The organism is Streptomyces sp. NPDC102514, assembly GCF_055584525.1.
Window position 1 is genome coordinate 56,501 of record NZ_JBVJLW010000009.1, and the last position, 226,775, is coordinate 283,275.

A 226,775-nucleotide genomic window follows, 5' to 3' on the forward strand; every position below is an offset into this window, starting at 1 on the left:
GTCGTGATGCCGTAACGCCGGCGCCCAGACCCCGCAGTCGTGCCGAGGTTTCTTGAACTCCCGTGCGGGTTCCAGGCGTTGGAGCGCGTGGCCGATCAGCGTCCAGTTGACCAGGTCGCGGGAGTGCAGCAGCGGCAGACCCGGGGCCCGGCCGAAGCTGGACGCGGTCAGGTAGTAGTCGTCGCCGACGCGCAGGAGGTCGGGGTCGGACCAGTCGGCGTCCAGGACCGGATTGCGATACGTGCCGTCGCCGAGGTCGGCGGTGAAGGCGGGCTGCTCCTGGCCTGTCATGGGCTCACTGCCTTTCGGACGAGCGCCGCCGCCTCGGCCCGGTCGAGCCGGCCGTCGGCGACCACGGTGACGACCCGGCGTACGACGGTCTCCCCGGCCGGGACCGGCAGCCGCTCCTCGTGGGCCAGGGACGAGCCGACGCCCGGGTACTCGGTGCTGCGCACGAACCACGGGTCGCGGCGGGTGCGGTCGGTGGCCCCGGCGAACACCAGCGTCCAGCCGTCCCCCGCAAGCGCCACCCAGCCGGCGCGGGTGCCGTGCGCCGCGTCCTCGCCCTCGGTGTCCGCGGTGAACACCGCGGGCGGCTCGGCCTCCTTGCGGGCCCGCCAGAAGAAGCCGCCGTAGGCCGCGCCGGGCCGGCCGTTGGTCGCCGGGCTGCCGATCGACAGCGGTCCGGAGGTGGTGTTGGTGAGCGAGAAGGTGAAGTCCAACGCCCAGGCGGTGTCGGTGAGTTCGGTCGCGGCGACGGTGCGCCGCTCCCGCAGCAGCTCGGCTCCCGCGGCGACCCAGCGCAGCTCCTCCACGAAGCCGTCCGGGTCGCGGAGCTGGAACGTCGTGTGCCGCTGGGAGCCGTGGTTGTCCAGCTCGGTCGGCCCCTGGTCGCGTACGAAGGTGCGGCCGCCCCAGAAGTTGTGACCCTCGACGTCGGGAACGGCTACACCGACGCCGAGGTGATGGAGGTGGTCGGCGGGGCTCAGTTCGGTGACTGCCGTGCCGGCCAGGGTGGTGACGGGGTGGAGGTACGGACGCGGTGACAGCGTCGGCGCCAGTTCGGGCCGGGCGGTGTAGCGGCCGACGGGGCGGCCCGCGACGCGCAGGACCAGCGACTCGTTGTTCATCAGGTGCTCACCTCTTTCGACAGTGCCCACGACGCGCCCAGTTCGGAGTAGAGGGCGAGGGTGTCGGCGGCGGCCGCGACGAGTCCGTCGACCCCGGGCACGACCCGGCGGTTCTCGTCGGCGTCGAGGTACCAGGCGTCGCCGGGCAGCGCGACCGGGTCCGGCGCCCGCCGGATCGCCTCGACGACCTTCATGAAGGCGCCCGTCCCGTCGGGGGTGACCAGCAGCGCGGCCCGGCCTTCGAGATGTTCGACCAGGTTCTCCAGCAGATCGGTCCTGCCGTACGTGAGTTCCTGCGGGCCGTGCCCCGAGCGCTGGACGAGGACGCGGTCCTGCTTGTACCAGAAGGTGATGCGGCCGCTGCTGCCGTGCACGACGACGTAGGGCTCGTCGGGGTGTTCGGCGCACAGGGTCGCGGCGACGGTAATCCGACTGCCGCCCGTGGTGGTGACGCGGACGCAGGAGGTGTCGTCGGACTCGATGTCGTTGGCCCGCAGCAGTTCGGTCTCGATGCCGGCGACGTCCTCGGCGCGGGTGGCGCCGTCGAGGGCGAGGGCGGTGGCCACGGCGTGGGCGAGGGGGTTCGTCAGGACGCCGTCGACGACGTCGGCCCCGTTCAGCCTGCGGTGTCCGGCCCAGGGCGCGCGGCGGTAGTACTCCTCGGCGCGGCCCCAGGCCCCGGCCCCGCCGATGCCGTGCACCCGGCCGACGGTGCCCTTCACGATCAGTTCCCGGATCGCGGGCACGGCGTGCGAGCCCATCGACTGGAAGCCGATCTGGCACACCACCCCGGCCGCCGCGACCCCGTCGGCCATGCGGCGGAACTCGGCGTACGACGGGGCGGGCGGCTTCTCCAGCAGCAGGTGCACGCCCCGGGCGGCGGCCGTCAGCGCCAGGTCGGTGTGGGTGGGGATCGGTGTGCAGATCACGGCGACGGCCGCACCCGTGGAGTCGAGCAGGGCCCCGAAGTCGGCCGACTGCTCGGGGAGTTCACCGGCCGCGGAGAAGCCGGCCAGTTCCTCCTGGGTGAGCGGCGTCAGCTCGCAGATCCCGGCGAGCCGCACCAGGCCCTTGTCCTGGAGGCGCCGGATGTTCTCCAGGTGCCAGCGGCCGTGTCCGCGGGCGCCCGCGAGAACGACGGGAAGGGGTCCCCCGTGGTTGCTCATCCCTTCACCGCCCCGGCGCTGAAGCCCGTGATCAGCCACTTCTGGATGAAGGCGAAGACGATCACGACGGGTACGGCGGCGACGATGCCGCCGGCGGCGAGTGCGCCGAGGTCGACGCTGTCGGCGCTCATCAGGCTGTTGAGGCCGACGGGGATCGTCTGCTTCTCCTGGTTGCTGAGGAACATCAGGGCGAACAGGAAGTGGTTCCAGGAGTGCACGAAGGCGAAGGAGCCGACCGCGATCAGTCCGGGCCGCAGCAGCGGCAGGACGACGACCCGGAAGCCGGTGAAGCGGTTGCAGCCGTCGACCCAGGCGGCCTCTTCGAGGGTGTAGGGCACGTTCCGGATGAACCCGCTGATCAGGATCATCGACAGCGGCAGCTGGAAGACGGTCTCGGCGATGATGACACTGCCCAGCGAGTTGATCATCTGGAGTTCGGCGAAGATCTGGAACAGCGGCACCAGGAGCAGCGCGCCCGGCACGAACTGCGAGCAGAGCAGCGCCAGCATGAAGGCGCGCTTGATCCTGAAGTCGAAGCGGGCCAGGGCGTAGCCGCCGGCCAGCGCGACGAGCGTCGTCATGAAGAGCGTGGCGATACCGACGTACACGCTGTTCTCGAAGTACGTGCCGAAGCTGCGGTCGTTCCACACCTTGTCGAAGTGCTCGAACGTCATCGGCCAGGGCACGAGCGAGGTGGAGCCGGTCGGCCTCAGGGCGAAGAGGAGGATCCAGTAGAAGGGGACGAGCGTGAAGACGAGGTAGATGCCGAGCGGGAGGTAGATCTGCCAGCGCGGGGCCTCGTCCCAGGCGCGCCTGCCCTTGTGCGGGCGCTGCGGCGGTTCGTCGGCCACCGGCACGGACTGCTCGGCCGGAGTGATGGTGTCGATGTCCTTGGTGATCACTTGTCCCCACCCACTCCGAACTTGCTCAGCCGCAGATAGACCATCGAGCAGAAGAGGAGAATCACGAACGCGACGGTGGTCAGGGCCGAGGCGTAGCCGAAGTTGTGTGCGTCGACGCTGGTGTTGGCGATGTAGAGCGGGAGTGTCGTCGTCTCCCCCGCGGGTCCGCCGCCGGTGAGGGTGTAGAGCAGGTCGACGTTGTTGAACTCCCACACCGCGCGCAGCAAGGTGGAGAGGATGATCGCGTCCTTCAAGTGCGGCAGGGTGATGTGCAGGAACTGCCGGAAGCGGCTGGCGCCGTCGACCTCGGCGGCCTCGTAGAGGTCCTTCGACACGGACTGGAGGTCGGCGAGGATGAGGATGGCGAAGAAGGGGACACCTCGCCACAGGTCCGCGACCACCGCCGCGGGGAAGACCGTGGAGGTGTCGGAGAGCCAGCTCGTGCCGTACTCCCCGATGCCCATGTCCGCGAGGTAACGGGTGATGCCCGTCTGGGAGTTGTAGAGCAGGACCCAGATCGCGGAGGTGAGCACACCGGAGACGGCCCAGGGCGAGAAGACCATGGCGCGGCCGAGCGAGCGGCCCACGAAGGTCTGGTTGACGATCAGTGCGAGGGCCAGGCCGAACATCAGCTGGAGCCCGACCTCGACGACGACCCACTTGCCGCTGAAGACCAGCGTGTCCCAGAACTGCGGGTCCTCGGTGAAGATGCGGGTGAAATTGTCGAAGCCCGCGTAGCCGTTGCGCCACGGCTTGGTGGGGTTGTAGTTCTGCAGGCTGTAGTAGAAGACGCTGAGCACCGGGTAGGCGATGAAGCCCAGCATCAGCAGTCCCGCCGGGGCGATCAGCAGATACGGGAGCCTGCGGGGCGTCGCCGAGCCACGGCGCCGCCTCGGTGGCGCGGGCTGCTTCGCCACGGCTGCGGCTTGTGCCATGACTGTTCTCCGTTCTCGGGTGTGCGGGTCGAGCCGGTGGTACGAGTCGAACCGGTCGTACGGATCAAGCCGGTGGTTCGGGTCGAGCCGGTGGTACGGGCGCGCGATCTTGATGGCAAGCGCTTTCACGTACGGTGTGCGGAAGCCGGACCGCGAGGGGCGAAGCGGTCCCGGGGTGGTACGGATCAGCCCGCGTACGGGTCCGGCACCTTGCCCGGCCGGGCCAGGAAGGCGAAGTCGCAGCCGGTGTCGGCCTGGGTGATCTGGTCGTTGTAGAGCGCGCCGTAGCCACGCTCGAAGCGCTCGGGCGGCGCGGTCCACTGCGCCCGCCGCCGCTCCAACTCCTCTTCGTCAACGTTGAGTTGAAGGGAACGCGCGTCGACGTCGAGGGTGATGCTGTCGCCGGTGCGGACCAGCGCGAGCGGCCCGCCGATGTACGACTCCGGCGCCACGTGCAGCACACAGGCGCCGTAACTCGTCCCGCTCATACGGGCGTCGGAGATCCGCACCATGTCCCGTACACCCTGCTTCAGCAGATGGTCGGGGATGGGCAGCATGCCGTACTCGGGCATGCCCGGACCGCCCTTGGGGCCCGCGTTGCGCAGCACCAGCACGGTGTCGGCGGTGATGCCCAACTCCGGGTCGTTGATGGTGCGTTGCATGGTCCGGTAGTCGTCGAAGACGACCGCGGGGCCGGTGTGCTTGAGCAGGTGCGGCTCGGCGGAGATGTGCTTGATGACCGCGCCGTCGGGGCAGAGGTTGCCGCGCAGGACGGCGACGCCCCCCTCGGCGGCGACGGGGTTCTCGCGGGTGCGGATGACCTCGTCGTTGTGCACCTGCGCCGGGGCGAGCTGTTCGCGCAGGGTGTCGTGCGAGACGGTCGGCCGGTCCAGATGCAGCAGATCGGTGATCCGCGACAGGAATCCGGGCAGGCCGCCGGCGAAGTGGAAGTCCTCCATGAGGTACCTGCGACCGCCGGGCCGTACGTTCGCGAGGACCGGCACCGTACGGGCGATGCGGTCGAAGTCGTCGAGGGTGAGCCGGGCTCCGGCCCGTCCCGCCATGGCGATGAGGTGGATGACGGCGTTGGTGGAGCCGCCGAGTCCGAGGACGGTCGTCACCGCGTCCTCGAAGGCCTCCTGGGTGAGGATGTCCGACAACTTGCGCTCCTTGCGGACCAGTTCGACGATCCTGAGCCCCGAGGCGGCGGCCATCCGGTCGTGCCCCGAGTCGACGGCGGGGATGCTGGAGGCGCCGGGCACGGTGACCCCGAGCGCCTCGGCCGCCGCGGTGAGCGTGGACGCCGTCCCCATGGTCATGCAGTGACCCGGCGAGCGCGCCAGACCGCTCTCCAGTTCGGTCATCTCGCAGTCGCCGATGAGCCCGGCGCGCTTGTCGTCCCAGTACTTCCACATGTCGGTGCCGGAGCCGAGGATCTCGTTGCGCCAGTGGCCCGGCAGCATGGGCCCGGCGGGCACGAACACGGTCGGCAGGTCGACGGACGCGGCGCCCATCAGCAGGGCGGGCGTGGACTTGTCGCAGCCGCCCATCAGGACGGCCCCGTCCACCGGGTACGACCTCAGCAGTTCCTCGGTCTCCATCGCGAGCATGTTGCGGTAGAGCATCGGGGTCGGCTTCTGGAAGGTTTCGCTGAGCGTCGACACCGGGAATTCGAGGGGGAAGCCGCCGGCCTGCCACACACCCCGCTTGACCGCCTGGGCACGGTCGCGCAGATGGACGTGGCAGGGGTTGATGTCGGACCAGGTGTTGAGGATCGCGATGACCGGCTTGCCGAGGTGCTCCTCGGGGAGGTAGCCGAGCTGACGGGTGCGGGCGCGGTGGCTGAAGGAGCGCAGGCCCTCGGTGCCGTACCACTGGTGGCTGCGCAACTGCCGCTCCGGAGAGGTGTTTTGACCGTCCTCGGGCGTCGATGGGCCGGCGTCGGTCATATGGACCACCCCCCGGCGATGGCGGCGACCTCGGCCCGTTCGGACTCGGGAAGCTGCCTGCTCGGCGGGCGGACGTCCCGGCGGCACAGGCCGAGCGAGGCCAGGGCCTCCTTCACGACCGTCACGTTGTTGGCGGAGCCGTTGGCCCCGCGCAGTTCCTCGAAGCGGCGGATCTGCTCCCAGACCTTCATCGCGCCCGCGTAGTCGCCGGAGCGCAGTGCCTCGATCATGTTCAGCGAGACGGCCGGGGCGACGTTCACGAGCCCGGAGGTGAAGCCCGTGGCGCCCGCCGAGAAGTACGAGGGCGCGTACGGCTCCGCGAGCCCGGCCACCCACACGAAGCGTTCGAGCCCCGCGTCCCGGGCGAACGCGGCGAAGCGGGCCGCGTCCGGCACGGCGTACTTCACGCCGATCACGTTCGGGCAGGCGTTGGCCAGTTCGGCGAGCCGGGCGCCGGCGAGCATCGGGTTGCGGATGTAGGGGACCACGCCCAGTTCGGGGACGGCCTCCGCGATCGCCCGGTGGTAGTCGACCCAGCCGTCCTCCGACACGTACGGGTGCACGGGCTGATGGACCATCACCATCTCGGCCCCGAGCTGCCGGGCGTGGCGGGCGGAGGCGACGGCGGTCGGCAGGTCGTGTCCGACGCCGACCAGGACGGTGGCCCGGCCCCGCGCCTCGTCGACGGTCAACTCCGTCACCAGGCGCCGCTCCTCGGGGCTGAGGGCGTAGAACTCGCCGGTGTTGCCGTTCGGGGTGACGATGCGGACACCGCCGTCGAGCGCCCGGCGCAGCAGCGCGCGGTGCACGTCCTGGTCGATGGAGCCGTCCTCGGCGAAGGGGGTCACGGGGATCGCCACCACGTCGGCGAGGGCGGCCCGTTGGGCCTCGAACGTGGTCGTGGTCGCGGTCATTCCTGCTCACCCTTTCCCTGGGCCTCGGGGAAGGCCCGTTGCACGAACGAGGCGATGTGCGAGTGCAGGGCGCGCGCCGCGCCGTCCGAGTCGCCGTCGAGGGCGAGCCGCAGGATCTCCCGGTGCTCGGCGGCCTCGCGCTCCCAGGACGGGTCGGCGGCCCAGGCGACCGCGGAGACCAGGGCGGCCTGGTCCCGGACCTCGTCGAGCATCCGGCCGAGCAGCGGGTTGCCGCAGCGGACGTACAGGGAGCGGTGGAACTCGCGGTTGGCGAGGGACCGCTGGGCGGTGTCGGTGGCGGCGTCGGCGCGTTCGAGCGCCTCGCGCGCCGTGTCGAGGGAGGTGCCGCGCAGGACGGAGCGCCGCAGGGCCTCCGGTTCGAGCAGCAGCCGCACGTCGTACACCTCGCGCGCCATGTCCGCGTCCACCATGCGCACCGTGACGCCCTTGTACTGGTTCATCACGACCAGCCCGGTACCGGCCAGGGTCTTGAGCGCCTCGCGCACCGGGGTCTTGGACACCCCGAACTGTGCGGCGAGCTCGGTCTCGACCAGGGCCTGCCCCGGGGTCAACTGCCCGGTGAGGATGCGGTGTTTGATCCCTTCCTGCACGAACTGCGTGCGGGAGGGGATCGGCGTGGGCACAGAGGTCATGCTCGCCTCTCGGTGGCGCGGAGCCCCCAGGGATCGAGGGCTCGCGTATCTGATCTCGCGTATCGCGTCTCATATATGACGTACGAAGTACGACGCGATGAAGCTAGAAGCGCCTCTGTGTTTCGTCAATGCTTCCGACAAAAGAAGTTGCCGTAGACGTCCGGCGGCCGTGGGTTCACCAGTCGATGGAGGCCGCCACCGGCAGATGGTCGCTGCCCGTGGACGGCAGGACCCGCGCGCTCCTCGGCTCCACTCCGCGGACCAGGATCTGGTCGATCCGCGCCACCGGGAAGCTCGCCGGCCAGGTGAAGCCGAAGCCGTCCCCGGCCGCGTCCTGGACCGAGTGCAACCGCGAAGTGATCCCGGCGAACGCGCGGTCGTCCAGGGTGCCGTTCAGGTCGCCCAGCAGCACCATCCGCTCGTTCGGCTCGGCGGCGACGGCCTCGCCGAGCGCCTTCGCGTTCCTGTCGCGCGAGTCCGTCCAGAAGCCCGACCTGGGGTTCACCCGGGCGGATCCCAGGTGGGCCACGTACACCGCGAGCGGCCCGTGGTCCGTGGCCACCGTGGTGCGCAGCGCCCGGTTCTCGGCCGTCGTGGTGTCGGCCGGTTTGGTCCTGGCCAGTGGCCCGACGTCCGTCTGGATGTCGACCGGCCGGGTGTCCGACAGCGGCAGCCTGCTCCACAGCCCGACCGTGCCGAGCACCGTGTGGTGCGGGTACGCCTTCGCCAGCCCCTTCTCGTACGTGCCCCGGTCCCGCGGGGTCAGTTCCTCCAGCGCCAGCACGTCCGCGCCGGAGGCGGCCAGGGCGCGGGCGGTACCGGCCGGATCGGGATTGCCCGCGCCGACGTTGTGGCTCGCCACGGTGAGGTCGCCGCCCGGGTGGGACCTGTCGCCGAGCAGCCCGCCGAAGAGGTTCAGCCACACCGTGACCGGCAGCAGCAGCGCGACCACGGCGGACGCGGAGCGGCGCCACAGGGCCCCGGCGAGCAGCACCGGGACGAACAGGCCCAGCCACGGCAGGAAGGTCTCCACCAGGCTGCCGAGGTTCCCGATCCGGTTCGGGATGCTCGCGTGCAGCAGCAGGGTCAGGCCGAGCAGCAGCGCCAGGGCCGCGAGGAACGGGCCGCGCTTCCAGGGGTCCGGGCGCAGGCCGGCGCGGATCACGCGGCGGACACCGGCCGCGACCGTCGCGCCCGCTGTGCCTGCTGTATCCGCTGCATCCGCTGTGCCCGCTGTGCCCGCTGTGCCGGTCACGTCAGCCGTGTCGGTCTGCGTCATCGTCCGTCCCCGCTCACTGTCGGTCACTGCTGCATCCTCGGGTCCTGGGTGGGGTTGGCGTACACGGGTGGGCAACGACGGCCGATCGCATGGGGGCGCAGTTCGAAGTGCCAGGGCTCGTTCCGGTAGATCTGGCACAGTCCGTGGTCGGCGCCGTGCTCGGACAGCCACTTCGCCGCGTCGGAGTGCCCGATGTCGACGGCGTCCCCCGACACGTGCGGAGACGTCGCCGCGGTGGCCACCCAGCGGGCGGCCTCGTCCGCGGACCCGTGGGCGGCGACCGCCTCGCGCAGCAGCCGGTTCTGGTACCTCGGGGAACGCCAGCCGCTGTTGACGTAGAACTCGACCCCGTCGGCCGCGGCGGCCGTCGCGGCCCGACGCAGGGCGTCGAGCAGCTCCCGATCCAGCTTCGTCACGGCGTCGAGGGTGTCGTCGAAGACCGTCACGCCGTCGTGGACGACACCGTCGGCCGAGGAGGACGGGGAATCCGACGAGAGCTTCGACGACGGGTTCGACGAGAACCAGGACATCGGCAGTCGGGGGCCGATGGCCATGGCCATCGCCGCCACGCCCGCGACGACGCCGGTCAGGGCGCCCGCCACGACGACGAGGAGGAGCCGGCGGATCGGGCGGGCCGGGCGGATCCGGCGGGTCGGTAATCGCGCAGGTGGTGGGGTTCGAGTCATGGCGCCAGTCAAGGCGGCGCGATGTTGCCCGCATGTATCCGGTTTTCGATACGCCGACGATAGGCGTCGGCTCGTAGCCTCAAGCACATGCGTGTGCTGATCGTCGAGGACGAGCCCTATCTGGCGGAAGCCATCCGCGACGGCCTGCGCCTGGAGGCGATCGCGGCGGACATCGCGGGCGACGGCGGCACCGCGCTGGAGCTGCTGGGCGTCAACGCGTACGACATCGCCGTACTCGACCGCGACGTTCCCGGGCCGTCCGGTGACGAGGTCGCCAAGGTCATCGTCGCCTCCGGCAGCGGTATGCCGATCCTGATGCTCACCGCCGCCGACCGTCTCGACGACAAGGCGAGCGGGTTCGAACTGGGCGCCGACGACTACCTCACGAAACCGTTCGACCTGCAGGAACTCGTCCTCAGGCTCCGGGCACTCGACCGCAGACGCGCCCACAGCAGGCCGCCCGTGCGGGAGATCGCGGGCCTGCGCCTGGACCCGTTCCGCCGCGAGGTCCACCGCGACGGCCGCTATGTCGCGCTGACCAGGAAGCAGTTCGCCGTACTGGAGGTCCTGGTCGCCGCCGAGGGCGGTGTCGTCAGCGCAGAGGAACTGCTGGAACGCGCGTGGGACGAGAACGCCGACCCGTTCACCAACGCCGTGCGCATCACCGTCTCGGCCCTGCGCAAACGGCTCGGCGAACCCTGGATCATCACCACCGTGCCGGGCGTCGGCTACCGCATCGAGCCACGACCGGAGGCGGCGGATGCCGAACACGAGGGAGACGACCGTGGATAGGGCCCCCGGTCTGAGCGTGCGCGCCAGACTCACCCTCAGCTACGCCGGGTTCCTCATGCTCGCCGGTGTTCTGCTGCTCGCCGCGGTGTGGCTGTTCCTCCTGCGGTACGTCCCCGACCGCGCGATGCTCATCAACGCCGACGACGACGGCATGAACGGTGTCTTCCCCATCCGGTCCGGCCTGCTGCGCGTGTTCGCCCCGAGGGCGGCGGCGGTACTGGCGTTCCTGCTGGTGTTCGGCCTGGTCGGAGGGTGGATCCTGGCCGGCCGGATGCTCGCCCCGCTGACCCGCATCACCGGCGCCACCCGGCTGGCCTCGGCCGGGGCGCTCTCCCATCGCATCCGGCTGCCGGGCCGCAAGGACGAGTTCCGCGAACTGGCCGACGCCTTCGACTCGATGCTGGCCCGGCTCGAAGAACACGTCGCCGAACAAAGGAGGTTCGCAGCGAACGCCTCGCACGAGCTGCGCACCCCGCTGGCGATCTCGAAGGCCCTCATCGATGTGGCCCGCACCGACCCGGACCACGACCCCGGCGAGGTCGTCGAACGCCTCCACGCCGTCAACACCCGGGCCATCGACCTCACCGAGGCACTGCTCCTCCTCGGCCGCGCCGAGCAGCGGACGTTCACGCGCGAAGACGTCGACCTGTCGCTCCTGGCCGAGGAGGCCGCCGAAACGCTCCTGCCCCTCGCGGAGAAGCGGGGCGTCACCCTGGAGACCCGCGGCGACATCACCCCCACCGTCGGATCGCCCGCGCTCCTCCTTCAGCTGACCACCAATCTCGTCCAGAACGCGATCGTCCACAATCTGCCCGACGGCGGCAGGGTGTGGGTGCGGACCGGCGTCCGGCCCGGCGGTGTGGTGCTCACGGTCGAGAACTCCGGCGAGAGGATCTGCCCGGAGCTGGCCTCGACCTTCACCGAGCCGTTCCGGCGCGGCGCCGAGCGCGTCCACACCGATCACGGAGGCGTCGGCCTCGGCCTGGCGATCGTCAGGACCATCGCCCACGCACACGACGGAACGCTCACCCTCACCCCGCGCCCCGCCGGCGGGCTCCGCGTCACGGTGGAACTGCCCGGAGCCTGAGGCCCGGAGCTTGAGGTCCGGAGACTGAGGTCTGGTGGTTGAGCCCGGGGCCTGAGGCCCGGGTCCTGAGATCCCCTCAGCGCTCCCCGGCGGCAGCCCGCCACTCCGGGTCCCGTCCGCTCAGTCCGATCACCCGGTCCAGCAGGGGCGCGCCCTCCGGGACGGCCACCACCGGGCCGAAGATGCTGCCGCGCGACGGGTCGTCGACGGACGCGGCCAGCATCCCGTACGCCGCCCGCAGGGCCGCCTCGTCGGGCACGTACTCCTGGCCGGTCGCGCGGGCCAGATCCCAGCCGTGCACGACGAGTTCGTCGGTGGCGACGATGCCCGCGATCTCGCCGGGCAGATCCACCCCGCCCGCCCGTGTCTGACCCGTCCACGCGGCCGGGTCACGCCAGGTCTCGGCCAACTCGACCAGCAGCTTGGGCAGTTCGCCGCGCCAGCCGGGTGTCAGGTCGGGCAGCCCGGCGGTGGGGGCGGTGTCCGTCGTGGCCCCGAGCTCCTTGCGTCCGGCGTCCCGGAAGGCCGCGGCGAGGCCGGTCAGATGCCCGACCAGATGGCGTACCGCGTAGTCCGGACACGGCGTCGCGTCCTCCAGCTGGTCCTCGCGCACCGCGTCCGCGATGCGCGCGACGATCAGGGCCTGCGGCCCCAGGTCGAGGGTCGTCTCGGTGCTCTCGCCGTCGCCCATGGTGGGTTCCTCTCGTCACAGGGTCGTCATGTGGTCGTCCTGAGGTGATCAGGGGTCGTCGGGGACTCATCGGGGAGTCGTCGGGGCTCGTATCGGGGTCGTCAGGGGGTAGACCGTCGGCCGTACGGAAACTCATCGCTTCCGCGCCCAAGATCGTGCTCAGGAATCTGGCCAGGCGTCCGAACCGCCGGGATGCTCGGGATGACCGGGATTCCCGGCGCCGGGGACCACGAGGGGAGCCACGTCATGAAGGCGATCGTCCAGGATGCCTACGGATCGGCGGACCTGCTGGAACTGCGGGAGATCGAGCGTCCCGTCCCCCGCGACGACGAGGTGCTGGTCGAGGTCCGCGCGGCCGGCCTCGGCCCCGAGGTGTGGCACCTCATGACGGGCCGCCCGCTGGTGGCGCGTGCCGTGCTCGGGCTCCGCAAACCCAAGAACCCGGTGCGGGGCTGGGACGGCGCCGGACGGGTCGAGGCCGTCGGGGCGAAGGTGACCGACTTCAAGCCGGGCGACGAGGTCTTCGGCAACTGCGAGGGTTCGTTCGCCGAGTTCGCGCGTGCCAAGGCCGCCAAGCTCGCCCTCAAGCCGGTCGGCCTCACCTTCGAGCAGGCGGCTGCCCTCCCCGTGTCGGCCGCGACCGCCCTCCAGGCCCTGAGCGGTCCGGCCCGCCCGAAGCAGGGCCGGCGGGTCCTCGTCATCGGCGCGTCCGGCGGGGTGGGCTGTTACGCCGTCCAGCTCGCCGCGATGTACGGGGCCGAGGTCACCGGTGTCTGCGGCCCCGGCGGCGCGGACTTCGTACGGGCCCAGGGCGCCGCGCACGTCATCGACTACACCACCGAGGACATCACCGACGGCCCGCACCCGCATCACTATGACGTCATCGTCGACAACGCGGGCCAGCGTCCCCTGTCCGTGCTGCGCCGTGTCCTGGCGCCGCGCGGCACCCTCGTGATCGTCGGCGGCGAGGGCGGCACCGCGCTGTTCGGCGGGCTGAGCCGCGGGCTGCGGGCCGTCCTGCTCTCGCCGTTCACCGGGCAGAACCTCCGCAATCTCGTCGCCGTCATCCGCCGCGAGGACCTGCTGGCCCTCAAGGACCTCGCCGAGAGCGGCAAACTCGTCCCGCCCGTCGACCGCACCTACCCCTTGGCCGAGACCGCGGAGGCCGTCCGCCATCTGGAGAAGGGCCACCCGCGGGGCAAACTCGTCATCACCGTCCCTTAGGCCCTGTCGTCAAATTCCCGCCTGCCGGGCGACGCCTGGCACGCCCTCCGGGCGGACGTCGGGAATTTGACGACAGGACCTAGGGCCCGTCCCCCCGGCGCTCCTGCCGCGTACCCCGCCTAAGGCACCTGCCCGATCCCCGCCCCGGGGCCTTAGCCCCACGATGACCAGGCATGACGGAACAAACACCGCGGGCACCGCGGACGTCTCGTGCGGCCGGGCCGTCCCGGGCTGCCCGGCCTGCGTGGGCGGTGGTCCGTGTCCTGCGGGACCGCAACGCCGGCCTGTATCTGGGCGGGGTCGTGGTCTCCGGGTTCGGCTCGTCGGCGATGTGGCTGGTGGCCGGGATCTGGGTGAAGGACCTGACCGGCTCGGACGGCCTGGCCGCCCTCTGCGTCTTCGCCCTGTGGGCGCCCACGCTGATCGGCCCGGCCCTGGGCACCCTCGCCGACCGCACCCGCCGCAGACCGCTGCTGGTGTGGACGAACCTGGGCCTGGCCGCGCTCCTCCTGCCGCTCTTCGCGGTCGGCTCACCGGGCACCCTGTGGATCCTGTTCGCCGTGCTCCTCCTCTACGGGGCGGCGGGCGTCGTCCATGATGCGGCGGAGGCGGCGCTGGTGGCCACCGCCGTCGACAAGCGGCTCCTCGGCGACTTCAACGGGCTGCGGATGACGGCCAACGAGGGCATGAAGCTGATCGCCCCGCTCGCCGGAGCGGGCCTGTACGCGGCGTACGGCGGCGCCCGCGTCGCCCTCCTGGACGCCGTCACCTTCGTCCTCGCCGCGGGCCTCTACACACTCCTGCGCGTCCAGGAGCCGCCGCCGCGCCTCGCGGAGGGCGCCGACGGATGGCACGCCCGGACCGTCGAGGGCGCCCGCCACCTGTGGGGTCACCCGGTCCTGCGCCCGCTCGTCCTCGCCGGCGGCACGACGATGCTCTTCGCGGGCGTCAACGGCGCGACGGTCTACGCGGTGGCTGAGGGCCTCGGCCACTCCCCCGCGTACGTGGGGCTGCTGTACGTCGCCCAGGGCGCCGGTTCGGTGGCGGTCGGCCTGGTCTCGGGGCCGCTCCTGCGGCGGCTGGGCGAACGCCGGTTCGCGCGGTACGGCATCGCGCTGACCGCCGTGGCCGTGACGGCTCGCGCGCTCCCGTACGACGCGGTGGCGCTCGCCTCGGCCGTGGCGGTGGGGGTCGGGCTGCCGTGCGTCCTGGTCGCGGCGCTCACCGCGGTGCAGCGGGAGACTCCGGGCGCGCTGCTCGGCCGTACGGCGGCGACCGCGAACACGGTGCTGTTCGCGCCGAACGCGGTGGGGCTCGCGCTCGGCGCGGGGCTGGTGGAACTCGTGCCGTATCAGGGGCTGTTGGTGGCCGTGGGGGTTGCGCGGCTCGTCACGGTGCTGCCCGGGTGCGGTTGGCCGCGCAGTTCCCCGCGCCCCTGAAAGGCGGGGCTCCGCCCCTGCCTTTCAGCGCTGCCGTCAGCCCAGTCGCCTCAGCGCCTCCGTCACCAGCGCCAGGTCCCCCTCCGACGCCAACCCCGCGTGGTAGAGCCGTAGTTCAGTGGCTCCTCGTTCGGCCGCCTGCGTCGCGTCCTCGTGGAGGGTCGCCGGGCTGCCGCCCATCCCCGCGACCACGGGGAAGTTGGCCGCCAGCACGTTTCCCTCTGCGGCGTGCGCCGCGAAGGGGGCGAGCAGCGCCGACCCTCCCCCGCACGGGACGACCACGCCGTCGGCGACGGTCAGGATGTGCCGCGGGTCCACGCCGGCGTTCGCGCCCACGTGGTACGAGTCCGGGTCCGCGTGCAGCAGGACGCGGAAGCCCTCGGGGGCCGCCGCCCGGACCGCGCCGACGACGTCCGTCTGGAGGGAGCGGGCAGCGGTGTCGCGCCACGCGCGCGTGGCCGTCGCGAGCTCGCCGCCCAGCAGCTTCTCCACGGCCTCCCAGCCCCCGGCGGGCGTCTCGCCGCGCCACACGGGCTCCAGGGCGCGCCGGACCGAGGCCGCCAACTCATCGGCGTCGAGACCCAGTTGCGTATACCCGTCACGGCACGACGGGCAGAAGCACAGTGACATCAGGTACGTCCCGGCGTCCCCGAGTGCGACACCGGACGTCTTGTCGTGGGCGTGCAGATGCGGGAGCCCGTACCAGCCGAGGGACTCCAGTTCCGTGCCCGCCGCTCCCGGCCGTACGGCCGCCTCCACGGCCAGGTCGGTCAGATGGGCGCGGGTCCCGGGCTGCGCGATGCAGGGAGCCCACGGATAGCGATCCCCGTACGCGTTGGTGACGGAGGTGTCCGGGAACTCCTCGCCCATACGGGAGTTGTGGGCGAGGACCACCCAGGTGTGCACGTCGAGCCCCGCGCCCGTGAGCGCCTCGGCGGCCTCCCCGTACGCGTCGCCGGGCGCCCAGTCGCCGGCCGCGTACGGCCGCAGTCTGCGCCCCTGCCAGCGTCCGGCGTCCGGCGGGTAGAGGACGGCGGCGTGCAGCGCGGTGACGATGCGGTGGCGGGGGTGGCGGGGGGTCAGCGCGCGCGTGGAGTGGTACGCGGACGCGAGGGTCGCCTGCCGTACGCCGAGCCCGGCGATGCGTGCCGCCGCCCCGGGGTCGCCGTTGACGTCCCACGGGTAGACGAAGGCCGACGCCCTCACTTGGCCTCCTCCAGCAGCGCGTGGCCGCGTTCGATCAGCTGGGCGAGCTGCTTGAGGTGGTCCTCGGCCGGTTCGTGCAGCGGCGGCCGTACCTCGCCCACGTCGAGCCCCCGCAGCCGTACCCCGGCCTTGACGAGCGAGACGGCGTATCCGCGGCCCTGGGCGCGCAGTTCGACGAGCGGCCGGTAGAAGCCGTCGAGCAGCCGGTTGACGGTCGCGTCGTCGCCGGAGCCCATGGCGCGGTGGAAGGCGAGGGCGATCTCGGGCGCGAAGCAGAAGACGGCGGACGAGTAGAGCGTGATGCCGATGCCCCGGTAGGCGAGGCCGGTGAGTTCGGCGGTCGGCAGCCCGTTGAAGTACAGGAATTCGCCCGGCACCTCGGACCGTACGGCGCTGACGATGCGCTGCATGAGGTCGAGGTCGCCGGTGCCGTCCTTGAAGCCGATGACCCCTTCGGTGCGGGCCAGTGCGACCACGGTCTCCGGGGTGAACACGGCGTTGTCGCGCTGGTACACGATGATGTCGAGCGAGGTGGCGCCGGCCAGTTCCGTGTAGTGCCGCAGCAGCCCCTCCTGCCCGGCGACCACCAGGTACGGCGGCATGGCGAGCAGCCCGTCGGCGCCGGCCTCCTCGGCGAGCCGCGCGTACCGCACCGCGAGGGCGGTCCCGTAGCCCGCGCCCGCGACGACGGGCACCCGGCCCGCGGTCGCCTCGACGGCGGCCCGGACGCAGGTCTGGAACTCCTCGGGCGTGAGCGCGTGGAACTCGCCGGTGCCGCAGCAGGCGAAGACGGCGGCGGCACCGGCCTCCACGCCCCGCCGGACGTGCTCGCGGTAGACGTCCAGATCGATGGCTCCGTCACGGTCGTACGCGGTGACGGGGAAGAACAGCGGCCCGCTGGGGATACTGAGTCGAGCGGCGAGGGGGGCTGACGACACGGGCTCTCCCTAGAGCATGTACGTACACGCCACCCGTGCACGTTTCTGATTTGCGTCCATATCTCTGAACTCGCCCACGCTAGAGCTCGCCGTCGGGACCGGTCAAGCGGGCAAACCCGCATTCCCGGAGCAATTCCGGAGCAAGAAAGGACCGGAAATCAAACCGACCGACAACGGATCCCCACCCTTCGCGCGACACTTGACGCGAGCGGCGAACGATCCATAGCGTGTCCATGGATGTGAATGCCGTACACGCTTACGCATATGCATACGGCTGCTGATTCTAGGAGACCCGAGGATGCCCGCTCCGCGCACCGCTCCCCGCACTGTCCTGCTCACCGGCGCCGCCGGCGGCCTCGGCACCCTGATGCGCGGACTGCTCCCCGCCTACGGCTACGAACTGCGCCTCCTCGACATGCGGCCCATCGACGGCGAGCCCGACGCGATCACCGCGGACCTCGGCGACAAGGAGGCCCTGCGCGAGGCCGTCCGGGGCGTTGACGCCGTCATCCATCTCGCGGGCATCTCCCTCGAGTCCACCTTCGAGAAGATCCTGAAGGCGAACATCGAGGGCACGTACAACCTGTACGAGGCCGCGCGCGAGGAGGGCGTCGGGCGGATCGTCTTCGCCTCCTCCAACCACGCGGTCGGCTTCACCCCGCGCCCCGAGGGCGAGGCACCCCACGAACCCGGCGCGCTCATCCCCATCGACACACCCCGCCGCCCGGACACCTTCTACGGCCTCTCCAAGTCCTTCGGCGAGGACCTGGCGCAGTTCTACTGGGACAAGCACGGTCTGGAGACCGTCTCCGTGCGCATCGGCTCCTGCTTCCTGGAGCCGACCACCGTGCGCATGCTGTCGGTCTGGATGAGCCCCGGCGACGGCGCCCGCCTCTTCCACGCGGCCCTGACCGCCGAGCACGTCGGCCACAGCGTCGTCTACGGCTCCTCCGCCAACACGCGCCTGTGGTGGGACCTGTCGAGTGCCCGCGCGCTGGGTTACGAGCCGCAGGACGACTCCGAGCAGTACGCCGAGAAGCTGATCGCGGACCAGGGCGAACTGGACCCGGCGAACCCGGACCACGCCCGCCTCGGCGGCGCCTTCGTCACCAACCCCCCGGTGTGGCCCTACTGACGCTCCGGGCCGGCCGCAGCGGGCCCCGTCGACACTTCAAGCCACTCCACACGGACGACCTCACAGGGCGGACGGGCACCGAACGGGCCCGTCCGCCCCGCCGTTCGGGCACGCCCCCTGCCCGAATTACGCTCCGCCGCAGGTCCGCCGCGGGCCTCCGTCTCACCCAACGGGCACACACGGGCGCCATCGGACCCGCAACAGACCTGGTCAGTGGCGCGTACCCGCTGTAGAACTTCCCCCATGGGTCGAACGGGCCCGAACGGGCAGTAGGCGCGTACGCAAGGGAGCGGAAGCGGGTGTCGGGCATGAGCGCGGAAGAACGGCAGCGGGCGATCGTGAAGACCGCCCGACGCACGGGCGCCGTCGACGTGAACGAGCTCGCGGCCGAGCTGGGCGTCGCCAGGGAGACCGTGCGCCGCGATCTGCGCGCCCTGGAGGACCACGGCCTCGTCCGCCGCACCCACGGCGGCGCCTACCCCGTGGAGAGCGCCGGTTTCGAGACGACGCTCGCCTTCCGCGCCACCAGCCACGTACCCGAGAAGCGCCGGATCGCCGCCGCGGCGGCCGAGCTGCTCGGGGACGCGGAGACGGTCTTCGTCGACGAGGGCTTCACCCCCCAGCTCATCGCCGAGTCACTGCCCAGGGACCGACCGCTGACCGTGGTCACCGCTTCCCTGGCCACCGCGGGCGCGCTCGCCGAGGCCGACAACAAGACGGTCCTGCTGCTCGGCGGCCGGGTCAGGCCCGGCACGCTGGCCACCGTCGACCACTGGACGACGAAGATGCTCGCGGGCTTCGTCATCGACCTGGCGTTCATCGGCGCCAACGGCATCTCGCGCGAACACGGCCTCACCACCCCCGATCCAGCCGTCAGCGAGGTCAAGTCACAGGCCATCAGGGCCGCGCGCCGCACGGTCTTCGCGGGCGTGCACACCAAGTTCGGTGCCGTCAGCTTCTGCCGCTTCGCGGAGATCAGCGCCCTGGAGGCGATCGTCACCAGCACGTTCCTCCCCACCTCCGAGGCCCACCGCTATTCGATGCAGGGCCCTCAGGTCATCCGGGTCTGACCCCGGAGTCCGCACACCCGACCGACCCACTACAGCGGCACCACCCTCCCCCTGCCAGTCCCTCGCAAGTCCCTGTCCATCCCTCTGCCATCCCCTTGTCATCCCATTTGTACTGATACATCCAGGAGTGATCCATGCGAACCCAGAGCCGACGGAGGCCGCGCGCGATGTTCGCCGCGGCCGCCGCAGGGACGCTGCTCGCCCCGCTGCTCTCCGGTTGCTGGGCCGGAGCGGGCGGTGCGGGCTCCGGTGGCAACTCCATCAACGTCCTCATGGTCAACAACCCGCAGATGGTGGAGCTGCAGAAGCTCACCGCCGCGCACTTCACCAAGGAGACCGGCATCAAGGTGAACTTCACCGTGCTGCCGGAGAACGACGTCCGCGACAAGATCAGCCAGGACTTCGCCAACCAGGCCAGCCAGTACGACGTCGCGACGCTCTCCAACTACGAGATACCGATCTACGCCAAGAACGACTGGCTGCACGAGATGGACTCGTACGTCGCCAAGGACCCGGGCTACGACGAGCAGGACGTCCTCAAGCCCATGCGCCAGTCCCTCACCGCGGAGGACGGCAAGCTCTACGGACAGCCCTTCTACGGCGAGTCGTCCTTCCTGATGTACCGCAAGGACGTGTTCGCGGCGAAGGGCCTGACGATGCCCGACCACCCGACCTGGGACGAGGTCGCCGACCTCGCCGCCGAGGCCGACGGCGCAGAGTCCGGCATGAAGGGCATCTGCCTGCGCGGCCTGCCCGGCTGGGGCGAGATCATGGCCCCGCTCACCACGGTCGTGAACACCTTCGGCGGCACCTGGTTCGACAAGGACTGGAAGGCACGGCTCGACTCCCCCGAGTTCGAGAAGGCGACCAAGTTCTATGTGGACCTCGTCCGCAAGCACGGCGAGTCCGGCGCGGCCCAGTCCGGCTTCGCCGAGTGCCTCAACAACCTGACCCAGGGCAAGGTCGCCATGTGGTACGACGCCACCTCCGCGGCCGGTTCCCTGGAGTCGGCGAAGTCCCCGGTCAAGGGCAAGATCGGCTACGTGCCGGCGCCGGTCGACAAGACGGAGTCCTCCGGCTGGCTCTACACCTGGGCCTGGGGCATCCAGGACGCCTCCCGCAACCCCGACAAGGCGTGGAAGTTCGTCTCCTGGGCGTCCAGCAAGGAGTACGAGCAGCTGGTGGGCGACGAGATCGGCTGGTCCAACGTGCCGGCCGGCAAGCGCGCCTCGACGTACACGAACGCCGACTACCGCAAGGAGGCCGGCGCCTTCCAGGAGATGACCAAGGAAGCCATCGAGGGCGCCCGGCCCACCGATCCCGGCGTACAGCCGCGGCCCGCGCCCGGCATCCAGTTCGTCGGCATCCCCGAGTTCACCGATCTCGGCACCAAGGTCTCGCAGGAGATCAGCGCGGCCATCGCCGGACGCCAGTCCGTCGAGTCGGCCCTGAAGAAGTCCCAGAAGCTGGCCGAGGAGATCGCCGAGGAGTACGAGGGACGATGACCGCGACAACGACAGCCCCCGTGGCCGCACCATCCGTACACACGCAGAAGAAGCAGCCCTCCGGCCGCATGCGCGCCTGGGCGACCCGGGCCCCGCTCCTGCCCGCCCTGATCTTCATGATCGCCGTGACCCAGCTGCCGTTCGTGGCCACGCTGGTGATCTCCTTCTTCGACTGGAACTCCCTCTACCCGGACGCCCGCAGCTTCACGGGCTTCGGCAACTACACCGAGGTCCTCACCGACGCGGCCCTGCGCAAGTCGGTCTGGACGACCATCCTGCTCACCGTCGGCGTCGTCCTGGCCAGCCTGGTCCTGGGCCTGGGCCTCGCCCTCCTCCTGGACCGCAAGTTCCGGGGCCGCGGCCTGGTCCGCACCCTCCTGATCGCGCCCTTCCTGGTGGTGCCCGTAGCAGCCGCCCTGCTCTGGAAGCATGTGCTCTACAACCCTGAGTACGGCCTGCTCAATGGCTTGCTGCACTATGTGGGCGGCCCACAGCCCGACTGGATCTCCAACACCCCGCTGCTCGCCATCGAGGCGTCCCTCGTCTGGCAGTGGACGCCCTTCATGATGCTGATCCTGCTGGCGGGCCTGCAGAGCCGGGACCACCAGCAGATCGAGGCGGCCAGGGTCGACGGCGCGAGCAACTGGCAGGTCTTCCGCTACCTCACGCTGCCCCACCTGCGCCGCTACCTCGAACTGGGCGCCCTGCTCGGCTCGATCTACATCGTGCAGAACTTCGACGCGGTCTTCACCATCACCTCGGGCGGTCTGGGCACGGCGAACCTCCCCTACACCGTCTACCAGACCTTCTACCAGGCCCACGAGAACGGCCTCGCCTCCGCGGCCGGCGTCCTGGTCGTCATCGGCTCCATCATCATCGCGACCTTCGCGCTGCGCGTGGTCTCGTCCCTGTTCCGCGAGGAGGTGGGCCGCGCATGAGCGCCACAGCCGTACGTGTACGCCCCAGCAGCACCAAGTCCGCCGACCCAGGCCCCCGCCGCCCCAAAGGACGGGGCCTCGGCCTGGTCGCCTGGCTGGCCGGCATCGTCTTCTTCCTGCCCATCGCCTGGATGGCGCTGACGTCCTTCCACTCCGAGGAGGACGCGGCGACGAATCCACCGTCCTTCGCGGCGCCCCTCACCCTCGACGGCTACCGCGAGTTCTTCGGCACCGGCGGCGGGGCGAGCCCCTGGCCGTCCCTGATCAACTCGACCGTGGCGTCCCTGGCGTCGACGCTCCTGGTCCTGATCCTCGCCCTCCCCGCGGCGTACGCGCTCTCCATCCGCCCGGTCAAGAAGTGGACGGACGTCCTCTTCTTCTTCCTCTCCACGAAGATGCTGCCGGTCGTCGCGGGCCTCCTCCCGATCTACCTCTTCGCGAAGAACACCGGAATGCTGGACAACATCTGGCTCCTGGTCATCCTCTACACCTCGATGAACCTGCCGATCGCGGTGTGGATGATGCAGTCCTTCCTCTCCGAGGTCCCGGTGGCGATCATCGAGGCGGCACAGATAGACGGCGCGAAACTCCCCACCATCCTCACCCGCGTCGTAGCTCCGATCGCCCTCCCCGGTATCGCGGCCACCTCCCTCATCTGCTTCATCTTCAGCTGGAACGAACTGCTGTTCGCCCGGGTACTCACAGGCGTGGTGGCGGAGACAGCCCCCGTCTTCCTGACCGGCTTCATCACCAGCCAGGGCCTGTTCCTGGCGAAGGTGTGCGCCGCGTCGCTCGTCGTCTCCCTGCCGGTGCTCGCCGCAGGGTTCGCCGCCCAGGACAAACTGGTCCAGGGCCTGTCGCTGGGAGCCGTGAAATGAAGGCCGCAGTCATCGAGTCCGTCGGAAAGGCCGTCGTCTCCGAGGTCCCGGACCCGACGCCGGGCCCCCGCGAGGTCGTCGTGGAGGTGTCCGCCTGCGGGCTGTGCGGCACGGACCTGCACATCCTCCAGGGCGAGTTCGCCCCCAAGCTGCCGATCGTCCCCGGCCACGAGTTCGCGGGCGAGGTGGTCGGCGTGGGCCGGCAGGTCACCGAACTATCGGTCGGCGACCAGGTCGCCGTGGACCCCTCCCTCTACTGCTACGAGTGCCGCTACTGCCGTACGGGCCACAACAACCTCTGTGAGCGCTGGGCCGCGATCGGCGTCACCACGGCGGGCGGCGCCGCCCAGTACGCGGTCGCACCGGTGGCGAACTGCGTGAAGCTCCCCGAGCACGTACGCACCCAGGACGCGGCCCTGATCGAACCGCTCTCCTGCGCGGTACGCGGCTACGACGTCCTCAACTCCCGCCTTGGCTCCCACGTCCTGATCTACGGCTCCGGGACGATGGGCCTGATGATGCTGGAGCTGGCGAAGCGGACGGGCGCGGCGAGCGTCGACATGGTCGACATCAACGCGCAGCGCCTCACGACCGCCCAGAAGCTGGGCGTCTCCGCGTCCGCGACCAGCGCCGACGAGCTGGACCGGCCGCAGGGCTGGGACCTGGTGGTCGACGCCACGGGCAACGCGGCGGCGATCCAGGACGGCCTGGAACGGGTCGCCAAGGCGGGCACGTTCCTCCAGTTCGGGGTGGCCGACTACGCGACGCGGGTGTCCATCGACCCGTACCGCATCTACAACCAGGAGATCACGATCACCGGTTCGATGGCGGTGCTCCACAGCTTCGAGCGTGCGGCGGAACTGTTCGCGACGGGCGTCCTGGACCCGGACATCTTCATCAGCGACCGCCTCCCGCTGGACCAGTACCCCCAGGCCCTGGACCAGTTCGCCTCAGGCATCGGCCGAAAGATCGTGGTGATCCCCTAACCCTTTCCTCGCCCCCGCCGCCCCTACCCATCCCGTCACCGCATGGGGGCTGCGCCCCCTCGCCCCCGTTGTGCAGTTCCCCGCGCCCCCAGGTACCCAGGGGCGCGGGGAACTGCGCAATCCTTTGGGCCCACCCCCCCCCACGGGGCTCGGGGCGAAGCCCCGACGGGACGGGAACGGGTAGGGGCGGCGGGGGCGAAAACCCTTAGGCGACCCCCCACCCCCCGCCCTAACATCCCCCCATGCCCAAACCAAACGGCTTCACCTACACCCAGCACCCCGACGACACGGTCACGATCACTCACGGCCCCCGCCCCGCAACGACCCTCCGCGGCCCAAGAGCCACCCGATTCCTCGCGGAGGTGGAGAAGGGCGACCCCCAGCTCGTCATGGCCCGCTGGACGGGCAACTACAAACACGGCAACGAACGAACCGCCCGCAACCACCCCCGCAACCGCCACTGACCCGCTCGGCCGATTCCCCGCTTGGTAAGGGAACGGCAAAGCCGGTCCGCTCGTTCACCCGGCATGACAGCTATGACCCCCGGCTCGAACATCCCTCTCCCCGTCACCCGCGTGACGGTGGACGTCGCCGCCCCGGTGCGGCTCGACGTATCGGGCCTGCTGCTCACCGCCGACGGCAAGGTGCGCTCCGACGACGACTTCATCTTCTACAACCAGCCGTCCGGCCAGGGCGTGACGTACCGCTCCGGCGGCGGCAGCTCCCCCGACTCGATCACGGTCGACACGACAGCCGTGCCCCAGGGCATCGAGAAGATCGTCGTCACCGCGAGCCCGGACGCGGCGGGCCAGACGTTCCAGGGCATCGAGCCGACGGCGACGATCCGCAACGCGGACGACGGCTCGGTCCTCGCCTCCTTCACCCCGCCCCAGCTCGGCGCGGAGACGGCCCTGGTCATCGTCGAGGTCTACCTGCGCAACGGCGCATGGAAGGCCCGCGCGGTCGGCCAGGGATATTCGAACGGCCTGGCGGGCATCGCCACGGACTTCGGCGTGACGGTCGAGGAGCCGGCCGCCCCGGCCCCGGTGGCCGCCCCCACCCTCCACCAGCCCCCGTCGGCACCCCCGGTCACCACACCGGCGGCCCCGCCCGCGCCCCCGACTCCCCCGGTGGCACCGCCCGCCCCGGGCACCGGCAAGATCAACCTCGACAAGGGCCGAGTAAACCTCCAGAAGAACCAGACAGTCTCCCTCACCAAGGGCGGCAGCCCCTTCCTCTCCCAGGTGAAGATGGGCCTGGGCTGGGAGCCGGCGTACCGGGGCAAGGACATCGACCTCGACGCCTCCGTCATCGCCTACGGCCCGAACCGCAACCACATCGACAGCTGCTACTTCGGCAAGCTCTCCATCGTGAACGGCGCGATCAAGCACTCCGGCGACAATCTCACGGGCGAGGGCGGCGGTGACGACGAGGTGATCGTCGTGGACCTCGGCCGTCTCCCCCAAGAGGTGACGGGCCTGGTCTTCACGGTCAACAGCTTCTCCGGCCAGAAGTTCACCGAAGTGGCGAAGGCCTACTGCCGCCTCCTGGACGCGGCCACGGGCGAGGAACTGGTCCGCTTCGACCTCACCACCGCGGAGCCCCAGACCGGCGTGATGATGGCCAAGCTCATCAAGCAGTTCTCCGGCGAATGGGAGATGACGGCCCTCGGCAACTTCGTCAAGTCCCGCACGGTCCGAGGCATGGTCAAGCCGTCGGCCCAGTCCCTGTAAACACCCGCTCCACCCCACCACGCGCCACCCGCCGACGCACCTGCCCCGCCCCCACCCTCACCCCCACCGCAGGCGCACCTCAGAACAACCACCGTCAGAACAGAGCGCTGTACGCATTCAACGCAGGCTGCCCACCCAGATGCGCGTACAACACCACAGACTCCCGCCCGATCTCCCCGCGCGTCACGAGATCGGCCATCCCCGCCATGGACTTCCCCTCGTACACGGGATCGGTGACCATGCCCTCGGTCCGAGCGGCCAGCCGCATGGCCTCCAACGTCACGTCGTCGGGAATCCCGTAGGTCCCCCCGTGATACCGCCCGTCCAACTCGACATCGGCCTCGGTCAACTCCGCCCGCACACCGATGAGCCGCCCGGTGTTCTGAGCGATCCGGGAAATCTGCTCCCGAGTCCGATCGGGCGCGGCAGACGCATCGATCCCGACAACACGCCGCCCCCGCCCCCCGGCTTCCTCCAGCGCACGGAACCCGGCCACCATCCCGGCCTGAGTGGACCCGGTAACGGAACACACAACAACGGTGTCGAAGAAAACCCCCAACTCCGCCTCCTGCTGGGCGACTTCATAAGCCCACCCGGCAAACCCAAGCCCACCGAGCGGATGATCAGAGGCCCCCGCGGGAATGGCGTACGGCTTCCCGCCCGCCTCCTCGACCTCCCGCAGCGCCAGCTCCCAGCTCTCCTTGAACCCGATCCCGAACCCGGCCCGCACGAGCCGCACATCGGCCCCGGCCAGCCGGCTGATCAGGATGTTGCCGACCTTGTCGTACACGGAGTCGGGCCAGTCCACCCAACTCTCCTGCACGAGCACGCATTTGAGCCCGGCCCGAGCGGCACAGGCAGCGACCTGCCGGGTGTGGTTCGACTGCACCCCACCGATCGACACGAGCGTGTCGCACCCTTTGGCGAGCGCGTCCGCGACGAGGTACTCCAGCTTCCGGGTCTTGTTGCCCCCGTACGCGACACCGGAGTTGCAGTCCTCCCGCTTGGCCCAGAGCGAGGCCCCACCGAGATGCGCGGTCAACCGCTCCAACCGATGCACGGGCGACGGCCCGAACAGAAGGGGATACCGCTCGAACGAGTCCAGAGACATGGATCCTCCAAGGTCACACAGCCAGATCAGTCAAGGTCGACAAGCCCTTCGAGCCCCCGCCAGATCTCCGAGGTAACCCGAACCGCGCCATCCACGTCACCCTCCGCACACGCCTCGATGAGCCGCTCGTGCAACCCGGCCGAGCGGCAGTTGCCCCCCTCACCGAACCGCCGCCGCTCCAGCCGTCGAATCAACGGCGTGTACCGCGCAACGGTGGCCGCGGCAGCCCGATTGCCACTCACCCGCACCAGCACGTCGTGCAGCTCGTCGTCGGCACGCAGGGCGGCATCGACATCCCCCGCACGCACGGCATGCGAGAACCGCGCGTTCGCCGACCGCATGGCATTGACATCCGCCCCACCCAGCCGCGGCACGGCGACGCGCACGACCAGCTCGTGCATGGCCCCGACGACGGCCGCCGCGTCCCGCACATCGGCGGCGACGACCGCGGTCACCCGCGTATAGCTCTGCGGCTTGCTCTCCAGCAGCCCTTCGTCGACGAGCCGCGCGAAGGCTTCCCGTACGGGCGCCCTGGACAGCCCGAGCCGCTCGGCGAGCTCGGCGTCGCGCACGACCGCGCCGGGCTCGATCTCCCCGGCCACGATGGCGTCACGAAGGGACGCGTAGGCCTGATCCCGAAGGAGCGTCCGCGACACCGGCCGAATAGTCATAACTAAAATGTTAGATGTCACTCATGGCCCTGGCAAGCCCCGAGCACGAGTGGGCCCGCACCCAAGCGCGAACCCACTCACAACACCTCAGACAGCCCAGGGCCAATCGGCATCCCGAGCGGACTCAAGCAGCGGAACCATCCGAAAAGCAGCATCCGAGAGCCCCCCGAACACATGCCGATTCCCCACCCCGGCCCCGCCCCCGGCCGCCCCGGCCCCGCCCCCCGACGCCGCATGCCCGGCCCGATACCCCGCGAGATTCCAGGTGTACACGGGCACATGCGCCGGAACCTGCTCGGTCGGATCCCCGTAGTGGCTGTACGTGGCCTGCTCGTCGGTGACGATCAGCACCCGGTCGTGCTTCCGGTAGTGCTTGCGCACGGCCTCACTGGTGTTGGTGCCGCCCAGATCACCGAACCGCCCCAGCACCTTCAGTACGGACTCACTCCGCCGGAACCGCACCACATCACTGCTGGTGCCGAACTCGACGAGATCGGCCTTCTCGGCCCGCAGCGCGAGCGCCGCGCCGAAGATCGCCGCCGCGTCGGCCCGGTTGAGCTCCGAGCGGTCGGACATCCGCGAGTGGAACATCGAGCCGGACCGGTCGACGAGGACGAGCGTCCGCCCGTCCAGCGCCGGCACGTTGGCCAGCGAATGCCCGAGCGCCTGCTCCAGCGGATGGGCCCACCGCAGCGAGGGCGCGTGCTGATGGGCGGCGAGATACCGAAACGGAAACTGCCGGGACCGCGCGACCTCGCCCGGATCACTGATCTTCTGCGCAACCAGAGCAGCCACCTCGTCCGAGACCCCGGCCTCATCGAAGTTCCGAAGGTTCCGCACGAGAGCCATGGCCCCCATGGACGGAATCACGGCCTCCCAGGCAGCGGCGTCCATCGGCCCCTGCAGCCATCCGGCCAGCGCCTCCCAGGTCATCCCGGCCTCCGCGAGCCGCCCGGCACCGCCCTCGGAGGTCACGACACCCCGCCGCTCCTCCACCGGCAGAGCCATCAACTCCCGGTGCGCGGTGAGCACCCGGTCGGACGCGGGCGGCACGGCGGTGTCGGGGTGGTGCCGACGATCGAGCGCGTACCGGAACAGCTCGCCCTGCCACGGCTTCTCCGGATCCGGCGAAGCGTGCACGAGGTTCAGGACGTCGCCGAAGCGATACCCCTTGGACGCCGTGTCGTACTTGAGCAGCGACCTGCCCCCGTACAGCCGCCGTACGGCGTCGGCGATCCCGCGCTTCACGGGCTTGGGCACGGCCCGCCCGTACCGCGAGGTCCAGTAGGCGAGCAGTTCACCGGGCTCGTCCGGGCGCCGCAGCACGGACGCGACGACCTGCCGGTTCGCCGGCCCGTCCGTGGCACCCGCGTCGAGACGCGCCTTGACGTACTCGGCGGCGCCCACGAGCGACGCGGTCCGCATGTTGCCCTCGCCGCGCAGCCAGTCGAGCAGGGCGGCCGTCCACGACGGGTCGGCGACGGCGAGCCGCCGTACGAGTGTGGCGAACCGGTCGTCGCGCGCCTCGCCGCTCTCGTAGAAGGTCTTCTGCGCGACGAAGTTGGCGATGGACAGCAGGAAGAGCTCGGAACGCGGGTCGCGCTCCGCCCCCCGCCCGCCCTCGTACGTCCGCAGCACCCGCCCCGTGGACGTGACACGCGAGGTGCCCCGGGCCTTCGCCGCCTTGGTGTTGAACCGCGCCATGGTGAATTCCCCCGAATTCATGAATGTTCCGGAGGGAGGCGCAGCAAAGGGAGCGTGCCCGAGTTCAAGGGTCGGCGGCGGACTTTTCCAGATGCTCTACCGAATTGAGCTACACCGGCCCGAGGCCGATGACGGGACTTGAACCCGCAACAGTCCGATCCAATGAAGTAACCGCTGCCTGCGCACCGGGCACACACCTTTTGCTGCCCCTCCCGAGATCAAGTCGGCTGCGGCCTGGATTCTTTGGAAGAGAAGTAGCCACAGCCATCGCACCGGGAGGTGCATGAAATTGTGTGTCCAGGGCCAGTAGGAGCAGATCCCGCCTTCACACCTGGACGTTGTCCACTGTAGAAGGCATGCCACGAGCCGGGCGAGCGATTAATTCACCCCTTCGCGGAAAGCACTCAGCGACGCTTCTGCCGCTTCCAGGGTCCCTTGATCGCGACCATGATGCCCGGCACCTGAATGTTGGCGTACAGGGTCTTTCCGTCGGGCGAGAAGGTGACGCCGGTGAACTCGCTGAACTCGGGCTCCTCCGCGGTGCCGATGTTCAGGTCGTTGCGGGCGATGGGATACGTACGACCGCTGTCCGTCGCACCGAAGAGGTGCGAGACGCCTTCGCCGTCCTCGGCGATGACGAGGCCGCCGTAGGGCGACACGGTGATGTTGTCCGGACCGTCGAAGGCGCCGTCCTTCGACGGGTCGGGGTTCACGCCGAGCAGCACCTTCAGGGTCAGCGTGCGGCGCTTGGGGTCGTAGAACCAGACCTGCCCGTCGTGCTGGACGGGGCTCTCGTCACGGGCGTACGAGGACACGATGTACGTGCCGCCGTCGCTCCACCACATGCCTTCGAGCTTGCGGGCGCGGGTGACCTCGCCGGTGTCGAACTGCTCGCGCACCGGAACGGTCTTCCCGTCGCGGTCGGGCACGTCGATCCAGTCGACCCCGTACACCGTGCCGATCTTCGTGGCGCGGGACAGGTCGTCGACGTAACGGCCGCCGGAGTCATAGCACTTGGGCGCCTGGAGCACGCCCGCGTCGTCGGCGAGGGTACGGAACTTGCCGCGGCCGTGGGTGAAACCGTGCGGGGGCTTCCAGCGGAAGAACAGGCCGTTGGGCTCGGAGTCGTCCTCGGTGAGGTACGCGTGGCCGCGCTTGGGGTCGATGACGACGGCCTCGTGGTCGTACCGGCCGAAGAACTTCAGGGGCTTGGGGTCGCGGTTGGCCCGGCGGTCGCCCGGGTCGACCTCGAAGACGTACCCGTGGTCCTTGGTCATGCCGTTCTCGCCGGCCCGGTCGGAGTTCTCCTCGCAGGTGAGCCAGGTGCCCCACGGGGTGCTGCCGCCCGCGCAGTTGGTGGAGGTGCCCGCGATGCCGACCCACTCGGCGACCGCGCCGCCGGGACGCACCTCGACGACCGTGCAGCCACCGGAGGCGGCCGGGTCGTAGACGAGGCCCTCGGTCAGCGGCACCGGGTACTTCCAGTTGGCGCGCGGGCCCTTCAGCTCGTGGTTGTTGACGAGGAGGGTCGTGCCGCGCGGCCCGTCGAAGGTGGCCGTGCCGTCGTGGTTGGAGGGGGTGTACTCGCCCGACTCCAGCTTGGTCTTCCCGCTGTACGTGACGACGCGGTACGAGAACCCGGCGGGCAGCGCGAGCACGCCCTCGGGGTCGGCCAGCAGCGGCCCGTACCCGACGGCCCCGCCGTGCCGCTCGCCGGCGTCACCTTCGCCGTAGCCCTCGTCGCCGTCGTCGCCCGAGGTCTCGGTGTCCGTGGACGCGAGGGCGCCGGGCGCGGTGGCGAGTGTGCCGACGCTGCCGATCAGGGCGACACCGGCACCGGTGATCGCGGATCGTCTGGCGAAGTCCCTGCGGGTGAGCGACATGCTGTCTCCTGTGACGGTGGAGTGTGACCGTGGCGAGCAGTGAGCGGCGGGCGAGGAGCGAGGAACGGCGGACCCGGGGGTCGGCCACACGGTCCCGCCCGTGACTTAACGCCGGTTGAACGCCGCCCGACTTTCCGGGCCCCCGTTGTGTGAACGCGCCCCGATCCGTCCCTGCGGCCCCACGACCCCCATACGGCCCATCAGCCCTCGCGTCCGCACCGCGGACCGGAATAATCTCGGTACCAGGGACCGGCACGAACCGTACGGCGCATGGGAGGCGAGCTGAAGTGGACGCACGTCAGGCACGCCATCTTCATGAGGAGCGGTTGCTGGCGATGGCCAATGTGAGTGGGGTCGGGACGGGGCGTGACGAGGAGTCCGGCGAGGATGTCGTCGTCGTGTTCGTCACGCGCAAGGTTCCCCGCGACGGGCTCCGCCCCGAGGACACGATCCCGGACGCCCTGGAGGGCATCCCGGTACGGGTCCTCTCCATGGACGACCCGTCCGACCCCTGACCCACTTCTCCTCGCCCCCGCCGCCCCTACCCTCCCCGTCACTGCATGGGGCTGCGCCCCTCGCCCCCGTATCGCGCTCCGCGCTCGTCCTCAAACGCCGGACGGGCTGACAGCCTCAGGGGCGCGGGGAACTGCGCAATCCTTCGGGCTCGCCCCCACCGGGCCCGCAGACAGACTCATCAGCCCGTCCGGCGCCTGAGGACCGGGGGCCCGGGGGCCTGGCCCCCGCGTCACAGACCTTGCTGCGACCGAGCCTTGAACGCAGCCTTCCGCGCCTCTTTCGCCACCTTCTTGTCCGGATGCAACCGCCCCATCGCCTCCAGCACGTCCGGCGTAGCAGGATGCTCCACCCGCCAGGCCGCGGCGAAGAACGAGCCGTGCTGCGCCGCGAGCCCCTCCACCAGCGCCTGCAGCTCCTCGGAGTTCCCCTCCGCGGCGAGCTGCGCGGCGATCGTGTCGACGGTCAGCCAGAAGACCATCTCCTCGGACGGCGGGGGCACGTCCGGAACGCCCCGCTCGGCGAGCCAGACCCTCGCGAGCCCGCCCAGCTCGCCGTCGTCGAGTACTTCGTGCAGTGCGGGCGCGGCCTCCGTCCCGACGAGGGACAGCGCCTGCTGACAGCGCAGCCGCCGCAGCGGCGCCCCCGCGTCGGCCCCACGCGCCGCGGCGAGCAACTCCCGTGCGGCTGCGAGGGGTTCACGCCGGGCGAGCCACTGCTCGGTCTCCGCCTGCGCGGCCAGGGGCGGGAACGCGGACGTGCTGTCGAGGAGGACATCGGCGCCCTTGTCCGCGAGGTCGCCCACCGCGGGCGCCGCGAACCCGGCTTCCAGGAGCCGCGCCCGGATGCCGTACACCCCGAGCGGGGTGAGCCGCACCATCCCGTACCGGGAGACGTCCGTATCGTCCACGGCTTCGCCCGACGGGGCGGCAGGCTCCTCCCCCGCCTCGGCCATGAGCGCCTCGTCGACCGGCTGGAAGTCGACGAGCCCCACCGGCTCCAGCACCCGGAACTGGTCGTCGAGCCGCATCATCGCGTCCGACACCTGCTCCAGGACGTCGTTGGTGGGCTCCCCCATGTCGTCCGGCACGATCATCGACGCGGCGAGTGCGGGCAGCGGCACCGGTCCGTCGCCGGGCCCGTCCTCGCTGGCGGTCAGCAGATAGAGGTTGCCGAGGACCCCGTCGAGGAACTCGGCCTCGGCCTCGGGATCCCAGTCCAGCGTGGAGAAGTCGATCTCGCCGCCCTCGTCCATGGCGTCCACGAGGTCGTCGAGGTCGGGCACGACCGCGTCGGCCAGGACCGTCTCCAGGGCGCCGAGCCACAGCCCCAGGACGTCCTGCGGCGCTCCGGACAGGACGAGGGTCAGATCGGCGCCGGCGGCGACCGTGCCCTCCTCCTCGTCCACGACCGCGACGAGCCCGGTGTCCACGGCCACCCGCCAGGCCTCACTGGCGTAGGCCGCGGCGTCCTCGCCGTCGAGGGACAGTTCCGCGGCGGCGGCCGGCAGCTGTTCCTCGACGAGTTCGCCTCCGGCGCCGACCCGGGTGTCCGGGCCTGCCCAGCGGGCGAGCCGCACGGCACGCGACAGGAGCGGCGTGGCGAGCGCGTCCCGTGCGAGTTCCGCTTCGGAGCGCAGACGCACCGGCGGCAGGGGGGAGCTGTCTGACATCGGCTGGTTCTCCTAGGACGAACGTCGGACGTCGATCTCGTGTGTCGGCGTCCTGCTGGACGCACCTCGCGTTTCCGGCGCCCGTCCGGGCGCACGACGCGGCGTCCCGGGGCCGCCGGGAGAACACCCTCCGGCCGCCCGGAAACACGACCTCAGCCTAGACGGATTTGGGCCCATGCCGCCCGGTTCATGAACCTGTCAGAAGTGTTAAGCCAGGAAACCTTGACAAGTGCCGTGGCCTGGCACGAGATTGACGCGCGTAGATTCCACCCTCGTCCCGGCGCCCACGCACGTCCCCGGAGGGATTTCGTTGCCGAGCAAGTCTTCCGCACGCATCGCCGCGCTCACCGTCGCCGCCGTCTGTTCCACGGTTTCCTCGGTGGTCGTCACGTCGCCCGCCCACGCGGACAGCGTGGCCGTCCACGACATCCAGGGCTCCACCCGGACCTCCCCGCTCGCGGGTCAGCAGGTCACGGACGTGGCCGGAATCGTCACGGGCGTACGGACCTATGGTTCGTCCCGCGGCTTCTGGATCCAGGGGCCGACCCCGGACGACGACCCGGCCACCAGTGAGGGCGTCTTCGTCTTCACCAGCTCCACGCCGAAGGTCGCCGTCGGCGACTCGGTCACCGTCTCGGGCACGGTCACGGAGTTCGTGCCGGGCGGTGCCTCGACCGGCAACCAGTCGGTCACCGAGATCACCCGTCCGACGGTGACGGTCGTGTCGAGCGGCAACGCGCTGCCCGCGGCCACCGTTGTCAACAGCCGTTCCGTACCCGCCGCGTACGCGCCCGAGGGCGACACGACGGCGGCCGGCTCGACGAACGGTCTCACGCTGCGGCCGAAGAAGTACGCCCTGGACTTCTACGAGTCCCTGGAAGGGATGAACGTCGCGATCGGCTCGTCGCGCGTGGTCACCGCGACCGACCCGTACTCGGAACTCTGGGTGACGGTGAAGCCGCACGAGAACCCGAACCGCCGCGGCGGCACGGTCTACGGCTCGTACTCCGCGCAGAACACCGGCCGGCTGCAGATCCAGTCGCTGATCCCGACCGCCACGCAGCCGTTCCCGACGGCGAACGTCGGGGACACCCTGAAGGGCACCACCGAAGGCCCCCTCGACTACAACCAGTTCGGCGGCTACACGCTGACCGCCCGCACCATCGGCACGGTCGAGTCCGGCGGCCTGGAGCGCGAGACGACCCGCAAGCAGTCGCGCACGGAGCTGGCGGTCGCCACGTACAACGTCGAGAACCTCGACCCGGGCGACGGTACGTTCGCCGATCACGCGGCCGCGATCGTGGACCACCTGCAGTCGCCCGACATCGTGTCCCTGGAGGAGATCCAGGACAACAACGGCGCGACGAACGACGGTACCGTCGCCGCCGGCCTGACGCTGAAGAAGCTGACCGACGCGATCGTCGCCGCCGGCGGCCCGGCCTACGAGTGGCGGTCCATCGACCCGGTGGACCTCGCGGACGGCGGTGAGCCGGGCGGCAACATCCGCCAGGCGTTCCTCTACAACCCGGCGCGGGTCTCCTTCGTCGACCGCCCGGGCGGCGACGCCACCACCGCCGTCGGGGTCACCAAGGTGCGCGGCAAGGCGCAGCTGACGGCCTCTCCCGGCCGTGTCGACCCGGCGAACGCGGCCTGGACGAACAGCCGCAAGCCGCTCGCGGGCGAGTTCTCCTTCCGCGGCAAGCCGGTCTTCGTGATCGCGAACCACTTCGCGTCGAAGGGCGGCGACCAGTCGCTGCACTCGCAGTTCCAGCCGCCGGTACGCAGCTCGGAGACGCAGCGCCACCTCCAGGCGACCGCGGTGAACGCCTTCGTCAAGGACATCCTGGCGAAGCAGCGGAACGCGGACGTCGTCACGCTCGGGGACATCAACGACTTCGAGTTCTCGACGACGACGAAGCTCCTGGAGGCCGACGGCGCCCTGTGGTCGGCCGTCAAGTCCCTTCCGAGGAGCGAGCGTTACAGCTACGACTACCAGGGCAACAGCCAGGTCCTCGACCAGATCCTGATCAGCCCGTCGATCCGCAAGGACCGCGACTTCACCTTCGACAGCGTGCACATCAACTCGGAGTTCTCCGACCAGATCAGCGACCACGACCCGCAGGTGCTGCGGTTCCGCCCGTAGCCGTCCAGGTGCTTGCCGGAGTCGCTCCGGCCGTACGCCGCCGAGCCCGGCCCCGATGTCAGGGGGGCCGGGCTCGGTCGTGTCCGCACGCGGGACGGCGGGCTGTCAGCGGCCGGGCTCGTAGGTGAGCTGTTTGATCTGGCGCAGGGTGAGGACGGTCTCCACGGCCTGGACGCCTGCCAGGCCCCCGATCCGCTCGCTCAGATACGTGTACAGGGCGCCGGTGTCGCGGCACAGGACGGCGGCGACGATGTTGGCCTGGCCGGTGACGGCCGCGGCGAAACCGACCTCGGGGTGCCCCGCGAGCGCGCGCCCGACCTCGGCGAGGGCGGAGGGGGCCACCGTGAGCCAGAGCATCGCGTCGATGGAGTGCCCCAGGGACTTGCGGTCGTGCTGCACGTCGAAGTAGAGGACCCCGCAGGCGAGCAGCCGGTCCAGACGCCGTTTGACCGCCGACTCCGTCTGCCCGGTACGGCTCTGGAGTTCGGTGAGCGGGGTCCTGCCGTCGCGCCGGAGCACCGCGAGCAGCGCCTCGTCCTGCGCGTCCAGGGTGACGGGGTCGGCGGGCGTCGCGACGGGCGGCGGGGTGAGGGCGGCCTCCTCGTGGGGGTCGAGGGCCCGCATCTTGTTGAGCCAGCCGAGCGGGCCGCCGTAGTAGGAGTGCAGCAGGCAGTGCGCGCTGACCGAGATGACACGCGGAGTGCGCGGCAGCCGGTCGAAGAGCAGTTCGTCCCGTTCCTGGCTGGACCGCGGCTTCATCGCGCACATCAGCTCGGTGCCTCCCGAGAACAGCCCGATGTACGAGGTGTCGGGGCGCCGGGCCAGTGCGGCGGCCAGTTGTTCCGCCGCGTCGGGCGTGCAGCGCAGCCGGACGACCCAGCTCTGTCTGCCGAGCCGGCTCTCGTCGGTCATGCCGAGCACGCGCAGACCCACCGTGGTGTGCAGACGCCGGTAGCGGCGCGCGACGGTCTGGTCGGAGACGCCGAGCACCTCCGCGAGCCGGCTGAACGGCGCGCGGCCGTCCAGCTGGAGCGCCTGCAGCAGCTTCAGATCGAGAGGGTCGAGGGGGTCGGTCGTGCGGGACTCCACGGGCGCGCTTCCGCTCTCTGGCCGGGACGGCATGGACGGGGAACCGCCGACGATCATCCCATCGAGCAGGGTTGCGGAGCGAGCAGTGAGGCCCGGACCCAGGAGTGTGTTCCTGGGTCCGGGCCTCGCACCGGCGCCCGTCCCGTCCCCACGGAGGGCACCCGGTAAGACGCCGGATCACCGCCGCGGGTTCATCCCACCGTCGATCGGGTTCCGGTTTCGACGCCCGGGGCGTGGCCGGTCGCGGATCCCGCCCCGGAACCGGCCGCCACCGGCGTCGTCGTCCGCCGGGGGCTGCGCAGCAGGACGGCCGCGACCGCCGCGGCGAGCAGTGTCAGCAGCGCGGAGACGATGAGGCACAGGTGGAGGCCGTCGAGGAAAGCCTCGGACAGCGCGCCCAGGGCACGCCCCTGGGCCGGTCCCAGGTTCATCCGCGCGACCGCGCCCAGTCCGCCTTCGTCCACGGCCGACAGGACACTCTGCCGCTGTGCCCCCGTGAGCCCCGCGTCGGTGAGGTGTCCGGACAGGGAGTCGGTGGCCCGGCTGGTGAGCAGGGCGCCCAGGACGGCGGGACCGAGGGCGCCGCCGACCTGCCGGAAGGCGTTGTTCCCGGCGGCGGCCATGCCCGCCAGGTGGTGCGGTACGGAGGCGACAGCGGTGGCGGTCATGGGCGTGATGACCAGGCCCATGCCGAGGCCCAGCAGCGCCAGCCGCCAGACCAGCGAGACGTACGAGGTGTCGGCGTCGATCGTGGTCAGGGAGAGCAGGGCGGCAGCGCTGACGAGCAGGCCGCCGGTGATCAGGAGACGTGCCGACACCCGGTGCATCAGACGGCCGACCGGCGCTCCCACCAGGATGGCCATGAGGCTGACCGTGACCAGCCGGGCCCCCGCCTCCAGGGTGGTGAGCTGCTGGACCATGCCGAAGTAGAGGCTGAGGGCGAAGAAGAACCCGATCAGGCCCAGGAAGCTGATCATCGCGACCAGGGTGGTGGCGCTGAAGGCCGCGCTGCGGAACAGCTTCAGGTCGAGCATCGGGCTGTCGCTGCGCCGCTCCACCAGCACGAAGGCGACACCGGCGACGACGGCCGTGAACAGGGCCACCAGCACCTTCGGGTCCGTGAAGGACTCGGCGCCGCCCTCGATGACCCCGTACACCAGTGCGGTGATCGCCAGGGCGGCGGTGAGCTGGCCGGGCCAGTCGAGCCTGCGCGAGCCGGCGGCGCGGGAGTCGGTCAGCAGCCGGGCCGCGAAGACCATGGCGACAAGCGAGGCGGGGACCGCCAGCAGGTAGATCCACCGCCAGGCGAAGTGTTCGAGGACGAGCCCGGCGATGATCGGGCCGAGGGCCAGGGCCGACAGCAGGGACATCGCCCACAGGCCGATGAACCTGCCGCGTTCCCGGTGGTCGGGGACGACATGGCTGATCAGCGCGAGGGTCGTGGGCAGCAGCGCCGCGGCCCCGATGCCCGCGAAGGCCTGACCGATCCAGAGGACCTCGATCGACTGGGCGGACAGGGCTATGGCCGCGCCCGCGGCACAGAAGGCCAGGCCCGCCTGGAAGACCTTCTTGCGGCCGTGGACGTCACCGACGACTCCGGCGGTGAGGATGAGGGCGGCCATGGGCAGGACGAAGGCGTCGGACACCCAGGCCAGTTGGGCGGTCGAGGCGTGCATCGCCCGCTGGATGGCCGGCAGGCTCACCGAGACGGTGGTGACCGGCAGATAGGCGACGAACACGCCCACGCAGGCCATGACGAGCGTGGCGGCCCGCCTGCCCTGCGGAATGCTCGCCGTAGTGGTGACGTTCACAAAACTCTCCCCGATCGGCTGTTACGGCGCCCACTCTCGACACCACCACCGAACCGGAGCCAGCCAGGACCCCGTTTCCCAGGAAATCCGACACCGGACCCACATCCCACACGGTTTCCCGAACCCCCACCCCGTCAGGGGCGCGAGGAACGGCGCGGGTGACCCCCACCGCCCCGCAGACGTAGAACCGGCCCATCTTCAGGGGCGCGGGGAACGGCGCGACAAGCCCCCACCGCCCCGCGGACGCATCACGACGCTCCCGACGGAGTCCCTCACCGACGGCCGTTGCGACGCCACCGCAACACCCCGGCAGCGACCACCACTCCGGCCCCGGCAAGAAGCACCGGCCTGGGGTTGCGCAACCCGGCCCGAACGACACCGGTCACAGCATCACGCACAGGCTGAGGCACACGATCCTGCACGACGTGCCCGACCTCGGCGGCCTTCTCCTGCACGACATGCCCCGCCTGCACCGCCGCCCCCTGCACGGAGTGCCCCGCCTCGGACGCCTTGTCCTTCAGCTCCACCCCCCGCGCCTTCGCCCGACCCTTCACATCGACCTTCGCCGCCAACTCCTCCACCGTGTCGCCGAGTTGCGTACGCGTCTCCGCGATCTGGCGCCGCAGTTCCTCCGGCCCCTCGGCCCCGGCGGCGGGCTTGTCCGAGGCCCCGCCGATCTCGACCGGACCGTTCGTGTCCTTCATCGGTGCGCCCTTTCCTTGATCTCGTCGACGTCGGCCCGCACGCTGTCGAGCGTCTTCTCGGGCATCGGAGGGGTGGCGCGGCCGAGCTGCGCACGGCCGGTCTTCGCCAGCACGGCCGCGACCACGAAGAGCACGGCGGTGACGATGAGCGCCGCCGCCCACACGGGCAGCACCAGGGAGAGCGCGGCGGCGCCGGTCGCGGAGAGGGCCATCAGCCCCACGTAGGCGACGGCGCCGGCCGCGCCGAGCAGCCCGCCACCGCGCCCCGCGCGCCGCCCTTTCTCGGTCAGCTCCTGTTTGGCGAGCCGCACTTCCTGTCGTACGAGTTCGGAAAGCTGTTCTGTGGCCTGCCCGACGAGTTCACCCACCGAGTGCTGCTCGTCCGGCCGCCGGTCCGTGGTCCCGGTCATGGCGTTCCGCCTCCTTTCGTCCGGGGGGAACGCCCGGGTACCCGGCTGGGCCGCCACTACCCCTTCCCGGAGCCCCGCTCGCCGAGCCGTGCCAGCTGGCTCTGGAACCAGTCGAGCCGGGCCTGCAGCAGAGCGGCCTCGGCGACGAGCTCGGAGACACCCATCCCCCCGGGCAGCCCGGCCCCGACGGCCTCCGCCACCCCGCCCCCGGCCCGTACGCGCAGCCCTTCCCCGCCCAGCCGGGCGAAAGTAGCCAGGGACACGGCCGTACGCCCCCGTACGCATCCGGCGCAGGAGGCGGCCAGGCCCCGCCAGCCCGGTCTGCCCCAGCCGGCGTCGGCCAGCGCGACGGCGACCGCGCCGCACACGCAGGGTCCGACCGTGGCGGCGCGCACCCGCTGCCGCGCGTACCGGAAGCCGAGGTCGAAGCGGATGTACGCGCCGAGGACCGTCACTTCGAGGAGTACGGCGGCCCGGTGTTCGGCCGTGCACAGCATCGCCTCGGCGGTGGTGCGGTCGTGCACGCAGTGGAAGCCGCAGTCGCAGCGGCGGTGCGGCGCCCGGTGCCGCAGGCCGTAGACGCAGTGCGCCTCGTCGAGGACCCCGTACGGCAGCGCGCCGCCCAGCGACACACCGGTGAACCCGGCCCGGCCGCCGTCCTGGGACAGCACCGGGTGGGCGATCTTGAATCCGGTCGGCGGCTCCGCCGGACGTTCCTCGGGGAGCCGCACCCTCATCGCGCGACCGGAACCTCTTCGGACGCGGACGCCGGCCTCTCGACCCGTTCGGCCTTCTCGGTCCTCTCGGTCGCCTCGGCCCTCTCGGTCTCATCGACCGGTTCGCCGAGCGGAAGTTCGTCGCCCGTCGCCCGCGGTCGTTCCTCCGCGACTCCGGTGGCGAGCGCCTTGCCGAGCCTCATAACGCCTCCCGTGACCGATCTTGACCGATATCACCGACTGCCGTCCCCGTCATGGTGACGCAAACCGGAGCAGGTGCCTAGGGCGCCCCCGAGCAACAACCCAGTAGCATCTCTTACCTGTACATCACAGAAGAATTAAGTGGAGCTTCCGAGTCGGCGCCCCGAGACTACTCCCATGACCGAGACCTCACCCCCACCCCTCCGCCCTCGCTCCCGTCCCCGCCCCCGCCCTTTCGGCCGCGCGCTGTGCGCGATGGTGACGCCCTTCACCGACGAGGGACTGCTCGACCTGGACGGTGCCCAGCGGCTGGCCGAGCGGCTGGTCTCCGAGGGCTGCGACGGACTGGTGCTGTCCGGGACCACCGGGGAGTCGCCGACGCTGACCGACACCGAGAGGTCCTCGCTGGTGCGGGCGGTGGCCGAGGCCGCCGGGAACCGCGCCGCGGTCGTCGCGGGCATCGGGACCGCCGACACCCGCCACTCCGTCCAGCTCGCGCTGGAGGCCGAAAAGGCGGGCGCGGACGGCCTGTTGGCCGTCACGCCGTACTACAGCAGGCCTCCGCAGGACGCCGTCGAGGCACACTTCCGGGCGATCGCGGACGCCTCCGGACTGCCGCTCGCGCTGTACGACATCCCGGGCCGCACCGGCACCCGTATCGAGCCGGAGACGATGCGGCGGCTCGCGGAACACCCGCGGATCGTGGCGGTGAAGGACTGCGCGTACGACCTGCTGGGCACGCAGAAGGTGCTGGCCACGACGGAGTTGGCGTACTACACGGGCTGCGACGAATACGTACTCGCCCTGTACGCGATCGGTGGCGCCGGATACATCAGCACGGTGGCGAATGTGATCCCACGTCATTTCCGGTCGATCATCGACGCGTTCGACCGCGGCGAGACGGACGAGGCGGCCCGCTTGCAGCAACTCGCGATCCCACTCACCGAGTTGATGATGGCTTCCGGTCTGCCCGGCACGGTGACGACGAAGGGTCTGCTGGGCGCCCTGGGTTTGCCGGCCGGTCCGGTGAGGGCGCCGCTGCAGCCCGCCTGCCGCGAGACGACCGACGGACTGCTGACCGCGTACGAGCGCCTGACGGCCGCCGGCTGATCCCCGCCGGCCGATCAGCGGGTGGCGAAGATCGGCACCCAGCGCCCGCCCGCGCCGTCGTTCCCCTGGCGGAAACCGCTCAGCGGAACGGTCTTCTTGTTGCCGATCGTGACGAGGACGAGCCGGTTGTGGAACTCGTTCGTGCCGGGCGCGATGTCCCAGGCGATGAGCCGCTTGTTGTCGGCCCAGGCGAGCAGTTGCTGACCGGGGATCTTGTAGAGCCGCTGGCCGGTGCGGGGGTCGTTGATCTCGGTGGCGGTGGTCTTGACGCCGCCCGCGAAGTCCCCCGCGACGAGCTTCCCGTCGGGCGAGAGCCCTGCTTCGGGGTAGCCGACGTACTTCTCATCGACGGGCACACCGGTCTCGTCGCCGTTCAGGTCGTAGTACTGGCGGTAAGGCTCCGACGAGAGACGCGCGAAGACCAGCGAACCGTCGTGACTCCAGTCGAAGTCATCACGTGAATTCATGGACGAGAAGCCGAACTCGTCCTCCGGCTGCGGCACCTCGTGCCAGTCGGACTCGCCGGACGCCACGTCCACGACGGAGAAGCCGGTCCTGCTGGGGAAGGGGCCGGGCTGCCTCTTGCCGTTGACCTTCATCGGATGGTCCACGTAATTGCGGTCGGGGTTCTTCGCGTACGTGGTCGCGACCAGCTTCTTGCCGTCGGGCGAGAAGGCGACACCGCCGACTCCGTGATCGACCTCGATCCAGCGGTCCACCTTGCCGGTGATCAGGTCGAGCAGTCCGATGCGTTTGGCCGGCAGCTCCTGCTCCAGCACGGCGGCGGTGCGCGAACCGGGAGCGACATCGAGGAAGGCCCACTTCTTGGTCTTCTCGTACTTGCCGGTCTTCTGGTTCAGCAGTCCGTACGTGGGGGTGCGCAGGGTGTCCCCGTTGTCCTGCTTGACGGTCTCGGTGACGTAGAACGCGGCGAGCACGCTGTCCCCCGCCGCGATCAGGTCCCTCGGAGGCGACTGGTCGGGGTGGCCGATGATCGCGCTGCTGTTCATCCGGCTCGCGGGCCGGACCTCGTCGCCGTCACCCAGCAGGGGAACGGCCACCGCGACGGCGACCACGGCCGCCGTGATGCCCGCGGTGGCCACGATCCTGCGGGTCCTGCGCCGCCGCCGGACGGCCAGCACCCGGTCGGTGAAGCCCGCCGGGACGGACACGGCGTCCGCCGCGGTCTCGCGGAGCGCGTCACGCACCAGTTCGTCGACGTTCACGGACGTACCTCCACGGGCGAGAAATCACGGGAAGGGCTCTGCTCGGCGTCCGCCGGGCCGAGGGCGGTCAGCTCCGGCGCGAGCACGCGCAGTCTGGCGAGCGAGCGGTGCGTCGTGGACCGCACGGTTCCGACCGAGCAGCCGAGGATGCGGGCCACGTCGGCCTCCGGCAGGTCCTCGAAGTACCGCAGGACGAGCACGGTCCGCTGCCGGGCGGTGAGCCGCGCGAGCGCTCCGCGCATCAGGATCCGCAGCTCGGTCGCGGAGGTCGCGTCCGCGCCACCCGCCGTGCCGCCTGCGGCGCCGTCCGTCGTCTCCGGCGGCTCGGCGACGGTCAGCTCCCGCCGACGCCACTTCAGCCGCCAGCGGCTCACCTGCTGCCGGTACAGGATCTGCCGTACGTATGCCTCCGGCTCGTCGATCCGGTGCCATCGTCCGGCGGCCTTGATCAACGCGTTCTGCAGCAGGTCCTCGGCCGCGTGGCGGTCGCCGCCGCTGAGCAGCACGGCGGTCTTCAGCAGCGCCGTCGACCTGTTCTCCACGAACTCCCTGAACGCCTCTTGCCCCTGGGCATCCATCGTCACCGTCTCTTCCCCGCGGGCGTCTCCCCCGCTCCCACCCGTACAGACGCCTGCCCGAACCTCCCGCTATGCCTCGACACCCAGCATTCCTCCCCCACGACCGCACGACGCGGGCCCGATGCGCCCGTGAGGGGGGTGACGCTCGCACGACCCGCGCGGGCCCGGTGGGGGCTTGTCGCGCAGTTCCCCGCGCCCCTGAGGTGAATGGGGGTGACAGTCGTCCGACTCGTGCCGGTCCGATGCGGCTGGCCGCGCCGTTCCCCCGCGCCCCTGAGGTGAATGGGGGTGACAGTCGTCCGACTCGTGCCGGTCCGATGCGGCTGAGCGCGCCGTTCCCCGCGCCCCTGAAGGCCAAAAGCAGGGGCGCAGCCCCGTTTTTAGGGGCGCGGGGAACTGCGCGGCCAGCCACACTCAACCCGCACAGGACATCCCAGGGGCGCGGGGGACTGCGCGACAAGCCCCCACCGGGCCTGCACCCGAAAACGCTCGCGAAGACGCACCCGTTCCCGAACACGACGAACGCCCTCCCACCGAGCGTCAGCGGAAAGGCGTTCGTGTCAAGACGTCAAGACAGCGACCCCACAGCTCAGTTGTGGCTGTGAAGAATCTCGTTCAGGCCACCCCACACCGCATTGTTCGGCCGAGCCTCCACCTTCCCGGTGACGGAGTTCCGCCGGAACAGAATGTTCGACGCCCCGGACAGCTCACGCGCCTTCACGATCTGCCCGTCGGGCATCGTCACGCGCGTTCCGGCGGTGACGTACAGCCCGGCCTCCACCACGCACTCGTCGCCGAGGGCGATCCCCACCCCCGCCTCCGCCCCGATGAGGCACCGCTCCCCGATGGTGATGCGGACATTGCCGCCACCGGACAGCGTCCCCATCGTGGACGCGCCACCTCCGATGTCGGAGCCGTCACCGACCACGACACCGGCGGAGATACGGCCCTCGACCATGGACGTACCGAGCGTGCCGGCGTTGAAGTTCACGAAGCCCTCGTGCATGACGGTGGTGCCCTCGGCCAGGTGCGCCCCGAGGCGGACCCGGTCGGCGTCGGCGATCCGGACACCCTTGGGCGCCACATAGTCGGTCATGCGCGGGAACTTGTCGATGGACGTCACGGCCAGGTGCAGCCCCTCGGCGCGGGCGTTCAGCCGGACCTTCTCGACGTCGTCGACGGCCACCGGCCCGAGCGAGGTCCAGGCGACGTTGGCGAGGTGGGCGAACAGACCGTCCAGGCTCTGCCCGTGCGGCTTCACGAGCCGGTGCGAGAGCAGGTGCAGACGCAGGTATGCGTCGTGCGCGTCGACCGGCTTCTCGTCGAGCGAGGCGATGACCGTGCGGACCGCGACGACCTCGACACCCCGGCGGGCGTCCGGGCCGATCGCTTTCACGGCACCTTCGCCGAGCAGTTCCACGGCGCGTTCGACGGGCAGCCGCTCGGAGCCGGAGGGGCCGGGTTCGGCGGCCAGTTCGGGGGCCGGGAACCAGGTGTCGAGGACGGTGCCGTCGGGGGCGATCGTGGCGAGCCCGGCGGCGACGGCGCCGGTGGTGGTGCGTGTAGCAGTCGTGTCGGTCATGACAGAAACCTAACGTGGCGGCCCCCGCCCGAGCCAACCAGCGCCCCCGCCGTCTCAGGTACCGGCCACCCGCACACCGCGCCGCCCGTTGCCCGTTGCCCGCTACCCGCTCGATCCGGTATCCGCTCGACCCGTCACCCGCGCCAGTACCTCCCGCGCGTACTCCTCGTCGTACGGCGCCCCCGTGAGCAGCACCTGCAGACAGATGCCGTCGATCAGCGCGACCAGCGCCCGCGCGGTCACCGGGTCGGTGCGGCGGGCGAGGACGTCGGCGAAGTCCCGGCCGCACTCGTCGGCGACGGGCCGCAGGACGGGCCGACGCAGGGCGGCGAGGTAGAGCTCGTACTCCACCTCCACCCCCGTACGGTCGTCCGCGAGCCATTCGCCGACGAGCCCGGCCAGTTCGGTGGCGAGGTCGGCGCCGGAGTCCCGCAGGGCCTCGCGTGCGGCGACGGTCTTCGCGAAGCCCTCGTTCGCCTGGCGCAGGGTGGCGACCAGCAGTTCGTCGAGGGTCGTGAAGTGGTACGTCGTCGAGCCGAGCGGTACGTCCGCCTCGGCCGCGACCGAGCGGTGGCTCAGCCCCGCGATGCCCTTGGCCGCCACGACCCGGATCGCCGCGTCGATGATCCGCTGCCGCCGCTCGGGGTCGTACCGCCTGGCCATCAGCGGTCACCGTCCGAGCGGCCCGGGTGGCCGCCGCCCGCGGCCATCAGTGCGCCCCGCCCAGGTTCAGCACCACGACCCCGCCGATGATCATCGCGATGCCGGCGAACTTGGCGAAGCTCAGCCCCTCCCCGAGGAACACCGCCCCGATCACGACGATGGCCGCCGTTCCGAGCCCGGCCCAGATCGCGTACGCCGTGCCGACGGACACGGTCTTGAGCGTCTGCGCCAGGAGGAGGAAGGCGACGACGTAGCCGAGGGCGGTCAGCAGCGAGGGCCAGAGCCTGCTGAAACCGTCGCTGTACTTCATGGCGGTGGTGGCGGCCACTTCCGCGGCGATGGCTCCGGCGAGCAGCACATATCCCATACGTACGAGTGTACGCATCGATACGTACGACCGTACACAGAACGGGACCGGCCCGCGGGACGCCTGTGGAAATGTGCGCGGCACGCACCCCTCGTTCGCTCATTTCCCTTATGGCAGAGGGAAGTTACCGCTGGGTACCGTGCGGGACTCCTCTCGCTTTCCGTCCCCTTCCACCCCCTCCCCGATGGAGAGAATCATGAGCACAGGAGTCCCCCCTCGCCGTGCCCGATGGCCGCGTCCCCTCCTCGCGGGAGCGCTCGCCGTGGCCGCGCTGACCGCGGCCCCCTCGGCCGGCGGCGCACCCGCCGAAGCCGACGCCGGCACGACCCCGGCCGCCGTCGCCGACACGGCCCGCACCGAGACGCCGGTGTCCTCCGCCTCCCCGGTCGCGGGCATCACCGAGACCCAGGTCTCCCTGCGGATCCCGCTGCCCGCCGCCGCGGGGAGCCACCCGGCACGCTGCGACCGGCTGGCGTACCTGCGCTACCGCTCCTCGGACGGGCCGTCGAAGTCGGCCGGCGCCGACCGGATCCTGGTCGCCCAGCCCGGCATCCTGGAGGGTGCGGGCGCCTTCGACAGCGTGGCCCGCAACACCGTGCGGGCGGCGGCCGACCGGGGCGAGCACATCGAGTTCTGGGCGCTGGACCGGCGCTCCAACTGCCTGGAGGACAACGCCGGTATCGCGACGGGCAGCGTGAGCCGGGCGGTCGGCTACTACTACGGGGGCCGGCGGATCGACGGCCGCGCTTTCGACGGCTTCCTGACGAACGACCAGGTGGGCTGGCTCGGGGAGGTCGGCCTGGAGCAGACCGTCCGGGACCAGTACGACCTGCTGACCGCCGAACTGCCCGACCAGAGGCTGCGCAAGGAGAAGGTGCTGTGCGGCGGGCACTCGCTCGGCGGGGTGCTCACCGGCGTCTTCTCCACCTGGGACTTCGACGGGAACAGCACGACGACGGCGGACGCGGGCTTCAACCAGTGCGCGGGCTACTTCGCCCTGGACACCACGATCGCCGTCGACCTCGACGACCTGAACGGCGGTTCGGGATCACTCGACGGTGACCTGCTGCCCCGGGGCACGGTCCCGGAGACGGGCCTCGGCTACACCGTCGTACAGGCCGGTCTGCGCTCCGGGGTCCTGCCCCGCTTCCTGGCGCTGCCCGCGGTGATCAACCCGGAGATCATGAACCTGCTCGCGATCAGCGGCCTCGCCGCACGCACCGCGCCCGCCGCGCAGTCCACCCTTCAGAGCGCCCTGCCCGCGAACGAGAACATCGAGACGACGACCCGCGCGATGTTCTCGAAGAACGCGGCCGTGTTCCTGAGCGGCAAGCCCACGATCCGCGACTTCCGGCTGACCAACGAGGCGCTCCTCGGCGCCTTCATGGACGACAACTCGGCCCCGCTGTCGCTCATCCAGACCAGCGTGGGCCTCTTCGACGGCGGCCGGCTCGCCGACAAGGACTTCCCCGTCTCGAACGACGTCCAGGGCTCCCCCGCCCTGTTCGGTACGGAGCTGAAGGCGATCCCGGACGAGCCGGGCGGCCCCCTCTACACCTGGCGCGACTTCGACCGGGTGGGCGCGCCGGACGACCCGGTGCACCGCTCGGCGGACGGTACGCCGTTCACCACGGCCGCCAAGGAGGTCTCGGACATCGGGGAACTGGCCCGCAGCCTCTCCGAGCAGCCGCTGGACTTCACCGAGGACTACTTCCCGACGAAGCTCGTCACGGATCTCTCGCTGGTGGACGACGAACGGATCGCCCGGCACATGACGCACCCCGAGGGCCCGACCGCCCGTCCGGTGATCACCTTCGTCGCCGGTGACGGCATCCTGGCGGACCGTGTCCCGGCGGACAAGAACCCGGTCGTGCTCCCCGGCTACCAGCACCTGGACGTCCTCACCGCGGCCCCGGTCCAGAACGACGGAAGCCGCGAACGGATCGCCGCACTCCTGTCCGCCTTCGGAAAGCGCCCCTGATCGGTCCCTGATCCGCCCCTGATCCGCCCCTGACCCATTAGGCCCAGAGAGGAAATCCTCCGGCCGGACCGGAACTTCCCCTTCCTCCGTGCCCCGGCGCCCGAGCCGCCCCCTCGGGCGCCGGAACCCCCTCTTCGGGGCCCTGATCTCGAATCCTTAAGCCTTGAACTATCTTTCCCGGCCGCCGAGTCCGGAGCCGGCCGCCAACTCGTCCCCCGGCCAAGCCAGTTCAGGCAGAAACCGCTCTCAGGAACGCTTACTCGACCCGCACAAGTTCCACTAATGTTCCCCTCGTCGCGTACACGGATCGCCCGGCCATGGCCGTCCCGTGTGCCCGCGACCTCCGCCTCCTCATGTGCCACGAGCTATGACCGAACCGCGTCGCCATCGGCGACGCCGGGGGGAACCGCGCATGCCCGAAAGAAACACCGAGTCCGCTCCCGACCCGTCCCCCCACCTGCCGAAGGTGTGGGAGACCGGCGAGACCCTGGACCAGTCCCCCATACCCGGGACACGCCGGCTCTGGCTGGCCGGAGCGCTGCTGCTCGCGGTCCTCGCCTCCACGGTGACCGCGGTCACCGTGCTGGACGAGGACAAGGGGGCCTCGGCGAAGGACCGGACGCAGAACACCGCCGCCCAGGACGAGCCGCTGGTCGCCGCTCCGCCCGTCGCCGCCACCGCTCCCAGCGGGAAGAGCGGGCTGGCCGCCCCCTCGCCCTCCGGCAGCACCCCGGACGGCTCCGCGTCGCCCGCGGAGCAGCAGGGCGGCGCCGGCACCGACCCCGTACCGAAACCGTCGGCGTCGAAGTCGAAGCCCGCGTCGGGTGACAAGCCTCCGGCGTCCAAGCCGTCGTCCGCGCGGAAGTCCATCCAGGCGGTCAACTACCCCGACCGCTACTGGCGTCTCGATCACGACTCCGTGCGGCTCGACCGGGTGGACCGGCGCAGCTCCTCCAGCGCCAGGCAGGAGGCCTCCTTCAAGCTCGTCCCGGGTCTCGCCGACGCCGACTGCGTCTCGTTCTCGCTGGGGAACGGCCGTTATCTGCGGCACGCCCAGTTCCGGCTGCGCGCCGACCGCCACAACGGCTCCGAGCTGTTCAAGAAGGACGCCACCTTCTGCCCGCGCCCGTCGGCGTTCTCCGACGCCGTGATGCTGGAGTCGGTCAACTACCGCGGCCGTTTCCTGCGCCACCGTGACTTCCGGCTGCGCCTGGACCCGTACGACAACAGCCGTCTCTACCAGGCCGACTCGGCGTTCCGCCTGGTCAAAGGCCTGGGCTGAGCCGCACAGGACCTGACCGGCCCCTCACGCACGCGGCCCCCGGCGCAATCGCCGGGGGCCGCACACGTACGGACCGGGTCCAGGGGTGCTCAGACGTTGAAGCCGAGCGCCCGAAGCTGGTCACGGCCGTCGTCCGTGATCTTGTCCGGGCCCCACGGCGGCATCCACACCCAGTTGATGCGGAGCTCGTTCACGATGCCGTCCGTGGCGGACTTGGCCTGGTCCTCGATGACGTCGGTGAGCGGACAGGCCGCCGACGTCAGGGTCATGTCGATCGTCGCGATGTTCGCGTCGTCGATGTGGATCCCGTAGATCAGTCCGAGGTTGACGACGTCGATGCCCAGCTCGGGGTCGACGACGTCGTACAGCGCCTCGCGGACTTCTTCCTCGGAGGCCGGTTTCATCTCGATGGTCTCGCTCATGCCGTCTTCCTCTCGGCGCCGGCCTCGCCCAGGGCCTGGGCCGTCGCGTCCTTCCAGGCCATCCAGCTCAGCAGCGCGCACTTCACGCGGGCGGGGTACTTGGAGACCCCGGCGAACGCGACCGCGTCCTCCAGGACCTCCTCCATGGCGTCGTCCGGCTCGATACGACCCTTGGACTGCATCAGCTCCAGGAAGGTCTCCTGGATCTTCTGCGCCTCGGCCAGGTCCCGGCCCACGAGCAGCTCGTTCAGCACGGAGGCGGAGGCCTGGCTGATGGAGCAGCCCTGGCCCTCGTACGAGACGTCACTGATCGTCGTGCCGTCGTACTTCACCCGGAGGGTGATCTCGTCGCCGCACGTCGGGTTGACGTGGTGCACCTCGGCGTCGCCGTCCCGGAGACCGCGCCCGTGGGGGTGCTTGTAGTGGTCCAGGATGACTTCCTGGTACATCGAATCAAGCCTCACGACTCAGCCAGCTCCTCAGCCGAAGAAGTTCCGTACGTGCTCCAGGCCGTCGACCAGTGCGTCGATCTCGGTCGGCGTGGAGTACAGATAGAACGACGCTCGTGTGGTCGCAGGAATTCCGTACCGCAGGCAGACCGGCCGTGCGCAGTGGTGTCCGACCCGGACCGCGATGCCCTGTTCGTCGAGAACCTGGCCCACGTCGTGCGGGTGGATGTCACCCAGCGTGAACGAGATCGCCGCGCCGCGGTCCTCCGCGGTCGTCGGGCCGATGATGCGCAGGCCCGGGACCTCGGCGAACCGCTTCACCGCGTACTCGGTGAGCGCGTGCTCATGGGCGAGGATCCGGTCCATGCCGATCGCGCTCAGATAGTCGATGGCCGCACCGAGACCGACCGCCTGGGCGATCGGCGGGGTGCCCGCCTCGAACTTGTGCGGGGCGGGAGCGTAGGTCGACGAGTGCATCGACACCGTCTCGATCATCTCGCCGCCGCCGAGGAACGGGGGCAGGTCCTCCAGCAGCTCCTGGCGGCCCCAGAGGACGCCGATGCCGGTCGGGCCGCACATCTTGTGGCCGGTGAAGGCCACGAAGTCGGCCTGCAGGGCCTGTACGTCCAGCGGCATGTGCGGGGCTGCCTGGGAGGCGTCGATGCAGACCAGCGCACCGACCTCCTGTGCACGGCGCACTATCGCCTCGACCGGGTTGACCGTGCCCAGGATGTTCGACACCAGCACGAAGGAGACGATCTTCGTCTTCTCCGTGATGATCTCGTCGATGTTGGACAGGTCGAGCCGGCCGTCGTCGGTCAGGCCGAACCACTTCAGCTTCGCGCCCGTGCGCTGCGCGAGCAGCTGCCACGGCACGATGTTGGAGTGGTGCTCCATCTCCGTGATGACGATCTCGGTCTCGTGGTCGACCCGGTAGGGCTCGTCGGCCCAGCCGAGCATGTTGGCCACGAGGTTGAGCGATTCCGAGGCGTTCTTCGTGAAGATGACCTCGTCGCGGCTCGGCGCGTTGATGAACGCGGCGACCTTGTCGCGCGCGCCCTCGTACAGCGCCGTGGCCTCCTCCGCGAGCACATGCACACCGCGGTGGACGTTGGCGTTGTACTGCTCGTAGTAACCACTGAGGGCGTCCAGCACCTGGCGCGGCTTCTGCGAGGTCGCCGCGTTGTCCAGGTAGACGAGCTTCTTACCGTCGTGGACCTGGCGGTCCAGGATGGGGAAGTCCTTACGGATCGCCTCGTCAAGTAGTTGAGATGTTCCCGTGAGGAGGCCCGGCAACTGCGTCACGCTGATGCTCCACCCTTCACGTACTTGTCGTAGCCCTCGGCCTCAAGCTGGTCGGCGAGCTCGGCGCCGCCGGACTCGGCGATGCGGCCGTTCGCGAACACGTGCACGTGGTCGGGCTTGATGTACCGCAGGATGCGCGTGTAGTGCGTGATCAGCAGGGTGCCGACCTCGCCGCTCTCACGGACGCGGTTGACGCCCTCGGAGACGACGCGCAGGGCGTCGACGTCGAGACCGGAGTCGGTCTCGTCGAGGATCGCGATCTTCGGCTTGAGCAGCTCCAGCTGAAGGATCTCGTGGCGCTTCTTCTCGCCGCCGGAGAAGCCCTCGTTCACGTTGCGCTCGGCGAAGGCCGGGTCCATGTTGAGGCGCTGCATGGCCTCCTTGACCTCCTTGATCCACAGGCGGAGCTTGGGGGCCTCGCCTCGGATCGCGGTGGCGGAGGTGCGCAGGAAGTTGGAGACGGAGACACCGGGCACCTCGACCGGGTACTGCATCGCCAGGAACAGGCCCGCGCGGGCGCGCTCGTCGACGGACATCTCCAGGACGTCCTCGCCGTCGAGGGTGACGGTGCCGCCGGTGATCGTGTACTTCGGGTGTCCCGCGAGCGAGTAGGCGAGAGTCGACTTGCCGGAGCCGTTCGGGCCCATGATGGCGTGGGTCTCGCCCTGCTTCACGGTGAGGTCGACGCCCTTGAGGATCTCCTTCGTGGCGTTGTCGGCCTCGACGGTGACGTGCAGGTCGTGGATTTCAAGCGTTGCCATGGGTTCCTCAGGACTCCTGGGTGAGGGAGACGAGCACGTCGTCCCCTTCGATCTTTACGGGGTATACGGGGACGGGGCGCGTCGCGGGAAGGCCGGACGGCTTGCCGGTTCTGAGGTCGAACGCGGAGCCGTGCAGCCAGCACTCGATCTGACAGTCCTCCACCTCGCCCTCGGAGAGCGAGACGTTCGCGTGCGAGCAGATGTCGTGGATCGCGAACACCTCCCCCTCGGTCTGCACGACCGAGACCGGCGTGCCGTCGAGTTCCACCCGTTTCGGGGTGTCCTTCTCCAGCTCGCTCAGCCCACAGGCGCGTTGGAAGGCAGTCATCAGACGGACGCCTCCAGCTCCTCGTCGATCCTGGCGAGAAGGCGTTCCTGGATGTCGGGGACGCGGATCTGCTGGACCAGCTCGGCGAAGAAGCCGCGGACCACCAGACGGCGTGCCTCGTCGGCCGGGATGCCGCGGGCCATCAGGTAGAAGAGCTGCTCGTCGTCGAAGCGGCCGGTCGCCGAGGCGTGTCCGGCGCCGACGATCTCGCCGGTCTCGATCTCCAGGTTCGGCACGGAGTCGACCCGGGCACCGTCGGTCAGAACCAGGTTGCGGTTCATCTCGTAGGTGTCCGTGCCCTCGGCGGTGGCCTCGATGAGGACGTCGCCGATCCACACCGCGTGGGCGCCGTCGCCCTGGAGCGCGCCCTTGTAGGCGACGTTCGACTTGCAGTGCGGGGTGTTGTGGTCGACCAGGAGGCGGTGCTCCTGGTGCTGGCCGGCGTCCGTGAAGTACAGGCCGAACAGCTCGGCCTCGCCGCCGGGGCCCGCGTAGGCGACCCGCGGGTGGAGGCGTACGAGGTCGCCGCCGAAGGTGACCACGAAGGACTTGAAGGTGGCGTCGCGGCCGATCAGCGCGTTGTGCTGGCCGACGTGGACGGCCTTGTCGTCCCAGTCCTGGACGGAGACGACGGTGAGCTTGGCGCCGTCGCCCAGGACGTAGTCGACGTTGGCGGCCAGGACGGCGTCACCGGTGTGGTCGATGACGACGACGGCCTCGGCGAAGGCTCCCAGCTCGATGACCTGGTGGCCGTAGGCGACCCCGCCCGCGCCGTGCACGGCGATGCGGATCGGCTCGGTGAGGACCGTCTCCTTGGGGACGGTGACCACACCGGCCTTCTCGAACGCCGAGTAGGCCTGGGCGGCGATCCGGTCGACCGGGGTCGCCCGGCCGAGCCGCGCGTCGTCGCGGCCGACGGTCTCGACGGTGACGCCCTCGGGCGCGTCGATGTCGACCTTGACGCCGTCGCCGGTGGCGACCGCGGTGCCGTCGTGCAGCCCGCGCAGCCGCTCCAGTGGCGTGAACCGCCACTCCTCCTCTCGGCCGTGGGGGACGGGGAAGTCCGCCACGTCGAAGGACGGGGGCGCGCTCATGCGCGTGGCGACGGTCGACTCGGCGGCCACCGCGATCTGGCCGGCGGTCGTACTGCCGACCGGGATGTTCTGAGCCTCAGCCATGGCTGTCGGTCTGCTCTCTTCCTACGTCTACGTCAGAAATCTGGCGACTGCTCCGGAGGGCGGGTCCTAGCCGACCGCGCCTTCCATCTGCAGCTCGATCAGCCGGTTGAGCTCCAGCGCGTACTCCATGGGCAGCTCCTTCGCGATGGGCTCGACGAAGCCGCGCACGATCATGGCCATCGCCTCGAACTCGGAGAGGCCGCGGCTCATCAGGTAGAAGAGCTGGTCGTCGGAGACCTTGGAGACGGTCGCCTCGTGGCCCATGGACACGTCGTCCTCGCGGACGTCCACGTAGGGGTACGTGTCCGAGCGGGAGATGGTGTCGACGAGCAGCGCGTCGCACAGCACGTTCGACTTCGAGCCGTGGGCGCCCTCGCCGATCTCGACGAGACCGCGGTAGGACGTACGGCCGCCGCCGCGCGCCACGGACTTCGACACGATGTTCGAGGACGTGTTCGGCGCCATGTGGACCATCTTGGAGCCGGCGTCCTGGTGCTGGCCCTCGCCCGCGAAGGCGATGGAGAGGGTCTCGCCCTTGGCGTGCTCGCCCATCAGGTAGACGGCCGGGTACTTCATGGTGACCTTGGAGCCGATGTTGCCGTCGATCCACTCCATGGTCGCGCCCTCGTACGCCACGGCGCGCTTGGTGACCAGGTTGTAGACGTTGTTCGACCAGTTCTGGATGGTCGTGTAACGGCAGCGGCCACCCTTCTTGACGATGATCTCGACGACCGCGGAGTGCAGCGAGTCCGACTTGTAGATCGGGGCGGTGCAGCCCTCTACGTAGTGCACGTAGGCACCCTCGTCGACGATGATCAGGGTCCGCTCGAACTGGCCCATGTTCTCCGTGTTGATACGGAAGTAGGCCTGGAGCGGGATCTCGACGTGCACGCCCTTCGGCACGTAGATGAACGAGCCGCCGGACCACACCGCGGAGTTCAGCGACGCGAACTTGTTGTCGCCGACCGGGATGACGGTGCCGAAGTACTCCTTGAAGAGCTCCGGGTGCTCCTTCAGCGCGGTGTCGGTGTCCATGAAGATGACACCCTGCGCCTCCAGCTCCTCGTTGATCTGGTGGTAGACGACCTCGGACTCGTACTGGGCCGCGACACCGGCGACGAGGCGCTGCTTCTCCGCCTCGGGGATGCCGAGCTTGTCGTACGTGTTCTTGATGTCCTCGGGCAGGTCTTCCCAGGACTGCGCCTGCTTCTCCGTGGAGCGCACGAAGTACTTGATGTTGTCGAAGTCGATGCCCGAGAGGTCCGAGCCCCAGTTCGGCATGGGCTTCTTGCCGAACAGGCGCAGGCCCTTGAGCCGGAGATCGGTCATCCACTCCGGCTCGTTCTTCTTCGCGGAGATGTCCCGGACGACGTGTTCGTTGATACCGCGCTTGGCAGAGGCACCAGCCACGTCGGAGTCGGCCCAGCCGTATTCGTAGTTGCCCAGACCCTCGAGCTCGGGGTGGGCGGTCTCCTCGATGGGGAGCGTCATGCGGGGTTCCTCCCGGCGGTACGTGCGGATGCGTTATCAGTGGTCTTGGAAGGCGTGGAAACTGGTGGAGCCTTGGAAATCTTCGGGCTGTGGGAAATCTTGGGGATGAAGGTCGTGCAGACGCCGTCGCCGTGGGCGATGGTGGCCAGCCGCTGCACGTGAGTACCCAGCAGCTGGGAGAAGAACTCGGTCTCCGCCTCGCACAGCTGCGGAAACTGCTCGGCGACATGGGCGACCGGGCAGTGGTGCTGGCAGAGCTGCTCACCGACCGGTGCGCTGCGCGCCGTAGCAGCGTACCCGTCCGCGCTCAGGGCCTTGGCCAGGGCTTCGGCCCGCTTCTCGGGAGCGGCGGACTCGACCGCCTCGCGGTACGCACCGGCCTGGGCGGCCATCCGGGCGCGGGCGAAGGCGACGAGCGCCCCCTCCCCGCCCTCACGCTCGGCGATCCAGCGCAGGGCGTCCGCGGCGAGCTGGTCGTAGGACTGGTCGAAGGCGTCCCGGCCGCAGTCGGTCAGGGCGAACACCTTGGCGGGCCGTCCGCGCGTACGAGCGCCGTAGACCCGCTGTTCACGGGGCTCCACGACGTCGTCGGAGACGAGGGCGTCAAGGTGCCGGCGGACGGCCGCCTGGGTCAGACCCAGGCGTCCGGCGAGATCGGCCACGGTCGACGGGCCGTGGTCCAGGATGGACCGCGCGACCCGGTTGCGCGTGGAGCGCTCCCCGGTCGCGAGTTCCTCCTGAGGGGCCCCCGTGGGGGTCTCCTGAGCCTCGCCGACGTATTTCACAACACCATTGTTGCGTAATTCCTCAGAGAGTGACAAGCCGTGTCCGCGCCCGATGGGGTGCGGTGCATCACTTAGGTAAACCTAATCTGACCTGCGGGAACGATCTTTGATCGATCAATTCGGTGGCATGGCCCGGGGTCGTCGGCAAGACTGGGGAACCATGCCGACACCCCCTCCCACCGGCCCTCTCGTCACGCGCGACACCCTCGCCGCGGACCTGCGCGCCCTGGGCGTACGCCCCGGCGAGACGCTCCTCGTACATTCGTCACTGCGTTCCCTCGGATGGGTCAACGGAGGAGCGGTCGCCGTCGTCCAGGCACTCCTGGACGCGCTCGGTCCCGACGGCACCGTCGTGGTCCCCACCCAGTCCGGCCACCTCTCCGACCCGGCCCTGTGGAGCAGCCCGCCCGTGCCCGAGGAGTGGTGGCCGACGATCCGCGCCACGATGCCCCCGTACGACCCGCTCGTGACGCCCTCACGCGGGGTGGGCGTGGTTCCGGAGACCGTGCGCTCCTGGCCCGGCGCCCTGCGCAGCGCGCATCCGCAGACCTCCTTCGCGGCCGTCGGCCCGGCCGCGGCGGCGATCGTCGAGGAGCACGCGCCGGACTGCCGGCTCGGCGAGCACAGCCCGCTGGCGCGTCTGGAGGAGAGGGGCGCCCGGGTCCTGCTGCTGGGCGCGGGCTACGACACCTGCACCGGCTTCCACCTGGCCGAATACCGCATACCCGCACCCCGCGTCGAGGTGGGGCGGCCGGTCCTCGCTCCGGAGGGGCCCCGCTGGGAGACGGTCACGGAGGTCGCGATCAGCTCGGACGAGTTCGACACCCTGGGCGCGGATTTCGAGCGGGACCGTCCGGTCGTACGGGGCCGGGCGGGCGCGGCCGACGTACGGCTGTTCCCCCTGGCGGACGCGGTCGCCTACGCGGAGCGGTGGCTCGCGGTGCACCGTTCGCGCGAGGAGTGGATCACGAACGACGTGCCCCTCCCACGCGCCGTTGCGCGCGCCGTCCCGCGCCGCCCGTGACGCGCCCCGCCCTCATGTGCCCGCCCGGCCGTCCCTAGACTTGGCGACCATGCGAAGTGAGGCCGCCCATGCGAAGTGACCCCGTCGTCCAGGTCAGCGGTCTGGTGAAGCGTTACGGCGGGAAGACCGCCGTGGACGGCCTGGATCTGGTGGCCCGGGCGGGCATCACGGCCGTACTCGGACCGAACGGCGCGGGCAAGACGACCACCGTCGAGAGCTGCGAGGGATACCGGCGCCCCGACGCCGGAACGGTCCGGGTACTGGGCCTCGACCCGGTGCGCGAGGCCTCGGCCCTGCGCCCCCGGATCGGTGTGATGCTCCAGTCCGGCGGCGTCTACTCGGGCGCCCGCGCCGACGAGATGCTCAAGCACGTGGCCGGGCTGCACGCGCATCCGCTGGACGTGGCCGCCCTGATCGACCGCCTGGGTCTCGGCAGCTGCGGCCGGACCACGTACCGGCGGCTGTCCGGCGGCCAGCAGCAGCGCCTCGCGCTCGCCATGGCCGTCGTCGGACGCCCCGAGCTGGTCTTCCTGGACGAGCCGACCGCGGGCCTCGACCCGCAGGCACGCCGGGCGACCTGGGAACTCGTCCGCGAGCTGCGCGCCGACGGGGTCTCGGTGATCCTGACCACGCACCACATGGACGAGGCCGAGCAGCTCGCCGACGACGTGGCGATCATCGACGCCGGCCGGGTCATCGCGCAGGGCTCCCCCGAGGAACTGTGCCGCGGCGGCGCCGAGAACACCCTGCGGTTCGGCGGGCGCCCCGGCCTTGACGTGGCCTCCCTCCTCAAGGCCCTCCCGGCGGACTCCACGGCGGTCGAGCTGACCCCGGGCTCGTACCGGGTGGGCGGCAAGATCGACCCGCAGCTGCTCGCCACCGTCACGAGCTGGTGCGCCCAGCACGGCGTGATGCCGGAGAAGATCTCCGTGGAGCGGCACACCCTGGAGGACGTCTTCTTGGAGCTCACCGGTAAGGAGCTGCGCGGATGAGCGCGGAAACGACGGGAACGGGAACGGGACCGGACGCCCGGTCGACGGCCGCGGGCACCTACGCGCCGAAGCCGGGAGCGGCCCCGCTGCCCCGCATGATCGCGACGCAGGCGGCCCTCGAAACGAAGATGCTGCTGCGCAACGGCGAGCAGCTGCTGCTGACGGTGATCATCCCGACGCTGCTGCTCGTGCTGTTCAGCGCGGTGGACGTCGTCGACACCGGTGACGGCAAGGCCGTGGACTTCCTGGCGCCGGGCATCCTGGCGCTGGCCGTGATGTCGACGGCGTTCACCGGCCAGGCGATCGCGACGGGCTTCGAGCGGCGGTACGGCGTGCTGAAACGGCTCGCCGTCTCCCCGCTGCCCCGCTGGGGCCTGATGACGGCCAAGAGCCTCTCCGTACTGGTCACGGAGATCCTCCAGGTGATCCTCGTGACGGTGATCGCCCTCGCGCTGGGCTGGTCGCCGCACGGCAACCCGTTCGCCGTGCTGCTCCTGCTGGTCCTGGGCACGGCCGCGTTCTCGGGGCTCGGTCTGCTGATGGCAGGGACGCTGAAGGCGGAGGCCACGCTGGCCGCCGCGAACCTGGTCTTCCTGCTGCTGCTCATCGGCGGCGGGGTGATCGTCCCGCTGGACAAGTTCCCGCAGGGGGCGCAGGACGTCCTCGGTCTGCTGCCGATCTCGGCCCTCTCGGAGGGGCTGCGGGACGTGCTCCAGCACGGGGCGGGGATGCCCTGGGGCAACCTCGGGATCCTGGCCGTGTGGGCGGTCGTGGGCCTGGCGGCGGCCGGACGGTTCTTCCGCTGGGAGTGACGGCACACGGCGGTCCGGAGGGGCCTCGTGAACGCGTGCACAAGCGGCCCCCTACGATGGAGCCCGTGCCGAACGTGACCCGAGCGGACGCCGCTCAAGCCGTGCGCAACCCGCTCGCCTTCATCGCAGGGCGCTGGACCCCGTCCCCCCGGACGGTCCGGCGCGCCGCTCTCGCCGCCCTCGTGATGGCGGTACTGATCGTGGTGACCGGTGGTGCCGTCCGGCTGACCGGCTCGGGCCTCGGCTGCCCGACCTGGCCCAAGTGCACCGACGACTCGCTCACCACGACGAGCGAGATGGGCGTGCACGGCGTCATCGAGTTCGGCAACCGCATGCTGACGTACGTGCTGTGCGCGGCCGTCGGCTGGGCGATCATCGCCGCGCGCTCGCAGAAGCCGTACCGCCGCAGCCTCACCCGGCTCGGCTGGACGCAGTTCTGGGTCGTCATGAGCAACGCGGTCCTCGGCGGGGTCGTCGTCCTCGTGGGCCTGAACCCGTACACGGTCGCCGCGCACTTCCTCCTCTCCACCGCGCTGATCGCCGTCGCCACGGTGATGTGGCAGCGCACCCGTGAGGGTGACGGCTCACCCCGTCCGCTGGTCGGCAAGCCGGTGCTGCAGATGGCGTGGATCCTGGTCACCGCCACCGTCCTGCTGATCGCGGTGGGCACGGTCGTCACCGGCGCGGGCCCGCACGCCGGCGATTCGAGCGAGGTGCACCGCATCCCGCTGAACTGGGAGGACGTCACCAAGCTGCATGCCGTCCTGGCGTGGATCGTGGTGACGCTGACCTTCGCGCTGTGGTTCGTCCTCAAGGCCGTCGACGCGCCCCGCGGCCCCCTGCAGCGCACCCGCGACCTCTTCCTCGTGCTCCTCGCGCAGGGCGCCATCGGCTACGTCCAGTACTTCACCGATCTGCCGGAGGTCCTGGTCGGCCTCCACATGTTCGGCTCCTGCCTGGTGTGGATCGCCACGCTCCGCGTCCTGCTGGCGCTGCGGGAACGCCCGGAGACCGTGGCGGACCTGCCGGGCCAGTCGACGGAATCGGCGCTCAGCCGCACCTGACCCGTCACAGCTCACGTGTACGCGGCCACGAGGCGGTCGATCGCCGGGCCGAGATAGTCCCTGGTCAGCTGCCCTCTGCGGGCCTTCCACGCCTGGATCTCCCGAACCTCCCGGAGTGGCGTCCCCGACTGCGGGTACCGCCGCCCGCGGATGTCCGCGACCACCTCGACGGGCGCGCCGAGGCCGGGCAGCAGATCCAGGGCCTCGCGCTTGGTGATCAGCCGGCCGTCCTTCAGGGTGACCGCGGCGCGCGCGTGGGTGGTCATCCCGACGTCGACCCACGCGTCCTGGGTCCAGTTGCTCGTACGGTCCACCTCGCGGCGCCAGAAGTCCCGCTGGTCCCGGACCACGAACGCGGCGAGTTCGCCGTCCGTCACCGGCGGCAGCAGGGTGTCGGGCCGCTCGCCGGACAGGACCAGTCCGAAGGAGTGCAGTTCGCGCCGGGTCACCGGGGTGACCGGCCGCCGGAAGAGCTGCTGGTGCGCCCAGGTGAGGTGTCGCCGCTCCGGATCGGCGGCGGTGCCGGGCGTCAGATAGCTGCAGTGCAGTCTGGCGACGAGCGGTTCGTCGCGCAGCCGGGCGTGCAGCCGGGCCACGTACCAGACCGTACGCGGGGTGATCGGACCGTCCAGGACCACGATCAGGTCCAGGTCGCTGCGGTCCTCCTGGTAGTCGCCGCCGCCCTCGGAGCCGAGCGAGCCGTGTGCCCACACGGCCAGGGGGTCGAGGCCGCGCAATGCGGTGCGGAAGCGGTCGAGGAGCCGGTCGGTCGCGTCGCTGCGAGTCATGCGCCCAGTCTGTGCACTCACTCCACTCCGTACACCCGCTTCGCGTTGCCCGCCGCGATCAGTCCCGCGACCCGCTGCGCGTCGACCAGCGACCAGGCGCCCTCGGCCACCCAGGCGCCGAGCACCCGGGCGAGCGCCTCACGGAAGAGACGTGCGCCGACCACATGGAGTTCGGGCAGGCCGTGGGCCCCGCTGGAGAAGAGGAGTTTCCCGAAGGGGGCGAGCTCCAGGATCTCGGAGAGCACGGCCGCCGCCCGCGCGCCGGTCCGTACGAGCGCGGCGCCCAGATCGGCGTACACGTGCGGGAACACCCCGGCGAGATGCGCCGCGTGCCGGTGGTACGGGTAGCCGTGCAGCAGCACCAGATCGGTGCCGAGCCCGGCCGTGGCGCGGGCGAAGTCCGTGAGCAGGACCGGGTCGGTGCGGTCGATGCGCAGGCCGGGCTCGCCGAGCCCCGCGTGCAACTGGAGCGGGCGGCCGGAGGCGACGGCGATCCACAGCAGATGCCTGAGCAGTACCGGATCGCTCAGCGGGCCGCCCACCCGGCGGCCCGCCAGCCAGCGGCCCGCGGCGCCCCGCACCTCACCGGGTCCCGGCGGTTCGGGTGCGAGCGCGAGGCCGTGCCGTACGCCCGCCACGGAGGTGAAGGCCACGGCGGTCGCGGCGGCCCCGTGCACCGACTCGGCGAGGTTGGCGAGGAACGACTCGACGGTGCCGGAGGTGTCGGCGACCTGCTCGGCGAGCAGTTCGAGACGGACGATCTCGTGGGCGTCGGCGGCGCCCGTGGAGGCCATCTCGCCGGGTCCGGTCAGATCGCCGGGCAGCCCGGTGTCGACCAGGTACGTCGTGATGCCGCTCCCCCGCAGCAGCTTGCGGCCCGCCTCCAGGACACCGAGTTCGCGGCGGCGGGCCAGGTAGCGGGCGGGCGGGCAGTGCGGTTCGAGACCGAGGAGCGGGGGGCACCAGCGGCGTACGGCGAAACCGGTCTGGGTGTCGAAGAACGTGGTCCCGGCGGCGGGTGGGCCCTCGCCGCGGGCCAGGTGGGCCTCGAAGGTGCCGAGGCCCAGCTCCGTCCGCAGTACGCCGTGGCAGTACTGGTCCACCAGCGACGGCGTTTCGATCATCCGGACCTCCCCCACGTGTGGCTCCGCCTGGTTGCAGGGCTTAACGGGGGAGGTGCGTTGTCGGGTGCGGGTGCGTCGTGGCCGGCCGCGCAGTTCCCCGCGCCCCTAACGGGGCTTGGGGCCGCCCACCTGGATGCCCGCCATGCGGATCCACTCGTACGGGCCCGTCCTGACCTTGTTGGCGAAGTCGCCGTCGAAGTCCTCGTGGACGGTGATGCCGGACTGCTTCACGGCTTCCTCGGCGAGGGCGTAGGTAGGGGCCACGAGGTCGCCCCACTCGCCGTCCTCCCCCACGAGAACGATCCGGGCACCCTTCTGCCCGAGATACGCGATCTGCCCCTCGGCCCCGCCATGAGCCTCGACGAACGAGGAGATCTGCTTGACGAGCTTGGCGGTACGCCGCTCGACCTTGGCGTCCGGCTCGGCGCCCGCGCCCTCGTCAACCTGCTGGATGTCTGCCATACGAGGATGCTACCGACGGGTAGATCACCGGGTGACGCCAAGACCGAGTGGCCTTCCCCACGAACCACACCCACCGGAACCACTTCAGGGGCGCGGGGAACGGCGCAGTCTTTCGCTTTCAGGGGCGCGGGGCTGTGACATGTGCGGCTCCGCCGCGTGGGCGCGGCCAGCCACGACCGCCTTCAGGGGCGCGGGGAACTGCGCAGTCTTTTAGGGGCGCGGGGAACTGCGCGACCAGCCACGACGGTCCGGCACCCGACAACGAGCCTCAGCCACCCCAGGCCCCACGCGGAGCGTCACCGCAGGAAGGGGTCCACCGCAACCGCCACGAACAGCAGCGACACGTAAGTGATCGACCAGTGGAACAGCCGCATCTCCTTCAGCTTCGCCCCCACCGCCCCACCCCTGGCCCGCGCCTGCAACCCGTGCGCCTCCCACAGCCAGAACGCACCCGTCACGACGGCGACCACCGTGTAGAACCACCCCGTGTACCCCAGCGGAGTGAGCAGCAGGGAGACACCGACCATGGCCCAGCTGTAGAGGACGATCTGCCGCGCGACGACCTTGTTGGACGCGACGACGGGCAGCATCGGCACGCCCACGCGCGCGTAGTCGTCCTTCACCTTCATGGACAGCGGCCAGTAGTGCGGCGGCGTCCAGAAGAACATGACGAGGAAGAGGATGACGGGCGCCCACGACATGGAGTTCGTGACGGACGACCAGCCGATGAGGACAGGCAGGCAGCCGGCGATCCCGCCCCACACGATGTTCTGCGACGTACGCCGTTTGAGGATCATCGTGTAGACGACGACGTAGAAGAGGAGGGCTCCCAGCGACAGCCAGGCGGACAGCCAGTTGACCGTGAGCCCGAACAGGAGCGTGGAGACCACGGCCAGCGTGATGCCGAAGGCGAGGCACTCGCGGGGGCTCACCATGCCGGTGACGAGCGGGCGCTGCGACGTACGTTCCATGAGCGCGTCGATGTCACGGTCGATGTACATGTTCAGCGCGTTGGCGCCACCGGCGGAGAGGTAGCCGCCGAGGCAGGTGAGGAGCACCAGCTTCAGGTCGGGCACCCCCTGCTGCGCCAGGAACATCACCGGCACGGTGGTGATCAGCAGCAGTTCGATGATCCGTGGCTTCGTGAGAGCGACGAACGCCTTGACCCGGGCCCCGAACGGCCGGTGGTTCGTGCCCTGACTCGTCCCGAGCACTCCCGCTGGACGGGATTCAACGGCCGTCACGCACACCCCTGACAGAGACATCCCAGCGAGCCCCGGGTGTGAACTCCCGGTAAAGGCTCGCGCGTACCACGCCACTGTAGACGTTGCCCAGACCCCGGCCTTCGCGGGGGTCAGGTCGTGTTGAAAGGGTCCCGCGACGGACTGATCGGCTTCTGATTGAGCACTCGGATCACCGGCTCCGTATTCACTTGCCGAATACGGAACCCGCCGGTCGGGAGGCGGAAGAGGGCAAGTCCCGGCAGTCTGGAATGACTCGAAAAAATGCGCGTTGCCACGGGGGTAGGCTCGACAGCGAGCCGGTGGGCGCCACGTGCACCGGCATTCGACATGTGCAACATGTGGAGAGGAGCCCTGACCCAGGGTGAGCACCAAGCCGACCACAACAGACATCGAGTGGACCGAATTGGACCAGCGGGCGGTCGACACCGCCCGCATCCTGGCCGCCGACGCCGTACAGAAGGTCGGCAACGGCCATCCGGGTACGGCGATGAGTCTGGCGCCAGCCGCGTACACCCTCTTCCAGAAGGTGATGCGGCACGACCCGGCGGACGCCGACTGGACCGGCCGCGACCGTTTCGTGCTGTCCGCCGGCCATTCGTCCCTGACTCTCTACACGCAGCTGTACCTGGCCGGCTTCGGCCTGGAGCTGGACGACCTGAAGTCGTTCAGGACGTGGGGTTCGAAGACCCCGGGACACCCCGAGTACGGGCACACCACCGGTGTGGAGACGACGACCGGGCCGCTCGGCCAGGGTGTCGCGAACGCGGTGGGCATGGCGATGGCCGCCCGCTACGAGCGTGGTCTGTTCGACCCGGAGGCGGCCCCCGGCACCTCCCCGTTCGACCACTTCATCTTTGCGATCGCCGGTGACGGCTGCCTCCAGGAGGGCATCTCCGGCGAGGCGTCCTCGATGGCGGGCCACCAGAAGCTCGGCAACCTGGTCCTGCTGTGGGACGACAACCACATCTCGATCGAGGGCGACACCGAGACGGCCGTCTCCGAGGACACCCCCAAGCGGTACGAGGCCTACGGCTGGCACGTCCAGCGCGTGGAGCCGCAGGAGAACGGCGACCTCGACCCGGCCGCCCTGTACGCGGCGATCGAGGCCGCGAAGGCGGTCACGGACAAGCCGTCGTTCATCGCGATGCGCTCGATCATCGCCTGGCCCGCCCCGAACGCGCAGAACACCGAGGCCGCGCACGGCTCGGCGCTCGGCGACGACGAGGTCGCGGCCACCAAGCGGGTCCTCGGCTTCGACCCGGAGAAGTCCTTCGAGGTCGCCGACGAGGTGCTGGCGCACTCCCGCAAGGCGCTCGACCGCGGCCGTGAGGCCAAGGCCGAGTGGGAGAAGGGCTTCGCCGCGTGGCGGACCGCCAACCCGGAGCGCGCCGCCGAGTTCGACCGCATCGCCGCGGGCGAGCTGCCGGCCGGCTGGGAGGAGAAGCTCCCGGTCTTCGAGACGGGCAAGGGCGTCGCCACGCGTGCCGCGTCCGGCAAGGTGCTCCAGGCGCTCGGCGCGGTCGTCCCCGAACTGTGGGGCGGCTCGGCCGACCTCGCGGGCTCGAACAACACGACGATCGACAAGACGTCGTCGTTCCTCCCGGCGGACAACCCGCTGGCGGAGGCGGACCCGTACGGCCGCACGATCCACTTCGGCATCCGCGAGCACTCGATGGCCGCGGAGATGAACGGCATCGCGCTGCACGGCAACACCCGTATCTATGGGGGCACCTTCCTGGTGTTCTCCGACTACATGCGCAACGCCGTGCGTCTGTCCGCGCTGATGCACCTGCCGGTGACGTACGTGTGGACGCACGACTCCATCGGTCTCGGCGAGGACGGCCCGACCCACCAGCCGGTCGAGCACCTGGCCTCGCTGCGCGCCATCCCGGGCCTGAACGTCGTGCGCCCTGCCGACGCCAACGAGACCGCGATCGCGTGGCGCGAGATCCTGCGCCGCTACACGAAGGTCTTCGGCAAGGGCAACCCGCACGGTCTCGCGCTGACCCGTCAGGGCGTTCCGACGTACGACGCCAACGAGGACGCGACGAAGGGCGCCTACGTGCTCTTCGAGGCCGAGGGCGGCGAGCCCGAGGTCATCCTGATCGCCACCGGCTCCGAGGTGCACGTGGCCGTCGAGGCACGTGAGCAGCTGCAGGCGGCGGGCACCCCGACGCGGGTCGTGTCCGTGCCGTGCGTGGAGTGGTTCGACGAGCAGGACCAGGGGTACCGGGACTCGGTGCTTCCTCCGTCCGTCAAGGCGCGTGTCGCGGTCGAGGCCGGTATCGGTCTGACCTGGCACCGCTTCGTCGGGGACGCGGGCCGCATCGTTTCCCTGGAGCACTTCGGTGCTTCGGCCGACGGCAAGGTCCTCTTCCAGGAGTTCGGCTTCACTGCCGAGAACGTCGCGAACGTCGCCAAGGCCGTACTTGATTCGACTGCCGGGCCCGCCGCAGCCAAGCGCTGACGCCGGCAGCTCACGCTGACATACGACACGTAGGAGATGCATTTTCCATGACAGACGCACTCAAGCGCCTCTCCGAGGAAGGCGTCGCGATCTGGCTGGACGACCTGTCGCGCAAGCGGATCACGTCCGGCAATCTCGCCGAACTGATCGACCAGCAGCACGTCGTGGGCGTCACCACCAACCCGTCGATCTTCCAGAAGGCGATCTCGCAGGGCGACGGCTACGACCAGCAGCTCTCCGACCTCGCCGCCCGCAAGGTCACGGTCGAAGAGGCCATCCGCATGATCACGACGGCGGACGTCCGTGACGCCGCCGACATCCTGCGTCCGGTCTTCGACGCGACGCAGGGCCAGGACGGCCGGGTCTCGATCGAGGTCGACCCGCGCCTGGCGCACAACACCAAGGCGACCGTCGCCGAGGCCAAGCAGCTCGCCTGGCTCGTCGACCGGCCGAACACGCTGATCAAGATCCCGGCGACCAAGGCGGGCCTGCCCGCGATCACCGAGACGATCGCGCGGGGCATCAGCGTCAACGTCACGCTGATCTTCTCCCTCGAGCGCTACCGCGAGGTCATGGAGGCGTTCGTCTCCGGCCTGGAGAAGGCCCAGGCCGCCGGCCTCGACCTCTCCAAGATCCACTCCGTGGCGTCCTTCTTCGTGTCCCGGGTGGACACCGAGATCGACAAGCGGCTGGACGCGCTGGGCACGGACGAGGCGAAGGCCGCCCGCGGCAAGGCGGGTCTCGCCAACGCGCGGCTCGCGTACCAGGCGTACGAGGAGGTCTTCACCTCGGACCGCTGGAACGCCCTGGACAAGGCGCAGGCCAACAAGCAGCGTCCGCTGTGGGCCTCGACCGGCGTCAAGGACCCGGCCTACAAGGACACCCTGTACGTCGACGACCTGGTCGCGCCGAACACGGTGAACACCATGCCGGAGGCGACCCTGTTCGCCGCCGAGGACCACGGAAAGATCACCGGCAACACCGTTGCCGGTACGTACGAGCAGGCCCGTGCCGAACTCGACGCGGTCGAGAAGCTCGGGATCTCGTACGACGAGGTCGTCCAGCTCCTGGAGGACGAGGGCGTCGAGAAGTTCGAGGGCGCCTGGAACGACCTGCTCAAGTCGACCGAGGCGGAGCTCCAGCGCCTCGCCCCCTCGGAGGGCTGAAATCTTGTCAAGCAGCAATCCGCTGCGTGACCCGGCGGACCGACGGCTCCCGCGTATCGCGGGGCCGTCGGGCCTCGTCATCTTCGGGGTCACGGGCGATTTGTCCCGTAAAAAGCTTATGCCTGCCGTTTATGACCTTGCCAACCGCGGCCTGCTGCCGCCGGGCTTCTCACTCGTCGGCTTCGCGCGCCGCGAGTGGGAGAACGAGGACTTCGCCCAGGAGGTCCACGACGCCGTCAAGGAGCACGCCCGTACGCCGTTCCGTGAGGAGGTCTGGCAGCAGCTCGTCCAGGGGATGCGCTTCGTCCAGGGCACCTTCGACGACGACGACGCGTTCGAGCGGCTGCGCGACACGATCGGGGAGCTGGACAAGGCACAGGGCACGGGCGGCAACTTCGCCTTCTACCTGTCCGTGCCGCCGTCGGCGTTCCCGGTCGTCATCCAGCAGCTGAAGAAGCACGGCCTCGCCGACCAGACGAGCGGCTCCTGGCGGCGCGCGGTCATCGAGAAGCCCTTCGGCCACGACCTCAAGTCGGCCGAGGACCTCAACACCACCGTCGAAGAGGTCTTCGCCCCGGACCAGGTCTTCCGCATCGACCACTACCTGGGCAAGGAGACGGTCCAGAACATCCTGGCGCTGCGCTTCGCCAACCAGATGTTCGAGCCGATCTGGAACCGGTCGTACGTCGACCACGTACAGATCACGATGGCCGAGGACATCGGCATCGGCGGCCGGGCCGGCTACTACGACGGCATCGGCGCCGCCCGTGACGTCATCCAGAACCACCTGCTCCAGCTGATGGCCCTCACGGCCATGGAGGAGCCCGCCTCCTTCGACGCGGACGCGCTCGCCGCCGAGAAGACCAAGGTGCTCGGCGCGGTGAAGCTCCCCGGCGACCTGGGCGAGAACACGGTCCGCGGTCAGTACGCCGAGGGCTGGCAGGGCGGCGAGAAGGCCGTCGGCTATCTCCAGGAAGACGGTATCGACCCCAAGTCGAAGACCGACACGTACGCGGCGATCAAGGTGGAGGTGGACAACCGCCGCTGGGCGGGCGTCCCCTTCTACCTGCGCACCGGCAAGCGCCTCGGCCGCCGGGTGACGGAGATCGCGGTGGTCTTCCAGCGGGCGCCCCACTCCCCCTTCGACCACACGGCGACGGAGGAACTGGGCCAGAACGCGATCGTCTTCCGCGTCCAGCCCGACGAGGGCATCACGGTCCGCTTCGGCTCCAAGGTGCCCGGCACCTCCATGGAGATCCGGGACGTCTCGATGGACTTCGCGTACGGCGAGTCGTTCACGGAGTCGAGCCCCGAGGCGTACGAGAGGCTGATCCTCGACGTCCTCCTCGGCGACTCGAACCTCTTCCCGCGCACCGAGGAGGTCGAGCTGTCCTGGAAGATCCTCGACCCGATCGAGGAGTACTGGGACAAGCACGGCAGGCCCGCGCAGTACCAGTCGGGCACGTGGGGGCCCGTCGAGGCCGACGAAATGCTCGAGCGAGACGGACGGAGCTGGCGTCGGCCATGAAGATAGATCTCACGGACACCACGGCCAGCAAGATCAACAAGGCGCTCGTGAAGGGCCGCCGGGCCATCGGCACACCGGCCGTCGGCATGGTGCTCACCCTCGTCATCGTCACCGACGAGGAGAACGCCTACGACGCCCTGAAGGCCGCCAACGACGCCTCGCTCGAACACCCCTCGCGCACCCTCGTCGTCATCAAGCGCGTCTCGCGCTCACCCCGCGACCGCACGAAGTCGCGCCTGGACGCCGAGGTACGGGTCGGCGCGGACGCGGGCACCGGTGAGACGGTGATCCTGCGGCTGTACGGCGAGGTCTCGGACCACGCCCAGTCCGTCGTCCTGCCCCTGCTGCTCCCCGACGCACCGGTCGTCGTCTGGTGGTCGGTGGACGCGCCCCGCGATCCGGCGGGCGACCCGCTGGGCGCCCTGGGCCAGCGCCGGGTCACCGACAGCTACGCGGCGGAGAAGCCCGTCGAGGAGCTGAAGGCCCGTGCCGAGAGCTACGAGCCGGGCGACACCGACCTGGCCTGGGCCCGGATCACCCCGTGGCGTTCCATGCTGGCCGCCGCCCTCGACCAGGTCGACTGCGAGGTCGTCTCCGTCGAGGTGGCGGGCGAGGAGGCCAACCCGAGTGTCGAGCTGCTCGCCATGTGGCTCGCCGACCGTCTCCACGTGCACGTACGCCGTGCCGTGTCCGCCGGTCCCGGGCTGACCCAGGTCCGCCTGGAGACGACCGGCGGCCCCATCACCCTGCACCGCTCGGACGGGTCGATGGCCACCCTGGCCCTGCCGGGACAGCCGGACCGCGCGGTGGCGCTCAAGCGCCGCGAGACGTCCGAACTGCTCGCGGAGGAGCTGCGCCGGCTCGACCCGGACGACACGTACGCGTCCGCGCTGCGGTTCGGGGTGGACCGGCTGGGCGGCATCCAGTCGGCCTCGCAGCGGCCCGAGGCGGCCACCTGGACGCCGGGGGAACTCCCGGTGCGCCCGGTGCACGACACCCCGGAACCGGCCGCGAAGCCGGCCGGGGCATCCGCTTCGGCAGCTAGCTCGGCATCGGCATCGGCATCGGCGGGCGAGGGAGATCCGGGGCGCCCCACCCCCGCCCAGATGCCCCCGGTCAAGAAGGCGGACCCGCAGTGAGCACTCCCCAGCTGGTCGTCCACCGCGACAAGGAACTGATGGCCCAGGCCGCCGCGGCCCGGCTCATCACGAAGGTCGTGGACGCGCAGGCCTCACGCGGTCACGCCTCGGTCGTCCTGACCGGTGGCCGCAACGGCAACGGCCTGCTGGCCGCGCTCGCGGCGGCGCCCGCCCGGGACGCCGTCGACTGGAGCCGGCTCGACCTGTGGTGGGGCGACGAGCGGTTCCTGCCCGAGGGCGACCCCGAGCGGAACGTCACCCAGGCCCGCGAGGCACTCCTCGACGCGGTGCCGCTGGACCCGAAGCGCGTGCACGCCATGCCCGCGTCGGACGGCCCGTGGGGTGCCGACGTGGACGCGGCGGCGGAGGCCTACGCGGCCGAACTCGCGTCGGCCGCCGGGCCGGAGAACCACGCTCCCGTCCCGTCCTTCGACGTGCTGATGCTGGGCGTCGGGCCGGACACGCACGTGGCGTCGCTGTTCCCGGAACTGCCCGCCGTCCGTGAGACCGAGCGGACGGTGGTGGGGGTGCGCGGCGCGCCGAAGCCGCCGCCCGTGCGGGTCACGCTCACGCTGCCCGCGATCCGGGCCGCGCGGGAGGTGTGGCTGCTCGCGGCGGGCGAGGACAAGGCGGAGGCCGCGGCGATCGCGCTGTCCGGCGCGGGTGAGATCCAGGCGCCGGCTGCGGGGGCGCAGGGCCGCGCCCGCACGCTGTGGCTGCTGGACGCGGCGGCGGCCTCGCAGCTGCCGCGCGCGCTGTATCCGCCGGCTTCACCCTGACGGGTGGCAGGGGGTAGGGGCGGCAGGGGCGTTTTTCGCCCCCGCCGCCCCTACCCATTCCCGTCACGACCTCAAGGGCTCCGCCCCCGAACCCCCGCTGCGCAGTTCCCCGCGCCCCCAGGGGGTCTCAGGGGCGCGGGGAACTGCGCAAAAGGGGGCGAGGGGGCGAAGCCCCCATGCGTGGACGGGAACGGGAAAGGGCGGCGGGGGCGAAAAAAGGCCCGCTACTTCACCGAGCCCGCCATAACCCCCTGCACAAAGTGCCGTTGGAATGCGAAAAAGACAACCACCGGTACCACCAGCGACAAGAACGCCCCCGGCGCGAGCACATCGATATTGCTTCCGAACTGCCTTATCTGCGACTGCAGTTCAACAGTCAAAGGCTGCGCGGAACTGTCCGCGAACAACAGCGCGACCAGCATGTCGTTCCAGACCCAGAGGAACTGGAAGATGGCAAGGCTGGCAAGCGCCGGCCGCCCCACCGGCAACACGAGCCGGGTGAAGATCCGCCACTCCCCACCCCCGTCCATCCGCGCCGCCTCCAGCATCTCCTTCGGCATCTCCGCGAAGTAGTTCCGCAGAAGGAAGATCGCGAACGGCAGCCCGTACGAGACATGGAAGAGGATGACCCCGGGGATCGTGCCGAACAGCCCCAGTTCGCCGAAGAGTTTGGCCACCGGCAGCAGCCCGATCTGCACGGGCACCACCAACAGCGCGACCACGATCAGGAAGACGGTGTCCCGCCCGGGGAAGTCCAGCCACGCGAACGCGTACCCCGCGAGCGCGGCGATGACGACGACGAGGAACGTCGTCGGCACCGAGATCAGCACGGTGTTCCAGAACGCCCGCGTCATCCCGTCATTGCCCAGCAGCGCCGAGTAGTTGTCGAAGGACAGCTGCCGGGGACTGGTCAGCACGGTCCACCAGCCGCCCGTCGCGGTTTCCTGGGCGGACCGCAGCGACGACAGGAACAGGCCGGCGAGCGGGGTGAGCCAGACCAGGCCGATCACCACCAGGAACGCCTGGACCAGGCTGTTGCCGAGCCCCCGCCTGAGCGCGTTCATCGTTGACTCCCTCGGAAGCGGCGGACGTTGAAGACCATGGCGGGGATCACGAGCAGCAGGAGCAGGACGCCCAGCGCGCTGCCGAGGCCCTGGTTGTTGCCGCCGCCGAAGGACACCAGCCACATCTGGGTGGCGAGCACGGTGGCGTCCTCCTGCACGGGCCCCGGCGCGATGATGTAGACGAGGTCGAAGACCTTCATCACGTTGATCACCAGGGTCACGAAGACCACGGTGAGGACGGGCGCGAGCAGCGGCACGGTGATCCGGCGGAAGATCTGCCACTCGTTCGCGCCGTCCATCCGGGCCGCCTCCAGCGCGTCACGGGGCAGCGCGGCGAGCCCGGCCCCGATCAGCACCATCGCGAAGCCGGTCCAGATCCACAGGTACGCGCCGATGATGGCGGGCGTGACGAGCGCGGGTCCGAGCCAGGAGATTCCCTCGTACGGCGGGGCGAAGTTCGAGCCGGGCAGCCGCACGGTGTACGAGCCCGGTTCGAGGCTCTCGAAGCGGAAGGAGCCGTCGGCCGCGGTGGTGGCGCTCCCGACGGTTTTCCCGTCGCGCACCGCCTCGACGGCCATCCCCGGCAGCCCGCTCTCGGCCCTGTCGACCTCGCCCTGCTTCCCTCCCCCGCCGCGGGTGAAGTCCAGGTAGACGACTCCGCGCAGTTCGTCGGCCGCCGCCTTCTGTGCCGCCGCGGGGTACGCGGGCCGCGCGTCCCCGGGCAGGTCGTCGGCGCGCACACCGACCAGACCGAGCCCGACGGTGTCGCCGGGGGACGCACCGGCGGTCGTACCGTACGAGCCGTCGGCGCCCTTGGTGAGGCCCTGGCCGTCGCGGGCGCGGGCGGTCGGGTAGGACGACTCGCCCTTGAAGACGTCGTGGACGGAGACGACGGCCGCGTTCAGGACGCCCTTGTCGGGGTCCTCGTCGTAGGCGAGCCGGAAGATGATGCCCGCGGCGAGGAAGGAGACGGCCATCGGCATGAACAGCAGGAGCTTGAACGCCGTCGCCCAGCGCACCTTCTCCACGAGGACGGCGAGGACGAGGCCGAGGCCGGTGAGCAGAGTGGGCGCGATGACGACCCAGATGGCGGTGTTCCGGACGGCCTTGATCGTGGCGGGGTCGTGGAACATCTCGGTGTAGTTGTCGCCGCCCACGAACCGGTCGCCGGAGGCGTCGAAGAAGCTGCGGCCGACGGAGAACAGCACCGGGTAGACGACCAGCGCGCCGAGCAGGAGCAGCGCGGGCAGGACGAAGACGAAGGCGACGACACGGGCCCGTCGGCGCGCACGCCTTCTGCGGTCGCGGTCGGCCTGCGAGGTGGACGGCGGACCCGTCTCTTGCGGGTCCTTCAGGTCTCTCAGGTCTGTGGCGGTCATGGCGATCAGTCCTGGTACGCCTTGGCGGCGGCCTTCTCCAGCGCCGCGGCGGTCGCCTTCGGGTCGGACGGGTCGCGCAGGAAGTCCTGGAGGAGCTTCCACTCGCCCGCGCCCTTGGTGCCGCCGAACGCGGCCGGGGCCTGGTCCGACATGTCGAAGCGGACCGAATCACCGGCGTCCACGAGGGACTTGGCGGTCTCGCGGGTGATGTCGTCGCCGTAGGAGGCGAGGTCGAGCTCCTTGTTCGGGGAGAGGAAACCGCCGACCTCGGCCCAGACCGCGGACGCCTCGGGGGTCGCCAGGTACTCCAGGAACGCCATGGCGGCCTTCGGGCTCTTGCCGTCCTTCAGGACGACCGCCGCGTCACCGCCGCTGACCACGGGCGCCTTGCCGTCGCCGACCGCGGGGAAGGGGAAGAAGTCCGCGTCCTCGCCGATCTTCTTGCCGAACTGGTCCTTGGCGACACCGGCCACGAAGTCGCCCTCGTAGACCATGCCCGCGGCGGGCTCGGGTCCGAAGACCTTCTCGACGGAGCCGGGGAAGTCGGTGTTCAGGGCGCCCTTCTGGCCGCCGGCTATCAGCTCCTTGTCCTTGAAGAGCTTGCCGAGGGTGGTGAGGGCGGCGACCACGCTCGGGTCGGTCCACTTGATCTCGTGGGCGGCGAGGGCGTCGTACTTCTCGGGGCCCGCCTGCGAGAGGTAGACGTTCTCGAACCAGTCGGTGAGGGTCCAGCCGTCCTGACCTGCGACGGAGAAGGCCGCGAGGCCCGACTCGGAGATGGTCCGCCCGGCCTCCAGCATCGCGTCGTAGCTCGCCGGCGCCTCGACACCCGCCTCGTCGAGGGCGGCGGGGCTGTACCAGACCGTCGACTTGTGGGCGGCCTTGAAGTACAGGCCGTACAGGCTGCCGTCGACGCTGCCGTAGTTCTTCCACACGTCCGCGTAGTTGGCGTCGACGGACTTCTGGACGGTCTTGGACAGCGGCTTGAGCCAGCCCTCCTCGGCGAACTGCTGGAGGACGCCGACCTGCGGGACCATCACCACGTCGGGTGCGTTGCCGCCCTCGATCTTGCTGCCGACGACCGTGGAGACGTTGTCGCCGGTGGAGGTGAACTGCGTCTTGGCGCCGGTCTTCTCGGTGAACGCGTCCAGGACCTTCTGGAAGTTCTTCTGCTCGCTGCCGGACCAGACACCGGCCACGTTGATCGTCTGGCCGCTGAGCGGCTTGTCGCCGCCGCCCGCCGAGACGGGGCCGCCGCCTCCGCACGCGGTGGCACCGAGGGACAGGGCGAGGGCGGTGCAGCTCGCGAGCAGGGTCGTACGTCGTCGCATCATCGTTGATGTTCCTTCGTGAGAGCGGTACTTGACAGGTGGGGCGGTGATCGCGGTCGGTTCAGGGGTTGGTGCAGTCGCTGATCCACCAGGCGGCCGTCGAGCCGGGCAGGACGCCGGGCGCGCAGGGGCCGCTGGACAGCAGGGGGGTGCCGGCGACCGGCGCGGGCGTGGGCGACGTACCGAAGTTGACGGCGCACACCAGGCCGTCGCCGCGGACGAAGCCGAGGACGCCGGGCGGGGTGTCCAGCCAGCGCAGCGGGCCTTCGCCCAACTGGGGCATGCCGGCGCGCAGTTGGAGTCCGTCGCGGTAGAGGTGCCAGAAGGAGCGGGTGTCGGCGAGGGCGCGGTCGGTGGCGTACTCCGCGAAGTAGGCGGGCTGCGGCAGCCACGGTTTGGCGCTCTCGGTGCCGGTGGTGAAGCCGAACGGTGAGGCGTGCCCCGACCACGGCAGCGGCACCCGGCAGCCGTCGCGGACCCGGGCCCGGCTGCCGGTCCGCCGGTAGATCGGGTCGGTGAGCACGTCGTCCGGCAGGTCGACGACCTCGGGCAGCCCCAGCTCCTCCCCCTGGTAGATGTACGCGGCGCCGGGCAGCGCCAGCATCAGCAGCGCGGCGGCGCGGGCGCGGGCGGCGCCCAGGCCGCTGCCGTCGGCGCCGAGTTCGCCGTAGCGGGTGACCGTGCGGACCTGGTCGTGGTTGTTGAGGACCCAGGTGACCGTGGAGCCGGTGCCCGCGATGTCCTGCATGGCCTCCGAGATGACCTTGCGGAAGGCGTCGGCGTTCCAGGACGCGCTGAGCAGGTCGAAGAAGAAGGCCTGGTGCAGCTCGTCGTGGCGTACGTAGTGGGCGTGTTCGCGGGCGGAGGGCACGGAGACCTCGCCGACGAGCAGCCGCTCCCGGCCGTCGCGGACGGTGTACTCCTCGCACACCGAACGCCAGTGCCGCCAGACGCCGTGCACCTCGGGCTGGTTCCAGGCGAGCGGGTTGACCGAGTCCCGGGTGCGGGCGTCGGCCATGGGGTCGGGCGAGTCGGGCAGGTCGGGGTGTTTGTAGAGGCCGGCGGCGACGTCGACGCGGAAGCCGTCCACGCCCCGGTCGAGCCAGAAGCGCAGTACGTGGTCGAAGTGGGTGCCGACCTCGGGGTTGCGCCAGTTCAGGTCGGGCTGCTCGGGCGTGAACATGTGCAGGTACCACTGGCCGGGTGTGCCGTCCGGCTCGGTGACCCGGCTCCAGGCGGGGCCGCCGAACATGGCGTACCAGTTGTTGGGCGGCTCCGTCCCGCCGGGGCCCCGGCCGTCGGCGAAGTGGAAGCGGGCGCGGGCCTCGCCGCCGGGTGCCTCGGCGAGGGCCTGCCGGAACCAGGGGTGCTCGCTGGAGCAGTGGTTGGGGACTATGTCGAGGAGCACCTTGATGCCGAGCCGCCGGGCGTCCGTCATCAGCAGGTCGAACTCGCCGAGGTCTCCGAAGAGCGGGTCGACGTCGCAGTAGTCGGCCACGTCGTAGCCGTGGTCCTGCTGCGGTGAGGGGTAGAAGGGGCTCAGCCAGATCCCGTCGACCCCGAGCTTCTTCAGGTACGGCAGTCCGGCGCGTACCCCTGCGAGGTCGCCGATGCCGTCCCCGGTGCTGTCGAGGAAGCTGCGGACGTAGACCTGGTAGATCACTGCGTCGCGCCACCAGCGGTGCATGTCGATCGTCACCCGTTGACCCGTCTGTGCGTACTCCGGTTATGCATGCATGTTAAGTAGGCATGTCGGGCGAGTGTCAACGAGCAGACAGGGCCGTGCTGAAGGTTGGGGACTTATGTCCACACATTTCTGCCCTCGAAACGGCAGATGAGACGGGCGCGTTACCTAACATGAAACTATGATCTGCCGAAAGCGTGCGGGAGAGGGCTCAGCCGCGGCGCGAGATGTCCGCCAGCTCGCGCGCCAGCCGCCGCACCGCGGCCTCGGGCGTCTGATGCCCGGTCATCGCGTCGTGCACCACGGCCTGCACGGCCAGGCTGACCTGGTCGTAGCGCGGACTCTTCGGGCGCGGCGCCGCCGCCAGGACGCTCGCGCGGAGCGTCGGCAGATAGGGGAACCGCCGGATCAGCTCCGGATCCTCGTACAGCGCGGCCCGCACGGGCGGCAGCGCACCCTTGGTGAGCACCTGACGCTGGGTCCGCTCGCTCGTGAGGTAGGCGATGAGCCGGGCGGCGGAGTCGGGATGCCGGGCGTGACTGCTGACCGCGAGGTTGGAGCCGCCGAGCACGCTCGCGCCCGGCCCGTCGGGCCCGGGCAGCGGCACCGCGCCGATCTTCCCGGCGACCGGCGAGCCCTTCGCCGAGGCGCCGACATAGGCGTACGGCCAGTTGCGCAGGAAGAGGAGGCGGCCGTCCTGGAAGGCCTGCTTGGACTCCTCCTCCTTGTACGTCAGCGCCTTCTCCGGGATCCAGCCGTCGCGTACGCCGCGGGCCAGGAAACCGATGCCCTCGCGCGCCGCCGCCGAGTTGACGGTGACGCGTTCGCCCTCGTCCCCGAGGATGGTGCCGCCCGCCGAGTAGACCGCCTCGGCCGCGTTCACGGTGAGGCCTTCGTAGGGCAGGAACTGGCCGGCGTAGCCGTCGAGTCCGTACTTCGGAGCGATGGATTTCGCCTGTTCCTCCAGCTCGGCCCAGGTGCGCGGCGGAGCGACGCCCTCCTTGTCGAGGAGGTCCTTGCGGTAGAGGAGCAGCCCCGCGTTGGTGACGTAGGGGACCGCGTACAGCCGTCCGTCGTAGGTCGCGGTGTCCACGACCGGCGGCAGGAAGCCGTCGAGCGGGAAACGGCCCGCGGGCAGCGGGGAGATCCAGCCCGCGGCGGCGAACTCCGAGGTCCAGGCGACGTCGATGTTGAGGACGTCGAAGCGGCTGCGGCCGTCGCCGCGCAGATCGGTGGCCATCTGGGCGTGGGTCTCGTCGGCGGAGTCCGGGAGCTCGACGAGGGTGACCCGCTCGCCGGGACGGTCACGGTTCCAGCCGTCGAGCAGCGGCCCCAGATAGCCGGTGAGATCCCCTGCGGTGGCCAGCGTGATCGGGCCCCGGCCGCCGCCGCGCGCCCCGTCGGCCTGGACGCCCGAGGCGACGTAACCGGTCAGAACCACCACCGCGACCAGGAGCCCCCTACCGGCGGCATGGATCCACCGCATAGGTTCCTCCCTGGTACACCCGGCTGCCGGGCACCTTCGCCCGGAGTCAGAGGCCATGTATACCCGTTAGGTATGGGCGATACTAGGTCCTGCGGCACATTGGCCCCGGACAAGCGGGCCCGCGCACCTTTTTTGAAGATCCACAGCGGAGGAAGGGGAGAGCACGAGTGCGGCTGCCCCTCCTGGCCCTGCTGGCGCGCGGTCCGGCCCACGGGTACGAGCTCAAGCAGGACCTTGAGCAACTGCTGGGCGCCGCGTACCCTCAGCCGAACGTCGGCCAGATCTATGTGACCCTCGGCCGCCTCGAGAAGTCGGGACTGATCGAGGGCGAGGAAGTCGAGCAGTCGAGCCGGCCCAACAAGAAGATCTACCACCTCACCGACGCCGGACGTGAAGCACTGCACGCCTGGTACGAGGAGACGGCGGACGAGCCGCGCGTACGGGACGAGTTCTTCATGAAGCTCGCCCTGGCACCGCGGACCGGACTGGCCGACCAGATCGCCCTGATCAACAAACAACGGCGCGAGTACCTGAACACCATGCGCAACCTGTCGAAGCTCGCCGCGGCCGAGAGCCGGGACAACCGCATCTCCCAGCTGCTCATCGAGGGCGCCATGCTGCATCTGCAGGCCGACCTCGACTGGCTGGAACGCTGCCAGGAGGAACTGGAGGAGCTGGAATGAACCGCGCCACTCCCCGTACCGCGTCCCGTAACCCCGTTCCTTCGCCGCGCGCCGGTGACACCCCGCTCCTGCGGGCCGAGGGCCTGGTCAAGACCCACTACGGCGAGGGCGCCCCCGCGCACGCCGTGCGGGGCGTGGACCTCTCCGTACGGCAGGGCGAGTTCGTGGCCGTCACCGGCCCCTCGGGCGCCGGGAAGTCGACGCTGCTGCATCTGCTCGGCGGGCTCCAGCGGCCGGGCTCCGGCAGCCTCTGGCTGGACGGCGAGTGCACCGACGCGTACAGCGAGGCCCGCTGGGCGGTCGAGCGCAGGCGCCGGATCGGCATCGTCTTCCAGTTCTTCAACCTGGTCTCGAACCTGTCGGTCGCCGACAACGTCGAACTGCCCGCCCTGCTCGCCGGCCTCTCCCCCAGGCAGGCGCGCGCCGAGCGCGAGCTGCTCCTCGACGAGCTGGGCCTCGCGGGCAAGGAGCGCAGCATGCCGGGCGAGCTGTCCGGCGGCGAGCAGCAGCGCGTCGCGCTGGCCCGCGCCCTGGTCAACCATCCGCAGCTGCTGCTGGCCGACGAGCCCGCGGGCAGCCTCGACAGCAAGGGCACCCGCGAGGTGACCCGGCTGCTGACCCGGTTCCACCAGCGCGGCCAGACGATCGTGCTGGTCACGCATGACGCACGGCTCGCGAGCGCCGCGGACCGGGTGATCAGCTTCTTCGACGGCCGGATCGCCGACGACGCGGCCCTCGACACCGCGCCCGCCCGTGGCACGGGGATATCCGGCGTGCTGGAACTGAGGGACTGAGCGGCGTGCGGGCCACTCTGCGCTGGGCGCACGCCGATCTGCGCTCGCATCGCGGCGAGGCGCTGTTCATCGTGCTCGCGACCGCCGGGATCGTCGCCTCGCTGCTGCTGGCCACGGCGCTGTTCGGGTACGCGACCAACCCCTGGCAGCGGGTCTTCACCCAGTCGCAGGGCGCGCACGTCTGGATCCACACGGGCCCCTCCGCCGACGCGGCCGGGCTCGCCGAGCTGGACGGGGTCGCGTCCGTCGCGGGCCCGTACCCCACCGCCGCCGCGACCCTGGCCTCGCGCGGCACCCGCGCCTCCGTCGAGCTGCGCGGCACCGTCGACCGGCCCGCGACCGGCCGTCCGCTGCTCGCCGCGGGGCGCTGGCTCGACCCCGGCGTCCCGGACGGTGTGGTGCTGGAGAGCGGCCTCGCACGGGCGCTGTGGGCCGAACCCGGGGACGCGCTGACCGTGCCGGGCACGGACCGGACACTGACCGTGGTGGGCATCGCGGACAGCGCCGAGCCCCGCTACAGCCCCGGTGAGCGGCCGGGGCTCGTCTGGGCGCTGCCCGCCGCCGTGCGGAGCACCGACGGGCGCGACGGCCAGGTGACCGGGCTGCGGCTGACCGACCCCGACGACACGGACTACGCCGTCCAGCGCGCCGTCACCCTCCTCGGCGCCAAGGCCGTCACCGATGTCTCCAACTGGCAGCAGGCCCGGGCCGAGGCCCAGGGCGGCAACCGGCTGCTCGGCCAGGTCCTCGGCCTCTTCGGCCTCGCCGCTCTGCTGGCCGCCGCGCTGGCCGTGCACGGCGCGATCGGCACCCGGATCCGCGGTCATCTGCGGGACATCTCGGTACTGAAGGCGATCGGTTTCACGCCGGGCCAGGTCGTACGGATCTTCCTGCTCCAGCATGTGGCGTTCGCGCTCCTCGGGGCCGTGCTCGCCGCGACCCTCATCCAGGCCCTGGGCAGCCGGACACCGGGGCGTCTCGGCGACGCGGTCGGCGTGTGGCAGGGCCTGCCGGGGCACACGGCCGCGCTCCTCGGCGTACCCCTGGCCGCGGTGCTGTTCATCGCCGCGACGACCGGCCTCGCGGCCTGGCGCGCCGGGCAGGTGCCTCCCGTGCCGGGGCTGCGGGCCGCGGCACCGCTCGGCGGCGGTCTTTCCGGTCTGTCGCGCCGGGCGCTCGGGCTGCGGCTGCCGTCGGCGCTGGTCCTGGGCTGGCACAAGGCGTTCACGCGCCGGCCGCGTTCACTGGCCGCGGTGGCCCGGCTGGCGCTGCCGCTGCTGCTGATCGTCGTGGCGATGAGCGCGTGGACCACCATCGACCGCTTCCAGCACAGCCCGGACCGGATCGGCCTCGCGGCGGCGCTCACCGTACGGGCCGACGCCTCCCTGACCGATCCGGACGTACGGGCCCTGCTGGCCGGCCATCCGCAGGTCGCCGCGGTCCATCCGGGGGTCGAGGTGGCCGCGCTGGTCCCGGGCCAGACGGGCACGATCGCGTTGCGCGGGCTCGGCACCCGCGCGGACCCCTATCCGTTCGCGCTGGCCGAAGGGCGCCCCGCGCACGGTCCCGACGAGGCGGTGGCCGGTCAGGGGCTGCTCGACCTGCTGGACGTACGGGTCGGGGACTGGGTGCGGATGACGGTCGGCGCGCAGCCGCAGATCCTGCACATCGTGGGGCGCAGCATCGAGCCGGAGAACGGCGGCCGGGTCATCTCCACCTCGCTCGACACCCTCCGGGAGAACGACCCGGGGCTCGAAGCGGCGCTCTACCAGCTCCAGCTGCGTCCCGGCGCGGACCCGCACCGGGTGGGCGCCGAGCTGACGGAGGCCGCGCACGGCGACCTCAGCGCGCACGCCGTGCCGAACCCGGCGGACGGGCTCTCGCCGTTGCGCGGGGTCGTCGTGGGGCTCATCGCCGTGCTGGCCCTGATCGGCCTCATCGAACTGCTCACGGCGATCGGCGGGACGGTCCGCGAGGGCGAGCGGGATCTGCTGGCGCTGAAGGCGATCGGGCTGACCCCGCGGCAGATCACCGCGATCACGGTGACGGCCACGGGGTGCTACGCGCTGGCGGCGGTCGTCATCGGTACGGCGCTGGGGGTACCGCTGGCGCGCTGGCTGATCGACGCGCAGGGGCGGTCGAGCGGGATCGGCGCGGGGATCGCGCAGGGGCCGTCGCCCGCGCTCCTGGCCCTCTTCGCGACGGCCGCGGTCCTGGGCGCCGCGGCGCTCGCCGCGCTACCGGCATCCCGCGCGTCCCACCACCGCCTCGCGGACACACTGAGCGCGGTGGCCTGAACGCCCACTTACGGCCGGACGTGCGGTGCGGCTCCGGTGGGGGCCGTTCGCGCCGTTCCCCGCGCCCCCTGCGGGGCTTGGGGCGGTGTGGATCGTGCGGGTGCGTGGGGGTTGCCCGCGCCCCCCCCTGCGGGGCTTGGGGCGGTGTGGATCGTGCGGGTGCGTGGGGGTTGCCCGCGCCCCCCCTGCGGGGCTTGGGGCGGTGTGGATCGTGCGGGTGCGTGGGGGTTGCCCGCGCCCCCCTGCGGGGCTTGGGGCGGTATGGATTGTGCGGGTGAGTGGGGGTTGCCCGCGCAGTTCCCCGCGCCCCCAAAGGGGCGAAAGCAGGGGCGCAGCCCCGCTTTTGAGGGGCGCGGGGAACGGCGCGAACGGCCCCCACCGGCCCGCAGGTGAAATGCCCGCCCCGCCAGGCGCCTAGCCGCGTCCGCGCAGCGACCGGTACAGGCTCACCAGCGCCGTCGTGGACCCGTCCAGACCAGGCACCTCAGCCCCCTCCGTGAGCGCCGGCTCAACCCGCTTCGCGAGCACCTTGCCCAGCTCGACCCCCCACTGGTCGAAGGAGTCGATGTTCCACACAGCCCCCTGTACGAACACCTTGTGCTCGTACAGCGCGATCAGCTGACCAAGAACCGACGGCGTCAAGGAACGCGCGAGGATCGTCGTCGTCGGATGATTCCCCGCGAACGACTTGTGCGCCACCAGCTCCTCGGCCACTCCCTCCGCCCGCACCTCCTCCGGCGTCTTGCCGAAGGCCAACGCCTGCGTCTGCGCGAAGAAGTTGGCCATCAGCAGATCGTGCTGCGCCTTGAGTCCGTCGCTCAGCTCGGCGACCGGCTCGGCGAAGCCGATGAAGTCCGCCGGGATGACCTTCGTACCCTGGTGGATGAGCTGGTAGTAGGCGTGCTGGCCGTTCGTCCCCGGCGTGCCCCACACCACCGGCCCCGTCTGCCACTCGACCGGATTCCCGTCACGGTCGACGGACTTGCCGTTGGACTCCATGTCCAGCTGCTGCAGGTACGCCGTGAACTTGGACAGGTAGTGCGAGTACGGCAGCACCGCGTGCGACTGCGCGTCGAAGAAGTTGCCGTACCAGACACCCAACAGACCGAGCAGCAACGGCACGTTGGACTCGGCGGGCGCGGTACGGAAGTGCTCGTCGACGAGGTGGAAACCGTCGAGCAGCTCCCGGAACCGGTCCGGCCCGATCGCGAGCATCAGCGAAAGACCGATCGCGGAGTCGAACGAGTACCGACCGCCGACCCAGTCCCAGAACTCGAACATGTTCGCCGTGTCGATCCCGAAGTCGGCGACCTTCTCCGCGTTCGTCGACAGCGCCACGAAGTGCTTGGCGACGGCTTCCTGACCGGCCTTCAGTTCGGTCAGCAGCCAGTCGCGCGCCGAGGTCGCGTTGGTGATCGTCTCGATGGTGGTGAAGGTCTTCGAGGCGATGACGAACAGCGTCTCGGCCGGGTCCAGGTCCCGCACGGCCTCGTGCAGGTCGGCCCCGTCGACGTTCGACACGAACCGGACCGTCAGATCCCGGTCGGTGAAGGACCGCAGCACCTCGTACGCCATCGCCGGGCCCAGGTCGGAGCCGCCGATGCCGATGTTGACCACGTTCTTGATGCGCCTGCCGGTATGTCCGGTCCACTCGCCCGAGCGGATGCGCTCGGCGAAGCCGGACATCTTGTCGAGGACCGAGTGCACGGCCGGTACGACGTTCTCGCCGTCGACCTCCACGACCGCGTCCCGCGGGGCGCGCAGCGCGGTGTGCAGGACCGCCCGGTCCTCGGTGACGTTGATCTTCTCGCCGCCGAACATCGCGTCCCGCAGGCCGAAGACGTCCGTCGCCGCGGCCAGTTCACGCAGCAGCCGCAGCGTCTCGTCGGTGACCAGGTGCTTGGAGTAGTCGACGTGCAGGTCGCCCACCTGGAGCGTGTATGCGGCGCCTCGTCCCGGGTTCCGCTCGAACAGCTCGCGCAGGTGCGCCCCGGCGAGTTCGTCCCGGTGCTCCGCCAGTGCGGTCCACTCGGGCGTCTGGTTGAGCCTGGTACGGCTTTCTGCGTTCATCTCGGACTTCCGCCTCTTTCCTGCCAGTGCTGCGTACCTTGCGCCGCTACCGGTCCCAACCTAATTGATCAGGGTGACGTGGGCTGTCGTCCCGCCGTCGTCCGGCTCAACAACAGATACGTGCGGTTCACCCGCAGGTGTCAGCATGGCGACGGAGAACCCGCACGCCCCAGGGCGTACGAAAAATACGCCGTGAAAAAAGGGCGTCCGGCCCGAGACACGAGCGGCCGGACACCTCTCGGTGTCCGGCCGGTTCGCAACTCCTGAATGTCGCGCCGCTCATGGGATGCCGCGCGTCGCTCCTAGATCTCGCCCCGCAGTTTGGCGAGCGCCTCGGCGAGGATCGCCTCGCCGTCCGCGTCGCTGCGCCGCTCCCGTACGTACGCGAGGTGCGTCTTGTACGGCTCGGTGCGCGGCGGGTCCGGCGGGTTGTCCCGGTCCTGTCCGGCGGGAAAGCCGCAGCGGGGGCAGTCCCAGGTGTCGGGGACCTGCGCGTCGCTGGCGAAGCTGGGCTGCGTCTCGTGCCCGTTGGAGCACCAGAAGGAGATGCGCAGCCGGGGCGCGGACTCGCCACGCTCGGCCTCGCCCATCGGCCCCGCCCCGACCCGGCTTCCTCGGATCGCGTTGCCACTTGCCACGGTCGTAACTCCCTGCGTGATGGTGCCGCGAAGCGAGTCGGCGTGACGCTTCGCTGCGGGCGCCTCAGTCTACGTAAGGCCCAACGCGCGTCCAGTGATAGGAGTTACACCCCCGCGCACAGACGCAAGCCCCATGATAGGCCGCGCCTGCGGGCGCGTACCGGACATGGGGCCTTACGTGCGGAATGTGCTTGCGTAATGTGCGTTCGTGCTGCGGTGCCGATGTGGGCCGGTGGTCAGTTGTTGACCTTCATCAGGATGCCCAGCACCACGATGGAGGCGAACCACAGCAGGCCGACCACGAGGGTGATGCGGTCGAGGTTGCGCTCGGCGACCGAGGAACCGCCGACGGACGACTGCATGCCGCCGCCGAACATGTCGGACAGACCGCCGCCCTTCCCCTTGTGCATCAGCACCAGCAGCATCAGCAACAGGCTGAAGACGATCAGGGCGATCGAGAACCCCATAACCACGGCTGGACCAACTTCCTCGGACTTGGACGGACGACTCTTCGACGGACGACGGGGGCCGGAGCTTCGGGTACGAAGCCGCCCGGCCCCCGCAAGGGTACGACGTAACACCGCTACCGCATACTCGCAGCTCGGCGCTTCACATCCGGAGCGCGGTCTACTGGTCGCGGAACCGGACGATCTTGACGAAGTCGTCGGCGTCCAGCGCCGCGCCACCGACCAGCGCGCCGTCGATGTCGGGCTTCGCCATGATCTCGGCGACGTTGCCGGACTTCACCGAGCCGCCGTACTGGATCCGGACGGCGTCGGCGACTTCCTGCGAGTACAGCTCGGCGAGCTTGCCGCGGATCGCCGCGCAGACCTCCTGGGCGTCGTCGGCGCCGCAGACCTTGCCGGTACCGATGGCCCAGACGGGCTCGTACGCGATGACGATCGACTCTGCCTGCTCGGCGGGGAGGTCCTTGAGACCGCCCTCGACCTGGCTGAGCGTGTGCGTGACGTGGTTGCCCGCCTCGCGGACGTCCAGTTCCTCGCCGACGCACAGGATCGGGGTGAGGCCGTGCTTGTACGCGGCCTTCACCTTGGCGTTGACGATCTCGTCGGTCTCGGCGTGGTACTGGCGGCGCTCGGAGTGGCCGATCGCCACGTACGTGCACTTGAGCTTGGCCAGCATCGCGCCGGAGATCTCGCCGGTGTAGGCGCCGGAGTCGTGCGCCGAGATGTCCTGGGCGCCGTACTTGATCTTGAGCTTGTCGCCGTCGACCAGGGTCTGTACCGAACGCAGGTCCGTGAAGGGCGGCAGGACCGCGACCTCACAGGCGTCGTAGTCCTTGTCGGCCAGGGCGAAGGCGAGCTTCTGGACATGGGCGATGGCCTCGAGGTGGTTGAGGTTCATCTTCCAGTTGCCCGCCATCAGCGGCGTGCGAGTGGTCATACGGGGTCAGTCCTCCAGTGCGGCGAGACCGGGGAGCGTCTTGCCCTCAAGGTATTCGAGGGAGGCGCCGCCACCGGTGGAGATGTGGCCGAATGCGTTCTCGTCGAAGCCCAGGATGCGGACGGCCGCGGCGGAGTCGCCACCGCCGACGACCGTGAAGGCCTGGGAGTCGAGCAGGGCCTGGGCGACCGCCTTGGTGCCCTCGGCGTAGTCGGGGTGCTCGAAGACGCCCATCGGACCGTTCCAGAACACGGTGGCCGCGTCGGCGAGCTTCGAGGCGTACAGGGCGCCGGTCTCGGGACCGATGTCCAGACCCATCTGATCGGCCGGGATGGCGTCCGCGGCGACGGTGGTGGGGTCGGACGGCGCCTTCGTCTTCAGGTCGGGGAAACCGGCCGCGACCACGACGTCGACGGGGACGACCAGCTCGACGCCGTTCTTCTCGGCGCGCTCGACGTACTCCTTGACGGTGGGCAGCTGGTCGTCCTGGACCAGGGAGGCACCGATCTCGTACCCCTTGGCCTTGAGGAAGGTGAAGGCCATGCCGCCGCCGATGAGGAGCCGGTCGGCCTTGCCGAGCAGTTCGTCGATGACGGCGAGCTTGTCGGAGACCTTGGAGCCGCCGAGGGCGACCACGTAGGGGCGCTCGACGTCCTCGGTGAGCTTCTTCAGGACGCCGACCTCGGTGGCGATGAGGTGGCCGGCGTAGTGCGGCAGCCGTGCCGGGAGGTCGAAGACCGAGGCGTGCTTGCGGTGCACGGCACCGAAACCGTCGCCTACGTAGACATCGGCCAGAGCCGCCAGCCGGTCCGCGAACTCGCCGCGCTCGGTGTCGTCCTTGGACGTCTCGCCGGCGTTGAAGCGCAGGTTCTCGACGACCGCCACCTGGCCGGGCTGCAGCCCGTTCACGGCGTCGTGGGCGGCCGGTCCGACGGTGTCCTGGGCGAACGCGACGGGCGCGCCGAGGAGCTCGCCGAGCCGCTCGGCGGCGGGCAGCAGCGAGAAGGCGGGGTCCGGGGTGCCCTTGGGGCGGCCCAGGTGCGAGGCGACGACGACCTTGGCACCGGCCTCGGCGAGCGCCTTGACGGTCGGCAGGACGGCGCGGATGCGGCCGTCGTCGGTGATGAGACCTTCGGCCAGCGGCACGTTCAGGTCGGCGCGCACGAAGACCCGCTTGCCGTCGACCCCTTCGGAGAGAAGTTCGTCGATCGTCTTCATAAGTGGACTCCTAGGGAAGCTCTTGTGTCCGAGAGAGGGCTGATCGCTCAGCACGTGCCACAGGGCCCGGGGTGCGCGGCGGTGCGCTGCCCGGGCCCTGTGCTCACACGAGGTGCCTTGCTTCTTGGACCTAGAGCTGTTCGCCGACGAAGACCGTGAGGTCGACGAGGCGGTTGGAGTAGCCCCACTCGTTGTCGTACCAGCCGAGGATCTTCACCGTGTTGCCCTCCTGGACCATGGTCAGGGAGGAGTCGAAGGTGCAGGAGGCCGGGTCGCCGACGATGTCGGAGGAGACGATCGGGTCCTCGGTGTACGTCAGGAAGCCCTTGAGGTCGCCGTCGTCGGAGGCCTTCTTGAACGCGGCGTTGACCTCGTCCTTGGTGACCTCGCGCTGCAGGGTGACGACCAGGTCGGTCGCGGAGCCGGTCGGGACCGGGACGCGCATCGCGATGCCGTCGAGCTTGCCCTTGAGCTGCGGGAGGACCAGCGCGGTGGCCTTGGCGGCACCCGTGGTGGTCGGGATGATGTTCTCGGCGGCGGCGCGGGCGCGGCGCAGGTCCGAGTGCGGGAAGTCCAGGATCCGCTGGTCGTTCGTGTACGCGTGGACCGTCGTCATCAGACCCTTGACGATGCCGAAGTTCTCGTCGAGGACCTTGGCCATCGGCGCCACACAGTTGGTGGTGCAGGAGGCGTTCGAGATGACGTGGTGGTTGGCCGCGTCGTACTTGTCCTGGTTGACGCCCATCACGATCGTGATGTCCTCGTCCTTGGCCGGAGCCGAGATGAGGACCTTCTTGGCGCCGCCCGCGATGTGCTTCTCGGCGTCGGCCTTCTTGGTGAAGATGCCGGTCGACTCGATGACGATGTCGACGCCGAGGTCGCCCCACGGGATGTCGGCGGGGTTGCGCTCCGACAGCACCTTGATGGTGCGCCCGTCGACGGTGATCGTGTCGGCGGTGTGCGACACCTCGGCCTTGAGGCGGCCCAGAATGGTGTCGTACTTGAGCAGATGAGCGGTGGTCGCGGTGTCACCCAGGTCGTTGACAGCCACGATCTCGATGTCTGCACCCTGCTCCAGCAGCGCGCGGAAGTAGTTACGACCGATGCGGCCAAAGCCGTTGATGCCTACGCGGATCGTCACGAACCGATCTCCTCGTTAGGTACGCCGGCTTTAGACGCCGGCGAGTTGTATGGGATGTCCCCGACCGCCTACGACCCTACCTCCCTGAGGCTCCCGGGGTGACATCGAGATGCCCCATACACGGCAGGGCGGTCCGTACCCGCCAGTAGGGGTACGGACCGCCCTCGGGGTCAAGGCCCCGCGGGGCCGTGTCAGCCGCCGATCGCGGCCAGTGCCTTGCCCAGGAGGGCCGTGCGATCGGCCGCCGCGGTGACGTGCTCCAGGCCGAATCCGAACAGCACGGTGTCACCGGTCGTGACCGCGCCGTACGTCTTGAACAGCTCGCCGGACAGGCCCCAGTCCTGAACGACCGCGGGGCTGCCCGCGGGCGGTCCGGGTACCTTCCAGGCGCCGAGGGAGGTCTCGAAGCCCTCGGTCTCGGTCGCCGTGCCGCCGATCACGACGGAGGCGTTGTCGGCGAGGACCCCGTGTCCGCCGGAGCCCGGGTCGGTGATGTAGCTGATCGACACCTCGACCGTCTTCCCGGCGTACGCGGACAGGTCGAACTCGACCTGCTGCCAGCCCGCGGAGGCCCCGGTGAAGCTGTTCCAGGAGCCGCTGGTGCCGGTCGGGGTGCACGCGGTCGCGCCCCGGGTCAGGTAGCGCGTGAGTGCGGGGTGTCCCTGGATGAAGAACCCGGCCTCGCACTCGGCGGGAACGGCCGTACTGGTGGCGCCGCCGTTGTCGGGGAGCGTGGTCCAGTCGTCGGCCCCGGCCGTGTGCGCTTCGAGCACCGCGTGGTCGTAGCCCTCCTCGGTGTCCCACAGGAGCTGGGTGCGCAGCGCGGGCGCCTGGGCCGCGCTCACCCCGGTGAGGTCGATGGTGCGGGTGAGCCGGTTCCAGGCGTAGTCGGTGTGCGTGACGGCCGCCATGGACGCGCCTTCGTAGGGGCCGTACGGGTTGACGGTGCCCGGGTATCCGCCGCCGCCCTCACTGGCGAACTGCGGGAACCGGTCGACCGGCAGGGTGTCCGAGGTGACGCTGTAGGCGCCCGCCGCGTTCAGCGGATTGCCGGGCGTGTCGCCGAGCGGTCCCCCGGTGCCCGCGAGCTTCCCCGCGCCGGTGAAGGCGGTGGCGCCCGGAGTCGTCGTACGGGAGTAAGCGCCCAGGTAGTACTGGCTGAAGTCGTTCGTCAGGGCGCCCGGCAGTGCGACCTGGCCGCCCGCCTGCTCGCCCGCCTCGATGAGCTTGCCGCCCTCGTTGAGGTAGGCGCGCAGCTGCAGCTGGGTGGTGTAACCGGGCCGGTCGGCGCCGGTGTAGTGGACGACGCTCCTGAAGTGGCTCAGAATCCCGAGCGCGTCGGGCGCGCCCTGGGTGGTGACGTCCCAGACGACGGCCTTGCGGCCGTTGGCCTGCAGCGCGTCGACGTAGGTCTGCGCCTTCGTCGCGGCGACGCCCTCCTCGGCGATCACCAGCGTGCCGGCGCGCGGCCGTTCGGCGACGGTGTACGTGAAGTGCGTGCTGGAGGTGGGCTTTCCGGCGCGGGTCTCGCCGCTGAACCAGACCTCGACCTTGTCGCCCGGTGCCCCGTCGCGGACCTTCGCGCGGTACTCGTCGAAGTACAGGTTGTCGTCGCCGCCGTAGGTCTCGCCGCCCTTCCAGGCCTTGAGCGACTGGGCCTTCGTACGCCCGTTGTTGACGCGGTACTTCAGCTCCTTGTCGCGTACGGACCTGCGGGCGACCACGGAGACTTCCTGGTCGGCGCCGCGGGAGTACGACGTGGCGAAGGGGGCCGGGGTGAAGTCGGGGGCGTCGATGCCGACCGAGGACTTCGGCTGGTCGGGCTTGGCCGCCGACTCGGCGACGGAGAGCGCGAACGGGATGTTCTTGACGAACTCTTCCTGGATCAGCTTCTCGTCGTCCGGGAAGGTGAAGACCGACGCGCAGTCCGCGGCGTTCCAGGCGTCGTCCGGGTAGAGGTTCGACACGGTCTGGCAGGTCGACATCTCAGGGGTGAACATCGCCGTGCCGTTGACGTTGGACGCGTGTCCGTCGGCTTCGCCGTTGGTCGTGTAGAGCTCGGAGGACACCTGCGGGCGGTAGCCGGGGATCGCCGAGTTCTCCGGGGTGCCGGCGAGGGACTTGTAGAGCACGTCGTCGGGGCTCGGGGTCGCCACCTGCCAGCCGACTCCGTAGAGGAGCAGTTCGGCGGCGGAGTGGTAGTTGATGCCGTAGTCGAAGCCGATGCGCTTCTCGAAGGTGTCGATCGCCTTGGTCTCGGGCTCGGACCCGGCGCTCGCACCGCGGTAGGTCTGGCTGGTCGGATACGGCGAGGACCCCTCGTCGTCGTAACCCCACTTGTAGGCGAAGTTGCGGTTGAGGTCGACTCCGTCGCCGACGGTCAGGGCGCCGTCGCCGTTGACGTCACGCAGGTTCTTGCGCCACTGGCGGTCGCCCTCCGGCTTGAACGTCCAGTCGTAGCCGTCCGGGTTCGCGGACAGCACGAACCACAGCTCGGTGGAGTCCACGAGCTTGGTGATGCGCTGGTCCTTGCCGTAGTTGTCCAGGTAGTGGTGGAGCAGGCGCCGGGTCATCTCGGGCGTGATCCACTCACGGGCGTGCTGGTTGGACATGTACAGCACGGAGGGCTTGGCGCCGTCCTTGGTCTTCTTGGCGCCCTTGGAGAGCTTCAGGGCCAGGATGTCCTGCCCCTGGAGGGTCTTGCCGATGGAGACGACCTTCGTCAGGTTCGGGTTCTGCTGGCCCGTCCTGACGATCTCCTCCTTGAGGTTCCCGGCGCCGCTGTACGGCCGGAAGACGCCGTCCCCCGCGGCGGCCACGCGGGCGCGTGCCTTGGCCGAGAGCTTGTGCTCGGCGAGGTCGACGCCCTTGTCCTCCAACTCATCGGCCTGCTTGTCGGTCAGGTAGACCTCGACGCCGGCCGTGCCCTTCTGCGGTACGCGTTCGCTCAGCTCGTGGCCGTCCTGGCCGGCCGCGAGGAGCAGGGGTACCTGCTCCTTCGTGACGTCGGCGCGGAACACCTTGACCTCGTCCGCGCCCGGGCCGGCCGCGGCGCCGGGTTCCGCCTGCGCCATGGGTGCGGCGACCACTCCGCCGAGCAGGAGTGCGCCGGCAGCGAGGATCGATCTCGCTCTTCGTCTCATGAGCCCCCCTTGCGGTAGTCCGCCACTGCGGCGAACAGATGCCAGGCTTATGACAGTTCATGGTCAAGTCAATAGCGCGACACGCTCCACGAGGGGGTGACGCGGTTGCCCCAAATGGGGGTGGGTGGGGGGTAGTTGGGGGTGAGGGGGGTGGGGGTGCGGGCGGGTTGTCGGGTGCGGGCGGTAGGGGGTTGCCCGCGCCGTTCCCCGCGCCCCTGGGGGTGGCTGGGCGCGCGGATGGAGTGTCAGGTGCGGACCACATTCGGTGACCCGCGCCGTTCCCCGCGCCCCCGAGGGGCTGGGGGCTCGCGTGGAGGGTCATGTGCGGGCCGCATTCGGTTGCTCGCGCCGTTCCCCGCGCCCCTAGGTGGGCGGGGGCTCAGGTGCGCTGCCGAGCGCGGGCGGGGTCGGGGCATCCGCGGGTGGAGGGGCATGCGCGGGCCGCAGGGGGTTGCTCGCGCCGTTCCTCGCGCCCCTTAGGTGGGCGGGGGCTTGCGTGTGTCTGTGCCCCTAGGTGGGTCGGGGTTCGGGTGAAGTGCATGGCTGGGTTGCAGTCGTTGGCCCCCGGGGGGCGAACCATCGTGATCGGGGCCGACCCCGGCCCACCCAGGGGCGCGGGGAACTGCGCGCTCAGCCCAGAACGGCCGAAGCCCGACGACCCACACGCACCCCCACCCACCCCAGGGGCGCGAGGAACTGCGCGAGCAACCCACATCGACCGACGGCCGACCGAAAACCCGAACCCCCACTCACCTCAGGGGCGCGGGGAACGGCGCGCTCAGCCCAGTACAGCCGAAAGCCGACCACACACTCGAACCCCCACCCCCAGGGGCGCGGGGAACGGCGCAACCAGCAACCACCGGCCGACAGACGTCAGCCGACAGACGTCAACCCACCAAGTTGTCGGCCATCTCTTCACTCAGGGTGGACTCCGTCCCAGGAATCCCAAGATCCTGCGCCCGCTTGTCGGCCATGGCGAGCAGCCGCCGAATACGCCCCGCCACAGCGTCCTTGGTAAGCGGCGGCTCAGCAAGAGCCCCCAACTCCTCGAGCGACGCCTGCTTGTGCTCCATCCGCAACCGCCCAGCGGCAGCGAGATGCTCGGGAACCTCGTCCGCGAGAATCTCCAGAGCCCGCTGCACCCGCGCCCCCGCGGCCACCGCCGCCCGAGCCGACCGCCGAAGATTCGCGTCGTCGAAGTTGGCGAGACGATTCGCCGTGGCGCGAACCTCACGCCGCATCCGCCGCTCCTCCCACGCCAGTACCGACTCGTGCGCCCCGAGCCGCGTCAGCAGCGCCCCGATGGCGTCCCCGTCCCGTACGACGACCCGGTCCACACCGCGCACCTCACGCGCCTTCGCCGCGATCGACAGCCGCCGGGCCGCCCCGACCAGCGCGAGCGCCGCCTCCGGCCCCGGGCAGGTCACCTCCAGCGAGGACGAACGCCCGGGCTCGGTGAGCGAGCCGTGGGCCAGGAAGGCCCCGCGCCAGGCCGCCTCGGCGTCACAGGTGGCCCCCGAGACCACCTGTGGCGGCAGACCCCGGATCGGGCGCCCACGGCCGTCCACGAGCCCGGTCTGGCGGGCCAGCTGGTCACCGCCCGCGACCACCCGGACGACGTAACGAGAACCGCGGCGCAACCCGCCCGGCGCCATCACGATCAGCTCGGAACTGTGGCCGAAAATCTCAAGAATGTCCCGCTTCAACCGGCGCGCCGCCATCGCGGTGTCCAGCTCCGCCTCGATCACGATCCGGCCGCTCACCAGGTGAAGGCCGCCCGCGAACCGCAGGATGGCGGAGACCTCCGCCTTTCTGCAGCAGGTCCGGGTGACGGGAAGCCGGGAGATCTCATCCTTCACCGCTGCCGTCATCGCCATGGGCCGATCCTTCCATGCATCCGAAAAATACGGTCGTACGCGGCGGCCAACAGCTCCGGATCGTGCCTCGGAGTCCCGTCGGTCCTGGCCACCGGCGCCAGCTCGACCGCCGCGCCGAACCGCTTGGCGGCATCGGCGAGTATCTCGCGGTCGGGCACGGCGGCCTCGTCGGCCAACACCACGTCCAGGGCGAGTTTAGGGGCGTGTCGTCCCAAAACCTCCAAATGACGCTGCGGGGAGAAGCCTTCTGTTTCTCCGGGCTGCGGAGCGAGGTTCAGCGGGAGGACCCGGCGCGCCTTCGTCTCGGTGAGGGCGTCGAGCAGTTCGGGCACGAGCAGATGGGGGATCACGGAGGAGAACCAGGAGCCGGGACCGAGGACCACCCAGTCGGCGTCGAGGACCGCGGCGACGGCCTCGGGGACCGCCGGCGGGTCGTGCGGCACGAGGTGCACGGACTGCACCTCGCCGGGGGTGAGCGCCACGGTCGCCTGGCCCCGTACGGTGTCGACGTCCTCGGGCCGGTCCGGGTCGTGGCCCTTGACGAGCGCCTGGAGCTCCAGGGGTACGGCGGACATGGGCAGGACCCGCCCGTGCGCGCCCAGCAGCCTGCCGACCAGGTCGAGCGCCTGGACGTGGTCGCCGAGCTGTTCCCACAGGGCGACGATCAGCAGATTGCCGACCGCGTGCTCGTGCAGTTCGCCCTGGGACTGGAAGCGGTGCTGGATGACCCGGGCCCAGGTCTGGCCCCATTCGTCGTCGCCGCACAGCGCGGCCAGCGCCTTGCGCAGGTCACCGGGCGGCAGCACGCCCAGCTCGTCGCGCAAACGGCCACTGGAGCCGCCGTCGTCCGCGACCGTGACGACGGCGGTGAGGTCTCCGGTGATGCGGCGCAGGGCGGCGAGCGAGGCGGACAGGCCCATGCCCCCGCCCAGCGCGACGACCTTGGGCTGGGCGCCGCGGCGCCGCGGCTTCGCGCCGCGGGCCTCGGCGGGTTTGGCGGGCTTGGCACCGCGGGCGTCGACGGGCCTGCCGCCGGGCCCGTCGATGCCGCGCCCGTCGATACCGCCTCGCCGCAGCCGGTCCAGCCGCAGAGAACGTCGTGTCATTCGCGGCCCATGTCCCGGTGGACGACGACCGTCTCCACTCCCTCGGACACCAGGCGGGCCGCGAGCTTCTCCGACATGGCGACGGAGCGGTGCTTGCCGCCGGTGCAGCCGACCGCGATGGTCACGTAGCGCTTGCCCTCGCGGCGGTAGCCCGTCCGGATGAGCTGCAGCAGCTCGGCGTACCGGTCCAGGAACTCCTTGGCGCCGGGCTGGTTGAAGACGTACCCGGCCACCTCCTCGTTGAGGCCGGTGTACTGGCGCAGCTCCGGAACCCAGTGCGGGTTGGGCAGGAACCGCATGTCCACGACCAGGTCGGCGTCGACCGGCAGGCCGTACTTGAAGCCGAAGGACATGACGGTGGCCCGCAGCTCGGGCTCCTCCTCCCCGGCGAACTGGGCGTCCATCTTGGCGCGCAGCTCGTGCACGTTCAGGCTGGAGGTGTCGATCACCAGGTCGGCGTCACCGCGCAGCTCGCGCAGCAGTTCGCGTTCGGCGGCGATGCCGTCGACGATGCGGCCGTCGCCCTGGAGCGGGTGCGGCCGGCGCACTCCCTCGAAGCGGCGCACCAGGGCGTCGTCCGAGGACTCCAGGAAGACGATCCGCCGGGTGACGTGCTTGGTCTCCAGGTCGGCGAGGGATTCGCGCAGGTTGTCGAAGAAGCGGCGGCCGCGGACGTCGACGACGACCGCGATGCGTGCCACGTTCCCCTGCGAGCGCGCGCCGAGCTCCACCATGGTGGGGATCAGTGCGGGCGGCAGGTTGTCGACGACGAACCAGCCCAGGTCCTCCAGACACTTGGCGGCGGTGGACCGGCCCGCGCCCGACATCCCGGAGATGATCACCAGCTCCGGGATGGCCGCCTCGGCGACGCCTGCCTTGTCGATGGTCGTGCCCGTGTTCACTTCCGCTCCGTCTTCGTGTTCCGCCGCGTCCGTCTGTTCCGCCCCGTCGGCTCCGCCGACCATGTCGGGCGCCGCCGTCCGCCGCGGTTCTTCCTGCTCGTTCTCGGTCATCTTTCCTGCCCCCGTCGCTCGTCCGAGGCGCCCGCGGACACGGGCTCCTCTGCGACACCCGCCGTCGTTTCGGGTGCCGCGTCCTCCACGTGATCCTCGTCTTCCATGATCTCTCCAGTCGCGGTGTTCACGGCGGGAGCCACCGGGGCCGCCTGAGCGAAGGCCACGGCGATCGACTCGGCCGTCTTACGGCCTATGCCGGGAACCTCGCAGATCTGGTCGATTGTCGCGGATCGCAGCTTTTTCACCGAACCGAAATGCTTGATCAATGCCTGCTTGCGCGTCTCACCGAGCCCCGCCACGTCGTCGAGCGGGCTCGCCCTGAAGCGCCGGGCCCGCTTGGTGCGCTGGTAGGTGATCGCGAAGCGGTGCGCCTCGTCGCGCACACGCTGAAGAAGATAGAGCCCTTCACTGGTACGTGGCAGTACCACCGGGTCGTCGTCGCCGGGCAGCCAGACCTCTTCGAGGCGCTTGGCGAGGCCGCAGACGGCGATGTCGTCGATGCCCAGCTCGTCCAGGGCCCGCTGGGCCGCCGCGACCTGCGGCTTGCCGCCGTCGACGACGACCAGCTGCGGCGGGTACGCGAAACGCTTGGGCCGCCCGTCCTCCTCGGTGAGACTCGTCGCCTCCTCGTCGGCCCACTCGCCGGTCTTCTCCTTCTCGCCGAGGTACCGCCTGAAGCGGCGGGTGATCACCTCGTGCATGGAGCGGACGTCGTCCTGGCCCTCGAAGCTCTTGATCTGGAAGCGGCGGTACTCGCTCTTGCGGCTCAGCCCGTCCTCGAAGACGACCATCGACGCCACGACGTCGTCGCCCTGGAGATGCGAGATGTCGTAGCACTCGACCCGCAGGGGGGCGCTGTCCAGGCCGAGGGCCTCGGCGATCTCCTCCAGCGCGCGGGAGCGGGTCGTCAGGTCGGAGGCGCGCTTGGTCTTGTGGAGGGCGAGCGAATGCAGGGCGTTGCGCTCGACCGTCTCCATGAGGGCCTTCTTGTCGCCGCGCTGCGGGATCCGCAGCGACACGTTCGACCCGCGCCGCTCGGTGAGCCACTCCTGGACGGGCTCCACGGGGTCGGGGAGCGCCGGGACGAGTACCTCCTTCGGTACGGAGTCGCCGGTCTCCTCCCCGTACAGCTGCTGGAGCGCGTGCTCGACCAGGTCGCCCGTGGTGACCGCCTCGACCTTGTCGGTGACCCAGCCGCGCTGGCCGCGCACCCGCCCGCCGCGTACGTGGAAGATCTGCACGGCGGCTTCCAGCTCGTCCTCGGCCAGTGCGATCAGGTCGGCGTCCGTCGCGTCGGCGAGCACGACGGCGCTCTTCTCCATGGCCTTCTTCAGGGCCCCGATGTCGTCGCGCAGCCGGCCGGCCCGCTCGTACTCCATGTCCTCGGCGGCGTCCGTCATCTGCCGCTCCAGACGGCGGATGTACGTGCCCGTGCGGCCGGTCATGAAGTCGCTGAACTCCTCGGCGAGTTCACGGTGCTCCTCGGGCGAGACCCGCCCGACGCAGGGGGCGGAGCACTTGCCGATGTAGCCCAGCAGACAGGGGCGGCCCGTCCGCTCGGCGTTCTTGAACACGCCCGCGGAGCACGTCCGGACGGGGAAGACGCGCAGCAGCAGGTCCACGGTGTCGCGGATCGCCCACGCGTGCCCGTAGGGACCGAAGTAGCGCACGCCCTTCTTCTTCTGGCCGCGCATCACCTGCACGCGCGGATAACGCTCGTTCATGGTGACCGCGAGGTAGGGGTAACTCTTGTCGTCGCGGTACTTCACGTTGAACCGGGGGTCGTACTCCTTGATCCAGGAGTACTCCAGCTGGAGCGCCTCGACCTCCGTGGACACCACGGTCCACTCCACCGACGCGGCCGTGGTGACCATCGTGCGCGTACGCGGGTGGAGGTTGGAGAGGTCCTGGAAGTAGCTGGCCAGGCGCTGGCGCAGGCTCTTCGCCTTCCCGACGTAGATCACCCGGCGGTGCTCGTCGCGGAATCTGTAGACCCCTGGCGAGTCGGGGATCTGTCCCGGCTTGGGGCGGTAGCTGGAGGGGTCGGCCATGTCTCACACCCTACTGGCGGGGTGTGACAGCGCGACGGCCCGCCGTCCCCCGGCCGGGCCCGATCCGGACCGCCCCGGGCTCCGGTCCGGCCCAGGTCCGCCGCCGGAGGCCGCCCGGCGCGCACCGATCAACGCGTCGCGGCCGGCCCGCCGGCGCCCTTCCCGCCCCCTCGACCGGCCGATGCCGCAGCCGCCCGGGGGCACACCGTCGCGGCCCTCGCCCAACACCCCTTCGGACGTGGACGGTTACGGCTGGCTGGAGGTGGGCAATTGAGGTGGACCGGAACCTGTTTCGGGGGCTGGCCGTGACGACACGAAGACAATTCGGGGCAATGCTCTTAGCAATGCAGATGCAGGTGGATCCACCGCCCCGGACAAGGGCGTCGGGTCGATGACCGAAGGGCTGCGGAAGATGCGACAGACACGGATCGAGAAGACACGGCGGTCGGTCCGGGTCCGCCCGTACCAGGACGAGGAGCAGTTCGGCGACAGCCTGCTGTCCGGCCTCGACCCCCGCGACCCCGACATCGTGCGCGCCAAGCGCCTGCGGTCGACGCAGCCCGCCGGGGACGCCCGCCCCTGAGCCGGACGGCCACCCCGCCGTCCCGAAGCACGAAGGCAGCCCGGAGCGCACGCGTGCCACCGGGTCCAGGACGCACTCGCGTCGGACCCCCACCGCCCGCGCTCCGGGCCGCCGCATGTCCGGGCAAGGACTCGCGGCCCGCCTCCTGAGGGCGCCTCGCCGTGGCCGCCCGTGATCCCCGCCGGCCTTGGGCCACCGCTCGGCCCGGCGCCCGCCCGGCCTCCGCACGTACGCGCCCGAAAGCGCCGGTGACGGCGAAGTTGCGCATCAGGTGTTGTCCGGGCCTGGTCAACAGGCTTCAATGCGGGATTACTTGGGCCGGGAACCACGGCGTACGCATGTGCCCATCCCCCGTACGCCGACCGGGGCGGCCCCTCCAGCAGTGCGAACGGCCCGACCAGCCGTTGTGAGCTACAAAAGAAGGGCCCCTGCATGCGGCACGGCACACAGGACGCGGACGTGGACGTCGTCGCGGCGGAACTGGACTCGGCGCTGCGGACCGGCCCCTTCCATATCGCGCTGCGCGCCGCGATCACCGCCCGCGGACTGCCGCTGCAGCGCGTACAGCACCATCTGACGCGGTACGGGGTCAAGGTCGGCGTGACGAGCCTGAGCTACTGGCAGCAGGGCGCCCGGCGCCCCCAGCGGGCCGAGTCCCTGCGGGCGGTGCGCGCTCTGGAGGAGATACTCCAGCTGCCGGACGAGTCGCTGATCCGCCTGCTCACGGCGGCCGACGAGCACGCCGCCGCGGAACGCCCCTCGGCGCGCTCGTACCGCTCGCTGGTCGAGGCCTCCGGAGCCCTGGAGAAGCTGCTGGCCGAACTCGACTCACCGCTCGACGGCGGACTGCTCGCCATCGGCCAGCACGAACGGGTACGGATCGGCGCCCGCCGCGAGCTGGTGGGGCGCGACTCCCAGCACATCGTGCGCGCCCACAAGGACGGCGTCGACCGCTATGTGGCCGTCCACCACGGCGATCCCGGCTGCGCCCCGGACCGTATGACCGTGCACGCCCTGGAGAACTGCCGCACAGGACGCGTGCTCTGGCACCACGAGACCGGCGTGCTCGTGGCCGAGCTCCTCTTCGACACGCTGTTGCGGGCGGGTGACACCTTCCTGTTCCGCTACGGCGTCGAGGACGGCACGGCGGGCGCGTCCGGCGAGTACGTCCGCGGGTTCGGCTTCTCCGGCGGGCAGTACGCCCTTGAGGTGCGGTTCTCCGAGGGGACACTGCCCGTGCGCTGCCACCGCTTCGCCCAGCACTCGGCGGCGGCGCCCCGCAGCGGCTGCCGGGAACTGCCCCTGAGCGGCCACCACCGCTCGGTCCACATGGTCGAGCAGCGGGTGCGGTCGGGGATCGTGGGGATCGGGTGGGACTGGGAGTGAGCGCCCCTTCCCTCTTCGACACGTAAACGCTTGCGTAAGCGTTTACGTGCTCTGTCGAATGGGGTACTTTCGCGGGCGGGCCGCCGGTTCCGGGGCCTCCGGAGAAGGTACTGAGGAGACGGTATGGCGACGATGGCCGACGTGGCCCGGCACGCGGGCGTGTCCGTCGCGACGGTCTCGCACGTGCTCAACGACACGCGCCCGGTGCTCCCGCACACACGCCAAGCGGTCCTCGACGCCATCGAGACACTCGGCTACACCCCGAACGGCCTGGCCAGATCCCTGGTCACCGCGCGCACCCGGTCCATCGGGCTCGCGGTGTCGGCGATCAGCAACCCCTACTTCACGGAGATCCTCCAGGGTGTGGAGGCGAGCGCTCTGGAGCACGGTTACAGCCTGTTGATCGCGGATCCGCACGACGACCCGGTCCATGAGCGCAAGGTGGTCCAGCTGCTGCACGAGCGGCGCGTGGACGGCATGATCGTCGCGCCCTCCGCGGAACCTCAGGATCTGATCGGCTACCTCGGACGGCACGGCGTACCGACGGTGTTCCTGGACCGGCTGGTCGACGACGTCCCGGCGCCCGGCTTCACGTTCGACCAGGTGTCCGCGGAGAACACCGAGCCCGTCACCCACCTGGTCACCCACCTCGCCGAACTGGGCCACCGGAGGATCGGCCTGGTCGCGGGCCTCGCGGGCCTCAGTACGACGAGCGAGCGCATCACCGGCTACCGGCTCGGCCTGGCCGGCGCGGGCCTCCCCTACGAGGAACGGCTCGTCATTCCCGGCAACTCGGAGGCGGCGGGCGCCGAGCGCGCGACCGAGGCCCTGCTGTCCCTCCCGGCACCGCCGACGGCGCTGATCACCGCCAACAACGCGATGACCATCGGCGCGCTGCGGGCCGTCCGCGCGCGGGGTGTGTCCGTGCCCGGCGATCTGGCCCTGTGCTGCTTCGACGACTTCTCCTGGGCGGACCTCTTCTCGCCCCGGCTCACCGCGATCTCCCAGCCCAGCAAGGAGATCGGCGCCCAGGCCGTACGGCTGCTGCTGGAACGGCTGGACTCCCCCGGCCGGCCCGCCCGTACGGTCCGGCTGCCCTCCGCCTTCATCCACCGCACCTCGTGCGGGTGCCCCGAGAGCTGCCCCGAGAAAGGAACCGACTCGTGATCGTCGTCGCCGGTGAGGCCCTGATCGACCTGGTGCCCAGTGAGTCGGGCGCGCTCGCCCCGCTCGCCCCGCGCCGCGGCGGCGGCCCGTACAACACGGCGGTCGCGCTGGGCCGGCTCGGCTCCGGCACCGCCTTCTGCTCCCGGATCTCGACCGACGCCTTCGGTGAGGCCCTGGTCGGGGGGCTGCGTGAGGCGGGCGTCGACGTGTCGTCCGTGCAGCGGGGCGCCGAGCCCACGACCCTGGCCGTCGCGTCCATCGCCGCGGACGGCTCGGCCGCGTACTCCTTCTATGTCGAGGGCACCGCGGACCGGTTGTTCTCGGCGCCCGACCGACTCCCTGACGGAACGCGAGCGGTGTCTTTCGGTACCTGTTCGCTCGTCCTGGAGCCGGGTGCGAGCGCGTACGAGGAGCTGATGCGGAGCGCGTCCGCCCAAGGGGTGTTCACCACGCTGGATCCGAACATCCGCGCGGGACTCATCCCGGACCCGGACGCCTATCGGGCGCGGTTCAAGAGCTGGCTGCCCTCGGTGTCGCTGCTCAAGCTGTCCGAGGAGGACGCCCGCTGGCTGGGCGGCACCCCGCGCGAGTGGCTGGCCTCCGGCCCCTCGGCCGTCGTGATCACCCGGGGCGGCGACGGGCTGACCGCCTTCACCCGCGACGGCGGCGAGTACTCCGTGCCGGGCGAACCGGTCGACGTGGTGGACACGATCGGCGCGGGCGACACGGTGAACGCGGCGCTGCTGCACGGCCTCGCCGCCCGCGACGCGCTGTCCGACGCGGGACCGGCCGGCCTGGGGGCCGACGGCTGGGGCGAGCTGCTGCGCTTCGCCGCCAGGGCCGCGGCAATCACCTGCTCCCGAGCAGGCGCGGAACCGCCGTACGCCCATGAACTGAACACCTTCTGAGCGACGTCGGTGGCGTCCCGAGGGAGCGGAGGAACGGCGCGAGCGCCCCGAAAGGGGCGCGGGGAACGGCGCGATCAGCCACGCCGTGCCCGCGGGTACAAGACGGCCTGCCCCGGCACCCCCTTGGCCTTGGCCCTGGGGCCGAACACCCGCCTCGATTACGCAACGCGCCACGCCCCACGGACTTTCCCGTGGGGCGCGGCGCGTGACGGTGACACCGAAGCTGACGCTGACGACGTACAGGACCACACGGCCCTGAAGCCGGGCCGACTACCCGGTTCAGGCCTTGCGGGCCCGAGCAGTCTTCTTCGCCGGGGTCGCCTTCTTGACGGCAGCCGCCTTCTTGGCGGCCGTCCCGTTGGCCCCCTTGGCCACGGTGGTCTTGACCGCCGCGGCCTTCGTCGCCGCAGCCTTCGTCGTCGTGGTCTTGGCCGTCGCCGTCTTCCGGGTCGTCGCCGTGGCCGCCACAGCCTTCTTGGCGGTCGCCTTGCGCACAGGCTTCGCCTGCGAGGCGTCGCTGACGCGCTCGGCGCCCAGGACCTCCTGCAGGAACTTGCCCGTGTGGCTGGTCGACACCCCGGCCACCTCCTCGGGCGTGCCCTCGGCGACGACGATGCCGCCGCCCGCACCACCCTCGGGACCCATGTCGACGACCCAGTCGGCGGTCTTGATCACATCGAGGTTGTGCTCGATGACGATGACCGTGTTGCCCTTCTCGACCAGGCCGGACAGCACGACGAGCAGCTTGCTGATGTCCTCGAAGTGCAGACCGGTGGTCGGCTCGTCGAGGACGTACACCGTGCGCCCGGTGGACCTCTTCTGGAGTTCACTGGCGAGCTTCACACGCTGCGCCTCGCCGCCGGACAGGGTCGTCGCGGACTGGCCGAGCCGTACATAGCCGAGGCCGACGTCGTTCAACGTCCTGAGGTGACGGGAGATCCCCGGCACCGCCTCGAAGAAGTTCATGGCTTCCTCGATCGGCATGTTCAGGACGTCGGCGATGGACTTGCCCTTGTAGTGGACGTCCAGGGTCTCCCGGTTGTAGCGCGCACCGTGGCAGACCTCGCACGGGACGTACACGTCCGGCAGGAAGTTCATCTCGATCTTGATCGTGCCGTCGCCCGAGCAGTTCTCGCAGCGGCCGCCCTTGACGTTGAAGGAGAAGCGGCCGGGCAGATAGCCGCGGACCTTCGCCTCGGTGGTCTCGGCGAACAGCTTGCGGACGTGGTCGAAGACACCGGTGTACGTCGCCGGGTTCGACCGGGGGGTACGGCCGATGGGCGACTGGTCGACGTGCACGACCTTGTCGACGAGGTCGTCGCCCTCCACGCGCGTGTGGCGGCCGGGAACGCTCCTCGCGCCGTTCAGCTCGCGGGCCAGGTGCGTGTACAGGATGTCGTTGACCAGCGTCGACTTGCCGGAGCCGGAGACACCCGTGACGGCCGTGAGGATGCCCAGCGGGAACGACACGTCGATGTCCCGGAGGTTGTTCTCGCGGGCTCCGTGCACCGTGAGCTGCCGGGAGGGGTCGCGCGGGCGCCGGACGTCGGGCAGCGGGATGGCCTTCTTGCCGGACAGGTACTGACCGGTCTGGGACTCCTCGTTGGCGAGGAGCTCCTTCAGGGAACCGCTGTGCACGACGTGGCCGCCGTGCTCGCCCGCGCCGGGACCGATGTCGACGATCCAGTCGGCGACCTTGATGGTGTCCTCGTCGTGCTCGACGACGATGAGGGTGTTGCCCATGTCGCGCAACCGGACCAGCGTCTCGATGAGGCGGTGGTTGTCCCGCTGGTGCAGTCCGATGGAGGGCTCGTCGAGGACGTACAGGACGCCCACGAGGCCGGAGCCGATCTGGGTGGCCAGCCGGATGCGCTGCGCCTCGCCGCCCGAGAGGGTGCCCGCGGCGCGGTTCAGTGACAGGTAGTCGAGGCCGACGTCGACCAGGAACCGCAGCCGTTCGTTGACCTCCTTCAGCACCCGCTCGGCGATCTTCTTGTCGCGTGCGTCGAGCCTCAGCTTGCCCAGGAAGTCCGCGCAGTCGCTGATGGACATGGCGGAGACCTCGGCGATGGACTTCTCCATGACCGTGACCGCGAGGACGACCGGCTTGAGGCGCGTGCCCTCACAGGTGGGACAGGGCACCTCGCGCATGTAGCCCTCGAAGCGCTCGCGGCTCGTGTCGCTCTCGGCCTCGCTGTGCCGGCGCTTCACGAAGGGGACGGCACCTTCGAAGGGCGTGGTGTACACGCGCTCCCTGCCGTACCGGTTGCGGTAGCGGACCTCGATCTGCGTCTTGTGCCCGTACAGGAGGGCCTTCTTGGCACGCTGCGGGAGACCGGCGAAGGGGATGTCGGTCCGGAATCCCAGCGCGTCCGCGAGGGCACCGACCAGGCGGGCGAAGTAGTCCTTGGTGTGTCCGTGCGACCAGGGGTGGATGGCGCCCTCGTCGAGAGACTTGTCCTCGTCCGGGACGATCAGCTCGGCGTCGACCTCCATGCGCGTGCCGATGCCCGAGCACTCCGGGCAGGCGCCGAAGGGCGAGTTGAAGGAGAAGGAGCGGGGCTCCATCTCCTCGAAGGACAGGTCGTCGTACGCGCAGTACAGGTGCTCCGAGTACATGCGCTCGCGCTCGGGGTCGTCGGCCGGGAGGTCGACGAAGTCGAGCACGACCATGCCGCCGGAGAGGCCGAGCGCGGTCTCCACGGAGTCGGTCAGGCGGCGCTTGGCGCCCTCCTTGACCGTGAGGCGGTCGACGACCACCTCGATGGTGTGCTTCTCCTGCTTCTTCAGCGTGGGCGGCTCGGTGAGCTGGATCGTCTCGCCGTCGACCCGGGCCCTGCTGTAGCCCTTGGTCTGGAGGTCGGCGAAGAGGTCGACGAACTCTCCCTTGCGCTCGCGGACCAGCGGCGAGAGCACCTGGAAACGGCTGCCCTGCGGAAGCTCCAGGACCTTGTCGACGATGGCCTGCGGCGACTGGCGCGAGATGGGACGGCCGCACTCGGGACAGTGCGGCTTGCCGATGCGCGCGAAGAGCAGGCGCAGGTAGTCGTAGACCTCGGTGATGGTGCCGACCGTCGAGCGCGGGTTGCGCGAGGTCGACTTCTGGTCGATGGAGACGGCCGGGGAGAGACCCTCGATGAAGTCCACGTCCGGCTTGTCCATCTGACCGAGGAACTGCCGGGCGTACGAGGACAGGGACTCCACGTAGCGCCGCTGTCCCTCGGCGAAGATCGTGTCGAAGGCCAGCGAGGACTTGCCCGACCCCGACAGGCCCGTGAAGACGATGAGCGAGTCGCGCGGAAGGTCGAGCGAGACATTCTTCAGGTTGTGCTCGCGCGCTCCACGGACGATGAGACGGTCGGCCACGCCGGGTCCGCACCTTTCTAGAGAGAAGTGACAGGGCCGAGGCCCCACGTCTTTTCTCAGACTAGGGGGAGCCACTGACAACGCCGGTTCGGTTCGCCTCGATGAGAACAATCCCGGACTTCCAAGAATGCCCGGCGCCGCCCCCGACCTTATAGCACGCACATTCGATTTGCGGACGTCGTCCACCACCTTCACCCGAACGTGTGGCGGAGCTATCGTCGGACCCATGAACGATCATGTGCGCGACCTGGCGTCTGTACGTGACGCGTCCGAACGGCTGCACACCGCAGTCGCCGCCCTGGACAACGCCGATGTGACCGAACCGTCACGGCTGCCCGGCTGGAGCCGTGGACATGTCCTGGCCCATCTCGCCCGCAACGCGGACGCCCTGGTGAACGTCCTTGAGGGCCGGCCGATGTATTCCTCCGGGCAGGCACGGGACGCCGAGATCGAGCGGGACGCCCCCCGCCCCCTGAAGGCGCAGCTCGTCGACCTGCGCGACAGCTCGGCCCGCTTCCAGGAGACCGGGGCCGCGCCCGCCGACTGGTCACGGACCGTGGAGCTGCGCAACGGAGTCACCGACTCGGCGGCCCGGGTGCCGTTCCGGCGGTGGGTCGAGGTCGAGCTGCACCACGTGGACCTGGGCATCGGATACGAGCTGGAGGACCTGCCGGACGAGTTCACGGAGCGGGAGATCGCCTTTCTCTCGGACCGCTTCGCCGGGCATCCCGAGGTCCCCTCCACGCGTGTCACGGACGGCACGCGCGCGTGGAGCACGGGGCGCGACTCCAAGGAGGCAGGGGATGCCCCCGAGGTCACCGTGACCGGTCCCGCACCCGCCCTGCTCGGCTGGCTCGCGGGACGCCGCGAGGGGTCGGCTCTGCGCACGGAGGGCGGACCTCTTCCCGCGCTGCCCCCGCTATAGGCTGAGCGGCATGACGTACAGCGGAGCGGTGAGGGTCGGCGGCCCTGCGGATGTGCACGAGCTGCAAGGCCTGATGATCTCCAAGGTCGCGGTCGGCCCGATGGACAACAACGCCTATGTGCTGCGCTGTCGGGCCACGGACGAGCAGCTGCTGATCGACGCGGCGAACGACGCAGGCACCCTGCTCACCCTGATCGGCGCCGACGGAATCGCCTCCGTCGTGACCACGCATCAGCACGGCGACCACTGGCAGGCCCTCGCCGAGGTCGTGGAGGCCACGGGCGCGCGTACGTACGCGGGACGGGACGACGTCGACGGCATCCCCGTCCCGACGGACGTACCGGTCGGGGACGGCGACACGATCCGATTCGGACACGTGGAACTGACCGCCCGCCACCTGGTGGGCCACACCCCCGGCTCGATCGCCCTGGTCTACGACGACCCGCACGGCCACCCTCATGTGTTCACGGGGGACTGCCTCTTCCCGGGTGGTGTAGGCAACACACGTAAGGATCCGAAGGCCTTCGCCAGTCTGATCCACGATGTCGAGACGAAGATCTTCGGCACGCTGCCGGACGAGACCTGGGTGTACCCGGGCCACGGCAGCGACACGTCACTGGGCGCAGAACGGCCCCACCTGCCGGAGTGGCGCGCACGGGGCTGGTAGACGACCCGCACCACGAGCCCCGAAGGGGCGCGGGGAACTGCGCGCCGGCGCGGACCGACGGTCAGATCACCACGCGACCCCAGCGCGACAGCGGGGCTCGCGGCGGCGACTCACGCGCCCCGTGTGAACCGAGCGCTCACACCGGCGCCCTGCGCGCGCTCCCCGCACACGAGAGCGCGCTGTCCACTGGGAGCAGTCCCGCACAGGATGACGGCTCCTGCGTCGGACGGGTCGCCGGCCCTTCGTTCCCCGCCCTCGGCCGGGGCCCCACCCGGCAGCGGTGGCCGACGTCCGGCGGCCACCGCCCCGGGCGCCGAAACCGCGAAACGCCTCCGATGTCACCCCAGTTCACAGCATTGCAACACCCGTTCCCACTATGCGGACGGTTGTCGCCGTGACCTCGACAGCCGGGCCCGCGCCCTGCCACTCTCCCGCCATGCATCCTGCTCGAAGCACCCTGCGCGGGGCTCTCACCACCGCCGCCGTCGCTCTGTTCGCCGTCGCCGTCGGCTGTGCGCCGCAGTCCGAGGACAAGGCCGCCGACACGTCCTCCCCAGCGTCGTGTGCCGAGGGCGACCTGGCCACCGAGGTCTCCGGGAAGCTGACGATCGCGACGGATGAGCCCGCGTACGAGCCGTGGTTCAAGGACGGCAAGCCGACGAGCGGCAAGGGCTTCGAGTCGGCCGTCGCGTACGCCGTCGCGAAGCAGCTCGGCTACGACAAGGGCGACGTCGTCTGGCAGAGCGTGCCCTTCAACAAGGCTTTCGCGCCCGGTGAGAAGACCTTCGACTTCGACATCAACCAGGTGTCGATCAGCGACGAACGCAAGAAGGCCGTCGATTTCTCGTCCGGCTACTACGACGTACGCCAGGCGGTCGTCGCGCTGAAGGGCTCCAAGGCCGCCGGGGCGAAGAGCGTCGCCGACCTGAAGGACGTCAAACTGGGCGCCCAGGTCGGTACCACCAGCCTCGACTACATCGACGACGTGGTGAAGCCGACGGAGGATCCGGCCGCGTACGCGAAGAACGACCAGGCCAAGTCCGCGCTGAAGAACGGGCAGGTGGACGCCATCGTGGTCGACCTGCCGACCGCGTTCTACATCACCGCGGCCGAGGTCACGGACGCGAGGATCGTCGGGCAGTTCGAGAACCAGGGCGGCACGCCGGAGCAGTTCGGGCTCGTGCTGGACAAGGGCAGTGCGCTCACGTCGTGCGTGACCGACGCCGTGGACGCCCTGCGTGAGGACGGCTCCCTCGCCGCCGTCGAGAAGCAGTGGCTGTCCGACGCGGTGGACGCGCCGGTGCTCAAGTGACCTTCGTGAAGGAGGAGTCGGGCGGGGATACCGGCGGGGACCCTGCCGAGGGGGACACGCACGATCCGTACGTCCCCTCGCGGCGGCGGATCGAGCGGGAACGCCACAAGCGCTCCCGTGCCCGGCGCGCGACCGCGATCGCCGCGCTCTCCACCCTGGTGACCGGCGTCGTCCTCTACCTCGTCGTCGTCAACGCGCCCGGCTGGCCGCGCACCAAGGAGACGTTCTTCAGCGCGCGGTACGCGCGCGAGGCGTTCCCCAAGGTCCTCGAAGGGCTGTGGCTGAACGTCCGGCTGCTCCTGGTGTGCGGCGTGGCGGTCCTCGTCCTCGGCATGCTGATCGCCGTCGCCCGCACCCTGCGCGGCCCGGTGTTCTTCCCGCTGCGGGCGCTGGCCGCCGCGTACACCGACTTCTTCCGCGGTCTTCCGCTGATCATCAATCTGATGATCGTGGTCCTGGGCGTGCCCGCGCTGCGGTTGCAGGGCATCACGGTGGATCCGGTGCTGCTGGGCGGCACGGCGCTCACCCTGACGTACTCCGCGTATGTCGCCGAGGTGTTCCGCGCGGGCATCGAGTCGGTCCACCCCTCGCAGCGTGCCGCGGCACGCTCGCTCGGGCTGAGCAACCGTCAGGCACTGCGGTACGTGGTCCTCCCCCAGGCCGTACGTCGTCAGGTGCCGCCTCTCCTCAACGACCTGGTGTCCCTGCAGAAGGACACCGGGCTCGTCTCGATCGGCGGCGCGGTCGACGCCGTGCGTGCCGCGGACATCATCGTGGGCCGCAGTCTCAACTACACGCCGTACATCGTCGCGGGACTGGTCTTCGTCGCGCTGACCATTCCGATGACCCGTTTCACGGACTGGGTCACGGCGCGGATGGACCGCCGGCGCGCGCAGGGAGGAACGATATGAGCGGGACGACCGGCGGGGAGATCGGCGGGACGGCCGCGGAGCCCGCCCCACTGGTACCGCGTCCCGTGCTGCGTATGGAGGCCGTCCGCAAGACCTTCGGTGGTTCGGTCGTGCTGCGTGACGTGGACCTGGAGGTCGCTCCGCACACGGTGACGGCGCTGATCGGGGCCTCCGGCTCCGGCAAGTCCACGCTGCTGCGCTGCGCGAACCTCCTGGAGGAGATCGACGACGGCGCCATCTGGCTGGACGACGAGGAGATCACCGACCCGCGGGCCGACCAGGACGCCGTGCGCCGCCGTATCGGCGTGGTCTTCCAGGCGTACAACCTGTTCCCGCACATGACCGTCCTGGAGAACATCACGCTCGCCCCGCGGCGTGTGCACGGCACGGGTCGGGCGGAGGCCGAGGCACACGCGCGTGAGCTGCTCGACCGGCTGGGGCTGGGCGCCAAGGCCGACGAGTACCCGGACCGGCTGAGCGGCGGCCAGCAGCAGCGGGCCGCGATCGTCCGCGCCCTGGCCGTACGCCCCCGGCTGCTGCTCCTCGACGAGGTCACGGCCGCACTGGACCCGGAACTGGTGGGTGAAGTCCTGAACGTCGTCCGGGACTTGAAGGAGGACGGCATGACCATGGTGCTGGCCACGCACGAGATGGGCTTCGCCCGGGACGTCGCGGACCAGGTCTGTTTCCTCGACGGCGGGGTCGTACTGGAGCGCGGCATGGCCGAGGAGGTCTTCGGCGAGCCACGGGAGGAGCGCACCCGGCGCTTTCTGCGCCGGATCGTGGAGGCGGGACGGCTCTGAGCGGTCATGTCCCGATGGTGGCACCCGCCACTGACATCGGCCGGTGTCCGTCGTGGCGGCCGACGGCCGGCGACCGCCCGTGCGCGGCCGTCAGGCCTCCGCCCGCCCCGTCCCCGCCAGCGCCGCGACCCGCTCCACCCCGAACACGTACCCCTGCACTCCGCAGCCCGCGATGACACCGTCGGCGCGGAGGGAGACGTACGAGTGGTGCCGGAATGCCTCGCGCTGATGGATGTTGGAGATGTGGACCTCCAACACGGGCAGGCCGTCACAGGTGTTGAGAGCGTCCAGGATCGCCACGGAGGTGTGCGAGTAGGCGCCCGGATTGATCACGATGCCGCAGTGGCCGAGGCGTGCCTCGTGGATCCAGTCGACCAGTTCGCCCTCGTGGTTGGACTGCCGGAAGTCGACCGTCCCGCCGTGCGAGGCCGCCGCCTTGGCGCACAGCGCCTCGACGTCGGCGAGGGTGTCGGAACCGTAGATCTCCGGCTGCCGCTGGCCCAGGAGGTTCAGGTTGGGGCCGTTGAGAATCATGATGGGGGCGCTGGCCAGGGTGCGGGGCACGGTTCCTCCGGTCCGATCGGATGGGTCGGCCCGTTCAGGACCGCTGCTCGGACCCGGTCTATCACGGTGGGTGGACATCGGAACCGGCCCCCTGGGGTGCCCGGCGCGTGACGGGGGCGCGCCGAGGCCGCCCGGGCCCCCGCGCGCCCCCGCAACTCATGGTGACCGTGGGTAGTTGACGCGGCATGCACCGTGCACGCACAGTAAAGCCCCCTTCCATGCTGCGCCTCGCGGCGGCGGCACTCGCCGGGACGGCCATCGAGTTCTACGACTTCTTCATCTACGGGACGGCGGCGGCGCTCGTCCTCGGCCCGCTGTTCTTCCCGACGTTCTCGCCGCTGGCGGGGACCCTGGCGGCTTTCGGGACCTTCGGTGTCGGGTTTGTGGCACGGCCTCTCGGCTCGATCCTGTTCGGGCACATCGGGGACCGGCACGGCCGGCGGCCCGTGCTCGTCGCCTCGCTGCTGCTGACCGGCGCCTCCACCGTCGCGGTCGGCTGCGTTCCGACGTACGCCTCCATCGGTACGGCCGCTCCCGTGCTGCTCCTTGTGCTGCGTTTTCTGCAGGGACTCGGGCTCGGCGGGGAGTGGGGCGGGGCGGTGCTGCTGACCGCCGAGCACGCGCCCCCCGACCGTCGCGGACTGTGGTCGAGCTTCCCTCAGATCGGACCGGCACTGGGGTTCGTCCTCGCCAACGGTGTGGTGCTGGCCTTGTCGGCGACGCTCTCCGACGCGCAGTTCGCGGCCTGGGGCTGGCGGGTGCCGTTCTGGGCGGCGGGCGTGCTCGCGGCGGCCGGACTGTGGCTGCGCTCCTCGCTCGCCGAGAGCCCCAGGTTCCTCGAAATGCAGGACCACGCGCGCGTGCCGCTCGTCGAGGTGGTCCGCGGCCACTGGCGCCTCGTCCTGCTGACGGCCGGGGCGCTCTCCGTGGGATACGCGCTGTTCTACGCGGTGACGACCTGGTCCCTCGCCTATGCGACCGAACGGCTCGGGGTGAGCCGTACCGTCATGCTGGCCATCATCATGGCGGCCGTCGTGGTGAAGGGTGCGCTCACTCCCCTGGTGGCCGTTCTGAGCGACCGCTACGGGCGGCGGCCCCTGTGCCTGGCCGGCTGCGCGGGCGCCGCGGTGTGGATGTTCCCGATGATCGCGCTGCTGTCGACGGGCGAACCGCTGATGATGTTCCTCGGCTTCCTGGTGGCCCTGATCGCGTTCGTGACGATGTTCGCCGTGATCGCCGCGTATCTGCCGGAGTTGTACGAGCCACGGGTGCGCTGCACGGGCGCGGCGGTGGGCTACAACCTGGGCGGGGTGCTCGGGGGCGCGCTCACCCCGATCGTGGCGACCGCGATCGCCGACCAGAGCGGGCGGGTCCCGTGGGGCGTGGCCGCCTATCTGACGGGCATCGCGCTGCTCAGCCTCGGCTGCTTCGCACTGCTCCCGGAGACACGGTTCGTGAAGGTGGCGGCGGTGGAACCGGCGACCACCTGAGCGGCGTCGACGTGGGCACGTAAACGCTTGCGCAAGCGTTTACGCGGGCCGGTTTCGCGGCCCCTGCCGCCGGTACGCGTACGCCGCTCCCGATCCCGTCTGCGTGCTCCGGGCTCCGGGCTCCGGGCTCCGACCTACGGGCTCCCGGCTCCCGGCTCCCGGCTCCTACGGATTGATCGCAAGCTCCAGGTATGCCGCGAACAGCACCAGGTGGACTCCGCCCTGAAGCGGGGTCGCCCGGCCGGGGACCACCGTGAGCGAACTGACCACCACGGTCAGCGCGAGCAGCACCATATGGGTCGAGCCCAGGCCGAGAACGAGGGGACCGGAGAGCCAGATGGACGCGATCGCCACGGCCGGGATGGTCAGGCCGATGCTCGCCATCGCCGAGCCGAGGGCGAGGTTCAGACTGGTCTGCACCCGGTCGCGTCGGGCGGACCGCAATGCGGCGATCGTCTCGGGAAGCAGGACGAGCAGAGCGATGATCACGCCGACCACGGAGTGCGGCATCCCTGCCGCCTCCACCCCGGACTCGATGGTGGGCGAGACGCCCTTGGCGAGGCCGACCACGCCGACGAGCGCCAGACCGAGGAAGCCCAGGCTGATCAGGGCGGTCCTGGAGGGCGGGGTCTCGGCGTGGTCGTCCGCGTCGATGACCTCTCCCTGCCGGGTGATCGGCAGGAAGTAGTCACGGTGCCGCACCGTCTGCGTGGCCACGAACATGCCGTACAGGACGAGCGAGGAGAGCGCGGCGAAGGTGAGCTGGGCCGTGGAGAACTCCGGCCCCGGCTTGCTGGTGGTGAAGGTCGGCAGCACCAGGCTCAGCGTCGCCAGGGTCGCGACGGTCGCGAGGGCGGCGCCGGTGCCTTCGGCGTTGAAGACTGCCAAGCCGTGTCGCAGGGAGGCGACGAGGAGGCTCAGGCCGAAGATGCCGTTGCAGGTGATCATGACGGCCGCGAAAACGGTGTCACGGGCCAGTGTGGCGCTCTTGTCCCCGCCGTCCGCCATGAGGGTGACGATCAGCGCCACCTCGATGATGGTGACGGCGACGGCGAGGACCAGCGAGCCGAAGGGCTCCCCGACCCGGTGGGCGACCACCTCGGCGTGGTGGACCGCGGCCAGCACGGCGCCGGCCAGTACCAGCGTCACCAGGGCCACGACCGCGCCGGGCAGGCCACGTCCCCAGGTGAGGGCCAGCAGGACGATCGCGATCACGGGCACGACGGCCGTCCACTGCGTCACGAGTGACCGAAGCCGAGCGATCATGCAGCGATCGTCGCAGCCTCACGCGAGCCCCGCACTCCGGCGGCAGGCGGCCCCGGCCGCAGCCACGTCCGTATCCGCGACTGCGGCCGTGCGTCGGAGCCGTGCCCGTGGCCCTCGCCGCCGCGGGCGCCCCTGCTGCCCCCGTTGCTGGTTCAGTCGCTACTTCATCTCGGACGACTCGCGTACGTCGCAGTCGGTGAACCGGGGCGGCCGGCTGCACAGCTCCGCCATGCGCTTCGCCATCCTGGTCGTCCCTGGGTCCTCGCTGTTGCGCATCGCCTCGTCGAACGACTCGAACTCAAGGACCACGAGGTAGCGGTTCGGGGTGTTCCGGTCCTGCAGGACCGTGCGGTGCGTGGGGCCGCCGCTGCGCCCGGCCGAGCCCTTCTCGGCCTCCCGGATCAGCTCCCGCATCTCGTCGATGCGCTCGGTCTCGAAGTCGATGATCTGCGCGAACTTCATGGGTACCTCCACTCGGCCGGGCGCCCCCGGGCCGGGGACCGCTCAGCACACAAGCAAGCACCGGGAGCGGTCGTCGGCAATTCGCCGAGCGTCGCTCCCGGTGCTGGTTGTTTCTACGTCCGACGCGGTCAGACGTCGATGCTGTCCTTCTGAGTCCCTTCGCCCTTCTGGGGCCCTTCGGCCTGCTGCGCCTCCGCGGCCTCCTGCTTCTTGGAGGCCATGAGGCTGGTGATCGTGGTGATCACGAGGACGCCGCAGATCACGCCGAGGGAGACGGGGATGGAGATCTCCGGGACATGGACGCCGGACTCGTGCAGCGCGTGCAGCACCAGCTTGATGCCGATGAATCCGAGGATGACCGACAGGCCGTAACTGAGGTGGACCAGCTTCCTGAGCAGTCCGCCGATGAGGAAGTACAGCTGTCGCAGACCCATGAGCGCGAACGCGTTGGCGGTGAACACGATGTACGGGTCCTGTGTCAGGCCGAAGATCGCGGGGATCGAGTCGAGTGCGAAGAGCACGTCGGTGGTGCCGATGGCGAGCATCACGACCAGCATCGGGGTCATGACCCGCTTGCCGTTCTGCTGGATCCACAGCTTGGTGCCGTGGTAGCGGTCGGCGACACCGAAGCGGCGCTCGACTGCCTTGAGCAGGCGGTTCTCCTCGAACTCCTCGTCCTCGTCGTCGGCGCGGGCTTCCTGGATCAGCTTCCACGCGGTGTAGATGAGGAACGCGCCGAAGATGTAGAAGACCCAGGCGAAGCTCGCCAGGATCGCGGCACCCGCGGCGATGAAGATCGCGCGCAGGACGAGGGCGATGAGCACGCCGATCAGCAGCACGCGCTGCTGGTACTGCGTGGGCACTGCGAACTTCGCCATGATCAGAACGAAGACGAAGAGGTTGTCGACGCTCAGCGACTTCTCGGTGATGAACCCGGCGAAGAACTCTCCGGCAGGCTGGCCGCCGGAGAAGAGCAGCAGTCCGAGTCCGAACAGCGCGGCCAGGACGATCCAGACGACCGTCCAGATCCCGGCTTCCTTGATGGAAACGTCGTGCGGTTTGCGGCCGATGAAGAAATCGACCGCGATGAGGGCTGCTAGGCCCACGATCGTCAGGACCCAAAGGGTCACGGAAACATCCACTGCGCCTCCGGCAGTTCGTAACGGCAAATGTCAGCGTCGTCGCTGCTGGAGGTCTCTTCCACCCGATGTGTCCGGGGCGCGTGATGCGCCCGGGGTTATCCGGGCCGACGCCCCGGGATCCGGCCGGATCCGTATTGACGGGTACGTCGCAGTAGGTAGGGAGTACTCCCCTCCGCACTCATGACAGTACCCCAATCACCAAGGAAAGGTAAAGAGATTGGTAAAAGAAGTGCCAAGTTCGCTGGTCAGGGAGCTTGACGAACCCTTGGGAAAGCTTGGGAGGACCCGCTGGGGCTCAGCGGGTGAACCCCGGCGGACCTCAGCGGTTCCAGGAGCGGCGGGCGGTCGCGACCTGGGTGAGGACGTGATGGAGCACCCGGCTGCCCGGCGGAACCCTTGAGGGGTCGTAGGTCCATGTGTGTCCGACCCAGGGGTCGGCGAGGTGGTCGTCGGGTACCGGTGTGAGCCGGAGCAAAGACCGCCAGAGCGGGTCGAGCAGCGGCCCGTAGACGGCGGCGTCCTCCCGGTCGGCGACCAGCATGAGGTGGACCCCGACGGCCGGCCCCTCGTCCGCGAGGTAGCGCAGCTGGGTCACGGCACGGTCGTCGAAGCCGTGCGGGAAGTCGTTGACGATCAGCAGTTGCTCGGCCGGGTCGAGATCGGACGGCAGTGAGTCGGCCGCCCCGCCCCGGATCGCCATCTGCACCAGGTCCACCCGCTGGGTCAGCCGGGCCAGTACCTCGTTCACCCCGGCGGCGCCCACGGCGGGCGGCGCACCGAGGACCCCGGTGCTCACCAGTGGCGCGAGGGACGAGGCCGCCGAGCCCGCCGCGTCGATGACGTGCACGGTGTATTCGCCCGCCGGGTAGACGGCGAGCAGCCGTGCCGCGTGCGCCACGGCCGTGTCCATGGCGAGGCGGCGCAGGTCGTCGGAGTCCGCGATCGAACCCTCGAAGGACCCCGTACGGCCGCTGTCGATCCACAGTCCGCGCTCCAGCGGCAGCCGCACCAGCATCGGAATGCTGAGGCCGGCGCTCTCGGGCAGGTGCAGATCTCCCAGGCGCACGGCCATGGGGATCTCCATCGGGACGCGGTAGCCGTGCCAGGCGGGGTTGTCCCAGCGGGCAAAAGCGGGCGGCAGTGCCGGTTCGACGACCTCGGCCTCCGCGGTGAGCTGGGCGAGGTCGCGGTCGAGCGCCTCCCTGGCCCGGTCGACCAGCTCGGCCTGCTTGGCGCGGGCCGCCTCGCGGGCGGCATCGCCCTGTCCGCCGATCCGGGCGCGCGGGTCGGACAGGACCTTGTCGAGCTCCTGCTCCATGCGGGACTCGGCGAAGTCGACGGCGCTGCGGTACGCGGCGGTGGTGCGGGCCAGGTCCTCGAACATGCCCCACACCTGGTTGTACAGGCGCTCCTCCATGGACCAGCCGGTCGCGTCGCCCGCCACAGGCTGTGCGGGCTGCCCCGGCTGGGCCGGGGGCGCGGTCGGCGGTGGCGGAGGCGGTGCGGCGGCCTGCCGGCCGGGGTGGCTGTAGTTGACGGGGCCGCCGGTTCCGGGACCGGCGGGCTGTGTGACGGCGGACGGGTCCGCCGGTGCGGAAGCCGACGGGTAGGCGGGCTGCGGCGCCCCGGCGCCGGGCGTCGTGGATCCCTGCCCGCCTGGGTGTCCGTGCTGCGGTGACACCTGGCCGGGCGTGCCGGGGGACGTCGAGCCGCCCTGGTCCTGCCCCAGCGCGGGTGTCGCGGCGTGCCGGGAGCGGTCGCCGTCGGCCGCACGCGGCGGTGGCGCGGCCACCGAGCGCGCGAGGCCCTGGACGACCGCTTCGTTGATGCTGCCCGCGAGTTGCCGGGCCTGGGGAAGGCCCTGGTCGGTGAGGAGCTCGGCGAGGCCGCCCGCGTATCCCTGGCCCACCGCGCGTACCTTCCAGGCGCCCTGCCTGCGGTAGAGCTCCAGAGCGACGACGGCCGACTCGGCGTCGAGACCCGTGACCGTGTAGCTGACGACCTCGGAGCCGTCGAGTCCGGTGACCGCGACGAAGGGGGCGGCGACGGCCCCGAACCGGACCGGACCGCCCACTCCGGACGGCAGGGCCAGGAGCACGCTGACCCGGTGCACGGTCTCCGGCAGGGCGTCGAGGTCGCACGCGAGCCGGTGATCGGCAGCCGCCTGCTTGGACACCTCTATGCCCGGCAGAGTGGGTGAGCCCGGATGGGCCACCCACTCGACTCCGTGCACCTTGCCCCGCTCGTCGCTGAGCGTGGCCCCGGCCACGATCGGCTTGCCGGCCGACACCCGGATCTCAAGTCGGGCCTGGGAGAGCGGGTGGTTCTGCCCCCGGACCAGCTCAGCCGTCATCGCCTTCGTTCCCCCTGTGTACTCGTGCGCCGGCGCACGGGCCGGCTGGCCGGACGTGACTACAGGTGCGGCAGGATCGCCGGCATCAGGTCCTGGAAGGTACGGCCGTTGGCGGGCGTACCGAGGGCCGTCATCTGCCAGCCCGCGCCCGCGCGGTGCACCTTCGCCATGATCTGCGCGGTGTACTGCCCGCCGCCGGCCAGGGTGTAGCGGGCCAGCTCCTGGCCGTTGGTCTCGTCGACCAGACGGCAGAACGCGTCCTGCACCTCCTGGAACGTCTGGCCCGTGAACGAGTTCACGGTGAAGACGATCTGGTCGATGTGGACCGGGATGCGCGCGAGGTCGACGAGGATCGCCTCGTCGTCGCCGCCCTGGCCCACACCGCCGACGAGGTTGTCACCGGTGTGCCGCACGGAGCCGTCGTCGCTGACGAGGTGACGGAAGAACACCACGTCGACCGGCTGCTTGTCGGCGAACAGCACGGCGGACGCGTCGAGGTCGATCTCGCGGGTGCGGGAACCGAACAGGCCACGTCGCGGGGCGGCCTGCCAGCCGAGCCCCATGCGCACCGCGGTCAGCGTGCCTCCGTCGTTCTTCTGCAGACTGATGGCCTGACCCTTGGTCATGTTGACCGTCACGCGCTGTTCCCTTCTCGGACTGTCTCCCCTGTTGCCGCAGAATCCTGCGGTTGACCAGCAAGCCTACGCAGAGCCACTGACAGCCTCGAAGCCCGGTGCACACTTTGTGTCGGTCTTGCAACACTGCGCGGTGGCCTGGCGTCAGGCGATCCCGGCCTCCTTCATCTGCCGCAGCTCCTTCTTCATCTCCGAGACCTCGTCACGCAGCCGCGCGGCGATCTCGAACTGCAGGTCCGCGGCAGCGGCACGCATCCGCTCCGTCATCTCCTCGATCTGCCCCGTCAGTTCCGCCGCGGGGCGATCGGTCGGCACGGTCGCCTTGTCCTTGCCGGACCTGGCTCCCTTGGCCGCCTTGGACCCCAGCGCGGGCACGGGGGCCTTGGCGCTCTTGCCGTCCTTCGACTTGCGGTAGCCCGAGCCGAGCAGCTGTTCCGTATCGACGTCCTCGCGGGCGATCTGCGCCACGATGTCGTTGATCTTCTTGCGGAGGGGCTGGGGGTCGATGCCCCGCTCCGTGTTGTACGCGACCTGCTTCTCCCGGCGGCGGTTGGTCTCGTCGATGGCCTTCTCCATCGCCGGGGTGATCTTGTCGGCGTACATGTGGACCTGACCGGACACGTTGCGTGCCGCGCGGCCGATGGTCTGGATCAGCGAGGTGCCGGAGCGCAGGAAGCCCTCCTTGTCGGCGTCGAGGATCGACACCAGGGAGACCTCGGGCAGGTCGAGGCCCTCCCTGAGGAGGTTGATGCCGACCAGGACGTCGTACTCACCGGCGCGCAGCTCACGCAGCAGTTCGACGCGGCGCAGGGTGTCGACGTCACTGTGCAGGTACCGGACCTGGATGCCCATTTCCAGGAAGTAGTCGGTGAGGTCCTCGGCCATCTTCTTGGTGAGCGTGGTGACCAGGACGCGCTCGTCCTTCTCGGTGCGCTTGCGGATCTCGTGCACCAGGTCGTCGATCTGGCCCTCGGTGGGCTTGACCACGACCTCGGGGTCGATGAGGCCGGTGGGGCGGATGATCTGCTCGACGAAGCCGTCCCCGCGCGAGAGCTCGTACTTGCCGGGTGTCGCCGACAGGTAGACGGCCTGTCCGATGCGCTGCTGGAACTCCTCCCACTTCAGGGGGCGGTTGTCCAGGGCGGAGGGCAGCCGGAAGCCGTGGTCGACGAGGGTCCGCTTGCGGGAGGCGTCGCCCTCGTACATCGCGCCGATCTGGGGCACCGTGACGTGCGACTCGTCGATGACGAGCAGGAAGTCGTCCGGGAAGTAGTCGAGCAGCGTGTTCGGCGGGGAGCCGGGCTCGCGGCCGTCGAAGTGCATCGAGTAGTTCTCGACGCCGGAGCAGGAGCCGATCTGGCGGAGCATCTCCAGGTCGTACGTCGTACGCATGCGCAGCCGCTGCGCCTCCAGGAGCTTGCCCTGCTTCTCCAGCTCGGCCAGGCGCTCGCCCAGTTCCTTCTCGATGTCGTTGGCGGCGCGCTCCAGGCGCTCGGGCCCCGCTACGTAGTGGGTCGCCGGGAAGATGTAGAGCTGCTGGTCGTCGGTGATGATCTCGCCGGTGAGCGGGTGCAGTGTGGACAGGGCCTCGATCTCGTCACCGAACATCTCGATGCGGACGGCCAGCTCCTCGTAGACCGGGAAGATCTCGATGGTGTCGCCGCGGACGCGGAAGGTGCCGCGGGTGAAGGCCAGGTCGTTGCGCGTGTACTGGATGTCGACGAAGCGGCGGAGAAGGTCATCGCGGTCGATCTCGTCGCCGACCTTGAGGTTGACCATGCGGTCCACGTACTCCTGCGGCGTGCCCAGGCCGTAGATGCAGGAGACCGAGGCGACCACGACGACGTCGCGTCGGGTGAGCAGCGAGTTGGTGGCGGAGTGACGCAGTCGCTCCACCTCCTCGTTGATCGAGGAGTCCTTCTCGATGTAGGTGTCCGACTGCGGGACGTAGGCCTCGGGCTGGTAGTAGTCGTAGTACGAGACGAAGTACTCGACCGCGTTGTTCGGCAGGAGCTCTCGGAACTCGTTGGCGAGCTGGGCGGCCAGCGTCTTGTTCGGCGCCATCACGAGGGTGGGGCGCTGGAGCTTCTCGATCATCCACGCGGTGGTCGCGGACTTTCCGGTGCCGGTGGCACCGAGGAGGACGACATCCTTCTCGCCTGCGAGGATGCGCCGCTCAAGGTCAGCGATGGCAGCGGGCTGGTCGCCGCTGGGCTGGAAGGGACTGACGACCTCGAAAGGCGCCACCGTGCGTTCGATCTTGGATACGGGCCGCATGGAATCAACCGTACGACCCCGCACTGACAACGGGGTCCTCTCACCAGTTCTGCGGGGTCCGTGAATCGTCGTGGTGGCGGGAGCGGGGGCCGGGCACGTGCCCGCGTCGGGTGGGGTGGACCGTGTGGGCCGGGATGCCGGGCTTCTGCTCGGCGGCGCTCCAGTCGGGCTTGCCCATGACCATGAGCGGGTCGAACATCACGACGACGCCGGCGAGCAGCAGGAAGGCCAGCGGGCCGATCATCAGGGGCGCCAGCAGGGAGGCGGGCGAGTCCCCGGCGGGGGCGCTGGTGGCGCCGTGCAGATGGACGCTGAGGGCGGCCATTCCCGTGTAGTGCATACCGCTGACGGCGAGGCCCATGACGAGGCTCGCGCCCACGCTCCACAGGAAGCCGCGGACCTGGCCCGCCGCCCACAGGGCCGCGATGGCGGCGGCGACGGCTATGACGACCGAGGCGGCGACGGTGAGGGTGTTGTACTCCAGCTTGCCGTTGAGGCGCATTCCGGCCATGCCCAGGTAGTGCATGGAGGCGACGCCGAGTCCGGTGATGGTGCCCCCGGTGAACAGGGCCGTTCCGGAGGCTCCCCGGTATCCGACGATGAAGATCCCGATGCCGACCATGACGATCGCGACGCCGAGACTCGCGAAGGTCATCAGCATGTCGTAGTTCACCGGGGTCTCCCGGACGGAGAACCCCATCATCGCGATGAAGTGCATGGTCCAGATGCCGGAGCCGATCGCCGCGGAGCCGAGAGCGAGCCAGCCGGGCCGCCAGGAACGGGTGACGAGCATCGACCTCGTGGTGCAGCGCAGTCCGAGCGCTCCGCCGAGACACGCCATCAGGTACGCCACGAGAGGCGTGACGAGTCCGTAGCTGAATCCGTCGACCGTGCCCTGCATGCGCGGTTGCCTTTCCGCCCTGTTACATCCCGGAATTCCGTGAAACGCCCCCGCCCCAGGAGCGCCGCAGCGACCAGGGTTGTCGCAGAGAGTATGACTCGCACCTGAACGGTCGAACGATTTTCCGGCAAAGAATCACGACCTTGCCCCAGTTGTGCGGCACACGTGATCGGGCTTGGGCAACTCCATTCAATTTATGGCCATCCTGTACCCCCCTAAAGTTGACCGTCTGCTGTCACTCTGAGACCGTCCGTGATCGCAGACGCTAGGAGTACGCATGCACGCGCGCGCTGCCGCCGCCACGACCACCGCGCTCCTGGGAGCCGCCGTCGTTCTCCCCGCCCCCATCGCTCACGCGGCCGGGAGCACCGACCAGCCCGTGGTCATCGCACACCGCGGAGCCTCGGCCCAAGCCCCCGAGAACACCCTCGCCGCCATCGACCGGGCCGCCCGTCTCGGCTTCACCTGGGTCGAGAACGACGTCCAGCGCACCAAGGACGGCAAGCTCGTCGTGATCCACGACGACAGCCTGGCCCGCACGACCGATGTGGAGGAGGTCTTCCCCAAGAGGGCCCCCTGGAAGGTGAAGGACTTCACCGCCGCGGAGATCGCCCGCCTGGACGCGGGCAGCTGGTTCAGCGCCCGCTACAAGGGCGCGCGCGTCCCGACACTGAAGCAGTACATGAACCGGGTCTCGCGCAACCACCAGAAGCTCGTTCTGGAGATCAAGAACCCCGAGCTGTACCCGGGCATCGAGCGGGAGACCCTCAAGACCCTCAGCAACGAGGGCTGGCTGGGCCCGGCCCATGTACGGCGCAAGCTCGTGATCCAGAGCTTCAGTGCGGACAGTGTGCGCAGGGTGCACGCCCTGCGGCCCGACATCAAGACGGGCTTCCTGGGCACCCCGTCGGTCGCGGAGCTGCCCGCGTACGCGCGGTTCGCCGACCAGATCAACTCGTCGCACACGACGATCTCCCGCGGGTACGTCGCGTCGATCCACGCGCTCGAAGGGCCGCACGGCAAGCCGCTGGAGATCTTCACCTGGACCGTCGACACCGCCGCGGACACACGGCGTGTCACGGGTCTCGGCGTGAACGGCATCATCACGAACAAGCCCGACGTGGTGCGGAAGGCGCTTCGCGAGGGCTGAGCCCACGGGCCGACCGCGCGTCGCCAGCCCACCGTCTACGACCGCTCGTCGCCGGTGGCACGGACGCCTGTACGTGTCCGCGCCACCGGCGTCCGTATGCGTCCACGCCCCGGCGTTGTCAGTGGTGCGCCGTACCGTGGAGCGCATGAACAGCCATGGGCAGAACGAGCAGCGGGTGGTGTGGGCCGTCGTCGACAGCGACATCGGCCCGCTGCTGCTGGCGGCGACCGGCGAGGGCCTGGTCAGCGTGGTCTTCCACGCCACGGACGAGGTGCGCGACAAGACCCTGGAGCGGCTCGGATCGCGGTTCGCCGCCGAGCCCGTCGAAGCACCGGAGTCCCCGCTGCTGGCCGAGGCGATACGTCAGTTCGCGGCGTACTTCGCGGGCGAGCGCCGCGACTTCGAGCTGCCCCTGGACTGGTCCCTGATCTCCGGCTTCAACCGCCAGGTGCTGCGCGAGCTGGCGTCGGGCGTTCCGTACGGGGCGGTGGTGGGGTACGGCGACCTGGCGCGGCGCGTCGGTCAGCCGGGGGCGGCCCAGGCGGTGGGGATGGCCATGGGAGCCAATCCGCTGCCGGTCGTCGTCCCCTGTCACCGGGTCGTGGAGAGGGACGGCGGCATCGGCGGGTTCGGGGGCGGCGTGGAGACCAAGCGGAAGCTGCTGGCACTGGAAGGGGTGCTGCCGGAGCCGTTGTTCTAGGGCCGAGGGCACCACGAAGGGCTCGGCTTCGAGGCCGCCGCCGTTGTCGTGGGGGTGTCCTGGGCTCAGGACGAAGGGGGAGACTGCGCCGATGACCACGCCCGACTTCACTCGTGTGTACGCGTCCGACCCGGTGCGGTTCGCGGATCCGGGCGGTGTGCGCGCCCTCGCTCCGCTCGCTGGGGCGTGTTCGCGGTGACCGCTGTCGAGCGGCCGGTCGACGTGCCCGTCGACGCGGCCGGACTGCCCGCGCTGCGGCGCCGGACCTCCGCCGTGCTCATCGCCAGTCAGATCCTCGGCGGGCTCGGCGTGGCCACGGGCATCGCGCTGGCCGTGGTCCTGGCCCAGGAAGTCGCCGGTACGGAGTCGCTCGCCGGGCTCGCACCCACCGCGACCGTCACCGGCACGGCGGTGCTCTCGGTGCCGCTGGCCGCCCTGATGACCGCGCGCGGTCGCCGGCCGGGGCTCGTGCTGGCCTACCTCATCGGCGCGTTGGGAGCCGGGATCGTGGTGGCGGGCGCGGTCATGGACAGCTTCCCGCTGCTGCTGGTCGGCATGGCGGGTTTCGGCGCGGCCTCGTCGGCGAATCTGCAGGCGCGGTTCGCGGCCGCCGATCTGGCCGAGCCGGAGCGACGGGCGCGGGCCATCTCGAACGTCGTGTGGGCCACGACGATCGGCGCGGTCCTCGGCCCCAACATCGCGGCGCCCGCGGGCAGCAGCGTCTCCGGGCTCGGCATACCGGAGGCAGCGGGCCCCTTCGTGTGGGCGGCCGGGGTGTTCCTCATATCGGCGCTGCTGGTCGCGGTGCTGCTGCGGCCCGATCCGCTGCTCACCGCCCGCGCGCTGGCGCCGGTCGAGGAGCGGTCCCCCGCGGCGCGGTCCATCAGGGCGGGGGCGGCCGCCGTCCGGGCGTCCCCGCGTGCGCGGCTGGCTCTGGTGACGGTGGCCGTGTCGCACACGGCGATGGTTTCGGTCATGTCGATGACACCGCTGGACCTCGGCCACCACGGGGCGGGCATCGATCTGATCGGGCTGGTCATCAGCGTGCACATCGCGGGGATGTACGCGTTCTCGCCCCTGATGGGGCGGCTGTCCGACCGGTTCGGGCGGCTCTCGGGGATAGGCCTGGCCATGGCCCTGCTGGCCTGTGCGGCCCTCCTCGCGGGTACCGCGGGCGCCGATCACCGGCAGACCGCCGCCGGGCTGTTCCTGCTGGGGCTCGGCTGGTCCGCCGGTCTCGTCTCCGGCTCCGCGCTCCTGACCGACTCCGTGCCCCAGCCCGCGCGCGCCGCCGCGCAGGGACTCTCCGACCTGACGATGAACACCTCGGCGGGACTCGGCGGGGCCGCCGCGGGGCTCGTCGTCGCCCAGGCGAGTTACGGCTGGCTGAACGCCGTCGCCGCGTGCCTGTTGCTGCCGCTCGGCGCGCTGGCGCTGTTCACCCGGCGCAGAAGGTCCCGTCCGTGATGTGCCCGATGGGGCCCGCGCGAAGGCTGGCCGGAACGGTTCGCCGGTAGCAGACTCCGCCCTGCGCACAGCCATTGGCATCCGAAGGCACGGGGGCCGAAGGGACGGCGATCACGTATGAGCGGGAACAGGGCAGTCGCGTATCTCAAGCCGGGCGCGGTGGAAGTCAGGACCATCGACCACCCGACGCTCGAACTGCAGGACGGACCAGGGGTGGCGTCCGCGAACATCGGCCGCAAGTGCCGGCACGGAGTCATCCTGAAAGTACTCGCCAGCAACATCTGCGGCAGTGACCAGCACATGGTGCGCGGCCGTACGACCGCGCCCGAGGGGCTCGTCCTCGGGCACGAAATCACCGGAGAGGTCATCGAACGGGGCCCGGACGTCGAGTTCCTCGAAGTCGGGGACATCGTCTCGGTGCCCTTCAACATCGCCTGCGGGCGGTGCCGCAACTGCAAGGAGCGCAAGACCGGCATCTGTCTGAACGTCAACCCGGCCCGCCCCGGTGCCGCTTACGGCTACGTCGACATGGGCGGCTGGGTCGGCGGTCAGGCGGAGTACGCGATGATCCCGTACGCGGACTTCAATCTGCTGCGGTTCCCGGACCGGGACCAGGCGCGGGAGAAGCTGCTCGACCTGACCATGCTGTCGGACATCTTCCCGACGGGCTTCCACGGCGCGGTGAGCGCGGGCGCCGGGGTCGGCTCGACGGTGTACGTGGCCGGTGCGGGGCCGGTCGGTCTCGCCGCCGCGGCCTCGGCGCAGCTGCTCGGCGCCGCCGTGGTCATCGTCGGCGACCTCAACGCCGAACGCCTCGCGCAGGCCCGGAGCTTCGGCTGCGAGACGGTCGACGTCAGCCAGGGCGACGTGGGCGAGCAGATCGACCAGATCCTGGGCGAGCCGGAGGTGGACGTGGCCGTCGACGCGGTCGGCTTCGAGGCACGGGCCCACGGCCCCGACGCCCCGGAGGCGCCCGCCACGGTCCTCAACTCGCTGATGGGCCTCACGCGCGCGGGCGGCTCGCTGGGCATCCCTGGCCTGTACGTCACGGACGATCCCGGTGGGGTCGACCAGGACGCACGGACCGGCACGCTCAAGGTGCGGCTCGGCCTGGGGTGGGCGAAGAGCCACCGCCTCACCACAGGTCAGTGCCCGGTGATGCAGTACCACCGGGGGCTGATGAAGGCGATCCTCCACGAGCGGGTGCACATCGCCAAGGCCGTCAACGCGACGGTGATCGGTCTGGAGGACGCTCCGCGCGGCTACGCCGAGTTCGACCAGGGCGCCAGCCGTAAGTACGTCCTCGACCCGCATGGCGCGCTGACCGGCGTACGGCCTGTCTGAGCGCTGCCGCAGGACGAAAAGGGGTGCCCACGCGCGCGTGGGCACCCCTTTTCGTACCTCGGGTGTGCGCAGGGGTTTGGCCGGGCGCGCCGCCCGCCAGGGATGAGAGGAGAACCGACAGACAGGAGGCACACGCGTGCTGATGGTGTCCGAAAAGGTTCGGGAGGCGCTCGCCACGGGTCGGCCCGTGGTGGCACTGGAGTCCACGATCATCGCGCACGGGCTGCCGCGTCCGCGCAATCTGCAGGTGGCGCTGGAGCTGGAGGACGCCGTACGCCAGGAGGGCGCCGTTCCGGCGACGATCGCCGTGCTCGACGGGCAGCCCCGTGTGGGCCTCGACAAGGAACAGGTGGAGCGGATCGCCAACGAGGACGGCATCCGCAAGCTGGGCCATCGCGATCTGCCCCTGGCGATCGCCACCGGGGCCAGCGGGGCGACCACGGTCTCGGCGACAGCACTGCTGGCCGCACAGGCCGGGGTACGGGTGTTCGCCACGGGCGGCCTCGGAGGCGTACACCGGGAGTGGACGCTGACGCAGGACGAGTCCGCCGACCTGGGGCTCCTCGCGCGTACCCGCATCACCGTGGTGTGCGCGGGTGTGAAGTCGATCCTGGACGTGCCTGCGACCCTTCAGCGCCTGGAGACGCTGGGTGTCGCGGTCGCCGGATACAGCACCGACCGCTTTCCCGGCTTCTACCTGTCGGACTCCGGACACCCTGTGGAGTGGACGCTGGAGTCGCCGGGCGAGGTCGCGGCCGTCATGCGCGCGCAGGACACACTGGACGGGCCCGCGGCGGCACTGATCGTCGCCAATCCCGTACCCGAGGCGCAGCAGCTGGATCCCGCACTGCACGCGCGCGTACTCGCCGACGCCCTGCACGCGTGCGAGGCGGAGGGTGTGAGCGGCCAGGCGGTCACGCCGTTCCTGCTCGACCATCTGGTGCGCCACACCGACGGGGCATCACTTGAGGCCAATCTGGCGGCGGTACGCGGCAACGTACGGCTCGCGGGGCGGATCGCGGCGGCCTGGGCACAGGTGTGACGGGAGCCCATGGGACAGGCGGGGCCGAGGGGTCCGGCGGGGCCCTCCTAGTCGTCGGTGATGTCATCACCGACGTCGTCGCCCGGCATCGCGGGCCTCTCGCTCCGGGCACCGACACGGCCGCGGCCGTACGGACCGTGCCGGGCGGTGCGGGCGCCAACGTCGCGTGCTGGGCGGCCCGTCGACCCGGTACGGAGGTGCGGTTCCTCGGCCGGGTGGGCGCCGACTCGGCAGCGTGGCACGAGCGGGAGCTGGTCGCTTCCGGGGTGCGTCCCCTCCTGGTCGTCGACCCGCGGGCACCGACCGGGACGGTGATCTGCCTGGTGGACGCGGGTGCCTCGGCGGAACGCACCTTCCTCACGGACAGCGGCGCTTCCCTGCGCCTGGACGCCGACGACTGGTCTCCCGCGCTGCTCGACGGTGTCGCACGGCTGCATCTGTCGGGCTATCTGTTCTTCTCCGAGCCGTGCCGGGCGCTGGTGTCGGTGGCGGTGGAGTCGGCACGCGCGCGTGGAGTACCGGTGAGCGTGGATCCCGCGTCGGCGGGGTTCCTCGCCGAACTGGGGGTGGACCGGTTCCTCTCGCTCGCCGAGGGGGTCGACGTGCTGCTGCCGAGCCGGGACGAGGCCCGTCTGCTGACGGGCCTGCCCGATACGGCGGACGCGGCGGCCAAGTTGAGCCGCCACTTTCCGCTGGTGGTGGTCAAGCAGGGCGATGCCGGAGCCCTCGTCGCCCGGTCGGGGGCGGTCCGGGCCCGGGTTCCGGCGGTGGCGGCGACGCCCGTCGACACCACGGGCGCCGGCGACGCCTTCACCGGAGCCTTCCTGGCCGCTCTGCTCGCGGGTCGCCGACCGGAGGAGGCGACCGCCGAGGGATGCCGGGCCGGGGCCAGGGCGGTGGAGCAGGTCGGCGGCAGGCCGGACGGTCGGGAGGCGAAAGCGCCGGGCACGCCGGGCGCGGAGGCATAGCCCGACCGCCGCTGCGCGACATCCCCTCACACGGCACTACACCTTGCGCCCCCATGCCGAGATCAGCGGTGCCGTGGCCAGGTCCATGCCGCCCGCGGCCACGTTCGCCAGGTGCTGGTCGATGTCCTGGTCGGTGGCGAGGCCCGCCGTGACGAGCTGATCGCGGACCTCGCCGACCGTCGCGGACTCCAGGGCCCCGCAGGCGGGCGAGGTGAGCGGAAAGTACGCGTCCGCCTCGACCTGCCGCAGTCCGGCCTCGCGGAGCAGCCGGGGAAGCCGCCGCCCGTAGGAGAGTTCGGCGCCCCGCTCGGCGAGCACGTCGCGCATCGCTCGGCGCACCCGGTTGGCCAGCTGCTGCTCGGGTCCCCGCTCGTCCGGGCAGGCCAGCGGCTGCAGGGTGGGATCGGCGTCCTCGACCAGGAGCCGGCCGCCGGGCCGCAGCGCCCTGATCATCGTGCGCAACGCCCGGTCCCTGTCCGGCACATGTGCGAGAACGAGCCGGGCGTGCACGAGGTCGAAACCCTCGGCCGGCGGCTCGTCGACGCCCACGTCGTGGACGCGCAGCTGAATCGGCGGCCGCACGGCCAGGGGTGCCCAGGAGGTGTCGAGGTCGGTCGCGAAGACCCGGCCGGTGGGACCGACCCGCTTGGCGAGCCAGGACACCACCGACATGCCGCCCGCTCCCACCTCCCAGCAGCGCCAGCCGGATCCGATGCCGAACCGTTCCATGTGCCGGAACGTCGTGGGGTCGAAGAGAGCGGCGAGGGCGTCGAATCGCTGCCCCGCCCCGGGCTGGCGGTTGTCGAGGAGGTGTCCGTCGGTTCGCGTCATGCCCCGATCATCCCATTTGCCAGGCTTTCTCCGGAGGGTCGACGCTCCCGATGTGGGCGCGTCGCACGCGAGGGGCCGGTGTCACCGGAGACGACTTCGCTCCGCCACGACCGCGAGTTTCCGGAGCGGAATGTTCCGTTCCCACAGGCCGAACCGGCCGTCGAAACATCCTGGCAGACTGGCCGCGGCAAGGCGCAGAGTGCGGCGCGAGGAGATCCACGCAGGGAGATCCAGATGTCCATGGCAGGGAATCTGCGGAAGGTCACGAGCCTGAGCAGGGTCGGCGGCCTCCGCAAAGTGGCACGGCTGACACGACGGCGTGCCCGTGTCGACCTGAGTCACCCCGCCCGGTCACCGCTGGGCTCCGCGGTGGTGAACTGCGTGGCGTACGAGGAAGGGGCCAGGGTCCCCGCCGGCCGCGATCTGGTCGAGACGGTGGAGCGGGTCCGCAAGGCCGACGGCGGTTTCGTCTGGCTGGGGCTGCACGAGCCGACCGAGGTGGAGTTCGCGGGTATCGCCGAGCTCTTCGACCTGCACCCGCTGGCGGTCGAGGACGCGGTGGACGCCCACCAGCGCCCGAAGCTGGAGCGGTACGGCGACACGCTGTTCGCGGTGTTCAAGACGGTCTGCTACGTCGAGCACACCGAACTGACCGCGACCAGCGAGGTGGTGAACACCGGCGAGATCATGGTGTTCGTGGGCCGGGACTTCGTGGTGACGGTCCGGCACGGTCGGCACGGTTCGCTGGGCCCGCTGCGCGAGGAGCTGGAGGCCAATCCCCAGCAGCTCACCAAGGGGCCGGCCGCCGTACTGCACGCCATCGCGGACCACGTGGTGGACGACTATCTGAATGTCACGGCCTCCGTGCAGGAGGACATCGACGAGGTCGAGACGGCCGTGTTCGCGGCGGACGGCGCGCGGGCCGACCCCGGGCACATCTATCAGCTCAAGCGTGAACTCCTGGAGCTGAAGCGGGCGGTGGTCCCGTTGGGCCGACCGATCATGGATCTCGCCACGCGGCCGATACGGGTGATCGACCCGGAGATACAGGCCTACTTCCGGGACGTCTCCGACCACCAGCTGCGGGCCGCCGAGCAGATAGCCGCGTTCGACGAACTGCTCAACTCGATCCTGCAGGCGCACCTCGCGCAGGTGAGCGTGGCGCAGAACGAGGACATGCGGAAGATCACGGCGTGGGCCGCGCTGATCGCCGTGCCGACGATGGTCTGCGGTGTCTACGGCATGAACTTCGAGCACATGCCGGAGCTGCACTGGAAGTTCGGGTATCCCTTGGCGGTCGGCGTGATCGCAGTCGCGTGCTTCACCCTCTACCGGGGATTCAAGCGGAACGGCTGGCTGTGACCGCGCTCGTCCGGCACGGCTCGCCGGACGAGCGGGAGTTCACGGTGGCCCGTGGTGCGCGTAGTGCACTTAGTGCCTGTAGTGCCTGTAGTACACGGAGGCATCCGCTGACGGAGTGCCCGACCCCTCAGCGCGAGTCGCTCTTCGCGTAGACGCTCTCGACCCAGCTCGCGAGTTGCCCGTCAGTCAGATGCGAGGCCAGGTCGGCCTCGCTGATCATTCCGACCAGGCGCTTGTTCTCGATCACAGGGAGGCGACGGATCTGATGTTCCTGCATTTCACCGAGTACGTCGCTGACGTCGGCGTTCGCATCGATCCAGCGCGGGGTTCCCTTGGCCATCTCGCCCGCGGTGACGCGGGCCGGGTCGTGGCCCATGGCCACACAGCCGATCACGATGTCGCGGTCCGTGAGGATGCCGCAGAGCCGTTCGTTCTCGTCGCTGATGGGCAGGGCGCCCACCTTGAGTTCACGCATCAGCTGTGCCGCCCGGTCAAGGGTCTCGTGAGCGGGGATCCACTGGGCGCCGCGGTGCATGATGTCTCCGGCGGTGGTCATGTAGTACCTCCCGGTGCCGGACGGCCGGCGCGGCGCGGAGACGCACCGCTAGTCCCGGCGCCCTACATTCTCGCCGGGTACGGAGAGATACGCACCCGGACGGCCACGGCTTCGGCCTGACGCCCCGTCCCGTCCCTCGGCACACGCCTCACGCCTCTCTTCCGCCGTTCCACGCCGGATGACGTGGGTCGTCCGCCCGCACCAGGACATCGACCGTGTCGCCCGGAGCCGTCTCGGTCTCGTACCGCTCGTACGCGGGGAGCGTCCAGTGCTCGCCCTCCGGGGTGCGGCGGCGCAGTGCGGCCGGTGAGAGGCGTACATGGACAGTGAAGTCGAAGGGGAACCAATGGTGGAGGAGCAGCGGTCCATGCAGCAACAGCAGTGCGCCGGGCGGGAGTTGGACGTAGGGGGTGCGGGTTGCTCGGTCGGTCGCCGGGTCCAGGAGGTCGGGCAGGACGCGCCCGTCACCGTCGGGTTCCAGATGGCCGAAGACCTCTCGCCACAGGGCGCCGGTGTCGAACCAGCCGTCGTAGTAGGTGTCCACGTCCTGGCGGCCGTACTCGAACCGGAGCGAGGCGGGCCGCAGATAGCCCTCCGTGCCGACGACCAGGGCGGAGCGACCGCGTGGACGAAGGGCCTCGGCGACGCGTTCGGCGAGGTCACCGGGGCGGGCCGCCGGGGCCCCGTCGAAGGCGATGCGCGGCCAGGGGCTGCCGTCGGCCGGCTTCAGTTCGAGCAGGCGCTCGGCGATGAGGTCGCCGAGCCGGTCCCAGGTGATCGCTTCGAGTCGCACACGGCCCATGATGCCGGGCGGGCACACCCGTACGGCGACCGCGTGCCCGTACGGAGCTGTTCGGCGGCATCGATTGGGCGTGACGAGCGGTGGGGCGGCGGGAGGAGAAGGGGTGCGCGAGTCGGCGTGCGGGCGGGTGCCGTTCGGGAAGGAACCGCTTATGGCGACCATGGCTGCTCCCCCGCCCCGCACCGGGCCTCTTGTCGTCCAGCCGTTGAAGAGGCGGCACTGCGGCGAGTGCCGGCGTGGGCCGCTCCCGCTGCTGGTCATGGAGGAGGGGACGCCGAGATGCCTCGACTGCGCCGACCTCGGGCATCTGGTGTTCCTGCCCCGGGGTGACACGGCGTTGACGCGGAGGTCGCGGGAGGAGAGCGGGCTGTCGGCGGTCGTGGTGCGGTTCAACCGGCGGCGGAGCCGGTACGAGCGACAGGGGGTGCTGGTCGAGGAGGCGGCCCTCGCACGGGCGGAGCAGCGGTGCCTGGCGGACGCGGAGGCGAGACGGCGGCGCAGGCTGCGGGACGCGCGGCGGCGAGCTGTGGAGGATGTGCGGTTCACTGACGCGTTCGCGCGGAACATCCGGCGGCTGTTTCCCGGCTGTCCGGCCGACCGGGCGCACGCGATCGCCGCACACGCCTCGGTGCGGGGCAGCGGGCGGGTGGGGCGCAGCGCCGCCGGGCGGGCGCTGTCCGAAGCCGCGGTGGTCTCGGCCGTACGCGCGGCGGTGCGGCACACGGAGACTCCGTACGACCAGTTGTTGATGGACGGTGTAGCGCGCCATGAGGCCCGTCGTCGGATCGCCGCCGCGGTCGAGGTGACGCTGGCGGGCTGGCGGGAGGGCGGGCCGATCAGGGAGGGGGAGGGCGACTGACGGCGGTGGGTCCGAGACGCCTGGACATGGTGTCGAGCACCTCGGCCATGGCCGCCTTCACCGTCCGGCATTTCACTTGTGGTGACAGGGGGTGCCGGGCAGGATCTTGAGGTTCGGGGTGGTCCGGCCCTCACGGTTTCGGGAACGGTGCGCGAGTTGTTGACCAGTGGTTCTGCTTACGCGGGAGTTGCCATGATCGAGGGACCGTACTTCGTGCTCACCGTGGTGGGCGTGCTCGGCACCGGGCTGGTGGCCGGGGTGTTCTGCGCGTTCTCGACGTTCGTGATGAAGGGACTGGCCTCGCTGCCGCCGGCGCAGGGTGTCGCGGCGATGCAGGCGATCAATGTGACCGCGCTGATGCCGGCGTTCATGCTCGTGTTCCTCGGGTCGACCGCAGTGTGCGCCGTGATCGCGGTGGTCACCTTCGTGCTGTGGCCCGACGAGGGAAGGGTGGAGCTGCTGCTGGGCAGCGCGCTGTATCTGTTCGGCTGTTTCGGGGTCACGATCGCGGCGAACGTCCCGCGCAACAACAAACTGGCCGAGATGGACCCCGGCACACCGGAGGCCATCGCGTACTGGCCCACGTATGTGAGCGAGTGGTCGATGTGGAACCACATACGGATGGTCGCCGCGGCGGTGGGAGCGGCCCTGTACCTGCTGGCGCTGACCTGAGGACGCGGGGCGGCGTCCACCTGGGGCGGGCGCGGCCGTGGCGTCGTATCGTGGCGGGAAGAGTCTGCCAACAGGCCTCGCGGCCCACCGCCCCGACGACGGCGTCGGAGAGGGTGGAGCCGAGACGGTGGTGAGCGCCGTACGGGGCCCCGTGCGTGTACGTGAGGGGTACGGCCATGGCCGATCCCAAGGGTTTCCTGAACTCCTCCCGCGAGGAATGGCCGCGTCGGCCCGTCGAGGACCGGGTCCGTGACTGGGACGAGGTGTACGTCCCCGGGGCACTGCTGCCGATCGTCCGGACACAGGCCGACCGGTGCATGGACTGCGGCATCCCCTTCTGTCACGACGCCTGCCCGCTGGGCAATCTGATCCCCGAGTGGAACGACCTGGTGGCGCGCGACGACTGGCGCGGGGCGAGCGACCGGTTGCACGCGACGAACAATTTTCCCGAGTTCACCGGGCGGCTGTGCCCCGCGCCGTGCGAGGCGGGCTGTGTGCTGGCGATCAACCAGCCCGCGGTCACCATCAAGAACGTCGAGGTCGCCATCGCCGACCGGGCCTGGGCGGACGGGTTCGCGCCGCCGCAGCCGCCGGACCGGTTGTCGGGGCGGAGCGTCGCGGTGATCGGCTCGGGTCCGACGGGACTGGCGGCGGCGCAGCAGCTGACCCGGGCCGGGCACACCGTCGTCGTGTACGAGCGCGACGACCGGATCGGGGGGCTGATGCGGTACGGCATCCCCGAGTTCAAGATGGAGAAGCGGCATCTGGAGCGGCGGATCACGCAGATGCGGGCGGAGGGTACGAAGTTCCGTACGTCGACCGCCGTCGGGCGGGACATCGGGGCGGCCGAGCTGCGAGCGCGCCATGACGCGGTCGTCCTCGCCGTGGGCGCCACGGCGTGGCGTGAACTGACTGTGGAGGGAAGGGAGTTGAGCGGTATCCATCAGGCGATGGAGTATTTGCCGCTGGCCAACCGGGTGTGTGAGGGGGACCTGGAGGCGTCTCCGTTGTCCGCGGCGGGCAGGGATGTCGTGATCGTCGGCGGTGGTGACACCGGGGCCGACTGTCTGGGTACGGCGGTGCGCGAGGGCGCGAAGTCCGTGACCCAGCTGGACATCTACGCACAGCCCGGTGCGGAGCGCGACGAGGACTCCGAGCCGTGGCCGGTGTACCCGAAGATCTACCGGTTGTCGGCCGCGCACGAGGAGGCCGGGGCCCTGGAGACCTCGCCCGCGGCCGACGCGGACGCCCGGCTCTTCGCGGCGTCCACGCTCCGCTTCACGGGGGACGCGTCCGGCCGGGTGTCTTCGCTGCATCTAGTCGAGGTCGACGCCGACCGCCGGCCGCGTCCCGGCAGCGAGCGCGCGCTGCCCGCCGACCTCGTGCTGCTGGCGCTCGGGTTCTCGGGCCCCGACCGCTCCGACGGGCTCGTCGACCAGCTCGGCCTCGCCCTCGGCCCGCGCGGCACGATCACCCGGGACGCGGACTTCGCGACCAATGTGCCGGGGGTGTACGCCGCCGGGGACGCGGCGCGCGGCCAGTCGCTCATCGTGTGGGCGATCGCCGAGGGCCGGGCGGTGGCGGCAGCGGTGGACCGCCGGCTGACGGGCGACTCGCGGCTGCCCGCACCGATCGGGCCGCACGACCGCCCCATGACGGCCTAGCCTGCGCCCCCAAGCCCCAAACCCCAAGCCCTCAGCCCTCAACCCTCCACGCGCAGCAAGCCCCTCCCCTCCCCCGGCAGCACTCAGCCGGCAGCACTCAGCGCTGATCCGTGCCCGCCCTCTTCGCCGTGGACAGGGCGACGCGGTTCCAGGTGTTGATCGCGAAGGTCAGGGCCAGGATGCGGGCCAGTTCCTGGTCGTCGAAGTGCGTGGCGGCCTCGGCGTAGACGTCGTCCGGTACGCCGTCGGCCGCGACCAGGGTGACCGCCTCCGTCAGTGCGAGGGCCGCCCGCTCCCGCGCGGAGAAGAAGTGCGGGGCCTCGCGCCACACCGCGACCATGTGCAGCCGGTCCTCGCTCTCGCCTGCCTTGCGCGCGTCGTTGGTGTGCATGTGGAGGCAGTACGCGCAGTGGTTGAGATGCGAGGCGCGTATCTGGATCAGCTCGACGAGGGCGGGGTCGAGCCCTTCCCGGGCCGCGGCGTCGAAGCCGATGAGGGCGCGGAAGACCTTGGGGGCGGACTTCGCGAAGTCGAGGCGGACGGGTCGGGCGAGGTGACCATTTTCGGCCACCCCAGGGGACGCGATCGCCCCAGCCATCCCAGTCGTCCCAGTCGTCCCAGTAACGCTCGCGTTCGTCGTGTGCGTGCTGTTCGTCGTCATGCAGATGAATCTATGGGTGTCGGCGACCCCCGGTAGGGTGCATTTCCATGGCGGATTCATGGGTCAATTCGGCGGAGCGCATCGGCGCCGACCTGCATCTGGAACTGTCCGGTCCGGGTGGTCGTCGTGCCGCCCTGATCCATGCGCTGCGCGAGGCGATCCGCAGCGGGCGGCTCGCTCCGGGCACCCGCCTTCCTCCGTACCGTTCGCTCGCCGCCGACCTCGGAGTCGTGCGCAACACGGTGGCCGACGCGTACGCCGAACTGGTCGCGGAGGGCTGGCTGACGGCGCGCCAGGGGTCGGGCACCCGGGTCGCCGAGCGGGCCGAACCGCTGGGCGCCGAGGAGCGCGTACCCAGGAAGGCTCCGCCACGCGCGCGTGGGCCGCGGCACGATCTGCGGCAGGGCACGCCGGACGCGTCGGCGTTCCCGCGTACCGCCTGGCTCGCCTCCTATCGGCGGGCTCTTCAGCGTGCCCCCGCAGAGGCGTTCGGGCCCGGTGATCCCGCGGGGCGGCCCGAGCTGCGGGAGGCGCTCGCGGAGTACCTGGCACGCGCGCGTGGGGTCCGTACCGAGCCGGGGCGGATCGTGATCTGTTCGGGGTTCGCGCACGCTCTGCGGCTGCTCTTCCCCGCGGTGCTGCGGGGCCCGTTGGCCGTCGAGGCGTACGGCCTCCCCTTCCATCGGGAGCTGTTGACGGCGTCAGGGGTACGAACCGTCCCGCTGGCCCTCGACGAGGACGGCGCCCGGGTCGATGAACTGGGCAGGGAGCGGGCGGTGCTGCTCACGCCGGCGCACCAGTTCCCGACCGGCGGGCCGTTGCATCCCGCACGGCGTGCCGCCGTCGTCGACTGGGCACGCGCGCGTGGAGGGGTGATTCTGGAGGACGACTACGACGGGGAGTTCCGTTACGACCGCAAGCCCGTCGGAGCCCTCCAGGGCCTGGATCCGGAGCGGGTCGTCCACATCGGTTCGGTCAGCAAGAGCCTGTCGCCCGCGTTGCGGCTGGGCTGGATGGTCCTTCCCGAGCGGTACGTCGACGCCGTGCTGGCGGTCAAGGGCGAGCGGGAGGCGTGGGCGAGCGTCCCGGACCAGTTGACGCTCGCGGACTTCGTCGGGTCGGGCTCGTACGACCGTCATGTACGGCGGATGCGGCAGCGGTACCGGAGACGGCGGGACCGGCTGGTCGAGGCGCTCGCCGCGCAGGCGCCGCACGTCGAGGTCACCGGGATCGCGGCCGGGCTCCACGCGGTGCTGCGGTTGCCGCCCGGCAGTGAGCGGTCCGCGGTGAAGGCCGCCGTGTGGCAGGGACTGTCGTTGGACGGGCTCGCGGAGTTCCGGCACCCGGAGGCGGCCATGACCGCGCCGGACGGCCTCGTCGTGGGCTATGCCACGCCCTCGGAACACGCCTACGGAGCCGCGCTGAACGCGCTGTGCGCCGCGCTGCCACCTCCGTAAGCCCTCAAGCCCCGGGCCCCCGGCCCCTGGGTCCCTTGGGCCCCCTGCCTTCTGGCCTTCTGGCGCCCTGGCGCCCTGGCCCCTCGGCAGGACCCCTTCCTCAGGGGCCATCAGGCAAGTGGCCGGAAGCCGACCCTGTGCCGGCCGGCGAGAGAACACGCGGTGGGATCATCGCTTCAGGAGGCGCGTTGTTGACGCGGCCGTTTCATCGGTCGGTTTCTTCGGCCGGTCCGGCAAGAACCCGCCCCCATCCTTCGTTCCGCCGTCAGGCGCAGGGCCACCCCCGCGCGTCCCCCCTGTTGGCGGCCGGTCCTGGAGGGTGCTCGATGACGACGGTTGACGAACGTCACGAAGACGGTGCGTGCGACGGGGAGGAACGGGGCGCACACCGTCCCGCGTACGCCGTCCCCTTGAGCGATCCGCAGGCCACGCGCATCGTGCTCGCCGGTTCCAAGGCCGCGCATCTCGCCCGTGCGGCGAGGGCCGGGCTGCCTGTGCTGCCGGGGTTCGTCCTGCCGTGGAGCAACGGGCCGCGGGCCGCCGCGCCGGACGGCGCCGACGACGACCCACGGCAGAGCGAACCACGGCAGGGCGAACCCTGGCAGAGCGAACCTCGGCAGAGCGGCCCGTGGCAGTCAGCCGACGGGGACTCCGAACAGCTGCGCCGCGCCTGGCGGCAGCTCTCCGACGGTGGCGCCCTCCCCCTCGTCGTACGGTCCTCCTCGCCGCAGGAGGACACACAGGAGTCGTCCCTGGCGGGGCAGTTCGCGTCCGTGCTGGACGTGCGGGGCTGGCACGACTTCCGTGCGGCCGTACGGACCGTGCTCGACTCGGCCCACCGGCCGGACGGCTCGGTCGCACCGATGGCCGTGCTGGTCCAGCCCATGCTCACGGCCCGGGTGGGAGGGGTGCTGTTCGGCGCCGATCCCCTGGAGGGGCGGTCCGACCGGATGCTGGTGAGCGCGGTGCGAGGCGGACCCGACGCACTGGTCAGCGGCGAACAGCCGGGCACCACCTACTGGTTGACCCGGCGGGGCCGCCTGTCGCACACCGGCCCCGAGGGCGCCGAACAGCTGCTCGGGTCCGCCGAACTGCGCCGACTCGCTCGGCTGGCCCGGCAGGCGCGCGGAGTCTTCGGCGGGCCGCAGGACATCGAGTTCGGGTTCGACGCGGCGGGGCGGCTGTGGCTGTTCCAGAGCCGGCCCATCACGGCGATGGCGGCGCGGCCCGCGCGCGGGGCACGACTGCTCGGTCCCGGCCCGGTCGCGGAGACCCTGCCGGATCAACTGGAGCCGTTGGAGCAGGACTTGTGGGTGACGCCCATGGCACGGGGGCTGGCCGCCGCGCTCGACATCGGGGGCACCGCGCCACGGCGACACCTGCGGGCGGTGCCGGTCGTCACGACGGTCGGCGGGCGGGCCGCGGCGGATCTGCGGCTGCTGGGCGCCGTCCCGCCACGGCATCGATGGGCGGCGCTGCTCAATCCGGCGCCGGGTGCCCGCAGGCTGGCCGCCGCGTGGCGGGTGGGCCGGCTGACCGCGGCGCTGCCCGGTCTCGCGACGGACCTCGCCGCCGATGTCGACCGACGGCTCGCCGAGACACCGCCCCCGGACCGGCTCACCCGTCGCGAACTCGTCGCCGCCTTGCGCTGGACACGGACCGCCCTGGTCTCCCTGCACGCCCAGGAAGCCCTCGCCGGCGCCCTGTCGCCCGAGACCCGGGCGACGGCCGCGGACAGGGCATCGAACCCGGCATCGCGAACGGCCGCGGGTACGGCCCTCGCCGTCCTCGCGGAGGCGCGCGCCCGCGGCGTACCGGCGGACCACCAGGTGGTGGCCCGGCAACCGCTGGTGCTGGCCTTGGTGGCTCCCAGCCTGAACCGCAACCTGAGACTCCCGGCGAGCCCCGCCAGCCCCACTATCCCCGTCAGTCCCGCAGAGGTGGACGGCGGGCCCATCAGGCCAACGGCAGCCGCACTCCCCCTCCCCCCTCGTGAGTCCCTGCGGCTGCGCGTCCGCTGGGTTCAGGAGCTTCAGGTCCGGCTGGTTCGGGACGCCGCGCGGCGACTGACCGTGCCCGGGGATCAGGCCCATGCCCCGGTCGGATCAAAAGTGGGGCTGCTGCACTGGCCCGAACTCGTCGACGCGCTCGAACACGGCGTCCTGCCCGGTGATTTCGGGGAACGGCTGCCAAGGGCCGCTTCGGCACCGCTGCCCGACGCGTTCCGGCTCGCCGAGAACGGCACGGTCGTCGCCGAGCGCACGAACGGCAGAGGCGGCGGGGGCAGGGGCGAGGGACAGGGCGTGTCCGGGGGCCGGGCCACCGGGACGGCCTGGGACGGCACCGGCCCACGACCACCGGACCCCGTGCTCGTCGTCCGCACGCTCGACCCCGCGCTCGCCCCGCTCCTGCCCGGGCTCGCTGGACTCGTAGCGCAGACCGGCAGCCCTCTCTCCCATCTGGCCCTCCTGGCACGGGAGTTCGGGCTGCCCACGGTCGTCGGGGCCACGGACGCCGTACGCCGGTTCCCGGCGGGCGCCCGCCTCGCGGTCGACGGCGCCACCGGCGACGTACACCCGGAGGGCGACGCACCCCCGGACGGGGACGCACCCCCGGACGGGGACGCACCCCCGGACAAGGAGGTACGCGCGGACGCCCCCGCATCCGCATCCGCATCCGCATCCGCCCCCTCGCCCTCACCCTCCCCCTCACCCTCACCCTCACCCGGCCGAGGTACGCGATGAGGCGCGTCGCCTACCTCTTCGGCGGCGCGGCAGCCGCGGGCGCCGGTACGTACGTCGTCGTCTATCTCTACCGGTGGCAGTGGCAACGAGCCATCCTCTGCGGGGTGTTGCTGCTCGTCGTCGAGGTGCTGCTCCTCGGGATCGTGCTGCTCGGGCGGCTCGCGCGGATCGAGGAGCGGATGCGTGACGCCGACCGGCGGCAGGAGGACGTCCTCGCGCGGTTGCGGGAGAAGGAGGCCCCGACGGGTCCGGGCGGGAACCGGTTCCGCTGGCTGGAGGACGAACCGGCCAGCCCCACCCACGTCTTCGTACCGGTCCTGATGGTCACCGGTGTGCTGCTCTCCGGGCTCGCCTGGCTCGTGCAGCGGATCGCGTCCGCCACGGCCCGGCCCACGGCGGAACGGCGGCTGGCCGGGCGCCTCGCCGTCCTGGCCGCCCCCGATCCGGACGGCGGTACGGACCTGGACGACCTGCCGCCGCCGGGCGCCCGGCGGGACCGCGGCCGTACCCTGCGCGTACTCGTCGCGGGCATGGTCGGGAGCGCGCTGCTCGCGGCGCTCGTCGTCGGGCTCGCCGACCTCACGCAGACCCGCGAGGAGGAGGCGAGGGACTCCGAGGCGACCTCCCTGCTCCTGCGGGTCGACATGCGCGGCGCGGGCATGACCGCCGAACGGCAGTCCCTCGCCGCACGCCAGCTCTGGGAACGCTGCCGGGACTCGACGTCCGTACCACTGAGCCGCGCCAGCCTCGGCGAACTGGGCGACGGGCTCTTCGCCGGAGTGGTCCGGCCCGCGCTGAGCGACCACGACCGTATGCGCCTGCGCGGCTGTCTGGAGGACACCGGCCTGGACCGTACGCACCTCACGGTGGTCGGTGTCGGCGACGCGGACGCGGACGACGACTGAGCCCGCCCGGCCACCGGCAACGGGCGATGCCAGGGCACCACCACCCCTTGCCCGCTCCCGGGCACCGCCCCTTGTCGACTCCAGGGCACCGCCCGTTGTCGACTCCAGGGCACCGCCCGCTGCCGGTGCCCGGGGTTACGATGCCGACGCGCGCCTCGTCCCCGAGCCTCCGGGTCGCCCATGGCTGTCCTCGCACCGCCCCCGCCGCCACCCGGCCTCACGCTGCCCGGGCCCCGTTCCCGCCGCACGCCGTGCCGGACCCTGCGCAGAACCCTGCCGCGCGCGCTCGCGGCCCTCGGCCTCTGCTATCTCGCCCTCTGGGCCACCGGCGCCCTGGGCGTCCTCGCGCTGTCGTACTGGGCGCGTGAACAGACACCGCCGCCCGCTGGGACCCACCCGGTGCGGGGGATCCACCACTTCCAGCCGGTGGACGCCGCCGGCGGGCTCTGGCGCGGCGGCGCCCCCTCGCCCGAGGGCTACCGGGAGCTGGCCCGGCTCGGCTTCACCACCGTGGTCGACCTGCGCGCCGAGGACCTGTCCGCCGAGCGGCTCGCCGGACCGCGCAGGGCGGGCCTGGACGTCGTACGGCTGCCCGTGCGGGACGGACAGACCCCGACGCCGCACCAGGTCCGACGCTTTCTGGGCGTCGTCGGTGCGGCCCCGGGGCCGGTGTTCGTGCACTGCGGTGCGGGAGTGGGCCGTACGGGGACGGTGGCCGCGGCCTACCTCGTGCGGGCCGGACAGGAATCCCCGTCGGGCGCGGTCCGCCGCAACCTCGCGGTCGGACCTCCGTCCATCGAGCAGATCTACTACGCGCTGAGCCTCGGTCCGGACCGGGCCGAGCAGCCTCCGCTGCCGGTGGTGGCGGTCAGCAGGCTCGTGGACGCCCCGCGCCGCATGTGGTCCTGGTTCTGAAGCGGTTGCGACTTCCCTGCGGCGACCGTATGAAGAATCGGTTCTTCAGCAACCGGCCGGCGGATTCGTCGGCGACCTCAGGAGAGCAGGAAGTCCGCCTCCCCCGCCTTGGCACCCTGAATGAACGCGGTCATCTCGCCGGGGGTGTAGATGAGGGCCGGACCGTCCGGGTCGGCCGACTGACGCACCGCGATCCGGCCGTCGGCGAGCTTCATCGCCTCCAGGCAGTTGCCGCCGTTCCCACCGCTCCACGGCTTGTGCCAGCCCTCGCTGCCCAGTTCCCTGGCGGGCATGCCGTTGTAGATCCGCGCGAGGCGTATCCGGGACTTGATGCGATCCATTCACAGCTCCTTGCGGAGATCCAGCAGGATCTCCTTCGTGCGATGTGCCGTGGCGGCCTGAGCCGCCATGCGGTCCATGACCTCGAGGTGGGTTGCCACCTCGGTACGCGCGTCCAGGTAGACGGCGCCGGTCAAGTACTCGCTGTAGACCATGTCCGGCAGTTCGGGCATGGCAAAGCGGAAGAGCACGAACGGCCCGTACGTGCCCGCGTGCGGCCCCGAGGAGAACGGGGCGACCTGCAGCGTCACATTGGGCAGTGTCGTGGCTTCCAGCAGTCTGTCGATCTGGCCGCGCATGACCTCCGGGCCGCCGACCGGGCGGCGCAGGGCGGTCTCGTCCATCACGGCCCAGAACCGGGGCGCGCCCTCGCGCGTCAGCAGCTCCTGGCGTTGCATGCGCAGCGCCACGTGCCGCTCGATGTCCTCGGGTCTGGTCTGGCCGACGGCGCCGGAACGCATGACGCCACGCGCGTACTCCTCGGTCTGCAGCACTCCGGGCACGAAGTGGGGTTCGTACGAACGGATGAGGGCGGCGGCGCCCTCCAGGCTCACGTACATCGAGAACCAGCCCGGCAGGATGTCGTGGAACCGCTGCCACCAGCCCGGCTGGTTCGCCTCCTCGGCGAGCATGACGAACGCGTCGGCCTCGTCGTCGGAGACGCCGTACGACTTCAGCAGGAGCTGAAGGTACGGGATCTTGAGGGTTACCTCGGCCATCTCCATACGGCGGACGGTGGCGGCGGTGACACGCAGGATGCGTGCCGCCTCCTCACGCTTGAGCCCCGCGCGTTCCCGCAGGTCCAGCAGACGCCGTCCGAGGACGACCTGCCCCACCGTCGGCGCGGACCGCGGCTCGCTCACGTCCACCTCCACTTTTGTCCAGACAGCCGGGGCGGCGCCCGTTCGGGCCCCGTACGGGTACCCAACTGACGCCGCGCCACGTGCTGTTGCGAGCAGTGTGCCATGGCCATACCGCTCAGAACACTGCACTCTGCAATTTTCAGAGTGACACTTGCCAAGTGTTCACGACGGGGAGATAGTGGCAAACGTGATTCCGTCCGCGCCGTTAGGAACAGCCGCAGCCGTGAACCGAGACCGTCTTACTGCCACCGCCGGGGCACGCCCCGACACGGCGGCCGAGCGCCGGTTCCGCTTCGAGCTGGCCGCACACCCTGGCTCAGCAGCCCAGGCCCGGCACCTGACGCGGGCCCGGCTGTCGGGCTGGGCGGTCTGCGAGGACACCTGTGACACGGCAGAGCTCGTCGTCTCCGAACTGGTCACCAACGCCATCGTGCACACGGCGAGCCGCCATGTGGTGTGCGAGCTGCACGACGGCGCGGACCTGGTCCGGATAGCCGTCCGTGACGAGGGATGTGCGCCGGGTGAGCCCCACCCGTCGCCACAGCGTCCCGACGAGGAGCATGGGAGGGGACTGCTCCTCGTAGCGGCGATGTGCACTGCCTGGGGCGCCCAGGAAACCGGTCCCGGACTTCTGGTCTGGGCGGAACTGCCGCGGACGGCGAACAACGGCGTCGAGCCGCGGTCGGACCTGGGCTGGAGTGCGAGGAGCCGGCCGGCCCCTGCCGGCTCCTCGCCGACGGGGGTGCACATACCCCCGGCCGGGAATGAATGGTTCTGACCCGAATCGTCCATCCCCGGCCGCCGGATGCGGGCGTCGCGACACCGAAGAGCCAGGACCGACCGGACGGGACCGAAGACATTGGGAACACGAGCGGGGGCTGCATGGGTGTGAGGGCTACCTCGGCCGGTACGCCAAGGGTGCTGAACCTGAACACGCTGGTCCGCATCGAGCGCGGCCGGACGGCGTCGGGCCCGGGCGCTTCGCGGCCACTGGCCGTGCCGGAGGGCATGCAGGCCCCGCTGGGCTGCGACGCGGTGGCGATGCCCGCGAGACTCGGCCCGCTGCTCATGCCCCGGCTGCCGCGCGTCGGCTGTGTGTACGCCGACAGCACACACTGGTGGTGGCTCGTGCCCTCCGACTCGGACGTCGCCCTGGAGTGGCCCTCGCCCGCGCACTACGCCACGGGAGCTCTCGTTCCCGCCTCGCCCACGTTCCCCGGGCTGATCCACACGCCGGACGGCACGCTGCCGTACACCCCGCCGATCCCCCTCTACCTGGCCCTGTGCCGGGTGACCGGAACGCCGCCGGCCTGGTCCCGCCCGATCAGCGCGTGATCCGTACGGCCTGATCCTGATCCGCACGGGCTGATCCGTACGAGCCGATGTGCTCGGGGCCGGTATATCGGTCGGCCGGCCCGCGGCCGAACCGTGCGCCCGCCGCGGTCGTCCCCCGCTCATTCCTCCGACCCCCCGGTGCGTGGAAGCACGCGTTCCAGGGGATGGCACCTCACGCGGCCGCAAGCGCCGGGCGTGCTCCGGATACGCCGTGCGGGAGCGGGCACGCGCCCTGCCCGGGAGCGCCCGGCCCCGCGATAGTGGCCGTTCGCCCTCGATCGGGGAGGTCATCGGTGGGGTCTGCCGAGTCGGCGGGATCGTCGAAAAGGGTCACGCGCGACAGCGAGAAAACCGGGGCGGACGGGCCCGAGCCCTCCGAGTCCGAGCGCCTTCTGTTCGGCGGTCCGCTCCGCTACGACATGGGCTGGTCGCAGCACTCCGACGCGTTCATGGAGCTGAACTTCCGTGCCATGGTGACGCGGCTGCCCGCCCTGCTCGCGGCCAGTTTCCGGCTGGCCTGGCAGGCGGACCGCCGGGCCGCGCGGACCGTCCTGGTCGCGGAGGTGGGCCGCGGTCTGGCCCAGGCGGTGAGTCTGCTGGCGGTCAACAGCGTCCTGGGCCGGCTGATGGCGAGCGGCCCGGTCGCGGACCGGCTCCGGGACGCGGCGCCCGCGCTCGTCACGGTCGCCGTGGTGACGCTCCTCGCCGCACTGCTGCGGGGCGCCTCCACGTACGCGACCGGCCGCCTCGAACCGAAGGTGGAGCGCGTCGCGACGGAGCTGTACCTGGAGCGGGCGGCGACGGTCGAACTGTCGGCGATCGAGGACGAGGCGTTCCACAAGCTGCTGGACACCGCGCAGTACGGCGCCTCGTCCGCCCGGCGCATGATCGGGATCGCCACGCGCGTGGTGAACGCGATGATCTCGCTGATCGCGGCGGCCGGCGTCCTCACCGTGCTGCACCCGGCGCTGCTGCCCCTGCTGATGACGATGACGCTGCCGAGCGCCTGGAGCGCGCTGACCATCGCCCGGCGCCGGTACGCGTCCTGGCACGCCTGGGTCCAGCACGCCCGGGCCGGCCGGCTGATCGGCAATCTGCTCACCGAGCCCGCCGCCGCGCCGGAGATCCGCGTCCACGGTGTCGGCCCGTTCCTGCTGCGGCACTTCCGCGCGATGTCGGAGGCCGCCGAGGCCGAGCAGGCCCGGCTCGCCCGTCTGGAGGCCCGGACGGGCCTGATCGCGGCCGCCTGGACCGGCCTCGCCACCGTGGCGACGTACGCGACCCTCGGCGGGCTGCTGCTGGCCGGGGCGATGGCGCTGTCCGTGGCGGGTACGGCGGTCATCGCGATCCGTACCGGTTCCGCGAACCTCGACACGCTCGTCCTGGAGGTCAACACCCTCCACGAGGAGGCCCTGTTCGTCGGAGATCTGCAGCGCCTGTACGTGGAGGCGGCCGAGCGCACGATCCCGGTCGGCGGCGCACTCCTGCCCGAGCGGCCGCGCGAGATCCGCTTCGAGAACGTCACGTTCACCTATCCGGGCAGCGCGGCCCGGCCCGCGCTGTCGGACCTGACGCTCAGCGTGCCGCTCGGCAAGATCGTGGCACTCGTCGGTGAGAACGGTTCGGGGAAGACCACCCTGGTCAAACTGCTGTCCGGCCTGTACGCCCCACAGCGCGGCCGGATCCTGTGGGACGACGTGGACGCGGCGACCGCCGACCGGCATCAGCTCGCGGAGCGGATCGCGATGGTGGCGCAGGACTTCAAACGGTGGCCGTTCACGGCCCGGGTGAACGTCGCGATCGGCAGGGCCTCGGCGCCGCTCACCGACGAGCGGCTGGGCACGTCGGTCGCGGAGGCGGGCGCGGAGGACGTGGTGGCGGATCTGCCGCGGGGCCTCGACACACTGCTGGCCCGGATGTTCAGCGGCGGGCACGAGCTGTCGGGCGGCCAGTGGCAGCGGCTCGGTATCGCGCGGGCGGCGTACCGGCGGGGCGCGATCCTGGTCGTGGACGAGCCGACGGCGGCCCTCGACGCGCGTGCCGAACTGGAGGTCTTCGAGAAGATCCGGGCCCTGGCGGGTACCGGTCAGACGGTCATTCTCATCACGCACCGGCTGGCGTCGGTGCGCCATGCCGATCTGGTGCACGTCCTCGACCAGGGCCGTCTCGTGGAATCCGGCACTCCGGACGAGCTCCTCTCCACGGGGGGCGTCTACGCCGAGCTGTACGGACTGCAGGCGGGGCAGTTCTCGGTGCAGGTACCGGCGCCGAAAGCGGGGTGAGACCCCCGGCGGCCGACCCGGCGGCGCACGCTCGACCGGCCTACTCGACGAGTTCCCGCACGACGACCAGGAAGGTGTCCGTCGACAGGTCCATCACGACGTCCACGTGCTGCCCCTCAAGGCGGCGCGCCTGCGCGAACTCCTCCGCGGGCCAGGAACCACGCGGCCCACCGGCCGGAAAGCGCTCCAGCACCGTTCGACCGTTCAACATCCTGTACCTCCATGTAGCGCTGCTCTCGTGAGAGCCCTTGAAGAGTTAAACGCTCATCATGGGGTGAAGGTCTCGCGAAGTGACGTTACTGAGACGTAGTCGACACACGGTCACAACGGATGGGGGAACTTCCGGGCGACCGCGCTCAGTCCTCGTACTCGTCGTGATATCGGATGCGCTCGCTGCCCGCGGGCGCCCCCAGTGCCGACGCACGCCCCTCGGGCTTCTCCCACTCCTCCTGCCGGCCGAGCGCGGTGAGGTCCAGGAGACTCGTGGTGGAGCCCAGCCCGTCGAGTCCGCGCGCGTACGTCGAGTACGTGTGGAAGATCCGCTCCCGCTCCCGCAGGAAACAGCTCAGCCCCGGCCGCTCGTAGGGCTCCTGGCCGTCGTCGCCCGCGCCCCTCTCGAACGAGGCATGGAAGTCGTACGTGAAGTCGTTGTCGTACGCCGAGTACCAGGGCAGCGTCCATCCCATCCGCGCCTTGAAGGGCAGGATCCTCGTGTACGGCGCCCTGGAGATCAGCGCGAACTCGGTGCCCCGCGCCCGCAGATGCGCCAGGTGCCCGATCTGGTCGACGAACGCCGAGCAGCTGCGGCAGCCCGCGTCCCACTCCGGCGCGAACATGAAGTGGTGGACGACGAGTTGCTGCCGCCCTTCGAAGAGGTCCAGCAGCGTCGCCTTGCCGTCGCCACCCTCGAAGACGTACTCCTTGTCGATCCCGACCATGGGCAGCCGTCGCCGGTCGGCGTTGAGCGCGTCCCGGGCCCGGGTCGCGGCCTTCTCCCTGACCAGCAGTTCCTCGCGCGCGGCCTGCCATTGGTCGCGCGACACGATCCGCGGAAGCGTCATCGCTACTCCTTCGGTGCGGTGCCTTGTCAGGGGTGGACCGGAGGCAGCGCCGGAACTCATCGGTGGGCCGGACATTCTTTTCGGGAGATTCTTTTCCGGGCCCGCCGGCGGAGGCCGGGGTGCGTCTCAGGTCTCGTACTCCTGGATCCGCCTGCCGTGGGCGCGGTCGATCAGGGCGGGCATGCGTTCGTTCATCTCCCGTACCACCGACGGGACATCGAGGGTCAGGAGTTCCCGGTCCCGCATGAGGATCCGCCCGTCGACGATCGTCGTGCGTACGTCACCGGAGCGGGCGCTGTGCACGAGGGTGGCGGCGAGATCGTGCACGGGCTGGGTGTGCGGGCCGCTCAGGTCCACCAGGACGATGTCGGCCCTGCGTCCCGGTGCGAGGCTGCCGATCCGCTCGCCGAGCCCGACCGCCCGGGCGCTCTGCAGCGTCGCGTGGTGCAGCGCCTGACGGGACGTGAGCCGGCGCGGGTCGGCCTCGGTGAACTTCTGCGCCAGCGCGGTGAGCGCCATGGACTCCCATACGTCGAGGGAGTTGTTGGAGGCGGCCCCGTCCGTGGCGAGCCCCACGGGGATGCCCAGTTCGCGCAGGGCGCGTACCGGAGTGGTCGTGGGCCAGGCGAACTTGAGGTAGCCGCGGGGTGCGCTGGCCACGCCGATACGGCCGGTCGCGCGGGCGAGGACGGGGAGGTCGCGCTCCACGATGCCGGTGCCGTGAGCGAGGAGCAGATCGGTGTCGAGGAGACCGGCCCCGGCCAGGATCTCGACCGGGGTACGGCCGTGGCGGGCGAGGCTCGCGTCGGTCTGGTCGCGGTTCTCGGCGGCGTGGATGTGCACGGGCAGGCCGTGTTCGCGGGCGAGCCGGGCGGTCGCGGCGAGGTCGGCGTCGTCCACGGTGTAGGGCGCGTGCGGGGCGAGCGAGGTGGTGATCCGGCCGTCGGCGGTGTCGCGGTGCCTCAGGGCGAAGTCGAGCGACCGCTCCCGGCCCTCGGCGCCCTGGGAGGAGAAGAAGGCCTGCCCGAGGTTGGCGCGCAGACCGCTCTCGGCGGTCACGGCGGCGACGGTGTCCATCGAGAAGTAGTGGTCCGCGAAGCAGGTGACCCCGCCGCGGATCATCTCGGCGCAGGCCAGCCGCGCCCCCAACTCGATGTCCCGCTCCTGGAGGTTGGACTCGATGGGCCAGACGATGTCGTTGAACCACTCGTCGATGGGCAGGTCCTCCGCGATGCCGCGCAGGGTCACCATCGGGGTGTGCGTATGGCAGTTGACCAGGCCGGGCATCGCGACCTGGCCACGGGCGTCGAGGTGCTCGGCGCCGGCGGGGCCGGCTGAGAGGAGGTCGGCCGGGTCGCTGGTGATCGTCTCGATACGGCCGCCGCGTACGACGATGGTGGCGTCCTCGACGAAGCCGATCCGTTCGCGTTCGTCGTGGACGAGGGCGGTGCATCCGGTGATGACGAGATCGGCGGCCTCGGGTGCGCGGGCGGCCGGGGAATCCGGTGGGCCGGTCTTCGCGTCGGGCGTGGGCTCGGGCGAGGTCATCACGCCACGGTACGGCGGGATCGTGCCGCCGGGTGACGTGAACCGCGCATCCTGTCCCCGCCCTGTCCCGGGGCCGGTTTCGCGCGCACTCTGAGCCCGAGGACCGTCCCTCGGCCTCACCATTCGACGGGCGGCGCCCTTGGGGAGGCTCGTCCGGGAAGGAGCCCGGCATGCTCCTCGGCACCTGGAACCTGGAGAACCTGTACCGGCCCGGCGGGCCGTTCGGCCCGCGCACCGAGGCCGCGTACAAGGCGAAGCTCACCACGCTGGCCGGGGTCGTCAGGGAACTCGATCCCACGCTGCTCGGGGTGCAGGAGGTCGGCGACCCGGCCGCGCTGGAGGACCTGGCCGGGATGCTGGACGGCGACTGGCACATCGTGCTCTCGGCGCATCCGGACGGCCGGGGCATCCGCGTCGGCTTCCTCAGCCGGCCGGCGGCGCGGACGGTCATCGACACCAACGAGTTCCCCGCGCCGCTGCGGCCCGTCCAGGGCGACGACGACGGCGAACCGGTGCCCCGGACGGGCCGCGGGTTCCTGGCGGTGGAGGCGGTGGTTCCGGGCACGGACGTGACCCTGTCGGTGGCGGTCTGCCATCTGAAGTCGAAGCTGCTGACGTACCCGGGCGGGCGGTTCCAGCCACGGAACGAGGGCGAACGGGCCCGCTACGGCGCGTACGCCCTGTACCGGCGGGCCGCCGAGGCGACGACGCTGCGTGCCGTCGCCGACCGCCTCCTGGACGGCAGGGGCAAGGAGCGGGACGTGGCCGTGCTCGGCGACCTCAACGACGAGGTCACCGCCGCGACGACACAGATCCTGCAGGGCCCGCCCGGCTCCGAGATAGGCACCCCCGGGTTCGACCGGCCCGACCGGGGTGACGCGGTCCGGCTCTGGAACATCGCTCCCCTCATCCCGGAGAAGCAGCGTTTCTCCCGCATCCACTCCGGGCGCCCCGAACTGATCGACCACATCCTGGTCAGCCACCGGCTCCTCGACCGGGTGACCGGGGCGGGGACGGGGGCGCCGCTCCAGGAGACACCGCTGCCGTCGGTCGACGACGATCCGGGCACCCGCCGTGACACGACGGGTTCGGACCACGCGCCGGTGTGGGCACGGACAGCACCCTGAGCGGCCCGGCAGCACCTCGTAGGGGCGCGGGGCTGTGACATTCTGCGGCTGCGCCGCGTGGGCGCGACCAGCCACAACGCACCCGCAGACAACGTCTCCGGGCTCAGGCGATGCGCAGCCCGGCATCCTCCCGCCGATCCACGAGCTCGTCGAGAAGCACGGCAAGACGCTCGGTGTACCGCGGGGTGAGCCGTCCCGTGTCGTCGAGGTGCACGGCGCACGCGGTGGTGGTGTCCACGAGACGTTCGAGGGTGGCCGCGACCTCGTCGGTGCCCGCCGTGTGCCGGGCCAGGGTCGGAAGCTCGGCGGCGGAACGGTCGATCGCCGCGCGGGCCTCCGCCAGCGTCCGGTAGGCCTCGCGGCGCAGCGCCCAGCGGGTGGCCCGGTCGTCGGCACCGCCACGGTCGGCGCCCCCGCGGTCGGCGCCCCCGTCGGCGACACCGTCGACGCCGCTCAGGACATGCGTGAGATAGGCGTGCGCCGCGTCGGTGGCGGACGCCAGCCGGGCCCGTACGTTCCCGCCGCGCTGTCCCGGCGCCGGGAGATGCCCGACGACGAGCACGATCGCGCAGGCCAGCAGCGTCTCGCCGATGCGGCTCCAGGAGGCCTCCGGCTCGCCGCCGACCATGACGAGGGCGAGCACGAGGACGGTGACGACGGCCGTCTGCGCGGCGAAGTGCCGGGTGGCGACGGGGATGAGGGCCCCGCTGACCGCCACGAGCGCGACCAGCCCTTCGGGCCGGGGCAGCACGGCCGCGAAGCCCGCGAAGACGAGGGCGCCCAGGACGGTGCCGGCCGCCCGGTTCAGTACGCGCGAGACGAGCGGACCGAGATCCGGCTTCACGAGGAACACGGCGGTCGCGGGCAGCCAGTACCAGTGGACGTGGTGCAGTGCCTGCGCGACGGCGACGGCGGCGCCGTAGCAGAGGGCCACGCGCAGTCCGTACTCCCGCCCTCCGGTTCCGGTGACGGCCCGCAGGAGCGCCCCGGCACGCAGGGGCCGCAGATGCAGGCCCTTGTGGGCGGTCCGCTCGGCGCCGAGCCCGAGGGGATGACTGCCGCTCGTCCTCCGGGAGCGCGAGCCGCCGCGGTCGAAGGTCTCGGCTGCGTGCAGCAGGGCGTCGTCGAGGGCCCGCAGTCCGGGGACGGTCCGGGCGGGTGCGGGCAGCGGCCCGCAGGGCTCCCCGGTCCGCACGGCGACGGCGAGCCGCCGCGGCCCCTGGGCCGTGCGGGCGGGCAGTGCCTCTCCGGCCCAGGCCAGCGCGGTCGCGGCCTCGGCGAGCGGCAGCGCGGCGGCGTACTGCGCCCGCAGCCGCCGCTCGGCCGCGGAACTGGCGTACCTCCGCAGCCGTGGCCCCGCGAGCGCGTCCTGGGCGTGGTCGAGCGCGGCAGTCAGCGCGGCCCGCCGGCCACCGGCCTGCTCCCCGCCCACGGCGGCGAGAAGTTCGGCGATCGCGTCGTACACACCGGCGACCCCGGCGCGCTCCCCGTCGAAGCGGAAGTCGTTGGCCAGCGCCCCGGGCGTGGGCAGCGCGAGCCGCAGCACGATCAGCCAGCCGGTACCGGCGAGGAAGAACAGGGCCCGCTGCCAGCCGGGTTCGGGCAGCGGCATCCCGGCGCCGATGGCCGCGGCGACGAGCAGCTGGGTTCCGGCCCCGGACGCCACGGGCCCCACCGCGCTGACGGCCCCGGCGAGCAGCCCGAGCACCGTGAGAGTCAGGGTCAGCGGGACGGCGCCGAGGCCCTCACCGGCGTACGTGCCGACGGCGATCCCGGCGGCTCCGGCCAGCCCGGGTACGCCGATCCGGGGCACGGCGGTGCGCCGGCTCCCCGGCCGGTCGTTGATCCCGGCGAACATGGCTCCGAGAGCGGCCATGACACCGAGGGGCTCCCGCCCCACGAGAACGGCCACGACGAGCAGGGGCCCGGCGGCCAGCACCCCACGCAGCACGGCGTTCCACGGCACGGGCCCCCGCTGCGCGCGCAGCGCGTGTGTGAGCCAGGGCGGGAGGACGACGGGGAGGACGTTGAGCAACGGTCGCGGCACGGGCACGGGGCTCCTGTCGGGACGAGGGCGGTTGCGGGTGGCATGCCTTCGGGCGACGTCGGCCGGGCGGTGGGTGCGGTCCTTGCTTGCTTCTTTACGGTGGATCGGTTCTCTGCGGTGGAGCGGGCCTCTGCGGAGGGCCGGTTCTCCACGGTAGATCGCGTTCGGCGGCGAAACCGGACATGAGCGTTTCCACGGTGTGACGATTTCGGCGAAAGCCGGGTTCTTTATGAACGCAATCTCGGGCGCGAGTGCAATCTCAAGCGCGAGCACGGGCACGGGCACGAACTCGGGTACGGGCGCGAGTGCGCCGACCCGGAAAGGGGAGCGGGCCCGGGGGCGTAGCCGGCCCCCGAGCCCTGTGATGCCACCCATGCGGCACGCCGGCACGCTTGAGGACCCAGGTCAGTTTCATGTCGCCGCGTCCTGCCTTTGGACCACCGCACATCGAGCTGTGCGGGCCGGACTTGAACCGGCATTTCGACGCCCGGAGCCTGGGTCCGGTCGATCCGGCGATCGGCGGCGAATGCTGAGTCTGGAGCAATAGTCTGAGATTGAGCGCGGTCTGCCTCTGCCGATTGGGCTACCGCGGCGCGAGAGTGCCGCGGGGAGGACTTGAACCTCCACTGAAACCGCGCAGTCACGACAAGCTTCAGGTTCAGCTTGCGCTCCTCGCGCACCCCGGCCGTCGACCTTCATAGGCGATGGCCGGGGAGTTGTTGAGGCTACCCGAACAGGTAGCCGAACACGGCGTCCCCGACGCGCTCGTCGGTGACCTCGGCGCCGTTCGCCTCTTCCCGGGCGAACTTGACGGCCTGCTGCAGCTTCTCCACCCGGTCGAGCAGCTCGTTGACGCGCCGCGCGGGCAGGGCGCCGGAGAACTTCACGGTCGTCCAGTACCCGACGGGGATGTCCTCGTAGTACACCTCGACCTGGGCGGGGTGCTTGTCGGTGGCCTCTGCCTTGACGTGGTTCCGCGGGACCTTCTTCGTACGGAGGGTCCGCACCGGCTCGGTCTTCCACGCGTCGGTCGACGGGTCCTGGACCCACGACTCGGAGGCGTCGAGCACGGGGAGCTTCCGTACGAAGGTGTTGAGATCGGTGAGCTGCTTCTCAAGGAAGAGCAGGTACGACACCGGAACGTCGGCGACGAGCACCCGTCCGTCGACCTTCACGTCCGCGCGCGCCGTGCAGTTGGCCCAGTCCTTGGTGGCGGTCACGTCGAACAGCCGGGTCAGCGTGGCCGCGGTGTCCCGCAGCACGTTCTCGGCCTGCACCTGCACGCGGGTCGACTCGGGCGGCAACTGCTCGCCCTCTTCGTCCTTGGGCTGGTACGTACGCGAGATGCCGGCCAGCAGGGCGGGCTTCTGCAGCCCGTGATGCGCGGCCGTCAGGTCCTGATGCGACTTGGACTTGACGCCCTTCTCCACTGCGATGATCTGATTGAGTTTCGCCACGTCGGTGACGGTAGCAGTGCGGACGGGGCCTGATCGAAGGGTTATTCGACGAACCCGTCACGTACGGCGCCAGGACTCCCCGATCGTCTGCCCTCCGCCGAACGTGCCTCCCTGCACCACGACACCGTGGGACACCCCGCCACTGAACGTGTTGTGGACGTTGAGGGTCGTGGGGGTTGTGGACTGCGGGCTCAACTCATCAAGGATCGCTCGTAGTTCGGCCGCCGCCGCCGGATCGTCGCGGAGGGTCCGCCGCAGTCTGACGCGCCAGGACGCCTGGACGTCGGCCGCCGCCTCCTCGTCGTCGGCGTCCCGCGCCGCGACCAGCTCCGCGCGCGACTCCTCCAACTCCCCCTGGACCGCCTCCTCGTCGCGCCCCCGCGAGCAGAGGGCGACGACCCGGTCCCGTACGTTCCCCCACCCGTCGGTCACCATCTGCTGCACGAGAGCCGTGGCCCCCGCCGCCGCCAGCGCCGCCAACTCCGCGTCCATGGGGCCCCCTTCGTCGCACGTCCGGGGACCCACGGTAGCGGGAGCGGCACGGACGGCAACCCCGTACCGAGGGGGCGCGCCCGCCGGGGACGCGCCCTCCCCGGACTCAGCCGGCCGCCGCCGCCTTCCGCAAAGCCGCCAGCTCTCCGTACATCACCGCCCCCGGGCACTCAGTAGCCAGCCAGTCGCGGTGGCCGCTGATCTCGTCGACCTCCTTCTTCGCGCCGCTGATCGGGTTGGTGTACGTGACCTTCGCCTGCGGGTCGACCCCGTGGAAGCGGACCAGGGACCGGACCAGGCCGGTGAGGGCGTCGCGGGCGGCGGCGGTCGGGCCCTGCTTCACCAGGTTGCCGATCAGGGCGATGCCGAGGTTGCCCGCGTTGTAGCCGCCGGTGTGGAAGGCGGTCACGAGTTTGCCGTTCGCGTCATGGGCGGGCGTACCGCCCTCGCCCGAGTAGCGGCCTTCGTAGATCTCGCCCTTCTCGTCGACGAGGAAGTGGTAGCCGATGTCGCCCCAGTCGTTGGTGACCGCGTGCAGGTGGTACATCGCGCGCACCGTCGCGGCCGGGTTCGCGTCACCGTTGGCCGTGGCGGTGTGGTGCACCGTGAGGGTCTGGAACGGGTAGTACGTCCGCGGCGAGTTCTCCGTGCCGTCCGCCTTGAAGCGGAGCTTCTCGTCCGCGCCCCAGGCCGCGCGCGAGAGGTAGGCGACGCCGCGCAGCCGGGTGCGGTCCCGGGGCACGGCGACCTTGCGCGCCGGGCCCCGGGTGGTGTCGAGGGCCGTCGACCGCAGATCCGTCGCGCCGTCCGGGGCCTTCAGCTCGTAACCCGACGCCCGGTCCACGGGGATGAGCAGTGCGCCACCGTCGCTGTCCGAGCAGCCGTCGTCGCTCAGGGCCTGCCAGTCCCCCTTTCCTCCGTCGGCGTCGGTCAGCCGGATGCCGCCGCCGGTCGCCTCGCGGGGGCCGGTCCAGCGCACCCCCACGTAGCCGATGGGGAAGGCGGCCTCGACGGGTGCCTCGCCCGTGGCCGTCTCGGCGCGGGTCCTGGGGAACGACTCGGAGGTCGTGCCGGGTTCCGGAACGGCGGTGTCCGCGGCGGCCGCTTCCGCAGGGGCGCCGGCCAGCACGGCGGGAGTGAGCGCGGCGCCCGCCGCGACCGCGCCCGCGGCGCCGATCAGCCCGCGCCGCGTGACGCGTGACCCGGCGCGGTGGGAGCCGGGAGGAGTGGAGGAAACCGGAGTGGGGGTGGTGGGGGGAACAGTCATGGGGGTTCCTTTGGTCTTGCCCGTGGTCTTGCCCGTCGTTCCTGCCGCTGGTCTTGCCGGTCGTTCCTGCCGCGTTCGTAGGTGCAAAGACGCAAAGGATCATAGGGCGCAGACCGGGCAGATATTCGGATGCGGCCCCGTGCGCCGAGACCGCATCATCGGCCCAGCTGTCCACCTGTCCGCCGCCCGCTGTCCCACCCCGCCCCGCCCCGAAAGGCGTCCACCGTGCTGAAGCGCGTCACCGTCCCCAGTCTTTTCGCGCCGCCCACCTACTCCCACGCCTCCGTGGTCGAGGCCGGCACGCGCCTCGCGCTGCTCGCCGGGTCCGTGCCCCTCGACGCGGACGGTGAACTCGTCGGCCCCGGCGACCCCGTACGCCAGGCCGAGCAGGTGATCGCGAACCTGGGTGAGCAGCTGCGCGCGGTCGACAGCGAGTTCGAGCACGTCGCGTACACCGACGTGTACGTGGTGAGCTCCGACCCCGCCGTGCTCTCCGCGGTCTGGGAGGTCGTGGAGGCCTCCCGGCTCAGCGTCGGCCCGCACGCCTCCACCCTCCTCGGCGTCGCCTGCCTCGGCTATCCGGGCCAGCTCGTGGAGATCACCGCGACAGCCGTGGTCCCCGGCGCCGACCCCGACCGGAGCCAGAGCGGGAGTCCGAGCCAGAGCCAGAGTCCGAGTCCGGCCCAGGGTCCCGACGGCGAACGCGCCTAAAGTCGTCCCATGTTGATCGAGCACCGCGGGCAGCGCCCCGTCGTCCCGGCCTCCGCCTACGTCGCCCCGTCGGCCGTCCTCTGCGGCGCCGTCGTCCTCGGTGAGGGCGCCCGCGTCCTGCACGGTGCCGTACTGACGGCGGAGGACGGCGAGGTACGGACCGGCGCGGACGTCGTCGTCATGGAGAACGCCCTGGTACGGGGCCGCCGCCGGCACCCCGCGATCATCGGTGACGCGGTGCTCATCGGCCCGCACGCCCACGTCAACGGCGCCCGTATCGAGGACGAGGTCTTCGTGGCCACCGGCGCCTCCATCTTCCCCGGGGCCGTCGTGGGCGCCGGTTCGGAGCTGCGGATCAACAGCGTGCTGCACGCGAACTCGGTGCTGTCGCCCGGCACGGTCGTCCCCATCGGCTGGATCGCGGCCGGAGCACCGCGGGCGCAGCTCTTCTCACCCGACCGGCACGACGAACTGTGGGAAGTACAGAGGGAACTGGACTTCCCGGGCACGGTCTACGGCGTCCCCCGTGGCACCTCGATGCGGGACATCATGGCCCGCCAGTCCGATCACTTCGGCGCCCATCTCGACGACCGCGTCATCCAGGAGGACCCCGGGAGCGGCTGAGGGCCCGGCCCGCTCAGTCCCGGGCATTTCGCGCGAGGTCCAGCGCGTACGACGGCCACCACTGGCCCGCCGCCGGGCCGCCCCCGCAGGTGCCGTCCGACTCGCCCGGCCGCTTGACCCACAGATAGGCGTCGATCAGCGGCGCGCCCGTGACCGTGGTGGGTGCCACGCCCAGCGCCCGGCCCGGCGGGTTGCACCAGGAATCCGTACCGGTCCAGGGCCCGTTGCCGTTGCGACTGCTGTCGATCACGAAGTGCTTGCCGCCGAGGGCCGCGGACAGCTTGTCGCCGTACGCCGAACTGTCGGCGTCCGTGCGGAAGTTGGAGACGTTCAGCGCGAAGCCGTCGGCGCGGGCGATGCCCGACCGCTTCAGCGGCGCGATCAGTCTCGACGTGTCCGGGTGCCAGGCGGGGTTGCCCGCGTCGAGATAGACACGGGTGTTCGGCTGCCGCTTGAACCGGTCGACGGCGTACGCGAGCAGCGCGTACCGCTCCTCCGGTACGACCCGGCCGCAGCCGTCCACACTGTGTGCCACCGCGTCCGGCTCGACGATCACGTAGGCGCCTCGCTCCCCGAGCCCCGCCGCGAACTCGTCGACCCACCGCCGGTAGCCCGTCGCGCTCCAGGCTCCGCCGCCCGAGTAGGAACCGCAGTCGCGGTACGGGATGTAGTAGGCGACGAGTACCGCCGTACGCCCTTCCCGTGCGGCGGCTGTGGTGCGGGCCTCCACGACGGCCCGGGGCTCCGAGCCGACCAGCCACTCGGCCTGGGGACGGGTGGAGATACGTTCCATCAGCAGGGCGTCCGCGGACCGTCCCGTACGACGCCACTCGACTGCCTGCCGGGCGGCACTGGACTCGGGGTTCACCCAGAGGGCGGCTTCGGCGTCCGCGCCCGACACACCGCCGCCTCCCCACAGGACGGTCCACACGGCCGCCCCCGTCGCGACCAGCCCGACGGCGACCGTCCGGACCCGAAGCCGAACGCGAAGCCGCGTCCGAACCCGCGTCCGCATCCGCACACGGGAACAGGTACCGGCTCCGACAGCTGGGGCCACGACCGACTCCGTTCCCACCGCCGTCGGCATGGGCGGCGGCTCGTCCGCGAGGCGCCGGACCGGGTGCCGGCCGCTCTCACAGGGAGTCTGCGGTCACCCCCGGCACACCGCCACGCCTGCCGCATCCGCGGCAGAGGGAATCACTCCGACGGCGGCGCCCAGATCCGCCGCTTCGGCAGCGGCTTCGCGTAACCGCCCGCGCGGCTCGTCGTGAGGCCCAGGGAGACGAGCGACTCGGCGAGCTTCACCGCGGCGCCCACACCGTCGACGACGGGCAGTCCCAGCTTCTCCCCCACGGCCCGCTGCAGGCCGGTCATCCCGGCGCACCCGAGGACCAGGACCTCGGCGCCGGCGTCCCGGGCCCGTTCGGCCGCGGCGACGAAGGCCGCTTCCGTACGCTCCCGGTCGCCGAGGTCGAGCACACCGAGCCCCGCACCCACGACCACGGCGCAGTTCCGGGCCACCCCCGCCGTGTACAGGCTGTCCTCGATCTGCCCGGCCGAGCGCTCCAGCGTGGTGACGACTCCGTACCGCCGTCCGAGCAGGCAGGCGAGGTGGGCGGCGGCCTCGGTGATGTCGACGACGGGTACGTCCACCAGTTCCCGTACGCCCTCGCGCCCGTGCTCCCCGAAGCCGGCCATGACGACGGCGTCGTACGGGCCCTCGTACGTGCGCAGGGTGTCGAGGACGGCGGCGGCCGACAGGTAGCTGTCGAGCCAGCCCTCCGCGGACTCGGGCCCCCAGGCGGGGGTGAGTCCGAGCACGGTGGTGCCCGGGCCTGCGGCGGCCCGGGCACCTCGCACGATCTCCTCGGTCATCCCCTGCGTCGTATTGCAGTTGGTGACGACGATCCGCACGCTCAGCCCTCCTGAGGAGCGGGTGTCGGAGCCGACACGGGAGCCGTGTCGGCGGCGGCGCGCTCGGAGCGGCACAGCAGCGCGTACAGACCGGCGGCCAGCACCGTACCGATGAACCAGGAGTACGGGGCCACGTCGCTGAAGGTCTTCACCAGCGCGAGGACCGCCGAGACCGCAGCCGCGGGCAGGAACGCCCACAGGGCCTTGGGGTTGACGCCCTTGCGGTAGTAGTAGCGCGACCCGGGCCGGGCGTTGAACAGTTCGTTCACGTCGATGCGGCCGTGCTTGACCCAGAAGTAGTCGAGCATGATCACGCCGAACAGCGGGCCGAGGAAGGCGCCGAGGCCGCCGAGGAAGTAGTTGACGACGGTGGGGTTGGAGAAGAGGTTCCACGGGGTCACGACCAGCGCGGCGACCGTGCTGATCATGCCGCCGATCTTGAAGGTGATCTTCTGCGGCCAGACGTTGGCCAGGTCGTACGCGGGTGAGACGAAGTTGGCGACGATGTTGACGCCCATGGTGGCGATGGCGAAGGTCAGCGCGCCCAGGATGAGCACCCACTTGTTGCCGATCTCGGCGACGAGGTGGGCGGGGTCGGTGATGGCCTTGCCGAACACCTCGATGGAACCGGCCGTGACGATGACCGACACGATCACGAAGGCGGTCGAGTTGATCGGCAGACCCCAGAAGTTGCCGCGCTTGACCGTCCGGTAGCTGGGCGCGAAGCGCGAGAAGTCGCAGAAGTTGAGCATCAGCGTGCCGTACGTGGCGAGGATCAGGCCGATCGCGCCGAACCACTGCCGCCACTGCTCGCCCACGGAGACCGGGTTCGGGGTCGAGGTGAGCGAGATGGTCCAGCCGGCCTTCGCGAGGATCCAGATGGCGAGCGCGATCATCACGAGCCAGATCGCGGGACCGCAGAAGTCCTGGAACTTCCGTACGGATTCCATGCCCTGGCTGATGATCAGCGCCTGGACCAGCCACAGCGAGACGAAGGACAGCCAGCCGAGCGCGTCGAGGCCGAGGAACGAGTTGTGCGTCCAGGATTCCAGCCCCGGCCAGGCCGCGAGCAGCATGATGTTGACGGCGACGGAGGCCAGATAGGTCTGGATGCCGTACCACATGATGGCGATGACGGCCCTGATCAGCGCCGGTATGTTGGCGCCCCAGACGCCGAAACTGATGCGGCTGATGACCGGGAAGGGCACGCCGTGGGCCTGCCCGATCTTCCCCATCCAGTTCATGCCGATGTAGATGAGCACGAAGCCGACGAGCAGGGACGTGAAGATCTGCCACACGTTCATGCCGAGGACCAGCAGCCCGGCCGCGAACGTGTAGTTGCCGAGGTTGTGGACGTCGGACATCCACATGGCGAAGAGGTCGAACACCTTCCAGTTGCGCTTGCCCGCGGGGGCGAGGTCTTCGTTGGTGAGCCTGGGATCGGGGACGAATGCCGGCGTGCCGGTGGCTGCGGCGGGATCGGCGAGTGACACAGGGCCTCCATGAGCGTGGTCGGGGACGACGGGAGGATCTGGGGTGGGGGGGGGAGGGTTGGGGTGACGGTAGGGGTGGGTGAGGAGAGAGGTCGGCGAGGAGAGGGACGGGACGACTGCGAACCGCTTTGGTATACCAAACTGACGTCATGGTCCCGCTCCCGATGACATCTGGCCATGTCCGGGCGGTAACAGCTCGGTAAAACAGTCCACGGGTCGGCGAGGATGGACGCATGACGACGGTGGAACCGCTGGGGGCGGTGCGCGAGCGAGTGCTCAGCTCGCTGCGGCAGGAGATCATCGCCGGGCGGCTGCTGCCCGGCGACCGATTGGTCGAGCGCGAGCTGGCCGAACGGTTCGGGGTCTCCCGGGTGCCGGTCCGCGAGGCGATCCGGGCCCTGGTCACCGAGGGTTTCGTCCTCTTCGAGACCCCACGCCGCGCGGTCGTACGCAGGCTGACCCGCACGGACGTCGCGGAACTCTTCGAACTCCGCGAGGCCCTTGAGGTGTACGCCACCGGGCTCGCCGCCCGGCGCGCCACCCGGGCCGACCTGGCCGAACTCGACGAACTCCTCGACCGCGCCGCGGAAGCGACCGCCGACGACGACGCGGAGGCGATCACCGACATCAACACCCGTTTCCACGACCGGATCCTGGCGATGGCCGGAAACAGCCTGCTGATCTCCGTGATGGAACCCGTCGACGGCCGGCTGCGCTGGCTCACCCGCCAGAACGAGGAGTGGCCGCAACTCCTGGCCGAACACCGGGAGCTGTACGCGGCCATCGCCTCCGGCGACCGCGAACGGGCCCGCGCCCACGCCCTGGCACACGTCCGGGCCAACTACCGCTCGACGGTGCGCCATCTCTTCGGCGACACGGACTCCCCCGTCCTCACCGGTACCGATACCGATACCGAAGGATCCGACAGACCCGATAGACCCGACAGCTTCGATCTCGACAGATCCGACAGCCTCGAAGGAGAAGCGTGACTGCCCGTACGGCGATCGGTGCCGCGAGGACCCGGCCCTGCACGCTCGTCGTCTGCCGCGGCTGCTGCTGCGGCGACGCGCGCAAGTACCCCGGTTACGACCACGACTGGCAACTGGACCGCCTGCGCGCCGCCGCCGACGCCTCCGGCGGCCGTCTTGCGGTCCGTACGGCGGACTGCCTCGGCCCCTGCGACCAGGCCAACATCATCGTCGTGCAGCCGTCGGGCGAGGGCCGCAGACGGGGCGGCAAGGCCGTCTGGATCGGCTGGTCGATGGGCGACGACTGCACCGACGAGATACTCCGCTGGGCGGAGTCCGGCGGCCCCGGCGTCGCCGCTCCCCCGGCCACCCTGGAAATGCAGTTCGTCCAGTCGGCGGGCGAACGGGACCGGGCACGTCGGTAGCCGCGCGCCCGGGGCGGGAAGAGTGTGCGGCGGGGCAGGGCAGGCACGCAGCTGCGGGCCGTCGTGGGCTGGGCGCGCAGTTCCCCGCGCCCCTCGGGCGGCTCTAGCCCGGGTACGGGGTCGTCGGCAGGCCCGCCGCCCCGGCCGCCGTACGCAGTACGTCCCTGAGCATGTCCGGGGTCAGCCGGCCGGTGAAGGTGTTGCGCTGGCTCACGTGGTAGCAGCCGAAGAGTTGGAGGGGGTGCGCCTCCGGGCCCTCCAGTCCCTCCAGGACGACCCGCGCTCCGTGGGCGAAGGCCGGGCGGGGGCGGGGCACCTGCCAGCCCGCCTCGGTGAACGCGGGCAGCGCCGCCTGCCAGCCGAAACCGCCGAGCACGACGACCGCGCGGAGGGTGGGTGCGAGCAGGCGCAGTTCGTTCACGAGCCAGGGGCGGCAGGTGTTGCGTTCCTCGGGCGTCGGCTTGTTGGCGGGCGGCGCGCAGTGCACGGGTGACGTGACACGGACTCCGTACAGGGTCAGTCCGTCGTCCGCGCTCTCGGACGTGGGCTGCGAGGCGAGGCCCACGTCGTGCAGCGCCGCGTACAGCACGTCCCCCGACCGGTCTCCCGTGAACATCCGGCCGGTCCGGTTCCCGCCGTGCGCCGCGGGCGCGAGCCCGATCACGAGGAGCGAGGCGTCCGGCGGTCCGAACCCCGGCACCGGGCGGCCCCAGTACGTCCAGTCCTCGAAGGCGGCCCGTTTCGTCCGGGCCACTTCCTCCCGCCACTCGACGAGCCGCGGACAGGCCCGGCAGCCGGCGATCCGCCGGTCCAGTTCCGCCAGGCTGCGCTCCTGCTTCATGCCGCCACGGTATGCCCGGCGGGAACCGGGCTCCACGCGACGGAAAACGATTCCGGCCCCACGCCCGCCGAGGGCTAAGGTCGGACCATGGCTTCAGGGACTCAGTCGGGGACTCGGCGGAACGAGGCGGGGCGACGCGGGGACGGTGGGCCGGGCGCCGGCGGCCCCTCGAACGCCGGCGGCTCCGGTGTCGCCGATGCCACCGCAGCCGCCTCCGTGACCGATGACGCGACGGGTGACGCGACCGATGCCGTGGCCGTCGCGAAGGCCGCCGCGCCCGCGAGCGGCGAGACCGTGCGCGTCGACAGCTGGATCTGGTCCGTCCGTCTGGTGAAGACCCGGTCCATGGGCGCCACCGCCTGCCGTGGCGGTCATGTCCGGGTGAACGGCGAACGGGTCAAGCCCGCGTACGCCGTCCGCGTCGGTGACGAGGTCCGCCTCCGGCACGCGGACCGGGAGCGGATCGTCATCGTGAAGCGCGTGATCCGCAAGCGGGTCGGGCCCCCGGTCGCCGCCGAGTGCTACGTCGACAACAGTCCCCCGCCGCCGCCCCGCGAGGCCGTCGCCCCCGCGGGCATCCGCGACCGGGGCGCGGGCCGCCCCACCAAGCGCGACCGCCGCGAGCTGGAACGCCTGCGGGGTCTCGGCTCGGCCGAGTAACCCGAAGGGCCCGGGGAGCCCGAGCAACCCGGAGAAATCGAGCAGCCCGAGGTGCAGGGGCGCGCGCCGTTCAGGAGCGTGAAAAGCCACCACCAAGCACCTGCCCCCGTCGTGCCCAGGCGATCAGTGCGAGCGGCACGATCAGGATGAGCGGGGTCGCCGCGTACTCCCCGTCGAACACGGTGATCTGGGTGATGAACGCGCCCACCATCAGCGCGCTCAGCGACACGGCGGCCACCGAGGCCAGTACGGGTATCAACAGCGCGATGCCACCGGCCAGTTCGAGCAGCCCGATGGTGTACATCCCGGCGCTGCCCCAGCCGATCTCGTCGAACGACTCGACCGCCGAGGAGTGCGCGACGAGCTTGGGCAGCGCGCTCGCGATCACGTAGAAGAGCGCGAGCAGGATCTGCAGCCCCTTCAGGGCGAGGCGGGCACGGCGCCCACGGGCGGTCGCCGACTCGGCGACGACCGTGCCGGACGCGGCGGCCGGGGCAGAGTCGGCAGCAGGGGCGGTCGGGGCGGAGCCGGCAGCCGGAGCTGTGGGGGCTGAGGCAGCGGGGACGGTGGTCTCGGACATGGGGTTCTCCTGGGTTCTCCGGGTGCAACGGCTCGCGTTGCTGTCACAGAGGTAGACCGGCCCGCCTGCCGAAACTCATCGCCCCACGACAACTCGCCCCGGAAACCGCGAAGGTCACTCCTCCACCGGCACCACCCGCACCCACACCCGGTCCTCCGTGAGATACCGGTCGACCCGCAGCCCCGACTCTGCCAGCGCCCCCTCGAACTCCTCCTTGCTGAGCGGCCGGGCGAGGAACGTCTGCGTCCACACCGCGTCCGGGAACTCGTACTCGGCCCGCACCGAGTTGACCCCGTCCCCCACCGGCTCCGCGGACAGCATCCGGATCGTGAACCCGCTCGGATCGAGCCGCTCGCGCGGCAGGTCGGTGTGGTAGTTCTCGCCCTCGCGCTGGATCAGCACGCAGCCGCCGTCCGCGACATGGCTCCGGCACACGTCCAGCATTCCGCGCCGTACCTCGACGTCCCCGGCGTGCACGAGGAACGACGCGAGCATCACCACGTCGAATCTCTCGCCCAGGTCGAGCGTCTCGATGGCACCACGTATCGTGCGCGCCCCTCGCACGCGCTCCAGCATCTCGGCGGACTCGTCCACGGCCGTCACCGTGAAGCCCCGCTCCAGGAGCGGATGGGTCATACGCCCCACGCCACTGCCCAGTTCGAGGATGTGCGCCCCCGCCGGCACGGCCGAGGCGATGATGTCCGGCTCGTCCCCGACGGACAACCGCGAGTACAGCTCGACCGCGCAGCCGTCCGGCGTGATGGCGCCGGGCCCCGTCCCTTCGTACCCCTCACGCATCTCGATCGTCATACCCGCCCAACGGCCCACGTCCGCACGGTCGTTCCCATCCCCGCCCGTCTCACCCGTTCGAGTGAGGCGTGATCAGGCCACGGAACCGACGGCCCGCGGAAGCCGTGGTTCTCCCGGCCGACGGCGGTTCTCTCAGCCGGCCATCACAGCGCGAACCACCCGTGGCCGCCGTACCAGTGGCCGCCCGCCCGCAGATGGTCCCCCACCGCCCGCTCCACGCCGGTCCGCCGCGGCAGGTCCGCCACCGGCAGCTCGGGGTCGCCGAAGACGAACGCGACGGGCACCTTGTCGTCCGCCTTCGTCTCCTCGCAGGCGATCCGGAACCGCTCCTGGAAGCGCACGATGTTGGAGCCGGCGGGCAGATACCGCGTCAGCTGCCGGTCGAGCAGCCAGGAGTGGCAGACCGCCACCGCGTAGTGCTCGTCCGGGTAGTGGCGCGCGAAGAACTCCCGCGCCAGGTCCAGCGACCGGTTGCACGCCTCCGGAGACAGTGGCCCCCGGAAGTCGGCGATGTGCAGACTCAGACAGGGCTCACCGGGCCCTGTGGCGAGCCCCGCGTCCGCCGCCGCCTGCCCGGTGGCCCCGCCCAGCCGGGCGCGCTGGAACTGCAGCCGCCCCAGCTGGTACAGCTCCCCGTGGAAGTGCAGCCCGATCCACCACGGCACCGACAGCCCCGTCGTACCGGTTCGCCGCCGGTGCACGGCCAGGTTCCGGCCCAGATCCGCGAGGGTGCGCCGGGACACGTCCGCCGGGATGTCCCGCTGCCGGTGGTAGGCACGCACGTACGGCAGCGCGGCGATGAAGACGAACACCTGGAAGGTACGGCCCAGCGCCCCGGTGGACGCCGGGAACGCCGGCGGTTCCCAGCCCCCGCCGATCCTCCCCATGTCGCGTACGAACCGGTCGACGCACAGCCCGAGCAGCGTCAACGCCTCCGGGTCCGCCGCCAGCCGGGCGCGCACTGCGACCAGTTCGTTGACGCACTCGTGCGGTACCGCCAGGTCGAGCAGTACGTCCGGCAGCTCGACGGCGTCCGGGAGGACCGCCTCCGTGCGCGGTGCGCCCCCGCTCTCCAGGTCCCTCAGCCATCCGGCGAGCTTCTCGTCCGCCCGCAGCTCCTCCACCAGCACAGCCGCTCCCCGTCCGTCCGCCAGCCCGCTCCAGGTGAAATGTGCACTACGAAGAGTACGTTTTTCCGGTAGGAGTAGTGATCCCTATGCGTACGGGCAGTGAACCGACAACTGCGCGCAGTGCGCTGCGAGCGCGTCTGTGGCTGAGTGTGTGGGGGTTCGTCTGGGCGGCCGCGGGGACGGCCGTGTTCGCTCTCGTCGGGCGGACGGGCTGGGCGGTCGCCTGCGGTGTGCTGTGGCTGATCGTCACCGTCGATCTGGCGATGATCGTCAGGCATCTCCGCCAGGGGCCGCACTATCAGCCGGGGCCGGACATTCCGCCGTACCCGCCACCGGACCACCGCGACTAGACCCGGCCGGGTTCGCCGCGCGCGCCGAACCCGGCGGTGGCTCGGCTCAGGACCAGGGGTGGACCCGGCTCAGGAGTCGAACCGTGCCGCGGCCAGGTACTCCGGCTGCGGGTCCAGCGCCGCCGCGAGCCGGAAGTGGCGCATGGCCTGCGCGGGCTGCCCGGAGCGCTCGTAGGTGCGGGCGAGCGCGAAGTGCGCGAAGGCGTTGTCCGGCTCGCGCTCCAGCACGATGGTGAACTCCAGCTCGGCGGGCCGCAGCTGTGCCGCGGCGAAGAAGGCCCGCGCGCGCAGCAGCCGTGCGGCCGTGTTCTCCGGGTACGCGGCGATGACGTTGTCGAGCAGCTTCACCGCGCCCCTGGGGTCCCGCGCGGCGAGCAGTTGCTCCGCGGCACGGAAGTCGATGACATGCGTCTCCGGAGTACGTCCGGCGAATCCGCTGGTCTCGGGCACGGCACATTCCTTCCCTCACTGCGGGGCGTCAACGCCTGGCGGACACCCACTATTCCGAGGACGCCTACGGCTCGCCGGCCGCCCGGGCCCGCCGTTCCAGGTCCGCCCACACCTCCCGTACACGTCGCCGCAGCTCTTCCAGGGGTACGTCGTTGTCGATGACGACGTCCGCGATCTCCCGGCGCTTCTCGCGGGTGGCCTGGGCCGCCATACGGGCGCGGGCGTCGGCCTCGGTCATACCGCGCAGCCGGACGAGCCGGTCGAGCTGTGTCTCCGTGGCGGCGTCGACCACGATCACGAGGTCGTACAGCTTCGCGAGGCCGTTCTCCGTGAGCAGGGGCACGTCGTGCACGACCACGGAGTCCGCCGAGGCGGCCTCTTCGAGTTCGCGGGAGCGGGCGCCCACCAAGGGGTGCACGATCGAGTTCAGCACGGCGAGCCTGTCCGGGTCCGCGAAGACGATGGAGCCGAGCTTCGGCCGGTCGAGGGTGCCGTCCGCGGCGACCACTTCCTTACCGAAGGCGTCGATCACGGCCGCCAGCCCGGGTGTTCCCGGCGCGACGACCTCCCGGGCGATCCTGTCGGCGTCGATCAGCACGGCCCCGTGCTCCACGAGCAGCCGCGACACCTCGCTCTTACCGGCCCCGATCCCACCGGTCAGCCCCACCTTCAACATGCCCAGCAGCATAAGCCCGGGGCGCACAGGGATGCCCTTCAGGGGCGTCCGCCAGGCGCCCCGTCAGGGGCGCGGGGAACTGCGCGCCCGGCCCCCACCGAACCCGCACTCAAAACACAACCCCCCTGCCCCTCCCCCGCGAAGCGGTCACGCGTGGCCGCCACAAGAAGCGAGCTACGCATCACCTTCGCGCTCGGCCAGGAACTTCTCGAACTCCATGCCGATCTCGTCCGCGGACGGAATGTCCACCGGCTCCGCCAGCATGTTGCCGCGCGTCTCGGCGCCCGCGGCGGCGTCGTACTGGTGCTCAAGCCCCTGGACCAGGGCGACCAGTTCCTCGTCGCCCTCCTGGATCTGCCGGTCGATCTCCGTCTGCGTGCGGTGCGCCTCGGTGCGCAGCCCGTGCGCGATGCCCGGCAGGACCAGGCCGGTCGCGGCCGTGATCGACTCCATGACCGTCAACGCGGCGTCCGGGTACGGGGAGCGGGCGATGTAGTGGGGCACGTGCGCGGCGACTCCGAGGACGTCGTGTCCGGCCTCCATGAGGCGGTACTCGACCAGGGACTCGGCGCTGCCGGGCACCTGGGCCTCGTCGAAGGGGCTGCGGTGGCCGGGGACGAGGTCCGTGCGGTTGCCGTGCGGGGTGAGGCCCACGGGGCGGGTGTGCGGGACGCCCATGGGGATGCCGTGGAAGTTCACGGACAGCCGGACGCCGAGGCGCTCCACGATCTGCTGGACGGCCGCGGCGAAGCGCTCCCACTCCACGTCCGGTTCGGGCCCGGAGAGCAGCAGGAAGGGCGCTCCGGTGGCGTCCTGGACGAGTCGCACGTCCAGCGTGGGCTCCTCGTAGTCGGCCCAGCGGTCGCGCTTGAACGTCAGCAGCGGGCGGCGGGCGCGGTAGTCCACGAGCCGGTCGTGGTCGAATCGCGCGACGACCTGGTGGGGCAGCGAGTCGAGCACCCGGTCGACGATCTGGTCGCCGGTCTCGCCCGCGTCGATGTATCCGTCGAAGTGGTAGAGCATGACAAGACCGGCCGACTCCTGGGCGAGTGCCACGTCGACCACGGCCAGGCCCTTCGGCTCCCATGCGTACAAACCCTGCGGATCAAGCACTGTGACCGCTCCTCCTCGTGTTCCTAATCGACAACACGAGTCAGGAGATGGGCATTCCCGGTTCACACCGCTTCACTGCGCCTCTTACCGGCTTCTCATGCCCACGTCAGGCACGCGCGCGAGGCGGTGACACCGGCCGGGACCGGGAGCGGGTACAGGTCCGGAGGGCCGGGAGCGGGTACAGGTCCGGAGGGCCGGGAGCGGGTACGGGTCCAAAGGGCCGGGAGGATCGGACGGGCCGGGAGGCAGACGCACCGCGGGCCCGCACCCAGGTGGGTGCGGGCCCGCGATTACCAGCTAGCTACCGCTGGCGGTGAGCTTTCAGCTCTGGCCGCCGGCGAGCTTCTCGCGCAGAGCGGCAAGGGCCTCGTCCGACGCCAGGGCGCCGGAGTTGTCGTCCGACTCCGAGGAGTACGAACCGCCACCGCCGCCACCGCTGCCGCCGGAGGCGGCCGGAGCCGCACCGGGGGTGGCGACACCCTCGGCCTCGGCCTGGGCGTCCGCCTCGCGGGACTTGATGACCTGAGCCTGGTGCTGCTCGAAGCGCGTCTGCGCCTCGGCGTACTGGTTCTCCCACACCTCACGCTGGGACTCGTAACCTTCGAGCCAGTCGTTGGTCTCGGGGTCGAAGCCCTCGGGGTAGATGTAGTTGCCCTGGTCGTCGTACGACGCGGCCATGCCGTACAGCGTCGGGTCGAACTCGACCGAGGCCGGGTCCGCGCCGAAGGACTCGTTGGCCTGCTTCAGCGAGAGGCTGATGCGACGACGCTCGAGGTCGATGTCGATGACCTTGACGAAGATCTCGTCGTTGACCTGGACGACCTGCTCCGGGATCTCCACGTGGCGCTCGGCCAGCTCGGAGATGTGCACCAGACCCTCGATGCCCTCGTCCACGCGGACGAACGCACCGAACGGAACCAGCTTCGTGACCTTTCCGGGCACGACCTGGCCGATCTGGTGGGTGCGGGCGAACTGCTGCCACGGGTCTTCCTGCGTCGCCTTCAGCGACAGGGAGACACGCTCGCGGTCCATGTCCACGTCGAGGACCTCGACGGTGACTTCCTGGCCGACCTCGACAACCTCGGAGGGGTGGTCGATGTGCTTCCAGGAGAGCTCCGAGACGTGCACCAGGCCGTCGACGCCACCCAGGTCCACGAAGGCACCGAAGTTGACGATCGAGGAGACGACGCCGGAACGGACCTGACCCTTCTGGAGGGTGGTGAGGAACGTCTGGCGGACCTCGGACTGGGTCTGCTCCAGCCAGGCACGGCGGGACAGGACCACGTTGTTGCGGTTCTTGTCCAGCTCGATGATCTTGGCTTCGAGCTCCTTGCCCACGTAGGGCTGGAGGTCACGGACACGGCGCATCTCGACGAGAGATGCCGGCAGGAAGCCACGGAGGCCGATGTCAAGGATGAGTCCACCCTTGACTACCTCGATGACGGTGCCGGTGACGATGCCGTCCTCTTCCTTGATCTTCTCGATGGTGCCCCAGGCGCGCTCGTACTGGGCGCGCTTCTTCGAGAGGATCAGGCGGCCTTCCTTGTCCTCCTTCTGGAGAACAAGGGCTTCGATCTCGTCGCCGACCTTGACGACCTCGTTCGGGTCGACGTCGTGCTTGATCGAGAGCTCGCGGCTCGGGATGACACCTTCGGTCTTGTAACCGATGTCGAGCAGGACCTCGTCCCGGTCGACCTTCACGATGACGCCATCGACGATGTCGCCGTCGTTGAAGTACTTGATCGTCTCGTCGATCGCGGCGAGGAAGGCTTCCTCGTTGCCGATGTCGTTGACCGCTACCTGCGGCGTGGTAGAGGTGGTCTCGGTGCTGCTCGTCATGTGGGAAAGGGCTCCGGTACGGACAGTGAGTCGTAGGTACTGCTTACGCCGGGAGCCCGTTTCGCTCTGAAGAAGGCCGGACAGCCAAGGAAGCGCCGAATCCGGGCCGTGTTCGATGAGAACACTCGCCGGTGGCGCCTCGAAAACCGAGGGGACATACGACAGATGCGAGCGCAGCCTGCTACGTCTGAGGAGCGCAGGCCCGCAGCGCAACTTGTAGCATACGGGGGCAGCCGGACAGGGTCAATGCGCGAAGGCGCACACCCGGGGCGGATCGCCGCATACCCGGCACAAGACCCACGCGGCGGCAGCCGTACATCAGGCAACGCCACGGGGTCACGCGGATTCTGTGGTGCCACTTTCGTGACCGCCGCCAGGACGGACCGCTCGGAAGTGACCGCAGATTAATACGAGGGAGCCGATCATCCAAGAGCCCGAACCGTCCCGGCCCGAAGCGTCCTCGCCGGAGGCGTCCGACTTCGAAGCGCCCGAGCCCGAGGCGACCCGACGTGCGGCAGGGGGCTCCGAGAGCTCCCGCGCCAATCGCGGCTGGTGGGACCGGAACGCGGACGACTACCAGGTCGAGCACGGCACGTTCCTCGGCGACGACCGTTTCGTGTGGTGCCCCGAGGGCCTCGACGAGATCGAGGCCGAGCTGCTGGGCCCGATGGAGGACCTGAAGGACAAGGACATCCTGGAGATCGGCGCGGGGGCCGCCCAGTGCTCGCGCTGGCTGGCCGCCCAGGGTGCCCGCCCTGTCGCCCTGGACCTCTCGCACCGGCAGCTCCAGCACGCCCTGCGGATCGGCGCCGACAGCGTCCCGCTCGTGGAGGCGGACGCCACGGCGCTGCCCTTCGCGGACGGCTCCTTCGACCTCGCGTGCTCCGCGTACGGGGCGCTGCCCTTCGTCGCCGAGCCCGTGACGGTCCTGCGGGAGGTGCACCGGGTGCTGCGGCCGGGCGGCCGGTTCGTCTTCTCCGTCACGCATCCGGTCCGCTGGGCCTTCCCCGACGAACCGGGACCCGAGGGGCTGAGCGTGGCCTCCTCGTACTTCGACCGCACTCCGTACGTCGAGCAGGACGAGGACGGGAACGCGGTGTACGTCGAGCACCACAGGACGGTCGGCGACCGCGTCCGGGACGTGGTGGCGAGCGGTTTCCGGCTGGTCGACCTGGTCGAGCCCGAGTGGCCCGCCTGGAACACCCAGGAATGGGGCGGCTGGTCACCCCTTCGGGGAAACCTGATCCCGGGCACGGCGATCTTCGTGTGCGAGCGAAGCTAGTTTCGTGTGCGAGCGAAGCTGGACGGGGGCACCCCGGCCGGAGGCCGGGAGAGAGACTGAGCGGGTGACCCGTACCGAGCATGTGATCGTGTGATCCGTCATGACGCCCTGGACTCGCTGCCCGTACGCGGAGCGCTGCCCGGTCTGAGGGACGCCCTGGAGGACCGTGGCGCCGCGGTCCTCGTCGCGCCGCCCGGCACGGGCAAGACGACCCTCGTGCCGCTGGTGCTCGCCGGACTGGTCGGCGGGGAACCGGCACGGCGGGTCGTGGTGGCCGAACCGCGGCGGATCGCGGCGCGGGCCGCCGCACGGCGGATGGCGTGGCTGCTCGGCGAGAAGGTCGGGGAGAGCGTCGGATTCACCGTCCGCGGGGAACGGGTGGTCGGGCCACGCGCGCGCGTGGAGGTCGTCACGACCGGGGTGCTGCTGCAGAGGCTGCAGCGGGACCCCGAGCTCGCGGGCGTCGACGTGGTCGTGCTCGACGAGTGCCACGAACGCCATCTGGACGCGGACACGGCGGCGGCGTTCCTGCTCGACGTCCGGGCCGCGCTGCGCCCCGAGCTGCGGCTGGTGGCCGCGTCGGCGACGACCGACGCCGACGGCTGGGCCCGGCTGCTCGGCGATGTGCCCGTGGTCGAGGCGGCCGGCGTCTCCCATCCGGTCGAGGTGGTGTGGGCGCCGTCCGTGCGCCCTGTGCGGCCACCCCATGGGATGCGGGTGGATCCGGTGTTGCTGACCCATGTGGCGTCGGTGGTGCGCCGGGCGCTCTCCGAGCGGGACGGGGATGTCCTGTGTTTCCTCCCCGGGGTCGGGGAGATCGCCCGGGTCGCCGGGCAGCTCGGCGGACTCGGCGAGGTCGAGGTCCTAGAGGTGCACGGGCGGGCGCCGACGGCCGTGCAGGACGCGGTGCTGTCCGGCGGTACGCGGCGCCGGGTCGTCCTCGCCACGTCGGTGGCCGAGTCGTCGCTGACGGTTCCGGGGGTTCGGGTGGTCGTGGACTCCGGGCTGGCGCGCGAGCCGCGCGTGGACCACGCGCGCGGCCTGAGCGCGCTGACGACCGTACGGGCCTCGCAGGCGGTCGGGAGGCAGCGGGCCGGGCGGGCGGGGCGCGAGGCTCCGGGGGCGGTGTACCGGTGCTGGACGGAGGCGGAGGACGGGCGGCTGCCGCGTTTCCCCTCTCCGGAGATCAAGGTGGCCGATCTGACGGCGTTCTCCCTCCAGGCGGCCTGCTGGGCCGATCCCGACGCCTCGGGGCTGTCCCTCCTGGATCCGCCGCCGGCCGGCGCCATGGCGGCCGCGCGGGGCGTTCTGGAGGCCGTCCGCGCGGTGGGGCCGGACGGGCGTCCGACGGATCGGGGTGTACGGATGTCGCGGCTGGGGCTGCATCCCCGGCTGGGGCGTGCGCTGCTGGACGCCGGGGCGTCCCTCGGTGCCGAGCGGGCCGCGGAAGTGGTCGCTCTGCTGAGCGAGGAACCGCCGCGGTCGTACGGCGACGACCTCGCCGGCGCGTTGCGGGCCGCACGTCGTGGGGGTGACGCGTATGCCGGGCGGTGGCGGGCGGAGGTCCGGCGGCTGCGGGCCGCGGTCCCGTCCCGGGCTGCGCCCGTCGCGGCGGGAGGGCCGACCGATGACCGCGGGTCCGTCGTGGCCGGTCGCGCAGTTCCCCGCGCCCCTTTCGGGGCGTCCCACGTCGAGGCAGGGGGCATCGGTGACGATCAAACCGTCGGGCTCGTTGCTGCGCTTGCTTTTCCTGAGCGGGTTGCCCGGCGGCAAGGGGGGTCCTTTCTCATGGTGTCCGGGACCCGGGCCGAGGTCGCGGAGGGCAGTGGGTTGCGGGATGCCTCCTGGATCGCCGTCGCGGTCGCCGACCGGCCGGTGGGCGCGGGGCACGCGCGCGTGCGGCTCGGGGCCGTGGTCGACGAGGAGGTCGCGCGCGAGGCGGCGGGAGCCCTGTACGCGGAGGGCGACGAGGTGCGCTGGGACGCCGGGGACGTCGTCGCGCGGCGGGTCCGGCGGCTGGGAGCCGTGGAGCTGGCGGTACGGCCGTTGCGCAACGCGGACCCCGGACTCGTACGGGAGGCGTTGCTCGAAGGGCTGGCGGCGGAGGGGTTCGGGCTGTTGCGGTGGTCCCGGGACGCCGAGGTGCTGCGGCAGCGGCTCGGGTTCCTGCACCGGCGGATCGGCGCTCCCTGGCCCGACGTCTCGGACGACGCGCTCCACGCGCGCGTGGACGAGTGGCTGGAACCGGAGCTGGGCCGGGCCCGGCGGCGGGCCGATCTGGAACGCATCCGGGCCGGGCAGGCGCTGGGCCGGCTGCTGCCCTGGGCGTCCGGGGACGCGACCAGGTTCGACGAACTGGCGCCGGAGCGGTTCCAGGTGCCCAGCGGGTCCAGGATCCGGATCGACTACGCCGATCCCGAGCGCCCGGTGCTCGCGGTGAAACTGCAGGAGATGTTCGGGGCGCAGGAGTCACCGACGGTCGCGGGAGTGCCCGTACAGGTGCATCTGCTGTCGCCCGCGGGGCGCCCGGCCGCCGTCACCTCGGACCTCGCGTCCTTCTGGAAGGACGGCTACCGGAGCGTACGGGCGGAGTTGCGCGGGCGGTATCCCAAGCATCCCTGGCCCGAGGACCCGGCGGGCGCGCGGCCGACCCGGCACACGACCGCCCGCAGCAACAGGCCCTGAATCCGCCTCAGGCGCTGAGCGGTTCCGGTTCCCGGGTCTGGGTCGGTGACGGGTCGCCGGGGCGGCGGCTGCGGGCCTCCAGGTACAGGGAGAGGGCCAGGAGTCCGACGCCCAGGACGAGGAAGCCCCAGGGCAGGTACGAGGACATCAGCGCGACGAGGAGCCGCTGGGACTTGACCAGGTCGACGGTCGAGCGGATGTAGTCCTCACGCATTTTGACGTGTCCGGCGAAGGCGGTCACCTTGTCGCGGTCGCCCAGGAGGGTGCCGCCGCGCAGTTCCTCCCGGTGGATCTCCTCTCCGTAGACGGGTGCTCCGGTGACGGGTTCGACCCAGAACTTGCGGACCGTGGTGTACCAGCGGGTCGTGCCCGTCTTGGCGACCGACTCCGCGGTGATCCCTTCGACGGGCATGACCTTCGGGAAGGGCACCTTGGTCCAGGGGATGGTCTGCTCGAAGTAGTAGACGTCGACGCCCCGGAAGTTCTGTGTGCCCTTGTAGTGGATGGGTTCGGTGATCCGGGCCTGCGCGTCGAAGTACTCGTAGTCCCTCTTCTCCGTGAGGAAGGGCCACTTGAACTCGATGCCCTCGCGCCGGACGGGGTCGCCGTCGACGCTCTCGCCGGTGGCGTGGACGGGTTCCTGGGTGTGCGCGTCGAAGATGTACCGCTCGGGGATCCTGGAGACCATCTCGCCGTCGGGGCCCTGGACGTAGGAGAGGCCGTCCCAGACGACGACGTCGCGGTTCGCGGTCAGCTCGATCCTCTCGGAGGCCCCGACATTGCCCTTGAGGGTCTGGACGACGGTGATCTTGTCGACCTTCTTGGCGGTCATCGAGCCGTAGTCGAGGAGGGTCGCGTCCTTCGCCTCCAGGACCATGTCCTGGTACTGGTCGGCGGGGACCTTGGCCACGCGCGGGAAGGCGTACCAGCGCAGCAGCGGGGACAGCGCCGCGAAGAACACGGCGAGGGCGAGCAGGATCAGACTGGCCTTGCGGCGCATCTCGGCGGCCCTCCCGGTGCGTTGGGGATGTGCGTCACGGGTGTGCGCTACGGATGGCTCGGGACGGTGGTGAGCAGCGGTTTCGGTGAGGTCTCGCCCGACGGCGAGCCCATGGCCGTGACGAGGAGGACCAGCGCGAACGCGAGGGCCAGACCGGTCGCGGCGGCGATCAGGGCGCGCATGCGGGCCTCCCGGCACAGGCGGAACCGAGTTCATGGAGCGGAACCGGCCCCATGGAACTGATACGTCGTCAGGTCGGGCACCGTAGCAACGGGCGGGCCAGATGAGAACACGTTGCGCAGACAACGGCCGCGCCCCCTCACCGACGGGTGTGGGGGCGCGGCCGACGCGTCTTCGGGGTCAGGAGGCGGCAGCCGCCACCTTCAGCTCGACGGTCAGGGTCGCACCGCCGGTCGTGGTGATCCGCAGCAGGTACGTGCCCTCCGTGTCGTCCGCGTACAGCTTCGGCAGCTTCAGCAGGCCGTCCTTGCCGGTCTCAAGGCCCGCGAGGGTGCGTACCGTCTTGCCGTCCGCGTCCTTGAAGTACGGGCCCTTGTCGTTCTCGGTGGCGTCGTCCGCCGTCTTGATGAGCGTGGCGGTCGCGGCGACTCCGTCCGCGACGGCACCCTTGTAGGTGGCCTTCACCTCGACCTCGTCCGCGAACTCGGCGCCCGGAACGCAGGTCAGCGCGGTGTCGGTGGTGCGGGCGAGGGCGTCGGCCTGGCGGGCGGTGACCGTCGCCGCGTAGTCGAGGCCCGAGACGGTGCGGCCGACGACGGTGGCGCGCACCTTGAAGGCGCCGGCCTTCTCGCCCGCCTTGAGGGCGGGCGCCGTCGCCACACCGGAGGCGTTGGTGACGACGGTCGCGACGCTCTCGCCGCCGGTGAAGGTCGTGTCGGTGTCGCCGGTGATCGTGAACCGGACCCGGACCTTCGCGACGGCCTTGCCGGCCTTGGTCTCCGTACGGGCGCTGATCTTCTCGGCGAAGGTGTCGCCCGCGGTCGCGGTGAGCTTCCCGGTGCCCGCGTCCTCCAGGTGGTCCACCGTCTCGGTGGGCGTGGGTGACGGGGTCGCCGGAGGCGTCGTGGTGGGCGGAGGCGTCGTGGGCGGGGTCGTGGCCGGCGGCTTCGGCTTCGGGCTCGTGGTGCCGCCGCCGCCCGGGCTCTGGCTGCTGGGCGGGGTGGACGCCGGAGACGTCGGACCGGGGCTCGCGCCGCCGGTGCCGTTGTCGCTGCGGTTGGAGGGCAGCGAGCCCGTGCCGTCCGGGACCTCGTGGGTGCCCTTGCGGTAGTACTCCAGCCACGACAGGACGGTGTTCAGATAGTCCGTCGAGTTGTTGTAGCTGAGGATGGCGCGCCTGAGGTCGGCGCTGTCGGACAGGTCCCAGCTGAACCGGCACAGGTAGTGGCCGGCCGCGAGGGCCGCGTCGTAGATGTTGTTGGGGTCCTTCTTGCCGTCGCCGTTGCCGTCGCGGCCCGACCATTCCCAGGTGGAGGGGATGAACTGCATGGGGCCCACGGCACGGTCGTGGGTGGTGTCCCCGTCGTACAGGCCGCCGTCGGTGTCGGTGATCCGCGCGAAGCCGACGCCGTTGAGGACCGGGCCGAGGATCGGGGTGATCGTGGTGCCGTTGGCGTCGACGTTGCCGCCGCGGGCCTGGCCGGACTCGACCTTGCCGATGGCCGCGAGGAGTTGCCAGGGGAGGTTGCACCCGGGCTTGGAACCGGCCAGCGACGTCTCGGCCTTCTTGTAGGCGTCGAGGACGGTCGCGGGTATGCCCGCTTCGGCGTTGCCCGCGGCACCGGGGGTGTCACTGCTCGCGCTGGGTGACGGTGTCGGGCTGTTGAGCGGCGGGAGGTCCGTGTAATAGGGCGAGTTGCCGGTCGCGCTGTCGTCGGCGTTCACATCGGGCGAGGGCTGGGAGTTGGCGTTCTGCCTGCCCTGGGGGGTGTCCGTGACACCCGGGGCCTGGGATGCGGACAGAGCCGCGACCGCGAGTGCGGCCACGGCGGTGGTCGCCGCCCCCTTGACGACTCGCCTGCCGAATTGCGCCGCCATTGCGTGAACCCCTCCCGTGGACGTCCGTCCGTGTTCCGCGCGTTCCCCTGCTGTCCGGTCGTGCGGCCGTATGCCCCCCATACGGCAACCCAGGCGACCCTACGACAACTTCTGCCGCGCAGACACCTGTTCGGAGCCGGTCTTCACCGGTTGGCCATATCCCGTTTGTCCTTCCCCTGCGGCTCCCCGCCATGCCGTGGAGCCGGGAACCGTTTCCGCATACCGGTCGTCACCGATCATGGGGCCCTTCGGTCCGGTCAACACTGTTCGCTTGGAGCCCAGTTGCCGTTCACTCTCAGTCACGCCGCGGCCGTCCTGCCTGCGGTACGCGCCGACGGGTCCGGACGGGGCAGGCTGGTCCCGGCCGTGCTCGTGGCCGGTTCGTTCGCACCCGACATGACCTATTACGCGGCGAGTGTGCTGCCGGAGGCAATGGAGTTCGGCGATTTCACGCACTCCCTCGCCGGGGTGTTCACCTTCGACGTCCTGGTCGCCTGGGCGCTCGTGGGCGCCTGGCTGGTACTGCGGGAACCGCTGGTGGCGCTGCTGCCGCGGAGCCGGCAGGGACGGATCGGCGCCTTCCTGCGCTGCGGTGCGCCGCGCGCCCGTCCGCGCCCCTCGCTCGCCCTGTGGTGGTACGTGTCCGCGGTGACCGGGGCGCTCACCCATGTCGTGTGGGACGCGTTCACGCATCTCGACCGGTGGGGCATGCGGGTCCTGCCCGTCCTCGGACGGGAGATCGCGGGCTCACCCCTGTACTGGTATCTGCAGTACGGCGGTTCGGCGCTCGCGGCCGTGGTGATCACGGTGTTCCTGGTGGTGGCCCTGCGGCGGCAGCCCGACGCCGAACCGGTGGGGGTGCCCGTGCTCTCGGTGCGTGACCGGTGGCTCGCGGGAGCCCTCATCGGCGGCTTCGCGGTGGTGGCGGCCGTGCAGCGGGCGACGCGGTGGTGGGACTACTGGGGGTCGCGGGCCGAGCCCTGGGAACTGATTCCCACCGTGTGCTTCGGGGCGGGGGCGGGGCTGGCCGTCGGGTTCGCCGCGTACGCCGTGGCGGTCAGGGTGTGGCGTCCGGCTCCGGTTCGTCCCGGCCCGGCAGCGGCTCGCACGGAGCCGAGCCGTCCGATTCCCCGCTGAGCGGCGCCTCCGGCGTCTTTGAGGTCTCCGGGAAGAGCGCGCGGTCAGCGGGTGAGGGAACGGCCCAGGTTCTCGGCCCGCCGCAGCAGCCCCTCCATGATCAGCACCTTGGCGATGCTCGCGGAGTCGTACTGGCGCTCGCCCGCCCGTTCGCAGACCAGGCCCAGGTCGTCGCGTACGACCACGGAGGCGGTGCCGCGCTTGGACGACAGCGCGGCGTGGATGTCGCGCGACAGGCGGGCGGCGAGGCCTGGGGCGTGGGGGGCGTGGCAGGTGGGGCCGTCAGGATCCGCGGGGTCGTCCGGCAGGAACCGGTGGCTGGTGGTGTCGGCCTGCCAGGGGCCGTCGAAGGTGCCCGCCGGGAATCTGGGGGTGGCCGCGGTGGCCGAGACGGCGGAGATCGGGGTGTGGAGGGTGGAGGTGAGGGCTGCGGCCAGGGCTGTGCGGCAGTGTCGTACGTGCGGTACGTACCGCGTGTTCTGTATGTGCAGTATGTGAGGACCCATGCCCGCATCCTGGCGGGGGCTCCGTCGGGGGGCGCCTGGTCGGGGTCCAGGCGGGTGACGGGGCTTGCGATCGGCCGCGTTCCGCCTGCGGGCCCGGCGGGGGCGGGCCGCGCAGTACCCCGCGCCCCTGAAGGGCGAAGGATTGCCCCGCTGCCAGCACCCCTGAAGAGCGAAAGGACTGCGCCGTTCCCCGCGCCCCTCAAGAGCAAAAAGACTGCGCCGTTCCCCGCGCCCCTGAAAGACGGGGCTGCGCCCCGGTCTTTCGTCTCCGCGTGCACGAGACGACCCACGCCGAGCCACCACAGGGGCGTGGAGAACTGCGCGACCAGCCACAACGCACCCGCACCAGCCTTCCGGCCCCCACCCGGGGGCGCGGGGAACTGCGCGATCAGCCACACACGACCCGCACGGGACTACCAGGCCACACCCGAACCCACCCAGGGGCGCGGGGAACTGCGCGACCAGCCCCCGCCGGGCCCACAGGCGATCTCCGGCCGCCGCCCAGGCCGACCCAGGGGCGCGAGGAACCGCGCGGCCCGCCCCCACCGGGCCGCAGATGAAGAAGCCGGCCCCAGCGGAGCTAGTGCGCTGCCGACTCCCAGTCCGGGCCCGAGCCCACCGAGACATCCAGCGGCGCGCGCAACCGCACCGCCGCGGCCATCTCCCGGCGGACCAGTTCCTCCGCCCGCGCACGCTCCCCGGGAGCGATCTCCAGGACGATTTCGTCGTGGACCTGGAGGAGCATCCGGGACGTCAGCCCGGCCTCCCGCAGAGCCTTGTCCACGTTCAGCATCGCGATCTTGACGATGTCCGCGGCCGTGCCCTGGATCGGCGCGTTCAGCGCCATCCGCTCCGCGGCCTCGCGCCGCTGCCGGTTGTCGCTGTTGAGGTCGGGAAGGTAGCGGCGGCGTCCGAAGAGCGTCGCCGTGTACCCCGTCGCCCGCGCCTCGTCGACCGCCCGGCGCAGATAGTCCCGCACCCCTCCGAAGCGCTCGAAGTACGTGTCCATCAGGCCACGCGCCTCGCCCGCGTCGATGTTGAGCTGCTGGGAGAGCCCGAACGCGGACAGCCCGTACGCGAGCCCGTACGACATCGCCTTGATCTTGCGGCGCATCTCCGCGTCGACGGCGTCGCGCTCCACGGAGAACACCTGGGAGGCGACGGTGGTGTGCAGGTCCTCGCCGGAGGTGAAGGCCGCCAGAAGGCCCTCGTCCTCCGACAGGTGGGCCATCACGCGCAGTTCGATCTGGCTGTAGTCGGCGGTCATGAGGGACTCGAAGCCCTCGCCGACCACGAAGCCGCGGCGGATCGCGCGGCCCTCCTCGGTGCGGACCGGGATGTTCTGCAGGTTCGGGTCCTGCGACGAGAGGCGGCCCGTGGCGGCGACCGTCTGGTGGAAGGTGGTGTGGATGCGGCCGTCCGCGGCGATCGTCTTGATCAGGCCCTCGACGGTGACCCGGAGCTTCGCCTGCTCGCGGTGGCGGAGCATGATGACGGGCAGTTCGTGGTCGGTCTGGGCGGCGAGCCAGGCGAGCGCGTCGGCGTCCGTCGTGTAGCCGGTCTTCGTCTTCTTCGTCTTGGGCAGGCCCAGTTCACCGAAGAGGACTTCCTGGAGCTGCTTGGGCGAGCCGAGGTTGAACTCGTGCCCGACCGCCGCGTGCGCCTCCTTCACGGCCTGCTGGACCGCGCCCGCGAACATCTGCTCCATGGCTTCCAGGTGGGCCCTGTCCGCCGCGATGCCGTGCCGCTCCAGGCGGGCGAGCAGCTCGGAGGTGGGCAGTTCCATGTCCTGGAGCAGATCGGCCGCACCGACCTCCTTCAGTCGCTCCCCGAAGGCTTCGCCCAGGTCGAGGACGGCGCGGGCCTGCACCATCAGCGCATCGGCCTCGGCGCCCTCGTCGGCGCCGAAGGCGAGCTGTCCGTCGGCGGTGGCGGCGGGCGCCAGCTCCCTGCCGAGGTACTCCAGGGACAGCGCGTCCAGGTCGAAGGAGCGCCGGCCCGGCTTGACGAGGTAGGCGGCGAGGGCGGTGTCCATGGAGATGCCCGCGACGCTCCAGCCGTGCTCGGCGAAGACCCGCATGACGGCCTTGGCGTTGTGCAGCACCTTGGGGTTGTCGGCGTCGGAGATCCAGCGCGCGAACGCGTTCTCGTCGCTCTCGTCGAGCTGCGACGGGTCGAACCAGGCCGCCGCCCCGTCGGCGGCGGCGAGGGCGACCTCGGCGACCGATCCCGTGCCGAGCGCCCAGGTGTCGACCGTGGCAATGCCGAGGACCGTCGTGCCGTGCTCGGTGAGCCAGGGGCCCAGCTCGCCGGCGTCGAGGACCGTGCCGTCCACCGCCACGCCCGCGGCGACCGGAGCCGCGTCCTCGGTCTCCTCCGCCCCGGGGTCGACGGCCAGCAGCCGCTCGCGCAGCGAGGGGTTACGGATCTCCAGGGTGTCCAGGACCATCGCGAGGGCCGTGCGGTCGTACGCGGCGCGCTCCAGGTCGGGCACCGTCTTCGGCAGCTCGACGTCACGCACCATCTCGGTGAGGCGGCGGTTGAGCTTGACCGCGTCCAGGTGGTCGCGGAAGTTCTGCCCGGCCTTGCCCTTGACCTCCTCGGCGCGCTCGACCAGCTCCGCGAACGAACCGAACTGGTTGATCCACTTCGCGGCGGTCTTCTCACCTACGCCGGGGATGCCCGGCAGGTTGTCGGAGGGGTCGCCGCGCAGGGCCGCGAAGTCGGGGTACTGGGCCGGCGTCAGCCCGTACTTCTCGAAGACCTTCTCCGGGGTGAACCGGGTCAGCTCGGAGACGCCCTTGGTCGGATAGAGCACGGTGGTGTGCTCGGAGACCAGCTGGAAGGAGTCGCGGTCGCCGGTGACGATCAGCACGTCGAAGCCCTCGGCCTCGGCCTGCGTGGCGAGCGTGGCGATGATGTCGTCCGCCTCGAAGCCGTCGACGGCGAACCGCTCGGCGTTCATCGCGTCCAGGACCTCGCCGATCAGCTCGACCTGGCCCTTGAACTCGTCCGGCGTCTTCGACCTGTTCGCCTTGTACTCCGTGAACTCCTCGGAGCGCCACGTCTTGCGCGACACGTCGAACGCCACCGCGAAGTGCGTGGGCGACTCGTCGCGCAGCGTGTTGGCGAGCATCGACGCGAAGCCGTAGATCGCGTTCGTCGGCTGGCCCGTCGCCGTCGTGAAATTCTCCGCGGGCAGCGCGAAGAACGCGCGGTACGCCAGCGAATGCCCATCCATGAGCATCAGCCGCGGGCGTCCCCCGCCGGAGGTCTTCTCGGTCTTCTTCGATGCTGTCTCTGCCACACCCCCGATCCTGCCACGCCCCACTGACAGTCGGTCCCGCCCCGCCGCCCACGATGGTGTCCGCGTGCCGGTTCTCCCCGGTTCCCCCCTCTCTCCTCGCCCGTTCGCGCCCGTTCTCCTGACCGGGACAGGATCCGTGTCGGTACCACGTGCGAGGATCGGAGACGTACCTCACACATGTGCTCGAAGAGGAGGCCGACATGGCCGGCAAGCCGCCCCAGAGTGATCCGGTTCAGGACGCACCGCAGGTCGCGGAACCGAAGCATGCTGCGGCCGGACTGCCGGCCGTCGGACATTCCCTGCGCATCGCCCAGCAGCAGATGGGTGTGAAGCGCACGGCGCTGACGCTGCTGCGGGTCAATCAGAAGGACGGCTTCGACTGCCCGGGCTGCGCCTGGCCCGAGCCGGAGCACCGGCACACGGCGGAGTTCTGCGAGAACGGCGCGAAGGCGGTCGCGGAGGAGGCCACCCTGCGCCGCGTGACTCCGGACTTCTTCGCCGCGCACCCGGTCGCCGACCTCGCGACCCGCAGCGGCTACTGGCTGGGCCAGCAGGGCCGCCTCACGCACCCCATGTATCTCGCGGAGGGCGCCGACCGCTACGAGGCGGTGCCGTGGGAGCGTGCCTTCGACATCATCGCCGAGGAGCTGACCGGCCTCGACTCCCCGGACGAGGCGCTGTTCTACACCTCGGGTCGCACCAGCAACGAGGCGGCGTTCCTCTACCAACTGTTCGCCCGCGAGTACGGCACGAACAACCTCCCCGACTGTTCGAACATGTGCCACGAGTCGTCCGGCTCCGCGCTGAACGAGACGATAGGGATCGGCAAGGGCAGCGTCCTGCTGGACGACCTCTACCAGGCGGATCTGATCATCGTGGCCGGGCAGAACCCGGGCACCAACCACCCGCGCATGCTCTCCGCCCTGGAGAAGGCGAAGTCGAACGGCGCGCGGATCATCACGGTGAACCCGCTGCCCGAGGCGGGCATGGAGCGCTTCAAGAACCCGCAGACCCCCCAGGGCATGTTCAAGGGCGCGGCCCTCACCGACCTGTTCCTGCAGATCCGCATCGGCGGCGACCAGGCCCTCTTCCGTCTCCTGAACAAGCTCGTCCTGGAGACGGAGGGAGCCGTCGACGAGGAGTTCGTCGGCGAACACACGCACGGCTACGAGGAGTTCGCCGAGGCCGCCCGTGCCGCCGACTGGGACGAGACGCTCACGGCGACGGGCCTCACGCGCGCGCAGATCGACGAGGCGCTGTCCATGGTCCTCGCCTCGAAGCGCACCATCGTGTGCTGGGCGATGGGCCTCACCCAGCACAAGCACTCCGTGCCGACGATCCGCGAGGTCGTCAACTTCCTGCTGCTGCGCGGCAACATCGGCCGGCCGGGCGCGGGCGTGTGCCCGGTGCGCGGCCATTCGAACGTGCAGGGCGACCGCACGATGGGCATCTTCGAGCGCCCCGCGCCCGCCTTCCTGGACGCCCTGGAGAAGGAGTTCGGCTTCGCCCCGCCGCGCGGGCACGGCTACGACGTCGTACGCGCCATACGCGCGATGCGCGACGACAAGGCCAAGGTCTTCTTCGCGATGGGCGGCAACTTCGTGTCGGCCTCCCCCGACACCGAGGTCACCGAGGCCGCGATGCGCCGCGCCCGCCTCACCGTGCACGTGTCGACGAAGCTCAACCGCTCGCACGCCGTGACCGGCGCGCGTGCCCTGATCCTGCCCACCCTCGGCCGCACCGAGCGCGATCTGCAGGGCGGCGGCGAGCAGTTCGTGACCGTGGAGGACTCCATGGGCATGGTGCACGCCTCCCGCGGCCGGCTGGACCCCGCGAGCACGCAGCTGCTGTCCGAGCCCGCCATCGTGTGCCGGCTCGCACGCCGGGTCCTGGGCGAGGACTCCCGCACCCCCTGGGAGGAGTTCGAGAAGGACTACGCGACCGTCCGCGACCGCATAGCGCGCGTGGTGCCGGGCTTCGACGACTTCAACAACCGGGTCGCCGATCCGGCGGGCTTCGCCCTCCCGCACGCCCCGCGCGACGAGCGCCGCTTCCCGACCGCCACCGGCAAGGCCAACTTCACGGCAGCGCCGGTCGAGTACCCGAAGCTCCCCGAGGGCCGCCTGCTCCTGCAGACCCTGCGCTCGCACGACCAGTACAACACCACGATCTACGGCCTCGACGACCGCTACCGGGGCATCAAGAACGGCCGCCGGGTCGTCCTGGTGAACCCCGAGGACGCCCGCGAACTGGGTCTCGCCGACGGTTCGTACACCGATCTGGTCAGCGAGTGGAAGGACGGGGTGGAGCGTCGCGCGGCCGGTTTCCGGATCGTGCACTACCCGACGGCCCGCGGCTGCGCGGCCGCCTACTACCCGGAGACGAACGTCCTGGTGCCGCTGGACGCCACCGCCGACACCAGCAACACGCCCGCCAGCAAGTCCGTCGTCGTCCGTCTGGAACAATCGACAACCAACTGAGCGTTCGCTTAGACGCAGGTTCCGGACACGGGCTCCGGCCGCACGACCGACGACGTAAGGAATACGGACCCATGGGCGAGCAGCACCACGTGAAGTTCCCGCAAGAGGTCATCGACGAGTACTCGGCACTCGGCGTGGACCTGGTCGCCATGTTCTCCGCCGGACACCTCGGCGCCCGTATGGGCGTCCAGATCGTCGAGGCCTCCGCGGACCGCGTCGTGGGTACCATGCCCGTCGAGGGCAACACCCAGCCCTACGGACTCCTGCACGGCGGCGCCTCCGCCGTGCTCGCCGAGACCCTCGGCTCGGTCGGCGCCATGCTGCACGGCGGCAGCTCCAAGATCGCCGTCGGCGTCGACCTGAACTGCACCCACCACCGGGGCGCCACGTCCGGCCTCGTGACCGCCGTGGCCACCCCCCTGCACCGCGGCCGCTCGACAGCCACGTACGAGATCGTGATCAGCGACGAGGACGGCAGGCGGGTGTGCAGCGCCCGGCTGACCTGCCTGCTGCGCGATGTGCGGCCGAGCGACGCGGAGCGGGTCGGCGCCACCGGCTGAGCCGCCGGCCGGACCCGTCCGAAAAGCGTTGTCCGGCGGGGGCGTTGATCCCGGGCACCCGGCGGCCTAGCGTCAGGGCATGGGAACGGGCGGGGCCCCCTGGCGGGGGCCGGTGCTCGGACTGGCGCTCCTGACCGGCGCCCTGACCGCCGGCGCGACCGGGTGCGGCGGGTCCGGCACGCAGAGCGGCACGATCGGCGCACCGGAGGGCACGCGCACGGCCCCCGGCACGCGGTCGTCGCCCCCGGCGCCCCCGCCCGAGGACCTGTGCGCGCGTCTCGTCGCGCACTGGTCGCGCAAGGTCCTGGACGACGACACCTACGGCGACTACCAGTCCATGGGCCTGTCCGACGGGCAGTACGAGATCCTGATGGACGTCGTGGACGCCGCCAGGGCCGAGAAGAGGCGCGAGGGCGCCCAGGCGGCAGGAGACCTGATCGACCGCACCGCGCGTGAGCGCTGCGAGCAGCGGTACCGCAACGGCAATCCGACGGAAGGGCCCTGGAGTTGAGTGGCGTCGGCCCGGTCGAACCGGGCGAGGGAACACGCGCGTGGGACGACCTCGGGCCTCCCCCGCCGGCCGGCCACGAGCAGCCCCAGGGGCATCCGGCGGCTCTCTACTACGCCCGGCACCGCCGTGCCGTGCTCGCGTCCGCGGCGACGGCCGTCCTCCTCGCGGGCGGCGGCTACCTCTACGCGACCCGGCCGCAGCCACCGCCGCCCGCCGTCGGCCCGTACCCGTCCCAGGTCGTCGAGATCGACTACCTGGGCCAGGAGGGCTCACCGGCGAACGCGCCCAGGGGCAGTTTCACCTTCGCGGTACGGGTCACCGCGCTGTCCGGCCCCACCGTCACCGTCGAGGAGATCTCCCAGCCCTACGCCGGGCTCAATCTGACATCGGTGCCCAAACCACCCTTCCGCACAAGGACGGGTTTCGGCCACAAGATCATTGTCACTATGAATGTCACGGAATGCGCGAATACGCCGAGGAACGCCGGACTTCCTTTCCTGGACGTAACTCTGCGTAATACGCGCGCAATAGAAGACCACAGCTACATCCTGGGTGAGCGGTATGCACACGACCTGTCCGACGCCCTGCAAGTAGCCTGCAGCAACGACCGGCCGTCACTAGCAAACCGCTAGAACGCTGCTGAAATGACCGCCGCACGATCTGCGGGTTCTCACAATGTGGACCGGACGAATCGGCTGTAATTCCGCCCATCCACCCACCGAGTACCGCTCTGCATTACCTCGTGTCATAACAAGAGCGTCACATCCTTCTTCAGACTCTCCTCCACGTTCCCTCCACCCGCTTAGAGTCACGGCCAGTCACCGCGCCATAGGATTCGAAGAATTTTCGGCCCAGCGCTCGACTCGGCCCGTTCCACGAGGAACGGCCGTGCCAGGGAAAGGACTGCTGATCGTGCGTCAACGTTCGCTCATCGCCATCACCGCCGCGCTGGCGGCGGGAGCACTCACCCTCACCGCCTGTGGCTCTCGCGACGACGACGGCGGCTCGGACTCCGGCAGCGGCAACAAAACCGTCGTCATCGGTGTCGACGCCCCGCTGACGGGTGACCTCTCCGCCCTGGGCCTCGGAATCAAGAACTCCGTGGACCTCGCCGCCAAGACGGCCAACAAGGAGAAGACCGTCGAAGGCGTCACCTTCAAGGTCGAAGCCCTCGACGACCAGGCGCAGCCCTCCTCGGGCCAGCAGAACGCCGTCAAGTTCGTCGCCGACAAGGACGTCGTCGGTGTCGTCGGCCCGCTGAACTCCTCGGTCGCCGAGTCCATGCAGAAGGTCTTCGACGACGCCAAGCTCGTCGAGATCTCGCCCGCCAACACGGGCCCGACCCTCACCCAGGGCACGGACTGGCAGACCAAGAAGGTTCGCACGTACAAGTCGTACTTCCGCACCGCGACCACGGACGCCATCCAGGGCCCGTTCGCCGCGCAGTACGTCTACAACGACGCGAAGAAGAAGAAGGTCTATGTCATCGACGACAAGAAGACCTACGGCGCCGGCCTGGCCGCCACCTTCACCGACGAGTTCAAGAAGCTCGGCGGCAAGGTCGTCGGAACCCAGCACATCGACCCCGACACCAAGGACTTCTCCGCCGTCGTCACCCAGGTGAAGAGCTCCGGCGCCGACGTCGTCTACTACGGCGGCGAGTACCCGCAGGCCGGCCCGCTCAGCAAGCAGATCAAGGCCGCGGGCGTCAAGATCCCGCTCGTCGGCGGTGACGGCATCTACAGCGCCGACTTCATCAAGCTCGCCGGCGCCGGCGGCAAGGGCGACCTCGCCACCTCGGTCGGCGCGCCCGTCGAGGAGCTGCCCTCCGCCAAGGAGTTCGTCGCCAACTACAAGGCGGCCGGCTACAAGGAGGCCTTCGAGGCCTACGGCGGCTACTCCTACGACTCCGGCTGGGCGATCATCGAGGCCGTGAAGAAGGTCGTCGAGGACAACGACGGCAAGCTCCCGGACGACGCCCGTGCCAAGATCACCGAGGCCGTGCAGAACGTCTCGTTCGACGGAGTGACCGGCAAGGTCTCCTTCGACGAATACGGCGACACCACCAACAAGCAGCTCACCGTCTACTCCGTCGAGGGCGGCGACTGGAAGGCCATCAAGTCCGGCACCTACACCGGCTGATCCACACCCGCACCACCACCTGAGCCGCGCGGGGCGCCGCAGTACAAGCGCCCCGCGCGGACTCACATCCGGTCACACCCCTCGACTATCCGAACGTCTCGGAGGACATGCGGTGAACGAACTGCCGCAGCAGCTGGTCAACGGCCTGCTACTGGGATCCATGTACGGGCTGGTCGCCATCGGCTACACGATGGTCTATGGCATCGTCCAGCTCATCAACTTCGCCCACGGCGAGATCTTCATGATCGGAGGCTTCGGCGCACTCACGGTCTACCTGTACGTACTGCCCGACGGCACCACCATGTGGATCGCACTGCCCCTGATGCTCCTCGGAGCCGTCATCACCGCGACCACCGTCGCCGTGGGAGCGGAACGGTTCGCCTACCGGCCGCTGCGCACCGCGCCACGCCTCGCCCCCCTCATCACCGCCATCGGCCTCTCCCTCGCACTCCAGCAGGCCGTGTGGGCGTGGTACCCGGACGCGAAGCAGTCCATCAACTTCCCCGAGATCGAGGGCGGCCCCTTCAAGATCGGTGACGTCACCATCCAGACCGGTGACATCTTCCTGCTCATCGCGGCACCCATCAGCATGGCGATCCTCGCCTTCTTCGTGATGAAGACCCGCACCGGCCGCGGCATGCAGGCCACCGCGCAGGATCCGGACACCGCCAAGCTCATGGGCATCAACACCGACCGCATCATCGTGGTCGCCTTCGCCCTCGGCGCCGTGTTCGCCGCCGTCGGAGCCGTCGCCTACGGCCTCAAGTACGGCCAGGTCCAGTTCCGCATGGGCTTCATCCTCGGCCTCAAGGCCTTCACCGCGGCCGTCCTCGGCGGCATCGGCAACATCTACGGAGCCATGATCGGCGGCCTCGTCCTCGGCCTCGCCGAGACCCTCGCCACCGCCTACATCGCCGACGTCCCCGGCATGGAACAGCTCGGCGGCCAGTCCTGGGCCAACGTCTGGGCCTTCGTACTCCTCATCCTCGTGCTCCTCTTCAGGCCACAGGGCCTGCTCGGCGAGCGCGTCGCGGACAGGGCGTGACACCGATGACCACAGAGACCAACACGCCCGAGACGCCCGAGGCACCCCCCGAGGGACCCGTCGGCAACACCAGCGGCCTCATCGGCATCCCGCCCCACATCGGACGCGCCCTCGCCACCGGCGGCGGCGTCCTCACCATCATCTCCACGTTCCTCGCCTGGACCTGGACCTCCGCCTTCCCCGGCGACCTCACCGTCTACGGCTACCCCGGCGGCCTCCAGGTCCTCGTCCTCATCGGCGGCGTCCTCACCACGCTCTTCGCCCTCGCCTCCTACGGCGTCAAGGGCCTGCGCTGGCTGACACCCGCCGGCGCCGACAGCGCCATCAAGCTCGCCTCACTCGCCGCGTTCGCCACCGCCTGGTACACGATCCTCGCGATCAGCTCCGAACTCGGCGGCCTCGCCAACCTCGAACCCGGCGGCTGGGTCGCGGCCGTGGCCACCCTCGCGGCCACCCTCGGCGCGCTCTCCCTGCCCTTCGAACACCCCGCTCCCGACCCCTTCGACCCCGAAGACACCGCCTGGGAGCAGTTCCGCCACAAGGCGCGCCACAACCGCACCGTCGTCAAGGCCGCCTTCGCCTCCGGCACCACCAAGGCCCCGGCCCACAAGCTCCCCGCGTACGCCGAGATCCTGATCATCATCGCCGCGCTCAGCCTCGGCCTGATCGTCTTCACCTACGGCATCGGCACCGAGTACGACGAACAGTTCGTGGGCTTCCTGATCACCGCGGGCTTCGGCTTCGCCGCAGCGGCCAAGGCAGGACTCGTCAACCGCGTCTCCTCCCTCACCGCCAAGCACCGCAACATCACCATGCTCGGCGCGTTCGTCGCCGCCGCCGCATTCCCCTTCACCCAGTCCGACGACCAGTACGCGACCATCGGCGTCTACATCCTGATCTTCGCCACCGTCGCCCTCGGCCTCAACATCGTCGTCGGCCTCGCCGGACTCCTCGACCTCGGATACGTCGCCTTCCTCGGCGTCGGCGCCTACACCGCGGCCATGGTCTCCGGCTCCCCCTCCTCACCCTTCGACATCCACCTGCCGTTCTGGGCCGCCGCCCTCCTCGGCGCGGCCGTCGCCATGGTCTTCGGCGTCCTCATCGGCGCCCCCACCCTGCGACTGCGCGGCGACTACCTCGCCATCGTCACCCTCGGCTTCGGTGAGATCTTCCGCATCGGCGTCCTCAACATGGACGGCACCAGCGGACCCGACATCACCAACGGCTCCAACGGCATCTCGTCGATCCCGAACCTCAACATCCTCGGCTTCGACTTCGGCCAGGAACACACCATCGCCGGCTTCACCATCGCGCGGTTCGCCAACTACTTCTTCCTGATGCTCCTCATCACGCTCATCGTCGTGATCGTCTTCCGCCGCAGCGGAGACTCCCGCATCGGACGCGCCTGGGTCGCCATCCGCGAGGACGAGACCGCCGCGCTCGCCATGGGCATCAACGGCTTCCGCGTCAAGCTCATCGCCTTCGCCCTCGGCGCCGCACTCGCCGGCCTCGCAGGATCCGTACAGGCACACGTCACCTACACCGTGACACCCGAGCAGTACCAGTTCGCCCACGTCGTCCCGCCCAACTCGGCCTTCCTGCTCGCAGCGGTCGTCCTCGGCGGCATGGGCACCATCAGCGGCCCCCTCGTCGGCGCCGCACTGCTCTACCTCATCCCCGCCAAGCTCCAGTTCCTCGGCGACTACCAGCTCCTCGCCTTCGGCCTCGCGCTCGTCCTGCTGATGCGCTTCCGACCGGAAGGCCTCATCCCCAACCGGCGGCGCCAGCTCGAATTCCACGAGGAAGCGGAAGCGCCCACAGTCCTCAGCAAGGCAGGGGCCTGACCACAATGACAACCGACACCACCACCAAGGACACCGCCCCGGGCGCCAACGCCCCCGGCGAGACCGTCCTCGACGCACGAGGCGTCACCATGCGCTTCGGCGGCCTCACCGCCGTGAAGAACGTCGACCTCACCGTCAACAGCGGAGAGATCGTCGGACTCATCGGCCCCAACGGCGCCGGCAAGACGACCTTCTTCAACTGCCTCACCGGCCTCTACATCCCCACCGAGGGCGAGGTCCGCTACAAAGGCAAAGTCCTCCCCTCCCAGTCCTTCAAGGTCACCGCCGCCGGCGTCGCCCGCACCTTCCAGAACATCCGGCTGTTCTCCAACATGACCGTCCTGGAAAACGTCCTCGTCGGCCGCCACACCCGCACCAAGGAAGGCCTCTGGTCCGCACTCCTGCGCGGCCCCGGCTTCAAGAAAGCCGAAAAGGCCTCCGAAGAACGCGCCATGGAACTCCTGGAGTTCATCGGCCTCGCCGCCAAGCGGGACCACCTCGCCAGGAACCTCCCCTACGGCGAACAGCGCAAGCTCGAAATCGCCCGCGCCCTCGCCAGCGAACCCGGCCTCCTGCTCCTCGACGAGCCCACCGCCGGAATGAACCCCCAGGAAACCCGCGCCACCGAAGAACTCGTCTTCGCGATCCGCGACATGGGCATCGCCGTCCTCGTCATCGAGCACGACATGCGCTTCATCTTCAACCTCTGCGACCGCGTCGCCGTCCTCGTCCAAGGCGAAAAACTCGTCGAAGGCGACAGCGCCACCGTCCAGGGGGACGAACGCGTCGTCGCCGCCTACCTCGGCGAACCCTACGAAGACGCACCCGGCCAAGCCGAAGTCGCGGAGGTCGAAGCGGCCGAAGCACAGGCCGACGCCGCGCCCCGCAAGGAGACCGACCGATGACCGCACTCCTCGAAGTCGAAGACCTCCGGGTCGCCTACGGCAAGATCGAAGCCGTCAAGGGCATCTCCTTCAAGGTCGAAGCCGGCCAGGTCGTCACCCTCATCGGCACCAACGGCGCCGGAAAGACGACCACCCTGCGCACCCTCTCCGGCCTCCTCAAGCCGGTCGGCGGCCAGATCAAGTTCCAGGGCAAGTCGCTCAAGAAGACGCCGGCCCACCAGATCGTCTCCCTCGGACTCGCGCACTCCCCCGAGGGGCGGCACATCTTCCCCCGCATGACGATCGAGGACAACCTCCGCCTCGGCGCCTTCCTGCGCAACGACAAGGCAGGCATCGAGAAGGACATCCAGCGCGCGTACGACCTCTTCGCCATCCTCGGAGAACGCCGCAAGCAGGCCGCGGGCACCCTCTCCGGCGGTGAGCAGCAGATGCTCGCCATGGGCCGCGCCCTGATGTCCCAGCCGAAACTGCTCATGCTCGACGAGCCCTCCATGGGCCTCTCGCCGATCATGATGCAGAAGATCATGGCGACCATCGCGGAGCTGAAGTCCCAGGGCACGACGATCCTCCTCGTCGAGCAGAACGCCCAGGCGGCGCTCTCCCTCGCCGATCACGGACACGTCATGGAAGTCGGCTCCATCGTGCTCTCCGGCACCGGCCGCGACCTCCTCACCGACGAGTCCGTCCGCAAGGCGTACCTCGGCGAGGACTGAGGTTCCCGCCCGCCGTACGGCTGAGGCCCGCACCCGTCAATCCGGGGTGCGGGCCTCAGCCGTACGGGAACGCCTCGCCGGTCAGCCCTTGGAGGCCTTCTTGTCGGCCTTCTTCTCGTCGGCGTCCAGAATGACCGCCTCGGCGACCTGTTGCATCGACATACGACGGTCCATCGACGTCTTCTGGATCCACCGGAACGCCGCCGGCTCGGTCAGGCCGTACTCCGTCTGCAGCACCGACTTCGCGCGGTCCACCAGCTTGCGCGTCTCCAGGCGCTGGGTGAGGTCCTCGATCTCCTTCTCCAGCGCCTTCAGCTCCGTGAACCGTGAGACGGCCATCTCGATGGCCGGAACGACGTCACTCTTGCTGAACGGCTTCACGAGGTACGCCATCGCGCCGGCGTCCCTCGCGCGCTCGACGAGGTCGCGCTGCGAGAACGCGGTCAGCATCAGCACGGGGGCGATGGATTCCTCCGCGATCTTCTCGGCCGCCGAGATGCCGTCGAGCTTGGGCATCTTCACATCGAGAATGACCAGGTCAGGGCGGTGCTCCCGGGCGAGCTCGACGGCTTCCTCGCCGTCACCGGCCTCGCCGACGACCGAGTACCCCTCTTCTTCGAGCATCTCCTTGAGGTCGAGACGGATCAGCGCCTCGTCCTCGGCGATGACGACACGGGTCGTCAGCGGAGGCACGTGCGACTTGTCGTCGTCGGGCGCGTCTACGGGCTGGGGCGACTCGGGGGCGGTCACGGGGGCTCCTCTTTATGGGGCAGGTACTGCTCCCAAGAGCCTACCTAGCTGCGGTAAGGTAGTGGGCCGAGGGGTGGTCGCCACCCTTCCTTTCTAAGGCCCCAGTACTCCAACTGGTTAGAGAGGCCGCTCTCAAACAGCGGACAGTGTGGGTTCGAATCCCACCTGGGGCACTTTTCCTTTCTTTCCAAGGTCGACACAATAAAGTGGATGTTCCCATTCTCGTGAACATCCACCTTTTACTGCACACGGTCGCGACCAGTAACACAGAGTGTCTGCATGTACGACATGAGCACACGCAAGCGGGCGCTCGCGCTGGTCGGCCAAGGGCGCAGCCTGAATTCCGTCAGCAAAGAGACCGGCGTCTCACGAGCGGCCCTACGCTCCTGGCAGACCCGCGTCGAGCCGCTGAGGCGCGTCGGCAAACCGTGCCCCCGCTGCCAAGGTGCGCCCGGGCCGCCCGACGATCCGCGAGCGTACGCATATCTCCTCGGCCTCTATCTCGGCGACGGCTGCATCAACGCGCACCGGAAAGGCGTCTACTACCTCCGCATCGTGTGCGACAACGCCTGGCCGGGCCTCATCGACGCCTGCGAGGCCGCAATCCGCTCCGCGCGCCCGGACAACAGCGTGTGCCGCGTGAAGAGAGACGGCTGCGTCGCGGTCACCGCCTCCAGCAAACACTGGCCCTGCCTCTTCCCTCAGCACGGGCCCGGTAAGAAGCACGAGCGCACCATCGCCCTCGAACCCTGGCAGCAGGACATCGTCGACGCCCACCCGTGGGAGTTCGTCCGAGGGCTCGTCCACTCCGACGGATGCCGCATCATCAACTGGACGACCCGGCTCGTGGCGGGTGAGCGCAAGCGCTACGAATACCCGCGGTACTTCTTCACCAACGTGTCCGACGACATTCGGCAGCTCTTTACGGACACACTCGACAAGCTGGGCGTCGCGTGGACGCACTGCACCCGCCACGGCAACCCGTACAACATCTCCGTCGCCCGCAAAGCCTCCGTCGCCCTCATGGACGCCCACGTGGGGCCCAAGTACTGAACCCCCGCCCCTACTTCGGGCTGTCGTCCTCTCCGATGTGGTGGACTCGGACCAGGTTTGTCGAGCCTGAGACGCCGGGGGGCGAGCCCGCCGTGATGACGACGATGTCGCCCTTCCTGCAGCGGCCGTGCGCCAGGAGGAGCTCGTCGACCTGGTCGACCATCGCGTCCGTCGAGTCGACGTGCGGGCCGAGCAAGGTCTCGACACCCCACGTGAGGTTCAGCTGCGAGCGCGTCGCCTCGTCCGGGGTGAAGGCCAGGAGCGGGATCGGCGAGCGGTAGCGGGACAGGCGGCGGACCGTGTCGCCGGACTGGGTGAAGGCGACCAGGAACTTCGCGCCCAGGAAGTCCCCCATCTCGGCGGCGGCCCGCGCGACCGCGCCGCCCTGCGTGCGGGGCTTGTTCCGGTCGGTCAGCGGCGGCAGCCCCTTCGCCAGGATGTCCTCCTCCGCCGCCTCCACGATCCGGGCCATCGTGGCGACCGTCTCGACGGGGTACTTGCCGACGCTGGTCTCGCCGGACAGCATCACCGCGTCCGTGCCGTCGATGACGGCGTTGGCCACGTCCGACGCCTCGGCCCTGGTGGGGCGGGAGTTCTCGATCATCGAGTCGAGCATCTGCGTGGCGACGATGACCGGCTTGGCGTTGCGCTTGGCCAGTTTGATCGCGCGTTTCTGAACGATCGGGACCTGCTCCAGGGGCATCTCGACGCCGAGGTCGCCCCGGGCGACCATGATGCCGTCGAAGGCGGCGACGATGTCGTCGATGTTCTCGACGGCCTGGGGCTTCTCGACCTTGGCGATGACCGGGAGGCGGCGGCCCTCCTCGTCCATGATCCGGTGGACGTCCTCGATGTCGCGTCCGCTGCGGACGAACGAGAGGGCGATGACGTCGCAGCCGGTGCGCAGCGCCCAGCGGAGGTCGTTCTCGTCCTTGTCGGAGAGGGCGGGGACGGAGACGGCGACGCCGGGGAGGTTGAGGCCCTTGTTGTCGGAGACCATGCCGCCTTCGACGACGGTGGTGTGGACGCGGGGTCCGTCGACGGAGGTGACTTCGAGGCAGACCTTTCCGTCGTCGACGAGGATGCGCTCACCGGTGGTGACGTCGGCGGCGAGTCCGGCGTACGTGGTACCGCAGGTCTGGCGGTCGCCCTGGGCGCCCTCTTCGACGGTGATGGTGAAGGAGTCGCCGCGTTCGAGGAGTACGGGGCCTTCGGTGAAGCGGCCGAGTCGGATCTTCGGGCCCTGGAGGTCGGCGAGGATTCCGACGCTGCGGCCGGTCTCGTCGGAGGCCTTGCGTACGTGCTGGTAGCGCTCCTCGTGGTCGGCGTAACCGCCGTGGCTGAGGTTGAAGCGGGCTACGTCCATTCCGGCTTCGACCAGTGCTTTGATCTGATCGTAGGAGTCGGTGGCGGGGCCCAATGTACAGACGATCTTTGCTCGGCGCATGGTGTGAGCCTAGGGCTTACCAGCGGGTAGGGAATTGGCGCTGCACGACTACTCAACAACCTTTGCGTGAAGGGATATTGACAAGGGTCGGATTGTGCGCGGGGGCGCTCCGATGAGCATTTCAGGAGTTCTTCGCAGGGCTTTCAGAGTACGGGTGCTGACATGGTGAAGCGGGCGTTGACCTGTGCGTACACGTGTTGCCGTTCGGGTTCGAGATCGAGGGCGGGGGCCTGTTCGGGGGCGCCGGCGTCGAAGCCTTTGGAGCGCATGGCGAACTGGGGGGCGGCCATCCCGTAGGGCTGCGCGTTCTCGGCTTCGATGTCGGCGAGTTCGACGAGCGCGGCGAGGGTGGCGCCGAGGGCTTCGGCGTATTCGCGGGCTCGTTGGACCGCTTCGCGTACTGCTTGCTGCCGGGCCTGCCGGTGGGCGGGTGAGTCGGGGCGCAGGGCCCACCAGGGGCCGTCGATGCCGGTGAGGTCGAGGTCGGCGAGGCGGGTGGTGAGTTCGCCGAGGGCGGTGAAGTCGGTGAGTTCGGCGGTGATGTGGACGCGTCCGTGGTAGGCGCGGATGCGTTCGCCGCGGCCGTGCCTGGTGAGTTCGGGAGTGATCGAGAAGGCCCCGGTTTCGAGTTTTTCGACGGAGTCGCCGTAGGTCTTGATGAGGTCGAGGGCGGCGGTGTTGCGGCGGGTGAGGTCGTTCAGGGCGTCGGCGCGGTCGGTGCCGCGGGCGCTGACGGTGATGCCGATGCGGGCTATCTCGGGGTCGACTTCGAGGTGGGCTTCACCGCGGACGGCGATGCGGGGGGCCGCGGGGGTGCCGTAGGGGGTGGCGGGACCGGGGTGCCCTGGCTGCTCGGGTGCGGAGGTCATGCGTACCACTCTGTCACCGGTGGGCGGGCCGTGGCGTCGGCCGCGGTGCCTGCCTCGGTGTCTGCCGGTCATCAGATCGAAACCTGCGGGGGGTGTTGCCGCGTGGGGTGGCCGGGTCAGAATCTACGCGCGTTGTCGACGTTCGGATCGCCAGTCGTATCCATGTCTACGCGCGTCGTTGATCGTTCCTCCGAGGAGTAGCCCGTCATGCCGTTGAACCGTCGGAAGTTCCTGAAGAAGTCCGCTGTGACCGGGGCCGGGGTCGCTCTGGCCGGTGCGGCCGCGGCGCCGAGCGCCGAGGCCGCGGTGGCGGCGGGGCACGGTCACGGGAAGCCGAAGCGGTACTCGCTGACGGTGATGGGGACGACGGATCTGCACGGTCATGTCTTCAACTGGGACTACTTCAAGGACGCGGAGTACAAGGACGCGGCGGGCAACGCGCAGGGTCTGGCGCGTATCTCGACGCTGGTGAACGCGGTGCGCAAGGAGAAGGGCCGCGGGAACACGCTGCTGCTGGACGCGGGTGACACGATTCAGGGCACGCCGCTGACGTACTACTACGCGAAGGTGGACCCGATCACCGCCAAGGGCGGTCCGGTGCATCCGATGGCGCAGGCGATGAACGCGATCGGCTATGACGCGGTGGCGCTGGGGAACCACGAGTTCAATTACGGCATCGAGACGCTGCGGAAGTTCGAGCAGCAGTGCCGTTTCCCGCTGCTGGGTGCGAATGCGCTGGACGCGAAGACGCTGAAGCCGGCTTTCCCTCCGTACTTCATGAAGAAGTTCCATGTGAAGGGTGCTCCGCCGGTCAAGGTCGCGGTTCTCGGTCTGACGAATCCGGGTATCGCGATCTGGGACAAGGCGTATGTCCAGGGGAAGCTGGTGTTCCCGGGGCTTGAGGAGCAGGCGGCGAAGTGGGTGCCGAAGCTGCGGTCGATGGGTGCGGACGTGGTGGTCGTGTCCGCGCACTCCGGTTCCTCGGGCACGTCGTCGTACGGTGACCAGTTGCCGTACGTGGAGAATTCGGCGGCTCTGGTGGCGCAGCAGGTGCCGGGGATCGACGCGATTCTGGTCGGGCACGCGCATGTGGAGATTCCCGAGCTGAAGGTGACGAACACGAAGTCGGGGAAGACGGTCGTGCTGTCGGAGCCGCTGGCGTATGCGGAGCGGCTGTCGCTGTTCGACTTCGAGCTGGTTTTCGAGAAGGGCCGCTGGTCGGTCGAGTCGGTGGCGGCGTCGGTCCGTAACTCGAACGCGGTGGCGGACGACCCGAAGATCACGAAGCTGCTGAAGGACGAGCACGACGTGGTCGTGGCGTACGTCAACCAGGTGGTCGGGACGGCAACGGAGACGTTGACGACGGTGGAGGCGCGGTACAAGGACGCGCCGATCATCGACCTGATCACGAAGGTCCAGGAGGACGTGGTCAAGGCGGCGCTGGCGGGTACGGAGTACGCGTCGTTGCCGGTGCTGTCGCAGGCGTCGCCGTTCTCGCGGACGTCGGAGATTCCGGCGGGGGACGTGACGATCCGGGATCTGTCGAGTCTGTACGTGTACGACAACACGCTGGTCGCGAAGCTGCTGACGGGTGCGCAGGTGCGGGCGTACCTGGAGTTCTCGGCGGAATACTTCGTGCAGACGGCGGCCGGTGCGGTGGTCGACGTGGAGAAGCTGACGAACGCGGGCAACCGGCCGGACTACAACTACGATTACGTGTCGGGGCTGTCGTACGACATCGACATCGCGCAGGCGGCGGGGTCGCGGATCAAGAACCTCTCCTTCAACGGTGCGACGCTGGACGATGCGCAGCAGTTCGTGTTCGCGGTGAACAACTACCGGGCGAACGGTGGGGGTGCGTTCCCGCACGTGGCGTCGGCGAAGGAACTGTGGGCGGAGTCGACGGAGATCCGTACGCGGATCGCGGAGTGGGTGACGGCGAAGGGTTCGCTGGACCCGAAGGAGTTCGCGTCGGTGGACTGGAAGCTGACGCGTGAGGGCACGCCGGTCTTCTAGAACGGTTTGCGCAGGTGTTCTTACTGGTGGCCGGCTGATTCTCAGTCGGCCACCAGTGGTGTGAGGGTCTTCGGTCGCCTGGCGGACGGGATCTGGGGCTGCGGGGCGAGTCCGAAGGTGGTGAAGGCGGTTCGGCTCGGCAGGGGGTAGGGGTCCTTGCCGGTCAGGGAGTTGAGGATGCTCGCGCCGCGCCAGGCGGTGAGGCCTAGGTCGGGGGCGCCGACGCCGTGGGTGTGTGTCTCGGCGTTCTGGACGTAGACGGAGCCGGTGACGGAGGGGTCGAGGACGAGGCGGTGTCGGTCGTCGATCCTGGGGCGGGCGGAGGCGTCGCGGCGCATGTAGGGGTCGAGCCCGGCGAGGATGCGGTCGAGGGGGCGTTCTCGGTAGCCGGTGGCGAGGACGACGGCGTCGGTGGTGATGCGGGAGCGGCCGGCCTGCTGGGTGTGTTCCAGATGCAGTTCGATCTTGGTGGTGGCGATGCGTCCCGCGGTGCGGACGTGGACGCCGGGGGTGAGGACGGTGTCGGGCCAGCCGCCGTCGAGGGTGCGGCGGTAGAGCTCGTCGTGGATGGCGGCGATGGTGTCGGCGTCGATGCCTTTGTGGAGCTGCCATTGGGCGGGGACGAGCCGGTCGCGTACCGGTTCGGGCAGGGCGTGGAAGTAGCGCGTGTAGTCGGGGGTGAAGTGTTCGAGCCCGAGTTTCGAGTACTCCATGGGCGCGAAGGCTTCGGTGCGGGCGAGCCAGTGGATTCTTTCGCGGCCGACAGGGCGGTTTCTGAGGAGGTCGAGGAAGACTTCGGCGCCGGACTGCCCTGATCCGATGACGGTGATGTGGTCGGCGGCGAGGAAGTTCTCGCGGTGTCTGAGGTAGTCGGCGGCGTGGATGACGGGGACGCCGGGTGCTTCGGCGAGGGGGCGCATCGGTTCGGGGATGTGGGGGGCGGTCCCGATACCGAGGGCGATGTTCTTGGTGTAGGTGCGGCCGAGGGCTTCGGCTTCGCCGTCGGTGTCGAGTTGGGTGAAGTCGACTTCGAAGACGTCGCGTTCGGGGTTCCAGCGGACGGCGTCGACCTGGTGGCCGAAGTGGAGTCCGGGGAGGCTGTCGCTGACCCAGCGGCAGTAGGCGGCGTACTCGGCGCGGTGGATGTGGAAGCGCTCGGAGAAGTAGAAGGGGAAGAGGCGTTCGCGGGTCTTGAGGTAGTTGAGGAAGGTCCAGGGGCTGGCGGGGTCGGCGAGGGTCACGAGGTCGGCGAGGAAGGGGACCTGGAGGGTGGCGCCTTCGAGGAGGAGGCCGGGGTGCCAGTCGAAGGCGGGGTGTTGTTCGTAGAAGACGGTGTCGAGTTCGGCGAGGGGGTGGGCGAGGGCGGCGAGGGAGAGGTTGCTGGGGCCGATGCCGATGCCGACGAGGTCGCGGGGGGCTTCGGGCTGGTGGTGCACGGGGTGCGTGGGGGGTGTGGGGGGTGTGGCGGGCGGCGTCATCGGGCGGTGTGTCCTTCCACCAGTTGCAGGAGCGCGGCGAGGTCGCCGGGTCCGGTGTGCGGGTTGAGCAGGGTCGCTTTGAGCCAGAGGCGGTTGTCGAGCCGGGCGCGGCCGAGGACGGCGCGGCCTTGGGTGAGCAGGGTGCGGCGTACGTCGGCGACGGTGCTGTCGGTGGCCTGGGCGGGGCGGAACAGCACGGTGCTGATGGTGGGCCGGTCGTAGAGCTCGAAGTGCGGGTGTACGTCGATGAGTTCGGCGAGTGCGGTGGCGTGGGCGCAGACCTGGTCGACGAGGTCGCCGAGTCCTCGGCGGCCGAGGGTCTTGAGGGTGACGGCGATCTTGAGGATGTCGGCGCGGCGGGTGGTGCGCAGGGAGCGGCCGAGGAGGTCGGGGAGGCCGGCTTCGGTGTCGTCGTCGGCGTTGAGGTAGTCGGCGTGGTGGCGCAGTGCGTGCAGGTCGTGGGCGTCGCGGACGGCGAGGAGGCCTGCGGCGACGGGCTGCCAGCCGAGTTTGTGGAGGTCGAGGGTGACGGTGTGGGCGCGGCTGAGGCCGTCGAGTTTGGGGCGGTGGCGGTCGCTGAGGAGGAGGCCTCCGCCGTAGGCGGCGTCGACGTGGAGGCGGGCGCCGTGGGTTTCGCAGATGCCGGCGATGTCGGGGAGCGGGTCGATGAGGCCGGCGTCGGTGGTGCCGGCGGTGGCCGCGACGAGGACGGTGCCGGGTGGGCCGCCGAGTGCGGTGAGGGCCTGGTCGAGGGCGGCGGGGTCCATGGTGCCGGCGGGGGCGGGCACGGTGACCGGTTCGGGGAGGCCGAGGAGCCAGGTGGCGCGGTGGAGGGAGTGGTGGGCGTTCTCCGCCTGGACGAGTCGTACGTGGGGGTGCTGTTCGCGGGCGAGGAGGAGGGCGAGCTGGTTGGACTCGGTGCCGCCGGTGGTGACGAGGGCGTCGGGGACGGCGGTCCGTCCGGTGGGGGGATAGACCTCGGCGGCGAGGGCGCGGGTGACGAGGGTTTCCAGTTCGGAGGCGGCGGGGGCCTGGTCCCAGGAGTCGAGGGACGGGTTGAGGACGGAGGCCGCGAGGTCGGCGGCGGTGGCGACGGCGAGGGGCGGGCAGTGGAGGTGGGCCGTGCAGTGGGGGTGGGCGGGGTCCGCGGCGCCTGCGGTGAAGGCGTGCACGAGGGTGTGGAGTGCGCGGTCGTCGCCGTGCTCGGGGAAGGGGTCGCCGAGGGCTTCGCGCAGGCGGGCGGCCACGGCCGGGGGGCCGCCGGTGGGGAGGGGGCCGGGGCGGGTGGCGGCGCCCGTCCTCAGTGCGGCCAGCACTGTGTCCAGTAAGGGACGCAGGTTGTCCGGGCCGTGGGGGCCTGAGGCGAGGGGTGCGCTCATGAGGGCCTCCGGGGCGCGGGACGGGGTTCTCAGCGTTGTCGCGTTCCGCTCGGGGCGCAGGGAGTTGGGTGATCGGTACCCGAAAGTGTGGTGGTGGCCTTTGCGGCGGGGGGCGTGCGGCCGGCCGGTGGGTGGGTGGGTGGGTGCGGGCCGGTGGGGGCTGGCCGCGCAGTTCCCCGCGCCCCTAAAAGATGAAAGGCAGGGGCGCAGCCCCGCCTTTCAGGGGCGCGGGGAACTGCGCGGCTCACCCCCACCGCGCCGCAGCCGGACACGCTCCGCCCCCCACCCCCCAGGGGCGCGAGGAACTGCGCGGCCAACCCCCACCGGCCCGCAGACGGACGCCCCCCGGAGGGCCCCCTACCGCCCGCGTGAGCGCAACGCGCGGGACAAGTCGTCGAGTTGGTCCGTGAGTTTGCGGGACAGGGACGGAATCGGCCCCGCTTCGGCGAGGCAGCGTTCACCGAGCGCGAGCGTCTCGGCGTCGATGGCGTACGCGGGGAACGCCCACCGACCCGCCGCGTCGGCGATGGCGGGCCCCCGACGGGCGGCGAGGGCGACGGCGTCCTCGAAGTACCGCGGCACGAACTCCCGTACGAGATCCGCCTGTTCGGGCTGCCAGAAGCCGCGGGCGGTGGCGGTGAACAGGTAGTTGGACAGGTCGTCGCCGGCGAACATCGCCTCCCAGGCGGCCCGCTTGGCGACCGGGTCGGGCAGCGCGGCGCGGCAGCGGGCGGCGCCCTCCTGGCCGGTGGCGCTGGGGTCCTGGACGAGTTCGGCGTCGATGACGGCGTCGTCGACGGCGCCGAGGACGGCGAGGCGGCCGAGGATGCGCCAGCGCAGTTCGGGGTCGAGTTCGGGTCCGCCGGGGACGGTGCCCTCGGAGATCCAGGCGCTGATGGTGTCGGGCTGGGCGGCGACGTCGATGAGGTGGCGTACGGCGAGGAGCCGCAGTCCCGGGTGGTCGCCGTCCTCGGTGCGGCGGAGCAGGTCGCGGCCCAGTGAGGTGAGGGTGGCGAGGGCGGCGGGCCGGTCGTGGGCGGGGAGGTAGCGGTCGGCGACCTGTGTGGCGGCGAAGGTGAGGACGCCCTGGACGATGGCGAGGTCGGTCTCCTCGGGGAGGTGGGCGCGGACGGTGTCCAGGTAGGAGGCGGGGTCGAGGTCGCCGTCGCGGACCATGTCGCGCAGGGTGTTCCACAGGACGGCCCGGGTGAGGGCGTCGGGAACGCCGGAGATGCCGCGCAGGACGGTTTTCTCGGAGTCGTCGTCGAGGCGGATCTTGGCGTAGGTGAGGTCGTGGTCGTTGGGGACGACGAGGGCGGGGCGGGTGCCGGGGCGGGGTGCGGCCGGCCCGGTCTGGGGGATGTCGGTCTCGTAGCGTTCGCGCAGGACGAGGGCGCGGTCGCTGCCGAGGTCGCGGTCGTAGACGCCGACGTTGACGCGGTGGGGGCGGCTGCCGGCCCGGTCGACGGTGAGGGTCCACTCCCCCGGCTGGGTGGTGACGGTCGCGGTGAGGGTGTCGACGCCGGTGGTGCGCAGCCAGGATTCGGCCCAGGCGTGGACGTCGCGTTCGGTGGCGGCGGCGAGGGATTCGATGAAGTCGGCGAGGGTGGCGTTGGAGAACTTGTGGCGGGCGAAGTGCGTGTTGATGCCGGTGAGGAAGTCCTTCTCGCCGAGCCAGGCGACGAGTTGGCGCAGGGCGGAGGCGCCCTTGGCGTAGGAGATGCCGTCGAAGTTGAGGAGTGCGGAGGCGGTGTCGGGGACGGCTTCGGGGTCGGGGGCGACGGGGTGGGTGGAGGGGCGCTGGTCGGCGTCGTAGCCCCAGGCCTTGCGCACGATCCCGAAGTCGGTCCAGGTGCCGGTGAAGCGGGTGGCTTCGGTGAGGGTCTGGTAACCCATGTACTCGGCGAAGGACTCATTGAGCCAGATGTCGTCCCACCAGCGCAGGGTGACGAGGTCGCCGAACCACATGTGGGCCATCTCGTGGGCGATGACCATGGCGCGGGTCTGGCGTTCGGTGTCGGTGACGGCGGAGCGGTAGACGAATTCGTCGCGGAAGGTGACGAGTCCGGGGTTCTCCATGGCGCCGGCGTTGAATTCGGGGACGAACGCCTGGTCGTAGGAGTCGAAGGGGTACGGCTCCTCGAACTTCTCGTGGTAGCGGTCGAAGCAGGCGCGGGTGATGTCGAGGATTTCGTCGGCGTCGGCTTCGAGGTGGGGGGCGAGGGAGCGCCGGCAGTGGATGCCGAAGGGCAGGCCGCGGTGTTCGGTGCGTACGGAGTGCCAGGGTCCGGCGGCAACGGCGACGAGGTAGGTGGAGATGAGCGGGGTGGGTGCGGCCTGCCAGGTGCCGTCGGCGGTGCGGGTGGTGACGCTGTTGGTGAGGACGGTCCAGTCGTCGGGGGCCGTGACGGTGAGTTCGAAGACCGACTTGAGGTCGGGCTGGTCGAAGGCGGCGAAGACGCGCTGGACGTCGTCCATGAACAGCTGGGTGTAGAGGTAGGTCTCGCCGTCGGTGGGGTCGGTGAAGCGGTGCATGCCTTCGCCGGTGCGGGAGTAGCGCATGTCGGCGTCGACGGTCAGTTCGTGGGTGCCCGCGGTGAGGCCGGTGAGGGGGAGCCGGTTCTCGTGGAGCGCCGCCGGGTCGAGGGGGTGTCCGTCGAGGGTGGCGGAGCGCAGTTCGGCGGGCTTGAGCTCGACGAAGGTGTTCCCGCCACCGTGGTTCCCGTCGTGGTCACCACTGAGGTTCCCGTCGTGGTCACCGCCCTGGTCGCCGCTTTGTTCGCCGCGGACCGTGAAGGTGATGGTGGTGTGGGAGTGGAACGTCTCGTCGCCACGCGTCAGGTCGAGTGCGATCCGGTAGCGGTGGACGTCGAGGAGTGTGGCACGGGTCTGCGCTTCGTCGCGCGTCAGTACGGACATGGGTGCCATGCTGCCTGATGGGCGGGGCCCGGCACAGGGGCGGCCTGGTACGGCGGCCGTGCGCCCGGGGTGGGGGACGCCTACGCGGTGCGGCCCTGTTCCTGTTTGCGGGGCGCGGGGCGCTGGGCGGTGATCGGGGGGTCGTAGTGGGCGGTGGGTTCCTTCACGAGGGCCCTCAGTTCGCGGACTTCTCTCTCCATGGACCGGTATCGCTGGTGGGAGTCGTACAGGTAGCGGACTTTCGTGCGCAGGGTCCAGGGGTCTATGGGTTTCATGACGAGGTCGGCGACGCCGAGGCGGAACGCGGCGGAGGCCAGTGCGGTGCTGGGGCCGAATCCGGTGACGAGGATGATCGGGATGAGCTGGGTCTGTTCGACGCCCTGCATGTAGCGGACGACGTCGAGGCCGCTGACACCGGGCATGTGCACGTCGAGCAGGAGCAGGCCGACCTGGCCCCGCAGGACTTCCTTCAGCGCTTCGTCGCCGCTGGTCGCCCGGGTCAGCTGGTAGCCGAGGGGGGCCAGGGCGCTTTCCAGGGCGTAGAGCGTGTCCTCGTGGTCGTCCACTATGAGGATCTTGGCATCCGACGGCATGGAGCGAAGTCCCCTCGCTTGGACCAACCAGCTTAAGTCCGAACCGACTGACAGGGAGTGCTCAGCGCAGGATGCCTCATTTCGGCGCGCACGCCGAGGGGGCAGGGCTCAGAACGGCCTGAGAACGGGTGCGCGCCGGGGGCCGGGAGTGGTCATTCGCGGGTGTTGGTGTGCTCCGCGATGCGCTCGTGATGGCGGATGACCTCGGCGATGATGAAGTTGAGGAGTTTTTCGGCGAACGCCGGGTCGAGGTTGGCATTTTCGGCCAGTCGCCGGAGTCTGGCGATCTGCTGGGCCTCGCGGGAGGGGTCGGCGGGCGGCAGTTGGTGGGCGGCTTTGAGGTGGCCGACCTGCTGGGTGCATTTGAAGCGCTCGGCGAGCATGTGGACGACGGCGGCGTCGATGTTGTCGATGCTCTCGCGCAGCCGGTCGAGGTCGGCGCGGACGGCGGGGTCGATGTCACCGGGGGTGCCGCCGCTGCGGGCACCGCTGTTGCCGCCGGCACTGGTGTTGCCGCCGGCACCGCTGTTGTCGCCCGCGCCGCTGCTGTTGTCGGTGTTGCTGGTGGTCATGGATGCCAACCCTACGTCGGGTGTCTCAGCCGGTGGCGGTCCTCCCGATGATCGGGGGATCGTCGGGATCGGGGACCTGGTCGCTCCAGCCGCCGGGGACCGTGTGGGCCTGTTGTTCCCGGAAGCGCACGGGTGCCATGCCGACGCGGCGGGTGAACAGCCGGGAGAAGTAGGCGGGGTCGTCGTAGCCGACGCGCCGGGCGACGGCGGCGACGGGGAGTTCGGTGGCGGCGAGGAGTTCCTTGGCGCGGCCCAGGCGGATGCCGAGGAGGTAGTCCTTGGGGCTGCAGCCGGCGCCGCGGCGGACGGCGGTGCGCAGTTCGGCGGGGGTCATGCCGTGCCGGGTGGCGTGGTCGGCGACGGTGAGGGGTTTGCAGGCGTCGCGGGCGAGTGCCTGGAGGACCTGTTCGCCGTCGGGGGCGGTGTCGGCGCGGGCGCGGCGCAGGGTGACGAGGAGTTCGTGGACGGCGGCGCTGGTCTCGACTTCGAGGAGGGGGTTGCCGCGGCGGGCGGCGCGGACGATGCGGCCGACGGTGGCGCGGGCGGCGCCCGCGTCGGAGAGGGCGACGACGGGCCGGTGCGGTTCGATGTAGCCGAGTTCGGTGTAGGTGTCGGCGGTGGGTCCGGTGAAGTCGACGAAGGCCTCGTCCCAGCCGGTGTCGGGGTCGGGCCCGTAGTGGTGCGGTACGCCGGGGGTGAGCCAGAGCAGGGCGGGCGCGGTGACCGCGGTGCGCCGTCCGTCGGGGGTACGGAACCAGCCGCGTCCGGTGCTGACGACGACGGCGACGTGGTGGTCGAGGGTGCGGGGTCCGACGGTGGGCAGTGTGCCGTGCTGGAGTCCGACGCCGAGGCAGACGAGGCCGAGTCGGTGGTGGGCGGGTCCGGGAGTGAAGAACCGCATCCAGGTGTGGTACATCCGCTGTCTCCCTCCCTCGGACTGCCCGCCGGCTCCGTCGGCGCCGTCCGGAACTGCGTCCAACCCGTGCCGATCTTTGTCCATGGACCGGGCCCGCCGCCAGGGGTGAGGGTGGTGGGCATGAGCGAGTTCACGGTGGGGGACACCGATTTCCTGGTGGACGGGCGGCCGGTGCGGCTGCTGTCGGGGGCGCTGCACTACTTCCGGGTGCACGAGGGTCAGTGGGGGCACCGGCTGGCGATGCTGCGGGCGATGGGCCTCAACTGTGTGGAGACGTACGTCCCCTGGAATCTGCACGAGCCGGCGCCGGGCGTGTACCGGGACGTGGACGCGCTGGGCAGGTTCCTGGACGCGGCGCACGCGGCCGGACTGTGGGCGATCGTGCGGCCGGGTCCGTACATCTGCGCCGAGTGGGAGAACGGCGGGCTGCCGCACTGGGTGACCGGTGGGCTCGGCGCGCGGATACGCACCCGGGACGAGGGGTTCCTGGGTCCGGTGCGGCGGTGGTTCGCGCGGCTGCTGCCGCAGATCGTGCCCCGGCAGTTCGACCGCGGCGGCCCGGTGGTGATGGTGCAGGTGGAGAACGAGTACGGCAGTTACGGCTCGGACCAGGTGTATCTGCGTCGCCTCGCCGAGCTGCTGCGCGCGGAGGGCGTACGGGTGCCGCTGTTCACGTCGGACGGCCCCGAGGACCACATGCTCACGGGCGGTTCCCTGGACGGCGTACCGGCGACGGTGAACTTCGGTTCGCAGGCACGCGAGGCCTTCAGGACGCTGCGCCGGCACCGGCCGTCGGGGCCGTTGATGTGCATGGAGTTCTGGTGCGGCTGGTTCGACCACTGGGGCGGTGAGCACGCGGTACGTGATCCGCTGGACGCGGCGGAGGCGCTGCGGGAGATCCTGGAGTGCGGGGCGTCGGTGAACCTGTACATGGCGCACGGCGGTACGAGTTTCGCGGGCTGGGCGGGTGCCAACCGGGGTGGCGGCGTGCTGCACGACGGGGTCCTGGAGCCGGACGTGACGTCGTACGACTACGACGCGCCGATCGACGAGGCCGGCCGGCCCACGGAGAAGTTCTGGCGGTTCCGCACGCTCCTGGCCGCGTACGCGGACGGCCCTCTGCCCGAACTGCCGCCCGCGCCGCCCGCGTTGGGCTCCCCCGCCACCGTGGAGCTGACGGGCTGGGCTCCCCTCCCGGCCGTCCTCGACACCCTCGGCGGGCCGGAGACGGAGACGCCCGTACCGCCCACGTTCGAGGAACTGGACGTGGACCGGGGGCTCGTGCGCTACACCGTGGACGTGCCGGGGCCGCGCCGCCCGTACCCGCTGACGGTACGGGGGCTGCGGGATCTGGCGGTCGTGTACGTCGACGGGGTGCGGGCCGGGGTGGTGACCGAGCACGAGCCGGAGTTGAAGGAGCCGGTCGCGGGCCCCGCGCGGGTGGACCTGTGGGTGGAGTCGCTGGGCCGGGTCAACTACGGTCCGCGGACCGGCGAGCCGAAGGGCATCACGGGGGGTGTGCTGCACGAACGGCAGTATCTGCACGGGGTGCGGGCGCGGGCGCTGCGGCTGGACGCGTTCGACGCGGGGGTGGGGCCGGTGCCGTTCGAGCCGGTGCCCGCGCTGTCCGCGCCCGGCCTCTACCGCGGCACGGTCACGGTGTCCGCCCCCGGCGACGCCCGCCTCGAACTCCCCGGCTGGACGAGAGGTTTCGCCTGGCTGAACGGCTTCAACCTCGGCCGCTACTGGTCGACGGGCCCCCAGCCATCCCTCCACATCCCGGGCCCGACCCTGAAAAAGGGCCAGAACGAGATCTGGCTACTGGAACTGGAAACCGCAGCACCCCCACCAACGCTCTCACCGATCGGCACCTAGGGCCACGGTCTCCCAGGGGCGCGGGGAACGGCGCAATCTGTTGCCTTTCGACTTCTAGGGGCGCGGGGAACAGCGCAGTCTCTCGCCTTTCGCCTTTCAGGGGCGCGGGGAACAGCGCAATCTGTTGCCTTTCGGCTTCTAGGGGCGCGGGGAACGGCGCAATCTTTTGCTTTCAGGGGCGCGGGGAACTGCGCGACCAGCCACAACGCGCCCGCACACAAAAACGGGCGCCCCCGGCCCAAACCGGGAACGCCCCCCACCAACCGCACCCGCTAAAGCGAAGAAGCAGCCCGAGCTATCGCAGAGGCGAACGTGGACACCTCGGTATAAACCCCCGGCACCATGGGCCGCGCACACCCATCACCCCAGCTGACGATCCCGACCTGAATCCACTTATCCGCGTCGTCCTTACGGAACATCGGCCCCCCGGAGTCCCCCTGACAGGTGTCGACCCCACCACGAGGAATCCCCGCGCAGATCTCCTGCGAGGCGATCAACCGCCCCCCGTAGTGCCGCTTGCACTTCGGGTCGGACACGAACGGCACCTTGGCCTTGAGCAGCTTCACGGAGCCGGTGTTCGCGTTCTCCGCGGTGTCGCCCCACCCGGCGATGGTGAACGCCCCCCTGTTGTACCGGGCGGTCGTCGCGATCTTCAGCGTCGGCAGATCGATGGGCCGGGCGAGCTTGATGAGCGCCCAGTCCTTGCCGTTGCCGTTGTAGCCCGGCGCCTGGACGACCTTGGTCGACCTGACCTTGATCGCACCGGAGGCGCCGAGGTTGGCGACCCCCGCGGTCGCGGTGATACGGGTCGTGTCGCCCGAGCCGTCCACGCAGTGCGCGGCGGTCAGGACGACGTCCTTCTTGTAGAGCGAGCCGCCGCAGCCCATGGACAGGCTGACCATGAACGGGAACTCACCCTGCCCGGCGGGCGCGCCGCCGACTATCGGGGTGGGCGCGGCGTGCGCGGCGACGGGCTGCAGGCTGGCGGTCGCGAGAGCGACGGCGCCGACCGCCGCGGCCCGCCGAAAGGCGGATCTCCGGAGGAGACCGAGCATGCTATTGGTCAACTTGTTCCCTTTCGTGGGGGCTTGAGCGCACAGAAGAGTGCACAGAAGTATGAAGATCATGCGGCATGTGAGGCAAGGGTGGATGTCACGTACACGTCGGGCAACCCAACCCGAGAGAATTCGCTCGCGTCCCCTTAAAGTGGAATGAGGTTCGGGGCCTGTTCGGGGCTTTGGGGGTTCGGGCGTGGCGAACGGCGGTCCGGTCAAGCACGGCTACCCGCACCTGGAGACGGTGCGCGCGGCGGTCACCGCGCTGTACAAGCGGCTCTCGTACGACACGGTCCACACGTTCGCCGCCAGCGTGGCCCCCGCCGACGTGGCGTTCTGCGACACGGACGACCTGTATCTGGGCGCGCAGCGGGTGGCTCGCGAGCTGGTGCGCCACTTCCGGCTGCCGGACGCCCGCATGATCGTGAGCTTCCGGGAGATGGAGCACGCGGCGAGTGTCGAGCTGGCCGCGGGCCCGGAGTACTTCATCGAGCTGAACGACCGCTTCCGTACCCATCGGCGGGACATCGGCGCCGCGCTGGCGCACGAGGTGATGCACGTCTATTTGCACCGTCTGGACCTGTCGTTCCCCGGCACCCGGGACAACGAGATCCTCACGGACACGGCGACGACGTATCTCGGGGCGGGCTGGCTGCTGCTGGACGCGTACCGGGAGGACGCGTCGTCCTCGCAGAAGCTCGGCTATCTGACGCCGGAGGAGTTCGGGTACGTGCTGGCCAAGCGGTCCCTGGTGTTCGGTGAGGATCCCGCGACCTGGTTCACGAGTCCGCAAGCGTACACGGCGTACACGCGGGGCCTGGCGCAGGCGAGGGACGACGAGCGGCAGCCGCCGCTGACCGCGGCGGGGTGGGCGGGGCGGCGCCGTTATGCGAAGGACCGCCGGCATGCGCAGGGCCGCGTGGTCGGGACCGCGTCGGGCTCTGCGTCCGGGTCCGCGGGAGCGGGGGCGGGCGCGGGCGCGTCGTACGCCTTCGCGCCGGACGGGCGTGGGCCGCTGCGGGTGTCGTTCCCCTGTCCGACCTGTCATCAGCGGATCCGGGTGCCGGTCAGGGGGCGGGTGCGGGCGCGGTGCGGGCTGTGTCGCACTGTGCTGGAGTGCGACACCTAGCGCTGGCGTGGGTGTGGCGGTCGCCGTGACCGTGGGGGTTCCCCGCGCCCCTGAAGGAGGGCGCGGGCGTGGCGGTGGAAGGCCGCCGTCCGGCTGTCCCGTGGACGGACGGCGGCCTTCCGGTCCGCCTCCCCCGATCCCCCGCATCCCCCGTATCCCCCGTATCCCCCGAGGTCGGTGATCGCGTACGGCCGGCGCTTCAGTCGTACATGCGCCAGTCGTACGCCAGTTGGTAGTGGCCGCCGTGCCCCCGGACGTCGGTGACCGCCGGTGCCGTGACCGGGCGTCCCGCCCAGCGGCCGGTGAGCGCCGGAACGACCGCGCAGACGGTGACGGGCTTGAACACGTCGTCCCCGTACAGGTCCGCGAGCCGGTCGAAGAGCCGGTCCACCGCCGTTCCGACGGCCATCCCGATGAGGATCCCGACGGGTCCGCCGGAGGGGCCTCGCGTGCTGCCGGTGGCCGCGGTGAGATGGGCGGTGGCCTTCTTCCTGACGAGTTCGAGCAGGGTGTCGACGTACTCCGCCAGGCCGCCCCCGTCGGCCTCGGCGAGCACCAGCGTGACGAAGTACGACTTCGGGTGTCCGGTGCCCTCGTCGAGGTCGAACCGGTGGAAGCGCCGGGGCGGGTCGTACAGCCTGACGTCGCCGTCGTAGAAGCTGCGTACCTTGAACGGGCGGATCTGCCGGGTCTCGCCGCTCCCGTCCACGCCGGTCCCCGCGAGATGGATCTCGTCGGAGCCCCACGCGGAGGTCTCGTCCAGGCACTTCACGCGCCGGATGCGCAGTTCCAGCCGGTGCAGGGCGATCGGTACGGCCGTCGGGCGCCGTGGGGCCTGTTCCTCGGGGAGGAGGCCGGGGACGAGAGAAGCCGGGGGCCTGCGCAGTTCGTCCGCGGGGAACCGCAGCCGTTCGGGAAAGCCGAGGCGTTTGAGCTGGGTGTCCACCGAGGCGGGTGAGCGCAGGTCCACGCGGGCGAGGTCGCCGAGGCGCCTGCTGCGGATCGCGCCGGTCCGCAGGTCGGCCAGGACCGTGGCCCCCGCCTTCTTCTTCCTGTCGTCGCCGAGGATGTCGAAGCGCCGCGCGAGCAGGTGCTCGGCGGCGGCCCTGTCCGCGGGCAGCGGGTACTTGGCGGGTTCCGCGTGATGCGCGGCCACTTTGTCGGCCGCGAGGACGAGTTCCTGGACGACGCGTTCGGCGACGTCCCGCACTTTGGCGTGCGGGACGTCGATGACCACGCGATGAGTGTTCTCCGGCATTGCTGTCCGTCCCCCGTTGCTACCGCTCCCTCCACGGCTGCTTCCACTTTCCGTCGCATCCGTCCGTTGCATCCGTCCGTTGCATCCGTTTTTCGTTGTCTCCGTGGAGGTGCGACCGACGGTACGGAAGATGGGGGTGCGGGCGCCCCCGGGTGCGCCCCGGGGAAATCCCTAGGTGTCCGGCTCCTCGGCGGCGAGCAGGGCCGCGAGGCGCGTCCGGGAGTCCACGCCCAGCTTGGGGAAGATCCGGCCGAGGTGGTACTCGACGGTCTTGACGCTGATGACGAGTTCCCGCGCCACCTGCCGGTTGGTGAGCCCGGAGGCGACCAGCCGGGCGACGGCGAGCTCCTGCGGTGTGAGCAGGGCCGCGCCCCGGTTCCGTGGCCGCCGCTCGCCGGACGCGAGCCCACAGGCCGCCAGCTCCCGCTCGCAGCGCTCCAGATCGGGCGGCGCGTCGAGTCGTACGAGGAGGTCGCGGGCGGTGCGCAGCCGTTCGCCCGCCTTGGTGCGGCGGCCGGTGCGGCGCAGGAAGCCGCCGTACGCGAGGTGCAGCAGCGCGCGGTCCAGGGGCGCCTCGACGTGCCCGGCGTGCTTGAGTCCGGAGCGGAAGGCCCGCTCGGCGGCCACCGTGTCGCCGCGTGCGGCCTCCAGGGTTCCGCGGGCGCGGGCGGCGGCGAGGAGGGCGGTGTGGTGGCCGCGCCGGGTGGCGAGGACCTCGTAGGGGGCCAGGGTCTGTGCGGCGCGTTTCTCGTCGCCGAGGGCGGCCCAGGCCTCGGCCAGCAGGTCGGCCCAGGAGACGGTGCCCGGCTCCTCCAGGTCGCCGCGCGGGGCGAGCGCGAGCAGGGGTTCCAGGGCGGTGACGACGTCCTCGGGCCGGCCCTGGGCGCGGGCGAGGTGGGCCTCGGCGAGGGCGGCCCACAGGCTGGGGTTGAGATGGCCGCCGCCCGCGTAGACGCGGGCCACGCGCGCGTGTGCCTGTGCTTTGCCGAACGCGCCGCGCACCGCGTGCACCTGGGTGGCGAGCATCCGGCAGTACAGGGCGATGTGCGGCTGGTCGGTGTCGGCGGCCAGGGAGAGGGCGAGGTCGGTGTGCACGATCGCGTCGTCCCAGCGGCCGGCGCGGTACTCGGCGGAGGCCAGCGCGGTCGCGGTGAGCACCCGGAAGGAGGCCGCGCGCCCGTGGCAGGCGCCGAACACTCCGGTCAGGTCCCGTACGGCGCCGGTGAGATCGCCGGTCCACTCGCGCAGGGTGCCCCGGCCGAGGAGTTCCTCCAGCTGCGCGGGGCCGGCGAGCGCCGGGTCGGGCAGCGGGCCGAGGCCGGCGAGTGCTTCCGGGGCCCGGCCGCTCATGGCGAGGCCGTTGAGGCGCAGTACGCGGATCATGTCGGTGGCGGTGTCGTCGGGTGCGGTGTCGTCCGCTGCGAGGCGCAGTGCGAGGTCCGCCCACTCGGCCATCTCGGCGCCGTGCGCCATGCTGCCGTGCAGGGCGGCGAACTGGCCCGCGATCCGGGCGCCGAGGACCGGGTCCGCCGCGGGGTCGCAGCGGTGCCAGGCGTCGGTGAGCAGCGCCTCGGCGCGGTCCAGGTCGAACAGGCTCAGTCTGCCGAGGAGATAGCTGCGCCAGCCGCCGGGCGTGAACCGCGCGATCCGCTGGGCGGCTTCGCCCATGTCCGGCACGTCCCCGGCGAGCAGGGCGCATTCGACGGACTCCAGGGTGTACTGCTCGTACGTTCCCTGGTCCGCGTCGAGGCGGGCGGCGGCGGCCAGTTGGTTCGCGGCGTTCGCCCAGGCCCCTTCGGCGGCGAAGTCGCGTCCCAGCGCGGCGAGTTCGGCGGCGAGTTCCGGGTCGGGGCCGGTCGCGGCGAGGGCCCGGTGCCGTAACCGCTGTGCCGGGTCCCGGACCGTGCGGGCGGCGCGCAGATGCAGGGCGGCCCGGCGGGAGGGGCCCAGCTGGTGGTAGACGGCGGCGTGCACGAGGGGGTGCGGGAAGCGGACCGCGGGGTCGCCGGGCGTCTCGGTCAGCAGGCCCGCGTGGACGGCCTCTTCGAGTGCCGTGAGGAGGTCGGCGCCGCTGCGCTCCTCGGCGAGGAGGTCCTCGTCGGCGACCTCCCAGGCGTCGGCCTGCGCGCAGTGGGTGCCCAGGACGGCCGCCGCGCAGACCAGGGCGTCGGCGGCCGGTGAGCAGGCGGCGAGCTTCGCGAGGACGAGTGCCGTGAACGACTTGGGCGCGGGCGGTGTCACATCGGGTTCGCCGAGCGCTTCCAGCAGGCCCGTGCCTTCCTGTTCCAGCAGTGCCTTGACGTGCAGGGGGTTTCCGCCGGTGTGCGCGTGCAGCCGCGTGGCCGCTCGTGCGGTGAGTCCCCGCGCGCCCGCCTCGTCGCCGAGTTCCGTCAGTTCGGCGGGGCCGAGTCCTTCGAGGCGTACGCGCACGGTGTCGTCGGACGTGAACAGCCTCCGCAGTCCGTCGGGCAGCCGCGGGTCCTGTGCCTCGCGTACGACGACGAGGACGATCACGCGGTCGGCGCGCAGCCGGCGCACGGCGAAGGTGAGCGCCTGGAGCGAGGGGTGATCGGCCCATTGGGCGTCGTCGAGGACGAGGGTGACGACGGGGTTGTCGGGAGCAGGGGTGTCAGGGGCAGGGGTGTCGAGGGCGGGGATGTCGGGGGCGGGGGCGGGGGCGGGGATTTCGGGGGCTGGGGCATCGGGCCCGTCCGCCCCTTGCGCCTCGTCCAGTGCCTCCAGCAGTTCCGCCCCGGCGGCGTGCGCGTCCGGCCGACGACCGCTGCCGGCACCCTCGCTGCCGCCTCCGCGGCCCAGCAACTGCTCCAGCACGCCGAACGCCAGCTGCGACTCCGCCTCCTCCCCCGCCCCGTACAGCACACGCGTGCCGTCCGGCACACGACTGCCGACCGGCGCACTGCTGTCGTCCGGCGCACGCGTGTCGTCGCGCAGGAAGCGGCGTACGAGGGCTGTCTTGCCGATGCCCGCCGGGCCTTCGACGAGTACGCGCTGGGGCTGTCCCGCGCGGGCGCGCTCGCGGGCCGCCGCGAGGAGCGCGAGGCTGTCCGATCGTCCGACGAACTCCACCGAGCCCACCTCCGCCCGCCCCGCCCTGCTGGGCATCCTCGCGAGCGAGGGGTGCGGGGTCCAGCGTTCCCCGGCCTTTCCTGTTCTGGTCCATTACTTACTGCTGCTCACCGCGCCCTGTACTTACTGCGTCCCGTGGACCGGGGTCGGGTCCTCGGCCCGTGCGAGGAGTTCCCGTGCGGTGTCCCCGGCCTCGGCGGGGGTCCACCGGGCCCCCTTGTCGACGCCGGGGCCGGGCCGCCAGCCGTCCATGACGGTGATCCGGCCGCCCTCGGTCTCGAAGACCCGGCCGGTGACCCCGGCGCTCGCGGCGGAGCCGAGCCAGACGACGAGCGGTGACACGTTCTCGGGCGCCATCGCGTCGAAGCCGCTGTCCGGTGCCGCCATGGCCTGGGCGAAGGCCGCCTCGGTCATCCGGGTGCGCGCGGCCGGCGCGATGGCGTTGACCTGCACTCCGTAGCGCTTCATTTCGGCGGCGGCCACCAGGGTGAGCCCGATGATGCCGGCCTTGGCCGCGCTGTAGTTGCCCTGTCCGACAGACCCGGAAAGGCCCGCTCCGGAGCTGGTGTTGACGACCCGGGCCTGCGGTACGAGCCCCGCTTTCGCCTGCGCCCGCCAGTGCGCGGCGGCATGCTTCAGCGGCAGGAAGTGGCCCTTCAGATGGACGCGCATGACGGCGTCCCAGTCGTCCTCGTCAAGATTGACCAGCATGCGGTCGCGCAGGAACCCGGCGTTGTTCACGAGTGTGTCGAGCCGTCCGAAGGCGTCGAGCGCCGCCTGTACGAGGGATGCGGCGCCCTCGGTCGTCGCGATGTCCCCTGCGTGTGCGACGGCCTCGCCGCCCGCCGCCCGGATCTCCCCGACGACCTGCCGGGCCGGGGTGTCGGCCCCCGGGGAGCCGTCGAGTCCGACGCCCAGGTCGTTGACGACGACCCGCGCCCCCTCGGCCGCGAAGGCGAGCGCGTGGGCCCGCCCGAGCCCGCGCCCGGCGCCCGTGACGACCACCACCCGCCCGTCGCAGAGACCGGCGCCGACGCCTGTGCCTGAGGTCATGTCAGTGCTCCCTGTCGGTCTTGTTGACGGTCGCGGCGTCCAGGAAGGCGGGCCGCTCGCCGCCGCCGTGCACGAGGAGGCCTGCCCCGGTGATGTACGCGGCGGCGTCCGACGCGAGGAAGACGGCCGCCCTGCCGATGTCCGTGGGCACGGCGAGCCGCCCGAGCGGGACGGTGCGGGAGACGGCCTCGATGCCGTCCTCGCCCCCGTAGTGGAGGTGCGACAGCTCGGTGCGGACCATCCCGACCACGAGCGTGTTGACCCGCACCTCCGGTGCCCACTCCGCGGCCATCGAGCGGGCCAGGTTCTCCAGTCCGGCCTTCGCGGCCCCGTAGGCCGCCGTGCCGGGCGAGGGCCGGGTCCCGCTGACGCTGCCGATCATCACGATGGAACCCCGGGCGCGCTTGAGCAGGTCGTACGCCGCCAGGGAGGCCGTGAGAGGTGCGACGAGGTTGAGGTCGATCACGCGCGCGTGCCGCTCGACCTCCGTCCCGGCGAGCAGCCGGTAGGGGGCGCCGCCCGCGTTGTTGACGAGCACGTCGAGCCGGGGCAGCCGCCCGAAGAAGGCCCGGACGGCCGACGGGTCGCGCAGGTCGAGGGGGGCGAACGCGACGCCGTCGAGTGGTGCCTGCGGTGGTCTGCGCGCACAGACGACGACCTCGTCACCCGCCTCGGCGAACGCCCGCGCGATCCCGGCGCCGACGCCCCTGGTCCCGCCCGTGACCACCACGAGCCGCTTGCCCGGTGACCCACCGGGCACCCCGTCCGATCGCTCGCCCGGCCGGTTGTCCACAGGGCCTCCCGCCCGTCGGCATTCGCTGTTACCTTCGACAGCAGATCGCACCTAACAAACGTTTGGTGGAAAGGTAGCTGATGCGTCCATGGGTGTCTCCACCTCGTCCCCGGAAAAAGGGATTTCCGTCGTCACGGTCGACTTCCCGCCGGTGAACGCGCTGCCGGTGAGCGGCTGGTCGGAGCTGGCCGACGCCGTGCGCGCGGCGGGCCGCGACGCCGACAACCGCTGTGTGGTGCTGGCCGCCGAGGGCCGGGGGTTCAACGCGGGCGTGGACATCAAGGAGATACAGGCCGAGGGCGACAGCGCCCTGCTCGGCGCCAACCGCGGCTGCGCCGAGGCCTTCGCGGCGGTGTACGAGTGCGAGGTCCCGGTGGTGGCGGAGGTGCACGGCTTCTGTCTGGGCGGCGGGATAGGGCTGGTGGGCAACGCGGACGCGATCGTGGCGAGCGATGACGCCACCTTCGGGCTGCCCGAGCTGGACCGGGGCGCGCTGGGCGCGGCCACCCATCTGTCCCGGCTGGTGCCGCAGCACCTGATGCGGGCGCTGTACTACACCTCGCGCACGGCGACCGCGGCGGAGCTGCACGGGCACGGCTCGGTGTGGCGGGTCGTGGCGCGCGACCGGCTGCGCCCGGCCGTGCTGGAGCTGGCCCGGGAGATCGCGGGCAAGGACGGCCGGCTGATCCGGCTCGCCAAGGCCGCGATCAACGGCATCGACCCCGTCGACGTGCGCCGCAGCTACCGCTTCGAGCAGGGCTTCACGTTCGAGGCGGCCCTCGGCGGCACGGGCGAGCGCGTGCGGAACACGTTCGGAAAGGAGGGCAGGTGAGGATGGGCGACAAGACGATGACCGCCGACGAGGCCGTCTCCCGGCTGGAGAGCGGGATGACCCTCGGTATCGGAGGCTGGGGCTCCCGCCGCAAACCGATGGCTCTCGTACGGGCGCTGCTCCGCTCCACGATCACCGATCTCACGGTCGTCTCGTACGGCGGCCCGGACGTCGGCATGCTGGCGGCGGCCGGGCGGATCCGGAAACTGGTCGCCCCTTTCGCGACGCTCGACTCGATCCCGCTCGAACCGCACTTCCGGGCGGCCCGGGAGAGCGGCTCGCTCGACCTGATGGAGATCGACGAGGCGATGTTCATGTGGGGACTGCGGGCAGCCGCCAACCGCCTCCCGTTCCTGCCCGTGCGGGCCGGTATCGGTTCGGACGTGATGCGGGTCAACCCCGGTCTGCGTACGGTCACTTCGCCGTACGAGGACGAGTCGACGGGCGTGCGCGAGACCTTCGTGGCCATGCCCGCCCTGCGGCTGGACGCGGCGCTGGTGCATGTGAACCGCGCCGACCGCGCGGGCAACGGCCAGTATCTGGGCCCCGACCCGTACTTCGACGACCTGTTCTGCGAGGCGGCCCGGACGGCGTACGTGTCCTGTGAGCGGATCGTCGACACGGCGGAGCTGACGAAGGCGGCACCGCCCCAGACCCTGCTGATCAAGCGGCTGAACGTGAGCGGCGTGGTGGAGGCGCCGGGCGGCGCGCACTTCACGTCGTGCGCGCCCGACCACGACCGGGACGAGGTCTTCCAGCGGCTCTACGCGTCCATGCCGTGGCCCGAGTTCGCCGAGCGGTTCCTCGCGGGCGACGAACAGGCCTACCGGACCGCCGTCGAGGCGTGGCACGAGGAGCAGTCATGAGCGCGGTGCCGAGTACGTCCCCGGGTGCGGCCTCGAGCACCTCCCCGAGCGCGACCCCGACTGGTGTGACCCGCGCCGAGTACTGCGTGATCGCCTGCGCGGAGGCGTGGCGGGGCGACGGCGAGGTGCTGGCCAGTCCCATGGGTCTGATCCCGTCGGTAGGAGCCCGCCTCGCCCGGCGCACCTTCTCGCCCGATCTGCTGCTGACCGACGGCGAGGCGCTGCTGATCGGTCCGGACGGTGCCCCGGAGGGCTGGTTGCCGTACCGGCAGCATCTGGCGCTGGTGACCGGCGGGCGCCGGCACGTGATGATGGGGGCGAGCCAGATCGACCGCTTCGGCAACCAGAACATCTCCTGCGTGGGCGACTGGGAGCGGCCCACCCGGCAGTTGCTCGGGGTGCGGGGCGGACCCGTCAACACGCTCAACAACCCGGTCAGTTACTGGGTGCCCAGGCACTCGACGCGGGTCTTCGTGGAGAAGGTCGACATGATCGGCGGGGTGGGGTACGACAGCGCGGCGGCGGCCGGTCCCACGGCGACCCGTTTCCACCGCATCCCGCGGGTGGTCTCGAACCTCGGAGTGTTCGACTTCGCGACCGAGGACCGTTCGATGCGGCTCGCCTCGCTGCATCCGGGGGTGACGGTCGAGGAGGTGGTCGCGGCGACGGGCTTCGCGCTGACCGTCCCGGACGACGTCCCGTACACCCGTGAACCGTCCCCGGCGGAACTGCGGTCGATCCGCGAGGACCTGGACCCGAAGGGCCTGCGCGACCGCGAGGTCAGGGGCTGATGGAGACCGCCCTCACGCGGCTCGTCGGTGTCCGGCATCCGATCGTGCAGACGGGGATGGGCTGGGTGGCGGGCCCGCGCCTGGTCTCCGCGACGGCGAACGCGGGCGCGCTGGGCATCCTCGCCTCCGCGACGATGACACCCGATCAGCTGCGGGCGGCGATCCGCGAGGTCCGCTCGCGTACGCGGGCTCCGTTCGGGGTGAACGTCCGCGCGGACGCGGGGGACGCCCGGGACCGTGTCCGGATCATCGTGGAGGAGGGGGTGAGGGTCGCCTCGTTCGCGCTCGCGCCGTCCCGTGAGCTGATCGCGGAGCTGAAGGACGCGGGCGTGGTCGTCGTCCCCTCGATCGGGGCCCGCCGTCATGCCGAGAAGGTCGCGGCGTGGGGAGCCGACGCGGTGATCGTGCAGGGCGGTGAGGGCGGCGGGCACACCGGCGAGGTGGCGACCAGCGTGCTCCTGCCGCAGGTCGTGGACGCGGTCGGCATACCCGTCGTCGCCGCGGGCGGCTTCTTCGACGGCCGGGGCCTGGTCGCGGCGCTCGCGTACGGCGCCGCGGGCGTCGCCATGGGCACCCGGTTCCTCCTCACCTCGGACTCGACGGTGCCGGACGCGGTGAAGGCCCGGTACCTCGCGGCGACGGTCAAGGACGTCACGGTGACGACCGCCGTGGACGGCCTGCCGCACCGCATGCTCCGTACGGACCTGGTCGACTCGTTGGAGGGGGCGGGCCGTACGAGAACGCTGACGCGGGCGGTGCGCAGAGCCGCCGGCTTCAGAAAGCTCTCGGGGCTCGGCTGGCCCCGGCTGATCCGCGACGGCCTGGCGATGAAACACGGCAAGGACCTGACCTGGAGCCAGGTCCTGCTGGCCGCCAACACGCCCATGCTCCTGCGGGCGTCCATGGTGGAGGGCCGCACGGACCTCGGGGTGATGGCATCGGGCCAGGTGGCAGGCGTGATCGACGACCTGCCGTCGTGCGCGGACCTGGTGGAGAGGGTGATGGCGGAGGCCCACCGGACACTACGCGCACTCCCTGATCCGGGCCCACTGAGGGAGCCCCGCTAGGGGTGCTTGTCTTGGGGGCGCGGGGAACTGCGCGAACGGCCCCCACCGGCCCGCACCCGACAAGAGACCTACAGCCGCTCGACGACAGTCACGTTCGCCTGCCCTCCGCCCTCACACATCGTCTGCAACCCGAACCGCCCCCCGACCCGCTCCAGTTCGTGCAGCAAGGTCGTCATCAGCTTCACCCCCGTGGCCCCCAGGGGATGCCCCAGTGCGATCGCACCCCCATTGGCATTGACCCGCTCGGGATCCGCCCCGGTCTCCTTCAGCCAGGCGAGAACAACGGGCGCGAACGCCTCGTTGATCTCGACGAGATCGATCTCCCCGATGGACATCCCGGCCTTCTTCAGGGCGTACGCGGTGGCGGGAATCGGCGCCGACAGCATCCGTATCGGATCCTCCCCCCGCACGGAGAGGTGGTGCACGCGCGCCCGGGGAGTGAGCCCGTGCTCGCGCACGGCCCGTTCGGAGGCGAGCAGCATCGCGGCGGCCCCGTCGGACACCTGTGAGGAGCAGGCGGCGGTGATGGTGCCGCCCTCGACCACCGGTCGCAGGCCCGCCATCTTCTCCAGCGAGGTGTCCCGGCGCGGCCCCTCGTCGACCGTGACGTCCCCCAACGGCACGGTCTCCCGTTCGAAGCGGCCCTCGTCGATCGCGCGCAGCGCCCGCTGGTGGGACCGCAGGGCGAACTCCTCCTGGTCCCGCCGGCTGATCCCCCACTTGGCGGCGATGGACTCGGCGCCGAGGAACTGGTTGACGGGCCGGTCCCCGTACCGGGCCCGCCATCCCTCGCTGCCCGCGAACGGCCCCTGGGTGAGGCCCAGCGGCTCGGCGGCCTGACGGGACGCGAAGGCGATGGGGATCTGCGTCATGTTCTGGACGCCGCCCGCGACCACGAGGTCCTGTGTGCCCGACAGGACGCCCTGTGCGGCGAAGTGCAGGGCCTGCTGCGAGGAACCGCACTGCCGGTCGATCGTCACCCCCGGCACCTCCTCGGGCAGTCCGGCCGCCAGCCACGACGTGCGGGCGATGTCACCGGCCTGCGGACCCACGGCGTCCAGGCATCCGAAGACGACGTCCTCGACGGCGGCCGGATCGACTCCGGAGCGCGCGACCAGTGCCTTCAGCACATGCGCTCCCAGGTCGGCCGGATGGACCCCGCTCAGGCCGCCCTTGCGACGCCCCACGGGTGTACGGACCGCTTCGACGATGTAGGCCTCGGCCATGCCAACTCCCCTGGATCAGCTGCGTTCGGGTGCGATCAACTGCGTACGGCGATCCCGTCCAGCACCATCGACAGGTACTGCCGGGCGATCTCGTCCGGGCTGTGCTGTCCGCCGGGCCGGTACCACGACGCGGCGACCCACACGGTGTCGCGCACGAACCGGTAGGTGAGGCGGATGTCGAGGTCGTCCCGGAAGACCTCGGCGGCCACGCCCCGCTCCAGCGTGGCGAGCCACGCCTTCTCGAACTTGCGCTGCGACGCGGCGAGGAACGCGAACCGCTCCTGCGCGACGAGTTGTTTGGACTCCTTCTGGTAGATCGCGACGGCCGCGCGGTGCCGGTCGATCTCGCGGAACGACTCGGTGACCAGGGCCTCCAGCGTTTCGCGCGGGCCCAGTTCGGCGGCGAGGACGGTGTCGTAGCCGTCCCACAGCTCGTCGAGGAAGGTCCGCAGGATCTCCTCCAGCATCGATTCCTTGGAGTCGAAGTGGTAGTAGAGGCTGCCCGCGAGCATGCCCGCGTGGTCCGCGATCTTGCGCACGGTGGTGGCGTTGTAGCCCTGCTCGGCGAAGACCTCGGCGGCGGTGCCGAGCAGTTCACGACGCCGCTCGGGCGAGGCGGTCACCTGGGGCTTCTTCTTGGTAGGCACGCCCCCATTGTGAACCGCGGGCCTCTCAAGGACCGCGGGGCGCAGCCCCCGCCCGACCAGGGGCGCGGGGAACTGCGCAATCGTTGAGGCCGCCCCCCACCGCCCCGCAGACACACCGTCACTCCAACACCTCCAAACCCACGGCCAACCCCAGCGGAGCGCTCACGCGTGCTGGCTGCTCACCGAAACCACCTCACCCGTCAGATACGAGGAGTACCCGGACGCCAGGAACACGATCACATTGGCCACCTCCCACGGCTCCGCGTACCGCCCGAACGCCTCGCGGGCCGTCAGCTCCGCCAGCAGTTCGGGAGTCGTCACCTTCACCAGGTGCGGATGCATGGCGAGGCTCGGTGAGACGGCGTTGACCCGCACGCCGAACGCGGCCGCCTCCATCGCCGCGCACCGGGTCAGCGCCATCACGCCCGCTTTCGCCGCCGCGTAGTGCGCCTGGCCGGCCTGGGCGCGCCAGCCGACGACGGAGGCGTTGTTGACGATCACACCGCCGCGGCCACCCTCGCCGGAGCCACCTTCGCGGAAGGCGCGCAGGGCCGCGCGCGTGCACCGGAACGTGCCGTTCAGTGTCACGTCGAGCACCCGCGACCACTGTTCGTCGCTCATGTCGACGAGGTCCGAAGTGCCGCCGAGGCCCGCGTTGTTGACCACGATGTCGAGCCGCCCGTGCAGCCGCAGGGCCGCGCCGAAGAGCGTCTGCACCTGGGCCTCGTCGGTGACGTCGCAGGCGAGCGCCGCGACCCCTTCGAACTCCGCCGCCAGCTCCGCCTCGTACTCCTTGAGGCGCCGTTCGTGCGCGTCGCTGATCAGTACGCGCGCGCCCTCCTCCAGGAAGCGGCGGGCCGTGGCACCGCCGATGCCCGCGCCGGCGGCGGCCGTGATGACGGCGGTACGTCCCTTCAGCAGCCCGTGCCCGGGCTCGTACACCGGACCCTCGACGTCTGTCATAGGGCCACGCTAACCTACCAAACACTTGTTAGGGGACCGGGCCGAGCGGGTCGAGCAGGCCGAGCACGAGGAAGGTGACCGTGGATCTCACGTACTCCCCCGCCGATCAGGCGTTCCGCGCCGAGGCACGGACCTGGCTCGACGCGCACGTACCGGCCGGGCCGCTGCCCTCCCTGGAGACCGAGGAGGGCTTCGCGGTCCACCGCGCCTGGGAGGCCGAACTCGCCGCGGACCGCTGGTCGGTGGTGTCCTGGCCGGTCGCGTACGGCGGGCGGGACTGCGGGCTGACGCGGTGGCTGGTCTTCGAGGAGGAGTACTGGGCGGCGGGCGCCCCGGGCCGGGTCGGGCAGAACGGCGTCAGCCTCCTCGCACCGACCCTCTTCGACCACGGCACCGAGGAGCAGCGCGCACGGATCCTTCCGCCGATGGCCCGCGGCGAGGTCGTCTGGGCACAGGCCTGGTCCGAGCCGGAAGCCGGGTCCGACCTCGCCTCGCTCAGGTCCAGAGCGGTGCGTACGGACGGCGGGTGGCTGCTGAGCGGGCAGAAGACATGGTCGTCGCGGGCCGCGTTCGCCGACCGCGCGTTCGGCCTCTTCCGCAGCGAGCCGGACACGCCGAAGCCCCATCAGGGCCTCACCTACCTGATGTTCGACCTGCGGGCGCCGGGCGTGACCGTCCGCCCGATCGGCCGGCTGGACGGGAAGCCGGCCTTCGCCGAACTCTTCCTGGACGAGGTGTTCGTGCCGGACGAGGACGTGATCGGCGAGCCCGGCCGTGGCTGGCGGGTGGCGATGTCCACGGCGGGCAACGAACGCGGGCTGACGCTCCGCTCCCCCGGGCGTTTCCTGGCGTCGGCGGACCGGCTGGCCGCGCTGTGGCACGAGCGCGGCCGGGACCCGTACACGCGCGACCGGGTGGCCGACGCGGTGATCGGCGCCCGCGCGTACCAGCTGTTCACGTACGCGGCGGCGTCCCGCTTCCTCGACGGCGAGCCCCTCGGCCCGGAGTCCAGCCTGAACAAGGTCTTCTGGTCCGAGTACGACATCGCCCTGCACGAGACCGCGCTCGATCTACTGGGCGGGGAGGGGGAGTTGACGGATGCCGGTGGCGGGTGGGGCGAGGGGTACGTCTTCTCGCTCGCGGGGCCCATCTACGCGGGCACGAACGAGATCCAGCGCGACATCATCGCCGAGCGGCTTCTCGGCCTGCCGAGGGGGCGCCGCTGATGCGTTTCGTCCTGGACGACGAACAGACCGCCTTCGCACGCTCGTTGGACGCGCTGCTGACGGCCGCGGACACGCCCGCGGCCGTACGGTCCTGGGGCGCCGGCGACCATGCGGCCGGGCGGGCGCTGTGGTCGCGGGTGGCCGAACTGGGGGTGTTCGCGTTGGCGGTGCCCGAGGAGTACGAGGGGGTCGGGGCGCGGCCCGTCGAACTCGCGCTCGCCTTTGTGGAGTTGGGCAGGCATGGGGTGCCGGGGCCGGTGGTGGAGACGGTGGCGGCGGGCGCGTTGCTCTCCCGGCCGGGGTTCGCGAACCTCGCGAAGAGGTTCCTGCCGGGGGTGGCCTCCGGGGAGACCGTCGTGACGGTGGCTCTGCCGGGCGGGGGGCCGTATGTCCTGGACGGGGATGTGGCTGATGTGGAGCTGAGTGTTGGCGGGGATGGGGTTGGGGCTGGCGCGGAGGTCGGGGAGTTGTGGGTGGTGCTGGGGGGTGGGGATCGTGGCGGGCTCCGATCGCGGGTGCGCCGGTCCCTCGATCCCGCTCGGCGGCTGAGCCCTCCTCGCCCCGGGGGTGAGCTGCTCGCCACCGGGCCGAAGGTCGTCGCCGGTGCCGCCGACGCCTTGTGCTGGGCGCGGCTCGCGACCGCCGCGCAGGCTCTCGGCGTGGGGCTCACCCTGCTCGACAGGACCGTGGCGTACGTGAAGCAGCGCAGTCAGTTCGGTGTGCCCGTCGGTTCGTTCCAGGCGGTGCGGCACCGGCTGGCCGACGCGAAGATCGCGCTGGAGTTCGCGCGCCCGCTGGTGTTCGGCGCCGCGCTGACGATGGACCCGGCCGACGTCGCCGCCGCCAAGGTCGCGGCCAGCGAGGCGGCGTACGCGACGGCCCGTACGGCCCTGCAGTTGCACGGCGCGATCGGTTACACCGCGGAGTACGACCTGTCGCTGTGGCTGACCAAGGCGCGGGCGCTGCGGTCCGCCTGGGGCAGTCCCGGGGAGTGCCGGGGGGTGGTGCTGGGTGGGAGTGCCGGTGCCGGATCCGGCTGACTTCAGTGGTGGTCGTCGCTGCTCGTCAGTTCGCGGTACTCCTCGGGGGTCGGCTTAGGGATGTGCGCGTTCTGGCCGTACATGGCGTGGGCGAGGCGAGCCCGTAGCCGCCGGGCGGGTTTGACCTTGCGCTCCACGCCGTTCGCGTCGACGAGCGGGCCCACGTCGTACGGCGGGACCTGGTCGTGCTGGGTGAGGGTGAACCGCTGGGCCTGGGTGAGGGGTTCGTGCACCTCGACGTACTCGCCGTGCGGAAGCCGTGTGATCCTGCCGGACTCCCTGCCGTGCAGCACCTTGTCCCGGTCGCGGCGCTGGAGGCCGAGGCAGACACGTTTCGTGATGACGAAGGCGAGGAGCGGTACGAGGAGGACGCCGATCCGTACGGACCAGGTGATCGCGTTGATCGACAGGTGGAGGTGGGTGGCGACAATGTCGTTGCCGCCGCCGATGAGGAGTACGGCGTACAGGCTCAGCCAGGACACGCCCAGTGCGGTACGGGTGGGGACGTTGCGGGGGCGGTCGAGGATGTGGTGCTCGCGCTTGTCGCCGGTGATCCACGCTTCGATGAACGGGTAGACGCCGATGGCGAGAAGGATCAGCGGGAAGAGGGTGAAGGGGATGAAGACGCCCAGTTGCAGGGTGTGGCCCCAGGCGTTGATCTCCCACCCCGGCATCACCCGGATCAGGCCCTCGGAGAAGCCCAGGTACCAGTCGGGCTGGGCGCCGGTGGTGACCAGGTCCGCGCGGTAGGGGCCGAACGCCCACACGGGGTTGATCGTGGCGATCGCACCCATCATCGACAGCACGCCGAAGACCAGGAAGAAGAAGCCGCCCGCCTTCGCCATGTAGACCGGCATGAACGGCATGCCGACGACTGACTTCTGGTCGCGGCCGGGCCCGGGGTACTGCGTGTGCTTGTGGTAGAAGACCAGGATCAGATGGGCGACGACCAGGCCCAGCATGATCCCGGGCAGGAGGAGGACGTGGACCGGGAAGAGCCTGGAGATGATGTCGTGGCCCGGGAACTCTCCGCCGAAGAGGAAGAAGGAGAGGTACGTGCCCACGAGCGGTACGGCCAGGATGGCACCCTGGGAGAAGCGGATGCCGGTTCCTGAGAGCAGGTCGTCGGGGAGCGAGTAGCCGGTCAGGCCGGTGATGATGCCGAGGAACAGCAGGGTCCAGCCGAAGGCCCAGTTCAGCTCGCGGGGTTTGCGGAACGCGCCGGTGAAGAACACGCGCATCATGTGGACGAGCATTGCGGCGACGAAGACGACTGCTGCCCAGTGGTGGATCTGGCGGATGAGGAGTCCGCCGCGGACGTCGAAGCTGATGTCGAGGGTGGACTCGTAGGCCCTGGTCATGATGACGCCGTTGAGGGGTTCGTACGAGCCGTTGTAGACGACTTCCACGCCGCTGGGTTCGAAGAAGAGGGTGAGGTAGACGCCGGTGAGGATGAGGATGAGGAAGCTGTAGAGGCAGATCTCGCCGAGCATGAAGGACCAGTGGTCCGGGAACACCTTGCGCATCTGGGTCTTGGCGAGGGTGTAGATGCCTAAGCGGTTGTCCGCCCAGTCGGCGACGCGTTCGCCGCGGTGTGTGTCCGCCGGTCGTTTCGCGCTCCGCGCGTCCATAGGTGGCCCTCCCCGGGGATGCGTCCGTCGTTCAGAGTGGCACGGAGTTCCGCGAAGGCGAAGGGGTTGTTCGGCCGGGGTCTTGGCTGACCGCCGGTGGGGGCTTGTCGCGCAGTTCCCCGCGCCCCTGAGGTGCGTGGTGGGGCGGGGCCGCGCCGGGGCATCCGGTCGCCGCTCTCGCAAAGTCGGGTGAAGCCGTGTTGCCGCGGCGCCCGGACGCCCCGACACACCCCCTCACCCCGGAGCCCCGACACCCGCCGACGAAACTCACGGTCAGTGCCCCAGCCTTCTACGCCCAGGGGCACAGTCTTTATGTCGTTCGCCATGCGGGGGGGGGAGGAGGGGGAGGAGGGGGGACCGGCGGAACGACACGATCAGCCCGGCCTGCAAGGGGCACGGGGAACGGCGCAATCCCATGGGCCCACCCCCACCCCTAAGAGGCACGGGGAACTGCGCAATCCTTCAGGCCCACCCCCACCCCCTAAGGGGCGCGGGGAACGGCGCAATCTTTTAGGCACGCCCCCACCGGCCGGACGATACCCACAGGCCGCAACCACCCACCCTCTAAGGGGCGCGGGGAACTGCGCAATCTTTTGGGCTCGCCCCCACCGGACCGCACCGTATGGACGAACCGCCCCGGAGGGGCCCGGTGGGGGGCGGGCCCTCCTACCCGGCCGCCCGTTCCTGGAACGACCGCAGCGCAAGGACCCGCTCACGCGCCGCGTCGGACATCAGCTCGATGAGAGGGAGGACCAGATCCCAGAGGTCCTCCTTGTCGACCCCGCGGGCCAGCGCGTCAAGACCCGCGTCGTCGAGCGCCCCCGCAACCCCCGCCACCACCCGCCGCGCACTGGGCGGCAACACCCCGACCAGCGGCAGGAAATCCCCCCAGAGCTCGGTCCCCACCACCCCGTGGACGAGCCCGCCCAACACCGCGGGGTCCCGCAGCGCGGGCAACGCGGCGACGGCCCGCAGTTCGTCCTCGCTGAGCAGCGACACGATCGGCAGCAGCGACTCCCACAGGTCCTGCTCGGCCGTGGCGCGTATCAGGGAGTCGAGCCGCCCCTCCGGCTGCGCGGCGGTCAAGGACGCGATCCGGGCCCGCTGCTCACCGGCCGCCATGCCCGCGACGGCTATGGCCTCGGGCCACAGGCCGTGGTCGGCGGCGGCCTCGATGACCGCGGAGATCCGCTGATCGTCGAGGAGTTCGACGATGTGCCCGAGCCGCTCGGGATGGTCGATGACGAACCCCGTACGCAGCAGAGTCGTTTCCGCGAGCCGCGGCAGGATCCCTTTGAGCGCCGAGTCCCGCAGATGGCCGACGAACCGGCCCATCGTGAGGTGGTCGCCGCGTTCGGCGAGGACGAGGGCGATGCGTACGACGATGTCGTCGTCCAGCCTGCCCATGATCCCGGCGATCCGGCGCGGGTCGACGTGGTGGCAGCAGCGGGCCGTGAAGTCGACGGGCAGCTTGTCGATGATGTCGGCGGCGCGGGCCGGTTCGAGGCGTCCGGCGAGCGCGGCGGCCAGGCGCGGCCCAAGGGCTTTCTGGGCGATGCCCGCGGCGACGGCGGCGGGCAGCAGTTTCGTCACGCCTGCGATGCGGTCGAGCAGGGCGGGGTCCTCGTCGAAGAGCGCGGCGACGGCGCTCTCACGGAAGAGGCGTACGTCGTCGGCGGGCAGCTCTTCGAGGAACGCCAGTTGCTGTGGCTCGACGTCCAGCAGTCGGGCGAGCTTCAGGGTCTCGGCTCTGCCGCGTAGCGCGTCCATGCGGATTCCCTTCAGCGGAAGAGCATCCGGCGGACAGGCTCCCTGGTCAGGGCCGGTACGAGAGTGAGGGCGTCCTCGACGGACTCGTGCAGTCCGGAGGCTCGGCGCTCACGTGCCCGGCGCAGTGCCTGGGCGAGCAACAGAGCTTGTGGGCCGTCCAGTTCCGTAAAGCCGTCCGGTAGTGGAACATCCAACTCTGCCCGTAGCAGCGCCAGTTCCTCCGCGCTCACAGAACCTCCCCCGGCGTACACAGAAAATCCACCCGGTGCGGCACGGCACCCTGCGCCGATCGTACTCTTTGCTCATGAAACGCGCTGGCCGTCTGCTGTTCGTCGTC

The 226,775-nt window shown here is 70.8% G+C and carries 200 protein-coding genes, 1 tRNA gene and 1 pseudogene (2 of these 202 running past the window's edge); 87 read left to right on the forward strand and 115 right to left on the reverse strand.

Annotated features, from left to right (window positions below; all coding sequences use genetic code 11):
• The 10 genes from ACZ60E_RS23355 to ACZ60E_RS23400 form a co-directional block, all read right to left on the reverse strand.
• Positions 1-291, reverse strand: the 5' end (the start) of a protein-coding gene (locus ACZ60E_RS23355) for a glycoside hydrolase family 43 protein (RefSeq protein WP_469442834.1). Its footprint begins 1,320 nt before the window's first position; 291 of the gene's 1,611 nt are visible here — the first part of the coding sequence; it begins with the start codon at positions 289-291; its stop codon lies beyond the left edge, outside the window.
• The gene (locus ACZ60E_RS23360) at positions 288-1,130 is read right to left on the reverse strand and encodes a DUF6807 domain-containing protein (protein WP_469442836.1); all 843 of its coding nucleotides are present in this window, start codon (positions 1,128-1,130) and stop codon (positions 288-290) included. The genes ACZ60E_RS23355 and ACZ60E_RS23360 overlap by 4 nt, the downstream gene beginning before the upstream one ends.
• A complete protein-coding gene (locus ACZ60E_RS23365; RefSeq protein ID WP_469442842.1) occupies positions 1,130-2,296 on the reverse strand; it encodes a Gfo/Idh/MocA family protein in 1,167 nt (388 codons plus the stop codon). The genes ACZ60E_RS23360 and ACZ60E_RS23365 overlap by 1 nt, the downstream gene beginning before the upstream one ends.
• On the reverse strand, positions 2,293-3,198 hold the full coding sequence (locus tag ACZ60E_RS23370; protein WP_469442845.1) for a carbohydrate ABC transporter permease: 906 nt from the start codon (positions 3,196-3,198) through the stop codon (positions 2,293-2,295). The genes ACZ60E_RS23365 and ACZ60E_RS23370 overlap by 4 nt, the downstream gene beginning before the upstream one ends.
• Complete coding sequence (locus ACZ60E_RS23375) at positions 3,195-4,133, reverse strand: carbohydrate ABC transporter permease (protein WP_384812029.1); 939 nt, start codon at positions 4,131-4,133, stop codon at positions 3,195-3,197. The genes ACZ60E_RS23370 and ACZ60E_RS23375 overlap by 4 nt, the downstream gene beginning before the upstream one ends.
• Before the next feature lie 185 nt (positions 4,134-4,318).
• Positions 4,319-6,082, reverse strand: coding sequence for an L-arabinonate dehydratase (gene araD / locus ACZ60E_RS23380; protein ID WP_469442846.1), 1,764 nt, complete (start codon positions 6,080-6,082; stop codon positions 4,319-4,321).
• On the reverse strand, positions 6,079-6,996 hold the full coding sequence (locus ACZ60E_RS23385) for a dihydrodipicolinate synthase family protein (RefSeq protein ID WP_469442847.1): 918 nt from the start codon (positions 6,994-6,996) through the stop codon (positions 6,079-6,081). Before ACZ60E_RS23385 ends, araD begins: the two co-directional genes overlap by 4 nt.
• On the reverse strand, positions 6,993-7,649 hold the full coding sequence (locus ACZ60E_RS23390) for a GntR family transcriptional regulator (RefSeq protein WP_384812038.1): 657 nt from the start codon (positions 7,647-7,649) through the stop codon (positions 6,993-6,995). The genes ACZ60E_RS23385 and ACZ60E_RS23390 overlap by 4 nt, the downstream gene beginning before the upstream one ends.
• A gap of 175 nt (positions 7,650-7,824) precedes the next feature.
• Positions 7,825-8,928, reverse strand: a complete 1,104-nt coding sequence (locus tag ACZ60E_RS23395; RefSeq protein ID WP_469442849.1) for an endonuclease/exonuclease/phosphatase family protein — start codon at positions 8,926-8,928, stop codon at positions 7,825-7,827.
• Between the two features lie 23 nt (positions 8,929-8,951).
• Positions 8,952-9,614 carry a M15 family metallopeptidase gene (locus ACZ60E_RS23400; RefSeq protein ID WP_469442851.1) on the reverse strand — a complete coding sequence of 221 codons (663 nt, stop codon included), beginning with the start codon at positions 9,612-9,614 and terminating at the stop codon, positions 8,952-8,954.
• An 87-nt stretch (positions 9,615-9,701) separates the two neighbouring features.
• Here ACZ60E_RS23400 and ACZ60E_RS23405 point away from each other — a divergent pair, with 87 nt between their 5' ends.
• Together ACZ60E_RS23405 and ACZ60E_RS23410 are read left to right on the forward strand one after the other, a co-directional pair.
• Positions 9,702-10,406: a response regulator transcription factor gene (locus ACZ60E_RS23405; protein ID WP_469442855.1), complete on the forward strand. Its 705-nt coding sequence runs from the start codon at positions 9,702-9,704 to the stop codon at positions 10,404-10,406.
• On the forward strand, positions 10,399-11,493 hold the full coding sequence (locus ACZ60E_RS23410) for a sensor histidine kinase (RefSeq protein WP_469442856.1): 1,095 nt from the start codon (positions 10,399-10,401) through the stop codon (positions 11,491-11,493). The genes ACZ60E_RS23405 and ACZ60E_RS23410 overlap by 8 nt, the downstream gene beginning before the upstream one ends.
• Before the next feature lie 76 nt (positions 11,494-11,569).
• On the opposite strand, the gene ACZ60E_RS23415 is transcribed toward ACZ60E_RS23410, so the two are convergent.
• A complete protein-coding gene (locus ACZ60E_RS23415; protein WP_469442858.1) occupies positions 11,570-12,184 on the reverse strand; it encodes a TIGR03086 family metal-binding protein in 615 nt (204 codons plus the stop codon).
• 201 nt (positions 12,185-12,385) lie between these two features.
• Here ACZ60E_RS23415 and ACZ60E_RS23420 point away from each other — a divergent pair, with 201 nt between their 5' ends.
• On the forward strand, positions 12,386-13,408 hold the full coding sequence (locus ACZ60E_RS23420) for an NAD(P)-dependent alcohol dehydrogenase (RefSeq protein WP_469442860.1): 1,023 nt from the start codon (positions 12,386-12,388) through the stop codon (positions 13,406-13,408).
• Between the two features lie 173 nt (positions 13,409-13,581).
• Positions 13,582-14,847, forward strand: a complete 1,266-nt coding sequence (locus ACZ60E_RS23425) for an MFS transporter (RefSeq protein ID WP_469442862.1) — start codon at positions 13,582-13,584, stop codon at positions 14,845-14,847.
• A gap of 36 nt (positions 14,848-14,883) precedes the next feature.
• Here the strand turns inward: ACZ60E_RS23425 and ACZ60E_RS23430 are convergent, their stop codons facing one another.
• Complete coding sequence (locus tag ACZ60E_RS23430) at positions 14,884-16,053, reverse strand: hypothetical protein (protein ID WP_469442864.1); 1,170 nt, start codon at positions 16,051-16,053, stop codon at positions 14,884-14,886.
• A complete protein-coding gene (locus ACZ60E_RS23435) occupies positions 16,050-16,991 on the reverse strand; it encodes a 5-dehydro-4-deoxyglucarate dehydratase (protein WP_469442866.1) in 942 nt (313 codons plus the stop codon). Before ACZ60E_RS23435 ends, ACZ60E_RS23430 begins: the two co-directional genes overlap by 4 nt.
• A gap of 298 nt (positions 16,992-17,289) precedes the next feature.
• On the opposite strand from ACZ60E_RS23435, the gene ACZ60E_RS23440 reads away from it, so the two are divergent.
• The 8 genes from ACZ60E_RS23440 (at position 17,290) to ACZ60E_RS23475 (ending at position 25,236) form a co-directional block, all read left to right on the forward strand.
• Positions 17,290-18,126, forward strand: coding sequence for an NAD-dependent epimerase/dehydratase family protein (locus ACZ60E_RS23440; RefSeq protein ID WP_469442867.1), 837 nt, complete (start codon positions 17,290-17,292; stop codon positions 18,124-18,126).
• A 299-nt stretch (positions 18,127-18,425) separates the two neighbouring features.
• On the forward strand, positions 18,426-19,196 hold the full coding sequence (locus ACZ60E_RS23445; protein WP_384812067.1) for a DeoR/GlpR family DNA-binding transcription regulator: 771 nt from the start codon (positions 18,426-18,428) through the stop codon (positions 19,194-19,196).
• Positions 19,197-19,330: 134 nt separating this feature from the next.
• On the forward strand, positions 19,331-20,701 hold the full coding sequence (locus ACZ60E_RS23450) for an ABC transporter substrate-binding protein (protein WP_469442871.1): 1,371 nt from the start codon (positions 19,331-19,333) through the stop codon (positions 20,699-20,701).
• Positions 20,698-21,639: a carbohydrate ABC transporter permease gene (locus ACZ60E_RS23455; RefSeq protein ID WP_385836788.1), complete on the forward strand. Its 942-nt coding sequence runs from the start codon at positions 20,698-20,700 to the stop codon at positions 21,637-21,639. The genes ACZ60E_RS23450 and ACZ60E_RS23455 overlap by 4 nt, the downstream gene beginning before the upstream one ends.
• On the forward strand, positions 21,636-22,517 hold the full coding sequence (locus ACZ60E_RS23460; protein WP_384812077.1) for a carbohydrate ABC transporter permease: 882 nt from the start codon (positions 21,636-21,638) through the stop codon (positions 22,515-22,517). The genes ACZ60E_RS23455 and ACZ60E_RS23460 overlap by 4 nt, the downstream gene beginning before the upstream one ends.
• Positions 22,514-23,503, forward strand: coding sequence for a zinc-dependent alcohol dehydrogenase family protein (locus ACZ60E_RS23465; RefSeq protein WP_384812080.1), 990 nt, complete (start codon positions 22,514-22,516; stop codon positions 23,501-23,503). Before ACZ60E_RS23460 ends, ACZ60E_RS23465 begins: the two co-directional genes overlap by 4 nt.
• A 242-nt stretch (positions 23,504-23,745) precedes the next feature.
• On the forward strand, positions 23,746-23,967 hold the full coding sequence (locus ACZ60E_RS23470) for a hypothetical protein (RefSeq protein WP_469442875.1): 222 nt from the start codon (positions 23,746-23,748) through the stop codon (positions 23,965-23,967).
• Between the two features lie 72 nt (positions 23,968-24,039).
• Positions 24,040-25,236 (forward strand): TerD family protein, encoded by a 1,197-nt coding sequence (locus tag ACZ60E_RS23475; protein ID WP_469443152.1) that lies wholly within the window; start codon positions 24,040-24,042, stop codon positions 25,234-25,236.
• A gap of 94 nt (positions 25,237-25,330) precedes the next feature.
• Here ACZ60E_RS23475 and ACZ60E_RS23480 read toward each other — a convergent pair whose 3' ends face one another.
• The 4 genes from ACZ60E_RS23480 to ACZ60E_RS23495 all read right to left on the reverse strand — a co-directional run bounded on the left by ACZ60E_RS23480 (position 25,331) and on the right by ACZ60E_RS23495 (position 30,605).
• A complete protein-coding gene (locus ACZ60E_RS23480; RefSeq protein ID WP_469442877.1) occupies positions 25,331-26,347 on the reverse strand; it encodes a 1-aminocyclopropane-1-carboxylate deaminase in 1,017 nt (338 codons plus the stop codon).
• A 26-nt stretch (positions 26,348-26,373) separates the two neighbouring features.
• Positions 26,374-27,018, reverse strand: a complete 645-nt coding sequence (locus ACZ60E_RS23485) for a GntR family transcriptional regulator (protein ID WP_385836263.1) — start codon at positions 27,016-27,018, stop codon at positions 26,374-26,376.
• A gap of 87 nt (positions 27,019-27,105) precedes the next feature.
• Entirely contained in the window at positions 27,106-28,722 is a 1,617-nt protein-coding gene (locus tag ACZ60E_RS23490) for a TROVE domain-containing protein (RefSeq protein WP_469442879.1), read from the reverse strand.
• Between the two features lie 404 nt (positions 28,723-29,126).
• Complete coding sequence (locus ACZ60E_RS23495; protein WP_469442882.1) at positions 29,127-30,605, reverse strand: alkaline phosphatase PhoX; 1,479 nt, start codon at positions 30,603-30,605, stop codon at positions 29,127-29,129.
• Positions 30,606-30,940: 335 nt separating this feature from the next.
• Between ACZ60E_RS23495 and ACZ60E_RS23500 the strand changes: the two genes are divergently transcribed.
• The gene (locus ACZ60E_RS23500; RefSeq protein WP_247706305.1) at positions 30,941-31,120 is read left to right on the forward strand and encodes a hypothetical protein; all 180 of its coding nucleotides are present in this window, start codon (positions 30,941-30,943) and stop codon (positions 31,118-31,120) included.
• Between the two features lie 230 nt (positions 31,121-31,350).
• Here ACZ60E_RS23500 and ACZ60E_RS23505 read toward each other — a convergent pair whose 3' ends face one another.
• A complete protein-coding gene (locus tag ACZ60E_RS23505) occupies positions 31,351-32,790 on the reverse strand; it encodes a hypothetical protein (protein WP_469442884.1) in 1,440 nt (479 codons plus the stop codon).
• A 310-nt stretch (positions 32,791-33,100) separates the two neighbouring features.
• On the opposite strand from ACZ60E_RS23505, the gene ACZ60E_RS23510 reads away from it, so the two are divergent.
• Positions 33,101-34,933 (forward strand): endonuclease/exonuclease/phosphatase family protein, encoded by a 1,833-nt coding sequence (locus tag ACZ60E_RS23510; protein ID WP_469442886.1) that lies wholly within the window; start codon positions 33,101-33,103, stop codon positions 34,931-34,933.
• 105 nt (positions 34,934-35,038) lie between these two features.
• Here the strand turns inward: ACZ60E_RS23510 and ACZ60E_RS23515 are convergent, their stop codons facing one another.
• The 6 genes from ACZ60E_RS23515 to ACZ60E_RS23540 form a co-directional block, all read right to left on the reverse strand.
• Entirely contained in the window at positions 35,039-36,055 is a 1,017-nt protein-coding gene (locus tag ACZ60E_RS23515) for an Lrp/AsnC family transcriptional regulator (RefSeq protein ID WP_469442888.1), read from the reverse strand.
• Between the two features lie 158 nt (positions 36,056-36,213).
• On the reverse strand, positions 36,214-37,833 hold the full coding sequence (locus ACZ60E_RS23520; protein ID WP_469442889.1) for a DHA2 family efflux MFS transporter permease subunit: 1,620 nt from the start codon (positions 37,831-37,833) through the stop codon (positions 36,214-36,216).
• 272 nt (positions 37,834-38,105) lie between these two features.
• Complete coding sequence (locus ACZ60E_RS23525) at positions 38,106-38,537, reverse strand: DUF3618 domain-containing protein (RefSeq protein WP_469442890.1); 432 nt, start codon at positions 38,535-38,537, stop codon at positions 38,106-38,108.
• Positions 38,534-38,947 carry a phage holin family protein gene (locus ACZ60E_RS23530; RefSeq protein ID WP_384813245.1) on the reverse strand — a complete coding sequence of 138 codons (414 nt, stop codon included), beginning with the start codon at positions 38,945-38,947 and terminating at the stop codon, positions 38,534-38,536. The genes ACZ60E_RS23525 and ACZ60E_RS23530 overlap by 4 nt, the downstream gene beginning before the upstream one ends.
• Before the next feature lie 56 nt (positions 38,948-39,003).
• Positions 39,004-39,684: a hypothetical protein gene (locus ACZ60E_RS23535; protein WP_469442892.1), complete on the reverse strand. Its 681-nt coding sequence runs from the start codon at positions 39,682-39,684 to the stop codon at positions 39,004-39,006.
• On the reverse strand, positions 39,681-39,866 hold the full coding sequence (locus tag ACZ60E_RS23540) for a hypothetical protein (protein WP_469442894.1): 186 nt from the start codon (positions 39,864-39,866) through the stop codon (positions 39,681-39,683). The genes ACZ60E_RS23535 and ACZ60E_RS23540 overlap by 4 nt, the downstream gene beginning before the upstream one ends.
• Positions 39,867-40,041: 175 nt before the next feature.
• On the opposite strand from ACZ60E_RS23540, the gene dapA reads away from it, so the two are divergent.
• Positions 40,042-40,974, forward strand: coding sequence for a 4-hydroxy-tetrahydrodipicolinate synthase (gene dapA / locus ACZ60E_RS23545; protein WP_469442895.1), 933 nt, complete (start codon positions 40,042-40,044; stop codon positions 40,972-40,974).
• 14 nt (positions 40,975-40,988) lie between these two features.
• On the opposite strand, the gene ACZ60E_RS23550 is transcribed toward dapA, so the two are convergent.
• The 5 genes from ACZ60E_RS23550 to ACZ60E_RS23570 all read right to left on the reverse strand — a co-directional run bounded on the left by ACZ60E_RS23550 (position 40,989) and on the right by ACZ60E_RS23570 (position 45,390).
• On the reverse strand, positions 40,989-42,200 hold the full coding sequence (locus tag ACZ60E_RS23550) for a WD40 repeat domain-containing protein (RefSeq protein WP_469442896.1): 1,212 nt from the start codon (positions 42,198-42,200) through the stop codon (positions 40,989-40,991).
• Complete coding sequence (locus tag ACZ60E_RS23555) at positions 42,197-42,778, reverse strand: SigE family RNA polymerase sigma factor (RefSeq protein ID WP_384813281.1); 582 nt, start codon at positions 42,776-42,778, stop codon at positions 42,197-42,199. The genes ACZ60E_RS23550 and ACZ60E_RS23555 overlap by 4 nt, the downstream gene beginning before the upstream one ends.
• Positions 42,779-43,367: 589 nt before the next feature.
• A complete protein-coding gene (dapD, locus tag ACZ60E_RS23560; protein WP_384813230.1) occupies positions 43,368-44,360 on the reverse strand; it encodes a 2,3,4,5-tetrahydropyridine-2,6-dicarboxylate N-succinyltransferase in 993 nt (330 codons plus the stop codon).
• A 102-nt stretch (positions 44,361-44,462) separates the two neighbouring features.
• Positions 44,463-45,023 carry a TetR/AcrR family transcriptional regulator gene (locus ACZ60E_RS23565; protein ID WP_453793565.1) on the reverse strand — a complete coding sequence of 187 codons (561 nt, stop codon included), beginning with the start codon at positions 45,021-45,023 and terminating at the stop codon, positions 44,463-44,465.
• Between the two features lie 46 nt (positions 45,024-45,069).
• Entirely contained in the window at positions 45,070-45,390 is a 321-nt protein-coding gene (locus ACZ60E_RS23570; protein ID WP_107017831.1) for a DMT family transporter, read from the reverse strand.
• Positions 45,391-45,586: 196 nt separating this feature from the next.
• Here ACZ60E_RS23570 and ACZ60E_RS23575 point away from each other — a divergent pair, with 196 nt between their 5' ends.
• Positions 45,587-47,371 carry a hypothetical protein gene (locus ACZ60E_RS23575; RefSeq protein WP_469442897.1) on the forward strand — a complete coding sequence of 595 codons (1,785 nt, stop codon included), beginning with the start codon at positions 45,587-45,589 and terminating at the stop codon, positions 47,369-47,371.
• A 412-nt stretch (positions 47,372-47,783) separates the two neighbouring features.
• The gene (locus ACZ60E_RS23580; RefSeq protein WP_469442898.1) at positions 47,784-48,653 is read left to right on the forward strand and encodes an AbfB domain-containing protein; all 870 of its coding nucleotides are present in this window, start codon (positions 47,784-47,786) and stop codon (positions 48,651-48,653) included.
• Positions 48,654-48,742: 89 nt separating this feature from the next.
• Here the strand turns inward: ACZ60E_RS23580 and ACZ60E_RS23585 are convergent, their stop codons facing one another.
• The 8 genes from ACZ60E_RS23585 to ACZ60E_RS23620 form a co-directional block, all read right to left on the reverse strand.
• A complete protein-coding gene (locus ACZ60E_RS23585) occupies positions 48,743-49,075 on the reverse strand; it encodes a metal-sulfur cluster assembly factor (protein WP_107017666.1) in 333 nt (110 codons plus the stop codon).
• Positions 49,072-49,539 carry a Fe-S cluster assembly sulfur transfer protein SufU gene (gene sufU / locus ACZ60E_RS23590; RefSeq protein ID WP_366785991.1) on the reverse strand — a complete coding sequence of 156 codons (468 nt, stop codon included), beginning with the start codon at positions 49,537-49,539 and terminating at the stop codon, positions 49,072-49,074. The genes ACZ60E_RS23585 and sufU overlap by 4 nt, the downstream gene beginning before the upstream one ends.
• Before the next feature lie 15 nt (positions 49,540-49,554).
• Entirely contained in the window at positions 49,555-50,829 is a 1,275-nt protein-coding gene (locus tag ACZ60E_RS23595; RefSeq protein WP_107017664.1) for a cysteine desulfurase, read from the reverse strand.
• On the reverse strand, positions 50,826-51,590 hold the full coding sequence (gene sufC / locus ACZ60E_RS23600) for a Fe-S cluster assembly ATPase SufC (protein WP_210883727.1): 765 nt from the start codon (positions 51,588-51,590) through the stop codon (positions 50,826-50,828). The genes ACZ60E_RS23595 and sufC overlap by 4 nt, the downstream gene beginning before the upstream one ends.
• 7 nt (positions 51,591-51,597) lie before the next feature.
• Positions 51,598-51,918: a non-heme iron oxygenase ferredoxin subunit gene (locus ACZ60E_RS23605; protein WP_384813213.1), complete on the reverse strand. Its 321-nt coding sequence runs from the start codon at positions 51,916-51,918 to the stop codon at positions 51,598-51,600.
• A complete protein-coding gene (sufD, locus tag ACZ60E_RS23610; RefSeq protein WP_384813210.1) occupies positions 51,918-53,096 on the reverse strand; it encodes a Fe-S cluster assembly protein SufD in 1,179 nt (392 codons plus the stop codon). The genes ACZ60E_RS23605 and sufD overlap by 1 nt, the downstream gene beginning before the upstream one ends.
• A 66-nt stretch (positions 53,097-53,162) precedes the next feature.
• The gene (sufB, locus tag ACZ60E_RS23615; protein ID WP_469442900.1) at positions 53,163-54,587 is read right to left on the reverse strand and encodes a Fe-S cluster assembly protein SufB; all 1,425 of its coding nucleotides are present in this window, start codon (positions 54,585-54,587) and stop codon (positions 53,163-53,165) included.
• Positions 54,584-55,372, reverse strand: a complete 789-nt coding sequence (locus ACZ60E_RS23620; protein WP_385836283.1) for a helix-turn-helix transcriptional regulator — start codon at positions 55,370-55,372, stop codon at positions 54,584-54,586. The genes sufB and ACZ60E_RS23620 overlap by 4 nt, the downstream gene beginning before the upstream one ends.
• Positions 55,373-55,532: 160 nt before the next feature.
• Between ACZ60E_RS23620 and ACZ60E_RS23625 the strand changes: the two genes are divergently transcribed.
• The 4 genes from ACZ60E_RS23625 to ACZ60E_RS23640 all read left to right on the forward strand — a co-directional run bounded on the left by ACZ60E_RS23625 (position 55,533) and on the right by ACZ60E_RS23640 (position 59,264).
• Positions 55,533-56,396 (forward strand): AAC(3) family N-acetyltransferase, encoded by an 864-nt coding sequence (locus ACZ60E_RS23625; RefSeq protein ID WP_469442902.1) that lies wholly within the window; start codon positions 55,533-55,535, stop codon positions 56,394-56,396.
• 68 nt (positions 56,397-56,464) lie between these two features.
• Positions 56,465-57,388, forward strand: a complete 924-nt coding sequence (locus ACZ60E_RS23630; protein WP_453793572.1) for an ABC transporter ATP-binding protein — start codon at positions 56,465-56,467, stop codon at positions 57,386-57,388.
• Positions 57,385-58,200 carry an ABC transporter permease gene (locus ACZ60E_RS23635; protein WP_469442905.1) on the forward strand — a complete coding sequence of 272 codons (816 nt, stop codon included), beginning with the start codon at positions 57,385-57,387 and terminating at the stop codon, positions 58,198-58,200. Before ACZ60E_RS23630 ends, ACZ60E_RS23635 begins: the two co-directional genes overlap by 4 nt.
• Positions 58,201-58,256: 56 nt before the next feature.
• Positions 58,257-59,264 (forward strand): COX15/CtaA family protein, encoded by a 1,008-nt coding sequence (locus ACZ60E_RS23640; RefSeq protein ID WP_384813197.1) that lies wholly within the window; start codon positions 58,257-58,259, stop codon positions 59,262-59,264.
• Positions 59,265-59,275: 11 nt separating this feature from the next.
• Here ACZ60E_RS23640 and ACZ60E_RS23645 read toward each other — a convergent pair whose 3' ends face one another.
• The 4 genes from ACZ60E_RS23645 to ACZ60E_RS23660 all read right to left on the reverse strand — a co-directional run bounded on the left by ACZ60E_RS23645 (position 59,276) and on the right by ACZ60E_RS23660 (position 62,888).
• On the reverse strand, positions 59,276-60,052 hold the full coding sequence (locus tag ACZ60E_RS23645; RefSeq protein WP_384813194.1) for a nucleotidyltransferase domain-containing protein: 777 nt from the start codon (positions 60,050-60,052) through the stop codon (positions 59,276-59,278).
• A 17-nt stretch (positions 60,053-60,069) separates the two neighbouring features.
• Entirely contained in the window at positions 60,070-61,176 is a 1,107-nt protein-coding gene (locus ACZ60E_RS23650; protein WP_384813191.1) for an amidohydrolase family protein, read from the reverse strand.
• A gap of 105 nt (positions 61,177-61,281) precedes the next feature.
• A complete protein-coding gene (locus ACZ60E_RS23655; RefSeq protein WP_469442907.1) occupies positions 61,282-61,638 on the reverse strand; it encodes a hypothetical protein in 357 nt (118 codons plus the stop codon).
• A 296-nt stretch (positions 61,639-61,934) separates the two neighbouring features.
• Positions 61,935-62,888 carry a heme o synthase gene (locus ACZ60E_RS23660; RefSeq protein ID WP_384813278.1) on the reverse strand — a complete coding sequence of 318 codons (954 nt, stop codon included), beginning with the start codon at positions 62,886-62,888 and terminating at the stop codon, positions 61,935-61,937.
• 355 nt (positions 62,889-63,243) lie between these two features.
• On the opposite strand from ACZ60E_RS23660, the gene tkt reads away from it, so the two are divergent.
• From tkt to pgl, 5 genes are read left to right on the forward strand one after another with little or no spacing between them, the layout of a single operon-like run.
• Positions 63,244-65,349, forward strand: coding sequence for a transketolase (tkt, locus tag ACZ60E_RS23665; protein ID WP_469442909.1), 2,106 nt, complete (start codon positions 63,244-63,246; stop codon positions 65,347-65,349).
• Positions 65,350-65,396: 47 nt separating this feature from the next.
• Positions 65,397-66,515, forward strand: a complete 1,119-nt coding sequence (gene tal / locus ACZ60E_RS23670) for a transaldolase (protein WP_384813182.1) — start codon at positions 65,397-65,399, stop codon at positions 66,513-66,515.
• Position 66,516: 1 nt separating this feature from the next.
• The gene (gene zwf / locus ACZ60E_RS23675; protein WP_469443154.1) at positions 66,517-68,043 is read left to right on the forward strand and encodes a glucose-6-phosphate dehydrogenase; all 1,527 of its coding nucleotides are present in this window, start codon (positions 66,517-66,519) and stop codon (positions 68,041-68,043) included.
• Positions 68,040-69,182: a glucose-6-phosphate dehydrogenase assembly protein OpcA gene (gene opcA / locus ACZ60E_RS23680; RefSeq protein WP_384813179.1), complete on the forward strand. Its 1,143-nt coding sequence runs from the start codon at positions 68,040-68,042 to the stop codon at positions 69,180-69,182. The genes zwf and opcA overlap by 4 nt, the downstream gene beginning before the upstream one ends.
• A complete protein-coding gene (gene pgl, locus ACZ60E_RS23685; protein WP_385836291.1) occupies positions 69,179-69,961 on the forward strand; it encodes a 6-phosphogluconolactonase in 783 nt (260 codons plus the stop codon). The genes opcA and pgl overlap by 4 nt, the downstream gene beginning before the upstream one ends.
• A 224-nt stretch (positions 69,962-70,185) precedes the next feature.
• Here pgl and ACZ60E_RS23690 read toward each other — a convergent pair whose 3' ends face one another.
• The 5 genes from ACZ60E_RS23690 to ACZ60E_RS23710 form a co-directional block, all read right to left on the reverse strand.
• Positions 70,186-71,025 carry a carbohydrate ABC transporter permease gene (locus ACZ60E_RS23690; protein ID WP_469442913.1) on the reverse strand — a complete coding sequence of 280 codons (840 nt, stop codon included), beginning with the start codon at positions 71,023-71,025 and terminating at the stop codon, positions 70,186-70,188.
• Positions 71,022-72,404, reverse strand: coding sequence for an ABC transporter permease (locus tag ACZ60E_RS23695; RefSeq protein WP_469442914.1), 1,383 nt, complete (start codon positions 72,402-72,404; stop codon positions 71,022-71,024). The genes ACZ60E_RS23690 and ACZ60E_RS23695 overlap by 4 nt, the downstream gene beginning before the upstream one ends.
• Positions 72,405-72,409: 5 nt before the next feature.
• On the reverse strand, positions 72,410-73,738 hold the full coding sequence (locus ACZ60E_RS23700) for an ABC transporter substrate-binding protein (RefSeq protein ID WP_384809562.1): 1,329 nt from the start codon (positions 73,736-73,738) through the stop codon (positions 72,410-72,412).
• A 58-nt stretch (positions 73,739-73,796) separates the two neighbouring features.
• Positions 73,797-75,422 carry a glycoside hydrolase family 13 protein gene (locus tag ACZ60E_RS23705; RefSeq protein ID WP_469443155.1) on the reverse strand — a complete coding sequence of 542 codons (1,626 nt, stop codon included), beginning with the start codon at positions 75,420-75,422 and terminating at the stop codon, positions 73,797-73,799.
• 208 nt (positions 75,423-75,630) lie between these two features.
• Positions 75,631-76,905 (reverse strand): ABC transporter substrate-binding protein, encoded by a 1,275-nt coding sequence (locus ACZ60E_RS23710; protein WP_384809564.1) that lies wholly within the window; start codon positions 76,903-76,905, stop codon positions 75,631-75,633.
• A 167-nt stretch (positions 76,906-77,072) separates the two neighbouring features.
• Between ACZ60E_RS23710 and ACZ60E_RS23715 the strand changes: the two genes are divergently transcribed.
• From ACZ60E_RS23715 to ACZ60E_RS23725, 3 genes are read left to right on the forward strand one after another with little or no spacing between them, the layout of a single operon-like run.
• Positions 77,073-77,588, forward strand: coding sequence for a PadR family transcriptional regulator (locus tag ACZ60E_RS23715; RefSeq protein ID WP_384809566.1), 516 nt, complete (start codon positions 77,073-77,075; stop codon positions 77,586-77,588).
• Entirely contained in the window at positions 77,585-78,382 is a 798-nt protein-coding gene (locus ACZ60E_RS23720) for an ABC transporter ATP-binding protein (protein WP_453796042.1), read from the forward strand. Before ACZ60E_RS23715 ends, ACZ60E_RS23720 begins: the two co-directional genes overlap by 4 nt.
• A 5-nt stretch (positions 78,383-78,387) precedes the next feature.
• A complete protein-coding gene (locus ACZ60E_RS23725) occupies positions 78,388-80,679 on the forward strand; it encodes an ABC transporter permease (RefSeq protein ID WP_469442916.1) in 2,292 nt (763 codons plus the stop codon).
• Positions 80,680-81,093: 414 nt separating this feature from the next.
• On the opposite strand, the gene pgi is transcribed toward ACZ60E_RS23725, so the two are convergent.
• From pgi to uvrC, 11 genes are all read right to left on the reverse strand, one after another.
• The gene (gene pgi / locus ACZ60E_RS23730) at positions 81,094-82,749 is read right to left on the reverse strand and encodes a glucose-6-phosphate isomerase (RefSeq protein ID WP_469442918.1); all 1,656 of its coding nucleotides are present in this window, start codon (positions 82,747-82,749) and stop codon (positions 81,094-81,096) included.
• Positions 82,750-83,051: 302 nt separating this feature from the next.
• Positions 83,052-83,387 (reverse strand): RNA polymerase-binding protein RbpA, encoded by a 336-nt coding sequence (locus ACZ60E_RS23735; protein ID WP_003957010.1) that lies wholly within the window; start codon positions 83,385-83,387, stop codon positions 83,052-83,054.
• A gap of 236 nt (positions 83,388-83,623) precedes the next feature.
• Positions 83,624-83,854 carry a preprotein translocase subunit SecG gene (secG, locus tag ACZ60E_RS23740; protein ID WP_384809574.1) on the reverse strand — a complete coding sequence of 77 codons (231 nt, stop codon included), beginning with the start codon at positions 83,852-83,854 and terminating at the stop codon, positions 83,624-83,626.
• A gap of 160 nt (positions 83,855-84,014) precedes the next feature.
• Positions 84,015-84,791 (reverse strand): triose-phosphate isomerase, encoded by a 777-nt coding sequence (gene tpiA, locus ACZ60E_RS23745; protein WP_267025780.1) that lies wholly within the window; start codon positions 84,789-84,791, stop codon positions 84,015-84,017.
• Positions 84,792-84,797: 6 nt separating this feature from the next.
• The gene (locus tag ACZ60E_RS23750) at positions 84,798-86,009 is read right to left on the reverse strand and encodes a phosphoglycerate kinase (RefSeq protein WP_453792708.1); all 1,212 of its coding nucleotides are present in this window, start codon (positions 86,007-86,009) and stop codon (positions 84,798-84,800) included.
• Between the two features lie 130 nt (positions 86,010-86,139).
• Entirely contained in the window at positions 86,140-87,150 is a 1,011-nt protein-coding gene (gap, locus tag ACZ60E_RS23755) for a type I glyceraldehyde-3-phosphate dehydrogenase (RefSeq protein ID WP_328497057.1), read from the reverse strand.
• Between the two features lie 191 nt (positions 87,151-87,341).
• Positions 87,342-90,293 (reverse strand): M14 family metallopeptidase, encoded by a 2,952-nt coding sequence (locus tag ACZ60E_RS23760; RefSeq protein ID WP_469442925.1) that lies wholly within the window; start codon positions 90,291-90,293, stop codon positions 87,342-87,344.
• An 887-nt stretch (positions 90,294-91,180) separates the two neighbouring features.
• Positions 91,181-92,170, reverse strand: a complete 990-nt coding sequence (gene whiA, locus ACZ60E_RS23765) for a DNA-binding protein WhiA (protein ID WP_107017634.1) — start codon at positions 92,168-92,170, stop codon at positions 91,181-91,183.
• Positions 92,161-93,276, reverse strand: coding sequence for a gluconeogenesis factor YvcK family protein (locus tag ACZ60E_RS23770; RefSeq protein ID WP_384809581.1), 1,116 nt, complete (start codon positions 93,274-93,276; stop codon positions 92,161-92,163). Before ACZ60E_RS23770 ends, whiA begins: the two co-directional genes overlap by 10 nt.
• Positions 93,273-94,241: an RNase adapter RapZ gene (gene rapZ / locus ACZ60E_RS23775; RefSeq protein ID WP_469443156.1), complete on the reverse strand. Its 969-nt coding sequence runs from the start codon at positions 94,239-94,241 to the stop codon at positions 93,273-93,275. Before rapZ ends, ACZ60E_RS23770 begins: the two co-directional genes overlap by 4 nt.
• Positions 94,242-94,285: 44 nt before the next feature.
• Positions 94,286-96,343 (reverse strand): excinuclease ABC subunit UvrC, encoded by a 2,058-nt coding sequence (gene uvrC, locus ACZ60E_RS23780; protein WP_469442928.1) that lies wholly within the window; start codon positions 96,341-96,343, stop codon positions 94,286-94,288.
• A gap of 412 nt (positions 96,344-96,755) precedes the next feature.
• On the opposite strand from uvrC, the gene ACZ60E_RS23785 reads away from it, so the two are divergent.
• The 4 genes from ACZ60E_RS23785 to ACZ60E_RS23800 all read left to right on the forward strand — a co-directional run bounded on the left by ACZ60E_RS23785 (position 96,756) and on the right by ACZ60E_RS23800 (position 100,387).
• Positions 96,756-96,926: a hypothetical protein gene (locus tag ACZ60E_RS23785; protein ID WP_384809585.1), complete on the forward strand. Its 171-nt coding sequence runs from the start codon at positions 96,756-96,758 to the stop codon at positions 96,924-96,926.
• A 432-nt stretch (positions 96,927-97,358) separates the two neighbouring features.
• Positions 97,359-98,312 (forward strand): hypothetical protein, encoded by a 954-nt coding sequence (locus tag ACZ60E_RS23790; RefSeq protein WP_453792712.1) that lies wholly within the window; start codon positions 97,359-97,361, stop codon positions 98,310-98,312.
• A gap of 123 nt (positions 98,313-98,435) precedes the next feature.
• The gene (locus tag ACZ60E_RS23795) at positions 98,436-99,479 is read left to right on the forward strand and encodes a LacI family DNA-binding transcriptional regulator (protein WP_469442931.1); all 1,044 of its coding nucleotides are present in this window, start codon (positions 98,436-98,438) and stop codon (positions 99,477-99,479) included.
• Positions 99,476-100,387, forward strand: a complete 912-nt coding sequence (locus ACZ60E_RS23800; RefSeq protein ID WP_469442934.1) for a carbohydrate kinase family protein — start codon at positions 99,476-99,478, stop codon at positions 100,385-100,387. Before ACZ60E_RS23795 ends, ACZ60E_RS23800 begins: the two co-directional genes overlap by 4 nt.
• A gap of 279 nt (positions 100,388-100,666) precedes the next feature.
• Here ACZ60E_RS23800 and uvrA read toward each other — a convergent pair whose 3' ends face one another.
• Complete coding sequence (gene uvrA / locus ACZ60E_RS23805; protein ID WP_469442936.1) at positions 100,667-103,753, reverse strand: excinuclease ABC subunit UvrA; 3,087 nt, start codon at positions 103,751-103,753, stop codon at positions 100,667-100,669.
• A gap of 226 nt (positions 103,754-103,979) precedes the next feature.
• Here uvrA and ACZ60E_RS23810 point away from each other — a divergent pair, with 226 nt between their 5' ends.
• From ACZ60E_RS23810 to ACZ60E_RS23830, 5 genes are all read left to right on the forward strand, one after another.
• On the forward strand, positions 103,980-104,678 hold the full coding sequence (locus ACZ60E_RS23810; RefSeq protein ID WP_384809595.1) for a maleylpyruvate isomerase family mycothiol-dependent enzyme: 699 nt from the start codon (positions 103,980-103,982) through the stop codon (positions 104,676-104,678).
• A gap of 10 nt (positions 104,679-104,688) precedes the next feature.
• Positions 104,689-105,345, forward strand: coding sequence for an MBL fold metallo-hydrolase (locus tag ACZ60E_RS23815; protein WP_384809597.1), 657 nt, complete (start codon positions 104,689-104,691; stop codon positions 105,343-105,345).
• 436 nt (positions 105,346-105,781) lie between these two features.
• Complete coding sequence (locus ACZ60E_RS23820; protein ID WP_469442938.1) at positions 105,782-106,657, forward strand: ABC transporter substrate-binding protein; 876 nt, start codon at positions 105,782-105,784, stop codon at positions 106,655-106,657.
• The gene (locus ACZ60E_RS23825; RefSeq protein ID WP_469442940.1) at positions 106,654-107,568 is read left to right on the forward strand and encodes an amino acid ABC transporter permease; all 915 of its coding nucleotides are present in this window, start codon (positions 106,654-106,656) and stop codon (positions 107,566-107,568) included. Before ACZ60E_RS23820 ends, ACZ60E_RS23825 begins: the two co-directional genes overlap by 4 nt.
• Positions 107,569-107,642: 74 nt before the next feature.
• The gene (locus ACZ60E_RS23830) at positions 107,643-108,371 is read left to right on the forward strand and encodes an amino acid ABC transporter ATP-binding protein (RefSeq protein ID WP_469443157.1); all 729 of its coding nucleotides are present in this window, start codon (positions 107,643-107,645) and stop codon (positions 108,369-108,371) included.
• A 90-nt stretch (positions 108,372-108,461) separates the two neighbouring features.
• Here ACZ60E_RS23830 and aroQ read toward each other — a convergent pair whose 3' ends face one another.
• Entirely contained in the window at positions 108,462-108,935 is a 474-nt protein-coding gene (gene aroQ / locus ACZ60E_RS23835) for a type II 3-dehydroquinate dehydratase (protein ID WP_384809603.1), read from the reverse strand.
• Between the two features lie 218 nt (positions 108,936-109,153).
• On the opposite strand from aroQ, the gene ACZ60E_RS23840 reads away from it, so the two are divergent.
• A complete protein-coding gene (locus tag ACZ60E_RS23840) occupies positions 109,154-110,425 on the forward strand; it encodes an MFS transporter (protein ID WP_469442941.1) in 1,272 nt (423 codons plus the stop codon).
• A gap of 165 nt (positions 110,426-110,590) precedes the next feature.
• Here the strand turns inward: ACZ60E_RS23840 and ACZ60E_RS23845 are convergent, their stop codons facing one another.
• The 7 genes from ACZ60E_RS23845 to ACZ60E_RS23875 form a co-directional block, all read right to left on the reverse strand.
• On the reverse strand, positions 110,591-111,691 hold the full coding sequence (locus tag ACZ60E_RS23845; protein ID WP_384809607.1) for a calcium:cation antiporter: 1,101 nt from the start codon (positions 111,689-111,691) through the stop codon (positions 110,591-110,593).
• A gap of 159 nt (positions 111,692-111,850) precedes the next feature.
• Complete coding sequence (locus ACZ60E_RS23850) at positions 111,851-112,153, reverse strand: hypothetical protein (RefSeq protein ID WP_469442945.1); 303 nt, start codon at positions 112,151-112,153, stop codon at positions 111,851-111,853.
• A 128-nt stretch (positions 112,154-112,281) separates the two neighbouring features.
• Entirely contained in the window at positions 112,282-113,295 is a 1,014-nt protein-coding gene (locus ACZ60E_RS23855; RefSeq protein ID WP_384809611.1) for a TerC family protein, read from the reverse strand.
• Positions 113,296-113,614: 319 nt separating this feature from the next.
• Positions 113,615-115,648, reverse strand: coding sequence for a TerD family protein (locus tag ACZ60E_RS23860; protein ID WP_469442948.1), 2,034 nt, complete (start codon positions 115,646-115,648; stop codon positions 113,615-113,617).
• 59 nt (positions 115,649-115,707) lie between these two features.
• Positions 115,708-116,286: a TerD family protein gene (locus tag ACZ60E_RS23865; RefSeq protein ID WP_055615261.1), complete on the reverse strand. Its 579-nt coding sequence runs from the start codon at positions 116,284-116,286 to the stop codon at positions 115,708-115,710.
• A gap of 141 nt (positions 116,287-116,427) precedes the next feature.
• Positions 116,428-118,560 (reverse strand): excinuclease ABC subunit UvrB, encoded by a 2,133-nt coding sequence (gene uvrB / locus ACZ60E_RS23870; protein WP_469442951.1) that lies wholly within the window; start codon positions 118,558-118,560, stop codon positions 116,428-116,430.
• Positions 118,561-118,600: 40 nt separating this feature from the next.
• Positions 118,601-119,461: an MHYT domain-containing protein gene (locus ACZ60E_RS23875; protein WP_210883660.1), complete on the reverse strand. Its 861-nt coding sequence runs from the start codon at positions 119,459-119,461 to the stop codon at positions 118,601-118,603.
• A 277-nt stretch (positions 119,462-119,738) separates the two neighbouring features.
• Here ACZ60E_RS23875 and ACZ60E_RS23880 point away from each other — a divergent pair, with 277 nt between their 5' ends.
• The 6 genes from ACZ60E_RS23880 (at position 119,739) to ACZ60E_RS23905 (ending at position 126,132) form a co-directional block, all read left to right on the forward strand.
• Positions 119,739-120,611 carry a glycerophosphodiester phosphodiesterase gene (locus ACZ60E_RS23880; RefSeq protein WP_469442952.1) on the forward strand — a complete coding sequence of 291 codons (873 nt, stop codon included), beginning with the start codon at positions 119,739-119,741 and terminating at the stop codon, positions 120,609-120,611.
• 145 nt (positions 120,612-120,756) lie between these two features.
• On the forward strand, positions 120,757-121,311 hold the full coding sequence (locus ACZ60E_RS23885; protein WP_469442954.1) for a methylated-DNA--[protein]-cysteine S-methyltransferase: 555 nt from the start codon (positions 120,757-120,759) through the stop codon (positions 121,309-121,311).
• Positions 121,312-121,506: 195 nt separating this feature from the next.
• The gene (locus tag ACZ60E_RS23890; protein ID WP_469442955.1) at positions 121,507-122,778 is read left to right on the forward strand and encodes an MFS transporter; all 1,272 of its coding nucleotides are present in this window, start codon (positions 121,507-121,509) and stop codon (positions 122,776-122,778) included.
• Between the two features lie 117 nt (positions 122,779-122,895).
• Positions 122,896-124,122 (forward strand): formaldehyde dehydrogenase, glutathione-independent, encoded by a 1,227-nt coding sequence (fdhA, locus tag ACZ60E_RS23895; protein ID WP_384809625.1) that lies wholly within the window; start codon positions 122,896-122,898, stop codon positions 124,120-124,122.
• A 142-nt stretch (positions 124,123-124,264) separates the two neighbouring features.
• The gene (locus ACZ60E_RS23900) at positions 124,265-125,164 is read left to right on the forward strand and encodes a pseudouridine-5'-phosphate glycosidase (protein WP_469443158.1); all 900 of its coding nucleotides are present in this window, start codon (positions 124,265-124,267) and stop codon (positions 125,162-125,164) included.
• The gene (locus tag ACZ60E_RS23905; protein WP_469442957.1) at positions 125,161-126,132 is read left to right on the forward strand and encodes a carbohydrate kinase family protein; all 972 of its coding nucleotides are present in this window, start codon (positions 125,161-125,163) and stop codon (positions 126,130-126,132) included. Before ACZ60E_RS23900 ends, ACZ60E_RS23905 begins: the two co-directional genes overlap by 4 nt.
• A 36-nt stretch (positions 126,133-126,168) precedes the next feature.
• Here the strand turns inward: ACZ60E_RS23905 and ACZ60E_RS23910 are convergent, their stop codons facing one another.
• On the reverse strand, positions 126,169-126,963 hold the full coding sequence (locus ACZ60E_RS23910) for a methyltransferase domain-containing protein (RefSeq protein WP_469442959.1): 795 nt from the start codon (positions 126,961-126,963) through the stop codon (positions 126,169-126,171).
• Between the two features lie 234 nt (positions 126,964-127,197).
• On the opposite strand from ACZ60E_RS23910, the gene ACZ60E_RS23915 reads away from it, so the two are divergent.
• The gene (locus ACZ60E_RS23915) at positions 127,198-128,325 is read left to right on the forward strand and encodes a magnesium and cobalt transport protein CorA (protein WP_384809631.1); all 1,128 of its coding nucleotides are present in this window, start codon (positions 127,198-127,200) and stop codon (positions 128,323-128,325) included.
• 127 nt (positions 128,326-128,452) lie between these two features.
• On the opposite strand, the gene ACZ60E_RS23920 is transcribed toward ACZ60E_RS23915, so the two are convergent.
• Together ACZ60E_RS23920 and ACZ60E_RS23925 are read right to left on the reverse strand one after the other, a co-directional pair.
• Positions 128,453-128,881 carry a CBS domain-containing protein gene (locus ACZ60E_RS23920; RefSeq protein WP_384809633.1) on the reverse strand — a complete coding sequence of 143 codons (429 nt, stop codon included), beginning with the start codon at positions 128,879-128,881 and terminating at the stop codon, positions 128,453-128,455.
• 148 nt (positions 128,882-129,029) lie between these two features.
• A complete protein-coding gene (locus tag ACZ60E_RS23925; RefSeq protein WP_384809682.1) occupies positions 129,030-129,683 on the reverse strand; it encodes a nucleoside/nucleotide kinase family protein in 654 nt (217 codons plus the stop codon).
• 151 nt (positions 129,684-129,834) lie between these two features.
• On the opposite strand from ACZ60E_RS23925, the gene ACZ60E_RS23930 reads away from it, so the two are divergent.
• From ACZ60E_RS23930 to ACZ60E_RS23940, 3 genes are all read left to right on the forward strand, one after another.
• A complete protein-coding gene (locus ACZ60E_RS23930; protein WP_469442962.1) occupies positions 129,835-130,542 on the forward strand; it encodes a DUF2293 domain-containing protein in 708 nt (235 codons plus the stop codon).
• Between the two features lie 192 nt (positions 130,543-130,734).
• Entirely contained in the window at positions 130,735-131,214 is a 480-nt protein-coding gene (locus ACZ60E_RS23935) for an anthrone oxygenase family protein (protein ID WP_384809637.1), read from the forward strand.
• A 176-nt stretch (positions 131,215-131,390) separates the two neighbouring features.
• Positions 131,391-132,878, forward strand: a complete 1,488-nt coding sequence (locus tag ACZ60E_RS23940) for a glutamate synthase subunit beta (RefSeq protein WP_469442964.1) — start codon at positions 131,391-131,393, stop codon at positions 132,876-132,878.
• Positions 132,879-132,975: 97 nt separating this feature from the next.
• Here the strand turns inward: ACZ60E_RS23940 and ACZ60E_RS23945 are convergent, their stop codons facing one another.
• A complete protein-coding gene (locus tag ACZ60E_RS23945) occupies positions 132,976-133,539 on the reverse strand; it encodes a carboxymuconolactone decarboxylase family protein (RefSeq protein ID WP_469442965.1) in 564 nt (187 codons plus the stop codon).
• Positions 133,540-133,586: 47 nt separating this feature from the next.
• On the opposite strand from ACZ60E_RS23945, the gene pdxR reads away from it, so the two are divergent.
• From pdxR to ACZ60E_RS23965, 4 genes are all read left to right on the forward strand, one after another.
• A complete protein-coding gene (gene pdxR, locus ACZ60E_RS23950) occupies positions 133,587-134,996 on the forward strand; it encodes a MocR-like pyridoxine biosynthesis transcription factor PdxR (protein ID WP_469442967.1) in 1,410 nt (469 codons plus the stop codon).
• 410 nt (positions 134,997-135,406) lie between these two features.
• On the forward strand, positions 135,407-137,740 hold the full coding sequence (locus ACZ60E_RS23955; protein ID WP_469442969.1) for a PEP/pyruvate-binding domain-containing protein: 2,334 nt from the start codon (positions 135,407-135,409) through the stop codon (positions 137,738-137,740).
• A complete protein-coding gene (locus ACZ60E_RS23960) occupies positions 137,737-138,645 on the forward strand; it encodes a hypothetical protein (protein ID WP_469442970.1) in 909 nt (302 codons plus the stop codon). Before ACZ60E_RS23955 ends, ACZ60E_RS23960 begins: the two co-directional genes overlap by 4 nt.
• A gap of 180 nt (positions 138,646-138,825) precedes the next feature.
• A complete protein-coding gene (locus tag ACZ60E_RS23965; protein WP_469442971.1) occupies positions 138,826-139,560 on the forward strand; it encodes a protein tyrosine phosphatase family protein in 735 nt (244 codons plus the stop codon).
• Between the two features lie 77 nt (positions 139,561-139,637).
• Here ACZ60E_RS23965 and ACZ60E_RS23970 read toward each other — a convergent pair whose 3' ends face one another.
• Entirely contained in the window at positions 139,638-139,901 is a 264-nt protein-coding gene (locus tag ACZ60E_RS23970) for a DUF397 domain-containing protein (RefSeq protein ID WP_107017598.1), read from the reverse strand.
• A complete protein-coding gene (locus ACZ60E_RS23975) occupies positions 139,902-140,762 on the reverse strand; it encodes a helix-turn-helix domain-containing protein (RefSeq protein ID WP_384809651.1) in 861 nt (286 codons plus the stop codon). It abuts the gene before it with no gap.
• A 178-nt stretch (positions 140,763-140,940) separates the two neighbouring features.
• On the opposite strand from ACZ60E_RS23975, the gene ACZ60E_RS23980 reads away from it, so the two are divergent.
• From ACZ60E_RS23980 to ACZ60E_RS23990, 3 genes are all read left to right on the forward strand, one after another.
• Positions 140,941-141,540, forward strand: coding sequence for an ATP-binding protein (locus tag ACZ60E_RS23980; RefSeq protein WP_469442974.1), 600 nt, complete (start codon positions 140,941-140,943; stop codon positions 141,538-141,540).
• A gap of 104 nt (positions 141,541-141,644) precedes the next feature.
• Entirely contained in the window at positions 141,645-142,097 is a 453-nt protein-coding gene (locus tag ACZ60E_RS23985; RefSeq protein WP_210883637.1) for a hypothetical protein, read from the forward strand.
• A 419-nt stretch (positions 142,098-142,516) separates the two neighbouring features.
• Positions 142,517-144,379, forward strand: a complete 1,863-nt coding sequence (locus ACZ60E_RS23990) for an ABC transporter ATP-binding protein (RefSeq protein WP_453792794.1) — start codon at positions 142,517-142,519, stop codon at positions 144,377-144,379.
• Positions 144,380-144,419: 40 nt separating this feature from the next.
• Here ACZ60E_RS23990 and ACZ60E_RS23995 read toward each other — a convergent pair whose 3' ends face one another.
• The 3 genes from ACZ60E_RS23995 to ACZ60E_RS24005 all read right to left on the reverse strand — a co-directional run bounded on the left by ACZ60E_RS23995 (position 144,420) and on the right by ACZ60E_RS24005 (position 146,988).
• Positions 144,420-144,590, reverse strand: coding sequence for a hypothetical protein (locus ACZ60E_RS23995; protein ID WP_189770135.1), 171 nt, complete (start codon positions 144,588-144,590; stop codon positions 144,420-144,422).
• Between the two features lie 145 nt (positions 144,591-144,735).
• Positions 144,736-145,440 (reverse strand): DUF899 domain-containing protein, encoded by a 705-nt coding sequence (locus ACZ60E_RS24000; protein ID WP_469442977.1) that lies wholly within the window; start codon positions 145,438-145,440, stop codon positions 144,736-144,738.
• Between the two features lie 126 nt (positions 145,441-145,566).
• Positions 145,567-146,988 (reverse strand): amidohydrolase, encoded by a 1,422-nt coding sequence (locus ACZ60E_RS24005; protein WP_469442979.1) that lies wholly within the window; start codon positions 146,986-146,988, stop codon positions 145,567-145,569.
• 170 nt (positions 146,989-147,158) lie between these two features.
• On the opposite strand from ACZ60E_RS24005, the gene ACZ60E_RS24010 reads away from it, so the two are divergent.
• Positions 147,159-148,115 (forward strand): endonuclease/exonuclease/phosphatase family protein, encoded by a 957-nt coding sequence (locus ACZ60E_RS24010; protein ID WP_469442981.1) that lies wholly within the window; start codon positions 147,159-147,161, stop codon positions 148,113-148,115.
• Between the two features lie 103 nt (positions 148,116-148,218).
• On the opposite strand, the gene ACZ60E_RS24015 is transcribed toward ACZ60E_RS24010, so the two are convergent.
• The 4 genes from ACZ60E_RS24015 to ACZ60E_RS24030 all read right to left on the reverse strand — a co-directional run bounded on the left by ACZ60E_RS24015 (position 148,219) and on the right by ACZ60E_RS24030 (position 153,378).
• Positions 148,219-150,162 (reverse strand): FUSC family protein, encoded by a 1,944-nt coding sequence (locus ACZ60E_RS24015; protein ID WP_469442983.1) that lies wholly within the window; start codon positions 150,160-150,162, stop codon positions 148,219-148,221.
• A 725-nt stretch (positions 150,163-150,887) separates the two neighbouring features.
• Complete coding sequence (locus ACZ60E_RS24020) at positions 150,888-151,619, reverse strand: DUF7873 family protein (protein ID WP_189770126.1); 732 nt, start codon at positions 151,617-151,619, stop codon at positions 150,888-150,890.
• A gap of 57 nt (positions 151,620-151,676) precedes the next feature.
• Entirely contained in the window at positions 151,677-152,111 is a 435-nt protein-coding gene (locus tag ACZ60E_RS24025; RefSeq protein ID WP_453792742.1) for a hypothetical protein, read from the reverse strand.
• A 106-nt stretch (positions 152,112-152,217) separates the two neighbouring features.
• Positions 152,218-153,378, reverse strand: a complete 1,161-nt coding sequence (locus ACZ60E_RS24030; RefSeq protein WP_469442986.1) for a peptidoglycan recognition protein family protein — start codon at positions 153,376-153,378, stop codon at positions 152,218-152,220.
• Positions 153,379-153,603: 225 nt separating this feature from the next.
• Between ACZ60E_RS24030 and ACZ60E_RS24035 the strand changes: the two are divergent.
• A pseudogene (locus ACZ60E_RS24035) lies at positions 153,604-153,999 on the forward strand (RidA family protein); the annotation flags it as partial.
• Between the two features lie 99 nt (positions 154,000-154,098).
• Positions 154,099-154,713 (forward strand): gamma carbonic anhydrase family protein, encoded by a 615-nt coding sequence (locus ACZ60E_RS24040; protein ID WP_469442987.1) that lies wholly within the window; start codon positions 154,099-154,101, stop codon positions 154,711-154,713.
• Between the two features lie 13 nt (positions 154,714-154,726).
• Here ACZ60E_RS24040 and ACZ60E_RS24045 read toward each other — a convergent pair whose 3' ends face one another.
• The 3 genes from ACZ60E_RS24045 to ACZ60E_RS24055 all read right to left on the reverse strand — a co-directional run bounded on the left by ACZ60E_RS24045 (position 154,727) and on the right by ACZ60E_RS24055 (position 158,120).
• Positions 154,727-155,728: a glycoside hydrolase family 6 protein gene (locus ACZ60E_RS24045; protein WP_469442989.1), complete on the reverse strand. Its 1,002-nt coding sequence runs from the start codon at positions 155,726-155,728 to the stop codon at positions 154,727-154,729.
• Between the two features lie 182 nt (positions 155,729-155,910).
• On the reverse strand, positions 155,911-156,627 hold the full coding sequence (locus ACZ60E_RS24050) for an aspartate/glutamate racemase family protein (protein WP_469442993.1): 717 nt from the start codon (positions 156,625-156,627) through the stop codon (positions 155,911-155,913).
• A 2-nt stretch (positions 156,628-156,629) separates the two neighbouring features.
• Positions 156,630-158,120, reverse strand: a complete 1,491-nt coding sequence (locus ACZ60E_RS24055; protein ID WP_469442995.1) for an NCS1 family nucleobase:cation symporter-1 — start codon at positions 158,118-158,120, stop codon at positions 156,630-156,632.
• 233 nt (positions 158,121-158,353) lie between these two features.
• Here ACZ60E_RS24055 and ACZ60E_RS24060 point away from each other — a divergent pair, with 233 nt between their 5' ends.
• The gene (locus ACZ60E_RS24060; protein ID WP_469442996.1) at positions 158,354-159,109 is read left to right on the forward strand and encodes a GntR family transcriptional regulator; all 756 of its coding nucleotides are present in this window, start codon (positions 158,354-158,356) and stop codon (positions 159,107-159,109) included.
• Positions 159,106-159,513, forward strand: a complete 408-nt coding sequence (locus ACZ60E_RS24065) for a (2Fe-2S) ferredoxin domain-containing protein (RefSeq protein ID WP_469442997.1) — start codon at positions 159,106-159,108, stop codon at positions 159,511-159,513. Before ACZ60E_RS24060 ends, ACZ60E_RS24065 begins: the two co-directional genes overlap by 4 nt.
• A 103-nt stretch (positions 159,514-159,616) precedes the next feature.
• On the opposite strand, the gene ACZ60E_RS24070 is transcribed toward ACZ60E_RS24065, so the two are convergent.
• Entirely contained in the window at positions 159,617-160,354 is a 738-nt protein-coding gene (locus ACZ60E_RS24070) for a uracil-DNA glycosylase (protein ID WP_469442999.1), read from the reverse strand.
• An 87-nt stretch (positions 160,355-160,441) separates the two neighbouring features.
• Between ACZ60E_RS24070 and ACZ60E_RS24075 the strand changes: the two genes are divergently transcribed.
• Positions 160,442-161,014 carry an RNA-binding S4 domain-containing protein gene (locus ACZ60E_RS24075; RefSeq protein WP_469443002.1) on the forward strand — a complete coding sequence of 191 codons (573 nt, stop codon included), beginning with the start codon at positions 160,442-160,444 and terminating at the stop codon, positions 161,012-161,014.
• A gap of 70 nt (positions 161,015-161,084) precedes the next feature.
• Here the strand turns inward: ACZ60E_RS24075 and ACZ60E_RS24080 are convergent, their stop codons facing one another.
• The 3 genes from ACZ60E_RS24080 to ACZ60E_RS24090 form a co-directional block, all read right to left on the reverse strand.
• A complete protein-coding gene (locus ACZ60E_RS24080; RefSeq protein ID WP_469443004.1) occupies positions 161,085-161,594 on the reverse strand; it encodes a DoxX family protein in 510 nt (169 codons plus the stop codon).
• A 114-nt stretch (positions 161,595-161,708) separates the two neighbouring features.
• A complete protein-coding gene (locus tag ACZ60E_RS24085) occupies positions 161,709-162,392 on the reverse strand; it encodes a class I SAM-dependent methyltransferase (protein ID WP_385831999.1) in 684 nt (227 codons plus the stop codon).
• A gap of 155 nt (positions 162,393-162,547) precedes the next feature.
• The gene (locus ACZ60E_RS24090) at positions 162,548-163,534 is read right to left on the reverse strand and encodes an acyltransferase domain-containing protein (RefSeq protein WP_469443006.1); all 987 of its coding nucleotides are present in this window, start codon (positions 163,532-163,534) and stop codon (positions 162,548-162,550) included.
• An 86-nt stretch (positions 163,535-163,620) separates the two neighbouring features.
• Here ACZ60E_RS24090 and ACZ60E_RS24095 point away from each other — a divergent pair, with 86 nt between their 5' ends.
• The gene (locus ACZ60E_RS24095) at positions 163,621-163,884 is read left to right on the forward strand and encodes a DUF6343 family protein (protein WP_453792751.1); all 264 of its coding nucleotides are present in this window, start codon (positions 163,621-163,623) and stop codon (positions 163,882-163,884) included.
• A gap of 69 nt (positions 163,885-163,953) precedes the next feature.
• On the opposite strand, the gene ACZ60E_RS24100 is transcribed toward ACZ60E_RS24095, so the two are convergent.
• From ACZ60E_RS24100 to rpsA, 4 genes are all read right to left on the reverse strand, one after another.
• Positions 163,954-164,334 (reverse strand): tetratricopeptide repeat protein, encoded by a 381-nt coding sequence (locus ACZ60E_RS24100; protein WP_384816022.1) that lies wholly within the window; start codon positions 164,332-164,334, stop codon positions 163,954-163,956.
• A gap of 64 nt (positions 164,335-164,398) precedes the next feature.
• On the reverse strand, positions 164,399-165,010 hold the full coding sequence (gene coaE, locus ACZ60E_RS24105) for a dephospho-CoA kinase (protein ID WP_469443009.1): 612 nt from the start codon (positions 165,008-165,010) through the stop codon (positions 164,399-164,401).
• Between the two features lie 174 nt (positions 165,011-165,184).
• Entirely contained in the window at positions 165,185-166,123 is a 939-nt protein-coding gene (locus ACZ60E_RS24110; protein ID WP_189770096.1) for a PAC2 family protein, read from the reverse strand.
• Between the two features lie 321 nt (positions 166,124-166,444).
• On the reverse strand, positions 166,445-167,962 hold the full coding sequence (gene rpsA, locus ACZ60E_RS24115; protein WP_107017577.1) for a 30S ribosomal protein S1: 1,518 nt from the start codon (positions 167,960-167,962) through the stop codon (positions 166,445-166,447).
• 403 nt (positions 167,963-168,365) lie between these two features.
• Between rpsA and ACZ60E_RS24120 the strand changes: the two genes are divergently transcribed.
• On the forward strand, positions 168,366-169,244 hold the full coding sequence (locus ACZ60E_RS24120) for a class I SAM-dependent methyltransferase (RefSeq protein WP_469443161.1): 879 nt from the start codon (positions 168,366-168,368) through the stop codon (positions 169,242-169,244).
• 90 nt (positions 169,245-169,334) lie between these two features.
• Complete coding sequence (gene hrpB / locus ACZ60E_RS24125) at positions 169,335-171,929, forward strand: ATP-dependent helicase HrpB (protein ID WP_469443011.1); 2,595 nt, start codon at positions 169,335-169,337, stop codon at positions 171,927-171,929.
• A gap of 7 nt (positions 171,930-171,936) precedes the next feature.
• Here the strand turns inward: hrpB and pgfA are convergent, their stop codons facing one another.
• The 3 genes from pgfA to ACZ60E_RS24140 all read right to left on the reverse strand — a co-directional run bounded on the left by pgfA (position 171,937) and on the right by ACZ60E_RS24140 (position 174,987).
• Complete coding sequence (pgfA, locus tag ACZ60E_RS24130) at positions 171,937-172,929, reverse strand: cell envelope lipid trafficking protein PgfA (RefSeq protein WP_469443013.1); 993 nt, start codon at positions 172,927-172,929, stop codon at positions 171,937-171,939.
• A 47-nt stretch (positions 172,930-172,976) separates the two neighbouring features.
• A complete protein-coding gene (locus tag ACZ60E_RS24135) occupies positions 172,977-173,111 on the reverse strand; it encodes an SPW_0924 family protein (RefSeq protein ID WP_210883605.1) in 135 nt (44 codons plus the stop codon).
• Positions 173,112-173,289: 178 nt separating this feature from the next.
• A complete protein-coding gene (locus ACZ60E_RS24140; protein WP_469443015.1) occupies positions 173,290-174,987 on the reverse strand; it encodes a lytic transglycosylase domain-containing protein in 1,698 nt (565 codons plus the stop codon).
• Positions 174,988-175,269: 282 nt separating this feature from the next.
• Here ACZ60E_RS24140 and ACZ60E_RS24145 point away from each other — a divergent pair, with 282 nt between their 5' ends.
• Positions 175,270-176,124 (forward strand): DUF4184 family protein, encoded by an 855-nt coding sequence (locus ACZ60E_RS24145; RefSeq protein ID WP_469443018.1) that lies wholly within the window; start codon positions 175,270-175,272, stop codon positions 176,122-176,124.
• Positions 176,125-176,168: 44 nt separating this feature from the next.
• Here ACZ60E_RS24145 and ACZ60E_RS24150 read toward each other — a convergent pair whose 3' ends face one another.
• Both ACZ60E_RS24150 and polA read right to left on the reverse strand, forming a co-directional pair.
• Entirely contained in the window at positions 176,169-176,630 is a 462-nt protein-coding gene (locus tag ACZ60E_RS24150) for a hypothetical protein (RefSeq protein ID WP_469443020.1), read from the reverse strand.
• Between the two features lie 580 nt (positions 176,631-177,210).
• Positions 177,211-179,937: a DNA polymerase I gene (gene polA / locus ACZ60E_RS24155; protein ID WP_469443022.1), complete on the reverse strand. Its 2,727-nt coding sequence runs from the start codon at positions 179,935-179,937 to the stop codon at positions 177,211-177,213.
• A 200-nt stretch (positions 179,938-180,137) separates the two neighbouring features.
• Here polA and ACZ60E_RS24160 point away from each other — a divergent pair, with 200 nt between their 5' ends.
• The 9 genes from ACZ60E_RS24160 (at position 180,138) to ACZ60E_RS24200 (ending at position 190,137) form a co-directional block, all read left to right on the forward strand.
• The gene (locus ACZ60E_RS24160; protein ID WP_384808163.1) at positions 180,138-182,417 is read left to right on the forward strand and encodes an FdhF/YdeP family oxidoreductase; all 2,280 of its coding nucleotides are present in this window, start codon (positions 180,138-180,140) and stop codon (positions 182,415-182,417) included.
• A 71-nt stretch (positions 182,418-182,488) separates the two neighbouring features.
• Complete coding sequence (locus ACZ60E_RS24165) at positions 182,489-182,977, forward strand: PaaI family thioesterase (protein ID WP_384808161.1); 489 nt, start codon at positions 182,489-182,491, stop codon at positions 182,975-182,977.
• A gap of 79 nt (positions 182,978-183,056) precedes the next feature.
• Positions 183,057-183,488, forward strand: coding sequence for a hypothetical protein (locus tag ACZ60E_RS24170; protein WP_469443025.1), 432 nt, complete (start codon positions 183,057-183,059; stop codon positions 183,486-183,488).
• Entirely contained in the window at positions 183,485-184,120 is a 636-nt protein-coding gene (locus tag ACZ60E_RS24175; protein ID WP_384808157.1) for a Tat pathway signal sequence domain protein, read from the forward strand. Before ACZ60E_RS24170 ends, ACZ60E_RS24175 begins: the two co-directional genes overlap by 4 nt.
• A gap of 280 nt (positions 184,121-184,400) precedes the next feature.
• Positions 184,401-185,630 carry a branched-chain amino acid ABC transporter substrate-binding protein gene (locus ACZ60E_RS24180; protein ID WP_384808155.1) on the forward strand — a complete coding sequence of 410 codons (1,230 nt, stop codon included), beginning with the start codon at positions 184,401-184,403 and terminating at the stop codon, positions 185,628-185,630.
• A gap of 112 nt (positions 185,631-185,742) precedes the next feature.
• Complete coding sequence (locus ACZ60E_RS24185; RefSeq protein WP_307541485.1) at positions 185,743-186,675, forward strand: branched-chain amino acid ABC transporter permease; 933 nt, start codon at positions 185,743-185,745, stop codon at positions 186,673-186,675.
• A 5-nt stretch (positions 186,676-186,680) separates the two neighbouring features.
• Positions 186,681-188,519 (forward strand): branched-chain amino acid ABC transporter permease, encoded by a 1,839-nt coding sequence (locus tag ACZ60E_RS24190; RefSeq protein ID WP_384808153.1) that lies wholly within the window; start codon positions 186,681-186,683, stop codon positions 188,517-188,519.
• Between the two features lie 5 nt (positions 188,520-188,524).
• Positions 188,525-189,424 carry an ABC transporter ATP-binding protein gene (locus ACZ60E_RS24195; RefSeq protein ID WP_267025887.1) on the forward strand — a complete coding sequence of 300 codons (900 nt, stop codon included), beginning with the start codon at positions 188,525-188,527 and terminating at the stop codon, positions 189,422-189,424.
• Positions 189,421-190,137 (forward strand): ABC transporter ATP-binding protein, encoded by a 717-nt coding sequence (locus ACZ60E_RS24200; RefSeq protein WP_469443028.1) that lies wholly within the window; start codon positions 189,421-189,423, stop codon positions 190,135-190,137. The genes ACZ60E_RS24195 and ACZ60E_RS24200 overlap by 4 nt, the downstream gene beginning before the upstream one ends.
• A gap of 81 nt (positions 190,138-190,218) precedes the next feature.
• On the opposite strand, the gene ACZ60E_RS24205 is transcribed toward ACZ60E_RS24200, so the two are convergent.
• Positions 190,219-190,887 carry an ANTAR domain-containing response regulator gene (locus ACZ60E_RS24205; RefSeq protein WP_107017560.1) on the reverse strand — a complete coding sequence of 223 codons (669 nt, stop codon included), beginning with the start codon at positions 190,885-190,887 and terminating at the stop codon, positions 190,219-190,221.
• A 98-nt stretch (positions 190,888-190,985) separates the two neighbouring features.
• Here ACZ60E_RS24205 and ACZ60E_RS24210 point away from each other — a divergent pair.
• Together ACZ60E_RS24210 and ACZ60E_RS24215 are read left to right on the forward strand one after the other, a co-directional pair.
• Positions 190,986-191,060 (forward strand) — tRNA-Leu (locus ACZ60E_RS24210).
• A 106-nt stretch (positions 191,061-191,166) separates the two neighbouring features.
• Positions 191,167-191,940 carry a transcriptional regulator gene (locus tag ACZ60E_RS24215; RefSeq protein WP_469443030.1) on the forward strand — a complete coding sequence of 258 codons (774 nt, stop codon included), beginning with the start codon at positions 191,167-191,169 and terminating at the stop codon, positions 191,938-191,940.
• A 10-nt stretch (positions 191,941-191,950) separates the two neighbouring features.
• On the opposite strand, the gene pyk is transcribed toward ACZ60E_RS24215, so the two are convergent.
• Together pyk and ACZ60E_RS24225 are read right to left on the reverse strand one after the other, a co-directional pair.
• On the reverse strand, positions 191,951-193,387 hold the full coding sequence (gene pyk, locus ACZ60E_RS24220) for a pyruvate kinase (protein ID WP_469443032.1): 1,437 nt from the start codon (positions 193,385-193,387) through the stop codon (positions 191,951-191,953).
• A 143-nt stretch (positions 193,388-193,530) separates the two neighbouring features.
• Positions 193,531-194,256 (reverse strand): SIMPL domain-containing protein, encoded by a 726-nt coding sequence (locus ACZ60E_RS24225; RefSeq protein ID WP_469443034.1) that lies wholly within the window; start codon positions 194,254-194,256, stop codon positions 193,531-193,533.
• A gap of 207 nt (positions 194,257-194,463) precedes the next feature.
• Between ACZ60E_RS24225 and ACZ60E_RS24230 the strand changes: the two genes are divergently transcribed.
• Positions 194,464-196,272, forward strand: coding sequence for a bifunctional metallophosphatase/5'-nucleotidase (locus tag ACZ60E_RS24230; protein WP_469443035.1), 1,809 nt, complete (start codon positions 194,464-194,466; stop codon positions 196,270-196,272).
• Positions 196,273-196,313: 41 nt separating this feature from the next.
• Here ACZ60E_RS24230 and ACZ60E_RS24235 read toward each other — a convergent pair whose 3' ends face one another.
• The 6 genes from ACZ60E_RS24235 to ACZ60E_RS24260 form a co-directional block, all read right to left on the reverse strand.
• A complete protein-coding gene (locus tag ACZ60E_RS24235) occupies positions 196,314-197,750 on the reverse strand; it encodes a lysine N(6)-hydroxylase/L-ornithine N(5)-oxygenase family protein (protein WP_469443036.1) in 1,437 nt (478 codons plus the stop codon).
• A complete protein-coding gene (locus tag ACZ60E_RS24240) occupies positions 197,747-199,129 on the reverse strand; it encodes a pyridoxal phosphate-dependent decarboxylase family protein (protein ID WP_469443038.1) in 1,383 nt (460 codons plus the stop codon). Before ACZ60E_RS24240 ends, ACZ60E_RS24235 begins: the two co-directional genes overlap by 4 nt.
• A 357-nt stretch (positions 199,130-199,486) precedes the next feature.
• Positions 199,487-202,057 (reverse strand): aminopeptidase N, encoded by a 2,571-nt coding sequence (pepN, locus tag ACZ60E_RS24245; protein ID WP_469443040.1) that lies wholly within the window; start codon positions 202,055-202,057, stop codon positions 199,487-199,489.
• Between the two features lie 71 nt (positions 202,058-202,128).
• Positions 202,129-202,641, reverse strand: a complete 513-nt coding sequence (locus tag ACZ60E_RS24250) for a response regulator (RefSeq protein ID WP_384808135.1) — start codon at positions 202,639-202,641, stop codon at positions 202,129-202,131.
• Positions 202,642-202,793: 152 nt separating this feature from the next.
• Positions 202,794-203,099 (reverse strand): chorismate mutase, encoded by a 306-nt coding sequence (locus ACZ60E_RS24255; RefSeq protein ID WP_385831995.1) that lies wholly within the window; start codon positions 203,097-203,099, stop codon positions 202,794-202,796.
• A gap of 139 nt (positions 203,100-203,238) precedes the next feature.
• The gene (locus tag ACZ60E_RS24260; protein ID WP_469443043.1) at positions 203,239-204,129 is read right to left on the reverse strand and encodes a helix-turn-helix domain-containing protein; all 891 of its coding nucleotides are present in this window, start codon (positions 204,127-204,129) and stop codon (positions 203,239-203,241) included.
• Positions 204,130-204,249: 120 nt separating this feature from the next.
• Here ACZ60E_RS24260 and ACZ60E_RS24265 point away from each other — a divergent pair, with 120 nt between their 5' ends.
• Entirely contained in the window at positions 204,250-206,004 is a 1,755-nt protein-coding gene (locus ACZ60E_RS24265) for a glycoside hydrolase family 35 protein (protein WP_469443044.1), read from the forward strand.
• A 272-nt stretch (positions 206,005-206,276) separates the two neighbouring features.
• Here ACZ60E_RS24265 and ACZ60E_RS24270 read toward each other — a convergent pair whose 3' ends face one another.
• Positions 206,277-207,059 carry a S1 family peptidase gene (locus ACZ60E_RS24270; protein WP_453792797.1) on the reverse strand — a complete coding sequence of 261 codons (783 nt, stop codon included), beginning with the start codon at positions 207,057-207,059 and terminating at the stop codon, positions 206,277-206,279.
• Positions 207,060-207,255: 196 nt separating this feature from the next.
• Here ACZ60E_RS24270 and ACZ60E_RS24275 point away from each other — a divergent pair, with 196 nt between their 5' ends.
• Complete coding sequence (locus tag ACZ60E_RS24275; RefSeq protein ID WP_469443046.1) at positions 207,256-208,188, forward strand: hypothetical protein; 933 nt, start codon at positions 207,256-207,258, stop codon at positions 208,186-208,188.
• Between the two features lie 199 nt (positions 208,189-208,387).
• Here ACZ60E_RS24275 and ACZ60E_RS24280 read toward each other — a convergent pair whose 3' ends face one another.
• The 4 genes from ACZ60E_RS24280 to ACZ60E_RS24295 form a co-directional block, all read right to left on the reverse strand.
• Positions 208,388-209,446, reverse strand: coding sequence for a hypothetical protein (locus ACZ60E_RS24280; RefSeq protein WP_469443049.1), 1,059 nt, complete (start codon positions 209,444-209,446; stop codon positions 208,388-208,390).
• 171 nt (positions 209,447-209,617) lie between these two features.
• Positions 209,618-212,569: a helix-turn-helix transcriptional regulator gene (locus ACZ60E_RS24285; protein ID WP_469443051.1), complete on the reverse strand. Its 2,952-nt coding sequence runs from the start codon at positions 212,567-212,569 to the stop codon at positions 209,618-209,620.
• 87 nt (positions 212,570-212,656) lie between these two features.
• On the reverse strand, positions 212,657-213,586 hold the full coding sequence (locus ACZ60E_RS24290) for an SDR family oxidoreductase (RefSeq protein WP_469443052.1): 930 nt from the start codon (positions 213,584-213,586) through the stop codon (positions 212,657-212,659).
• 1 nt (position 213,587) lies between these two features.
• Entirely contained in the window at positions 213,588-214,379 is a 792-nt protein-coding gene (locus ACZ60E_RS24295; protein WP_469443054.1) for an SDR family oxidoreductase, read from the reverse strand.
• Positions 214,380-214,467: 88 nt separating this feature from the next.
• On the opposite strand from ACZ60E_RS24295, the gene ACZ60E_RS24300 reads away from it, so the two are divergent.
• The 4 genes from ACZ60E_RS24300 to ACZ60E_RS24315 are packed head-to-tail and all read left to right on the forward strand — an operon-like array spanning position 214,468 to position 217,935.
• Positions 214,468-215,211 carry an enoyl-CoA hydratase family protein gene (locus tag ACZ60E_RS24300; protein WP_384808119.1) on the forward strand — a complete coding sequence of 248 codons (744 nt, stop codon included), beginning with the start codon at positions 214,468-214,470 and terminating at the stop codon, positions 215,209-215,211.
• 2 nt (positions 215,212-215,213) lie between these two features.
• Positions 215,214-216,077, forward strand: a complete 864-nt coding sequence (locus ACZ60E_RS24305; RefSeq protein WP_384808118.1) for a CoA transferase subunit A — start codon at positions 215,214-215,216, stop codon at positions 216,075-216,077.
• A complete protein-coding gene (locus ACZ60E_RS24310; RefSeq protein ID WP_469443057.1) occupies positions 216,074-216,868 on the forward strand; it encodes a CoA-transferase subunit beta in 795 nt (264 codons plus the stop codon). The genes ACZ60E_RS24305 and ACZ60E_RS24310 overlap by 4 nt, the downstream gene beginning before the upstream one ends.
• Entirely contained in the window at positions 216,868-217,935 is a 1,068-nt protein-coding gene (locus ACZ60E_RS24315; RefSeq protein ID WP_469443058.1) for an NAD(P)H-dependent flavin oxidoreductase, read from the forward strand. Before ACZ60E_RS24310 ends, ACZ60E_RS24315 begins: the two co-directional genes overlap by 1 nt.
• 68 nt (positions 217,936-218,003) lie before the next feature.
• Here the strand turns inward: ACZ60E_RS24315 and ACZ60E_RS24320 are convergent, their stop codons facing one another.
• The 3 genes from ACZ60E_RS24320 to ACZ60E_RS24330 form a co-directional block, all read right to left on the reverse strand.
• The gene (locus ACZ60E_RS24320; RefSeq protein WP_469443059.1) at positions 218,004-219,161 is read right to left on the reverse strand and encodes an acetyl-CoA C-acetyltransferase; all 1,158 of its coding nucleotides are present in this window, start codon (positions 219,159-219,161) and stop codon (positions 218,004-218,006) included.
• A 35-nt stretch (positions 219,162-219,196) separates the two neighbouring features.
• A complete protein-coding gene (locus tag ACZ60E_RS24325) occupies positions 219,197-219,808 on the reverse strand; it encodes a TetR/AcrR family transcriptional regulator (RefSeq protein ID WP_384808110.1) in 612 nt (203 codons plus the stop codon).
• A gap of 162 nt (positions 219,809-219,970) precedes the next feature.
• Positions 219,971-220,771, reverse strand: a complete 801-nt coding sequence (locus ACZ60E_RS24330; RefSeq protein WP_453792775.1) for an SDR family oxidoreductase — start codon at positions 220,769-220,771, stop codon at positions 219,971-219,973.
• Between the two features lie 80 nt (positions 220,772-220,851).
• Here ACZ60E_RS24330 and ACZ60E_RS24335 point away from each other — a divergent pair, with 80 nt between their 5' ends.
• Both ACZ60E_RS24335 and ACZ60E_RS24340 read left to right on the forward strand, forming a co-directional pair.
• The gene (locus tag ACZ60E_RS24335) at positions 220,852-221,997 is read left to right on the forward strand and encodes an acyl-CoA dehydrogenase family protein (protein ID WP_469443061.1); all 1,146 of its coding nucleotides are present in this window, start codon (positions 220,852-220,854) and stop codon (positions 221,995-221,997) included.
• Complete coding sequence (locus ACZ60E_RS24340; protein WP_469443062.1) at positions 221,997-223,037, forward strand: acyl-CoA dehydrogenase family protein; 1,041 nt, start codon at positions 221,997-221,999, stop codon at positions 223,035-223,037. The genes ACZ60E_RS24335 and ACZ60E_RS24340 overlap by 1 nt, the downstream gene beginning before the upstream one ends.
• A gap of 2 nt (positions 223,038-223,039) precedes the next feature.
• On the opposite strand, the gene qcrB is transcribed toward ACZ60E_RS24340, so the two are convergent.
• The 3 genes from qcrB to ACZ60E_RS24355 form a co-directional block, all read right to left on the reverse strand.
• Positions 223,040-224,668, reverse strand: coding sequence for a cytochrome bc1 complex cytochrome b subunit (qcrB, locus tag ACZ60E_RS24345; protein WP_453792778.1), 1,629 nt, complete (start codon positions 224,666-224,668; stop codon positions 223,040-223,042).
• Between the two features lie 666 nt (positions 224,669-225,334).
• Positions 225,335-226,438: a hypothetical protein gene (locus ACZ60E_RS24350; RefSeq protein ID WP_469443064.1), complete on the reverse strand. Its 1,104-nt coding sequence runs from the start codon at positions 226,436-226,438 to the stop codon at positions 225,335-225,337.
• Between the two features lie 11 nt (positions 226,439-226,449).
• A complete protein-coding gene (locus ACZ60E_RS24355) occupies positions 226,450-226,668 on the reverse strand; it encodes a hypothetical protein (protein WP_384808101.1) in 219 nt (72 codons plus the stop codon).
• Positions 226,669-226,742: 74 nt separating this feature from the next.
• On the opposite strand from ACZ60E_RS24355, the gene ACZ60E_RS24360 reads away from it, so the two are divergent.
• Positions 226,743-226,775: the start of a chitosanase gene (locus ACZ60E_RS24360; protein ID WP_453792780.1), read on the forward strand. 798 nt of this gene lie beyond the right edge of the window; 33 of the gene's 831 nt are visible here — the first part of the coding sequence; the start codon lies at positions 226,743-226,745; its stop codon lies beyond the right edge, outside the window.

Bases quoted from the DNA above. Each gene is read 5' to 3' on its own strand.
- ACZ60E_RS23360 (WP_469442836.1), bottom strand. From the start codon at position 1,130: ATGAACAACGAGTCGCTGGTCCTGCGCGTCGCGGGCCGCCCCGTCGGC.
- ACZ60E_RS23365 (WP_469442842.1), bottom strand. From the start codon at position 2,296: ATGAGCAACCACGGGGGACCCCTTCCCGTCGTTCTCGCGGGCGCCCGC.
- ACZ60E_RS23375 (WP_384812029.1), bottom strand. From the start codon at position 4,133: ATGGCACAAGCCGCAGCCGTGGCGAAGCAGCCCGCGCCACCGAGGCGG.
- araD (WP_469442846.1), bottom strand. From the start codon at position 6,082: ATGACCGACGCCGGCCCATCGACGCCCGAGGACGGTCAAAACACCTCT.
- ACZ60E_RS23385 (WP_469442847.1), bottom strand. From the start codon at position 6,996: ATGACCGCGACCACGACCACGTTCGAGGCCCAACGGGCCGCCCTCGCC.
- ACZ60E_RS23390 (WP_384812038.1), bottom strand. From the start codon at position 7,649: ATGACCTCTGTGCCCACGCCGATCCCCTCCCGCACGCAGTTCGTGCAG.
- ACZ60E_RS23395 (WP_469442849.1), bottom strand. From the start codon at position 8,928: ATGACGCAGACCGACACGGCTGACGTGACCGGCACAGCGGGCACAGCG.
- ACZ60E_RS23400 (WP_469442851.1), bottom strand. From the start codon at position 9,614: ATGACTCGAACCCCACCACCTGCGCGATTACCGACCCGCCGGATCCGC.
- ACZ60E_RS23405 (WP_469442855.1), top strand. From the start codon at position 9,702: ATGCGTGTGCTGATCGTCGAGGACGAGCCCTATCTGGCGGAAGCCATC.
- ACZ60E_RS23415 (WP_469442858.1), bottom strand. From the start codon at position 12,184: ATGGGCGACGGCGAGAGCACCGAGACGACCCTCGACCTGGGGCCGCAG.
- ACZ60E_RS23420 (WP_469442860.1), top strand. From the start codon at position 12,386: ATGACCGGGATTCCCGGCGCCGGGGACCACGAGGGGAGCCACGTCATG.
- ACZ60E_RS23425 (WP_469442862.1), top strand. From the start codon at position 13,582: ATGACGGAACAAACACCGCGGGCACCGCGGACGTCTCGTGCGGCCGGG.
- ACZ60E_RS23440 (WP_469442867.1), top strand. From the start codon at position 17,290: ATGCCCGCTCCGCGCACCGCTCCCCGCACTGTCCTGCTCACCGGCGCC.
- ACZ60E_RS23450 (WP_469442871.1), top strand. From the start codon at position 19,331: ATGCGAACCCAGAGCCGACGGAGGCCGCGCGCGATGTTCGCCGCGGCC.
- ACZ60E_RS23455 (WP_385836788.1), top strand. From the start codon at position 20,698: ATGACCGCGACAACGACAGCCCCCGTGGCCGCACCATCCGTACACACG.
- ACZ60E_RS23460 (WP_384812077.1), top strand. From the start codon at position 21,636: ATGAGCGCCACAGCCGTACGTGTACGCCCCAGCAGCACCAAGTCCGCC.
- ACZ60E_RS23465 (WP_384812080.1), top strand. From the start codon at position 22,514: ATGAAGGCCGCAGTCATCGAGTCCGTCGGAAAGGCCGTCGTCTCCGAG.
- ACZ60E_RS23470 (WP_469442875.1), top strand. From the start codon at position 23,746: ATGCCCAAACCAAACGGCTTCACCTACACCCAGCACCCCGACGACACG.
- ACZ60E_RS23475 (WP_469443152.1), top strand. From the start codon at position 24,040: ATGACCCCCGGCTCGAACATCCCTCTCCCCGTCACCCGCGTGACGGTG.
- ACZ60E_RS23480 (WP_469442877.1), bottom strand. From the start codon at position 26,347: ATGTCTCTGGACTCGTTCGAGCGGTATCCCCTTCTGTTCGGGCCGTCG.
- ACZ60E_RS23485 (WP_385836263.1), bottom strand. From the start codon at position 27,018: ATGACTATTCGGCCGGTGTCGCGGACGCTCCTTCGGGATCAGGCCTAC.
- ACZ60E_RS23490 (WP_469442879.1), bottom strand. From the start codon at position 28,722: ATGGCGCGGTTCAACACCAAGGCGGCGAAGGCCCGGGGCACCTCGCGT.
- ACZ60E_RS23495 (WP_469442882.1), bottom strand. From the start codon at position 30,605: ATGTCGCTCACCCGCAGGGACTTCGCCAGACGATCCGCGATCACCGGT.
- ACZ60E_RS23500 (WP_247706305.1), top strand. From the start codon at position 30,941: ATGGCCAATGTGAGTGGGGTCGGGACGGGGCGTGACGAGGAGTCCGGC.
- ACZ60E_RS23505 (WP_469442884.1), bottom strand. From the start codon at position 32,790: ATGTCAGACAGCTCCCCCCTGCCGCCGGTGCGTCTGCGCTCCGAAGCG.
- ACZ60E_RS23515 (WP_469442888.1), bottom strand. From the start codon at position 36,055: ATGCCGTCCCGGCCAGAGAGCGGAAGCGCGCCCGTGGAGTCCCGCACG.
- ACZ60E_RS23525 (WP_469442890.1), bottom strand. From the start codon at position 38,537: ATGAAGGACACGAACGGTCCGGTCGAGATCGGCGGGGCCTCGGACAAG.
- ACZ60E_RS23530 (WP_384813245.1), bottom strand. From the start codon at position 38,947: ATGACCGGGACCACGGACCGGCGGCCGGACGAGCAGCACTCGGTGGGT.
- ACZ60E_RS23535 (WP_469442892.1), bottom strand. From the start codon at position 39,684: ATGAGGGTGCGGCTCCCCGAGGAACGTCCGGCGGAGCCGCCGACCGGA.
- ACZ60E_RS23540 (WP_469442894.1), bottom strand. From the start codon at position 39,866: ATGAGGCTCGGCAAGGCGCTCGCCACCGGAGTCGCGGAGGAACGACCG.
- dapA (WP_469442895.1), top strand. From the start codon at position 40,042: ATGACCGAGACCTCACCCCCACCCCTCCGCCCTCGCTCCCGTCCCCGC.
- ACZ60E_RS23555 (WP_384813281.1), bottom strand. From the start codon at position 42,778: ATGGATGCCCAGGGGCAAGAGGCGTTCAGGGAGTTCGTGGAGAACAGG.
- dapD (WP_384813230.1), bottom strand. From the start codon at position 44,360: ATGACCGACACGACTGCTACACGCACCACCACCGGCGCCGTCGCCGCC.
- ACZ60E_RS23565 (WP_453793565.1), bottom strand. From the start codon at position 45,023: ATGGCCAGGCGGTACGACCCCGAGCGGCGGCAGCGGATCATCGACGCG.
- ACZ60E_RS23570 (WP_107017831.1), bottom strand. From the start codon at position 45,390: ATGGGATATGTGCTGCTCGCCGGAGCCATCGCCGCGGAAGTGGCCGCC.
- ACZ60E_RS23575 (WP_469442897.1), top strand. From the start codon at position 45,587: ATGAGCACAGGAGTCCCCCCTCGCCGTGCCCGATGGCCGCGTCCCCTC.
- ACZ60E_RS23580 (WP_469442898.1), top strand. From the start codon at position 47,784: ATGCCCGAAAGAAACACCGAGTCCGCTCCCGACCCGTCCCCCCACCTG.
- ACZ60E_RS23585 (WP_107017666.1), bottom strand. From the start codon at position 49,075: ATGAGCGAGACCATCGAGATGAAACCGGCCTCCGAGGAAGAAGTCCGC.
- sufC (WP_210883727.1), bottom strand. From the start codon at position 51,590: ATGGCAACGCTTGAAATCCACGACCTGCACGTCACCGTCGAGGCCGAC.
- ACZ60E_RS23605 (WP_384813213.1), bottom strand. From the start codon at position 51,918: ATGACTGCCTTCCAACGCGCCTGTGGGCTGAGCGAGCTGGAGAAGGAC.
- sufD (WP_384813210.1), bottom strand. From the start codon at position 53,096: ATGGCTGAGGCTCAGAACATCCCGGTCGGCAGTACGACCGCCGGCCAG.
- sufB (WP_469442900.1), bottom strand. From the start codon at position 54,587: ATGACGCTCCCCATCGAGGAGACCGCCCACCCCGAGCTCGAGGGTCTG.
- ACZ60E_RS23625 (WP_469442902.1), top strand. From the start codon at position 55,533: ATGCCGACACCCCCTCCCACCGGCCCTCTCGTCACGCGCGACACCCTC.
- ACZ60E_RS23630 (WP_453793572.1), top strand. From the start codon at position 56,465: ATGCGAAGTGACCCCGTCGTCCAGGTCAGCGGTCTGGTGAAGCGTTAC.
- ACZ60E_RS23635 (WP_469442905.1), top strand. From the start codon at position 57,385: ATGAGCGCGGAAACGACGGGAACGGGAACGGGACCGGACGCCCGGTCG.
- ACZ60E_RS23640 (WP_384813197.1), top strand. From the start codon at position 58,257: ATGGAGCCCGTGCCGAACGTGACCCGAGCGGACGCCGCTCAAGCCGTG.
- ACZ60E_RS23645 (WP_384813194.1), bottom strand. From the start codon at position 60,052: ATGACTCGCAGCGACGCGACCGACCGGCTCCTCGACCGCTTCCGCACC.
- ACZ60E_RS23650 (WP_384813191.1), bottom strand. From the start codon at position 61,176: ATGATCGAAACGCCGTCGCTGGTGGACCAGTACTGCCACGGCGTACTG.
- ACZ60E_RS23655 (WP_469442907.1), bottom strand. From the start codon at position 61,638: ATGGCAGACATCCAGCAGGTTGACGAGGGCGCGGGCGCCGAGCCGGAC.
- tal (WP_384813182.1), top strand. From the start codon at position 65,397: ATGACAGACGCACTCAAGCGCCTCTCCGAGGAAGGCGTCGCGATCTGG.
- opcA (WP_384813179.1), top strand. From the start codon at position 68,040: ATGAAGATAGATCTCACGGACACCACGGCCAGCAAGATCAACAAGGCG.
- ACZ60E_RS23690 (WP_469442913.1), bottom strand. From the start codon at position 71,025: ATGAACGCGCTCAGGCGGGGGCTCGGCAACAGCCTGGTCCAGGCGTTC.
- ACZ60E_RS23695 (WP_469442914.1), bottom strand. From the start codon at position 72,404: ATGACCGCCACAGACCTGAGAGACCTGAAGGACCCGCAAGAGACGGGT.
- ACZ60E_RS23700 (WP_384809562.1), bottom strand. From the start codon at position 73,738: ATGATGCGACGACGTACGACCCTGCTCGCGAGCTGCACCGCCCTCGCC.
- ACZ60E_RS23705 (WP_469443155.1), bottom strand. From the start codon at position 75,422: ATGCACCGCTGGTGGCGCGACGCAGTGATCTACCAGGTCTACGTCCGC.
- ACZ60E_RS23710 (WP_384809564.1), bottom strand. From the start codon at position 76,905: ATGCGGTGGATCCATGCCGCCGGTAGGGGGCTCCTGGTCGCGGTGGTG.
- ACZ60E_RS23720 (WP_453796042.1), top strand. From the start codon at position 77,585: ATGAACCGCGCCACTCCCCGTACCGCGTCCCGTAACCCCGTTCCTTCG.
- pgi (WP_469442918.1), bottom strand. From the start codon at position 82,749: ATGAACGCAGAAAGCCGTACCAGGCTCAACCAGACGCCCGAGTGGACC.
- secG (WP_384809574.1), bottom strand. From the start codon at position 83,854: ATGGGGTTCTCGATCGCCCTGATCGTCTTCAGCCTGTTGCTGATGCTG.
- tpiA (WP_267025780.1), bottom strand. From the start codon at position 84,791: ATGACCACTCGCACGCCGCTGATGGCGGGCAACTGGAAGATGAACCTC.
- ACZ60E_RS23750 (WP_453792708.1), bottom strand. From the start codon at position 86,009: ATGAAGACGATCGACGAACTTCTCTCCGAAGGGGTCGACGGCAAGCGG.
- ACZ60E_RS23760 (WP_469442925.1), bottom strand. From the start codon at position 90,293: ATGAGACGAAGAGCGAGATCGATCCTCGCTGCCGGCGCACTCCTGCTC.
- whiA (WP_107017634.1), bottom strand. From the start codon at position 92,170: ATGGCGATGACGGCAGCGGTGAAGGATGAGATCTCCCGGCTTCCCGTC.
- ACZ60E_RS23770 (WP_384809581.1), bottom strand. From the start codon at position 93,276: ATGACACGACGTTCTCTGCGGCTGGACCGGCTGCGGCGAGGCGGTATC.
- rapZ (WP_469443156.1), bottom strand. From the start codon at position 94,241: ATGGTCGGCGGAGCCGACGGGGCGGAACAGACGGACGCGGCGGAACAC.
- uvrC (WP_469442928.1), bottom strand. From the start codon at position 96,343: ATGGCCGACCCCTCCAGCTACCGCCCCAAGCCGGGACAGATCCCCGAC.
- ACZ60E_RS23785 (WP_384809585.1), top strand. From the start codon at position 96,756: ATGCGACAGACACGGATCGAGAAGACACGGCGGTCGGTCCGGGTCCGC.
- ACZ60E_RS23790 (WP_453792712.1), top strand. From the start codon at position 97,359: ATGCGGCACGGCACACAGGACGCGGACGTGGACGTCGTCGCGGCGGAA.
- ACZ60E_RS23795 (WP_469442931.1), top strand. From the start codon at position 98,436: ATGGCGACGATGGCCGACGTGGCCCGGCACGCGGGCGTGTCCGTCGCG.
- ACZ60E_RS23810 (WP_384809595.1), top strand. From the start codon at position 103,980: ATGAACGATCATGTGCGCGACCTGGCGTCTGTACGTGACGCGTCCGAA.
- ACZ60E_RS23815 (WP_384809597.1), top strand. From the start codon at position 104,689: ATGACGTACAGCGGAGCGGTGAGGGTCGGCGGCCCTGCGGATGTGCAC.
- ACZ60E_RS23820 (WP_469442938.1), top strand. From the start codon at position 105,782: ATGCATCCTGCTCGAAGCACCCTGCGCGGGGCTCTCACCACCGCCGCC.
- ACZ60E_RS23830 (WP_469443157.1), top strand. From the start codon at position 107,643: ATGGAGGCCGTCCGCAAGACCTTCGGTGGTTCGGTCGTGCTGCGTGAC.
- ACZ60E_RS23840 (WP_469442941.1), top strand. From the start codon at position 109,154: ATGCTGCGCCTCGCGGCGGCGGCACTCGCCGGGACGGCCATCGAGTTC.
- ACZ60E_RS23845 (WP_384809607.1), bottom strand. From the start codon at position 111,691: ATGATCGCTCGGCTTCGGTCACTCGTGACGCAGTGGACGGCCGTCGTG.
- ACZ60E_RS23850 (WP_469442945.1), bottom strand. From the start codon at position 112,153: ATGAAGTTCGCGCAGATCATCGACTTCGAGACCGAGCGCATCGACGAG.
- ACZ60E_RS23860 (WP_469442948.1), bottom strand. From the start codon at position 115,648: ATGACGGCTGAGCTGGTCCGGGGGCAGAACCACCCGCTCTCCCAGGCC.
- uvrB (WP_469442951.1), bottom strand. From the start codon at position 118,560: ATGCGGCCCGTATCCAAGATCGAACGCACGGTGGCGCCTTTCGAGGTC.
- ACZ60E_RS23875 (WP_210883660.1), bottom strand. From the start codon at position 119,461: ATGCAGGGCACGGTCGACGGATTCAGCTACGGACTCGTCACGCCTCTC.
- ACZ60E_RS23880 (WP_469442952.1), top strand. From the start codon at position 119,739: ATGCACGCGCGCGCTGCCGCCGCCACGACCACCGCGCTCCTGGGAGCC.
- ACZ60E_RS23885 (WP_469442954.1), top strand. From the start codon at position 120,757: ATGAACAGCCATGGGCAGAACGAGCAGCGGGTGGTGTGGGCCGTCGTC.
- fdhA (WP_384809625.1), top strand. From the start codon at position 122,896: ATGAGCGGGAACAGGGCAGTCGCGTATCTCAAGCCGGGCGCGGTGGAA.
- ACZ60E_RS23900 (WP_469443158.1), top strand. From the start codon at position 124,265: ATGGTGTCCGAAAAGGTTCGGGAGGCGCTCGCCACGGGTCGGCCCGTG.
- ACZ60E_RS23910 (WP_469442959.1), bottom strand. From the start codon at position 126,963: ATGACGCGAACCGACGGACACCTCCTCGACAACCGCCAGCCCGGGGCG.
- ACZ60E_RS23915 (WP_384809631.1), top strand. From the start codon at position 127,198: ATGTCCATGGCAGGGAATCTGCGGAAGGTCACGAGCCTGAGCAGGGTC.
- ACZ60E_RS23920 (WP_384809633.1), bottom strand. From the start codon at position 128,881: ATGACCACCGCCGGAGACATCATGCACCGCGGCGCCCAGTGGATCCCC.
- ACZ60E_RS23925 (WP_384809682.1), bottom strand. From the start codon at position 129,683: ATGGGCCGTGTGCGACTCGAAGCGATCACCTGGGACCGGCTCGGCGAC.
- ACZ60E_RS23930 (WP_469442962.1), top strand. From the start codon at position 129,835: ATGGCGACCATGGCTGCTCCCCCGCCCCGCACCGGGCCTCTTGTCGTC.
- ACZ60E_RS23935 (WP_384809637.1), top strand. From the start codon at position 130,735: ATGATCGAGGGACCGTACTTCGTGCTCACCGTGGTGGGCGTGCTCGGC.
- ACZ60E_RS23940 (WP_469442964.1), top strand. From the start codon at position 131,391: ATGGCCGATCCCAAGGGTTTCCTGAACTCCTCCCGCGAGGAATGGCCG.
- ACZ60E_RS23945 (WP_469442965.1), bottom strand. From the start codon at position 133,539: ATGACGACGAACAGCACGCACACGACGAACGCGAGCGTTACTGGGACG.
- pdxR (WP_469442967.1), top strand. From the start codon at position 133,587: ATGGCGGATTCATGGGTCAATTCGGCGGAGCGCATCGGCGCCGACCTG.
- ACZ60E_RS23960 (WP_469442970.1), top strand. From the start codon at position 137,737: ATGAGGCGCGTCGCCTACCTCTTCGGCGGCGCGGCAGCCGCGGGCGCC.
- ACZ60E_RS23965 (WP_469442971.1), top strand. From the start codon at position 138,826: ATGGCTGTCCTCGCACCGCCCCCGCCGCCACCCGGCCTCACGCTGCCC.
- ACZ60E_RS23970 (WP_107017598.1), bottom strand. From the start codon at position 139,901: ATGGATCGCATCAAGTCCCGGATACGCCTCGCGCGGATCTACAACGGC.
- ACZ60E_RS23985 (WP_210883637.1), top strand. From the start codon at position 141,645: ATGGGTGTGAGGGCTACCTCGGCCGGTACGCCAAGGGTGCTGAACCTG.
- ACZ60E_RS23990 (WP_453792794.1), top strand. From the start codon at position 142,517: ATGGGCTGGTCGCAGCACTCCGACGCGTTCATGGAGCTGAACTTCCGT.
- ACZ60E_RS23995 (WP_189770135.1), bottom strand. From the start codon at position 144,590: ATGTTGAACGGTCGAACGGTGCTGGAGCGCTTTCCGGCCGGTGGGCCG.
- ACZ60E_RS24000 (WP_469442977.1), bottom strand. From the start codon at position 145,440: ATGACGCTTCCGCGGATCGTGTCGCGCGACCAATGGCAGGCCGCGCGC.
- ACZ60E_RS24005 (WP_469442979.1), bottom strand. From the start codon at position 146,988: ATGACCTCGCCCGAGCCCACGCCCGACGCGAAGACCGGCCCACCGGAT.
- ACZ60E_RS24010 (WP_469442981.1), top strand. From the start codon at position 147,159: ATGCTCCTCGGCACCTGGAACCTGGAGAACCTGTACCGGCCCGGCGGG.
- ACZ60E_RS24025 (WP_453792742.1), bottom strand. From the start codon at position 152,111: ATGGACGCGGAGTTGGCGGCGCTGGCGGCGGCGGGGGCCACGGCTCTC.
- ACZ60E_RS24030 (WP_469442986.1), bottom strand. From the start codon at position 153,378: ATGACTGTTCCCCCCACCACCCCCACTCCGGTTTCCTCCACTCCTCCC.
- ACZ60E_RS24040 (WP_469442987.1), top strand. From the start codon at position 154,099: ATGTTGATCGAGCACCGCGGGCAGCGCCCCGTCGTCCCGGCCTCCGCC.
- ACZ60E_RS24045 (WP_469442989.1), bottom strand. From the start codon at position 155,728: ATGCGGACGCGGGTTCGGACGCGGCTTCGCGTTCGGCTTCGGGTCCGG.
- ACZ60E_RS24060 (WP_469442996.1), top strand. From the start codon at position 158,354: ATGACGACGGTGGAACCGCTGGGGGCGGTGCGCGAGCGAGTGCTCAGC.
- ACZ60E_RS24070 (WP_469442999.1), bottom strand. From the start codon at position 160,354: ATGAAGCAGGAGCGCAGCCTGGCGGAACTGGACCGGCGGATCGCCGGC.
- ACZ60E_RS24075 (WP_469443002.1), top strand. From the start codon at position 160,442: ATGGCTTCAGGGACTCAGTCGGGGACTCGGCGGAACGAGGCGGGGCGA.
- ACZ60E_RS24080 (WP_469443004.1), bottom strand. From the start codon at position 161,594: ATGTCCGAGACCACCGTCCCCGCTGCCTCAGCCCCCACAGCTCCGGCT.
- ACZ60E_RS24085 (WP_385831999.1), bottom strand. From the start codon at position 162,392: ATGCGTGAGGGGTACGAAGGGACGGGGCCCGGCGCCATCACGCCGGAC.
- ACZ60E_RS24095 (WP_453792751.1), top strand. From the start codon at position 163,621: ATGCGTACGGGCAGTGAACCGACAACTGCGCGCAGTGCGCTGCGAGCG.
- coaE (WP_469443009.1), bottom strand. From the start codon at position 165,010: ATGTTGAAGGTGGGGCTGACCGGTGGGATCGGGGCCGGTAAGAGCGAG.
- rpsA (WP_107017577.1), bottom strand. From the start codon at position 167,962: ATGACGAGCAGCACCGAGACCACCTCTACCACGCCGCAGGTAGCGGTC.
- pgfA (WP_469443013.1), bottom strand. From the start codon at position 172,929: ATGCGCCGCAAGGCCAGTCTGATCCTGCTCGCCCTCGCCGTGTTCTTC.
- ACZ60E_RS24135 (WP_210883605.1), bottom strand. From the start codon at position 173,111: ATGCGCGCCCTGATCGCCGCCGCGACCGGTCTGGCCCTCGCGTTCGCG.
- ACZ60E_RS24140 (WP_469443015.1), bottom strand. From the start codon at position 174,987: ATGGCGGCGCAATTCGGCAGGCGAGTCGTCAAGGGGGCGGCGACCACC.
- ACZ60E_RS24150 (WP_469443020.1), bottom strand. From the start codon at position 176,630: ATGGGTCCTCACATACTGCACATACAGAACACGCGGTACGTACCGCAC.
- ACZ60E_RS24160 (WP_384808163.1), top strand. From the start codon at position 180,138: ATGGCCGGCAAGCCGCCCCAGAGTGATCCGGTTCAGGACGCACCGCAG.
- ACZ60E_RS24165 (WP_384808161.1), top strand. From the start codon at position 182,489: ATGGGCGAGCAGCACCACGTGAAGTTCCCGCAAGAGGTCATCGACGAG.
- ACZ60E_RS24170 (WP_469443025.1), top strand. From the start codon at position 183,057: ATGGGAACGGGCGGGGCCCCCTGGCGGGGGCCGGTGCTCGGACTGGCG.
- ACZ60E_RS24190 (WP_384808153.1), top strand. From the start codon at position 186,681: ATGACCACAGAGACCAACACGCCCGAGACGCCCGAGGCACCCCCCGAG.
- ACZ60E_RS24195 (WP_267025887.1), top strand. From the start codon at position 188,525: ATGACAACCGACACCACCACCAAGGACACCGCCCCGGGCGCCAACGCC.
- ACZ60E_RS24200 (WP_469443028.1), top strand. From the start codon at position 189,421: ATGACCGCACTCCTCGAAGTCGAAGACCTCCGGGTCGCCTACGGCAAG.
- ACZ60E_RS24215 (WP_469443030.1), top strand. From the start codon at position 191,167: ATGTACGACATGAGCACACGCAAGCGGGCGCTCGCGCTGGTCGGCCAA.
- pyk (WP_469443032.1), bottom strand. From the start codon at position 193,387: ATGCGCCGAGCAAAGATCGTCTGTACATTGGGCCCCGCCACCGACTCC.
- ACZ60E_RS24225 (WP_469443034.1), bottom strand. From the start codon at position 194,256: ATGACCTCCGCACCCGAGCAGCCAGGGCACCCCGGTCCCGCCACCCCC.
- ACZ60E_RS24230 (WP_469443035.1), top strand. From the start codon at position 194,464: ATGCCGTTGAACCGTCGGAAGTTCCTGAAGAAGTCCGCTGTGACCGGG.
- ACZ60E_RS24235 (WP_469443036.1), bottom strand. From the start codon at position 197,750: ATGACGCCGCCCGCCACACCCCCCACACCCCCCACGCACCCCGTGCAC.
- ACZ60E_RS24240 (WP_469443038.1), bottom strand. From the start codon at position 199,129: ATGAGCGCACCCCTCGCCTCAGGCCCCCACGGCCCGGACAACCTGCGT.
- pepN (WP_469443040.1), bottom strand. From the start codon at position 202,057: ATGGCACCCATGTCCGTACTGACGCGCGACGAAGCGCAGACCCGTGCC.
- ACZ60E_RS24250 (WP_384808135.1), bottom strand. From the start codon at position 202,641: ATGCCGTCGGATGCCAAGATCCTCATAGTGGACGACCACGAGGACACG.
- ACZ60E_RS24260 (WP_469443043.1), bottom strand. From the start codon at position 204,129: ATGTACCACACCTGGATGCGGTTCTTCACTCCCGGACCCGCCCACCAC.
- ACZ60E_RS24265 (WP_469443044.1), top strand. From the start codon at position 204,250: ATGAGCGAGTTCACGGTGGGGGACACCGATTTCCTGGTGGACGGGCGG.
- ACZ60E_RS24270 (WP_453792797.1), bottom strand. From the start codon at position 207,059: ATGCTCGGTCTCCTCCGGAGATCCGCCTTTCGGCGGGCCGCGGCGGTC.
- ACZ60E_RS24280 (WP_469443049.1), bottom strand. From the start codon at position 209,446: ATGCCGGAGAACACTCATCGCGTGGTCATCGACGTCCCGCACGCCAAA.
- ACZ60E_RS24285 (WP_469443051.1), bottom strand. From the start codon at position 212,569: ATGCCCAGCAGGGCGGGGCGGGCGGAGGTGGGCTCGGTGGAGTTCGTC.
- ACZ60E_RS24290 (WP_469443052.1), bottom strand. From the start codon at position 213,586: ATGACCTCAGGCACAGGCGTCGGCGCCGGTCTCTGCGACGGGCGGGTG.
- ACZ60E_RS24300 (WP_384808119.1), top strand. From the start codon at position 214,468: ATGGGTGTCTCCACCTCGTCCCCGGAAAAAGGGATTTCCGTCGTCACG.
- ACZ60E_RS24305 (WP_384808118.1), top strand. From the start codon at position 215,214: ATGGGCGACAAGACGATGACCGCCGACGAGGCCGTCTCCCGGCTGGAG.
- ACZ60E_RS24310 (WP_469443057.1), top strand. From the start codon at position 216,074: ATGAGCGCGGTGCCGAGTACGTCCCCGGGTGCGGCCTCGAGCACCTCC.
- ACZ60E_RS24315 (WP_469443058.1), top strand. From the start codon at position 216,868: ATGGAGACCGCCCTCACGCGGCTCGTCGGTGTCCGGCATCCGATCGTG.
- ACZ60E_RS24320 (WP_469443059.1), bottom strand. From the start codon at position 219,161: ATGGCCGAGGCCTACATCGTCGAAGCGGTCCGTACACCCGTGGGGCGT.
- ACZ60E_RS24330 (WP_453792775.1), bottom strand. From the start codon at position 220,771: ATGACAGACGTCGAGGGTCCGGTGTACGAGCCCGGGCACGGGCTGCTG.
- ACZ60E_RS24340 (WP_469443062.1), top strand. From the start codon at position 221,997: ATGCGTTTCGTCCTGGACGACGAACAGACCGCCTTCGCACGCTCGTTG.
- qcrB (WP_453792778.1), bottom strand. From the start codon at position 224,668: ATGGACGCGCGGAGCGCGAAACGACCGGCGGACACACACCGCGGCGAA.
- ACZ60E_RS24350 (WP_469443064.1), bottom strand. From the start codon at position 226,438: ATGGACGCGCTACGCGGCAGAGCCGAGACCCTGAAGCTCGCCCGACTG.